This window comes from Ruminococcus hominis, from assembly GCF_014287355.1.
In the GTDB taxonomy this organism is placed as follows: domain Bacteria; phylum Bacillota; class Clostridia; order Lachnospirales; family Lachnospiraceae; genus Schaedlerella; species Schaedlerella hominis.
In genome coordinates, this window is record NZ_JACOPE010000001.1 from 1,845,485 (window position 1) to 2,076,170 (window position 230,686).

A 230,686-nucleotide genomic window follows, 5' to 3' on the forward strand; every position below is an offset into this window, starting at 1 on the left:
TATTTAATTCCACGTAACAAACGAATTGAGAAATATAAAGAAAAATGGTGTGCATAGAAAAACGACCGCGCATTTCGTACGATCGTTCATCAGCACTTTATTTTAGTTATTTAACTTGTCTACTTGACAGGAATCAGATCAGGACGGGGGTTTCCGGCTTTTTGCTTTGCAAAAAAGCCGGAAAACCTCGTCCCGAATTGGCTCCCGAATTGGCGCTTTAATTGTTCTTGCACTTCCTTCCCTATTCGTGTTACACTATAACAAAGCATATTTCTTATGAATCTAAGGTGCGTATCACCATCTATTTTCTAATTACATTTCAAAAGTCTATGCTTTTATATCAATCACACATAAAAGCAGGAGGCGAATGAAATATTAGATTTAGATTGTCTCCTGTAAAAAGGAGGAAAATTAAATATGGCAAAACACAAGAAGGCACAAAGAAACCACAAGTACTCGTTGCATTCTCGACAAAGGAAAGTGAACCGTAAGTACAAAGATACTATCTTTCGTATGTTGTTCAAAGACAGAAACAACCTGCTTTCACTTTACAATGCAATGAACAAAAAAAATTACACCGATGCATCTGCATTGCAGGTAGTAACTTTGGAAAACGCAATCTATCTGGGGATGAAAAACGATCTGGCTTTTATTATGGATATGAATTTGTATCTGTATGAGCACCAGTCGACCTATAATCCCAACATGCCATTGAGAGATTTATTCTATATTTCAAACGAATATCAAAAGATGGTAGTTCAACAATCCTTATATTCATCTACGATTCAAAAGATACCTGCTCCAAAATTTATAGTTTTTTATAACGGTACAAAAGAGATTAATGATTTAACTGAATTCCGATTATCTTCTGCTTACGAATGTCCAACAGAAGATCCTGATTTGGAATTACGCGTAACTGTATTAAATGTAAATGATGGCCATAATAAAGCCCTGATGGAGCAATGTCAAACACTCAAGGAATATGCTCAGTATGTAGCACGAGTGCGTAAATATGTCTCTTCTAACGAATTATCATTGGAAGAGGCTGTAGAGAAAGCAGTAACAGAATGCATAAACGAAAATATTTTACGCGATTTTTTATCATCTAACCGAGCTGAGGTAATCAATATGAGTATTTTTGAATATGACAAAGAATTGGAAGAGAAAAAACTTCGCAGGGCTGAATTTCAGGCCGGAATGGAGGCTGGTATTGAGCAGGGGATTGCAAAAGGGCAACAAGACTTACTAATGCAAAAAATCAAAGCAAAACTTGCAAAAGGGAAATCGCTTGAATTAATTGCTGATGAATTAGAAGAAGATATTTCCGTCATTGAAAAGCTGCTGAACCAGGAGACCATTTAGGGACGGGGTTTTCCGGCTTTTTTCTGTAGATGGATAAAAAAATTGGGAAAGTGAAATTTTTCACCTTCCCAATTTTTTATTTGCCAAATCCAAGAGCCAGAAACCCCCGTCCCGAATTGGCTCTCATTGCTGCTTTTCTTTAATTTTTCGAATTGCTTCTCGTATAGCTTCTTCTTCCTCTTCCTTCGCTATCTTTTTAGCCATATGGACAGTTCCAACCAAATTGCTAATTAGAATAAGTGCAAGTGGAATTAATATGATTGGAATGAATATCAGTGGGTTCGCAACCAGACGCGAAATTTTTCCTATAACTATTGAAGAAGCAACTACCTTCCCTATCAGATATTCACTTTCGACATTATATGCATCTGTCACATTGTTATTGTCACCTTTGGTAACGAATACTCGTCCTTGCTCTTCTTCCAGGATTTCCACCACACGATGTGTGTTTACCGCTCCATCGAGTACGGGATCCTGCGAATAAAATGAAATTACATCATTTACCTTTATTGTTTCAGGATCAACTTTTTTTACAACAATCAACGTATCAACATCATACGTTGGTTTCATGCTTCCTGTAGTTACCCGTAGTGCCGTATAGCCAAACACCGAAGGAGCTTCTCCTGATTTTGTGAAAATTACTGTACACAACACAAAAACTGCTGCAATAATAATCAATACTGAAAAAACATTAATAATGCCAAAAACTATCTTTTTTATCATTTATCTTCTCCGTCATTTTTTGTATTCTTACGCTCCTTACGTTCCTGAAGTGCTTGAACGATATAATGTGACAGACTGTTAGCTTCTGCTTTATCTTCTGCTTTTTCTTTTGCTTTCTGTGCTGCTTTCACCTGTTTTTCAGTCACTTTCTTAATTGACTCGATTTCTTTTTGTGTTGCTTTCTTAGCTGCCTTCATTTCTTCCTTAACTGCTTTTACTTCTTCCTTAGCCGCCTTTACTTCTTTTCGAGCATTTTCCTTAACTTCCGCAATTTTCTCTGCCGCCTCACGCTGCTCTTCCGCAATTTCCTCGGCCGCTTTTCTCTGCGCTTCTGCAACTTCCTCCGCCGCTTTTCTCTGCGCTTCTGCAATCTTTTCTTCTGCAATTTTTTTGGCTTTTGCGAGCTGATTCTGGGCTTCTTCCTTTATTGCAAACACGCTTGCATCTGACTCTCTCTGAATTGCCGCAATTTCATTTGCCGCATTTTCTTTAGCTTCTGCAACTTCTCCGGCAGCTTTTTCCTGCGCTTTTGCAATCTTTTCTTCTGCAATTTTCTGGGCTTTTGCAAGCTGATTCTGGGCTTCTTCCTTTATTGCAGACACGCTTGCATCTGACTCTCTCTGAATTGCCGCAATTTTCTCCGCCGCCTCACGCTGCGCTTCTGCAACTTCTTCTGCTGCTTTTCTCTGCGCTTCCGCAACCTCTTCTGCCGCCTTTTTCCGCTCTGCCGCAACTTCCTCGACCGCCTCATGCTGCATCGTCTCAACCATCATTCTGGCTTCTGTCTGTGCCTGCTCTACAGCCTCTTGTGCCTCGGCCCGTGCTTGTTTTTCATCCGCAAGCTGCTTTTCATAAGCCGCCATTTCTTCTGAATGCTGTTGCTCTAATTCTGCCTGCTGTTCTTCTAATTGCGCTCTGATCTGATCTAAATATTCTAATTGCTGATTCAATGACTCCATCTGAAATTGAAGTTCTGAAACAGAATTTTCCAATTCTTCTCTCTTCGCAGTCTCTTCTTTTAATTTTTCCTCTGCATCGAGCTGTGCCTGAGTCACTTCTTCTACAAATACTCTGCGTATCTCTACATCCGGAATATTGCGATCTTCTACAATTTCTTCTTTGATTTCTTTTACAAACTTTGGTTTTACAGGCTCACGTTTCTTTGTCTCAATCTCACTCATCTTGCGCGGATCAGATACAAGAAGACTCTTGAACACTGTATAATTTGTAATCATATTGATATACATCTGTAACAAATATTCTTCATCGAACTGTAATGTAGAATCCTGCTCTTCAATGGTATATCCGACTTCATCATAGCCTTCGATGAACTGCCATAATTTATAACAAGTACGATAATCCGGATCTTTCATCATCAAGTTTGTTCGCTGGATCGGACTATGTACTCTGGAACAGCCATTCATGATATCGCAAAATGAACTGGTGCGTAAAACTCTGGACATTCTGCGCACACGGTCGATACGCTTGAATATGTCCATGTTGTCATTGTCATTTTCCACAAGACTCTGACGATTTTTTATCGTCATCTCAACTTTATAAGAAATCTCTTCATATGCATCGTCAACCTTGCTTTCCATGCTCATTACATTGCAAGTCTCATCTCCTGTCGACCAGAAGATTACATCTGTTCGTTTGTCTACAAACGCAAACAAACGCTGAATCAGATGATACACGAAACGATTCTCATATAAGTCATAGCTTTCTTCTGTTGTTACATTTAAAATCTTTGTCGGCATAATGTCACCGGCTTCATTTGTCGTAATATACTGTGTATTCTGGCTTAAATGCCGAACACTGTCTGCCGTAATTTTCTTTGCAAGTGCAACCGGCACAACTTCCTCTGAAGTTGTAATAAAACGACGTGGCTTGTCCACAATATTGAAAATGGCTTCGATTCCTTCTTCTACTACTGTAAGCCAGCGCTCATCTACAACCTTATGCAATATTCGGTTTTTCTGTTCCAGAGTATTGTCCCCGGCCTGTATCATTTCAAACAGGTATTGGAAATATTTATCCTCCTCGAGAGCATACCCTACGCCTTCTGTGTATTTCGAATATAATTCATTAATCGTATCCGCCATTTTCATCCATTTCCTTACTTTTCAATATAATTAATACAAGTTCTGAATGCGTCTTAAGTATTCTTTACTATCCGGCATTCCGTCTTCACCAAATGTCTTATCTATATAACTGATCAGACCTGTGATCTCATCTCTTACAAAGCTGACATTCATACTTTCAAATTTCTTGAGCACTTTTCGTGCGATAATGTAATCCATACCGCCCAATTCTGTACCGCCACATGCAACATAAACCGGAATAAAGTCATATAACTGCTTCATAATACGGTTTCCAAAGGCAAGCTTAAATCTTGTGATCAGATAACTATCCAGCTTCTGCATCTTCTCCATCAGTTCCTCACTGATTGGATAATCCTCTTTTGCTTTCTGGAACATATATTCCAGATGTTCTGCAGTAACATCACACGACGGATACATCTCACATTCAAATTCATCGGCTCTTTCATTCAACTCAATCGGCATTGCACGGTCATATACTTTATCCGTAATTGTAAATGTCGAATCATCATTATTCGCAGTACCGATAAACCACGTAGAATCTGCCACATGAATTTTACCGTTATCCATTTTATAAGGGTCACCCTTCCAGGCTGTCGGTACAAGATCCAAAATCCATTCATCCTTGCTCGGCATTTCCAGTACAGATAACATTTCTGCAAAATAATACTCAATACGTGCAAGGTTCATCTCATCTAACACGATCAATGTCGGAGTCTGATTGTAGTTTGCTTCATACAAAGCCCTCAAAAACTCTGTCTCGTTAAATTTCTTTGAAAATTCATTAAAATAACCCAACAATTCGGAACGGTCACGAAATGACGGCTGCACGGAAATAATGGTTGCCGGGTTATCCATATAACGGCTAAATGAATATGGAAGACTTGTTTTACCGGTACCGGAAATACCTTCCAAAATCAACAGCTTACTTGCTGCCATGCCAGCCACAAATCTTCTGACAATCTCCGGTGTATAATAAAGCCCCATCTGGCTTGCCGCAAACATACGATACCCTTCTGTAAATTCCTGAAGCGAAATCTCGTTGTCATACTGTGGTGGCTGAAAATCCTTATATTTTACATCCACAAGCGAAAGCTTCGGGAAACGATGTGCTACATTTGTATCTTCCTTTCCCTCTATCACTGCACGCACAAGAGGTGCCTTGTTTGGATCCGTATTTTCAACCATTGCCTCCATCGCTCTTCCGGATGGAATTTCATTTCCGGTAACATTCTCCAGACTCGGAATCGTATCCTCCGTCAATGCAGAGGCTCCCATATATGGAATACGCTCCACACCACCCATCGCATTTACTTTCAATGCAAGAATACTGTTCTTCTCTTCCATCAAATCTAACACCTGTTTGTTCAGTCTTCCAATCTCCCGATACAATGTTGCATTGTCTGTATTGTCTGCTTTTAACTGGTGATGCAAAATCATACGGCGAATCAGAAGTATGATGATCACTATCGGAATCGCCAGTAATAAAAGCATCAAAAGTACTGATAAAATCTTAGCGAGAATATTCAATGTTGGAAAATAGGTTTTAAATATCAGGAAATATTGAACCCATCCTGTTATAAACAATCTGATAAATGCTGCAACCCAGGTTACAAGGTTGTATACAACCTGGGACAACACTTCATACGCAAACTTTAAAAATTCACTCACGGTTCTTTATTCCTCCCCGTTCTTATCTTCATCCTGCTTCGCTTTCTCAAGCTCTTTTTCTGCTTTTGCGCGAATCGCTTCTGCTTCTTCTCTCAATCTCTTCGCCTCTTCAAGCGCTGCCTGTGCCTCATCTTTATCCTTCGCAGCCTGCTCAACATCTGCTTTATTTAATCCTGCTTTTGCAAGTTCTTCCGCATTCTCTACCGCAATCGCTTTTTTCAGACGAATACTGATCATAATCAGGTTATATACCTGATAAATAAAGAACAGAAGCATCGGTAACACGATTACGATTAAGAATCCCATACTGCTTGAAAGGAAGCTCATAACTTTACCAAGGTTAGAAATGTGTCCGACATATTTACCAACAATATCTCCATCTGAAATCACATGCTGGTCGGCAACACCATTGTTGTTATCACCAATCGTGGTGTAGCTTCTGACACCATTGACCTCGTCAATCTTCTGGATACGGTGAGTGTTGAGTGCATACTGATTATCAATAATTGTGTGAAATGTGATGATATCTCCTTCTTTCAACTTTGAAGTATCACATTTTTTTATGAAAATCAAATCGCCTTTGCAAAATGTTGGTTTCATAGAATCCGACTCAACAGTCATCGGTGTATATCCAAGAATTCTTGATACACTCTGGTCATCCTTTGTCGCCATTGTTGTAAATGCATACAGTGCAGCGAGCAAAATGATTGCCCATAGAATCACACTGATCACAATTGTGCCTATTCGTTTTAGTGTCTTCATACTTATTTCTCCCTTGTGTTTATAGTTTCTGTAGTTTCACCCGTAAATCGCATCCGAATTGCGTAGTCTGCGGATTTCAGACTGTCTGTACATGCCGGGTCTGTACCTTCCATCCAAATATGGACAAGAACCGGCTTATCGGTATTCTTCTTTAATGAGAACATCGCGTTATTACTGTTAATTCTTGTGCTTCCCATAGAAGGAAGTCCAAACGTAGTCGCTGCAGCGGAAGTGGAAAGCGTATCTCCCATACCCTGATCATAAATCCAGGTCTGTCCATCCGCTGTAAAAGAAATCCTCATCGCTTCCGGAAGTTCTGCATTACTTGAACTGATATTCGTCCCATCCCCTGCGCCATCACTGCTATCTGCACTGTTCAGATGGACGATCATATCTTTTTCTGCCATAAAATGTAACGTAAATGTCAAATATGCACCCTTTGTATCCGGTACTTCCGTTCCATTCTCATATGTAAATATATTCTGATCTGCTGTCGTGACCGGCTCCAGCGGAGTCGTCTGCATATCAAACCCTTTCTCACTTTGCATCCTCTGTGCAATTGATTCAAATGAAAGCTTCTTTACATATTGTTCAAAATAATCATGTGCGTCCAGATCCATTCTCAGATCTACATCTGACTCAATATCCAGACTCATCGACTTGACCTTTGTCTTATCTGCAATGGAAAACCAGGCAACTGTCGCTGCTGTAATTGCTGCAAGAGCCAAGAGCACAAGCAAAATGGATGTATATAAGCGGTTTCTGACTGCCCGGTTTTCTTCTTTTTTTGTCCTACTCATCAATTGCCCTCCTTCTGGTCAAGTACACCATAGAATGCAAGATGAAGATTTGCTTCATTAAACTGAACACTCTCCGAACAATCCGGATCACAGCCTTCCAGATAAAAATAAATGTCTACTGCATAGATTTTTCCAAATTCCATACTAAGCAGCGCGCTCTTTGGTAGAGTCATCTGATTGTTTGTAAAACTGATCGTATAATCACTGACCAATACTGATAGGTCAGTCGTAGCAAACACGCCATTTTCATTATAACCCAGAACCTGGTTCTTGCCTAGTAATTTTCCATTTACTTCTGTATTATACACTTGAGCATTTTCCGGATTCTCTGACTCACTTAGTCGTAAAATGATCGGATTCGAAGTGTCTCCGCCAAAAATCAGGCCAAGTCTGGATGCATTTAGCAAATATCCATCTGCCGCATCTCCCAAAAGCCCGTCACTTTGATCCAGATACAGATTCAACCTGCTGCCCTCCTGCCAGCCTTCTCCCTCTGCCCGCAAATACACCCGGCCATGATAATAATTTGCCTCATCGTCCACCTTTTTAAAAGCAGAAGCCTTACCATCTTTGGTAAATGGTGCATATACAAAGCTGTTCAAATCAGCCGTGGACACAGGTAACAGAAATTCTGAATTTGTCTGATTTACCTGCGTGATTTGTGCTGTCTCTACACTCTTAAAACTACTTCCACCACTGCTGCTGATCTGTAGCTCCAACGTCTCATCCCCGGTTCTGGCTGTAGCAGTATTCGTCTGCACAGCACGATTCGCCGTAAACCATGCAAGTGTCGCAAATGTAAATGCCAATACTGCAAATAATGTGGTCACTGCCCAAAACCAGGTTTGGAAAGTTTTTTTCATCCTGCCTCACCTTCTTTTTCTCATCCTCTTTTTCTATCCATGCTTGTCGGTTCTTCCGGCAAGATTATTCCACTTCCACACCTGCAAATGCAAGTTGGATATCCGATGTTTTACTCTGCACCTCATTGATACACTGTTCATCGCATCCTTCCAGATAAAGCCAGTACTCTACCGATGCCACTTCATCCTTCTCAAGCCTTATCAGTCTGGTCGTCCCCGCCTTAAAATCATTGTCACCGTTTCCTGCATTTGCCATATAATCAGAAAGAGCTGTCGACGGATCACTTACATACTCCGGCAATCCACTTCCATTTACCGCAGATACGACTTGTGCGCTGCCCGGAATCGTCTTTTGTGACTGTGCATTTCCTGTAGCTCCCAATTCATCTAACTTGAAAATATATGTCTTAGTACCCTCTTTTGCTGTGATCTTCACGCCAAATCTCATTGCTGCAAGTGCCTGCGCATCTGTTCCAAGTTTTAACTGCTCTTTATTAAAATACACATCACATGGTGCATTCAGGCATTGTAAATAGACTATTCCGTGTAATGTCTGTGCATCCACAACGTCATCCGCATTGCGATAAAATACCGCGATTCCCTCTTTATCCTGTGCGACTGCTTTATAAAAATGAGATAAATCTGCTGTCGATACCGGTTTTAGCGAATCCGGATTCCCTGCGTATGCCAATTCACAAGTTTTATCAAATGGGCCGGCAGCATTTTTTGAAATCAAAAGAGATGTCGTTCCTTCACTGATTGTTCCTCCCATCGGAGTGACATAAGTCGATGCCCTTCCGGACAGTGAGAACCAGGCGTATGTTGTACCCGTTGCCACAAGAACCAAAAGAAGCAAACCTGCGATTGCCATTCTAAATGAATGTCTCAATTGTCTGACATCCTGCTTTTCCTCTAAATTTTCTTCTTTTTTCTGCTCTTTTGCCACAAGTCCTCACCTGCCTTTTCATTTTATTATCTCTTATCTGACAATTCCGGCAAATGATAATGCCAGATTCTGTAATGTCGTACCGGACAGATTACTCGTACAGTCCTCGTCACATCCCTCAAGCCAGATATACACTTCCACTTCCACAGAACGCCCTGCCTTTCCTTCTCCGTCACCGGACACGGTACAGATTTTTTTCGAGTTCTGCTTCAATGTCACCTCACCGGTGCTTTTATTATAATTGCAATACGCATCTGAAGTATATGCTGTAAATGGAACGGTTGTTCCATCTGTCTTCGTACAATCTAACACCGAGCCCTCTTCTCCATCATCCGTATTATACTGTGCCTGCGGATTCTTCTTATCACTGATTTCGAAAATGTATTCCGAATCCGGCGGCTGGTCTTCTCCCGGATGATGCACGACCAATCCAACTCGGATTGCCGAAGAAATCGGATTCTCTTCATCACTGTCCTCATATCCAATATCCGACAAATAAATATCGGTTGTACCACCTGTCGTTCGAAGGAAAAGCTTTGTATGGTAATAATCACTTGTCTGTCCGCCTGTAAAAGTATCCGTAACAAGCGGTGCCTGACCTTCTCCTCCATTTTTAAATAACGTAACCTTCTGAAATCCCCCGCTGATCCGATTCGTTGATACCGGTACCAGCTGCCCCGGAAACTTTGCAAGTACAGTAGCTGAACTGTAATCCCCGTCATATGTATTACTAATCTGCAGGTTCACCCCCGTACCTGCTGCCATCTTAACATTCGTCGTATGGCGGCTTGTATTATAAATATACCAGGCATACGTCGCTGCAAGCGAGGCAAGAAGCAATAGAAAAATAGCTATCATAGAAGAAGTAAGCCTGTTTTTTAATTGTTTTGCACTATGTTCTGAATTCTGTGCCATTCTATCTCTGTCATTCGAGTGTTTCTTTCTATGTAACACCTGCGGCGGACCTCCCTCCTGCTTTTTAATCGATAAAAAAGTACAAAAAATCATTTTATATTTTATCACAGGGAAGGGACGTTTTCAAGAACTAGACCAAAGGGGACGGGGTTTAATGGCTTTTTTGCGAGCAAAAAAGCCATTAAACCCCGTCCCTATCTGGTCAATTAGATGTTTCATCTACAAATTCTGTTTTGATTTTCGTTATTGTATAAATAATATTATCGTTTTTATAAGTGCCTTCTATTGTTGTATCATTGCTATTCAGAATTTCTGCTGAAAGTAATATTTTATAATTTGAGTAGAAATGATTCATATTCTCTACATTTTTCACGTCAATCTTTAAGCGAATTGCCTGTGTAAATATAGAGCCATCAAATATATTACTGTTTTTCAATTCTGATGGATTCTCTGCATTATCTACATAAACCTTTTTCGGAATATTCCAACTCCATGTTCCCTTACTCTCTGTAAAGTTTTCATATCCCGGTGAATTCACTTCAACTGTCAGATACTGACTGGCATCTTCCAGTACATCACCATATTCTTCTAAAGTTCCTGTAGTATTCTTAGGCAGTACTCTTATTGTAAATCTCACTCCATTTGATTTCAAAAGAGTTTCTTTCAAATTCTTCATAGAAGATAAATCATAGAGTGCCGTGGTATCAATATTTGCGTAGTTTTTATCTACATCCACGTTCTGCCCCAAATCCAGTAGATTGATTCCAAGCTGGTCTATATAATCTGCATCATACGTCAGCTTTACTCCTTCTGGTTCATCGCGATAGTAACTTACCTTTGTTTTATTAGCACTGAGTGATGCTCGATTATTACTGTACGATAAGCTGTCTTTCTCTGTAGACACCAATGATGTATACATTAATTTTGCATAATTTTCTGGTGCATTGCCTACCAGTTTTGATTCTGGTATTACATCCAATCCGGCTGTCGGAAGTATAACCTCCATAATTGCTTCTATATAGAATGTTGTACTGGCAGTATTATCAGTTCCTTTAATTTTGTTACGTACACCTTCTAAACTAATTGCGTTTTCCATCGTTCCATCTGTAGACAAAACCAATTCCATATTGCCACCATCAGATGTCCACACATAACCACCATTTGTAACTTCCTGCTTGTCATAAGATCCATCTGACCATGCTTTACCGTCATAAGAATAATAAGTTCGGTTCCCATCATTTTCTGTATATACATAATAATGCACGGTTCCGCTAGTTCCACTTGGGAACGATGATGTACTTGTATCTAATGTTCCATTCACATTATGATTGACCTGAATACTACTAGTAAACTTCTGATATAATTGATCGGTTGTTAAATAAGCCTGTCCATTCGGAAATGTAATCTTATCTTTTATAGATACCTGTAACTTACTGTCCAGCACACTGATCAATTTGATTGGACTTACATCATCACCCAAACTCTCTGTTAATTCCTGCTCATATCCTTTAGAAATCTGATATGTACTAGCCGAATTATATTTCGGATCTAAAGTAGCTTCTGCTTTATTATCTCGTAACAAACAATTAATATGTTTCGGGACACTAATATTCAGATTTGTATCAATTCCACCATTGATAAATGTTTCATTTGTACTAGTTGAAGGAACTGTAATTACTAAATAGTAATTTTCACTTACATTGCTCGTTGTTCCACTCTTAAGTGCATCTTCATCTATCATTACATTATATGCACCAGTTTCTCCTGTCCCGGCAAGGCGATAATACTCATACCCATCCTTTCCTTTGATCCGTACAGTCGGAGCCGGATAAGTCTGATCATCTTTACCGCCATCTGGTTTACCACTTTCGTCAACTTTAATAAATTTACCTGCAACGCTTTTTTCAACTTTTGCTCCCAGTAATTCTCCAATGGATTTTTGTATAAATTTCATTCCTGATGTATTTACAAAATTACTCAACAATACTTCCTGATTTTTAGCTTCATCATCAGTTATATCATGATAATATACAGTCTTATTATTATCCTGACAGTCTACCAATGATAAATGTGTGCCTGCCGGAAGATTACATATGATATGTTTATCCATTATTTGCCCAATATCACCACCAGCATCCACATAACTCTGCCATCCGTAATCTGTATATTTTTTCATTGCACTGTTATACACATATGTAATATAACCTGTAATTGTACTGTCGTAGCTGTCCAATACATGACTTGTAAGGCCATCATATTCACTGCTCTTAAAATGTGTGCCATGCGTCAATGTCGCAGTAAAATCAACTTCCAGCATACGACGCACTAATACTGGCACTTGCAAATTATAACTATGTCCATTTTCTGCAAATGTTACGGTCAGAAGTATAAATCGATTTTTATCATTATCATAATCTGTTGTCGCTGAAAAACTAATCTGTCCGTTTTTATCAGTCGTTACACGAAGTGCTGAAGATTGAGCTGCATCATATATAAATGTATCCGCATCTTTGTAACTATATACATCCGCACTCACTACAACATGTTTTGTAGTACTTGTATTCAATGCATTTGCTGCACTAAATCCTCCATTTGTTAGAATATCTAAATATGAACTTATAGCTGTTACATCTCCACCAGAAATTCGTAGCACAGGGAAGTTATTATTTGTACTCTTTTCTTTTTTCTGGTTTTCGTTATAAGTCGAGAATGCAGCTTCAAAATCAAATGTAGCTACACCTGTATTTTTGTATGAGAAATGTCCATTTGTTGAATTTTCTTTCTCATTTACAATTGTCTGCGCATTAACATTAAATGCATTGCCCGACTTTGTCCATGCTGCTCCGTCCCCATAAAGGAACTGTTCTTTTCCATTTTTTTCAACTTTTAATGTACTCTTTGGACTTGTAACAGCATATGGTGAGGTTCCTGTCACATCCAGTAAATCATCTGTTTCAGTTCCCGGCTGAAGTACTGTTCCTTCCTTTTTCAAGGATGTACCTGTATAATCCGCAAATGCAAAATAACATTTTTTACCAATCGCCTCTTTGGACGCCTCAGATGTATAGCCATATAAGTTATCAGCTACTTTTCCATTTTTATCTTTCATGTTAATATTTTGCATACTTATACCTGCAACATAAATGTATTTCGCCCCACTTTCCGGATTAGAAATAATCGTTCCTGACAATCCTTTATTATCCGTATTCTTCGTACCAATAATTTCCACATCATTCATTACTATATTTGATGCTGTCAGACTTCCTCTCATTTCCCCTGCCATTCCACCACTAAACGGAGCAGTTATCTTTATATGTTGTGTACTTGAATCATAAATGGATATACTGGCATTTTTTCCAGATAAAGAATGAATGTCTCCACTAAAAGCACTTGCACTCCATTGAGTAGTAGTAATTTCTGTATACTTCACCTGACATCTTTTCATTATAATCGGATTATTGGTAGATAAACGTCCATATATACCACTTGCACCATTCTTACTGTTAATTATAGTTTTCTTTGACTCTGTACCTGTAATTTCAGTATCTTCAACTGTAACAGTACCAATCACCTCTCCAATTAATCCTCCAGAATACTCCCCATATACTGTAAGGCCTTGAACCGTAGAGTGTGTAATTCCTATTTGACCGTTTCCAATCCGTCCTATCAATCCCCCTGTCTGTAGTCCGTTTACATTTTTTGTATTTAACTGGCTATTCTCTATATTACATTTATTGATACTATTATTTTGCGTACTTTCAGAATTACCAATCAGTCCACCGATATTTCTGTTTGCCGTCACATTACCATCTTTAAATACAGCATTGTTTATATTATATGTTGCATTATTGCTATTTTCAACCTGTCCAACATAACCTCCGGCATTCGTTGTTGCAGAAATTGTTGTACTCTTTACAATAACATTTTTATAGTTGCTCCCATCTCCCGTATTATTAATTTCAAGATTTGTCTTTACACTGCCAAATATACCGCCAGCATATGAAGTACCGGTACTTGCCATAATTGTAGAAGAATCACCAATTTTCAATTCAGCTCCTGTCGTATTCTTAACAGAACTAATCAGCCCATTTGCTCCGCTGTCTACATAACCTGCAAAACCACCAGATGCATATTTACCTGTAATATTCAAACTATCATAGGTGCAATCGATCAGATTTAACCCGAAATAATTATTATAGCTATTACTTGATTGTCCTATTAATATTCCAATATCTGTATTTGCTCCAGCACCGCGGCCTGTATTACCAAATAAACCACCTGCACTTGCCGGACTGTTAATATCAAGATTTTGAATTTTCACTTCCTTACAGCGCACATTCGCCGTAGATACCTGTTTTACACCTGCTGATACACCCGCTGTACTGCCTGCAAATCCTCCAACACCAACATTATATTGATTATTATTTCCAAATCCAGAAAGTGAATCTCCAACATAGCTCAATGTAATAACTGATTTTTCTGTACTATTATTACTTCCAATTGTCAGATTTTGAAGCATATGATATGTTTCTCGTTGATCCGCGGGCACTTCATCTGGTACCTGGCGTAACACATTGAACAGGCCGCCAATTGATGCCGCATGGAAATCATCATCACTATATTCCTGAACAGGCATGTTTACTTTTAATATACTATCTTTACCATCCACACTTGTAATCCATGGTACTACACGTTCAGATAATGGATATTTCACTATACTGGAATACAATGCATATGACCGATATCTGGCTGATATTCCCTGATATCCTGTTCCGTATCTACTCATATCATAGGTTCCATTTTGAGATAATACAATACTCGTACTTCTTGCGTTCCCTCCAATATAGAAAGTGGCAGGATTCGCATATTTCGTTACCAGATATGGAGCATTTGTTGCATTATCTAATGTAGATGCCATTTGTGCTTCCTGCCTGGCAGCATTATATCCAGGTGAATTGCGGTCATCTGATACGGATAAAGCAAAGTCATTAATGATATCGCCTTCAGCACTTGTACTATTCTCTCCGATATGACTATATAAAGCATTTCTTACCTTGCCATAGACTCCATTTCCAAAACGATATTTACCACTTGCATCTGAAGCGTCAATATTACCACTGTATGCATTTGTTCCATAAGTTCCTGTTCCTGCTGTATCACCACCTGCTGCAGCGCCACTGTTTACAATAGCTGATAACACCAACAATCCCTGTGCATCTTTCACTTCTGTCTGCATAGGATTTGTTCTGTTTACTTTTGAAGTACTTTCGCCAGTTGTTGTAATACACTTATCATTATGTGCACTAAGTTCGTTAATTTTATAATTCTTATTTGTGTTTTCTACTGCACATCCTTCACTAAATGCATAACCATCTAATACACGACCAACATATGGATTCACATACAAATTTGCAGTTGAAGTGCTTGCCGGATCTGCTCCCGAAACTTGGGTAGTTGTAAGTCCGGTTTTTCCATCCATATTTCGGAAAATTACTCCACCGCCAACAATCGAACCAACATAACCACCTATCTGAGCCAGGTAAGACCGATTACCAGAAAGGCCAAGCCAGTTCGTACTCATGTCCACTGACACATTGTCTATAATATTATCTCCACCCATAATGCTGCCAATCACACCACCAAAAAATGTGGCTGAATAATATTCCGAAGTACTATTAGCAGTATAACTTATAGATTTTGTAATCCCCAGTTGTGTACCGCTTTGATAGCTGACATTAATGTCTTTTACCACACTTCCATAACTATATGGAATCAATCCATTGCCTGTTCCACTTCCTTTTAGAATGATTGTTGTCGGATTATTTTTATCTGTACAGGTGATTACTCCACGGAATGGATAAGCTTCTGACCCAAATCCTCGGAAATCCGTCAATGTCAGTGTCTTTCCTGTATTACTGGTTTCTGTTTCCAATGTTTGTGTACCGAATATACCAGTCGTTGTTTCCTTGTTACCCTGAATATCATAATATGCGCTCAACATATAAAGATGCATCACTGTATTGGATAACGTTGTAGTTTTGTCACTTACACTTACCCAAGAGCCCTTTCCATCATACTGATATACTTCATCATGATTGTTCCCACCGGTACACATCGTAGACTGATCTGTAGTCACTCGAATTGCCCAGTCTTTCTGTGCATTTCTTGTTGCCAGATATTCTGCAATATGCTTCATCTGTTTTTCTGATGTAATTTTATATGGGTGTCCATAAGTCCCACATCCTGTTGTAATACTTACCGGTCGCTGATTTACTCGTATTTCATGTGCATACCCTTGAGTATTTACATGTTTATTGCATACATACGGAAGATAACTTGAGAAATCCGTATTTTTATTTTCATCTGAATATACTACATTTCCGCCATCTTCTTTAGCTATACCATATCCTTCCTCATCAAAATACCAGAGTTGAAGTTCTGCGTACTCTTCTGAACCAGATATTTCCTTTCCATAAGTCACTTTATGAATATGATCTGTTCCATTCCAGTCTTCTGATTTTGTAAAGTTATATGTAGCAACAGCAATTCCATCTGCGGCATATTGAAAACTCTCCAAAAGTGTTGCATGTGTGAATATACCACCATTAGCAACCGTTTTATCTGGTAAAGTAATCCCAGAAAATGTCATATTAATTTGATTACCATTTTCTGACCCAACATTACCGATTAAACTGGAAGCCGATCTTTTTTCTGTATTATTCTCATATTCTGAAGTTGCTTTTATGCCAGTTGCCGTAAGTGTTGTATAATTGGAAAGCTGATTAATCAACAATGGCGCATAGGATTCTCCGCAATCATATACGCTGAATCCATCTAAAGTTACATTATTTAGATTCATAGTAATTGGATACAATGTACCATTTACACTGCTTCCTTCAACATTTCCGCCAAATATAACTCCCGATCCAAGTGCAGTCTTCCCAATTGTTCCCTGGAATTTCACATTATTGACATTAATTGTATACTCTTTTTTATCTGAATCCTTTGAATTTGTATAATCCAAGAACAATCCACAATGCATTGTATAATGTTGCGAATTCGCTGTTTTTTTTGTTGATTTATTATTACCCTCAGCCTTTTCAATATCTTCATTATAAAATTTGATTGTCACATTTTGAACAGTCATTCTCGCTACACCCAAATTTATTGGATAATAGCTATATTTCCGCATATCAAGAGCAGCAAGTCCATTTGCAGATTCTCCTCCGATAATAGTGCTTGTCGCATCATTGCGTAAAGTTGTATTACCATTATCATAAATAAAATAATTTTTCAGGGATGTATCTGCATATTGATAGGCATCCCATAACATCAATTCTGACTGTGTATCTATACGACCATTCTTATTATTATATGCATCTTTGTAGCATTGATCTAAATCATAATAGTATCTACTACAAGCATTTGTCTTATGTTGCTTACCAAATTCTGTACGATTTTCATAAGTTGTGCACTTATTCTCACTTTCTGCCACACCCTCTCGATTTTTCGTAGCTATAGAAATAATACCATTCACATTATTTGTTGTAATTGCATCGGCTGATGCTGCTGTATATGCAACAAACTCATCATACACTCCTGCACAATTTATACTTACATTTTCTCCTATTTTATAGGAATAGTCATTCTCATCCTTCCAATAAGTTGTTGTTGTTAAATATAATGCCGCAATTTCTGTTTCTGATTTTTCTAAAATCTCTCTTCCACGTTCCCCATGGCACACCAGTAATCCAACATCTTTTCCGGCATTGACAACAAATTTCTGCATATCAATTCCTTTTTTTCGGATTTCCCAAAGTCCACTGGATCGATATACTAATCCTCCTACATTGGCTTTCGGTGCATTGATAGTTGCATCTGTTACAGTTAATTTTGTGCCTGTAAATGTTCCATCACTGTCATCATTTAAACCCATAAAGTATACACCCACATTCGCCCAAATACTTCCAAACAAACCACCACATACTTTTTGTGCTTCCGGTGCATCGATTTTAAGACCCTCATAGATTAAATTTCGAATTTCAATCCACGCAAGCCCACCTCGGGCTGTTCTTGCTATTAATCCTCCTACATATGCATAATTATAATTACTACCTTTTGCTTCAATAGTTCCACCTACAGTTAAACCATTACATGCAAGTTTATGAAATTGCTTTGAACCATAACCTATGATACTTCCTGCATTAATATAAGAATCACTATTCGAATTTAATTCTTGAATCGTAATATCTGGTTTTACTATAGAATTGTTTTGAAAAGTCACTTCAATATTTCCACCCGAACTGTCAGTTGCCTCTCCAAATACTCCTCCTATATAAGTCTTTTTTGTGTTAGGTGCATCAATGGTAATCTTTTCTTCTATTTTGACCCCTGAAAAAACAGTACTTCCTTTCGCCTTCGCCGCAAATCCACCTACACTGCTAAAATCACTGACATTACTCATTGTAATCTGACCCGCTACTGTCAGTTGATTTACATTCCCTCTTGCCTGAGCAAACATACCAATAGCTGTATGATTATAATAGCTTCCCCATTTGTACGGATAAAGTTTTCCTCCACCTTCTGCTCCTTTGGATATCTTATTTCCATTTCTCAAGCCAAATGTCTCACCCAAAGCTAACTTAATTGTATGTTTTTGACCATTTATTGTTCCAGAATATACCATATTATCCTGCTGACTATCTCTACTAACTCCTGTAATGCCAGTCCCTGTTAAATCTACATCTCCACTAAGTGTGATAGTCTGAGTCTGAAGATTTCTATAATTAGCAGCTGTTACGCCTGCAACTGGAAAAGCTCCATGGGTACTCCACGCAATATTCAACAATGCAAAATCATCTGTATTAGCAATCGATGCTCCGTCAAGGAAATTCGTATCTGATGGACTTGCCAGATTTATCTGATGAGTTGCATCATTAATACCTATCAGGGTAGAACTTAAACCAGTTGTTGTGCCTTCTGCCTTCAGCCGTATAACATGTCCATAATTTCCAATGTCATTGTTCTGGCTCGCATAATTACTTGGACATCGTTCCAATATCCATCCATTTCCTTCACCATCACCTCTTGCATAAATCAGTGCACTGTCTTGTCCTCCTACAATCTGTCCTGCACTCCAATACTTTGCATAACGTACTTTAGAAAAATCTGTTGTTCCAGACAATTCAACTGCGCTGCCCGTCTCTGCAAAACCAACGCTGCCTCCACCTTTGCTAATCTCTCCAGTTCCAGTATTGATTTGAATGTTTCTGATTTTAGACACGCTTCCTTTGGCGGAAAGACCAACAATCCCTCCAAACGCACACCTATCTATAGTTTCGGCGGAGACATTATCATTATACGCATACGGATTAGTATCTTCTACTTCGATGGTATCTGCCTCAAGATATACTGCAGCATTACTGTTTCCAGTTGCACCTAGTTCACCAACCACACCCCCATGATATTTTGCCTGTGTTCTATAGGTGCCATAATAATCAGATTTAATCTTTAGTTTTTTTAAATAAAGCGCATTTAATACTCCATTATTAAGATCACCCTGAACACATCCTGCCACTGCTCCATATGCCCTTATATAATTAGAATTGTTCATAGTGATATGTAATGTAATTGCTTCAGTTTTGTCCCCAATTGTATAATCCGTGCCATCTTTCAGACTTAATACGCCAAAGTATCCACCAATATAACCATTGCCATTGCTTGCCTGATTAATCTGTAATACCGGATCTGTAATATCAATACATGTCGGGAAAGTCTGGTTTCCCTTTCCGCTGAGTTCATACCGTCCTATGACGCCCCCCACTGTTCCACCAGCTGTAGCTGCTACTGCTGGAGACGTAAGTGTAATCTTTTGGTTTGTCTCTTCAAATAATACATTTGTTGCCTGACCAATAAACCCACCCGCATTTACACTCGCTGTTACTGATGGTTTGTCTAATACTATTGCCTGATTTACGACTATCCGTGCATCTGCATCCATCTGTCCGATTAAACCGCCGGCATTTCCTGCTGTTGCACTTACACTGAGCGCAGTTAAATTAATCCCCGGCTTATCCACAATCAGCTGAGTACCCTCCTTCATCTGTCCAATCAAACCACCGGCATTTCCTGCTGTTGCACTTATCGTATATCCATTAGTTGGGAATTCATAATCGTTCGTAATTTGTACAGATCCGCTCTCTAATATATTGCAGAGTAATCCTGCATGGTTAGTTCCATTTATAGATACCTCATTACGGTATGTAATCTGATTACCAATCTTAAATGTACCATTTCCTTTTACTTTACCAACAATCGCTCCTGTTCCATTTAAGAATGCCATTGGGATACCTGCTTCTTTTCCACCTGTCAGAACATAGACATCTGCTAACATTGGAGAACTTTCGTCACCTGCCCAGTTAATCTGTTGTCCTGGTATTACAGTTGCACTTGAAGACAATCCACCGAAAATTGCACGATTTGCTATTATAACAGGTTTCTGTCCGGTAATCTGTCCAGAAAAAGGTACTTCTTCACTTCCAAATCCGGCAAATGTATACTGCTGTCCATCCGGTCCTGTAGTAGGTGTTGTAAGATCCACTTCACTACCCGTAATGTTTATATCAATAATTAGATTCTGTTGTTCAGCTGCTGTACAATGTGATAAAAGGATTAACGCTTCTACGCTTGAAGCTGTGACTTTTGTATTATCATCAGAAATGATTAGGCCACTGATATTTGCCTGTTTCAACTGCTTTAAGGTGAATTTTCCGTCAGTCGCAGTTACACTAACATCACTGTCACCTTCCTGCGCAGTATTTTCCGGCATCTCAGTCTCTGTTCTTTCGTTGCTGCCTGTTTCATTTGTTTCTGTATCACTCTGATCAGCATTATTACTGTCAGCGTTATCGTTGTTGACGTTATTATCTTCAGCACTATTATTGTCAGCGTTATCGTTGTTGACGTTATTATTTTCAGCACTATTATCTCCAGCATCAGGTTCCGTTGTCTGAGTCTGATCATTTTCGCTGGATTCATCTGTATATTCTTGTGTTGTATCTGTACCCTGAGAAAGTGTTTCTGCCATTACCGTTGTTGGTACTATATTCACTATTAAGCAAATTGCAAGTAAACCTGCCACAACTTTTTTGTATCTCATCTATCAGTCACTCCCTATTTTTTCGTTCCCTCAACTTTTATTATATCTTTCATTCCAGTCCAGTCCAAATCTTTCACTTTATCTTTCGATATTATATAAAATGGAATCAAATAATCTCCACTTCCCTCTTCCTGGTTCATTTCAAATGTTACTGTTCCCGCCCTAGTTGATGTATCTGCTTTGCCTATTTTTTGCAAGAAATGTTTATCTATTTCCACTGCTTCTGAATCCCATGTAATCGTTACATCTGCTTTTCCGTTCGAAATTGACACCTCATAGTTAAATGCATCGTACTTAGCCGGTGTCGATTCTGCATCATCGGAAGCATCTATGAAACTTCCCTCACATGTAAATACATTTACTTTTGATTCTGTACACGGAGAAATGACAGCTGCCAATATTTGATTATTGGTCACAGACAATTTTGTCGGTATTGCCGTTGCAGTAATTTTCAGATTGTCAACATCTGCACCTGAAATAGTCACCGTGTATTTCTTTGTACTTGCCGAACGCCCTGTTAAGGTTACGCCTTTTTCAGTATATGTATTTCCAGTTACTGTATTTCCATTAACAGTATACCCTTCATGTCCCCCCTCAAATGTCAAAGTTAAATCATATACGATATCTCTTTCATTTACTATTGCAGTGTTTCCTTTTACATAGTTATATATTTCAATGTTTATTGGTAATTTCGATTGGGTTTTCTGACTTTCAGTAAACAGGATTGTTTTCCCTGCATATTTATTTTGTGCTGTTCCATTTGCACAGATTTGTAAATAATTAGAAGTAAATCTTACTGCTTCTGTATCCCTGTTTCTGACAACGCCCCTCTGCGCATCCTGACTTGTATAAGCTGCATAACTTCCACCTGCTACTGCAAGTATTCCTGCCATCGCAAGTATCGCACATATAACAATTTTAAAATTTAGACGTTCTGTCAGCTTCATGACCATTCTCCCTCCCAGTCTATGATCTATTTACTATTTATTATCAATTTGAACCAGTAAATAAAAAATATCTGTTTCTTTTTCCGTTTCTGTCCAGCTTATTTCAATCACATAATAATTCAAATATTCGCTATCTACTGACGTGTTTGTCTTATCTTTCTTTACACCATCCTGTGTTTCATTTGCCAACCAGTAAATCGGCTCCGCATGTGCTTGTACCTGATTATAATTATCAAAGTTCCAAGAATGTTTTGAACCATTCGCGTACTTATAATCTGCTGTTGAGTTCCCTTCATTAATATAATGTCCATTTAAAGGTGTTGTGCTATATGTATATGTGTAATTGCCTTCTGTAACGCTTCCATCCGTCTTTGATGTCACTTCTGTTGCCGGATAAATTTTAAATGTCAGTCCTTTTAAATTCGTTGTGTGAACAATTTCGATTTTATGCCTTCTCGCATCACTGCTGACACTTACTACCCTCTTTATCGTTACAGTATCTCCTTTCTTATCATCTTCTGTATATGACAAATCAAGTGAGGACAATGCTTCCCCATGTGGTCCTCGAATTGCGATAGATGACGGCTCTGTTACCTGCATTAGCGTAGCAATATTATTTTCATGCACAAACCACGCTTTACTTACACCAAACGCTAGTAGAATTACAACTAACATACTTATCGTCAAACGGATCAACATTTTACATTTCGTATTCTTTTTTTTCGTTTCACATTTATCCGTTATATTCCTCATTACATATCTCCCATTTTACTGTACTGACGCTTCTATATATATGTAACATTGCTTCTGACCGATATATTCATCCGCATCATTGTAATACTTATTACACTGATCCAAAACCTCATCTGTCATTTGATTATTTATTTCACTTGATGTCGTGCCTCCGTAAAATAACTGGTTCTGATTATTATTTACAAAACTAAGCAATGTATTATAATCTGTATTGTTTTCAATATTTGCAAACAAATCTCCATATGTGTTTCTTGCATCATATACGTAATTTCTAAAATACTTTGGCCATATCCAGTAAAATGTCACCTTATATGGCACTCCTTCCTGAAAACCACCTTTCGGTGCACTTACAGTCATTTTATTTGTTTTAGATTCTGTATTGTACAGCCAGCCACTGTAACCTTGTGTATTATCCAAGCTCTGAAATAGCAATATATGTCCCCTTACCAAATCTGGCAGAAATTCATCTTCGGATTTTATTGCTTTATCTTTATTTTTTGATAACTCATATGCCTCCAAATCTATCGTCACCTCTACGCTTGATTTTCCCACTTCATTTTTTTTCGGAATAATATAAAATTCCAATTTTCCAGTTGCTCCTGGCTGAAAACTTTTTTGTTCACTCAAACGCCATGCAAGACCATTTGTCCCGATATAATAAGTCTGTTTCGTACTTACCTGTTTTCCTGTAGATGTATCAATATAATTTTCATATACTGTTGGTTTTCCATCTGTAAAAAGATTTTGCTTATTATCATCTTTTAAATAAGTGTTTTCTGCACTTATTCCTCCACCAACACTCGCCAATACAAACGGATTATCATCCATCGCTGACACATTTACTCCCGTTGAAGTCACCCTAGTATTCGACACAAACCAAGCTATTCCAAGTGCAATAATCGCTACCAATGCCACAAATGCATATACAAAACTTTTCTTTAAAAAATTTTTATCCTGCTCAATTTTTTCTAACAATTTATCTGTAGAAGTTTCTTCGATATCATCGCTTTTTTGTTCTTGTTTCGACATTGACAACCTCCTCCTGTTTGGGTTTGCCCATATATGTTATTTTTTCACTTTTAGACATAAAATCCAATTGTTATCTTACCATAATTTGACATTCTTTTCAATGTTGTGCCCAAAACTCAATATTTCTATGGTAAATTTTTTATCATAATCAAAATACATCAACAAAACATAAGTAAATGCGTTCTGTTATTACTTTATTCTTGTTGTACACTTGTATACAATTTCACTTTTCTTTCGATTCAAAAAACCATCCGGAGTTACTTCATCCAAATAACTTTCTAATATCCTGTTAACATTTTACATTTGTTTTTATTAAATCAGAAAAACATTCCACTGCTCTAATTCGATATATAAATTTAACTTAATTGAAGAAACATTTTGCCAAATGAAATGTTTGCTACTCCACATAAGGTGAAATTTCCTTCAATAATCCCAAAGCAACTAATTCCAACTCTTTTTATGCTCGCTTAGGATTCCACTTTTTATATTTTCAAACTTTTTCAATAGAAACAAGAAGCACCGCTCTTTCAAGTTTAAAATTAAAACATGTAATTACCGATTTTGTAGCTTCCTTTCATAAGGTTTTCAGAGCGTATAACTTGTATGTTAGTTTGCATTGTCATAGATTAATGTAATTTATCTGTTTTCTCAATAAAAAAGACACATACTCTTATATGAGCTGTGCCTTGTATGTTTGTGTATTTTTATTGCTGCCTGTTCAGACGATCAAATAGCACCTTAGTTGTATTGGTTGCGATATGTATCCGTTCTTTTTTCAAAATACTTCGTGGACGCTGGTTTTCACGGTAGTCTCGCTTCGTCTGCGTAAAAGCAGAACAACATACAAAATCACAAATCGAAATTTCTCCTAATGAACTGGATTTAATAATAAATATAAAATCCACTGGTGCTGTCGTACTGGAAATTAGGTAATCTGCTTTAATTTGCGTGGTGAAAGAATAGAACCGGGGCATATAAGAATGTAACTGAAAATCCTGTTCCAGCGTTTCCTTCAATCGGATCAATGCTTCCAGACGCGGTTTTACAGATTCTTCGTATTGTGAACCTTTTTCAATTTGATTGTGACTAATTTTTCCTGAAAGAATCACTTCCGTTGTTTTAGATGAATTGAATCGTGGCAAATTAATATCCTTCAAATATTGAAATCCTGCAAGATGTGGAAACTTCTCAGGCGGAAATGACAGATGAATTGTGTACAATTGCTGTTTGTAACCAAATGTAAAAACATAATAATATTCTGTTAGTTCTTTCCACGCAACTGCGGCATCATACAGTAATCCGTGATCATTGCTTTCCATACACACCATCTCCTTTTCCACAAAATAAGAGCCTTGCCGAAGCAAGACTCTCACTAAGCGTTTTTCTTCGATTCAAAGAATCTATTCGGCTTGTGGTTACCGCATAACCCACGTTCTGGCTCCACAATCGGCTGAAACCGAACCAGTCAATTGCTTCATCACCGCGATAGCTGATCATCGCCGCTATCCTCTAAAGTCATTATATCACAAAATCTCCAGAGTGCAATAGCTCTAGGAGAATTTTGTGGAGCTAGAATCTCCACGCTCATTAGTAGTATATGCAGAATTTCTGAAACAGAAACATTTATTGAATGTTTTTTCAGTTGATGGACCAATGGGGACGGGGTTAGTTAACTCTATTTTTACAATATATTGTAGATTACTAAGACTTGATGTTGTTATTCTTTTCTACAAATAATGAATAAAATTATTTTTTGTACAACAAAAAGACAGAGCTTTACATCTGTCGGCTACGTTTGTATAATATATTATGTATTAAGCTCTATTGTTAAGCGGTTTTACAGTTTGTGACCTTACTCGTCGGGCGGACGATTTTGTTACTTTGATAGCTGTTAAATGTCGCAATAATAGAGCTTTTACTATATCATTTTTTATCGGCCGTTTTATTAATTCGCGGGCTATAGGAATAACATCATCGAAAGATACTTTGTATTCATATTTTAACTTTTTCACTTTTTCTGACTTACTTCTTTCCAATGTAGCAAAAGTATGTAAAAGTGAAGAAAAGTTATACATTATCAACTTGGCAAACACTTCTTGAATAATCAAATCTCTATTCACAGAATGCAAATATACCAAAGAAAGAGCATATTTCAGACGTCTAAAGGATGTTTCAATTGACCACCTTTTCCAGTATAATTCCCCTAAATCATTTACGGAAAATTTATCTTTCGGTAAGTTGGAAACCAGATATTCATATTCCCCATTGCTAAGTTTTATACAGCTACACCGTATATTCATAGAATATATAGTTTTTGTATCACCTGGTGCGATTGGCTCAAAAAGTCGTTTATTTTTTACTATTTTAAATTTATTTAGTGTACAATGTCGTATGTTTTTTTTCGATCTTGTTACTCCCACAGTAAATTCCATATCTGATTCAACATTATCTACCAATAGATTTTTCAGAAAACTTCCAGAACTGGAAGGAGCCTTTGCTCTGATAAGGAAAAATTTATTATTGTTAATCAGATGTGCCACCGTATTTAAACAAATATATCCCCTATCTGCGATGAAGATTGTATTATCTGGTAATGAACACTGATCAACCATTTGACAGAATGCTTTGGACTCATTCATTTCAGGGCGAGGTTGAGTAACGGCAGTAACATAACGGTTTTCACAAATATCATAAAGAGCATTCAGATGCATTTGAAAAAAGTAATTATCACTTCTTGCTTGTTTAATGCGATATACAAAGTCTTTATTGTTGGTAGGAAGATTAATATCAGATCCATCTACAGCAACAAGATGAAATCCCTTATATGTTTTGGTAAAAGGGAGTGCTTTATTAAAAGAATTTAAGAGATACGGGAAGAACTCCGAATTAATCTTTTTACGTTGTTGGGTAAAAGCAGATTTTGATGGAATAGGTTTGTTACGGATTCCAAAAAAATTAAATAATTCCGTATTGGTTCTATTCATTGTGAAGCAAAGAGTAGCATTTATAGTATCTGTAAAGGTACATAATCTATGTCTGGTCATATCTGAGCCAGGCTTGTTTACAAAATCTTGAAGATTTTGCTCAGCATCATTTAAGACAGAGAAAAAACGTTTTCGAATTGTCGTTGGTTTCATAAAATTACCTCCTTGAAGAAAAAACATATGTCTAACTTCAAGGGCTTCCTTACTGATTAATTATCAGTAAGGAAGCCGCAAATTTCTGATATTTTGTCAACTATAAATTTGAAAAAATTACATAAAAAATATATAAAATAAACTTTTGGGCTTAACTAAACGTTATTGGGACGGGGTTAGTGGCTTTTTTTGCAGGCAAAAAAGCCACTAACCCCGTCCCCGTTGGTCACCCGTCCCCATTGCTTGATCCTCTACAGCCACTGTTTTAAGACATCATTTAGCTTATTCATATCAAGCGGTTTTGCGATATGTTCGTTCATCCCCGTATTTTTTGCCAGCTGTACATCCTCGGCAAATGCATTTGCCGTCATGGCGATGATTGGCACTTTTCCTCTGGCACCCGGAAGTGAACGGATTGCCGCAGTTGCTTCATAGCCATTCATAATTGGCATCTGGATATCCATAAATGTGAGATCATACTCATTTTCGGGAGCATTTATAACTTTTTCGACCGCAATTTTTCCATTTTCGGCGACATCGATCTCTGCACCTGTCATCCCCAGAATCTCTGCAGCAATCTCGCGATTCAGTTCGTTGTCTTCTACAATAAGAATCCTTTTTCCTGTATAATCTACCTTAGCAAATTCCTCAAGATAATCGCGTGCGTTTTTCTCTTTCTTCTCTGAGGTGAATTGCCGCAAGGCGGCTGTCAAACGCGAACGGAATAATGGTTTTGCTATAAATGCATCTACTCCTGCCGCTCTTGCATCTTCTTCAATCTCACTAAATTCAAAAGATGTGAGAATGATGATTGTAACTTCTTTTCCTATCCGCTCCCGAATCTTTCTGGCTGTCTCAATGCCATCCATTTCCGGCATCTTCCAATCCAGAATCACTGCGAAATAATCGCTGTTCATTTCATGACGTGCATAGCAGCGTTCCACAGCTTCTTTCCCTGTAAGTACCCATTCGCCTTCTATCCCTATATCCTTAAGGGTTGCAATCGTACTTTCGCAACAAGTCTTGTCATCATCTACAACCAGAACCGGCAGATTGATCAGTTCTTTTTCCTGCTCTTTTCTACTCTCCTGGAGTTTTAAATAAATCGTTACCGTGATTTTTGTTCCTTTGTTCAAAGTACTGTCAACCGTAATATTTCCATTCATCAGGTTGATAATATTTCTGGCGATTGCCATGCCCAGACCCGTGCCTTGAACTTTCGTTGTCCTATGATCATCCGCACGGCTGAAAGGTTCAAACATAATCTTTTGGTATTCGGAAGTCATTCCTATTCCGTTATCCTCGATGGAGAACTCATAGCATCCAAGTTCTGAAAATCCATTTGGCTTTTCTTTAATAGAAAATGTAATATTTCCTCTATCCGGGGTGTACTTGATGGCATTACTCATCAGATTAACAAACACTTGCTGGATTCTTAAGCTGTCACCACAGACTGCTTCGTGTTCAATGTGTTCGATATGCACTTCAAAATTGTGCCCGTGCTCGTCTATTCCCGGCTTTGTAATTGTGACCAAATTGTCAACCAGCTCTGACAAATTGAAATCTTCCTCCGCAAGAGACATTTTCCCGCTTTCGATTCGTGCCATATCTAGAACTTCATTGATTAGTCCCAATAAATGACGGCTCGACTTTGTAATTTTGCCAAGGCATTCTATCACTTTATCCTGATTTTCAATATTTGCCCCTGCAATGGCAGTCAAACCGATAATTGCATTCATCGGTGTCCGAATGTCGTGAGACATATTTGAGAGAAAATCTGTCTTGGCGCGGCTTGCATTTTCTGCGGTCTGATATGCCTCCTTCAATGCCTTGTGCGATTCGATTTCCGCCTTTTTCTCTTGAGATACGTCCATAGATGCCAATAGAACCTTCGCCAGTTTTGTACCTTTCCACTCTAATGGAATGAAAGACGCAATTTTATAAGTATTTTCATCCAACGAACAATACTCAAATTTATAAATGTCTCTTTCATCTGTCAGGTTCTTCCGAAGATTTTCTGAAGACAGCATAACCTCTATCGGTTCCAATGGTTCCAGCGTCTTATATTTTGCAGCCACCTGCCCCACAAAATCGTGATACGTTCCAGATGGTTTGTATATCATTTCCCCCTGCAGATTATAAAATTTGTATTGATCTTCTTCCAGATTACAGACTACAAAACGGTCTACCAGACGCACCATACTCTTGATTAAGAGTTCCATGGATGCATTGTCAGATGCCATCTGCATTCGTCTCATCGTCTCAGCTTTTGACTCAGTGATATCTCTCAGGAAAATCATCGCGTATTCGGAATCTTCAATCTCGCCACGCATGACGACGTTGCGGACCCATCGTTCTTCCCCATTCAAAATGATACGACATTCCTGGCACAACTCCGTCTCAAGCCCTTTTAATTTTTCTGTGATGTATGAACGATTGTAGAAATCCGTTACCGTCTTTTTATCTTCTTCGATAACATAATTATCTACAAAAAATGTAACCAGTTCATCCCATGTATGGCTCTGCTCAAAAGCCGTCATCAAGGAAGATTCCACTTTAATTGTATCAAATGTATTTTTTTCAAGATTTACATAGTATTCACAGAGGTTTGCGCTTGTGAACGCACGGTGAAAGGCTGCCAACTTCTGTGCCTGCATCACCGCAAATGCATTATCTCCCTGCTTCATTCCATCGGAAGAATATATTTCATCTGTATATTTATTCATAAAACTTATTTTTATCCTCTCATGTTTAATGCCATCCGGGACGGGGTTTTCTGGCTTTAAAAAAGCCAGAAAACCCCGTCCCCAAAAGGCCTCTCATCTAAACTGTTCCAAATATTCTGTTACTGATTTGCTCATTTCCTTTGAAAAGTCTGAATTATACTTTCGATTACAAAATGCACTACACCACTCTTCGTAGGTGCTGTTTTTACACTTATATGCAAACATCTCCCGTAATTCATCCCCGTCCATATTATGGTATGTATTCTCATGCACAATATGTTTCTGTTCACATCGTTCTGGTTTTTTACGTTCCATTTGTTGCTTTGTAGGCCAGCCAAATACTATCATAACTGCCGGAAATACATATTCTGGCAATTGTAAGAGTTTTCTCTGCTCTTCGCAATTCTCCATAATGTCGCCAATATAACAAGAACCAATGCCAAAGCTTTCTGCTGCTACCACTGCATTCTGTGCCGCAATGGCTGTATCTGTTACCGCAAGCATCAAATCTCCTACGCCTGGTTTTCTCGGTTTGCACCCTGCTTCCAGATAAGCATCATACCACTTCTTACAATCTGCACAGAACACCAGAACCATCGATGCCTTTGCAATAAATGGCTGGTGGTCGCAGCTTTCTGCAAGTGCTTCTTTTAAATTTTGATCTGTAATATCCAAAATTGTATATAACTGCTGACATCCTGCTGTCGGAGCCTGCATAGCCGCCTCTAAAATCACATTCTTCATCTCGTTTGGGATTGCTTTTTCTTTATATACTCTCACGGATTTTCTATTGTATAAACTTTCTATAATTTCATTCATTCTTTACTATCCCGCCTTCCTTTTGCATTACTTTCTGTCTTATAAATTTCATATTTTTCATTATAAATGTTGGTACTTACAAGTGCAAGATGATAGTATCCGCAGTGCTGGATTTTCTTCCATAACTCTCATTGTTTTCACCTGGAGTTCACGATATTCTGAGTGACTCTTTTTCAAATACTTAGTCACCCATTTCTCCACCGATTCCCATAAAGTACTTTGTTCCCACATGATATCCTGATTTGTTCGCATATTGCATTTCTCCCTTCTGAAGTTCTCTTTTCAGTTACATGACTATACCGGTAACTGGGGAAATAGCAATTCATCAGATGTACTGAAAATGCGTGGAGGAGATTGGGGATAGTAGACAATATGGGGAAATCGAAGAAAAAGAAAAGCCATGGCTTTTAACCATGACCTTCTTTTTATCGTCCGCTTGTCGCTACACCTGCAAGTTTAACGGTAACATCATATGTCGTTGTATCATTTTCAATTGCTTTACCATTGACGCAGTCAGCATCAGTGCCTTCCATCCAAATATATACATGAACAATTGTTCCGTTGTAGTCTACTTTTCGGCGATTTTTATTACAAATTCACTGGCTGCAATACAAACAGTTTCACTGTTTTTCCATCAAATTGTTTATTAAAATAATCATTAAAATTCTTAGTTTCTTTTATAATCTTCTTTTTGTCATATACATAAAAGAAAATATTTTTTTCTGGATAATGAACAATATCTGCTTCTATTTCTTCTATTAATTTTTTATAAGTCATTGAATTACGGGTACATTTTGCTTCTAAAACCACATCTAAATCTGAAATAAATATATCTTCTCGAACTGTTCCAACACCAGAGTCCTTTGATACTTCTTTTCTTATTCCTGGATAAAGAGGTTTCAATGCCGCATATAATAAATGCTGCAAATCATATTCGTTTTGTATCGTTATTTTCTTCAAATTTTCATGTTTTATTGTTGCTCTTTTATCAGGTGAATATTCTGTTAGTGCTTCTAAAAAAAGATAAAAATTTTCCAAATATATTTCCAGATTCTTTAAATCCGAATTTTGATCTTCTTCCTGTGTCAATGCAGATAAATAATCTGTTAATTTGATCTTCGCCATCAACATATTTTCTTTATTTACTTCATCTGAAAAGCGATTTTTTAAATAAGTTGCTCTTTTTCTGACTTGAACAATAATATCATTTGGATACTCCTTGATCCTTAGCATTTCGTATAATTCTGTAACAAATTGATCATACTCATTAATTTCAAAAATATTTTGTAATTTTTCGATATATGGCTTCAACCAGTTATCCATTTTTTCTTCCCCATCTCAAATAAAACAAAAAAAGTGGATCCAATACATATACTTTTCCATCTTTCCATTCAATTGCCCTGTAAATTTCTTCTTTTGCTTCCAGTACGTTTTGTAATTTTCTTAAATGCTCTTTAACAATTGCTTTATCAGGATTCTTTTCATTTGCTGGCAGCTTAATCAGTTGAATAATTCTACTATAAAATATTTCAAATGAGATCTCTGTTAATGGCGGATTTTTAGCAAGTGATTCAACAATCAAGCCATACATATCTAACAACTTTCCATCTGTTGTTTCATACATTTTTCTTTGTTGACCTCGCTGATTGGGACCTTTTCCCATCGTATTAACTACATCAGCATAGCTGAAATTCACAGTTGTAAACTTATATGCTTTTTCCAGAATTTCATCTGTTACTTCTTGTTTATTTTCATCTTCTAATAAAGTACAAATGCTTAAACATATATACTGCATCAGTTGTGGTGATGTCAGACATTCAACAGCAAGTTTTTCAGCAATAGCATCCGAAATTTTAATATCGAGTTTTTCAAATCCCATTAGTGCAATTTTTTCCAAATCTTCTTCTTTCCACGTATCAATAGTAATCAAACTCAAACGTCCTGATAAATCGGCATTCTGACGAATTGCATCATCTGATCTGTGAGGAAGTGAAACAACTATAACTTTTAATTCTCTGCGTATTGCATCTTTTAATTGTTGCGCTATTTTTACCTGCATCTCTGGCGATGCATAGTGAAAATCATCTATAACCAAGACTTTATCATGTTGGATATAATATTCAATAATTTTATCTTTTGAAAGAACATATTTTTCATTTTTTCCATCTCTGTCTGTTATTTCTTCGGTCTTTGAAAATCTCTCGGTCGTTATTTCTCCCATATAAGGCAACTCAACCTTAGCCGCTACTGTTGCCCAAAAATCTGTATTTTCATTAAAATCTGCTCCGGAAATTTCAACTATGTTATCTAATCCAATAACTTTCTCACATAAGATCGTCTTTCCCATCTTTGACGGACCAATAATAGAAGTCAGACATCCAGCGGTTCGCAGTGCTTGTTTTAATCGTAATTCATAGGATATATCTGTATCCTCATAATGACGCGATACATATGTATATGTCGGGTATGCACCTGGTTTAAATACTTCTTCGGCTCTCATTATCATTACTTTCACCTCCACATGGATTTATTTGTATTATAACATATTTATATGCTTTTTAAATCTTTTTTATACCTTTTAATACCTTTTCATGTAAAATTTGCTAATATATCAGATACCCGGAGGTATCTTCGTATTATTGCTAGCTTTATATCCATAAGTTAACCTTCTAATTTGAGATGTAGGGCTTATCATTTACATTATGGATAGTAGATAATATGGGGAAACTGGATAAAAAGAAAAGCCATGGCTTGGTTGCCATGACCTTTCAAAGGAACCTATTTAATTTCCATTGGATGTAATACCTGCCAAACGTAAAGTAACACTATAAGTTGCCTCATCTTCTGTGGCACTATTATTTACACAATCTGCATCTGTGCCTTCCATCCAAATGTAAGTTCTAAGCAGGATACCATTATATCCGACATTCTTTGCAATTGCTTCACTATTATTTTCTGTATATCCAGTCGGGAATACATAATCCTCATCATCCTTTATGACAGACCAATTTTTTCCGTTTTGATCGGAATAATGGGTATCATAGATATATGAATATGACACTGGAGTCAGCTTTGCTGCCTGATCTACAGTAGCAATACAGGTCATTCCATTTTCTGCAGCAGCATCATTCCCTTTTCCAGTTTCTTCTGTAGGTGCATATACAACTCTCAATGTTTCCGTTCCAGTAGGAGTTTTTCCATCAGCGGCTAGTGGTTGAGTCGTAAGAGCAATTCGCATAGAATCCGGAATTGTGGTCGAGGATGCCATCTTCCCATTATCAATAGTAACGGTAATCGGTTTTCCTTCATTCGAATCCAAATATACATCTGCCAAACCTGTTTCTGTCATAGTATAAAGAATATATTCACTTTTAAGATATGCATAATGCGATTCACCACCAGCTTCATATTCCCCAGGTTTTGCATCAGCCTTTGTATTGAACGTGGGCTGTGTATATGTTGTAACATTACCATGTGAATCCCATCCAAGACAAATATACCAATCCTTTAAATCACTTGTAGATGATGGAGTAATTTTTCCACCAAGTGTTGTTGCAGATAGGGACTGATTATTTCCACCCTGCTGTGCACCTTTGTCAGCTTCTGCAATCTGCAAAATGAAACCATTCGTAGTCGCACTGATTGTAGTCGTGTTTGCTGTTACGGAATTATTTGATACATACCATGCATATGTGGCTGAGGTTAATGCAACACCAGATATTAAAACTGATGCAGCAGTTGCCACCAACTGCATTTTCATTTTCTTTATATTCATACTCTTACATCACCTCTCTGCTTCTACATACCAAAAAGTAAAAATTACTTTTTGCTCTTTGGTATGTACCCCACGCCACAACCGTGGGGTATAAAATAAATTTTTAATTAGTATTCCTATTTTGGTAAGAATTACTTAGAATATGTACCAGTAGAACCAGTAGATCCACCTGCTGCTGTATTGTCAGCAGTAAAGGATACTGTCAGACCATGTGCTGTCTGAAGCTGTGCAAGATTTTTAGTATATACATTTGTATCATCACCATCATAGTATACATACATATCAACTTTTACTTGGTTTGTAGTACCAACACCCTTAAATCCATCTGTCTTTAAGATGAATTTTCCATTTGCATCTTCCGTGATATTGGTAAGCTGTTTTACTCCTGTTCCGTTATAAACAATCCAATTGTCACCGCAGATAACTAACACTCTCATAGCGTTAGTTAAATCTTTTTCTGTACTATCTACTGTCATCTTGACATCGCTAACACGAAGATTTTTCAGTTCAGTAGTACCTGTTTTTTCACCAATGTAGAATGTCTGTTTAATTGCAAATTGAGACTGAACAGCAGCATCAGCAGTTCCTGTAACAGCAGTTCCTGTGATTCCATTTGCGTCTGCAGTACCTACAATATCAAACAGAGTTTCTGTTTTCATTGTAGTAGCTCCTGCGTCAGACGCAAATGCAGACTGCATAACATATCCTTTTTCACCATCACCTGTAGTAACAGCATTAGCAATTAAATCCACTTTTGCAGGATAAAGTGGTTTAGCATTTCCTTCATAAGAAGCTTCTGTACCAGAATTTTGTGATGTTACAGTTTTGTCAATTACCATAAATGCAGCATTTGACTGTGCACTGATATTTGTGGTTGTACCTTTAACGGTATTATTACTTACAAACCAAGCATATGTACTTGATCCGAGCGCTACAGCGGCAACGCATACCATGGCAATGGCTGCAGCGAGCTGTTTTTTCAGCGCTTTTACATTTTTTGATTCATTCATATTTTTTCCTCCCATTCGTATTTTACAACAGAATATCCTCTCTTATTGAGATGTTGGATTCCATATATCTCCATCCGCATTTTTCTAAAATAGCTTTTGTATCATCAATAATTTTCTACTCTCCTGTTATCAAATCGTACTCTCACCGGGCCCGGTGGAAAGAGTTTCTCCGTCACCTTTTTCCGGTGAGGATCCCATCTCATAACAGGTATGTATTTTTATCCTTTTTATTCCGTTGTACTTTTCGTCATGTTATGAATTTTATTTATATAAGCAGTTGTTGTGGCACTGTTTATACCTAAGTTATCATTTGTTTCTCCGATTCTCCCAAGTGATGTCACGATCTGAATAGTAACTGTCGTTCGGAGCTTCATTTCCTGCTGCATTAATTGGCTTGTCTCCGCTCAATGTATCTTTAATATCTTTTACAAATTTCCATACCAGACTTGTGTTGTCGTCTATATCTGAATCTATATGCATGCTAAATTGCACGCTTCCACCGATAATGGAATCTACACATTCGGGATCATCACCTTCCATCCAGATAACAATGGTGTATCTGTCTACATTTCCTACCAGAAAATTTTCTTCATGATAGCTGCAGACAACATCCTCTGATTTGAAGTTCACGCAACCTTTTTCTGCTGAACCATCTTTTGCAGGTTCAGCATATACGACGCGTTTTCCATTTCTCCACACTGCAACACGCACTGCTTCTTCAGCGCCTTTTGCACATGAATCTAATGTAATTTTTGCGATGTATCCTAAATCCTCTTTTCCTGCATTTCTTACATAATATGTATAAGCCATGTAGTTTTTTCCGTTATGACTTCCGGATTCTCCATCTAAGTTGTCTGGAATATCGTCTATCGAAATATTTGTTGCATCTTTTACTGAACTGGCTGTAAGTCTTGCAGTTGCATCGTTGAATTCTCCGGTCTCGGAAATGCTGATTCCTCTTCGATATAATTCCAAACGGTTCAAGTTGATGGTGAAGTTTCCCATCTTTTCCTGTGAAAATGCAATAATGAACAGGACAGCTACTATGAGCAGCATTCCCATCAATACTAAGTTGAGCTTGTCCATTCTCAGAAGTGCGGCGCCGATTCTCTTTGGTTTTCTGTGTGGCACGTACATGCTGACGATTGTTTCCGGATCAATGTCTTCTCCTGATTTTTCCAGCATTTCTTCTAATTCTTGAATACGGACAATCTGATCGTTTGCTTTTTTTCTTTTTTTCTTGTTCTTTTGTTTTTTGTTTTTCTTTTCTATCTTTTCGATATTATCGGTATTGTCGTTTTTATCTTTTTTCCACTTCATTCTACGCTACTCACAGCTTATATCTTTTCTTTACATAAGCTACATATTCTTGCATTTTTACTTTTTCATCTGTATTTGCAAATCTTAACTGAATACCTGTAACAAAGCGGAATGGTCCGCCTTTTGGCATCTCTCTCTCCCAGCAGATAACGCCAACGACTTCTCTTGATGGCATCCCTTCGGAAGCATTTCCCAAACGGGGAAGTGTAAAAATACAGGTTTCTCCGACTTCAAACCAGCGATTCATATAGACCGCAAGACCATTGTTTGAAATATCCATCGTCTCGCCGGATTCTTGTTCTATCTCACCTTGTGAGTTTAATTCCCAGGTGTCTTGCATGAATTTGACCGGAAGCTCAACTTTCATACGAACATCGATACGTTTTATGAATTGTCGGTTTTCAGTTACTCTTCGAATCTTCCAATAACGACGGATTCCTTCTTTTATTACATCGTCAACGTAACCTGCAATGATGCGGGTTTCTTCTCCTTCTTCGTAGCGGAATAAGAATTTTTGACTTTCATCTGCCTGTAGTGGCTTTCCATCTAACATTGGAATCGATACAAGAAATGCTGATTCGTCGAGTTCTTTATTAAATGTACTTAGCATATTGAATACCGGCTCCTGACCTACTGCTGCATCTTTTGCAAGCTGCATCTTCGTCCCGCGCTTGATATCTAATGTTCCCATTCTATGTTTTGTCTCCTCTGGTTCTGTCTTGAATTATATTTTTTCATTTAGTATCTTACCATATGAATTGTGAGAAGTCTATCATTTGTTCACAGAGTGTTCACTATTTTTTACATCTTTTTCCAGCTTTTAAGCTTCCATATTGCATATCCGATAATCAGTGCATGGTCAAACGCCAGTCCGTCATTTTCCAGAATTCTCAGTTCTGACTCTGGAATCCATTTTTTCTTTTCTTCGTGAAGAACCGCTTTTAGTTCTTCTTTGTCTGACTGTAATTTCAGCACCCAGTTTTTGTTTTCATTCTGCTTCATCGATACTGCAAACCATTTTGCATCACTGGCATCATCTCCTGCTTTGATGGTATATTTTTCTGCATCTATCAGTGCTATATAGCTTGCGGATATTACTCGGTAACGAGGGTCTCTGTCGACTGTGCTTGTAGTTCGAAGCTGCTCTAAGAATTCGCAATCCACGCCTGTCTCTTCCAGTAATTCTCTCCGCGCGGCCTCCTCGATTGTTTCATCGATGCCGACAAAACCTCCCGGAAGAGCAAATGCATTTTTATAAGGATGTTTTCCTCTCTTAACCAGCAAAAGCTTTAATTCTCCTGAGTCAATATTTTCCATATTACATGTTGAAAAAATTACGATATCTGCTGCCACTGAAGGTTTTTGATACTTCGATGCGTCGTATTTCTTTAAAAATTCCTTTTCTGTTTCTTCCATATATATACCGCCTCTTTCTGATTATTTTTGATGGTATTTACCAATCACATCTTTTCTATACTGTAACACAAATATTTTGTTATGTTCAATGCTGGATTTTTAAATACCACGAAACAATCTCATTTCCCCAAAAAGCAGCTATCGACAGCCCTATTGCTAGGAATGGTCCGAAGGCGAACTGATCTTTCCTATCTCGTTTTCTGTTTTTTAGCATAATAATCCCGTAAACGCTTCCTGCTATGATTGCCAGGTTCATTGCACATAGAATGGAGCTCGTACCTAAAAAGAAGCCTGATGCGGCCATTAGTTTGATGTCTCCGCCGCCGAAGCTCCCTGGAATCAGTAAGGTCAGCAATAGCATTGGGCCGGACACAACCAACATGCCGATTAATCTATCCAGCATTCTGTATTCTGGTATGAGAAGCATTTGCACAAATGCAAGGGAAAAGATGATGATATGAAATTTGTTGTGGATTATTCGGGTTTTATAATCCTGCCAGGCTACGCATAGCAAGATTATTACATAGATTACATTTATTATAGTGCTCATATTATACTCTCCGGGGGGTGCCAGTGGGGACGGGGCTTCTGGCTTTTTTGGTGCCGTTGGGGTGCCGTTGGGGACGGGGTTTCTGGCTTTTTTGGAGTGCCGTTAGGAAGAGCCACTAAACCCCGTCCCTAAATGGTCCTTTCTCGTATTGCATTATTTATTGCAGTTCTGGAAATTCCCGTCAAACGACTGAGCTGACGTATGGAAATGCCTGAATAATGTAACTTTTGTAAGTATTGATTTCGCAGGGTTCGATCAAGATGTTGAAAATCAGATGCGGATTCGCAAGACGTTTTCTTATGAATTATTTTCAATGCTTCCGTGTCAGAAAGCCGTGATAAAGAATTATATTCCATGCATTTTTCATCAGAAATATATTGTAAATATTCTATGCATTTTTCATTACTTTGAAATAAATTTATCGCTTTGTCTATATCTACAAACGAAGATTGTGAGATTGCATAATCGTAATAACTGCTCCACCTATAAGTTCCGACAGCAGTTTCCAGTCCCGCGTGAAGCGGATTTTGATGAATATAGCGGAATACAGTCCGAAAATATCCTTCATCGTTTATCGGTTCGCTTTTATACCTGTCTTGAAACAAATATCCGATGCGTTTATATTTTCGATTGTACCATTTAACAAATTTCACCTCTATCCTTTTCATGATTGTTCCTAAATCGGTGGTTGTTTGTTCCATTAATAAGTGAACATGATTGTCCATCAAACAATATGCATACAATTTGAATTCACATACTTCTTTGTATTTTTTTAATATACGGATAAATTGCAAATAATCCTCATTTTCTTCAAAAATGATTTGCTTGTTGACACCTCGCAAAATGACGTGGTAAATGCCAAATCTACTTTTTTCTCTTGGTTTTCTCGGCATAAGTTTTCCTTTCTTTATTATATTGTTCTACTTTTTGGAATTTTTTGATTTTTGTTAATAGAATCGTTTTGAATAAAAATTTGACTTTTGATTTTAGAATAATCTATGATTTTAACTCGGAAGACTTTTCTTAAGTAGATATAAAATATCATAAAGAGAAAGATTTTACAACCGCTTCTGTAAAATCTTTCTCTTTTTTCTTTTATTCTATGGAAATGTTATGTTATGTGCCATTAAACTCCGTCCCTAATTGGTCCTGACGAGCCACTAAACTCCGTCTCTAATTGGTCGCTCCTACCAGATAAATGTTTTTCCTCGTGATTGCACCAATCTCTTCTAATGAGTTTACCATTCGATAAACTGTTGCCATTCCGATTCCTGGATCTAATTTAGAAGCTTTGTAATGGATTTCCTTGCATGAAGAGCAGTCGCCCTCCAAGATAGTATCAAGAATTGCCAGTCTCTGTTTTGTTATACGGCATCCATGTGCTCTCAACTGCTGAATTATTTCTTCTCTATCCATATCTGACAATCCCTTCTTTTTTTATTTGCATATTTGTTTTCTTATTAGTTTCGTGTCTATTTGGCATGTTTAAAACTCTGAAGAGCCACTAAATTTCAAGAAGCCACTCCGTCCTAAAGAGCCACCCAATGGCCACATGAAGAGCCAGAAAACTCCGTCCCCGATAGCCACCAGATAGCCACTAAACCCCGTCCCTAAATGGTTCCCTAAATGGTTCCTGCACTTACTTTTAATGTCTTGCTTTCTTTGTAAGGTCTGAACAGGAGGTAAAGGAATCCTATAATGAGAATGAATGCTACAACTGTTCCTACACCGAAAGTTCCGGCTGTGATGAGTGTACCAATCTGGTAAATGCAAAGTGATACTACGTATGCGAGCAATGTCTGATATCCGATTGCAAACCAGAACCATTTTGCATTGTTCATTTCACGTTTAATTGCTCCCATTGCTGCGAAGCAAGGTGCGCATAAGAGGTTGAATACGAGGAATGAGTATGCTGCAACTGCTGTCATGCTTCCTGCGAGCTGTCCCCAGATTTCTGTTCCGTTTTCTGCAACTTCTGCGAATCCGAAGAGGATACCGAATGTACCTACTACGTTTTCTTTTGCGATGAGTCCTGTAACGGCTGCAACTGCCATCTTCCAGTCACCCCATCCAAGAGGTGCAAACAGTGGTGCGATTACGTTTCCGATTGAAGCGAGGATACTGTCGTTAAGCTGTTCTGCTTCAAGCATTCCGAATGAACCATCTACCCAGCCGAAGCTCATTAAGAACCAAAGCAGGATTGTTGACAATGTGATGATTGTTCCGGCTTTTTTGATAAATGACCATCCTCTTTCCCACATGCTTCGAAGTACGTTTCCTACTGTTGGCATATGGTATGCCGGAAGTTCCATAACGAATGGTGCAGGATCTCCGGCGAACATTTTTGTTTTCTTTAAAATGATTCCTGAGCAAATGATTGCTGCGATTCCTACGAAATATGCACTTGGTGCTACCCATGAAGCCCCGTCAAACAATGCACCTGCGATCAATGCGATGATTGGAAGCTTTGCTCCACATGGGATAAATGTTGTTGTCATAATTGTCATTTTACGGTCACGGTCATTTTCAATTGTACGAGATGCCATAACTCCAGGCACTCCACAACCTGTACCGATCAACATTGGGATGAATGATTTTCCTGAAAGACCGAATTTACGGAAAATTCTATCCATGATAAATGCTACACGAGCCATGTATCCGCATGATTCCAAAAATGCGAGGAAAATGAAAAGTACAAGCATCTGTGGTACGAAACCAAGAACTGCTCCGACACCGGCTACGATACCATCAAGGATCAATCCCTGCAGCCATGCTGCGCAATGAACAGACACAAGAAGCTTTTCAATCGCCGGTGGAATAATTTCTCCAAAGAGCACATCATTTGTCCAGTCTGTTACAAAAGCTCCTACTGTTGTAACGGAAACGTAATATACAATCCACATGATCACTGCAAAGATTGGAAGTGCCAGCCAACGGTTTGTTACGATTCGGTCAATCTTATCTGATGTTGTCAGCTCTCCTTTTGCTTTTGATTTTGTAATACAATCTCCGATAATGGAAGAAATGTATACATAACGCTCATTTGTGATAATGCTTTCTGTATCATCATCAAATTTCCCTTCCATTTCTTTGATCTCAGCAGATACATCTACTGTTGCTTTCATCTGGTCTTTGATCTTATCATCTTTTTCCAGAAGTTTGATCGCAAAGAATCTCTTCTGTTCTTCTGGAACGATTCCTGATAATTTGTATTCTACCTTATCGATAATTGCTTCTGCATCTCTTGAAAATTCATGAACTGTTTCTGCAGACTGTTTTTTCTGGGCAAGTTTCACTGCTTTGTTTGCTGCTTCTTTGATTCCTGTTCCTTTTAATGCAGAAATCGCAACAACTTCACAGCCAAGCTTTTTACTTAATTTGTCCAGATGGATTTTATCACCGGTCTTTTCCAGGATATCAATCATGTTTACAGCCATGATTACCGGAATACCAAGCTCCATGATCTGTGTTGATAAGTACAAGTTACGTTCAATGTTTGTTCCATCGATAATATTGATGATTGCATCTGGTCTTTCACCGATCAGATAGTTTCTTGCAACAACCTCTTCCAAGGTGTATGGTGAAAGGGAATAAATTCCCGGCAAATCCATGATTATAACATCTTTGTGTCCTTTTAGTTTTCCCTCTTTTTTCTCTACAGTTACGCCTGGCCAGTTACCAACAAATTGATTGGAACCTGTCAGTGCATTGAACAGTGTTGTTTTTCCACAGTTCGGATTACCTGCTAGTGCAATTTTTACTGACATAATGCTTCTCCTTCACTCTCTCTTCTAAAAATTTATATCACTGTTGATTACTCAACAAGAATCATCTCGGCATCTGCTTTACGAAGTGATAATTCATATCCTCTAACTGTTACTTCAATAGGATCACCAAGCGGTGCTACTTTTCTTACAAAAACTTCAACACCTTTTGTAATTCCCATATCCATGATTCTTCTCTTAACAGGTCCCTCTCCGGTAAGTTTTGTAACTTTCACTGTCTGACCTACCGATACCTCTCTCAATGTTTTCATGCTGTTCATCCTTTCTTCTATGCTTTCTATACCATGATTTTGTTTGCCATATCTTTTCCGATTGCTACACGTGACTCTTTCACATTCACAATCAGATTTCCTCCGATATCAGAGACTACCGTTACGGCTCCTCCTACGACAAAGCCCAGGTTCTCTAGAAATCTTCTTGTATCTTCTTTTCCACCTATACGCTTAATAATGTTTTCTTCTCCCGGATTTACCATTGTTAACGGCATCATGTTCATCCCTTCCTTAGTTTTTATTGATAATCATTTTCATTTTTCATACGTTAGTTTATGCTAATTCTTATTAGATGTCAATACCTTTATTGATAATTTTTTCTCATTAAGAAAAAAAAGTGGGACCAATGGGGACGGGGTTAGTGGACCAAAGGGGACGGGGTTAGTGGCTTTTTTGTTTGCAAAAAAGCCACTAACCCCGTCCCCTTTGGTCCACTAACCCCGTCCCCATTGGTCCCACCCACCACAAAAAAAATGAACCACTTTCGTGATTCATTTTTTTGTCTAGGTATCGATTAGGGCGTCCATCCTAGACATGATATTATATTTTCAATTTTTTATGTAGTTAGCAATTTAATCTTATTTCAGTTTTTCACCTGTCAGCATCTCATATGCCTGAAGATATTTATTGATTGTTTTATCCACGATATCCTGCGGAAGTGTCCAGTCATTATCCGGATTTGCTTTCAGCCAGTCGCGGGCAAACTGTTTGTCAAAGGATGGCTGTCCATGTCCCGGTTCGTATCCTTCAGCTGGCCAGAAACGAGAACTGTCTGGTGTGAGCATCTCATCACCGATTACAAGATTACCATTTTCATCCAGACCAAACTCAAATTTTGTGTCTGCAATGATAATTCCTTTGCTCAGTGCGTACTCTGCACATTTTTTGTACAATGCGATTGTACAGTCACGCAATTTTTCTGCGTATTCTTTTCCCTGTCCTGGGAAATATTTTTCCAGATGTTCTATACTCTGCTCATAGGAAATGTTTTCGTCATGGTCACCAATCTCTGCTTTTGTTGATGGTGTATAGATTGGCTCAGGTAATTTGTCAGATTCTTTCAATCCTTCCGGAAGCTTGATTCCGCAAACAGTTCCATTCTCTTTATAGCTTTCCCATCCGCTTCCTGTAATATATCCACGAACGATGCACTCGATTGGGAGCATCTCCAGCTTGCGGCACATCATGCTGTTGCCATCGAATTTGGGCTGCTGGAAATATTCCGGCATATCTTTCACGTCTACAGAAATCATGTGGTTTGGAAGAATATCTTCTGTAAGATCAAACCAGAATTTTGACATCTGAGTCAATACAGTTCCTTTTTTTGTCACTTCATTATTCAGAATTACGTCAAAACAGCTGATTCGGTCTGTTGCAACCATGATCAGGCTGTCACCATTATCATAAATCTCACGTACTTTTCCTTCTTTAATTGGTTTTAATTCCTGCATCTTTTGCACCTCGTATTTATTCATCATAGCTTTTATTATAGCGATACAAACAGGAATTATAATCGAGTCTTACCTTTAGCTGCATTTCCCATTCTTTCGCTACAGATAACCTACCACCATTTATACTTGCATGTCAATGAATCCGACTGTTACATTTTCTTATAACTATTTATAAGAGTATCATTCAACATTTTTTAATGCCTGTGATAATGGGATTCTTCGGATTTTTTTCGACTGGATTATATATACAACCAGATAACAAAGCATTCCCAACACAAACATTGTCGGATAAATCCAAGGAGCTATATAATATGTCAGCCAGCCTGAATAATCCTTCATCATAAGATAATAGATCACTTTTATCGCTTTATCACTGAGCGGTATCGCGATTATCAAAGAAATCGCCACAACAACGCCCGTTGCAAGGCTGTATAAATTTCCGGCTTCTCTGTCGGAATACCCAAGAATCTTAAGCATTGAAATCGACGCTGCATTTTTCTCGATAATAGTTTTTGCAAGCAAATAAATTACGATGATATAAATCATCAAAGCAAATCCATTCATCATATAAAAAGTCTGTCCCATAGAGTCTTCGAGCTGATCTGCCATAACTGTCAGATCATGTTCTGTAATCGTAGATGCAATCATTGTATCGTCGATATCTTCTATTTTTTTATCTGTAAAATATCCGCTAAAATAATCCGGATCTTTGTCAAATATATCGCAAAATGTGGATTTTGATAAAAATATACACATCGTAGCCGGATAATGATAACTTCCGCTCACCTTAAATGTATATTTATTATCTCCGTATTCTTCATGGAGCTTGATTTCGTCTCCAATTTGGATACCATATTTCTCCATATATCCGTCTGACAGTACGACTTCTCCATCTTTCAGATCCAAATTCTTCAAATATTTTGAATGATCCTCGATTCCATAAACCGTAATCTCTTCGTCACTACTGTTTTTCAGCTCTGATACTGCATATTTTTCAGCACCTGATGTCTCCGTTTCCAAAGGCATTTTCAAAATATACTGATAATTCGCAATTTTTGAATCGAGTACTTCTGCTTTAAAATGAGTCAGCAATGGTGATAACATCATTCCAAACAACATCAAAACACTTGCGAAGAAAATACCCGCAAACAACGTCAGATAAGCCGCTTTATTTTGCAGAATCACACGGATGCGGAATCGGGTAATAAATTTCCAGTTTGGAAGGCTGATTGCTCTTCTTTTCTTGTTTCTCTTAAGCTCATGTCTTAAAAATTGTAATGGCGGCAAAGTCATCATGGACATGATTACAAGGAAATTTACAACCAGAAGTAACACAAATGGTATGACTGTCGTTTCTATAAAAGCATCTGCATTCCAGATTGTCGTGTATGTCGGAAGCGAATAACTATGGTAATACATCCCTGTCACAACATATTTCATCCATGTATACCCGAGTACATTTCCTACAACAGATGCGACCAGCATAACAACCACCGGCAGCGTCATATAATGCCGCACCAATTCGCCTCTCGTATAACCGGACGCCAATAAGGTTCCGACTACGGAAGATTCCTGCTCAATCGTACTTCTCGCCGTAATCGCAAATATAAATGCCAGAATAACGATTACGATATAAAGCAGCCACTGTACCATTACCTGGTCTCCGCCCATATCGTCTCCTGTGAAGGTGATTGCCTGATTGTCCTGACGGGCAACAAAATCTGTCATGACAGCTTTTTTCTTTATGATATCCTTGATATCATTTGCCTTATCCTCCTGCTCTTTGTCAGATAAAGCCACGTCATCATTTACCCACGCATAACATTTCTTAAGACCAGCATCTCCAAATTTATCAAACGCATGTTCCGTTACAAGCGCAACTGTAAATTTATTCGCATCAAACATCATATCAGTATTATTTTTAAATAATGCACTGTAATCTGATAATGCGACCACCCCTGTAACCTTGTATTTTTTGCCTTCGATTTTCATGGTATCGCCAATGGCAATCTCATTATTTTCTGCATACAAGCGGTCAATCACGATTTCATCATCCGCTTTGGGATATTCTCCTTCCATCAAGTCCGCTTTATTTACATCATCACGCATCTTATACAGACGGATTGTATGTTCTTTTGCGATTTCTTTATCTTTATAGAACATCGGATAAATCGTAATATCTTCTTTTTCTTCTAATTCCTCTTTTAATTCATCTGAAATGGAATCGGTTAATACAAAATGTCCATTCTCGACATTATATTTTTCAAAGCTGTTATCATAGGCTGATTTGCAGCTTCCGTCTGCCACAAGAAAACCGGAACAAAATCCTATGATGATCGTAAAGAACAAAAAGAGGGCCAGATATTTTCCCCATTCCGCCCTCAGCTCACGCAGATATCGTTTTGATAATGGATTTTTCATACGAGCACCCCCTTACCATTCCAACTCTGCCACAGCTTGTTTCTTGTCATTGTAAATGCATTTGCGGATCTGTCCGTCACGCAATTTGATGACCTGATCTGCCATTCCCTGAATCGCATCATTGTGTGTCACAAGAATAACCGTATTTCCGAATTTTTGATTCACATCTTCAATCAATTGTAAAATTTCTTTAGAGGTCTGATAATCCAATGCTCCTGTTGGCTCATCGCAGAGCAAAATATCCGGATTCTTAATCAAAGCCCGTCCAATTGCGGTTCTCTGCTGCTGTCCTCCTGAAAGCTGATTTGGAATTTTGTCTTTATGTTCCCATAGCCCCAGTGTTTTCAGCAAACCATCTAGCTCCAGCGGATTTTTGGATAAATATGCGCCAACCTCAATATTTTCCTTTACGGTCAGATTCGGAATCAGATTGTACGCCTGAAATACATAACCTAAATGTTTTCGACGATACTGGGCCAACTGCTTTTCATTCATGCTCTCCATCTGTTCATCGCCGATTCGAATCGAGCCGCTATCGATATTTTCAATGCCACCGATGATATTTAACAGAGTGGATTTCCCTGACCCTGACGGGCCAAGTAAAACACAGATATCCCCTTTCTTAATCCCACACGAAATACCTTTGAGTACTTCTGTTTTGTTTTCTCCGCTTCCAAATGATTTTTTTACTTGATTCAGTTCCAGATACATAGATGTTCCTCTCTTTCCTATTTATCCAGCAAATCTTTCATACTTTGCAAACTGATCAATAAGGTCGATGTGTTATGCAATAATGCAGATGTTGTAGGCGGGAAGATTCCCATTACTCCACCTGCTATCAGGCAAGTATTGATTCCGACAATGGAACGGTAATTATTATGGATTCGCTCCATTAGTCTGTCGCTTAGATTTTTCAGAACAACAATTTCTTCCAGATTATCTGCGCCAATCGTAACATCTGCAATTTCTCTCGCGATCTCTGCTCCGTCACTGATTGCAATTCCAATATCGGAAGCTGATAGTGCCGGCGAATCATTAATTCCATCACCAATCATAATGACTTTTCTTCCATCAGCCTTTTCTTTCTCTATAAAGCTTGCCTTATCCTCCGGCAACACCTCTGAGAAATACTCATCCACACCTACTTTTGAAGCAATCACTTTCGCTGTGCGGTCACTGTCACCTGTCATCATAACGACCTTGATTCCCTTACTCTTAAGTTCGGCAATCACTCTTTGTGCCTCTTCACGAAGTGGGTCTTCGACACAGACAACTGCGGCCAGTTTACGGTTAATTGCCATATATAAGTGTGAGCATTCTCCTGGGAGCTGTTCATAGAGCTTCTCTTTTCCTTCCGGAATGGTACATTTTTCATCTTCAAACACAAAATGTGAGCTTCCGATGATAACGGATTTCCCTTCAATTGTCGACGAAATGCCATGAGCAACAACATATTCTACTTTGGAATGTAGCTCTTCATGTACCAGATTTTTCTCTTTTGCCGCTGTTACAACTGCTTTCGCCATGGAATGTGGGAAATGTTCCTCCAGACATGCTGCAATTCTTAGAAGTTCATCACTGCCCATATCATTAAATGATACGACATCTACTACTGTAGGCTGTGCTTTTGTCAATGTTCCTGTTTTATCAAATACAATCGTATCTGCTTCTGACATTGCCTCAAGATATTTTCCACCTTTTACAGTAATATTGTAGGTACTTGCTTCTTTAATCGCTGACAATACGGAAATCGGCATTGCAAGTTTCAATGCGCACGAAAAATCTACCATCAATACAGATAATGCCTTTGTTACATTTTTCGTACACAAATACGTAATTCCTGTTCCAAGAAGTGTATATGGGACAAGCTTGTCTGCAAGATGCTCTGCTTTTCCTTCCAGAGAAGATTTCAGCTTTTCTGACTCTTCAATCATGGAAACAATCTGGTCAAATTTGCTGTTTCCATTGCTTTGTTTTACTCGGATCGTAAGTTCTCCTTCTTCCAATACGGTTCCTGCAAAGACACTTGCATCCGTCGTCTTCGCAACCGGAACGGATTCTCCTGTCATGGAAGCCTGATTTACCATTCCTTCTCCGGAAACGATTGTTCCATCAAAAGGAATTACATTTCCCATATGTACTCTTACCAAATCTCCTGCTTTGATATCCGAAGTTGAAACAAGCACTTCCTGGTCTTCAGTTACAAGCCATACTTTACTGATATGTAAAGACATGCTGCGTGCAAGATCGTCGACTGATTTTTTATGTGTCCACTCTTCCAGTATTTCACCAATTCCAAGCAAGAACATAATGGAACCTGCAGTGCCGAAATCTTGTCTGAAAATAGAAACTCCGATAGATGTTGCATCTAACACCGGAACTTCAATTTTACCTTTTGCAAGTGTACAGATTCCATGCCATATGTATTTCACTGATTTTGCAGTTGTAAGCACTGCACGAACCGGAAACGGCAGAAATAGTTTATTTCCATAATGAAGCACTACCGAAGTAACCAGTTTCTCCCAGTACTCGCTGTTCAATTCTCGTCCTGAATTTTTCAGATAGGTTTCCGGAAGTGTCACCTCTCCATAGTGAAATGCTTTCAGGCTTTCAATTACGCTTTCTCTGTCTCCTTTATAGCAAATTGTTACACATTGCGTACGTTCCTGCACTTTCACAGATGTAATCTGCATATTTTGTTCCATATAATATTGTATTTCGTCTGCCTGCTCAAAGGTCATTCGACTCTGAACAAACTGCACACGTAATCTTCCTTGTATATCATGTTTAATTTTAAACTTCATGTAAATCCTTCTTTCCGAAAACACCTGCAGATAAAACTGCAGGTGTTCTGGTTTTTGTTTGCTTTATAGCTTATATTTATTATGCTTCTTCGGTTTCTGTTTCTTTAAAGCTTTCTTCAACATCTGTTTCGTTGGCATCTGCCTCTTCTACATCTGCCTCTTCTACATCTGTCACAACTTCTTCTGCTGCTGCACGTTCTTCATTGATCTGCTGTGCTTCTGCATAAATGTCTTCTGCATTTTCCTGAATTGTTGTGGCTGTTTTCATCACACAAGACTTTGCACGAAGAATCGCTGCTGTACAGTTTGTGTAAAGCTTTTTCGCATCCTTACTTGCAAGTACCTTGATACCTGCTGTTCCGAATAACACACCTGCTGCAAAAATTCCTGTTGATTTACCATTTACTTTCTTTAAACATTTCAAATAATTTGACATGATAAAATTCCTCCTCTGTTTTTTATGGACAAATTATATATCCATTATTTTTCTTGTTTCAAGCCAATTCTGTCTTATTGAGAAATTTTATCTAATAAGCCGCTTGCAAATGAGATTCGCTATCATTTATAATAATAAATTCATTTTTTGCGCTTATGCAAGTGCCGCTCCCAACTCCTTGCAAGCTGTAATTGCATCCTCATCAGGTGCATCATTGCATACAACACTGTCGCAGGCAAGTTCTATTCCTGCCTCCCTGCAATCGTCTTCCCAGTTTCTCATCCATTCTCCATCGCCCCATCCATAAGAACCGAACAGTGCAACCTTCTTTCCTGCCAGTGCCAATTTGCACTCGTCAAACAGTGGCTGGAATTCATCTTCCTCCAAAACTTCTGCACCCATTGCCGGGCATCCAAAGGCAATTGCATCGTAACCCTCTACATCTCCTGCCTGAAATGCATCTGCTGAATAGATAGAAGCATCTGCTCCATTTTCTTTCATTCCTTCCAGAACTGCATTTGCCATTTCCTCTGTATTTCCTGTTCCACTCCAAAATACGACTGCTGTTTTACTCATTTCTTATTTCCTCCATTTTCATTTATATCAAGTGATTTTTTAAGCCACTGTGAGCTTCTGTATGCTTCTTCCATTTCTCCAAAGCCGGTTATATACATCTGTACATTTTTTATATTTGCAAAATGTTCTTTCTGCTTCTTCTTTATTGCAATAAACCTTCCAGCATCCAATGCAATGACAATTCTTTCCTTTATTAACAATAAAGCCGATCACATCATCCAATGGATATCCCAGGAACAATCCGATTTCATGTGGGAATGTTCCGTTTTCTTCTAAACGTTCAATCAAATGAGAAATAGCATGATGCGGATCCGTATCCTGATATCCATATTTTCGAAGCAAGTTCATCACTCCTGGTTTTTCCAGATCTTGTTGCAACTTTTTCATGCGGCAGACATAAATCAACGCCCTGTTTTCTTGTTTTTGTAATATAAACAGACTTAATCCTTTTTCTTTCATCTCTTTTTCCCAATACATTATACTCATTTCAAGTGATTGTATACATGTATATTTGCATGTAAATAAATTTGCGGTTTTAAGAGATGCCAGTGTAGGGGCACAATGCATGATCAAGCACTGCTCCAGCCCTTTTGCAGTGTTTCCCATATTACGTTTCTTCATATCTGCAATCCTTTCACTTTATTATTTATGCACAGCAAGATTTCAAAATTTCTGTCAATGCATTCTGGCTACTTGTATGTGAACGCACAACATCTGTTTTTGAACTGTCAATTTCATCCAAAGCTGTTTTTACCATCTTATGTGACACTGTGTTTGTAAATAATACAAGAAGATCTGGACATCCAATCTGTTTATCAAAATCCGCCTTCATGTGTGTAAATACTTTTACCTTGCATTTGTAGGATTTACATATTTTCTTATACTGGGCTACCATTCTGTCATGCCCTCCGACAATTACTATGCTCATTTTTCCTCCTGTTTCTGATTGTTAAAATCTTGCATTCTCTATTTTCGTGTTACCTTCAATTATCATTTGTTAGCTCTTTCTAACTACATGGTTAGTATATTCTAACTTTCTATCCTTGTCAATTCTATTCCATGATAATTTTTCTCATTTACTTTCTTCTATATGTGAGATTTTTCATATACTATACAACCTTACAACATTCTCCTCGAAAATTAATGACCATTCGTCATTTTTGCTTATAGAAATCATTTTTACTTTCTGATATACTGGTGTTAAATTGAGATTTTATACATACTCGTTGTTAAAGGAGGATTTTTATTTAGGATGAAGACAACACTTCAAATATTCAAACGTGACTGCAAGCGTTTGCTTCGCAATCCTGTTGCCATGCTTGTTGTGATCGGCGTCTGTATTCTGCCATCGCTTTACGCCTGGTTCAACATTGCTGCTAACATGGATCCATACAGCAATACAAAAGGAATTAAAGTAGCAATTGCCAGCAATGATGCCGGAGCTTGCTCCGATAAGATTTCCCTCAATGCAGGTTCTTCGCTTATTGAACAATTAGAAAAAATAATTCTCTTGGATGGACTTTCGTAGATGAAGATGCCGCTATTGAAGGTGTAAGGTCCGGAAAATATTACGCTGCTATTGTGATTCCTGAAGATTTCAGCGAATCTCTTCTAAGTATCATCAGTGGCGAACCTCAGAACCCGGTTTTAGATTATTATGTAAATGAGAAGAAAAATGCGATTGCTCCAAAGATCACAGACACCGGAGCCGGTACGATTCAGCAGGAAATCAACGATACTTTTTCCAATGTTGCTGCTGAAACGATCTCGAATCTGATTATTAAATCTGTCTCGAAAGTATCCGGTAATATGAGTGATATGAATACGGAGACACTTCGCTCCATTTCTGATATTCAAAAGAATCTGGATGACTATCAGACTACTTTGAAGAATTTTCAGGAAACGGTAAAGAGCAGCTCTTCGATTATCGCAGACACGCAAGCCGCTTTGGATTCTGTCAATACAGCTGCTTTATCCGGTGCAAAAACACTTTCCAGTGCGTCTGATATATTAAATACCAGCCGCAGTGCAATTGGAACATTTTCTTCGACATTCTCTCAGAGCTTGTCCGATGGAGACCAATTGTTGAGCAATATTTACGGTTCTGCTTCTGACAAGCTTGGAACAATTGAAAATGATATGCTAACGATTAACGGGAATATAAGTAACAGTATTGCTTCTGTCCAGAATCTGATTGATTTGAATAATGAAGTAATTAACGATTTAAAAGTGATGACCTCTCATATTTCAAATGAAGAGCTTGTCGCAGCTTTAAATAGTAAGATTGCTGATTTGGAAAGTCAAAATGCTAAATTGCAGGAACTTGTCAATTCTTTAAAAGCCGGAAATGACAATATAGCAACCTCTTTAAATGGTGCTTCTACTGCACGTACACAATTAAGCACACTTGTATCGCAGAGTAAACAGTCCTTGAGGGATTACCAGAACTCTATGAATCAGACATTGTTGCCGACTTTAAATCAGTCACTGGATACATTTTCTACATTAAGTGGAAATCTTTCCGCCACAATGAATGGAATTTCTCCTTCTATTACTCAGTTGAAATCCATCCTTGGACAGCTCGACAGCAGCTTAAAAGACAGTGCTTCTGTTCTTGACTCGACCGGCACTGCACTTCAGACAGTAAATGATAAGCTTTCCAGCCTCACAACGGATTTAAAAGCCTTGCAAAGCTCCAGTGCATATCAGCAGTTTCTTTCTCTAAAAGGAATTGATGCAGATGGTATTTCAACTTTTATGTCATCACCGGTAACTGTTGATACAGAAGTACTCTACGATGTAAAGAATTATGGTTCTGCCATGACGCCATTTTACACAAATCTGGCTCTTTGGGTAGGTGGACTGATTCTGGTTTCTATTTTCAAACAAGAGGTAGATTTTGATGAAAAAATTCCAAATGCAACTGCAACTCAGTGTTATTTTGGCCGTTTTCTTCTATTTCTGAGCATCGGACTTATTCAGAGTGTCATCGTATGTGCCGGTGATATCTGGCTTATTAAAGCCCAATGCAATGAACCTGCCGCTTTTATTTTTGCCGGAATGGTATGCTCCGTTGTTTATGTCAGTCTGATTTATGCAATGGCACTTGCATTTAAACACATTGGTAAGGCATTGTGCGTGCTTCTGGTTATTTTGCAGATTCCAGGATCATCTGGTACTTATCCAATTGAGATGATGCCAGCTTTCTTCCAGAATCTTCATCCACTCCTTCCATTTTCGTATGGAATCAGTGCAATGCGTGAAGCTATTGCTGGAATGTATGCTCACAACTATCGTAGAAATTTATTGATCATGCTTGTATTCCTTGGAATCGCATTTCTCATCGGTCTTGGACTTCGTCCTCTGCTGATGAACCTAAATTACCTGTTTGACCGCAGACTTGCTGTTACAGATTTGATGTTGTGTGAGACTTCCAGTACAGAACGAAACACTCAGCAAGTATCTATGATTTATAAAGCAATGCTCTACAATGAAGTTACACGCAAGGAATTGACCGATAAGGCGGAAAAATTTGAACGCACTTATTCGAGACGAATCCGTCGTGGATTCAATTGCATTTTTATACTTGCTTTTGTTTTTCTGATTCTGATGTTCAGTTTGGAATCTAAGCTTGTATTTTTAATTTTGTGGATTGTTTCCGTAGTTGTATTGGCATTTTACTTGATTATTATGGAATACATCCACGACAAAACACAGAAGCAATTAGAACTTGCCAAGTTATCTGAAGATGAATTATTAAAACTTTTGAAGAAAGGAAATGAACGATCATGAGAAATATCCTGGAAATTTTTAAACGTGACATCGTGCGGATTAAAACAAATGTAATCGCATTGCTGGTCATCCTCGGAATCACGATTGTTCCGCCACTTTATGCATGGTTTAATATTGCTGCAAGCTGGGACCCTTATGGTAATACAAGTAGCTTAAAGGTTGCTGTTGCAAGCGTGGACGAGGGATATGAAGGGGATTTGATTCCTCTGAATATCAACATTGGTGACAATGTTCTTTCTGCTCTTCGTGAAAATACGCAATTAGACTGGGTGTTTACTACAAAGGATAAAGCAACGAAGGGTGTAAAATCCGGAAAGTACTATGCCGCTGTTATCATTCCTGAAAATTTCAGTAAAGATATGATGAGCATTTTCTCAAGTGATATCGAAAACCCAAAAATCACTTACTATTATAATGCGAAGGAAAATGCGATTGCACCGAAGATTACCGACAAGGGAGCGAGTGCAATCCAAAAACAGGTTAATTCTGTATTTATAGAAACGATATCCGAAACTGCACTTGTAGCACTTCAGTCTGTATCTGATATGGCAGATGAAAGTGGAGCTGATGTGATTCTTAATAACCTTTTAAATAACCTGAGCGCTATTTCAAATGATTTGACTGCTGCGTCCGGTACAATCCAGTCCTTTTCAAACCTGACCGGTTCTGCCAAGAATATGCTGGACACAACCTCAGAATTTTTAACTGAGTCAAAAACGCATTCGGACAGCAGCTTAGCTTCTTTGAAAAATACGAAAAATTCATTTTCCGACGTAAAAACATCTATCAGTGGCGCAACCGATGGAATTAACGCAGCAATTTCCGGAAGCCAGAGCTTTTACACACAGCTCTCTTCCATTATTGACGATGCGTTTGCATCACAATCAGGAAGTGCAGAAACGCTTGCTAATACGTTAAATGGCCTGGGGGATAAGATTACTCCGATCATCAATGGGTATCAGACACTTAGCCAGGCATTCTCTGATTTGAAAAATACGCTTCCTGATGAACTACCGAGTGGTATTGCAGACGAACTAGATTCTATTATCCGTCGTTTGAACAGTGCTGTTGCAACTCAGCAAAATTTGCAGAACAAGTTATACCAGTCTGCACAGGATATACAGAATTCGCCTGCTAACATTGCCGCCGCAAAGGCTGAGCTTGATCAACTGATCCAAACAAGCAGCAACAGCCTTGTTTCCATAAAAAATGACTACGAAAATAATGTGGAAAATAGTTTGAATACTCTGTTTGATTCTCTTGGAACGACAAGCTCAACCATTTCTACTTTATTTACACAATTGGATACAACAGCGGACAATATCCATAAGCTGTCAGGTTCTGCCTCTTCTGATCTTGCAAAGATTCAGACTACATTGTCAGACACCTCAGCACTGATTGACAAGACGTCAAAAAGGATGAACACAACGATTGACCAGTTGAAGAAAATCAAAAGCAGCGGGGATTACAAACAGCTACAGCAGATTTTATCTGGAAACAGTGAAACAATTGCCAGCTTTTTATCTTCTCCTGTTACATTAAAAACACATGAAATTTATCCTGTGGCAAATTATGGTTCAGCAATGGCACCATTCTATTCTGTCCTCTCCATCTGGGTAGGAGGTATTGTACTGGTTGCCATCTTAAAAGTAACGGTTTCGGCTTCTTCGACCGCCGGACTCAAAAACCTAAAACCATATCAGGTTTATCTTGGCCGCTATCCGATTTTCCTGATTGTAGGACTTTTACAAACTACCTTAATCTGCCTTGGTGATTTGTATTATTTACAGATTCAATGTGAGCATCCGTTTTTATTTTTACTTGCAGGATGGTTTAGCAGTATCGTATATGTAAATATCATTTACACGCTGACCGTCTCCTTCGGAGACATCGGCAAAGCAATCTGCGTGATTTTACTCGTAGTACAGGTTGCAGGTTCCGGTGGAACCTTCCCGATTGAGACTGCTCCTCCATTCTTTAGGGCTGTATATCCATTGCTGCCATTTGTACACAGTATGACTGCTATGCGCGAATGCGTCGCCGGAATGTATGGTTCAGCTTATTGGGTACAAATGGGAATTTTAGGAATTTTCCTGATTATTTCTTTGTTCTTTGGATTGGTATTGAGAAATCCGATCATCAAGTTAAATGATGCTTTTATGGAGAAATTGGAAAGTACACATTTGATTTAAAGAGCGAGAGAAGGAACAAGGGGAGCCAAAGGGGACGGGGTTAATGGCTTTTTTGCAAGCAAAAAAGCCATTAACCCCGTCCCCTTTGGCTCGTCAATCCTCCCAAGGTCGGATTCGGTATGTTACTCCAAGATCTTCACAAATCTTCGCACACTGTGCTTCTTCTTCTTTTGTCAATGTTGTATCGACTGTTGACAATACAACATGTGGTACATACTGTTTTACTTCTTTTACAAAATCGAGCATTCCACGATACGCTTTATCTCCAAAAATGCTGCGGACCAATTCATTGTATTTCTGCTCATTTGGTGTATTTAAGCTGATTGAAATTGTATCTACCAAGCCTTTAAATTCTGGTGCTGTATCACGTTTATTGATCAGACTTGCCTGTCCGTTTGTATTCACACGAATTGGTTTCTGATATGTCTCTTTTACGAATTTTGCAACTTCAAGCAACGCATCTAATCTTTCTGTAGGCTCTCCAAATCCGCAAAATACAACTTCGTCAAACTTTGTCATATCGAATTTTTTAAACTCTTCTTTTACTTCTTCTACTGTTGGTTCATGTTCAAGCCAAAGTGAATCGGACTCTTCCATGTGATCTCTTGTCTGTCTCAAACAAAATGTACAGGCGCAAGAGCAACGATTTGTCAGGTTTACATACAAGTTGTTATGCACTTTATATAAGATTGTCATTGATTTTCTCATTGTATTTTTCTCCTTTTCTTTATCTTTTTCTGTTCAATGTGTGTAGTACCTCTTCAAAGCATACACCGTCTGTTACAGGAATATCCAGTTCTATTGAGCGTAAAATACATTTTTTAATAAATAAAGATGCTCTTTTTACAGAATCATGAAAATTTACTCCATTGACAGCGTCTGCTGAAATGATTGCAGAGAAAATATCTCCTGTTCCGGAACGCTGTGTTCCAACCTTCTGAGTCTTAACGATAGATGGCTCCGTTCCTTTTTCATAGCAGAAATTGCAAATATAACTCTTCTGAGATACTCCGGTTATAACAACTTTTTCCGGCCCTTGTTCGGAAAGTTTTTCTGCCAATTCAATTACCTCCGCAACTTTCCAGTCTTCTTTATATGGCGTATCCGTCAAAATACATGCTTCTGTCAGGTTTGGAGTTAAAATATCAGCCTTGCACGCCAGCTGCTTCATACGTTGACACATTTCCTCTGTATATGTTGAATACGTTTTTCCATAATCTCCCATAACCGGATCTACGATAACTAATGTATCTTTTGATTTAAATTCAGAAATAAATTCCTGCACGATTCGTATTTGTTCCGCTGAACCCAAAAATCCAGTGCTGATTCCATTGAATTTCAAATCCAACTTTTTCCATTCTTCCATATAAGGCTCCATATTTTTTGTAAAATCTTCAAAAAAGAATGATGGAAAACCCGTATGATTAGAAAAAATAGATGTTGGCAATGGGCAGCACTGTACCTTTAACATTGAAATAATGGGCAGGGACACTGCAATTGAGCAGCGTCCAAACCCAGAAATATCATTTATAACAGCTATTTTCTTTTGATGATTGTGTGATGTCATCTGTTATACTCCTTCTGAGATAAATTTTGAAGCATGGCACTTTTCCATAACAAATCCCAGAACATAGAATCCAATAATTCCAATAATTCCTTCTGTTGTCAGTCCAGGTACCTGTGCAAGTCCTGTCGCAACACTTCCATACATGATTCCACCGGCAATTGTATATCCTGCAATCATAATTACGATAGAAACCACTGCTCCGATAAATGTTCTAGCTGACAGCATACGTGCAGGTGTTTTCCCTGCATGTGTAACTTTTGAACCTGCATATCCCATAATACCCTTAATAATCAAAGTAGGCAATACCCACTGCGGATATCCTGTCAATAAATCTGACAATGCAGAACCAACACCGCCGGCTAAAAGCCCGATATCCCAAGGGAATAAATACGAACACAGAAGAATACAAATATTTCCTAAATGCATATAACCAAGCGGAATCGGAATATGAATGATTGCTGTTGATATGCAGACAAGCGCAATTGATAAGGCTGCAATTGTAATTTTTTTTGCTGAAAATCTTTTCATAAATAATCTCTCCATTCCTCACAGAAACTTTTCTGTATTTTCATTTTTCCAAATCATAACACATGATTGGATTGATAGAAACAGCCAGAATCGTTAAATTTAACCAGTCCAGTTTGCCAAATGGGGACGGAGTTCAGTGGCTTTTTCACGTGTGAAAAAGCCACTGAACTCCGTCCCCATTTGGCACTTAACTCCGTCCTCGTTCATCCTTAATTTTAATTTTTTATGAATTTTACATTTTTTTACTTGTCTTCGCCAAAAAAACATTATAGGATATACTACATTGATTATTTCAATATAATCATTTTAACATTTTATAATTATCATATTTAAAAGAAAGGGGTTTTTATTTTTCATGGCTTCTTCAAAAAATGACTCATCCTGGTTCGACGATAATTTTGAAGTTACATATGATGATGATTCAACATTACGACCATCCATTGATTTTGATACAACAAAATTAGAGAATACCTCTCAGAAAAATACAAAGAAGACAAAAAGAAAGAAAAAAGGAAATACTTCTTCTAAAAACAACAACAAATCTGTTGATTTAAGTATTCCAACTAACATTTCACGCGAGGAAGAAAAGGCACAGGCTATTCGTTATGCCCAGCAGCCTTCCAATCGTTACGATGATGACGACATTGATTATGATTATAATGATGATGACGATGACGACTATGACTTTCCTAAATCCAGAAGACGTAAAAGTGGACCCACACGACTTGCAGCACCGCTTCAAAAAGGTGGCAACGCACTTTATAAGGTTTCAAAAACATTTATCCGAAATCTGACTATACTGCTTATCCTTATAATCATTGCCATTTTAGCTTACAACTTTTATGTAGGAAGTGCTCCATATGGCGACCTTGAAAATTCACTTGAATCACAAGCTTTCTCGCCAACTTTTCTTGCATATGCCGCTGTAGCTGCAATTGTAATTTTTTGCGAAATCATTGCACTTTTCAGGTCTATGACAAAAGAACGTATACGAGATGAATATGGAGTTCATTGGGAAGATGTAGGACGCGGACGGAATTCATTTATCATACTTTACATTTGTTCCTATGCGGCATTTTTATTCGGTGATTTTATCCCGGAAAATATAGAAGTATTACCTGCAAGCATCGAGATTTTAAAAGGAATCAAGGGTGCCCTGGCAGTTTTCGGTTCTCTTCATAACCAATTATTCGGTCTTTGCGTGGCAGGCGTTGTTTCCTGTGTGATTCGTAAGTATCGGAGATAGAGACGGGAGGCCAGAAGGGACGGGGTTTAGTGGCTCTTTTGCGAACAAAAGAGCCACTAAACCCCGTCCCTTCTGGCCTCCCCGGCCTCTCGCCTTAATCTAAAATAATCAAAGCCATAAATACAAGGTCTTCTGTTCCTGTATTCTTTAATCCATGTCCGCAATTATCCGGTGTGAATGTCTTATCTCCTGCTTTTACCATGCGTTTTGTTCCATTATCATCATATTCTCCTTCTCCGGAAATGATGTAATATGTTTCACTTTCGTTGTGATGTTCGTGGTATCCAAGAGAACATCCAGGCTCGATAGTTACCTGTGCATATAATCCGCACTTGCCATTCAGTTCCTTTGCATCAAGAATTCTTTTTACAATTACATGACCTTCTCCGCCACACATGTTTTCAATACGCTCTGTTGTCATAATATCTGATTCCTTTCTTTTTTTATTATTTACATTATAAAACGCTGTTCAAAAATGTTCAATCACATTTATATCGTATTTTTATATTGAAAGTACTCGAAAGTTGTCGAAAGTGACAATTGACGAAATCTATATTTTATGAGAAAATAAAGTAAGTGTGATGTTAATTAATTATCAAACATTATACGCGAGACAAATCATACATATTTGAAAGGAGTTTTAACATGATTTATTCTAAAGAAGTTGAACTGATGTGTCCGGTTGCTCAGGGTGCAAATCACGGACCAGCTCCAATCCCAGAAGAGGCTAAATGGGTACAGGCAAAAGAAGTGAAAGATATCTCTGGTTTTACACATGGTGTAGGCTGGTGTGCTCCACAGCAGGGTGCTTGTAAACTTACTCTTAATGTAAAAGACGGAATCATTCAGGAAGCATTGGTAGAGACAATTGGATGTTCAGGAATGACTCATTCTGCTGCTATGGCATCTGAAATTCTTCCAGGTAAAACAATTCTTGAAGCATTGAATACAGACCTTGTATGTGATGCAATCAACACAGCTATGAGAGAGCTGTTCTTACAGATTGTATACGGAAGAACACAGAGTGCATTCTCTGAAGACGGACTTGCTATCGGAGCTGGACTGGAAGACCTTGGTAAAGGACTTCGTTCTCAGGTAGGAACAATGTACGGAACACTCGCAAAAGGTCCTCGTTACCTGGAGATGGCAGAAGGATATGTAACAGGTATCGCTCTTGATGAGAACGATGAGATCATTGGATACCAGTTCGTAAGCCTTGGAAAATTCACAGACTTCGTTAAAGCTGGAGATACTCCAAACGAAGCTTGGGAGAAAGCAAAAGGACAGTACGGACGTGTTGCTGACGCTGTTAAGATCATCGACCCACGTAAAGAATAATCACAACGAACGGACTTGTCCGTTTTATGGAAAATAAGCGTTAAATAAATCAGGAGGACAATTAAATGGCTTTATTTGAATCATATGAGAGAAGAATTGATAAAATCAATGCAGTACTGAACAGCTATGGCATTGCTTCTATCGAAGAAGCAGAAAAGATTACAAAGGATGCCGGTCTTGATGTTTACAATCAGATCAAAGGTATTCAGCCAATCTGTTTCGAAAACGCTTGCTGGGCATACATCGTAGGTGCAGCAATCGCAATTAAAAAAGAATGTAGAACAGCTGCTGAGGCTGCTGCTGCTATCGGTGAAGGACTTCAGGCATTCTGTATCCCAGGTTCTGTTGCTGACCAGCGTAAAGTAGGTCTTGGACATGGTAACCTTGGAAAGATGCTTCTGGAAGAAGATACAGACTGTTTCGCATTCCTTGCAGGTCACGAATCATTCGCAGCTGCTGAGGGTGCTATCGGTATCGCTGAGAAAGCTAACAAAGTTCGTAAAAAACCTCTTCGTGTTATCCTGAACGGTCTTGGAAAAGATGCTGCAAAGATCATTTCAAGAATCAATGGATTCACATATGTACAGACAGAATATGATTACTACACAGGAGAACTGAAAGAAGTTCAGAGAATCGCTTACTCTGACGGACTTCGTTCTAAAGTAAACTGCTATGGTGCTAACGATGTACGTGAAGGTGTTGCTATCATGCACAAAGAAGGTGTAGACGTTTCTATCACAGGTAACTCTACAAACCCAACACGTTTCCAGCATCCAGTTGCAGGTACATATAAAAAAGAATGTATCGAACAGGGCAAGAAATATTTCTCAGTAGCTTCAGGTGGTGGTACAGGACGTACACTTCACCCAGATAACATGGCTGCTGGTCCTGCTTCTTATGGTATGACAGATACATTAGGACGTATGCACTCTGATGCACAGTTCGCTGGTTCTTCTTCAGTTCCTGCTCACGTTGAGATGATGGGTCTGATCGGTGCTGGTAACAACCCAATGGTTGGTATGACTGTTGCAGTTGCAGTTTCCGTAGAAGAAGCTGCTAAAGCAGGCAAGTTCTAAGAACTCGCGTAAAATAACCACTTCTCGAACTTGCGAGAAGTGGTAAAAATCAATAAAATTTGCTACATTTGTCGATTATTTGTCGATAGAGACTTGTCGATAATTGTAGATTTAAAAAGGGGGCGTGTGAAAAAACGAGAGTTTTTTCATGCGTCCTTTTGCTTATGGTTATAATAATAGTTATATTGCATAAAAAAGGGTATAGTTCCCCTTCCCCCATAAGAATGCTATTATGAACTCCTATGCGGCAGCTACAACTTTTTTCTGTTTGTTGTGATATTTATAAAGATTGTGTCCGATAGAAACGAGAAATACTTCAAGCAATACAGATTTTATTCCTCTTCGGACAATTCTTTTGTACCACCGGTCGTTTTTCATGATGCCAAAGGTACCTTCTGCCTGAATGGATCTGTTCATCCTTAGAAGCACTCCCTGGATACTTTTAAGATTTTCTATCACTTCCTGATGCATCGCTGTAAGTTCGCGGTTGATCCGAACAGTACGGTTTTTGTCTGTCTTTTTACATTGTTCTGCGTATGGACAGCCGGAGCAGTCTTCACACTGATACACTTCTTCCTGTCGCCCATACTTGTTCCCTTTTACGTTTTTTCGATACTGAAGATAAAAGTTTTTCCCGTTTGGGCAACGCATGATTCCGTCTTCCCAGATTGGAAAATTTACTGCACGAAATGGATCTTCATGGTATTTCTTGTCCGTAGTCTCTTTCTTGAACATGGGAAACTTCATATATTTTTCCATTCCTTGCTGCTCACAGAAGATGTAATTGTTGTAAGAACCATATCCGGCATCTGCTACTGGGTACTTCGGATAGAAGCCATATGTAGTATAAAACTTGTTCATTAATGGAATAAAACAATCCATATCTGAGCGATACTGATTTACATCAACAACAGCAATATATTCATCTGCAACACCGACCTGTACATTATAAGCTGGAAGCAACTGGTCATTTCCCATGTAGTCTGTCTTGATTCGCATAAAAGTGGCTGAATGATCTGTTTTCGAGTAGCTGTTGCGATCTTCTCCACAGATTTTGATTTTTTCCACGTATTCTTCCAACTTAGCAGCATACTCTTTGAGTTTCTCATAATGACGTTGTTGTGTAGTTTTACGATGTCCCCTGCCATGAACAAACATTGCTTCATTAATCTGCCAGACTTCTGCATACTGTTCAGCAGCTTCCTTCAGATACTCTGGTGCGTACTCACTATTGATACAAAGTTTCATACCTGTACATGAAAGTTCCTCATTGATTTCTTCAAAGAGTGTAGTGATCTTACCAAAGAGACGGTATCTGGATTTTTCGGTTGCTTTTTTCCATACCCAGGAGTATTTATTCGCATTTGCTTCAAATTTGGATCCATCAATGTATAGATGTTGAAGATCCACATGCTCTGTCTCGAAGATTTTTTTGTTTATATCTTGAAATATTTCTTTAATGGAATCAGCAAGTACTTCGTTGATGAAGTAGCCGAGAGTACGGTAAGAAGGTGCTTGATGATCCATAAGATACATGAAACGGAGATTGATTTTACACTGATCCTCCAGTTCACGCAATGATATATAGCCATTCGCCATAAATCCAAACAAAACTGTTTTCAGCATGCTGACCGGGTCATACCTGAGTCTTCCTGTATCATGTTGAGGAATATTTTTCAGATATTTCTCCAGTTCGATTTCTCCCATAAATCTATCAAAAGTCAGCACTGGATCACAGATGTCCAAATAATCTTGAATTAGCATTGGCAAAACTGCCTGTTTTGGGTTAGAATAGATTATGTTATTAATTTTCATTGCAAGTTAATTATAACAGAAAGAAAGACCTTGAGTTCATTATAAACTCTTGGTCTTTCTTTTTTGGGGGACTATTCTTTTTTCACAGCCCCTTTTTATTAAGGCAGTGACCATTTATATTCACCCCGGTATTTCTACCGGGGATTTCTTATTAGAACAGCTGGAATCTATCCATTGGAACACCAAAGCATCCTGCGTAACCATCCTGACCATTTTTGGATCATTCCAGTTGCATCCAGTAACCCGCGGAAGCCAGCCTTTTCCCAATACATGTACGCGATATTTAACGGAACCCTTGTTCACGCTAATTGCTACATTTGCAATGCGTCTGCCTCGAATGCCAGCAAAGTCATTTAGATTAACAACAAATGGCAAGATATGGGCAAACCCATTTTCCAGATTATGTGTCTGCAACCACTTTTGATAGAAGGCTGTGTTTGCGTTCTGACTTTACTCTTTCAATTTCTACATCCTGCTGATTCTTCTTCAAATACCACTTGTACACTGATTTCTTAATTTTTTCGTAAAATAATAAGACCTCTAGGGTCTTGCTCTGAATTCCATATAGTTTTTCTTTCAATATTACATATAAAAAATAGGACATGACATAGGTAGAATACAAAGCACGTGTTTGCACGTGTATTTCATCGACACACGTGTTAGTACGTGTTATAATATAGTTATGATAAGGAAAAGTGATACAAAAGATGCCTTTAACATCAAATGAAATGCTTAAACTTCTAAAGGAAATGGATTTGAAGAAATCAATCAAAACGGCTCTCATGTAAAGATAAAAAATTTTGAAAATGGGAGAACAGTAATTGTTCCTTATCACTCCAAAGCTATGAAGAAAGGCTTGGAACAGGCAGTATTAAAACAAGCGAGACTTAGCAGGTTCTTCAAGAAGCATTGATTTCGAAGCTTCAAATAAAATAAGTCTCACTTATAGCATTAATTAATTAATTAAAATCAGGCATATGCTTTATACTATCAAAGAAAGGATGTTATTATATGCCATTATTAAAAAAGGATATTTACACTGTTGAAGACATCTACGCACTTCCCGCTGGACAGCGTGCAGAGCTGATAGATGGTCAAATTTATAATATGGCACCACCAAGCTATCTTCATCAGAGACTTGTAATGGAACTTTCCGCAACAATCCGAGATTATATCAAATCCCACAAAGGATCTTGCGAGGTTTTGCCCGCTCCCTTTGCCGTTTTCCTCAATCAGGACGACCGAAACTATGTAGAACCGGATATCTCCGTTATCTGCGATCCTGATAAGCTAAATGACAAAGGATGCAATGGTGCTCCTGATTTCATTATTGAAATTGTATCACCTAGTAGCCAACGAATGGATTATTTAACCAAGTTATTCAAATACCGCACAGTTGGTGTTCGTGAATATTGGATTGTGAATCCAATGACACAGACGATTCAGACTTACTTTTTCGGTGACCAGGAAGACTTCCATCAATATTCTTTTAATGATGAGATTGCTGTTGGCATCTATGATGATTTGAATATCTGCATTTCAGATTTGCTGAAATAACAAAAACTGCTCCCACACCAATAGAGAACCGTTACCAATATATAGAAAAGCGACTATGCCTCCAGCTTAACCGGAAAGCATAGTCGCTTTTTCTAATCTGTCACATATATTTTACTTTGTTAATCTATCACTCTTTTTACTTTATATAGAGCTATTTATGAAATATTTGTATATCCCATCAATGACTCATCCACAGCCTTCGCTACAGCTCTCCCTTCTGCTATAGCCCATACAACTAAAGACTGTCCTCTGTGCATATCACCTGCTGTAAATATGTTTTTCTTGCTGCTTTCATATTCTCCTGGTTTTGTCGCTACATTGGTTCTATTGGTCAAATCAACACCAAAATCTGATGTTACATACTCTTGACTTCCCAGAAATCCGGCTGCAATTAAAACTATATCTGCCTTTAATTCATGTTCGGTTCCTTTAACTGGCTTGAAGTTCTCAAGTTCTACCGTCTTTACTGCACAAAGCTCGCCTTTTGCATTTTTCAGAAATTCTGTGACCGTTGTTTTAAAAATTCTAGGATCTTTTCCGAATTTATAAATTGCTTCCTCCTGACCATAATCAGTCTTAAGGACTTTCGGCCACTCTGGCCATGGATTATTTTCTGCTCTTTTAAGTGGTGCCGCCGGCATCATCTCAAGCTGGATAACATTTTTTGTACCCAATCTTATAGAAGTTCCGACACAGTCATTTCCTGTATCTCCACCACCGATCACGACAACATTTTTCCCTTTTAAACTGCCAAATGAAAAGTCTTTTGCTTTTATTACCTTTTCATCATCGTAGTCATTATCCATTAATTTTTTGCTTACTTCTGACAAAAAATCAACTGCAAAATAAATGCCTTTCGCATCTCTTCCCGGTGCATTGATATCTCTTGGATTGGATGCCCCACAACAGAGTATAACTCTGTCATAGGCTTTTACCAAATCCTTTCCTTTTATATCTTTACCCACATTTACACCGCATTTAAATTCTATTCCTGCATTCTCCATAAGCTGCACACGTCTGTCTATGCTTCTCTTATCAAGCTTCATATTCGGAATTCCATATCGAAGCAATCCACCTACACGATCTTTTCTCTCGTATACTGTGACACTATGTCCTCTTCTATTTAAAAGCAGTGCGGCTGTCAGTCCGGCAGGTCCGCTGCCTACTATTGCAATTTTCTTTCCAGTTCTTACCTCTGGTTCCTTTTCTTCTACCAGTCCATTTTCGAAAGCATAATCTATAATTGCTCTCTCGTTACTTTTTGTAGCAACAGGCTGTTCATATATGCCCTGTGTACATGCCGCCTCACAAAGTGCAGGACACACTCTTGATGTAAATTCCGGAAAACAATGTGTCTTGCTAAGTCTATAATATGCCTGCTCAAGATTTCCCATACTAACCAGATCATTTGTCTCTGGAACCAAATTGTGGAGTGGGCATCCTGATGCCATTCCAGCTATCATTGTTCCTGCCTGACAAAAAGGTATCCCGCATGACATACATCTTTTAGCTTCGCATATCTGTTCTTCCTGTGGAAGACCCTTATGAAATTCTTCAAAATTCTGTATTCTTAATTCTACGCTAACTGTCTCTCCCATAATCGTCTCCACCTCCTTATGCATTTTCTTTCTGACTTTTATAAAAAGCTTCTATCTGTGCTTCTTTGATGCTCATTCCGTGCTCGATAAAATCTTCTGTGTACTGAACGATTTTTTTGTAATCGGAAGGAATGATTTTTTTAAATTTTGGAAGATATTCGTCAAAGTTATCTAAAATCAATTTTGCTTTTGCAGAACCTGTGTATTTAGCATGATTTTCAAGAAGCTTTTTGAGTTCTTCTCTGTCAGACTTATGCTCTATGCTTTCCATCAGAACCATCTCTTTGTTCAGGTTTCTATAAAGCGAATTATTTTCATCCAACACATATGCGATTCCACCGCTCATACCTGCTGCAAAATTCTTTCCTGTAGGTCCAATGATCACTGCGACACCACCGGTCATATATTCACAACCATGTTCTCCTACGCCTTCTACTACTGTTTTGGCACCTGAGTTACGTACACAGAATCTTTCTCCTGCCATTCCACCTACGTAAGCTTCACCGGATGTTGCTCCATAAAGAGCTACATTTCCAACAATAATATTTTCCTGAGGATTATATGCTGCATCAGCCGGAGTTTTTACTATAAGTTTTCCTCCAGAGAGACCTTTTCCAAAATAGTCATTGCTGTCTCCCACCAGATTAAGTGTCAGTCCTGCCGGGATAAATGCACCGAAGCTCTGACCTCCAGATCCTTTACAGTTTACAGTAATTGTATCTGCTTTAAGACCATCGTGATGATGTCTTGTAATTTCAGAACCGATAAGAGTACCAAATGCTCTGTCTGTATTTATTACATCTACACCTACAACGGTCGGTTCTCCCTTTATTACTGCATCCATGAATTTGCGGTTCTTTGTCATCAGAAGTTTATCTTTCTTCTCATCCAGCTTGAAATCATAATAGCTCTTATCGTGGAAATCTGCTGAAACCGCACCGGAATCTCCAAGAATGGCGCTAACATCAATTTTAGCCTCCACTCCGCTAAGATCCGTTCTTTTTCTCAATAAATCTGTTCTTCCGACCAGCTCATCTACACTCTTTACACCTAATTTTGCCATATATTCACGGAGTTCCTGTGCGATAAAACGCATAAAGTTCTCTACATATTCAGGTTTTCCCATGAATCGTTTTCTTAACTCAGGATTCTGTGTAGCCACACCCATTGGACATGTATCAAGATTACATACTCTCATCATTACGCAGCCTAATGTTACCAATGGTGCTGTTGCAAAGCCGTATTCCTCAGCTCCCAAAATTGCAGCAATTGCTACATCTCTTCCGCTCATGAGCTTTCCATCTGTTTCCACTACAACTCTGTTTCGAAGTCCGTTCTGGATAAGCGTCTGGTGTGTTTCTGCCAATCCCAGCTCCCAAGGCAATCCTGCATTATGGATTGAACTTATAGGAGCGGCTCCTGTTCCTCCATCATAACCTGAGATAAGAATAACGCCTGCTCCGGCCTTTGCTACACCGGCTGCGATTGTTCCCACTCCTGTTTCAGATACCAGTTTCACAGAAATTCTGGCCGCATCATTGGCATTTTTCAAATCATAGATCAATTGTGCCAAATCTTCGATCGAATAAATATCGTGATGTGGCGGTGGTGAAATAAGGCTTACTCCCGGTGTTGAATGTCTTGTTTTTGCGATCCATGGATATACCTTCTTACCAGGCAAATGTCCACCTTCTCCTGGTTTAGCACCCTGAGCCATCTTAATCTGAATTTCTCTTGCACTGCTTAAGTATCGGCTTGTAACACCAAATCTTCCACTTGCTACCTGCTTGATAGCCGAGCTTCTGTCTTCTTTACTTCCAGCACTTTCCAGTCTTTCATCGCTCTCTCCACCTTCACCACTGTTTGATTTACCATGTAAATGATTCATCGCAATAGCTAATGCTTCATGTGCTTCCTCAGAAATTGAGCCATATGACATCGCACCTGTTTTAAATCTCTTTACGATCTCATCAACGCTTTCAACTTCTTCTAATGCCACTCCCTTTTCAGGGTAAGCAAATTCCATAAGACTTCTGATATATCCTGTCTGCTCTCCGTCTACCATTTTGGTATATTCTTTAAATTTTTCATAGTCGCCCTCTCTTGTAGCCATCTGCAGCATATGAATTGTTGCAGGATTATATCTATGGCTCTCTCCCTGGGAGCGCATTTTATGTCTTCCTAAAGAATCAATAGACATATCTGTAGCCAGACCTAATGGATCAAATGCCTGTGAATGTTGTTTGTCTGTATTCTGTGCAATATCATCCAATGTAATTCCGCCGATTCTTGAAACTGTTCCTGCGAAATATTTATCTATTACACTCTTATCTATACCTAAAGCTTCAAAAATTCTGCTGCCTTGATATGACTGCAATGTAGAAATTCCCATTTTAGAGGCAATTTTTACTATCCCCTGAAGAATTGCATTATCATAATCTGAAACTGCTGCATAATAGTCTTTTTCTAAGAGACCGTCCTCTATCTGCTCTTTTATAGACGCATGAGCCAGATACGGATTGATTGCGCATGCTCCATATCCCAAAAGTGTAGCAAAATGATGCACAAGACAAGGCTCTGCAGTCTCAATTATAAGTGACATAGCCATACATTTTTTTGTCTGAACCAAATGATTGTGAACTGCAGCCACAGCTAACAGTGAAGGAATAGCTACATGATTTTCATCTACTCCTCTGTCTGACAAAATGAGCACAGTAGCTCCATCACGATACACTCTGTCCACTTCAACAAACAGATGATCAAGCGCTCTGTCCAATGGAGTGCTCTTATAGAAAAGTGTAGAAACCTTCTCTACTTTAAGTCCATCCTGGTTGAGTTTTGAAATCTTTAATAAATCAAGATCAGACAAAATCGGATTCTTTACCTTTAACACCTTACAGTTAGAAGGTTTTTCTGATAAAAGTTCTCCATTTTTTCCAATATATACTGTAGTAGCTGTCACGATTTTTTCTCTGGCAGCATCAATAGGAGGGTTTGTAACCTGAGCAAACAATTGTTTGAAATAGTAAAATAATGGCTGATAATGTTTTGAGAGTACTGCAATCGGTGTATCAATTCCCATCGCACCTACATGCTCTGCACCATTTGTAGCCATAGCCTTTATCTCATCCTTGTAATCTTCATAGCTATAACCAAATGCTTTTTGCAGTCTTACCAATTCTTCCTTTGTATAGGAAGGTACTTTTTCATTCGGAATTTTTAAATCCTTCAACTTGCAAAGATTCGAATCCAGCCATTCACCATAAGGCTCTCTTCCTGCGTACTTATCCTTAAGCTCTGCATCCGAAACAATTCTTCCCTCTCTTGTATCTACAAGCAGCATTTTTCCCGGGTGAAGACGCTCTTTTCTTAAAATGTGTTTTTCATCCAAAGGAAGAACACCGACCTCTGATGAAAGAATAAGTCTGTCATCATCCATTACATAGTAACGTGAAGGACGCAGACCATTTCTGTCAAGGATTGCTCCCATAACATCACCATCAGAAAAAAGGATCGAAGCAGGTCCATCCCAAGGCTCCATCATTGTTGCATAATATTGGTAGAAATCTCTTTCCTTCTGTGTAATTGTATCGTTGTGTTCCCATGGCTCCGGAATTAAAATCATTGCTGCAAGTGCCGGATCCATTCCACCCATAATCATAAATTCCAGTGCATTATCAAGCATCGCTGAATCGGATCCGGATGTTGATATAACAGGCAATACCTTTGTCAGCTCTTCATCTGTGAAGCAACTTGTATGAATCGTTTCTTCTCTTGCCAGCATCTTATCAACATTACTCTTAATCGTGTTTATTTCCCCGTTATGTACTACCAGACGGTTTGGATGTGCACGAAGCCAGCTTGGATTTGTATTTGTAGAAAATCTTGAATGTACCATCGCTATCGCTGACTCATAATCTGCATCTAACAAATCAAGGAAAAATGTTCTAAGCTGACCAACCAAAAACATTCCCTTGTAAACAATCGTTCTGCAAGACAATGATGGCACATATGTATTATCGTTACTCTGTTCAAAAACACGTCTGATAACATACAGTTTTCTGTCAAAGTCCTGATCATTCTCCATACCTTGTGGTCTTTTGATAAATGCCTGATAGATTGCCGGACAGCTTTCCAAAGCCTTCTGTCCTAGTACAGTCTCTCTGGTAGAAACCTTTCTCCATCCCAGAAACTGCTGTCCTTCTTTTTCTACAATTATTTCAAACATTTTCATAGCCTGACTTCTTTTTAACTCATTCTGTGGGAAAAAGAACATACCTACTGCATATTCTCTTGCTCCACCAATCGTTATATTCGAATCAGATAATACTTTTTTAAAGAATTTATGAGGAATCTGGGTAAGGATTCCTACTCCGTCACCCGTCTTTCCCTCTCCGTCTTTACCGGCTCTGTGCTCTAAATTTTCTACAATTTTTAAAGCATCATCTACAATTGAGTGGCTCTGCACTCCTTTTATATTTACAACGGTACCAATACCGCAATTATCATGTTCAAACGATGGGTCATATAAGCTTCTTTGATTCATACTATTGTTCCTCTTTCATTTCCACTTTTTTTCACTCATTTAATCGTACTATAAACCACTCTCGCCATAATTTGATAAAACTCTGGCAGATGGGTCATCCACATCGCAACCCTCCCACGCTTTATTCGGCATCCAGAAATCTACAACCATTTCGGCCTGTCCCGGATAATACTCTTCAAAAATTTCTCTGTATAAAAGAGATTCTTTTGTGAAAGGCTTTGCAAAAGAATATTTCTTAATCTTCTCATTGTATTCTTCGTCACTGTATTTTTCCTGTGCATACTCTTTGAGATAATCAACCATTGAATGTCCTACTGCATCAGAAAATGCAGCCTTCTCTCTCATAAGTATAGATTCCGGAAGGTAATCTCCCTCAAATGCATGTCTAAGCAAATATTTTCCTTTATTGTACTTATTCATTTTCATTTCCGGATCAATACTCATTACATACTCTACAAAATCCAAATCACCAAATGGCACTCTGGCCTCCATTGAGTTTGATGATATACATCTGTCTGCTCTCAAAACATCATACATATAAAGCTCTCTTATACGTTTTGCTGACTCTTCCTGAAAGCTCTTTGCATCTGGTGCAAAATCTGTATATTTATATCCAAATAATTCGTCTGAAATTTCTCCTGTTAAAAGCACTCTGACATCTGTCGTATTATGAATTGCTTTGCAGATTAGATACATTCCGATGCTTGCACGGATTGTGGTAATATCATAGGTTCCTAATACTGATATTACTTCTTTCAAAGCTCCTAATACTTCTTCCTTTGTAATAATGATTTCCGTATGTTCACTTCCGATATAGTCCGCTACTTCTTTGGCATATTTTAAATCAATTGCATCCGTACTCATACCAATCGCATATGTCTTTATTGTTTTTTTCAATAATTTTGCTGACACCGCACATACCAAAGAACTGTCGAGACCTCCACTTAACAAGAAACCAAGCGGTGCATCAGCATCCAATCTCTTCTCTATGCCTGCGATTAATTTTTCTTTAATTTTGTGACATGCAGTTTCCAGATCATCTTTACTTACTGCCTTTACCTCCGTCATATCTCTATATGAAATGAACTCGCCATCCTTATAATAATGTCCCGGAGGGAATGGATAAATTTTATCTACTATACCTACTAAATTTTTTGCTTCACTGGCAAAAATGATTTCTCCCTCTTTTGGATATCCATAGAAAAGTGGTCTGATTCCGATAGGGTCTCTTGCTGCTATCAGATTTTTTGTTTCTGCATCATAGATGATACAAGCAAACTCAGCATCAAGCTTTCTAAACATTTCGACACCGTATTTTTCATACAACGGAAGTAATATCTCGCAATCTGAATCACTTTTAAATTCGTATTCTTTTTCTAATTCTTTCTTTATCTTTCTAAAACCATAAATTTCACCATTGCAGACTACCTTGTTATTCTTACAAGAGAATGGCTGCATACCTTCCTCTGTAAGCCCCATAATTGCCAATCTTTCAAAACCCAGAGTCACATCCCCAACTTTTTCAATCCTTTGCATATCAGGTCCACGTGAAATAGTTTTGTCAAAATGTTCTTTAATCTGTTCTTCTGTAAGAGATTCACCCTTATATCCTGTTATTGAGCACATATCGTTTTCACCATTTCTTTCTCGTTCTGTTGATTATAATAAAGAATGTGCTTTGCACATTCCGGCACCTGCGGCGGTCGCTTGCGACATCTACATTGTACGACGCAGTGTGCATCCTGCCGGAGGCTTTTTATTACATAGGAAATAAAATTTTCTATGTAATAAAAAAAGACGCCTTGAGCCATTTAGCTCAAAGCGCCTTTGCTTTTTTATGATTTGTAATATAATCCTTTTATTTTTATTTGTCAATAATTAATTTTAAAAATTTACAGATAAATTATTCTAATACAAACAGAATAACTACAAATAAAATTGCAGAAACTATCAATATGGACAATATTTACACACATTATTACTATTCTTTCCGAATCCTTTCAACAATGCTCTCCCGACTCATCTTTTCAAACTGATACTTTGGTATCACATACGCAATCCCAACCAAAATCGGAATCATAAGCACGCATGGCACTATCGTAAGATGCAGTCGGAAGAAAAATGCCGTACCGAGCGTATTTGCTAAAATCTGCTTTGCTCCAAACACAACTAGCAATACTGCAATCACAAATGCGCCTCCCAAATATAGGAATCCTTCAGCCACCAACATTTTCGATATCTGCTTTTTCGTCATTCCCACAACTTCCAAAAGTGCCAGTTCTTTTTTTCTACTAATTACAGAAGTTGCTGTTGTATTAAAGAAATTCATAATGCCAATGAAGGATAAAATAATGACAAGAAAACTACCGATCATATAATATTTACTGACATACCGCTGAAAACTTTCTTTCATATCCAATACAGAAAACACATTGATCATTTCATTTTCTTTCAAAACATTTTCATCAATGTATTCTTTTATCTGCTTATCCGCTCCTTTCTTTGCATCGATAGAAGCATACATTGCTGATTGATTTCCTGTCTGGGTGATATACTCTTCTTCTGGGACCATTACTGTAATATAAACAATATCTGCATACGGATAATCCAGGGAATATGGCATCAGTGCTTCTCCAATGACTTCGTAATCTTTTTGGTTTCCATTTTTGTACTCCATCTGAAAAACATCCCCAGTCTGATAATAAGAAACCGGATGCTCTGCATATTTATCACCATAATCTACAAGCACATAATTTCCGCTTTTAAATGTATCCCAAGAGCATTTTTCCCCTCTCCATTCTAATTTGTCAAACACTGACTCGCTGATTCCGAGGAAATGAACACTTACTGTATTGGAAGCCTTTGCCTCTTCCCAAACCTGTTCTTCATAATCGTTCCAGTTCTCTTCATATTTATCTGCAAATGCTTCCCATGTTTTCAGAAGTTCCGGCTCCATCTTGTGGGTTTCCTCCGAATAATACACATATCCTGTCTTAGCACTATCAGGACATTCGTCCAGAATCTCTTTGATTTCAGGTGTAATACCGTTAAAATTCGTATTTGACAAACTTCCCGTCATCTGATCCAGTTGAAAATCGGAAGCTAAAAACACTTTTCGGTAAGAATCAAAATCATATCCCTGCACCAGCATCACGATACAGTTTACCACCACCATAGAAAGAGCGATAGAAAGCATAACAATCAATCCCTTTTTCCAATTTCGTAACACATTTTGAACTGCCATCCCCCACCAGGTTACAGAAGTATTCTTTTTTATTTTCCTATGTGACTGCTCTCCTTCTGCCAAACGCAGAGCTTCCACAGGAGATACACTTTCTACCATTTTACAAGCCTGCAAACTAGAGAGATACACCGTCAAAAGCGTCAAAAGTATCGCTGCAAGAAAAATCAAAGGATTCGCTGATACTACTGTCTGAGCCGTTTTTCCTGCCTGTGCACTAATTGCAGCATCTGCATTCAAGGACGGAGCCATACAAAGACCTGAAAGATAACCACAAAGCAATCCGATTGGAATACCAATAGCTGATAACCTCCACGCCTGCATACGTACAATTTTCTTCAACTGCTTTCCCGTTGTCCCCACATTCTTTAACAATCCGTAAGCCCGGATATCCGTTTTCACAGAAATGTTAAAGATATTATAGATAATCAGGTATCCGGCTAATATGACAAATAGAATCATTACAATTAAGGAAGAAAATGAAAAAGAATCCTCTTCAAAGAGATTATATGCCGGATTGACTTCCATTCCTGTCCCAGCTTTCGTAAATCCCGCTTTCTTAGATATCTTTTCCGTTTTCTTTTCCAGATTCCAAAGGTTCTTGTACCAGACAGAATACTCTTTTCCTCCATTGTAGATGCCATTTTCTAATTCTTCCTGCGTAACGGGATAACGATTCTCCTTTGCATAGTCTTTTGATACCCAGACCATCTGACCTAAAACAGCTTTATCCCCCTGCCAGAATCCACATATCTGAAACGTATCTGTCTTATATTGTTTCAGCATGGGATTTACTTCCCAGGTCAGCGTTACTTCTTCCCCAATCTTTGGTGTAACTCCCAGAGATTCCAATATCGTGCTGCTAAGTGCTACTTCATTTTCTTTCTCCGGCAGTCTTCCTGTAGTTGGCAGACAATTAAAACTTTCTGCCATATTTTCATCTGCATATCGAACCTCTACGGAAAATCCAAACCGTTCGTCCATTCCAGCTCCCAGAAAAATACCGGAACCATATCGCTTAACATCTTCACTCTGTTCAATTGTTTGCTGCAATCGCTTTGCATCTTCTTCTGACAGATTCTGTGCAATGGCATGGGCAGAATCCATAAACTGCTTAATTTCCGTTGCTCTTTTGGAAAGAATCATAGATACACTTCCCACAAAGAGACTTGTGAATAAAAGGGAAGTCAGCATGATTGCAATAACAGCAATAACATTCCTAGCTCGATTCATTTTCATAAAACGCCTCGTTAATAATCGTAACGTCTCTTTATTCTCTACTTTTACCATAAAATCGCCCCCTGCTATACAAGACCACTGTCTGAAACAATTTTTCCATCTTCTATCTGTAAAATCCGGTCTGCCATCTGGGCAATCTCCTCATTGTGAGTAATCATTACAATTGTTTGATGAAAACGCTTACCGGTGACTTTTAAAAGTCCCAATACATCCTGACTTGTTTTCGAATCCAAATTTCCAGTCGGCTCGTCAGCGAGCAAAATGGCAGGTTTTGCAGCTAAAGCCCTTGCAATTGCCACTCTCTGCTGCTGTCCACCGGATAGAGCGCTTGGCAGGTTTTCCAATTTTGTCCGAATACCCAGTGTATCAATAATTTCATCTACATAACCTTTTTCTACCTTTTTTCCATCCAGTTTCACAGGAAGAACAATATTTTCCCATACATTCAACATCGGAACCAAGTTATACTGTTGAAATACGAAACCAATATTCCTACGTCGGAAAATGGTAAGCTCTTCATCTGTCATATGGCTTAAGTTCTGTCCATCTACAATTACCTGCCCAGATGTTGGATTATCTAATCCTCCAATCATATGAAGCATCGTAGACTTTCCACTCCCAGAAGTTCCAACAATTGCTACAAACTCCCCTTTTTCTACTTCCAGGTTTATACCATCAAGAGCCCTGACTTCTGTTTCTCCCTGCCCATATATTTTTCGTAAATTTACTGCTTTTAATATATTCATGCCATCCTCCCATCAAAAAAGCCTGTATTGATCTTTACAATACAGACTTTATCATAACAATGTCTCCATCTGGTTTCTGAAATATCACAGTTTTGATACTATTCCTTCTTTGCTATCGGAAGAAACACAGAAAATGTAGAACCTTTTCCTCTCTTTGATGTCACTTTTATATACCCCTTTTGTGCCTGAATGATCTCTCTTGCAAGGAATAAGCCAATTCCTACTCCTGGCTGGTCTGCCACTGACAGACTCCGATAAAACCTTCCAAATATCTTTGGTATTTCTTCTTTTTCTATTCCAATGCCATCATCAGTGATGTCAATTTTTACAAAGAAAGAATACCTCTCAGCTTTTATCTGAACAACTCCCCCACATGCTGTATATTTAATCGCATTGTCTACAATATTTCCAAGTGCCTCCACAGTCCATTTGGCATCACACATAACATGTAAATCGGTGTCAAATAGCTCCAGGGTAATATCCTTCTCCATTGCTTTTATATTAAACTGCTGCTGTATAGATGCAAACATCTGTGCAATAGCAGTATCCTCCGGATGTACTGCTATAATTCCGCTCTCCATTCGTGATAATTTGACCAGTGATTGTATCAGAAAATCCAATTTCTCCGTCTGCTCCAAAATGGTCGCTATCTCCCTCTGATTTTCATGATTCGTTTCAGAAAGTATTTCACCATAAATTTTCAAATTTGAAATAGGAGTCAAAGTCTGATGCGCAATGTCGGAAATAAGTTTCTGTATCACTTCTTTTTGTTCCTGTTGGTTTTTTCTTGCCAGAAAATTACTGTCTAAATACTGTTTCATACTGTTTTCAAGGGCAGAATACTTTTCTTCAGATATTTCTGTCCGTTCCAATTCTCCATCTATCGCATAATCCAGCATTTGCTGCAGCCGGTTCAAAAGTCTTTTTTCTTTTTGAAAGAAAAGAAAGTACCAAAAGACGCCGCTCAGGATAAATATTGCTGCAATCCATAAAATTTCTTCTGTCATTCTTTCACCACCCATATGTAACCAATTCCGTAAACCGTCTTGATATATTTAGGCTTCTGCGTATCATCTTCTAATTTGTCTCTGAGGCGTTTGATTGCAACAGTCAGAGCATGAGCATCCACAAACTCTGTATCTCCCTGCCATACCTCGTCAATCAAATATTCCCGTTTCAATACTTTTCCTCTGTTTTCACACAGCACTCTAAGGAGCTTTTGTTCTGTCTTACTAAGTTCAATGGGGGCACTGTCTTTAAAAAATTCCATTTTATCGAAATAAAACTCATATCGGTCAATCTTCATTGAATCCTTCGCTGACATCTCTTTATTTCTAAGCTGTACAGCTACTCTTGCACGCAGTACCATTAAGCTGAATGGTTTCGTAATGTAATCATTTGCTCCTGCTTCCAATCCTGTTACAATATCTACTTCCATGTTATTTACTGTAAGCAGAATAATCGGCACCTGACTGTTTTTCCTTATTTCTCTTACAAAATCAATCCCATTTCCATCCGGCAAGTTCACATCTAATAAAACCAATGTGATATCTTCCTTTTTCAAGATTTCTCTAGCTTCCTGCAAAGTTCTGCACTGATAAAAGAAATAAGCATCATTCTTTAAAGCCAGACGGATTCCATCATTTAATTTTTTGTCATCTTCAACAATCAGTAACTTTTCACTCATATTTTCTCTGCTTTCTTTCAAATAATACTAATTGTATCATTGCCAACTTTACAAATCAAACAGTTATATTAAAATCTCAAACAGAGATTTCCTTAGAAACAGCAAAAAGCTCCCAAAAGAGATTTCCACGCTTTAAATATGCACTAATTCTTTCAGCACATAATCTTTGATTTCCTGATGGGTTGCTTTCAACTCAGCACTGGTCGCATCCAGTTCGCCCGGAGCTAAGTCACTCTTTATTGCGTCGTCCGAATTTTGTTGGTGTAAAAAAACAATCATCTCCACATATTTCTCTGTCAATCGTATAATTAATACACAAAAAACCTGAAAAGAGGAGGTGTTCGTATGGCTACTTCAAGTATTACTCATAATTTTGTCATATCCAATCCAAACAGCGTAAAACTTTTTATTGCAGCGATTGACGAAGCCGACCGTGACCGCACACCAAAGCAGACACTTCCCGGACATCAGTTGACAAACCCACAAGAAATCTTATCTTTAATGTCAAAAAGGAAAAAAACAAATTCTTAAATATTAAAATTCTTCAATAAACAATTCTCTAAGCTCTGCATCAAACTTATACAGACTGACTATTTCTTCAAAACTTGTTCCTGCTTTATATTTTTTTGTGTTTGATATTCTAAAAAGATGTTTATATCCTCCCATAAGAGGAAAATATCCTATTTGGCGTAACATCTCTTCCGCATATTCTCTGTCTTTTATTTTTATTCCCTTTTCATCACTGATCCAGGAAACCTAGTTACTAAAAGAAGAGAATTTTTTCGGTGTCTGCATCTCATTTCTCCTTAAAACAAAAGAGGGAGAGACCCGCAGGCTCTCCCCCGCCTGTAGGCTTCGCAAGTTTCTACAGAACGATCAATGAGCTTAGTATACGTCATTTTAAATGTCCTGTCAATATGCCAAAACATTCTCTGTCATATCAGCTCAAATTCAATATTCTGTTGCATAAGCTCCTCCCGTTATTGTTTGATCTGAGCTTATTTTACAGAACCTGCCGAAAAACCACATTGAATCAGGACCACCCGTCCAACGGGTGGTCCTGATTCAACTATTCGTCAAATAAATATACGCATCTTCCAAAGTGATATCATTATCCAGGACACAATTCTCATTTGGCTTTCCTTTGCTTAATACTTTCATATGAATTCCATTTTCTACATACTGCTTAGATGATATAGAATAATTAGCTTCTAACAAACGGGCTTCTTCTGCATTTTGTACCGTACAATTCCAAACACAGCCCTTTGCATTTTCCAACAATCCACTCACGCTTCCGGAATATAAAAAATTCCCTTTTTTCATAATGGCAAGCTGTGTACAGGTTGCTGCTAAATCTTCTACTACATGAGTGGAAAACAGCACAGTTCTATCCTTTGAAAAATCAACCAGAAGATTGCGGATCCTGATTCTTTCTTCCGGATCTAACCCAGTTGTTGGTTCATCAATAATCAAAAAATCCGGATTATTAAGAAGTGCCTGTATGAGTCCGACACGTCTCTTCATACCACCAGATAATTGCCGCATTTTTTTATTCTGATGCTCTATAAGAGAAGTCTTTTCCAGATAATAGGTAATTCTTTGTTCGAGGTCGTTTCTGGATACTCCTGACAGTCCCCCCATATATACAAGACATTCTTTCACCGTAAGATTCGGATATAAGTCGATTTCCTGTGGAAGATAACCAATCTTTTTCTGTATTTTCTCATAATTTCCCTCGTTATACAGAATTCCATCAAGGGAAACCATTCCTTCCGTTTGTTTTAAAACAGTTGTAAGAACCCTCATCAAAGTGGTTTTTCCAGCACCATTCTCACCCAAAAGTCCATAAATTCCCTTAGGTATTTCAAGAGATGCCTTATTTACTGCAACTACACCATTTTTAAATCTAACTGTTAAATCATTTATTCTAATACTCATAATCTATCCTCTTTTCTTTAAAGCCATTGGTAATACTGCAAATAAAAACAGCCCCACTATAAAAGACACAAGCGTTCCATAAATCCAACTCTCGGACATTAATTGAGTAGGTTCACAAGAGCTGAAAGAAAACAATCCCAGATTCCCGAAAAATGAACTGCCCGCTTTCGATATAAGTCCAATGACAATTCCAAATAAACATCCTATACCTGCCCACATATTTCGAAGCAATGTACACAAAATCACAGAGCATATACTCCAAAGCCAGATAGTTCCGAACATTGCAATGAAATATAAAAGAAATATCTGAATACCCGAAATGCCTTCGTTTACACTGCCCGGTTTTTGCCAGAAAAATAAAACATATCCAACACAGGAAAGTATTAATAAATATAATATTTGAACGCACACTCTCTGTGATATTACTTTTAACTGCTTTTTTTGATCATACAAATGAAATACATCGGCACGCTTACTTTTTACTTCCATCAAATATGTGTCACTACAAAAAATAATTGTTAAAAATGCTATTGGCGACTGAATCGCTGAACCGATTTCTTCATAGTATATAATCGGATGAATAGCACACAATATCAGTATAAATGCACATGAATAAAAAATCTTATATAACGACAAGCAGTTTTTTAGTTCCGTTTTCAATGAACCCTCCTCCTTTTCCAGATTGTAACAGAAATACCTACTAATATAACTGATGAAATTACAAGAATAATCTGATTTATGTTTGACATTTTGGCTGCATGTGTTTCAAAAAATCTGCCAGGGAATCGCACCATAATAGAGAGCGGTCTCATATAATAAATATCATTCTTCATGGTCAGCATATTTGAATATATAATGTGTAAAAACAAGATTGGTGCTGCCGGAAGCGGATTTTTAAATATTACTGCTGTAATTGTATAGACACAACATATCATCAAAAGATTCGGAACAATATAGATCAGAGAATTCACGCAAAAATCAATTGGTGTTACCGGAAAGCCCGATTCTAAAGACGTTTTCAAACACAGCATAAAGAATATAACATTCAAAATCACTAATACTCCCAGCATACTAATGAATCCGCTTATTACTTTCCCACATATATATTGGATTGCCGTAACAGGCTTTGTATGTAATAATTCATAGGTACTTTTTCGTGTATCCTGAATAAATAAAAATGATAGCAAGACTGTTGCAAAAAAGGCCATATGCAATCCTGCAAAATCCGTGAACTTTTTGGCAAAGTACCAGGAAAAAGAATGTTCGGATAATTTCCGCTCGATATAATGATTGATTTCTTCTGCTGTCCCCTTATGAATTTCAAGGTCCTCATAAGCATATATTGCATTATAATAGCCATATTGGGATTCCAAAAACTCAGAAGCAGTCTTTACATCCATATTCTGAATTTCTTTCATTACATGATCTGCTTCCTGCCTGCTAAATCCAAAACCATTTTGGGAGGTGTCCATTAACGTCTCTTTGATCGTATCTTCCCACTCCCTTCTTCTTTCTTTATCATCAGATGTGGGAATGTACCCATCCATGACATCAGCATCTTCCAATGCTACGTCATTTTGTGTGATCTGTTCATTCTGTTTGATATAATGAATTTGCAAATACGATGACAGACATTGATACATACTGGCAACTATAATAATCAAGCCAATCCACAAAACAGGGTTCTTTAAATAATCAAGTATACTTCTTTTTATGATTGTTTTCATTGCATCTCTTCCTTTCTTTATTTCTTTAACAACATCATACAAATCAATTCTCAATAAATTCACAATAAAAAAGACTAAAACCACTTTATTTGTGATTTCAGCCTTATAAAGTATTTTTATTCAGCTTTGAAAAGAGCTTCTACATGAGCACCGCCTTGTCTGGCATTATATATTTTCAAATTTCCTCCATGCTTTTCACAGAAAATACGAGAAATATACATACCAAGGCCAAAATGCTTTAAATCATCTTGTGGATTCTTATGATAAAATGGTTCTGTTACTTTTTCCTCAGTATCCACAAATCCTATTCCATCATCTTCAACAGAAATTATAAGAAAACCATCCTTTTTCTTTATCTGCAAAGCAATACTTTTTTGTGCATATCGAACCGCATTTTCCAGTAAGTTGTCTGTCACTTCCATGACAAGTTCCTCATCCACTTTCACAATGTTTTGTTCCTGCACTCTTTCTACCTTACATAATTTACTTTCCTTCTTGGACAGCATGGCAGCTTCTGCCTCAATCTTTTTTGCCAGTTCCGATAATTCTATCTCTGAGCATTGCAGTTCCCTCTGTTCTAAATGGGACATTTTTCTCATGTTTTCCGTGAAATGCTCTATACGGTCAATCTGATACATGCCTGTTTGTAAGATATCAATAACATCCTCTGTTTTTATACTCTCAGCAGAAACAAACTCTAAGAGCATTTCCTGATACCCACGCAATATGGAAAGTGGAGAACGTATATCATGTGCAATTGCATTCCGCAAAGCCTTCTCGTCATCAATCATTCGCCACATCTTTCTGTTGTTATCTGCTAAATCACTTCGCATCATTTCAAATTCTTTACACAAAGTTCCCATCTCATCTTTATTTTCATAGGACACATGAAAATCCAGTTCATTATCTGCAATCATTTGTGAGGCATCTTTTAGTTCCTGTATAGGTGTCTTTAACTTATTTTTATAAAAAAAGAATACCGCAACAACACTCCCAACAATCGAAAAAATCAGTACCGAATATGTTTCCATAAAGTCACACATTTCCGAAAGATGATGGTCCAAACGATTCATCTGCGATTGATTAGGTCTTGATATCTCAATCTCGTATTTCTTTCCATATTGCTGAAACACGTCCGTATAATCTGCATAATCAATATATTTTTCCCATATTTTATTCTGCATATTTCTTGCAAAATGAACTGTAAATCCAGATAACAGAAATGCTGCCGTTAAGCTGATCACAAAATAAAGCAGAATTGTTTTTTTCAGTGACAAGTTTCTTATTTTTTCCATCGGTATCCAATCCCCCATACAGTTTCTATGTATTCTTTTTCTGAATAATCCGCTATTTTTTCCTTATACGCCGTACTAATTCCGTTATCGTTCTACTGTCCCCTTCCGCATCATATCCACAGACTTGTGCATATATACGTTCTTTATCAAACACCTGCCCTGGATGCATGGATAAGAATTCAATAATCTGATATTCAATTTTTGTGAACTCCATCCTGTGTCCGGCTATAGCTACTATTTTTTCAGAATAATCAATCAGCATTTCATCCATGAAACGGTATTCCGTTTTTTGTTGATGCCTTTCTTCTCTCTTTATGTTTGTGACAATCCTTGCTTCCAACTCCCGAAGACTAAATGGTTTCGTAATATAATCATCCCCACCTGAAAGCAACCCATTAATTTTATCATCTTCGTCAACTCTTGCTGTCAGAAATAAAATTGGACATAACACTTTACTGCGTATCAGACGACATACTTCAATCCCATCCATGCGTGGCATATTGATATCCAACAAAATAATATCCGGTTTCATTTTTATTTTATTTAATGCTTCCATTCCATCTGTAGCCGTAATGATTTCATATTGCTTCATATTAAAATAACTACAAAGCATTTTCACCAATTCTTTATCATCATCGACAACTAAAATCTTGTATTTCATCCAAACCACCTCCAGTATCCATATTATACGATAAAAAACAATGAAATCACAACAAGAGTACATGAAGAACGTAAGCACAATATGACTGGATGAATCATTTTAATCCAATACTGAATAAATACAACACCGTTAAAAAGAAACTCAAAGCTAAAGTTACGGAACGGAAAGAACTGAATGTGCAAAAGGATAAAACCAGTATTTTGAATCCCATCCGGCATATAAAATCAAATCAGCAGCTTACCACTATTACCGAAGAAATCGAAGAACTGAAATCAAGGAAAGAGCAGCTAATCTTCCAGGCAGAATGCTCTACCGATAAAGATATGATGAATCTATCCAAGAAATACGGCCAGATGAATAACAATCTTGATATCCTGGATTCTCAGGACATCTCACTCCAAAAACAGCTTGAAAAAGATGCCGCCGCTTTCCGGGAAGAAAAATTTCGTCCTGAACCAGAACAATACACCGAATTACTGGATAACAGAATCCAGATACGTCCTGATTTCCGGGACAAGTTAATAGAGCAGCTCAAAGGTACTTTTGGTAAATATTACGACTATCACCATCGTGATATTGCAGCCAATGAGGTGGATTATCTCAATGTGGAATACCCTGATGTTTTCTCCCATCGTGCATGGGAACTTAAATATCAGAGAGAACAGGAAATGCGGCGAAATCAGTCTGCTCGGACTAAGAAAAAATCATATGATATAGAATTGTAACCGTCTTTGAATAGATAATATGTTCTTACAAATCTCTTGTTCAAAAATGAGTTTTTTTCAAAAAAGCGTATGGATTTAAAATTTCCATACGCCTTTTTATATTCCGCTCTTCAAATTGTCTAAAAGTTGACTAAAAATATATCACCGTTCATATGATGCAATAATTTCTTTGCTATCTGCTGTTTTATAATCAATTGTTCCCAAATTACCAATCAAGTCAAATGTCATATCTGCATTAACCTGCAATTCATCTTCAAGTTTGGCTGCCGACGGCTCATCTTTTAGAAAAACTGTTAATCCATAAGGCTCTGTTTCAGACTGTATCTCTATACTGTCATATGAGTATCCCGCCGGATACTCTTGACCACTTACAATATTTATAACATTTGAAGAATCTCCTACATAATCTGTCTTATACTGCGATAAATCAGGAATTTCGTACAGTTTTTCTTTTTTTCCGCACGCCGAAATCAACATTATTGACATGGCGACTAACATAATTGCAAGTACTTTTTTCTTCATAGAAACACCCCCGAAAGCTTTATTCAACAATTTACGATTTGAGTAAAAGGCCAAGGGACTTTAATGTCCCTTATGCTTTTCTCTTTTCTTTCGCTGTTTCATTTCAAACATTCGCTGCTCTTCTGCCTCTTTTTTCTTGCGTCTTTTCTCTTTGCGTTTATAATCAAGCCATATGGCACGATTAACTTAATTCTATAACTTCTAAGTTACATTCCTCAAAAATCTTCTTGCTTCCTAAAATTCTATCTTCTGTTCAAATCATACCATATGATTAATGCATTTTCTATATACTTTCTTGATACCCAGAAAAAACCAGAAAAAAGCTCCCGAAGGAGCTTTCCACGTTTTAAATGTACGCTAATTCGCTTAACACAATCTCTTCTTCATCATTCCTTATTTCCCATGAAGAATGTTGTAAATTAGTAATATCCACAACGATAACAGGTAATTTAATTATTCGTATTTTTTCCCGATAATGTAAATCGAAACTACCATACCACCTAATATCATAATTAAGAAAATTTTACTTAAAATATCCCATAAAGCTATATTGAGACAATTGATTATTATAATACCTGCAAGAGGATATAGAACAACCGTTGCAAGTGTCCAAATTTTTAAAGTTGTACAGATGTACATCCAATTTCCATTGTTAAAGGATAAACCAACTAGATGTATTCTAAAAATTCCTTGTGAAACATAATTTATCTTGTTTGCATCATAATATGTTGGTAATATGTCTTTCGCAAAGAAACAAAACCATGCACCAAATAAAAGCATTAACCCTGTAACCAGCAATATATCATCTTTCATCTCAGCTATTGAATTCCCAGATACGACTAACATAATAATTTCTGTAATAGATATTAAAAAGCATAGCAAATATGCTAATATCCAGTTTTTTCTATGCTGATGAATAGAATTCCTAACAGCCATATCGAGAGAGCCTACTACCAATTCCTCGACTTCTTTTGTATCAATATTTTTCTGTGTATCTATTTTTTCTCCACGTAACAATTCTGTAACGGTAACATCTAATATATCAGCTATTGGTATGAGTAATACGACATTAGGCATACTAAGACCACGTTCCCATTTGCTGACCGTTTTATCTGATACATATAATTTTTCAGCCAAATCCTTTTGAGTTAAATTCTTTTTCTTTCTTAATTCGGTTACAAATAAACCGAATTTTTCATTACTAATTTGATACATACATCCACCTCCTGCACACATATTATAATGGGAGTACGCATAAATCAATCGACTAGCAGTAGAATTGCAGAATATTAGTACAAGTAAGTTTATACTATACTCTTTTCACAAGAAGGAATGCCGGGAATTGCTGATGTTGGACTGGACCAAGAAAAGGCTCTGGTGCTACTTGAGGATATCTACTCAACTGTTATTTTAAGAGATATTCTCGAACATGAAAATCGCAGAGCTCAAAAGAGAATCACTGACCCTGTGCTTATGAAAAAGATTGTCATGTTCCTTGCAGATAACATCGGACGCAGTATTTCTTACGTACTCTTGGAAAGTATTACATCGTTGATATCGGACTTAGAAACTATCTGCTTGGATTCAGGAACCGTGATAGCGGACATGCAATAGAATTTCCGCTTTCGGATCATAATCTATGCTCGTTGCATAAATTTCCAGAACCTGACGATAAAATACTTTCTCGGATGCGCGAATATCACGGATTCTATCCAACAATTCCTTAAAATATCCACCGCCACCTAGATTTTTCAAACGATCATCATCAAGTGCAAAACCTTTTCTCATGTATTCTTTTAAAATTCCGGTTGCCCAGATTCTAAACTGTGTTCCTCATTTTGATTTTACACGATAGCCAGCAGAAATAATAACATCAAGATTGTAATAGTCTACATTGTAAACTTTTCCATCAGAAGCAGTTGTTGCAAATTTTGCAACAACTTCCAACATGTATTTATCAAAGTCAGACATGAATAATCTGTCCTGAATAACACGATACTTTTCAAATTCGGTCTCAGCTTTCGCCTTGGCAATCTCCACTGTGATCTTACCCGCATCCTGAAGGACCTCTCTGTCATCTGCCATCAGGAACAAATCCAGACGCTTTGCCCAGTCCTCCATTGTCATCGGAATATGACGTTCAGCACGATCCTCTGCCAGATCCAGATATGCCGAAACGATACGCTCTAATGAACGCATTTCCTTCTCTGAAAGATAATTCTTCGCAACGCTCACATCACTTTTTACGATCTTTCCTTCCGGTGCTGACGCCCATGTAGTTAATCCCATGTGTGGCTTATCCGCATCTGCTCACTCATTATTTACCTTGAACCCAACTGCAATAATCATTTGAAGATTATAATGTTTCGTATCACGAGTAACCTGACGCGAACCTTCGGTTTGAACTATTCGGAAATTCCGAATAGTTGCAGACTCTTCTAATTCACTATCTGCATAAATCTTTTTAATATGTTCATTTATTGTTGGTAAACCAACATCATACAGTGTGGCCATCATCTTCTGTGTCAGCCATATATTCTCATCCTCATAGCGCATTTCAATACTGTCCTGCTGGTCACCCACAGAGGCAACATAGGTTAAGTATTCCGCTGCACTGGAACGGATGGTGATTTCGTCTTTTTTCTTTTTCAAATAGGTGTCCTCCTTTTGTTACTTGTTCATTCCTGCTAAAAGTCTTAATTAAGTACATTTAGTTCCATCCTTTCCAGATATCCGGCTGATAACCAAGTGTTGATTGCTTTCCGTTTCTTACTACTGGTGTTTTAATTACCTGTGGATTCTCAAGCACCTTTTCGAGCTTATCTTCATCTGTGATATACTTAATAAGGGCAAGTAAATCCTTGTCCTTGCCATCCCAGTTAACCATATTTTCTAATCCACCATTTGCCTGCGCTACTGAATTAAATTCTCCTTTGCTCATGCCTTTTTCTTTCATATCAATGAACTGATACTTTATGCCCCGCTCCTTAAAAAAACGCTCCGCCTTCTTAGTATCATTACATTTCTTTGTTCCAAATATTTGTATATTCATATCAATATTCCTTCTCTATCTCTTCATCATTTGTACTACTATGTTGCACTATCATCCATTTGTTTACCACATTTTGAATAATACACCATGTCTATTTCTCCAATTCAATCTTACTATATGAGATCATTCAACAATATCAAAAAACATAAATCTAAGCAAATTATATCATAAATGACCTCTCCTCAGAACATCCCAAAGCAATTTCCAACAATTCAGTTGCAACTTGTGAATTTCTGATTCGCATTAAGTTATCCCAGACATCGGCTTTTCCAAGGAGATTCATTCCACCATGCCATACTTCTATGTTCAAACCTTCCACCTACACTTCTTATTTTTTCCTAATGTAACCTTCGTTTTGCATCCCAACTTTATTTTAGTACTCGTTTCAACTATATCCAATACTTATTTTGAACGCATTTCTCTGTCAATCGTATAATTAAGTTAGATACCGAGTATTTTTGTTATCAAAATATTGCCCGCTCACCATTGATGACTTATAAATGATTACTTTACAGATCTTATCTTACCGCACTTTTTCATTCTACGCATAAGGAACACGTTTTGCTACATCCCTTTGCATAAAATAACTTGTAGGGGTATCGCATTTCACGACTCCCCTACAAGTTATTTTATGCAGTATGCTTTATTTCTATCACATACTTTTCTTTTAACTTTGAGCACCTATTTTGTGCTATAATACCTTCATGCTGTAATCTTCCAACTACAATTCCTGGATGTATTCCTATGTTTTTTGCAAATTCAACGATTTCATCATCCGAAGTATGTCTTGTTGGTGCCAGCCTTTTATAATCTATCGGTGAAATCAAATAGTTCTTTGCAAACTTATCTGCTTCAATTTCCAATTTATCATTAATATCTTGCATTTCTTCAACTGTGCTGCTAATAAATACAGTTTTTATTTTTTGCTGCAGTACGTGTTTAATTTCATGAAATAATGAAAACCAAAATTTATCTGCATCCAACCCTCTATTATTCATCGCAAGTACTACTCTATCATCCGATACCCATTTAACAGCACCATTCACGCCTGAATTCTTTAAATGTGGTAACAAGACAAAAGCAACACCGCATTCAGCAAAAATTTCACGCATTCTTGGAAGAAATTCTTCCGGCTTTTTAATCGTCATTCCTCTAAGCTCTGGCAGATAACCTTTTAGCTTCTCTGCATTATACGGCTTAGCTTCAATACTTTTTGAGATATTAATAGCAGTTTGAATCCATGCTCTAGAATTAATAATATTTTTCTCGCTATTACAAGATGAACTTGATCGGAAATTTACCAAAAAATCTGGTTGTAACATAATTCGCAAATCTGCAACCTTAAAATACTTACACAAATTCGCCACTTTTTCATCTATGCTTCTTGCAATTGGCAAACCAATAACATCAACAAAATATTTATAATCTATTTCTTTTGCAAATTCAGCCTGTGCATCAACATCCTTAGCTTGCTGTATTTCAATCAACTTCTGATCATAAGTATTCTGTAAATTTTGCCAAACTTCTACGCTGGTTCCAAGCATCGCAGAAAGTTTCTTTGCTAAATCATTTGAAATATTAGCCTGACCATTTATCAACAGACTTAAAGTCTTAGCTGTTGTTCCCATTCTTGTGGCAAATTCAGCCTGACTAATTTCCATATCCTCAATAATATCTGCAATATAATATCCAGGGTGATATGCCACTATATCTTTGTATTCATTAACATTACTCATAATGGTTCGACACCTCCGTTACTTTCACAATTTTAATCATTTTACACTGGGCCAAAATGTCTCCTTCTACAATCTCATTACCGTCATTATCACAAGGAATCATTGTAACTCTATAACCCGTATTACCTAATCGTATGCTCCATTCATCTTTTCTATCACCTTTTAAATGTTCAAAATGAAACGGAGGATAATTAGCAACATCCATTAAAGACTCTGCATTACGTATGAAATTTTCTGCAGCTTCAAGTTTCTTTTTTACTTGCTCAGGATATCGCCACTTTTTCTTGTACTCAGGACAAAACTGTTTCTTTGCCGTTTCATTCTTATACAGTATTTGCATTCCCAAACTTAATTATTCCTCTCCTTTCATTTTTATTACCTTTTCAGTAACAGAATTATATCGCCATTTCAAATTTTTTTCAATACTTTTCATCTTATTTTTTGTTTTTTATTACCTTTTACGTAATAAAAAGAAATACGAACTTTCATGAATTATTGCTTAATCTCAAAAAAGTCCGTATATACACTACTTTTCGCTATTTATTTCTCTTTTCTAGACAATAAGCACACCGTCTCTACATGCACTGTTTCGCAAAATTGATCTACAGCAACCGCTTTCACAACTTCATATCCCCTTGCCTGGAACATCGCAAGATCTCTTGCCAAACTTGTCACCTTACAAGAAATATATACAATTGTATCTACTCCATAATCCAAAATCTTCGGAAGTGCCTTTGGGTGGATACCATCTCTTGGTGGATCTAATACAATTACATCTGGTTTTTCTTCTATATCATCAAGTACCTTGAATACATCACCTGCAATAAAGCGACAATTTTCCAAACCATTCCGTGCTGCATTCTCTTTTGCCGCCTCTACTGCTTCTTCGATAATCTCCACTCCGATTACTTCTTTTGCAACTGGTGCAAGTACCTGAGAAATCGTACCTGTTCCACTAAATAAGTCAAATACAGTCATATCGTGGATATCTCCGATATAATCTCTCACGATGGTATATAATACTTCTGCACCTCGAGAGTTAGGCTGGAAGAATGAAAATGGTGTGATTTTAAATTCCAGTCCAAGCAGGTTTTCATAGAAAAAATCTTGTCCATAGAGAACTTTCGTCTCATCACTTTGTACCACATCCGACAGCGAATCATTTAATATATGGAGAATTCCTACGATTTTACCTTCTAACTGTAATGTCAGCAATTGTTCTACTAATGGTGTAAGATCATAATCCTCCTGTGTTGTAGTTACGAGATTGATTAATATTTCTCCTGTTGTATCACCACGGCGAAGCAATAAATGACGCAAATATCCAATATGTTGCATTTTCTTATAATAGCTTGCACCTAAATTCTGGAAATATTCTAACACGCACATTAAAATCTTATTCATGTCCTGATGTACCAATTTGCAGTCTGATGCTGTTAATACATCATAAGTACTTCCTTTTTTATGAAGTCCCAGTGACAATGGTCCGTCCTTATATTCATCTCCAAATGAGAATTCCATCTTATTACGATAACCAAATTCTTTTGGGCTTGCCTTTACGCCTTCAAATGTAAATGTTTTTCCAGGTGCCATGGCCGATTCCAAAATTTCTCTGACCTGTTCCCCTTTCATCTGCATCTGATCTTCATAAGACATTGTCTGATACATGCATCCACCGCATGCCGGGAAAATGCTACAGACCGGAGTTCTTGTTTCTTTTTCTGATTTTTCTAAGACCTCCAGTAGCCTTCCTTCCGCATTACCGCTTTTAAATTTATTGACAATGAATTTCACTTTCTGTCCCGGAATTCCATTTTTTACAATTACATATCTGTCTTCTTCCGGCACGTATACTTTTCCTTTATTTGGAAATTCAACTTTTTCTATAATTCCTTCAAATATCTGTCCTTTTTTCATAACACTCTCTTTCTAGCAAAAAGAAACAGGGTGCGGTACCTTACCACCACATCCTGTCCTTATGTTTAGCCGTTACTGTTTACCTCTGATTTGATGTCTGATAACTTCAAATTCTTTCAAACTGATTAGATCTGATCCTCGTCACTGAAATAATCATCAAAATCATCATCGAAATCTTCGTCAAAATCTTCGAGATAATCCGGTGTAAAGAATCTGTATACTGCATAGGCAATACCTGCTACTGCTGCAACCGCACCGATAATTGCCAATGTCCAAAGGATTGCTTTACATGGTTTTTCTTCTTCCTTTTTGTTTAAAAGTTCTTTCAGTTTTGTCTCAGCAATTAACTCTTCTACTCTGTTCATATCTTACACGCCCTTTCCCTTTTCTTGGTAGAGTTCTTTTCTGATATTATAACACTATCATTTTCAGATTACTACTAAATTCATTGAAAAAATTCACAGAAAAACGAATAACTTTATTCTTCCTTTTTTAACTTTGCAAATGTAGCAAACATCTTCTTTACTCCGGCAGTATCAAATTCTACTGTCACTTCATAATCTCGTCCGCCTTCTACAATATCTTTTACAGTTCCTACACCAAATTTAATGTGTCTCACTCTGTCTCCAATTGTATAATCAAGGCCTTTTTCTTTTGTCACTGCAAATTGCTTTGCCCCCGTCATAAGAGGTGAAGCATATGTAGTAAATGGTTTTTGTGTAAATGCTTGTTTTGCCTGCTTAAATGCTGTTTGAACAGCAGAATCTTTTTCTTCTTTGACAGAAAACAGCTTCTCTTCTTTTTCGAGCAAATCTTCTGGTATTTCTTTCACAAATCTGGATAATCGATTATAATGTGTCTCTCCTCTCACCATACGCATTCTTGCACAGCTCAGCACAAGCTCTTGTTCTGCACGTGTGATTCCTACATAACACAAACGTCTTTCTTCTTCCAGATCTTCCGGATTATCGATACACATATAACTTGGAAATAATCCGTCTTCCATACCTGCCAGGTATACATTCGGAAATTCCAATCCTTTCGCACTATGCAATGTCATCAAAACAACATAATCCTGTTCTTCATCTAAATTATCAATATCTGCCACTAACGCTACTTCTTCTAAGAAGCCGCTTAATGAAACTTCTTTTTGCTCTGCTGCACAGACTTCCTCATAAGTTGCCACTTTATTAAGCAATTCATCAATATTTTCAATTCTGGCCTGTGCATCTTCCTTATCCTCTGCCTCAAGACTTTCTACATATGCTGTCATCTCAATAATCTCTTTTAACAGATCCGTTAAACTGATTTTTCCAAGTCTGCCTTTGAAATATTCAATCAACGCAACAAATGAATCTAGTTTTGCAGCACTTCTTCCAATCCCCGGAATCAGATCCAGACCTTGCAGTGCTTCATAAAATCCAATCCCTCTCATCTGGGCAGAATCCTGCACACGATTCACTGTTGTAAGACCAATCCCACGTTTCGGGACATTAATAATTCTTCGAACAGCCAAATCATCTCTCGCATTATCTATTGTCTTTAAATATGAAAGTAAATCCTTAATCTCGCGTCTTGCATAGAAATTCACCCCACCGATAATTTTATATGGAATATTGTTTGCCACAAATTTTTCCTCAAAAATACGAGACTGTGCATTTGTTCTATACAAGATTGCGTAATCATTATAATGATTTCCTTTTGTGCATCCACTTTTAATCTGATTTACAATAAATTCAGCTTCATCATATGCTGTATCAAACTCATGCAATTGGATTTTTTCCCCATCTCCTTTTTCCGTCCAAAGAGATTTATCTTTTCGTCCGTGATTATTGCGGATCACTGCATTCGCAGCGTTTAGTATATTACCTGTTGAGCGATAATTCTGTTCCAACTTTATTACTTTTGCATCCTTGAATTTTTCTTCGAAACTTAATATATTCTGTATATTAGCTCCTCTAAATTTATAAATGGACTGATCATCATCTCCTACTACACATAAGTTCTGATACTTCGCTGCTAAAAGACTGACAAATTTAAACTGTACTGTATTTGTATCCTGATATTCGTCCACCATAATATATCTGAATCGATTCTGATAATACTCCAAAACCTCTGCATCCTTCTGGAAAAGCTGTACTGTCTTCATCAGCAGGTCATCAAAATCTAATGCGTTATTCGCCTGCAGTTGTTTTTCATATTCCCAGTATACTTTTGCAATCATCTGTTTTGAAAAATCTCCGACTGCATTCACTTCATACTCTGCCGGCGTTACCATCTCATCCTTTGCTGATGAAATTGCTCCAAGAAATGTTCTCTCTTTAAATTTCTTTGTATCTATATTCAATTGCTTACATATATCACGCATCAATGTCTTCTGGTCATCACTGTCATATATTGTAAAATTCGTATCGTAGCCGATGCGATCGATATATCTTCTTAAAATCCTTACACAAGTGGAATGAAATGTACTAACCCATATACTTTCCGAACCAAATCCAACAAGATTGTCTACTCGTTCACGCATCTCTCCTGCCGCTTTGTTTGTAAATGTAATTGCCAGTATGTTCCAAGGATTTACACCCTTTTCTTCTATTAAATATGCAATTCTGTGAGTCAGCACTCTGGTCTTACCAGAACCGGCTCCTGCCAGAATTAAAAGTGGTCCTTCGGTATGATAAACAGCCTCTCTTTGCTGCTCATTCAACGTATCATATATGCTCATAAAACTCTCCCATCTTATCTTCATTTAACCCAAACTCTTACTTTTATTATCGAACGCATGTTCTTTATTGTCAACTAGAATTTCTACTTCTTTCGCACATCTCTCGGGGAACATCCGTATATCTCATGAAACATTCGGTTAAATAATTTGTAATTCGTAAATCCATTCTCTTCTGCAATCTCCAAAATTCCTTTTTGTGTATTGCAGATATCCTGGTAAATATGCATCAATCGCACCTGATTGACATATCTCAAAAAATTTACCCCCATATTTTGTTTAAAAAAACGACTAAAGTATTCTCTGCTCAAATAAAAATGTGACGCAATCTCTTCCAATGAAATCTGCTCTTTATAATGTAATTCTATATACTCTGTAATTTCTCCCAGACGTTCCAATATCGTATTGCGCTCTGAAGTTTGTACATGTTCTTCTCTTGTTGCAAAATGATTCAAAAGCTCAAAGAATACTTCCATCGCAATAGCCTGACTTTTCAACCGATATCCGACAGGATGCATCACGTACATCGGCGGCAAGCCTTTTAACATCTCACATATTTTTAAATATGCCTCTAACTGTTCTTTTTTTAATTTTTCCCGAGTACAGAAAAAACGATATTTTTCTATATCTGAAACATAGTTTTTCATACTGTTTCTTGAAAAATGAATTATCACCATCATTGACGCATTTGCTGCCTTAACTTCATGCATCTGGTTAGAATCCAGCACTACAAAATCTCCCGCAACAACCAGATAGTCTTTTCCATCTATCATGATCGACCCATTTCCATTTAATACGTATATAAGTTCTATTGCAGAATGCCAATGTACCGGATTATATTTCCCTTTTCCTGTATAATAATGAATCTGTACTCCCGTTCGTTCCAACTTGAATAATGGTTCATATATCATCCTTTATTGCTCCCTTTAAATCCCAGTTCTCTGTATATCTTTCAAACAGTATTATTATATTAACATATGACACATACATTTTCACGCTTAAAGTTCTTAAAATTCATACGAAATTCATTTTCAAAAATGCTTGCCATCTAGTTTTTAATACTATATAATAGCTATATTGAGGTGATAAAATGACAATAGATTCCAATGATATCTTAAACAGTATTTTAAATAGTATTTCACGCATTGATTATATCCACTCTACTGAGATTCCGAATATGAATCTGTACATGGATCAGGTTACTACTTTAATGGAAGAAGGACTTTCTTCTACCAAGCGTTATGATGACGACAAGATTTTAACAAAGACAATGATCAACAACTACACAAAAAATAATCTTCTGCCTCCACCGGATAAGAAGAAATATTCCAAAGAGCATGTCTTAGTATTGATTTTTATCTACTATTTTAAAAATATTCTTTCTATTAAAGATATTGAAACTTTATTAAAACCTATTACAGAAAAGTATTTTCATACTGATGAGAATTTATCTATGACAGACATTTATGAAGAAATCTGCTCTGTCCAGAAGTCACGAATCGATTCTCTGCAGGAAGAGTTAAAAACAGCTTTTGCTCGTTCTGAAGGTTCTTTTTCTAAAGTTCACGATGATGATAAAGAGCAGCTACAGCTATTTTCTCTACTGTGCGATCTCAGTTTTGATGTATATGTCAAAAAGCAAATCATCGAAAAATTGCTGGATGAAGTACATCCACAAGAATAAAAAGAAACGAGAACTGCTATGCACTGAACAGTTCTCGTTTCTTTTTCTGTCTTTAGTTTTCTTTTTTACTCTCAAGTCGTCTGAACACCATATCATATCCATCATTTCCATAATTCAATGACCGGTTCACTCGACTGATCGTAGCTGTAGAAGCACCTGTCTTTTCCGCAATCTCAAGATATGTCTTTTTCTCTCTCAGCATCTTCGCAACCTCGAATCTTTGTGAAAGAGACAACAACTCATTAATTGTGCAAATGTCTTCAAAAAATGTGTAGCATTCCTCTTTATCCTGCAAACTCAAAATTGCATCAAACAAATAGTCTACTGCCTCTGTTCTTATTTTTTTACTCATATGCCGTACTCCTTTGTTACTCAAAGACTATCTAATATTTTAACACATTAAATTCATAAAATCCACTGTTTTATCATAATAAAATTCTAAAGGTGCAAATATTTTAAATATTTTCTTTGAAATACAATTCTGCATTTCGACAATTAACCATACTTTTTTCACAATTTTTTCAAAATAACACCTATTTTAACGTTGTTCTTGCTTTCATAAAATGTTATAATGTTCATGTTGTAGAAAATTTATAAAAAATAAGGAGTATACATATGAAGTGTCCATTATGTGGAAAAGATGTTATATTACAGCAGAAACAAGTTGGAACCAATGAGAATGGTGAGCCAATTATGAATCAGTATGCGATTTGCAAAGACTGTAAAAAGCAGTGGAATTTAGATAAACAACGTGCAAAGAAAATGGCAGCTAAGAAAGCGGTTGAAGATGCAAAACAGGCTGAGCCTGCTCGCTCAGACGAAGAGAAAAAAGCTGTTAAAAAGTCTCGCCCTGTTAACGGAGAGGACGCACCTAGGAAACGTCGTCCTGTCAATGAAGACGGAACTCCTAAGAAACACCGCACGACTGACGGAGAAGCCACTCCTAAAAAGCGCCGTCCTGTCAACGAAGACGGAACTCCTAAGAAACGCCGCACAGCTGATGGAGAAGCCACTCCTAAAAAGCGCCGTCCTGTCAATGAAGACGGAACTCCTAAGAAGCGCCGTCCTGTCAATGAAGACGGAACTCCTAAGAAACGTCGCACGGCTGATGGAGAAGCTGCTCCTAAAAAGCGCCGTCCTATTGAAGAAGAGGCAGCTCTCTCTTCTGCTTCTGAAACTACAGAAGAGCAAAAATATAGTAATATTCCACCTCAGCATGTTCGTGCAAAACGAGAACATGCAATGCGCAAAGGTTACGAGGATATGCTTTCAACCGATCCATCCTACAAATCAAACAAGATTTCTAACACGGATGATCTTTCCGATTTGAAGCAGCGTACAATGAATGCATATGATGATATGAATGATGATGATGACTGGGATGATGAATACGAACCAAAAGCCAGATTCCGCGTCTTACGTGTTCTTTTAGGAATTCTCTCTATCGGAGGTTTTGGTTTCTGTGTTTATTCTGCACTAATGGCAGGTCTGGATGGTATTCTATCCGGTGATACAGCTTCTGCCGGTATGACTTATGCCATTCTTGCAGCATGTATGTTTGTATCTGCACTGTTATTATTAATTATGCAGAAGTCGAATTCTGTTTTTGCTTTCATTCTACCAATGATTTTATATCTTGGTGGCGGTGTATATGCATTTATGAAACGCCAAGGAGAAGCCAACCTTTTGTATTGTGCAATTGCAGGGCTTGTTCTTGCAGTAATTTTCTTGATTCTTACAATTGCATCGAGAGGAGATTCTGATGATTACGACCCGTCAGATGACTATGATGATCCATTTGAAGATGATTTTGATAATTAATTTCTAATACAAAAAATCCCATTAGCTATGTAGTTTTACAATTCCATAGTCAAATGGGATTTTTGTGTCTTTTATATATCTTTTCCCTTATTTTTCAATTTTTTTTGGTATTTTTTTCTCAAATTATATGGTATTTTCTGTCTTTTCATAGTATAATATATTTATCTTATGAAAAAGCAATATGGGAGGATACTCAATGAAACAAAATAATATGCTTGCTATGATTTTAGCTGGTGGACGCGGCAGTCGTCTTCATGATCTGACAAACAAAGTCGCTAAGCCGGCAGTATCTTATGGGGGAAAGTACCGAATCATTGACTTTCCACTTAGTAACTGTGCGAACAGTGGAATCGATACTGTAGGAGTGCTTACCCAGTATGAATCAATTCTTTTGAATAGTTATGTTGCTGCTGGAAGACGTTGGGGTCTGGATGCAAAAAACAGTGGTGTTTATGTACTTCCACCACGTGAGAAAGCAGATACTGATCTGGATGTTTATCGTGGAACTGCAGATGCCATTTCACAGAACATTGATTTTATTAACAATTATAATCCGGAATATGTTCTTATCCTTTCCGGAGACCACATTTATAAGATGAATTATGCAAAGATGTTGGATTATCATATCAAATCCAATGCTGATGCTACAATTGCCGTTATTGAAGTTCCAATGAAAGAAGCCAGCCGTTTTGGTATTATGAACGCTAACGAAGACGGACGTATTGTTGAATTCGAAGAGAAACCAGAACATCCAAAGAGCAACCTTGCTTCTATGGGAATTTATATTTTCAACTGGAAACTGCTTCGTAAGATGTTGCAGGCTGATATGAAGGATACTAATTCGAGCCATGACTTCGGTAAAGATATCATTCCGCAGATGCTTGCAGATGAAAAACGTCTCTTTGCATATAAATTTAAAGGCTACTGGAAAGATGTAGGTACAATTGATTCTTTATGGGAAGCTAATATGGACTTACTCGATCCTAAGAATGAATTAGATCTCAATGATCCTTCATGGAAAATTTATACAGAGGATTCTACTACTCTTCCTCATATTTTAGGACCAAATGCTAACATTAACAAAGCATTTATTACTCAGGGATGTGATGTCGATGGTGAGATTACAAACTCTGTATTATTTACGAGTGCAAAAGTAGCAACCGGTGCAAAAGTTATTGACAGTGTACTGATGCCTGGTGTTGTTGTTGAAGAAGGTGCCGTTGTAACCCGTGCCCTTGTCGCAGATGGTGTCCGCATTGGTAAAGATGCCGTTGTTGGAAGCGCAGACAGCGAAAATATTGAACTTGTAGCAAAACGCATAAAGGGGGCAGAATAATATGTGTGACGCATTAGGAATCATTAATTTCTCCAGAAGTCAGGTTCACGTAGAAGGACTTCAGGATTACCGTTCAATCGGAGCATTTTCTTTCTTAGGAAGATATAGAATGATTGATTTTCCACTTTCAAATATGACAAACAGTGGAATGGATCAAATCAAAGTATTTCTTAACAAACAACCACGTTCTTTAGTAGAACACCTTGGTACAGGCCGTCATTATAATATCAATTCAAAACGTGGACATCTTCATATACTATTTTCTGAAGGTGAACGAAAGAATTCATTGTATGACACTGATATTGCAACATATTTAGATAACTTATCTTACATAGAAGAAAGTCCTTTTGACTACGTGATCATTGCTCCTAGCCACATGATATTTAAGCAGGATTTTGATGAGCTTATGAATAAACATGTTGAATCCGGAGCAGATATCACATTGCTTTATCATACAGTAGATAATGCAAATGAGAGCTTTTTCAATTGTGATATTTTAAATTTGAATAAACAAAAAGGTGTCCTTTCTATTGAAAAGAATCGTGCGACCGCAAAGAACCGCAATATTTTCATGGATACTTATGTTATGAGAAAAGATTTGTTCATCGATTTACTTAAGAAAGGGGCATCACATTCTGCATTGTATACACTTCCTCAGGTAGTTAATCATGCTTGCCAGGACTTTGATGTACGTGGAATTTCACATCGTGGATACTTTGCCGCTGTTACTGACTTAAAGAGTTATTTCGATGCAAATCTCTCTTTACTGGATGCAAAAACAAGAAATCTTCTTTTCGAAGAGGATTGGCCAATTTATACAAGAACTAGTGATTCTTGCCCAACAAAATATTTAGAAACAGCCAGTGCCCGCTCTTCTATCATCTCAAACGGATGTACTATTGAAGGAGATATTGAAAACAGCATTATCGGACGTGGATGTAATATTAAGAAAGGGGCTGTATTAAAGAACTGTGTTGTACTTCCAAATGTAACAATCGGTGAAGATGTACATGCAGAAAATCTGATCATTGATAAGTACGCTAAACTGATTCATGCAAAAGAAGTAATTTGCACACCGGAACAGCCTGGATATATTAAGAGAAGCGATTGTATCTAACCATTATATTACATTTTTCTAAGACAAAAAGAGAAGCGATTAATTCCGCTTCTCTTTTTGTTCGTATTGATAGAAGAATTCACTGAGTCCATTTAATGTTTTAACAAGAACTCCTATCTCTTCTTCATTTAATTGTCTCATTACTGCATCTGTCATCTGCTCATGATATTCTGCATGATGATGATATGCTTTTCTTCCTTTTTCAGTCAGATAAATATTTACAACACGACGATCCTTCTCTCCTCGTTTTCGTTCAGTATATCCTTTATTTACAAGCCCGTTCATAGAAGTCGTCAAGGAACCAACTGTTACTTTTAACTTTGCCGCAATAGAGGACATATTTCCTCCGTCAAGTCCAACCGCCTCAATGATGTGCATATCATTATTGGTGATATCTTTATATTCTTCTGTAATAATTGCCTCTTCTTCCAGCTGCAATATCTCATTAAATAAATGTACAAGAACATCGTTTATTATCTTTCGGTTATCCACAGCGTTCTCTCCTGTCTTTTCTATTGTTTAAGACATATTTCTTTTAAACACTTCACTTTTGTTTTAATATGTCTTATCTTCTCCAATCCAATATAGTATAACACGTTGACAAGATTGAAACCACTATTTTTTAGATATTGCGAAATCGTTTATATCGGTGTTGAACCAATTCTTGTTTTGACAATGCTTTATATTTTTTCAGAAAACAATTTATTTTCTCATCCATGTTATCTTCAAGCTGCATCATATTTTCTCTGGTGAGCGGTTCTTCTTCTCGGATAACCTGTTCAATAATTCCGAGAGATTTTAAATCCTGTGCTGTCATCTTCATCACATCCGCCGCTTCTTTTGCTCGTTTACTGTCCTTCCACAAAATAGAAGCGAAGCCTTCCGGTGATAAAATAGAATAAATTGCATGCTCCATCATCCAAACTTCATCTGCGACTGCAAATGCAAGAGCTCCACCACTTCCGCCTTCACCGATTACAACAGATAATACCGGAACTTTCAATCCTGACAATTCATATAAGTTTCTGGCAATTGCTTCTCCTTGTCCATTTTCTTCCGCTTCAAGTCCACAGAACGCACCCGGTGTATCAACAAAACAAATTACCGGACGGTTAAATTTTTCAGCCTGTTTCATTAAACGAAGAGATTTTCTATATCCTTCCGGAGACACCATTCCAAAACGGTGTGCAATATTTTCTTTTGTGCCATGCCCTTTTTCCTGAACTAATATCGTTACCGGCTCTCCATGGAATTTTGCAACTCCTCCTATTACCGCCGGATCATCTCGATACAATCTGTCTCCATGCATTTCCACAAAATCTGAAAAAAGTAGTTGAATATAATCTTTTCCTGTCGGTCTGTTTTTATCTCTTGCAAGCTGCACATGATCCCATGCACTCATTTTATCCTGACATTCTAAGTCTTTTTCCGCTGCCGTTTGCATCTGTTCTTTATTTTTTACAAATTCAGTATTTTGTTCTGTTTTTGTTATATGCATATCTAAGATTTTTGATAAAGTAGAGCGCATTTCTTTTCTCTCTACGATTGCATCAATAAATCCATGCTCTAATAAAAACTCTGAACGTTGAAATCCTTCCGGCAGCTTTTGCCCAATTGTCTGCTCAATCACGCGCGGCCCGGCAAAACCAATCAAAGCACCTGGTTCTGCTAAAATAATATCTCCAAGCATTGCAAAGCTTGCTGTCACTCCACCCGTCGTAGGATCTGTCAGGACACTGATGTATAAAAGACCTTCATCACTATGCCGTTTTAATGCAGCTGAGGTCTTTGCCATCTGCATCAAAGATACAATCCCCTCTTGCATTCTGGCGCCTCCTGAACATGCAAAAATAATAATCGGAAGTTTTTCTTCTGTCGCTTTCTCAACCGCGCGTGTGATCTTTTCTCCCACAACTTCTCCCATACTCGCCATCATAAAACGACCGTCACATACAGCAACTACTGTAGGTATTCCGTTAATATTTAATTTACCTGTAACAACAGCCTCATCCAGGCCTGTTTTTTCTTTTAATTTATCCAGCTTTTCTTCATAGCCTTTAAACTGTAACGGATTTCTTGTCTGCAATCCTTTATCCCATTCCTCAAAACTATCCGGATCTGCAATCATTTGAATTCTACGATATGCATGCATACGGAAATAGTTCTGGCAATGTGGACAAATATAATTATTTTGCTTAACCTCTTCTACAAATACTGCGGTTTTACAAGCATTACATTTTTTCATCAAACCATCCGGTACTTCTGGTTTTCGTGCTGAAAATCTGGTTTTCTTCTCATTTACTGCATCATTTTTCACAGCAGTTCTTTTAAACATATGCTTAAATTTCATTGATATTTACTCCTGCAATTACATGCGTATTTAAAAATTCAATGTCAAAATTACCTGCCTGATAATCTGGATTTTGTAGTATCTCAAACTGATAATCGACATTTGTATCAATTCCCTCTATAATAACTTCGCCAAGAGCACTCTGCATTTTCGCAATGGCATCTTCTCTCGTTTTACCGCAGACAATTAACTTTGCCAGCATGGAATCATAATATGGTGAAATATGATAGCCACTGTAAATATCCGTATCTACACGAATCCCCTGACCTCCCGGTAAATGTAGCTCTGTAATCTGTCCCGGAGAAGGCCGAAAATGTTTCATTGGATTTTCTGCATTGATTCTGCATTCAATTGCATGTCCCTGGATTTTAACATCTTTCTGTGTGATTGAAAGTGGTTCTCCTGACGCGATTTTTATCTGTTCTTTGATGAGATCCAAGCCTGTCACACACTCTGTTACCGGATGTTCAACTTGTATACGAGTATTCATTTCCATAAAATAAAATTTTTCATTTTTCTCTAATAAGAATTCAATTGTTCCGGCATTTTCATAATGAGCCGCTTTCGCTGCTTTCACTGCTGCTTCTCCCATTTTCTTTCTTAATTCTTCAGAAACCGCTGCCGAAGGAGATTCTTCTATCATCTTCTGATGATTTCTTTGGATAGAACAATCACGCTCTCCAAGATGAATTACATTTCCTTTTGAATCAGCCAGAATCTGAAATTCAATGTGTCGCGGATGTTCTACAAAATGCTCTATATACATGGTTTCATCTGCAAATGCCATCTTTGCTTCCTTTTGTGCTGTCTGAAATGCTTTTGTAAATTCATTTTCTGAATATGCAACACGCATTCCTTTTCCGCCGCCTCCAAGAGCTGCTTTGATAATAACCGGATAACCGATTCTTTCTGCCTCTTTTAATCCTGTTTCCACATCCAGCACAGACTCATCTGTTCCCGGAATGACAGGCACACCTGCACGTGTCATTGTGTTTCTGGCTTCCTGCTTATTTCCAAGACATTGAATTACGGAAGAATTTGGCCCTACAAAGGTGATTCCACATTGTTCACACAACTGAGCAAATTTTGCATTTTCAGACAAAAATCCAAATCCAGGATGAATTGCATCTGCACCTGTCACCATCGCCGCACTGATAATACTTTCCATATTTAAATAACTCTCTGATGAAACACTCGGTCCTATACAGACTGCTTCATCTGCCAGCTGTGTATGGAGGCTTTCCTGATCTGCCTCTGAATAAACAGCTACAGACTCTATCCCCATTTCTCTGCATGCACGAATAATACGCACCGCGATTTCTCCTCTGTTGGCAATCAATAATTTCTGAATCATACTTCAACACCTTATCCAATCATAAATGTTAATTCTGCTTTTACTGCAACTTTTCCATCAACAGTCGCAATTGCTTCTCCAATACCTACCGGTCCTTTTTGTTTTATAATTTTTGTTTCCAGACGAAGCTTGTCTCCCGGAACGACCTTTCTTTTAAAACGGCATTTATCAATTCCTCCAAAGAACGCAATCTTCCCTTTATTTTCTTCCTGCGAAAGAATTGCAACTGCTCCGGTCTGCGCCAGTGCTTCTACGATCAAGACACCTGGCATTACCGGCTGCTGTGGAAAATGTCCTTTAAAAAAATCTTCACGAAATGTTACGCATTTATATCCGACAGCATATTCCCCCGGTACATAATCTTCAATATAATCCACTAATAAAAATGGATGTCGATGAGGAATGATTTCCTCAATCTGTTTTACATCTAAATGATTCATCTACATTTCCTCCATCTGCCATTCATCAAGACCTCTACTCAACGCAAAATAACGGCTGTCCATATTCTACCGCATCTCCATTTTCTACATAAATTTCGACTATTTTTCCATCAAAATCGCTTTCAATATCATTCATCAGCTTCATTGCCTCAACAATCGCAACGACCTGTCCTTTTTTTACCGTATCCCCAACACTTACAAATGCAGGTGCATCTTCGGCAGGGGCTGCATAGAATGTTCCAACCAGTGGAGATTTAATGATTTTTCCTTCTGGTTCTACTTTCTTCTCTTGCTGTCCTGTTGTTACTGTGTCGTCTTTTAAAATAATCGGTTCTACATTTTTTTCTGTTGTATTTGTCCCTAATACAACTTTTTTCCCTGCCTTCATTGAAATCTTTATGTCTCCATTTTCATAATGAAAAGAAGACAATTCTGAAGCAGAGACATGATCTATTAATTCTATAATCTGTTCAAAATCCATGTTTATCCCCTTACATATCACTCTGTATACACTATATGAAATGAATTTTTATGCTTCATATTTTTTAATCAATATACTTCCATTATGCCCGCCAAATCCAAGTGAATTACTCATTGCATATGTAATTTCCTGTTCTGCCGGTGCTCCAACCATATAATTCAAATCAAGTTCCTCATCCACTTCTTGAGTTCCGACTGTCTGGTGGATAAATCCGTCTAAAATAGATTTTACACAGACAATAAATTCTACTGCTCCTGCTGCTCCGAGCAGATGGCCAATCATAGACTTTGTAGAATTGATTTTTAAATTTGATGCTGCATCACCAAAAGCTACTTTCACTGCACGTGTTTCAAACAAATCATTATGGTGTGTACTTGTACCATGTGCATTGACGTATTCAATCTGTTCCGGCTTTACATCTGCCTCTTTCATTGCGTCCACCATAGCCCTTGCTGCACCGCTTCCATCTTCTGCCGGTGATGTAATGTGGAAAGCATCTGCTGTGGCACCGTATCCTACAACTTCTGCAAGAATTTGTGCACCTCTTGAAACTGCATGCTCTAATTCCTCCAGAACTACAATTCCTGCACCTTCGCCCATAACAAATCCGTCCCTGTCTTTATCAAATGGAATTGATGCTCTCATTGGATCATTGCTTTCTGACAATGCTGTCAGGCTGGTAAATCCAGCTACCCCAATTGGACAAATAGAACTTTCTGTTCCTCCTGCCAACATCACATCCGCATCGCCATACTGGATTGCACGAAATGCATCACCAATACAGTGCGTACCTGTCGCACATGCTGTTGCTACATTTGTACATTTTCCACGTGCACCTACAGCGATAGATACATTTCCTGCTGCCATATTTGTAATCATTTTAGGAACGATTAACGGGTCCACTCTAGATGGTCCTTTTGTCAGGATTTTCTCCACCCCGGCTTCTGCTGCCTGCAGGCTTCCCACTCCGGAGCCAACGATTACGCCGACACGAAACGGATCTTCTTTTTCCATATCAAGACCTGCATCTTTTACAGCTTCCATTGCTGCTACAACTGCATATTGCGAGAACAATTCCATTCTCTTTGCTGTTCTAAATCCAAGGATATCTTTTCCCGAAAAATCTTTTACTTCCGCAGCTATTTTTACTTTGTAATCTGTTGTATCAAATCGTGTGATTTCACTGATTCCAACATGTCCTGCTTTGATGCCACTCCAAAAAGATTCTACATCATTTCCAATTGGTGTAATCGCACCAAGCCCTGTTACTACTACTCTTCTTTTCATAATGCCTCCATCTATTGTTCGTACTCTTCTACATTGCCATTCCGCCATCTACACACAGCACTTGCCCTGTAATATATCCGGCTTCCTCAGATGCCAGAAATGCTACTGCTTTTGCTACGTCTTCCGGTCGTCCAAATGTTCCCATTGGAATCTGTGTCTTCGTTAATTCTTTTACTTTTTCAGAAAGTACCGCTGTCATATCTGTCTGAATAAATCCCGGCGCAATTGCATTGACTGTAATATGTCTGGATGCAAGCTCTTTTGCCGCAGATTTTGTCATGCCGATAATTCCTGCTTTTGATGCCGCATAATTTACCTGTCCTGCATTTCCGTGTAAAGCAACTACCGATGCAAGATTGATGATCCTTCCTGATTTCTGCTTCAACATTGGACGTGCCACATGATGAATACAGTGGAACGTTCCTTTCAGATTGATATCGACTACCTCAGAAAAATCAGCTTCGCTCATACGCATCAGCAGACCGTCTTTTGTAATTCCGGCATTATTTACAAGAATATCAATCCTTCCATAAGTTGATACAATATCCTCTATAAATGTCTTGCATGCCTCGAAATCAGCCACATTACACTGATAAATCACTCCATCTCCACCCTCATTTTGGATTGTTCTCAACGCTTCCTCTGCTTTTTCTTTTGAACCATTGTAATTTATAACAACAAAAATGCCCTGTCTTGCAAGTTCTAAGGCAATTGCTTTTCCTATTCCTCGGGATGCTCCTGTTACAATTGCAATTTTCTTTTCTGACATAGTCTGTAACCTCTCTATTTTCTACTACATTCTTGTACAACTTTCTCGATATCCTCTACCGTCTGTACATTGTATACTTTTACATTACGATTAATTTTTCTCATAAACCCTGCAAGTGTTTTGCCAGGTCCGATTTCTACAAAAGTATCCACACCTTCTGCTATCATCGCTTCTACACTTTGCTGCCATTTTACAGGTGATGAAATCTGTTTTGCCAGAAGACTTCTGATTTTCTGATGATCCTTTACAAATTCTGCTGTTACATTTGTAACGTACGGGATTTGTAATTCAGAAATTGTCACTTTTTCTAATACATCTGCAAGTTTCTCACCCGCTTCTTCAAGCATTGCTGAATGAAATGGTCCGCTTACATTTAACGGAACTACCCTTTTTGCCCCTGCTTCCTGCAATTTTTTGCTGGCTTCTTCTACGGATTCTTTTTTTCCTGTGATTACAATTTGTCCCGGACAGTTATAATTTGCTACACTAACATCCGAAATTGCGTCGACTACTTCATCAATTTCTTCTGCTGTCATACCAAGAACCGCTGCCATTGCTCCTTGCCCCGCCGGAACTGCCTGCTCCATAAGGATTCCTCGTTTTCTTACAGTCGTAATCGCATCTTTCACGCTGATTGCCCCAGCTGTTGCAATAGCACAATACTCTCCAAGACTTAACCCTGCCGAAATATCCGGTTCAATTCCTTTATTTCGTAATACATCTGCCATCGCCAGACAAGTAGTTACTAATGCAGGCTGCGAATACTCTGTCAGATCCAGCTTATCATTTTCCTCAAAGCAAAGTGCTTTTATATCCAGGTCAAGCCATTCGCATGCACTGTCAAATATTTCTTTTACGTTATCAAATGTTTCATAGAAATCTTTACCCATGCCCACTTTTTGTGCTCCCTGGCCTGGAAAAATAAATGCAAGTTTATTCATGGATTTTCGTTCCTTTCAATAAATATTCTGCCTCATTGTTTAACTTTTGGATAAGCTGTGCACAGGTCATTTTTTCTTTTACCATACCGGCACTCTGGCCTGCCATTACGCTTCCTGTCGTAACGTCTCCTTCAACAACAGCTTTTCTAAGACCACCCAGTGTCATTAATTCCAGTTCTTCAAAAGATGCTCCTGCTGCTTCTTTCTTTAAGTATTCTCTTGTCATCTGATTGCGAAGTGCACGCACCGGATGACCTGTTGTTCTTCCTGTAACCTTAGTATCGATGTCTTTTGCTTTCAGAATACGCTCTTTATAATTTTCATGAACCTGTGACTCTTCTGTAACAACAAAATGAGTTCCTACCTGAACAGCTTTCGCACCGAGCATAAATGCTGCCGCTACACCACGGCCGTCTGCTATTCCACCTGCTGCAATAACTGGAATGGAAACTGCATCTGCTACTTGTGGAACAAGCACCATCGTTGTAGATTCTCCGATATGACCTCCGGCTTCACAACCTTCACAAACAACAGCATCTGCTCCACATCGTTCCATACGAACTGCCTGCGCTACGGAAGCAACCACCGGAATTACCTTCACTCCGGCTGCTTTCCACATCTCCATATATTTTTCCGGATTTCCTGCACCTGTTGTAACAACCTGCACACCTTCTTCAACGATTACTTTTGCAACTTCATCGGCATTTGGATTGAGCAACATAATATTTACTCCAAATGGTTTATCTGTCAGTTTCTTTGCCTCTCTTACCTGCTCGCGTACCCAGTCTGCCGGTGCACTAGATGCACCGATAATGCCAAGTCCGCCTGCCTCAGATACTGCTGCGGCAAGGTGATATTCTGCCACCCATGCCATTCCGCCTTGAATGATTGGATATTCAATTCCAAGTAATTCGGTAACTTCCGTTTTCATATAATTAATTGCCTCCCGTATGTCTGCGCTCTTACCTTGCATCAATTAAATTTTCTATGCCTGCAATTTTTCTACTTCTTTTTCGATATCTCCAAGTGTCTTAATATTTTCTAATTCTTCTGTCTCGATTTTTACGTCGAACTCTTCTTCGATTGCCATTACCATTTCAAACAGATCAAGTGAATCTGCTTCCAAATCCTCTTTAAATCTTGTCTCTGCTGTCAATGAATCTACATCTACTCCTAATGAATCTGCTACGATTTCTTTAATTCTTTCCATCATGATTTTAATCTCCTTTTTATTTCCATTTTGTTTTAAATTTGATAGTCTTATTTATCTACTACCACTGGATCAGGCTTGCTCCATATGACAGCCCTGCTCCAAATCCTGCAAGAACAAGATAGGTTCCTCTTTTTAGTCTTCCGCTTCGATTCAACTCATCTAATAGAATCGGGATACTGGCCGATGACGTGTTTCCATATTCTTCCATATTTGTTGGAAAATATTTTATGTCCACTTTCATTCGTTTTGAAACAGATTGCACAATCCGCCTATTGGCCTGATGTAAGATAAATTGGGAAATATCCTCTACGTTTTTCTCTTCTTGTTTTAGCAGTTCTCCAATTGCCTCCGGTACTTTCGATACCGCAAATTTGAATACTTCACGTCCATCCATCTGGATAAATGTTTCTTCTGCACAAGGCTGACTTTCATATTGTTTTTGATTGCGGCAGTCAACCGTTAAAACTTCTCCATCACATCCTATAGACTGTGTATACTGTGCGTATCTTCCTTCTTCTGATGCCTCTAACACAACTGCACCGGCTCCATCACCAAACAAGATACATGTACCCCTGTCTTTCCAATTCACCAGATTTGATAAGCTCTCTGTACCAATTACCAAGACTTTAGAATAAATTCCCTGTTTGATGTAAGCTTGCGCGGTATTCAGCGCAAATAAGAATCCTGTACATGCTGCATTCAGATCAAAACACGTAGCGCGTTTTGCCTCTATCATTGCCTGTACTTCACATGATGTACTCGGCATAATCCTTCCGGGCGAAATCGTTGCAACCAAGATTAAGTCAATCTCTTGTGCTGAAACATTGGCATCTTCCAGTGCCCTCTTTGCTGCTTCTGCTGCCATATATGCAGTTGTTTCATTTTTTCCTGCTATGTGGCGTCTCGCCACACCAGTACGTTCCTGTATCCACTCATCACTGGTATCAACCAATTGAGTTAAGACTTGGTTATCCCACACTTCTTTTGGAATATAGGAACCTGTTCCGCTTATTCTTCCTACCATAGTCCTCTTCCTGTTGCCGGTCATAATCATCTGATTAGCTCATTTATTAGCAGCAACTTCTTTCCGTCATTTATTTTTGTTTTAAAATATTTTGACTATCAAATTATATCATTATAAAAGTATTTGTCAATATGTTTTTGTGATATTTATTAATTTTGGTAGTCGCTATCCGTGCGTCGCACGATAAATATAAAAAGTGCCTCACGATATCCGCACAAGTACTCTTAGCTCGATTCCGCTTCACTTCATCTCGTTATCCGTGCGTCGCACGATAAATTAAAAAGTATCTCAAAACATCCGCACAAGCACTCTTAGCTCGATTTCGCTTCGCTTCATCTCGCTATCCGTGCGTCGCACGATAAATATAAAAAAGAACCCTCGCTCACAAGTAAACTTGTGTCGAGGGTTCTTTTTTATATTTACCTTGCTTGTGCTAGACGCTTACATTCCAGCCTGAGCTGCAACTTCTGCTGCGAAGTCGTCAACTTTTTTCTCAAGACCTTCACCTGTCTCGAAACGAACGAATTTCTTAACTGTTACGTTAGCATTGTTCTCTTTAGCTACTTTTTCTACATATTTAGCAACTGACAGATCACTATCCTGAACGTATACCTGGTCAAGCAGGCAGATTTCTTTCATTTCTTTGTTAAGACGTCCAATGATCATCTTCTCAATGATGTTAGCTGGTTTCTCTGGATTCTCTTTCTGAGCCTGAGCAAGAAGGATTTCTTTCTCGTGGTTCATGAAGTCTTCAGATACCTCTGCACGTGATACATATTTTGGAGACATAGCTGCAACCTGCATTGCTACGTTTCTTAAGCAAGCTTTGATGTCATCGTTAATAACATCTGTATCAGCTTCAACTAAAACACCAATACGTCCGCCACCGTGGATATAAGATACTACACATCCGTCTGTTACAACTTTCTCAAATCTTCTGATGTTCAGATTTTCTCCGATTACAGCGATTTTCTCAACAAGAGCTTCTTTTACTGTCTTTGTTGTATCAGCTTCCCAAGCCTCAGCCATGAATGCATCCATATCTGCTGCATCTGAATCTGCTACCTGATTAGCTACTGCCTCAACAAATGCCTGGAAATCAGCATTCTTAGCAACGAAGTCTGTCTCAGAGTTAACTTCTACGATAGAAGCTACTTTATCATCTTTTACTACAGTTTTAACAATACCTTCTGCTGCAATTCTTCCTGCTTTTTTCTCAGCTTTAGCCTGTCCGTTCTTTCTCAGGTACTCTACTGCTGCATCCATATCACCATTTGTCTCACCAAGAGCTTTTTTGCAGTCCATCATTCCTGCACCTGTCATCTCTCTTAATTCTTTTACCATGCTTGCTGTAATTGCCATGATCTTATCCTCCATTTTTATACTTTTTAAGGAATACTAATTCTTTAGTTTCCATTATTACATATGTTTGTCCATATAGTAAACCCACTTTTGTAAATTTTTTCTATATGAAACAATTCGGGAATGAAAAAATGCTTCAGCCTGATTAATCAGGCTGAAGCATTCGAGTCATCTTACTCTTCTACAGCCTCTTCAGCTACTGCTTCCTCAGCATCTTCATAATATGCTTCTTCTGCTGCTCCCTGGTTTGCTTCGATAACTGCATCAGCCATCTTAGAAACGATCAGTTTTACAGCTCTGATTGCATCATCATTACCTGGAATAACGTAATCCAGTTCTTCTGGATCACAGTTTGTATCAGCGATACCGATCAATGGAATTCCCAATGTGTGTGCTTCCTGTACGCAGATTCTTTCTTTCTTAGGATCTACGATAAAGATAGCGTCTGGGATTCTCTTCATCTCTTTGATTCCGCCAAGGTTTTTCTCAAGTTTAGCCCACTCTTTTTTCAGCTCAATAACTTCTTTCTTTGGCAGTACATCGAATGTTCCGTCTTCTGACATTGTCTCGATGTCTTTGAGTCTCTTAATACGGCTCTGGATTGTCTTGAAGTTTGTAAGCATACCTCCAAGCCATCTCTCATTTACATAGTACATTCCACAACGCTCTGCTTCTGTTTTGATAGCATCCTGAGCCTGTTTCTTTGTTCCTACGAAAAGTACTGTACCACCATTAGCTGCGATATCAGCAATTGCCTGATATGCATCGTCAACCATTCCTACTGATTTCTGCAGGTCGATGATATAGATACCATTTCTCTCTGTGTAGATGTATGGAGCCATCTTAGGGTTCCATCTTCTTGTCTGATGTCCAAAATGAACACCTGCTTCTAAAAGCTGTTTCATTGAAATAACGCTCATGTTACTTTCCTCCATTTGGTTTTAGTCTTCCGCATGTTTATCTTTATTCCCCAAGACCATCTCACATTTCGTGAAATTAGGCACCAGAAAGGGCAATCCGCATGCGTGTTTTTTCGCAACGATAATAGTTTAGCATAAACACTTATGAATTGCAAGGCTTTTTTCACTTATTACTATTAGCTGATTTTTCAAGAAGAAATCCCTTAAAACACTCTGTGTTTCAAGGGATTTCTTCTTATTTTTAATCTTTTATCATTCGTATTTTATATAATTGGTTATCTTTAGTAACGAACGTAAATCATACCGCCCTGAACAGGTCCCACAATAACACCAACGCCTTCTGTTGCTGCATGGATCATCTGTCCTCCACCGATATAAATACCACAATGGTTTGCGTTAACGCAAACATCTCCTGGCTGTGGATCACTTACTTGTGTCCATCCAAGGAATGTATATGTAGTTCCGAGTCTTGTATAACTTCCTGTCAAACAATAGCTTACGAATCCGGAACAGTCAAACGCTCCCGGCGAACAAGCTCCCCATACATATGCGGCTCCAAGCTGGCTGTATGCACGGCTTACAACTGAACCTCCATCAACCGATGGTGCTGACGGTGCTGGTGCTGGTGTCGGTGCTGGTGTCGGTGCTGGTGCTGGTGTCGGTGCCGGTGTAACAGTTGTTGTTCCCCCTGTATTTGTTGTTCCGCTATTATTTGTAGTATTACTTGCAACGGTTGTGTTTGATGCTGCATTATTCTGTGCTGCTTTTTCTGCGGCTTTCTGCTCAGCTGCTGCCTTCTCAGCTGCTGCCTTCTCCAATGCAACTCTTGCTGCTTCTTGAATCATACTGTCCAGGTTACTAATCTCTGCACTCTTGCTTTCAATTGTTGTATTCAGTTCATCAGACTGTGCCTGATATTCACCTTCCAGATTCTGAAGCTTTGCCTGATCTTCTTCCAGACCACTCTTCAAGTCCGTTACCTGCTGTACTGTATTCTGATATTCTTGTAACTGTGCTCTGTCATATGAATGCACTTTCTGTACATATTCAGCCTGAGTCAAAACCTCCGCGATACTTCCTGATGAGAGGATGCGTTCCATTGCTGAACCATCACCTTCTTCATACATGTATTTAATACGGAGTTTCAAATCTTCATACTGCTGCTGTTCTTTCTGCTGAGCCGCTTCCAGATCAACTTCTGCCTGCGAAATCTGCTGACCTTTCTCAATCAACTGTGTCTCAAGATCATTCATCTTTGTCATCAATGAATTTAACTGATCCTGCAAAGAACTTACTTCACTCTGCTTTTCAGCTTTCTCTGCTTCCAATGAAGACTGTTCTTCACTCTTTGGTGCTGCAAATACCGGAGTAGCCACCATTGAACAAGATAAAACAACTGCCAGTATTAAGCCTTGTACCTTCTTAAACTTCATCTTACCACCTATTCCTTATTTTATACTTTTATTCCCCTTCAAAATTATAATCCACTGTTCTCCGAACTGTTTCCGTCAAACATTTTAATTCTGGGAATTTTTCAGTTTCTTTATCATACTTTAATAAGTATAATACATCAGTGTCGATTATGCAATAGTTTTTAACAATTCCGTAACATTTGTTTTAATTATTATTTTTCACTCTGCATTTTCTGCTGAACTACTTCCATTGCTTTGTCCAACTGATTATCAGCAGTCGGATCATTTTCGTCTGCCTGATATTCAACTTCTACATCCGGAGTTACGCCTTTCTTATTAATGCTGCGTCCATTCGGTGTAAAATACTCTGCAATTGTAATTTTCATAGCTGTTCCATCGCCAAGATCAAGAATCTGTTGTACAACTCCTTTTCCGTATGTTGTAACTCCGACAATGTCCCCAATTCCATAATCTTGTATTGCTCCTGAAAAGATTTCTGATGCACTTGCACTATATTGATTTACAAGCACTGCTAATGGTTTTGTAAACTCGTGACTTCCGTCAGATTTATACTCTTCAACATTTCCTGCTTTATCTTTCACAGATACGATTGTGCCTTTTGGAAGAAGCAATTTTAACATATCTGTTACAGTATCCAGATTTCCTCCTGGATTACTTCTCAGGTCAATAATCAAGCCTTTCATTCCCTGACCGTCCAGATCATTCAAGGCAGTCTCAAACTGCGAAAGTGTTACTTCGTCAAATTCACTGACTGCAATATAACCAACCTGATTCTCTTTCATTTCATACACAACTGTCGGAGTTTCAAGTTGTTTTCTTGTTGCCTTAAGTTCCAGTTGTTGTCCATCACGCACAACATGAAGTGTTACATCTGTACCTTCTTCTCCTCGGATCCAGCTCACCACCTCATCGAGGGACTGGTCGGATATTGTATGGTCATCTACTTGGTAAATCACATCTCCTTCTTTTAATCCGGCCTCTTCTGCAGGTGAATCTTTATATACTTTAGAAATCACAACTTCATTACTGGTTGTATTCTGCAACAAAGCTGCTCCGATACCCGTATACGTTCCACTTACACTTTCCTGTAAAGCATCTGTTTCTTCTTCATTGTAATACACTGTATATTTATCACCCAAGGCATTTACATATCCTGCATAAATCCCCTGTTCCAAAGCATCCTGGTCAATCTCATCTTCATACAAATAATATTTATCAATAATTGCCTGTATTATCTGCAGTTTATTTTCTACCTGTTTTTTCTCTGATGAGGAAAATATATGTATACCTGATACAATTGCCGTACAAAAAATTCCGACTCCCACAGCCAAACATAACGTAACTGCCGCTCCGCAAAGAACGCCTTTCCAGAATTTTTTCTTTTCTCGCTTTTGTTCTTGTTCAATCTTTTCTTCTAGTTCTGTTTTTTCCTCTAATGGATTCATTATTCATACACCTCATTACAGATAATTCTGTGGATTTACTGCTGAACCATTCAATTCCACCTGAAAATGCAAATGAGCTCCAAATGAATTACCTGTGTTTCCTACATATCCAATCTGTTGTCCTGCTGATACTGTCTGTCCCGCTGATACGCATAATGCAGAGTGATGCATATATTTTGTAACAAGACCATTTCCATGATTGATAACAACCCAGTTTCCTGCACTATTGCTCCATCCTGCAATCACTACAGTTCCCGATGCTGCTGCATATGTCGGTGTTCCCTCGCCTGCCGCAAGATCAAGTCCCTTGTGAAAAGCTCCATCAAAATCACGATAGCCGAAAGTACTTGATACATATGCACCCGGGCACGGATTTACAAATTGACCATTTCCCACCACTGTATTACTTGAACTTGGTGGAACATAAGTACTTCCGCCACTATTTGAATTACTATTTGTACTCTGAGCCGGTTTTTGTGCAGCAGCTGCGGCTGCTGCTGCGGCGGCTGCTTCTTCCTGTTTTCTCTTTTCTTCTTCTGCCTGAGCAATCAACGCTTTCAACGTAGAAGCGTTCTCTCCAATCTGCTTTTCCAAATCTGCAAGCTCCACATTTGTATTATCCAGCATTGTCTGAACTTCTTCTTGCTTACTGATCAACTCATTCTGTAATACTTCCAACTCTGAATATTCTGTCTGTAATGCTGCTTCTTTTTCTTCAACATCTTTTACGATTGTCTGAAACTGATTTAGCATATCCCTGTCATAATTTGAAATTTGTGAAATGTATTCTGCTTTATTTAAAAAATCCCCAATATTCTCACTTTCAATCAAAATTTCAATTAACTGTGTATTGCCATTCTCATACATGAATTTAATGCGTTTTTTCATGCTATCATACTGATTATTTTCGTCAACCTTAGCATTTACCAGTTCCGTCTCCGCTGTCTCAATTTCTGACTGTTTAGCTGTCAGTTTTTCCTGTGCTTTTTCCATGTCTTCTACAATTCCAGACAGCTGTTCCGTGAGAGAATTCTTTTCTGCCTCTGTAGAGTTTTTTTGTGACTGTAGCTGGTCTGCTTTCTTCTGTGCCTCTTCAATGGTTGTCGCATGTACATTCACAGTCATCCCCATACTCATAGTCAGTGCCAAGGCCCCACTAATTACGCGCTTTGTTTTTCTTTTCATATTTTCACCCATATTATTAGTGTACGATACCTATGGCATCGTACACCTTCATAAACTCTATGTAACTTTTATCAAACTTTCAAATGCTTACGCACTGTGAAATAACTTCCGATAAATCCAATTCCTACTCCTAAAAGTAATCCGATTGGCAATAAGTAACGATATACTGTTGTTACCGGAAGGAATTCGATAATATTATTTAAAATTGCAAATTTAACTAAAATATATGAAACCGCTTTTCCATACAGTACGTATAATATTCCTAATGGAATAACAGCTCCGATAATTCCCATGATAAGACCTTCAATTACAAATGGAGAACGAACTACGAAGTCCTTTGCTCCGATATATTTCATAATTGCAATCTCTTCTTTACGAACTGTAATACCCATTGAAACTGTATTGCTGATCAGGAAAATAGAAACTCCAAATAAAATCAGGATAATCGCAATAGATATATATGCCACCAACACATTCACACTGGAAAGTGTATTTGCAACAACATCTGACTTATTTACCTTACGAACTCCATCCAGACCTTTTGCAAAGTCAACCAGCTCTTTCTGTGTTGCTGCAAGTGATTTACTTTTTGCAATTAAATCTTGTCCTTTATCATCTACCGTTTTCATATATACTTCGTAGTTATCTGAACCTGCAAGCGGGTTATCATTTTTAAATCCATCTGCCAGTTCCTTATTATCTGCAAAGTATTCATCTTTAAACTTATCCCATGCATCGTCTGCCGACACATATTGCACTTCAAGAACATCATCCCTGCTCTCAAGCTGTTTACCAATATTACTAATCTGATCCTCTGTTGCATCTTCGTTAAAGAAAACTGTGATTACTACACCTTCTTCAGCTGTTTTAATAATATACTGAAAATTCAGCAAAATTGATGCAAATAATCCAAAAAGGAAGATACATGCCGACATTGTTGCGATAGCGGCAATTGAAAACATCTTGTTTCTTCCGATATTCTTCACACCTTGTTTTCCAACATATCCTAATGTACTAATCCTCATCTATATACCCACCTTTTTGTTCATCACTTACGATCACACCTTGTTTCATTGTGATAACTCGCTCGTTCATCTCGTTTACGATTTCCTGGTTATGTGTAACAACAAGTACTGTTGTTCCACGCTCGTTAGCCTCTTTCAGCAAACTCATAATCTCCCATGAGTTTGTCGGATCCAGGTTACCAGTCGGCTCGTCCGCTAACAAAATTGCAGGTTCATTTACAATTGCTCTTGCAATCGCAACTCTCTGCTGTTCTCCACCTGACAGTTCTTTTGGATAGGATTTGTATTTCTGTGCAAGACCTACCAGTGATAATGCAGCCGGTACTTTTCTCTTAATCACTCGTGTCGGTGTCTCAGTAACTCGCAATGCAAAGGCAATATTCTCGTAGATATTACGATCCTTTAACAAACGGAAATCCTGAAAGACAACTCCAAGTCCTCTTCTGTATTTTGCAATGTTACGATGTTTCATACGATTCAGATTCTGTCCGTTAACAATAATTGTACCGTTGGTTGGATCAAGTTCTTTCATGATCAGACGAATCAGTGTTGATTTTCCTGAACCGCTGTCTCCTACAATGAAAACGAACTCGCCACGTTCGATCTTAACAGATACACCATTAAGAGCTGCATTTCCCTTCGTGTACTCTTTCGTTACATTCTTTAATTCAATCATATGCTCCTCCTAATTATTTCTACTCCTTTGTATTCCCCAATACATTTAATACTCTAATGTTTCCATATATTTCATATACTTCACTACCATCAGCGCAATCTTAAATGTGATTGCATCTTCAAAGACACGCAAATCCAGACCGGTACTTTTCTGAAGCTTGTCCAGACGATATACCAATGTATTTCTATGGATATACAATTGTCGAGATGTCTCTGACACATTCAGGCTGTTCTCAAAGAACTTATTGATCGTAGCCAATGTTTCTTCGTCAAATTCATCCGGTGATTTCCCCTCAAAAATTTCTTTGATAAACATCTTGCAAAGTGGAAGTGGTAACTGATAGATCAAACGGCCGATTCCAAGTGTACTGTATGCAACAATATCTTTCTCATCAAAGAATATCTTACCGACATCCAATGCCATCTTAGCCTCTTTGTAAGACTTAGATACTTCTTTGATGTCATTCACAACAGTACCATATGCAATATGGATATGTTCATCTCCCGTATCCTCTTTCAGAATACTCAACATATCTTTTGCCATCTTATCCATCTCTTTACTTCCATCTTTTTCAGACAGTTCTTTCACGACAATAATATTCTTTTCATCTACAGCTGTGATGAAGTCTCTAGATTTTCCTCCTAAAAGGCTTCTGACATTATCCAATGCCGCACTGTCTTTTTCTCTCGATGTTTCAATAATAAAGATAACACGTTTTGCATCTGTGTCAATATGTAATTTTTTGGCGCGGTTATAAATATCCACCAATAACAGGTTATCCAAGAGCAGATTTTTTATAAAATTATCCTTGTCAAAACGCTCTTTGTAAGCGATTAATAAATTCTGAATTTGGAAGGCGGCAATCTTTCCAACCATGTATACATCTTCATTCTCTCCATCTGCAAGAAGAATGTATTCTAACTGCTGCTCATCAAATATCTTAAAAAATTGGCATCCTTGAATTTCCTGGCTATCTGCAGGTGATTCCCCGAACGACAGTACCACATCTTCATAGTTATGCCCGTTGTCTGATGTAGTAGCCAAAACTTTGCCCTCCACATCAAACACACAAAAATCAATTCTGGAAATTCCTTTTAATCCTTCAATTGTATTTAGAAGTATTTGATTTGTTATCATCTTTTTTTCCTCCACTGGCTCATTCAAATTCATGTGCAGTTTTCACAAACTTTTTTCTAGTCATTCGCACTCTGTAAGTCTATATATTTTATATACTAATGCAAAACTGCAAAAAAATAAAGACAAAATCCTTATTTTTTATGCATTTCCTCATATTTATTTACAATTTTTTAATTTTTTCAACCTATACAGAGTTCACAAATCAGCCTTTCTGTGTTTTTCCTACTTGATAGCGAAATAATCTTTTCAGAATGAAATATTTGAATTTCCCACTTGCCTTTTCCTCTTTTTTTTGTTGGTTCAACAAGAAAGTGCATCCAAACCATACTCTTGCGTTTAAAAGTGCTTTACTCTCTGCAATAAATTTTTCCTGCCATGGATAAGATAATCCCGATAATATGCAGTCCGGCTCTACACCATTAATCATATTAATCACTGCTTCTTTACTTCCACTTTGAGCCGAGATTACTGCTTCTCCAACAAATTGTATTCCTTTTCGGTAAGTTTCGATTCGTTCTTTTAATAATTTGCTCGCTTTTTCATCTTCTGTAAGCAAAAAAACTTTCTTTTTATTTTTCACTAAATACCTAAAAAACAATCTGACGAATGTGTTATTCTCCAAATCCTGTATTGCATTCTGATCCGTCACCTCTGCGCTTTCTAAAATTTCACGCTCTGACGGAAGTAATAAATCGACAGACTGTAATGCTTGTTTCCATTCAGCATCATCTTGTCCTTTTAACAATACTTCCATTGGAATAAGTTCAATTGTACTGACACTTTCCCCTCCCATATACCGCATCACTTGCCTCATTGCCTTTTTTGCAGTCAGCAGGTTCAGTTCAATGTCAAAAACATTTATCTTTTCTTCCATTTTCCCACCTATTTTTTCAAGTCAAACGCATGTGATTCCTCACAAAGCGATTATCTCAGTCGTACAATTGTACCAAAAACACTTTCCAATTTCAACTATTTTTATCAATTTTATCTCTTCAACGCAATATATTCATAGTTTTTTCATTTGATTTTCTTCAATTTTTCACATTTTCTTTTTACTTTTTATTTTCGTTCTTTTGCTTTTCTTCCCTTCTTCGCTTCGTGATCAAGCCACCAATTCTGCCTGTTTCTTTAGATGATAATGATTTCCATCCTGATTCCATTACTTTGTCTAGAAGGCCTAATTCTTCAGCAATTTCGTATTTCAGTTTTTCATCTTCTTCTAAGCATTTTAGATCTATCGTTTCTTTTTTCATCATGGATACCCCTTTCTTTTTTTCAGAGTATACCCATAAATGCAAAAAGACATTCTACATGAATGCCTTTTCTCATGATTCTATATTCTTTCTAGAAAGCAGACGGCTCATCTGGAATGATCACAGCTGCAATAAAATACGCTAATACACCTGTTCCGAAACTGCATGCAGCCAGAAGCACCATTCCTAATCGAACCAATGTTGGGTCGATATTAAAGTATTCTCCTACACCTCCACATACACCACATAACATTCTGCTTTCTTTTGATCGATATAATTTTTTCATGATATGTTCTCCTCTTCATATTATATTTGTATAAATCACTTGCTACTTTTGAAATTTCACCTGAACCTGACCGATTCCACATTCTATATATAATTCTTTTTTTGCTCCATCACGAGAAATCTCTGTACCTGAACCAATCCCACCACATGACCTGCCTCCTACAGTAACTTCTCCCAGAGAGCTTTCCACTTGGTACTTATATTCGTCCTCTCTTCCTTTTGCCTGATAAATGATACTTCCGACTCCACATTCAACTTCTGTTGATTCTGCTTCGCCTGCAATCTGCATTTCTCCTGCTCCACACTGAAATTCTGCACAATTTGAAACAAATTGTTCTATCTTTGCCTGACCGGCTCCTACTTCTACCTTTAATTCTTCAACTTGTATCTGACTGATATATAAGCTTCCAGCTCCCACCGAAATATCTGCTTCTTGTAATGAACGAGATGGAACTTTTATTCTTATCGTTGCCTTTGTATTATCTGACAATAATTTCTTAATTCTTTTTGAATCTCCCAATTCTATCTCTAATGAAGACTCGTCTGTCGTATAAGAGATTTCATTTAAAACATTGTCCGGAATATCAACCGTTTCTACTGTCAAATATCTGCCATCATACTCTTCGAGCTGTACATTCACCTGCGATACATCTACGTCCAGCTCTTTTATTCCATAAAATGTCTGCTGTTCTTCTCCTTTTATTTCCAAGTCATTTTCCGCTTCAAAGGTTATATAATCAAAATCCCTATCTTTTACAATACTTCTAAAAAATGAACCGCCTAATATCACACCGACAATACAACAAATCACTCCGATTGCAGCAAGGCTGCCACAAATCGCCCAGAATATCTTCCATTGCTTTTTCATACATTACCCACCGCCTTTCCTCGATAAAATGGCCATCTGCAAATATTAACAAAAATTCGAAATATTGCTGGATACATAACCATACACAATCTTACAGTTGCAACCGTTGCCACCAGACCAAGTGCCAACATAATCAATCCGACACCAACCATTATCATCGCCGATGGGAATCCAACTGCTGCCACGATTCCAAGTACAGCTACTGCGATTCCGGCTATTCCAATCCCCACTGATGCGACCACCAGACCTGCAAAGACTGCAAATGCCGCTATCACAAGTCCCAATACAGCAGCTACAATTCCTATTCCAACCGGAACCACAACCGGTGCACCAACCAGGATAATTGCAATGATCAAGATGATTTTTAATGTCTTGCTCGTCCATGGTTTCTGCCCTTGTCCCATGTTATTATAAGAACTATGATAATCCTGCTCTCCAAAAGCTTCATTATATGAATAGGTGTCCCCTTCTTTTGTCCGCGGGCTTCTTGCGGCAGGTGTTGCTTTTTCCTCAAATCGTTCATCCTGAAATCCAGATTCTGTAAATTCACCATTCTGTTCACTTCCTGGTTCCAGATTCAGACATATAGTTGAGGCAACCTTCTGCGGAGTACCTAGTTCCTCTATTACCTGCTGCTCATTCTCAGCTCCTGCATCATCAAAATAATCTTCATAATATTGCAGTGCTTCTACTCTTTCTTCTTCTGATATTCCTATGAGCAGTTGGCTTAATTCTTCCATAAATTGTTTGCGGTTCATACTCCCACACCCCCTTCAAATATATCCTGTATCTTGCTAGAATAGTTCTTCCATTCAATTTTATATAAATTAAGCTGTGCCATTCCCTTTTCCGTTACTTTATAATAACGTCGGTTTCTTCCGTCATAACTCTTATCGTATACTTCCAGACATTCATCTTTCTGCAGTCTCCTGAGCACCGGATATAAAGTAGATTCCGATACATCAATTGCTTTACGTACATCCTGTGTAATCTTATAACCATAAGTACCCTCAGTTTCTCTTGACACAACAGCAAGAACAATCGCGTCCAATAAGGCAGCACCTGTGTTAAATACCATTCCATCACCTCATTTATGTATCATATTATTCTATTTGTAATATTATTTCTTTTCCAATATTATATGTCATATAATATTGTTTGTCAACTAGGTTTGTTAATAAGAAAACTCTTCCTATTCAAGAATGCCTCTGCATTCTTGCTGCGAGATGCGCAGAAGAAGTATGTCATGCAATCCTGCCGGAGGCTATATCAGATGAGGGATTGACTCCCACCACTGATACTGATTTGTTACTCGCCACCTACAGAGGTGGGAGTCATCTCACATCTGATATATAAAAAGAGAGCAACCTCCACCAAGAATATTCTTAACAGAAATTGCTCTCTTCTATATACAGGATGTCCCTGTCACTTCATTTTATTTTGTCAAAAGCATCATAATCTCATTGCTTCTCTGTACAAATGCTGTCATCTCTTCCGGATTTAATGGCTTATGAGCCAGCATTGCCAGGTCATAGAGCTGTTTACAAATAATTGATACATTTTTGCTTCTCTTATGCTCTACAACAAATTTAACCAATGGATGATTTGCATTTAAAATCAGTGTTGCCTGTGTTCCAAACATACTTGGATCCATGCCACTCATTCCATACATCTTCATCATCTCTGCCATACGTCTGGATTCTTCTGACAGTACAGCCATCGATGCCACATTATCATCTTTGAGTTTTTCTACTTTAACATCCAGCTTATCATTTCCAAGCTCTTTACGGAAAATCTCTACGATACTGTCCGATGTCTTCTGGAATTCTTCTTTCTCATCTTCAGATACTTCATCTTTCAAAGACTCATGTACATCGGCATCAATTCTCATAAATTTCACATCTTCATGTTTCTGCTCCAGATAAGTAATGAATGCAGAATCAATATTATGTGTCAGCAGAATCGCATCCTGTCCCTGTTCTTTAAACATGTTGATATACTGGCTCTGCTGTTGTTCGTCTGTTACATAATAAACAGTAGTTTTTTCTTTTTCAGCCTGTTCAGAATTCTCTGCTGCGTCAGTTCCTTCTGTTGTCTCAGTCTTTGTCTCTTCAGTTTCAGCATCTTCTTTTTTATTTGCCTTAATGCAATCTTCCAAAGTCAGATATTTGTGTTCCAAGTCTTTGTAAAGAATGGAATCTTTTACTTTACTACCGAATTTTTCATCTTTTAAGCATCCAAACTTGATGAATGGGCTGATATCATCCCAGTATTTCTCATAATTTTCTCTGTCAGTCTTGAACATTCCGTTCAGCTTATCTGCAACCTTCTTAGAAATGTAATCTGCGACTTTATTTACAAATCCGTCATTCTGCAGTGCACTACGCGATACGTTCAATGGTAAATCAGGACAATCAATCACACCCTTCAATACCATTAAGAATTCAGGAATCACTTCTTTAATATTGTCTGCGATAAAGACCTGATTGTTATACAATTTGATCTTTCCTTCAATTGAGTCATACTCTGTATTAATCTTAGGGAAATACAAAATTCCTTTTAAGTTAAATGGATAATCCATATTCAAATGAATCCAGAATAATGGTTCTTTGTAATCCATAAATACTTTTCTATAGAAATCAATGTAATCTTCTTTTGTACATTCGCTTGGATTCTTTGTCCACAATGGGTGAATATCACTGATTGAAACAGGACGTTTTACAATTTTTGCTTTCTGTTTTGCTTCGCCCTCTTCCCCTTCTTTCGGCTCTTCTGTGATATGCTCAACTACTTCATCTGTGTCCAGAACATCCGCCTCATCGATTGTCTCGTACTCCGGTTCTGCATTCGCTTTGCTTAAAAAAATTTCTACCGGCATAAATGAACAGTATTTCTCCAACACTTCTCTTACACGATATTCATTCGCAAATTCAAGACAATCTTCATTCAAAAACAGTGTGATCTCTGTTCCGACTTCCTGCTTATTTCCATCCTGCATCTCGTACTCTGTACCGCCTTCGCTTACCCAGTGTACAGCAGTTGCATCATTCTGATAAGAAAGTGTATCGATATGTACCTCATCTGCAACCATGAATGCTGAATAGAATCCCAGACCAAAATGTCCGATCATCTCATCTTCTGTTGTTTTATCCTTATATTTCTCAAGGAATTGTGTAGCACCAGAAAATGCAATCTGTGTAATATATTTTTCAACTTCCTCAGCTGTCATACCAAGACCATTGTCAATAAATTTTAATGTTTTCTCTTCTGGATTTACAATCACTTGAATTTTTGCTTTATAATTATCTGGAAGTTCATATTCTCCCATCATATCAAGCTTTTTCAATTTTGTGATTGCATCGCATCCGTTCGACACAAGCTCACGCACAAAGATATCGTGATCTGAATATACCCATTTCTTTATAATCGGGAAAATATTTTCGCTGTCAATTGATAAACTACCTTTCTTCATTGTCATAGTAAACACTCCTCTTTTATAAATCATTTTACTGTTAATCTGAAGTTAATTGGATGATACCATCTGCAATTCTTCTGTAAGCAGTATCATTTTTACCATCTAAAGAGTATTCTAATACGAGAATGACCAAAAGTCAACAACTTTTTAGCACTCAATTCAAACGAGTGCTAACATTTTCTATATTCAATTAATTCACACTATATTAACGGAACATATCCAGATTCGGTTTCTGGGAATCATCTGATTTATCAGACGGTTGTTCCGGTTTAAGACCTGTATCCATTCTCTGGATCATTGTGAACATCACTGCTGCCACAAATGTACATATAACAACGGTAACGCCAAGTATCTCCGGGCTTTTTGCAAAACCATTAAAGATTCCCGTGTTCGTTCCTATTACTGCCGTCAAATTGGCAATCATATGTGTAAACACCGGTGCTTTAAATGAACCATATTTATCATAAACATACGCTAAAACCAATCCCAACACAAGTGCATTTACCATCTGTATTGCATTGCTGTGCATAAACGAGAACAAAATGGCGGAAAACATTGCCGCCCTCAAAAATGGAGTTTTTGTCCGCATTCTTTTATAAATAATCCCACGGAATAACAATTCCTCCATAATTGGCACCAGAATACTCAATCCGACAATCTGAAGCCAAAATTTCGAATTATAAAATATTGCCGACGTATTTTGAAAACTACTATTTCCTGACACTAATTGCACCATATAAGATAAACAACTCACGCCAATATTATATGCAACTGCAAACACTAACAAAAATATATATTTAGACCAGGTTGCTTTCTCTGGCATCTGTGCATTTTCTTCTTTTTCTCGTTTACGATCTTTAAAATAGAAAACAGAGCAGGCAAAAATGGAACAGATTGCTTTTACACACTGTATCTCAAGTGCATATTTTAATTCTAACTTCATGGCAAGTAATGAACACTGTTGCATTGCCATTGTCATAGCATCTGCACTCCCTGTATCAATTCCACTTATCACCTTCGCAAATTCATCTACATTTCCTATTACCAGTACACACGCTGTCCCGATACTAACACAGATTCCTACAATCCAGTAAACAAACAGTGGGCCAAATACGTACCAAAACGGATTTTTTATCGGCTTATTATTCATTTCTCAAAGCCTCTCCTTTCTCTTGTATCCACCCTCTCAAGCTCTCTTCATCTCCAAATAGTGAACCTTGCACCATCTCTGGTTTTCCGCCGCCTCTTCCTCGAAACTGCGAATTCAGTTCTTTTACCAATAATCTCATATCCAATGTTTTGCTTCCAATCACATAGCGATATGACAACATTCCTTCTTCTGATGTTTCCGGCTGTCTGTTAAACACAGCACAAATATCATGTTGTTTTTCTAATACCTGATTCATTAAAAATCGTGGTCCTTCCCCATCCAGACCTTCTTCGAATAAACAGACTATCTTCTGAGTCGGATCTACTTCTTTCACTTTGTACTCCAACAACATTTTTTTCTGTCTGTCCAACTCTTGTTTTAATGCGTTATTTTCTTCTTTTAAACGTTCCACTGCCTCGGCCGTTTCATTCTCTTTTGCACAGAGACTTGCAGATATCTGCCTTGTTGCTGATAATTTTTTCCTATAATCGCAAAGTGCCCGAAAACCACAGAGCATCGTAATTCTCACGCCGCCTTTATAACGCTGTGCATTTGTCAGTTTAATCTGTCCGATCTCTCCTGTTGTTTTTACATGTGGTGCACAACATGCACATACATCATATCCTGGTATCGTCACAATCCTAATCTGACCTTCAATTTCAATTTTACTTCGATAAGCAATATTTTCTAATTCTTCTTTTGATGGATATGTAACCTGTACTTCCAGATTTTTTACAACTGCTTCATTCGCTTTCCACTCAATTTCCGCCAGTTCCTCTTTTGAAATTTCCCCATCAAAATCCATCGTACAGGAATCATCTCCCAAATGAAATCCTACATTGTTATATCCAAATCTTGCATGCACAAGCCCGGATATAATATGTTCTCCTGTATGTTGCTGCATCTTTTCAAAACGTTCCTGCCAGTCAATTTTTCCTTCCACAACATCTCCCGCTTCAAACGGATGCGAAGTATAATGCCACACATCGCCTTGCTTTTCCTGAACATCATGCACTTCATATTCATTCAAAGTTCCATGGTCAGCATATTGTCCTCCGCCTTCCGGGAAAAATGCCGTGCGATCCAAACGGATTTTATAATTTTCTCCATCCTTGCAACACTCTTGTACAATTGCCTGAAACATCTGCATATGACTGTCTTTGTAAAATAATTTTTCCGTCATTCTTTTCTCCATTTCACAACAGCCCTTCCCATATATAGGAAAGGGCTGTTATTTGTTGTTTATAGAATTCGTTTATACAAACATTTTCTTCTTATTGTTTACATTCTTTCCGGTGCTTCAAAGCCTAATAAATCAATACATGTCTCCAGCACATCTTTTGTAAGCTTTAACAATGCGATATAGCCGGCTTTCTTCTGAGCATCTTCTTCTGCCAAAATCTTTGTCTCATGATAAAATTTATTAAATGCGTTTGCCACATCATAAATATATGCACAAATTTTATGTGGTGCGATTTCTGCATAAACATTGTTAATCATTTCATTGAATTTTGCAATCTCAAGCATCAAAGCTTTTTCAGACTCATTTGTTGCTTCCTGAAGTTTCAAATCTTCAATGATACCGCCATCCTGCTGATATTTACCAAGAATTGATTTAATACGTACAATCGTATACAAAATGTACGGACCAGTATTTCCCTCAAATGAAGTAAATCTATCCACATCAAACACATAGTCTTTAGAGGCCTGATTTGAGAGATCGCCATACTTGATTGCAGCAAGTCCTACTGTTTTTGCTGTATTTCTTGCCTCTTCTTCCTCAACAGTACGATTATCCATAATCTTCTTATACATCTCTTCATCAATCTCACGGATCAGATTCTCCAGACGCATAACTCCGCCTTCTCTTGTCTTAAATGGTTTTCCGTCTTTTCCATTCATTGTACCGAATCCAAGGAATTTCAGCCCCGTTTCCGGACGCACAATACCACATTTTTTAGCACAACGGAATACCTGAACAAAATGTAATTCCTGACGCTTATCTACGACATAAATCACTTCATCCGGTTTGTATAATTCTTCACGCTCTACCAATGTTGCGAGATCTGTTGTATCATAAAGAGCTGCTCCGTCTGATTTTAAGATCATACATGGTGGAATTTCTTTTTTATCTCCTTCTTCCTGAACATCAACGACCAATGCACCTTCATCTACATGTGCAAACCCTTTTTCTTTGAGCATCTCTACCATACCCGGAATATATTTCTGTGCGTCTGCCTCACCTTTCCAAAGGTCAAATTCAACATTCAGATTCTTATAATTCTTTTTCAAATCTGTAACTGATACGTTCATGATATGCTTCCAGATCGCACGATATCCTTTGTGTCCGTTCTGAAGCAGATAAGTAGCCTGTAATGCCTTCTCACGATACTCTTCGTGTTCTTTTGCATAACCGCTTGCAGTTGGATAAATTTCCTCCAGCTCTCCGATGGTAAATGGTGCCTCTTTTGGATATTCTCCCTCAAAGCTCTCATCGAAATATGGAAGATCCGGCTGACGTTTCTCCAACTCTGTAATGATCAGACCCATCTGGTATCCCCAATCTCCAAGATGAATATCGCCTGTTACATCATTTCCTTTAAAACGCATAATACGTTTTACACTCTCTCCGATGATTGCTGAACGCAAATGTCCTACGTGCAATGGTTTTGCTACGTTTGGTCCGCCGTAATCAATTAAGATTGTCTTCGGATTAGCTTCTTTTTCCACACCAAGTGTGTCATCTCCTGCCATCTCATTTAAAAATGCTGTCACGAAAGATGATTTTAATTTCAGGTTGATGAATCCAGGATTCACTGCATCTACCTGAGCAAAACATTCACTGTCCTGTAAATTTGCAACGATATCATTCGCAATCATAATTGGTGCTTTCTTATATGTCTTAGCAGCTGCCATTGCTCCGTTGCACTGATACTCACACAGATCCGGACGATTTGATACTGTTACTTTTGCAAACTTCGCATCATATCCCGCTGCTGTAAATGCCTGTTCCATTTCTTTTGTAATTAATTCAGATAAGGTATTCACTATATTTTCACTCCGTTCCATTTTATACTACTTCCATTTAGCTATTCTATCATTTATAATGAGTTCTATCAAGAAATTTATCAAATCATTTTGGAGGAAATTATGCTAAAAATCGGATCACACGTAGGAATGAAAGGAAAAGAAATGTTGCTTGGCTCAGCAAAAGAAGCTGTTTCCTACGGCGCCAATACATTTATGTTCTATACAGGAGCCCCACAAAACACTCGCAGAAAAGATATAAGTGAGTTAAATATTGACGCAGCATGGGAGTACATGGCGTCCCACAATATAGAAGAAATCATTGTTCATGCACCTTATATTATCAATCTGGGGAATGCCGTCAAGCCAGAAACTTTTGAACTTGCAACAGAATTTCTTACGAAAGAAATTGAACGCACCATTGCCTGCCGAAGTCACACCTTGATTCTGCATCCCGGTTCTCATGTTGGTGAAGGTGTTGATATCGGAACTGCCCAGATTATAAAAGGCTTAAATGAAGTACTCACACACGACACTGACTGCTATATTGCACTGGAAACAATGGCCGGAAAAGGCTCTGAGATAGGACGTTCTTTCGAAGAACTTGCTCGTATCTATGACGGTGTTATATGTAATGAAAAACTTCGCGTTTGTTTTGATACCTGCCATATTAGCGATGCCGGTTATGATATTATCCATCACTTTGATGATGTCATCGATAAATTTGATCAAATATTGGGGAAGGAACAGATTGCTGTTTTTCACATCAACGACAGCAAAAATATACCTGGAGCTGCAAAGGATCGTCACGCTAATATTGGTTTTGGAGAGATTGGTTTTGATGCGCTGAATTATATTGTGCATCATAAAGATTTTGAAAATATCCCTAAAATCTTAGAAACTCCATATGTTCCAGATTTAGAAAATGCGAAAAAATCTTATCCGCCATACAAATACGAAATTGAAATGTTAAGAAACAATACTTTTAATCCGAATCTGCTTGATTTGATTCGAGAAATTTAAAGCAAAAAAAAGATGCCGTAAAATTATACGGCATCTTTTTACTCGCGTCTGGGCGGATTCGAACCGCCGCTCCTGCCTCCGGAGGGCAGCGCTCTATCCCCTGAGCTACAAACGCAAATTCTTATTCTTAGATTATTCCAAGAACACAAGCATTACTTTAACATACTTTTTTCTAAAAGTAAAGAGGATTTGGATACTGCCTGTCCGGAAGACAGGCAGTATCGTTGCTGTTCACAGGTACTGTGAACGGTAACGCAGTATCCTCCTTGGCTTTAATCCATTTAACTCACTTTCTGTAAACAATTTTAATGAAAATATTTATATTTCACTCAAACACTTTCCCATCATCAATGTATGTGTGTTCTTTTCATAATAGTATGCATGATCACTCAAAACTTCCTCTTCTTGAACCTGAGTTTCATTGACTTCATTAATCATTTCATTTAAATCTTTTAAATCAGGGCTTTTCGATTTTGGAATCAAAATCACTTCATGGATACTGCTTGGCAGCAGATAGAAATCTTCACCGATAATTCGCGATGCCATTTCCAGAATATTTGGATAAGCAAGTACTGCAGCTCCAAATTGGTGAATTGAATTTGTCAGAATATACATAAATTCTTTATTCTCAGGCGGGAATTTTGCTTTCAACAAATCTTTTTCTTCCGTCTTTGATATGTCACAAAGCTTTTCTATCACATGTTGCATATACATCAGTCTTGCAGGAATCAAACGTTTTACATTAAGCTTTGCATCCTTATATAATTGTTCCACATTTACATCCCAGTCTTCGATATGTTCATTTCGAATCTGAATAGTTGCACTCCCCTTCTCATCTACATCAACTAAAATGTAAAAAACAATACTCAGATCCAGCAATGGAATATGCGGAACTTCTTTTAACATCTGCTGATTCTTTTCTGTATTCACCAGCTTAAATGCAATTTTCTTCTTTACATTCTCATACACCGATAATTGTGATACATCGTAGTCTTCTTCTACTTTTACTTTTTCATAAAATTCCAGAATCTCATTTACAATTCTATCAATTGACATTCCTTTTTGATATTGTTCAAAAAATTCTTCCAAATAGATTGCCGGTGCGATATTATATTCGTCACTTTCCAGTATCATCCCTGTTTTTTCCATTCCATTATTTTTTACAACAGAATACTTCGATGCCTTCATTCCTCCTTCCAATTTTAAATTCAGTTTTTCTTCCACCATACATACAAATTTTTTGTATTCCATAAATACTCCTTTCTTTTTCGGTGGTTCATCTTTAAATTCAACTGAGAAATCCGCACGACTCGTGCATGAAATATTAGCGATATGCTAATTGATTTGAAATATATTATGTAGGAAGATTATATCGAATCACATACTAAAAAGCAACTGTTTTTTTCCAAAAAGACACAATTTTTTTGCAATCATTTTCGCAAAAACCTCAAAGCTGTTCATATAATCCGAAAGTCACTTAGTTTTTACCGCACGTACATCAAAAAAGAAGCGCTGCAGAATCTCTATCTACACCGCTTCTCATAAAAGCAGACCCTCTGTCTGCCCACTTTATTCTTTTACCGATTATACTCGTGACAAGTATTCTCCTGTACGTGTGTCAATCTTCAAAACATCTCCCTGCTCTACGAACAATGGAACCATAACAGTAGCTCCTGTTTCAACGATTGCTGGTTTTGTAGCACCCTGTGCTGTATCACCCTTAAATCCTGGCTCTGTCTCTGTAATTGCAAGCTCTACAAACAATGGTGGCTCTACTGAGAATACATTACCATTGTGTGAACATACTTTTACAGTCTCGTTCTCTTTTACAAACTTCAATGCATCCCCTACAACATCTGAGTTCAATGCAATCTGATCGTATGTCTCAACATCCATAAAGTTGTAAAGATCTCCATCCTGATATAAGTACTGCATATCTTTTCTGTCGATATGAGCTTTTGGGAATTTTTCAGTTGGTCTGAAAGTTTTTTCAACTACTCCACCACTGATGATATTTTTTAATTTTGTTCTAACAAATGCTGCACCTTTTCCAGGTTTTACATGCTGGAACTCCAAAATCTGATAAATATTTCCATCGATTTCGACTGTTACACCATTCTTAAAATCTCCTGCTGAAATCATTTGTAATCCTCCTTAAAATTGCGCACAAATACGCCTAACTTCTAAACTAAATATAATTCTATAATAATTTTATATTTTTTTCAACCTTTTTTTATATTAAGAGCTCTTCTTTTGCTCTTTCTTGTAAAAAAACAACACAATTCTCTCTAAATATCGCTTCAAAACAATCTGGATTTCCTCTTTTGGATGGATTGGTTTTACAAGAATATTACGGATACCGGCACGTTTCGCTCCCCACACATCTGTAAAAAGCTGATCTCCGACAAAGAGCGTATTTTCTTTGTCTGTCCCCATCTTCTCCATTGCTTTTACATAATTTTTTGTTGATGGTTTATGTGCGTTATAAATATAATTTGTCTGAATATCCTGATTAAACATCTTCACTCTCGGTTCTTGATTGTTTGACAACAGACATGACTGAAAGCCTATCTTCTCAAGCCTTGCAAATAATTTTTTTGCTCTTTCATCAGCCGGTGCCCCATGTGGGACTAATGTATTGTCAATATCAAAAATTACTCCTCGATATCCTTCTTTATATAATTTTTCAAATGAAATCACATATGTTGAAGCCATATATTCGTCCGGGAAAAATTTATTAAACATCTTTATCTATCTCCACTTATTTTGTACGCTATGCTTTGTGTATTATAGCAAGTTTCTAACCACCTTGCAACACGAACAGCTTGTTCTATCGTTATTTTTGCTTTTCTTTTTGTAATGCCGCTCCCACATCTTCTTTAAATGTCTGCCACGCATCTTCATGTTCTACAAAATATTTCGGACATATTTTTCCTGTAACGTCATAATGTCGGATCACATTTTCCTGTGTAAGTCCATATTTTTCACATAAAAAAGCAGTCAACTGTACTACTGATTTATATGTCTCGTCATTAAATTTCCCGGTTTCATCCGGATGACAGCATTCTATTGATACCGTATCATGATTTCTCTCATTTGAGGCATATGCAATCTCCCAAGTCGGCACACATTGTACAATTTCTCCCTCAAGCCCCACTACAAAATGACTGCTGACGGATGTTTCATGACTATCTTTTAATCCATTGAAATAATCCCGATTCTGCTGTGCCGTGCTCCCGGGGTTTGCTGTATAATGAATTACAATTCCGGTGATTGGATCTGACTCAATCCCCGGTCTGGAATATTCATTAATATCTAAAAGCTGTACATCAATATCTGGTTGAGATGCATCCACATCCAAATGACCCTGTCGTTCCCTCCCATATCTTCTTTGCATGATTCCTATTCCAAGAATCACTATAAGTAAAATCACCCCGATGATCACCAGTTTTTTCGTTCGGTTTCTTCTAGATTTTCTATAATATTTTTTAATTGAATGATTTGATTTTCTTTTTTTCTTCTGCATGTACTTATCATAACACATTTTATGAGTTTTTCCTACAAATGAAAAAGGTCAGTATGATTTTAAAAACATTTCATACTGACCAATATTTAAACTTTTTATGCTACTGTTCTACACTATAGTTTGGTGCTTCTTTTGTAATATGAATATCATGTGGATGACTTTCTTTTAATGAAGCAGCTGAAATCTTCACAAACTGTCCATTTTCTTTCAGTTCTTCAATTGTAGCAGTTCCGCAATATCCCATACCAGAACGAAGTCCGCCCATGAGCTGGAATACAGTATCTTCTACTAATCCTTTATATGCCACACGGCCTTCTACACCTTCTGGAACTAATTTCTTTGCATTCTCCTGGAAATAACGGTCTTTGCTTCCATTCTCCATAGCAGAAATAGAACCCATGCCACGATATACTTTATATTTTCTTCCCTGATATAATTCAAATGTTCCTGGGCTTTCATCACATCCGGCAAAGATGCTTCCCATCATACATACATTTGCTCCGGCTGCAATTGCTTTTGTCATATCTCCTGAGAACTTGATACCTCCGTCAGCAATAATCGGAACTCCGTATTCTTTTGCCACTTCGTAACAATCCATAACAGCAGTAATCTGTGGAACACCGATTCCCGCAACAACACGTGTTGTACAAATAGATCCAGGTCCGATACCAACTTTAACAGCATCTACACCAGCTTCGATTAATGCTCTTGTTGCTGCTCCTGTTGCAACATTACCTGCGATAACCTGAAGATCTGGATATTTTTCTTTAACCATACGAACTGTCTTGATTACGTTTGCAGAATGTCCGTGTGCTGAATCCATAACGACCACATCTACTTTTGCTTTCACAAGAGCCTCTACTCTCTCCAGGCAATTTGCTGTGATACCGATTGCAGCACCGCAAAGAAGTCTTCCCTGAGAATCTTTTGCTGATAATGGGTATTTAATCTGTTTTTCAATATCTTTAATTGTAACAAGTCCTTTCAGATTGCCCTCTGCATCTACAATTGGAAGTTTCTCTTTTCTTGCTTTTGCAAGGATTTTCTTTGCTTCCTCCAATGTAATTCCTTCTGGTGCTGTAACAAGACCTTCTGATGTCATAGACTCTTTAATCTTTTTAGAGAAGTCTTCTTCGAATTTTAAATCACGATTTGTAATAATACCTACAAGCTTTCTTCCTTCTGTAATTGGAACACCTGAAATACGGTATTTTGCCATCAGATCATTCGCATCTGCCAATGTATGTTCCGGTGAAAGATAAAATGGATCTGTAATAACTCCGTTCTCTGATCTCTTTACCTTATCAACCTCTTCTGCCTGCTGCTCAATGCTCATGTTCTTATGAATGATACCGATTCCTCCCTGACGAGCCATTGCAATTGCCATGCGATGTTCTGTAACAGTATCCATACCTGCACTCATCATTGGAATATTCAGTTTAATTTTTTTTGTTAAATGTGTTGATAAATCTACTTGATTTGGAATCACTTCCGAGTATGCCGGAACCAGCAGCACATCATCAAATGTAATTCCTTCTCCAATAATTTTACCCATGATTATCTTCCTCTCTTTCTCCAAACGTAAATATTGTCGTAAATATTTATCTGATATACTACAAAAATTAAGTATACTTGTCAAGAGTAATCTCGCACCAAAATTTGAATTATTTGTTCTTTATTTTATACCCATTATTTTTGCTAATATTCTTTTATAACCCTATCTATTAAACCTGTCAAAATCACTTCCTGATATGCCGAAAAAGAGCCCGGTACGTTGTACCGGGCTCTTCTCTATTTTCAATAGAATGTTTATTACATCATACCCATTCCGCCTGCTCCACCAGCTGGCATTGCAGGAGTATCTTCTTTAATTGTTGAAACAACAGACTCTGTTGTTAATAATGTAGATGCTACACTTGTTGCATTCTGTAATGCACTTCTTGTAACTTTAGCCGGATCCAGAATTCCTTCTTTTACCATATCTACATACTCTTCTTTATATGCATCAAATCCAACTCCTGGCTCTGATTCTCTAACTTTATTAATTATAACAGATCCTTCCAGTCCTGCATTATGTGCAATGTGGAACAATGGTGCTTCCAGTGCTTTCAGAATAATCTGAGCACCTGTTTTCTCATCGCCTTCCAATTCATCGGCAAGTTTTGCAACTTCTTTTGAAGCGTGGATGTATGCAGAACCACCTCCTGCGATAATTCCCTCTTCAACAGCTGCTCTTGTCGCATTCAAAGCATCTTCCATACGAAGCTTTGCTTCTTTCATCTCTGTCTCTGTTGCAGCACCAACACGGATTACAGCTACTCCACCTGCCAGTTTTGCAAGTCTTTCCTGTAATTTTTCGCGATCGAAATCTGATGTTGTCTCATCGATTGCTTTCTTAATCTGTTCAACTCTTCCGCTGATAGCTTCTTTATCTCCACAGCCATCTACGATAACTGTATTCTCTTTCTGAACTTTTACAGATTTTGCACGTCCAAGCTGATCCATTGTAGCCTCTTTAAGATCCATACCGAGTTCTTCTGAAATCACCTGACCACCTGTCAAAATAGCGATATCCTGAAGCATTTCTTTTCTTCTGTCACCATATCCCGGTGCTTTTACAGCTACTACATTAAATGTTCCACGCAATTTATTTACGATCAATGTTGTAAGTGCTTCTCCTTCGATATCTTCAGCAATGATCAAAAGTCTTGCTCCTGACTGAACAATCTGTTCCAAAACAGGAAGGATATCCTGAATATTAGAAATCTTCTTGTCTGTAATTAAAATATATGGATCATCCAGAACTGCTTCCATCTTCTCCATATCTGTTGCCATGTAAGCTGAAATATAGCCACGGTCGAACTGCATACCTTCCACAAGGTCAAGCTCTGTCTGCATTGTTTTAGATTCTTCGATTGTAATAACTCCATCGTTAGAAACTTTTTCCATTGCATCTGCTACCATCTGTCCGACAGACTCATCTCCTGAAGATACCGCTGCAACTCTTGCAATCTGCTCTTTGCTTGTTACTTTGCTGCTCATATCTGCAATTGCTTCTACAGCTTTGTCTGTTGCTTTTTTCATACCTTTACGAAGTACGATTGGGTTAGCACCTGCTGCCAGGTTCTTCATTCCTGCATTAACCATTGCCTGTGCGAGAACTGTTGCTGTTGTTGTACCATCTCCTGCCACATCATTTGTTCTCGCAGCAACTTCTCTGATAAGCTGTGCTCCCATGTTCTCAAATCCATCTTCAAGTTCAATTTCTTTTGCAATTGTAACACCATCATTCGTAATCAGTGGTGCTCCAAAAGATTTATCCAATACTACGTTTCTTCCTTTTGGTCCGATTGTTACTCTTACTGTATCAGCAAGTTTGTTCACACCTGCTTCTAATGCCGCTCTGGCTTCTGCACCATATTTAATTTCTTTTGCCATGATATAACTCCTCCAATTCTATCTTGCAAATTCTGCTTCTCATTTTAAAAAGCGGATACTGTTCTCCGCCTTTTTATTCTTCTATATTATGCCTCAACGATTGCTAAGATATCGCTCTGTTTTACAACGATATATTTCTCGCCTTCCAGCTCTACGTCTGTTCCTGCATATTTAGAGTAAATAACTTTATCTCCGACTTTCACCTGCATTGTTACTTCTTTTCCATCTATATTACCGCCAGGTCCGACTGCAATTACTTCTGCTTCCTGTGGTTTTTCTTTTGCCTGTCCAGGTAATACAATACCAGACTTTGTTGTTTCCTCTGCTTCTAACTGCTTCAATACAATTTTATCACCTAATGGTACTAATTTCATTGTAATTCCTCCTTAAAAAGCTATTTATTAGCACTCATTTCTCTCGAGTGCTAACCCATGAATATAAAATAACACTCTGCTAACTATTTGTCAACAGAGTTTATAAATTTTTTATCTATATTTATTTGTTCTTTCTGTCTAAAACATAAAACCCGTTTTCAATCCGAAATACCAGTATATTACCGTTTTCTGACTGATAACGTTCTTTTACTACTCCACTGCAGGATAGCAGTTCTGTTCTGGTTGAAATATAACACTGATATTTTGCATCAAGTGAAATTGCTTTAAGATCGTTCTCTCTCAATTTCAAATAAATATAATCTTCTTCCATATCGTAGCGGAACACCTGACAACGATGTGTTGCATCATCAAATACTCCATCCGCCGAAATTGTTTTTATCATTTGCAGCGCAACTGCATTTCCTTCGTACATTTTCGGTCCTCCTTTATATTATTCTACACCTTTAAAAATTATGAATGGATCTTTTTTCTGAAAACGAAAGGGCATCAGAATACTGATACCCTTTCTGGTTGAACTTTCAAATTACATTCTTTCTTTTTTAATCTTCTCTAATTCTGTGAATACATAATCATTCAACACTTTGATATAAGTACCTTTCATTCCTGAAGAACGCGATTCAATAACTCCTGCACTTTCAAATTTGCGCAATGCATTTACGATTACTGATCTTGTGATTCCGACGCGATCTGCAATCTTACTTGCCACAAGGATTCCTTCTGTTCCATTCAATTCATCAAAAATGTGAACAATTGCCTCAAGCTCTGAGAAAGATAATGTACTGATCGCAGACTGAACAATATGCTCTTTTCTTGTCTCTTCTGCGCTTTCCTCATTAACTGAACGAAGCATCTCAAGTCCGACTACCGCTGTTCCGTACTCACTCAAAATAATGTCGTCAATCTCATATCCTTCATTTTGCTTGTAGATAAATAACGTTCCAAGACGCTCTCCTGCAATGTCGATTGGTGTGATAATTGCCTGATAGCCTTTCACAACATCCCCTGAAAATCCAAGAGTCTCAAGATTGACGTTCTCTTTTGTAGATAAAATGCTAAGCAAACGTTCATTCAGCATCTTATCGATATGAGCGCCCACACGTTCTTCCAATAATTCTTTGATTTCTTTTACATTGACTGATTTACTTGTACCTAAAACTTTTCCTTTTTTACTTACAACCAGTACATTCGAATCAAGAATTTCTGTCATGACAGCGCAAATATCATTGAATACAACCTTGCTCGAATTATTGTTATGCAATAATTTATTGATTTTTCTTGTTTTATCTAATAACTGTACACTCATCATTTTCCTCCATGTCCGAATTGTATGTACAACTCATATTAAATCACCATATAAGGGTATATTATCATACAATTCCTAACTTTTCAATCAAAGTGCTCATATTTCTTTTGAATATTTCATTCAAGTCGAACGTCCGTGAGACTTGGCGCGTGATTCTGGTCAGCGAAGCTGACATATTCCTATCAGAATCACTGCGCATCCTCGCGGAGCGTTTATCTCAGTCGGAGATTGGACTCCCACTGAGACAAGTTTGCTATTATTCACCACCTAAAGAAGTGGGAGTCTTCTCGACTTAGATAAACTTTTTATTATGCGTTCTCTTTTTCAATCGTCTCTACGTATCCGCATTTTTCATCGGCACAAACCAGCTTATTTCCCTTTTCAACCATGTATCCTCCACATTTCGGACACTTCTTTTTCGATGGTTTCTGCCAAGACATAAATTCACATTCCGGATTATTCTCACATCCGTAGTAACGTCTTCCTTTTTTCGTTTTTCTGATTACAACTTCCTTGCCGCAAACAGGACACGGAACTCCAATCTTCTCAAGATATGGTTTTGTATTTCTACATTCCGGGAATCCGGGACATGCGAGGAACTTTCCATGTGGTCCATATTTTACAACCATATTACGTCCACACTCTTCGCATATCACATCTGTAACTTCATCTTCAATCTTAACACTCTCCAGTTCCTTTTCTGCAATTTGAACTGCTTCATCCAAATCCGGATAGAAATTACGGATTACTTCTTTCCATGCGACCTTTCCTTCTTCTACCATATCCAGAAGCCCTTCCATATTTGCTGTAAAGCTCACATCCACAATACTTGGGAAGGACTGCTTCATGATATTATTTACAACCTCTCCGATTTCTGTCATATACAGGTTTCTGCCCTCTTTTGTAACATATCGTCTTGCAATGATCGTTGAAATTGTCGGTGCATACGTACTTGGTCGTCCAATTCCCTGCTCCTCCAATACCTTTACAAGAGATGCTTCTGTATAATGTGCCGGTGGCTGTGTGAAATGTTGTTTTGTTTCATCCTCTTTCTTTGTAAGAACAGATTCTGTACTCAATCCGTTCACAAGAACATTACTTACTTCCTTTTCTTCATCAGCCTCTGTATAAACTGTGCGGAATCCTTCAAACACACATCTTGATGTAGATACTGTAAATACATACTTTGCCGCACCGATTTTTACAGAAGTTGTTTCAAACACTGCTGGTTTCATTCTACTTGCAGTAAAACGTTTCCAAATCAACTGATATAATCTAAACTGATCTCTTGTCAAAGAGTCTTTCAATGATGCTGGTGTTCTTGTAATATCAGAAGGTCGGATTGCTTCATGCGCATCTTGAATCTTCTTACCTGTCTTTTTCTCTGTACTGCCTTCCGTTACAAACTCACTGCCATAAGTCTCTGAAATATAACTTCTTGCTGCTGCATCTGCTTCCTCTGAAATTCGTGTTGAATCTGTACGCAGATAGGTAATGACACCGACTGTTCCATTCCCTTTGACATCAATTCCTTCATACAACTGCTGTGCAATACGCATTGTCTTCTGTGTTGCAAAATTTAACACCTTTGATGCTTCCTGCTGCAATGTACTTGTTGTAAATGGCAGAGGTGCTTTTCTTGAACGCTCCCCTGTCTTTATATCTGTCACTTTATATTCTGCATTCTCCAGCTCTTTCAAAATCTGATTCATCTCTTCCTCTGAATGAATCGTTATTTTTTTGTCAACCGTTCCATAAAATTTTGCAGTCAATGGACGTTTTTCACCTTTTACTTTTAAAATTGTATCCAATGTCCAATATTCTTCCGGAATAAATGCATTAATCTCATCTTCACGATCTGCAATAATACGCAGTGCAACAGACTGTACTCGACCTGCGCTCAAGCCTCTCTTCACTTTTGCCCAAAGCAGTGGACTGATCTTGTATCCAACCATACGGTCCAATGCACGACGTGCCTGCTGTGCATCCACAAGATCCATATCAATCTCTCTTGGAGCTTTTAATGATGCTTTGACTGCATTTTTTGTGATCTCATTAAATGTAATACGACGCATCTTCTTGTCGTCCAATTTTAACGCCGCTGCAAGATGCCAGGAAATAGCTTCTCCCTCACGGTCCGGGTCAGTTGCAAGAAACACTTTATCAGCCTTTTTTGCTTCCTTTCTCAGATTTGCAAGAATATCTCCTTTTCCTCTGATCGTAATATATTTCGGTTCATAATCATTCTCCACATCGATACCGAGCTGACTCTTTGGGAGATCCCTTACATGTCCATTTGAAGCTGCCACTGTGTAATTGCTTCCTAAAAATTTCTTGATTGTTTTTACTTTTGCAGGTGACTCCACAATAACAAGATAATGTGCCATAAAAACATTTTCCTCCATTATAGGCAGAATTTCTGCCATTCATCTAGCTTTCTCATACTTTTATATAATAATTTTTTGATATTTCCCGAATTAAGCCTTGTATCTGTAATGCACTCAAAATTTGAAAAACGATAGAAACCTGTAGTCCTGTTTCCTCCATAATTTGATTCGCACTTTTAGGATAAAGACCAACTGAACTATACACCAAATTTTCCTTTGTTTCAAGCACTTTTTTCTTTTCTTGTTCTTTTTCTTTAAATTCGACACTTTCTGCTACATTTATAATCCCAAGTTCTTCCAGTAATTGTTCCGGTGATAACAATATACCTGCACCTTGCCATATAAGCCGGTTACATCCCGAACTCAAAGCACTGTTGATTGGTCCGGGCAATGCATAGACATCTCGCCCTTGCTCCAGTGCCATATCAGCAGTAATCAATGAGCCGCTTTTTTCTCTTGCTTCTATAACCAATAACACATTTGAAAGACCGCTGATAATTCTGTTCCGTTTTGGAAATTGGAATCCCAAAGGTGGCGCTCCAAGTGGAAATTCTGATAAAATTCCACCACCTTGTTCGATAATATCATGATACAGACCGATATTTTCTCTTGGATAACAAATGTCCACACCATTGCCAAGGACTGCAAATGTTTGTCCGCCTCCCATCAATGCTCCTCTCTGACTAATTCCATCAATTCCTTTCGCAAGACCGCTGATAATCTGCACCCGATGTTGTGCAAGCTGCTGTGCAAATTCAAAAGCATATTTTTCTCCATATGGCGTACACTGTCTCGCCCCTACAATTCCCACACTATATTTTTCTGTTGTTGGCAAACTTCCTTTATAAAATATCGCATATGGTCTGTCTGGTATCGACTGCAATTGTCGTGGATATTTTTCTTCAAACCGTAAAACAACAGAAACTCCTTTTTTCTCCAACTCTTCTTGCACATAATCCGGATTCAACTCCTTTTGTGCCTGTTTTATCACATTTTTTTCCTTTTCCGACAAAAAATTTAGTGTGTTTAATTCTGTTTCTTCTATATAATAAGCACGCTTGGCAGAATTCATATGCTCTCTCAATTTATGTTTTTTATTATCTGACAAATTCTGAATAGAAGCCAGCCAATATTCATATTTTTTTTCATTTTGTATCATTTCTATTTCCCCCAATATTTTTTATCCATAGCCCGATATCCTATGGCCTCCTGCAAATGTCTCAGCTCAATATTTTCTGACTCATCTAAATCTGCAATTGTACGTCCTACCTTCAATATTTTATAATATGTTCGTGCAGTTAAACCGAGCCTTGAAAATGCCTGTCGCATCATTTGTTCTTCTTTTTTTCCAAGTCTGCAATATTTCTCTAGCTGTTTCCCTTCCAATTCTGCATTCGTTAAAATTCCTGTTGATTGGTATCGTATTTGCTGTATTTTTCTTGCTTTTGAAACACGTTTTCGTATCTCTTCAGATTTTTCTTCTCTTCTTTTTTCTTTCAAAACCTGATATTCCACTCTCGGTGCCTCCACACATATATCCATCCGGTCAAGAAATGGCTGACTTAATTTTCCGATATATTGCTGTATTTCTCTTTCTGTACACCGACATTTGTTCAAATCGGGATAGCATCCGCAAGGACAGGGATTTAACGCTCCGACCAGCATAAAATTAGCCGGAAACTGATATGTTCCCTGTGCTCTTGCAATCCGAATCTGATGCTCTTCTAATGGTTGTCTCAGCACTTCCAGTACCTCTCTTGAAAACTCCGGTAATTCATCTAAAAATAGAACGCCGCTATGTGCCAGACTGATTTCACCCGGTCTTGGAATTCTTCCGCCTCCAACCAAGGATGTTTTTGTTGCTGTATGATGTACGCTTCGAAATGGTCTTGTACAAATAAGAGGGTCTGTTTCTTCCAACATTCCCAACACACTATATATTTTTGTAATTTCTATACTCTCTTCTCTTGTCATTTCCGGAAATATTGTTGGAATTCTCTTTGCAATCATAGATTTTGCACTGCCCGGAGGTCCGATCAACAATAAATTATGATTTCCTGCCACGGCAATTTCCGTTGCTCTTTTCACAGCAGCCTGTCCATAAACATCACTATAATCTAATGGTGGTTCAAGATTTTCACCTCTATCTTTTGACGAACATAGCGTCGCATTAATTTTCGCTTCCCCTGTTAAAAACAAGACCGTTTCTTCCAGATTTTCCACTCCGATTACTTTCATTCCTTCAACTAATGCACCTTCTAAGACATTTGCTTTTGGTAAAACACAAGTTTTGATTCCCCTTTTTTTCGCTTCTAGTACAATCGGAAGAACACCTGTGACAGATTTCACATTTCCATCCAGACTTAATTCTCCCAGCATCATGATGTTTTCTACTGATGCTTGCTCAAGCTGTCCCAATGCTGTTAAAATTGCCACCGCAATCGGCAGGTCAAACGCTGCACCTCGCTTTTTAATCGTTGCCGGAGCAAGGTTTATAATTGTTTTTTTTGCCGGAAATTCCATTCCTGAATTGTGAATTGCCGTTCGTACTCTGTCTGTCGCTTCTTTTACTTCTGACGACAAATAGCCCACCATATGAAACATTGGGAGCCCATTACTTACATCTGCTTCTACATTTACGAGCTCTACTTTAAGCCCAAATACAGATGCAGACAGTACTGTACTAAATCCCATGTACGCACTTCCCTTCTTTATTTACTTTACTAAATTGGATTCTTCGACCGAAAATGGTCTTTCTGATGTTCGCTGACAAAGAATTCTTCAGCGGATATTTATAACATGCATGTTTAAAAAAGAAAGAATAAATGCTATGTTACATTACAAGCTTTATTCTTTCTTTGTATCTTAACTTGAATCTGACGGATTGTCAATTCTAATTTTGAAAAATTTCCTGATATTTTTTTGTTGTATAACTCTCTACTGCCTGCTCTAATTGTTCATATTTCTCCAACATCTCTTTCCCGGCCTTTGATACATTGGCAGCTCCACCAAACTTTCCTCCGGGTTGTCTCTCTACGAGTGTTTGTCCGGACTCTTTTTCTGCATCTCGGATCATTGACCAGGCTTTACTATATGAAATTCCTGTTTTTTCTGATGCTTCTCTTACTGAACCCAGACTTTCGATTTCTCTAAGAAGTGTTACCATTCCTGGTCCAAAGAAAGGTTTGCGATTTGTAAGTCTTACCTTTACCGTTGCCCTCATACGAGTTTCCCCATATTGTCTGACAATCTCATCACTGTTTTTTACACTGTCTGCACGTACTAAAATTCCTTCATCTTCGACAACTTCATAGACAGGTTCTACGGAAAGGCTCTGAATTGCTCCACGCAATCCTTTTTCTCCTTGGTATCCAAGAATTGACGTAACCAATGAAGCAGATATAAGTATTGGATGACCGGCATGATAATTCACCGAAGGAATTACCAGTTTAGCCGGATTCTTCATCAATTGTTCCACAGTATCCTTTGTAAATAATGCAATTTCTACCGGGCATACAAATATTCTCTCACATCTTGTCTCCAGATATGAAAGTCCCTTTTTCACACCGGAAAACATCTCTCCTTCATTGTCACCCGTATCATTTAAAAAACTAACACCGAACCCTCTCAATTCTTTTTTCAGATTTTCTTTTTCTTCTTTACAGACAACCACTATATCTTTGATTCCTGCACGCTGAAATGTCACCACAATCTGTACCGCGACATTCAAATCATCTATCTCTTCCATCGGATTTTGTTTTTTCCCATGACCGCCATATCCAGATGCAACAATCACTGCACCAACACTATTCATCGTCTTTCCTCCTAATTACTACTTTTTTATCGCTACTTCACAGTCACCTGTAAAATGTAATCCAGTTTGTCTTATTTTTATTATACACAAGAGTCGATATTTGGAAAAGCACCAATTTCTTCATTTCATCATAAACTATATTAAATTGTTTCTGTCTGAAATATATACAGAAACAGAATATGTTCTGTGAGGTATACTTTTGAAATCTTTCCCTGCCCCGCTCACTTCTTCGGAAGAAAAGTATTATTTTCAAAAATACACTGAGGGAGACCTGCAGGCAAAACATATTTTAATTGAACACAACCTTCGGCTCGTTGCACATGTCATAAAAAAATATCAATCTTCGGATGACGATATAGAAGATTTAATTTCAATCGGTACAATCGGATTGATCAAATCTGTTATGACATTCAATAGCGAAAAAGGGAACCGACTTGCAGCATATGCTTCAAAATGTATTGATAATGAAATTCTGATGTATCTGCGTTCAAAAAAGAAAACAAATAAAGAGGTTTCTCTTTATGAGCCGCTCGGGATTGATAAAGAAGGAAATGAAATTCAATTATATGATATCATTGAAACGAATGAGGACGATGCTTCTGATCGCATTGTCCTAAAACAAAATATACAAAAATTATATGAGGAGTTAGAATCTCTTCTAACTCCTCGTGAACGTCTTGTATTAAAAATGCGCTATGGACTTTACAACGGAGAAGAATATACTCAGCGTGAAGTCGCACGACAACTTGGTATTTCAAGATCTTATGTTTCAAGAATTGAAAAAAGCGCCATACAAAAATTACGTTCTTCTTTCTTTACTCAGCAAACTGTAAAATAATATTTTTAATAATTGCAGCTGCTTTATCCATACCTTCTGCTGTAATGTGTTCAAAAGCACCATGGAAACCATATCCGCCTGTTCCAAGATTTGGACATGGAAGACCTACAAAGCTGAGACGTGCACCATCTGTACCACCTCGGATTGGTGCAATATCAGCTTTCACTTCAGCCATCTCACATGCTTTTTTAGCATACTCAATCAATTCCATACATGGTTCTATTTTTTCACGCATATTGCGATAAGAATCTTTCAGCTTCAGTTCTACTGTTCCTTCTCCATATTTTTTATTTACAGTTTCTGTAATATTTCGAAGCAATTCCTTACGATTTTCATAACTCTCTGAATCAAAATCACGGATAAGATAACTCATTTTAGTTTCTTCTACAGTACCAGTCATTTCCATCAGATGGAAAAAGCCTTCATAGCCTTCGGTGTATTCAGGTGCTTCATCGACCGGCAGCATTCCCTGAATTTCCATTGCAATCTTTTGTGAATTCTTCATGATTCCTTTTGCTTCTCCAGGATGCACGTTTACCCCATGCACATAAAAATCAGCTGATGCCGCATTGAAATTTTCAAACTGAATCTCTCCTTCCGGACCGCCATCTACTGTATAAGCAAATGGTGCCCCAAACACTTCCAGATTCATATGTTTTGCACCGCTTCCGACTTCTTCATCTGTTGTAAAGCTGATGGATACTTTCCCATGCGGGATGTTCTCTTTTATCAGTTCTTCTGCAACAGTCATGATTTCAGCGATGCCTGCCTTATCATCCGCACCTAAAAGGGTCGTTCCATCTGTTGTGATCAATGTTCTTCCTGCTAAAGTCTTTAAGGATGGAAATTCAGCAACAGACAATACTTTCCCAGATGTTCCTAAAGATACGTCATTTCCATCATAATTTTCAATAATCTGTGGATTTACATTTTCGCCACTATAATCCGGAGCTGTGTCCATATGTGCAATAAATCCAATCGCAGTACAATCCTCGTATCCAGGAGTTGCCGGAATATGTCCATATACATATCCAAACTCATCCATATAGGCATCTTCGATCCCTATTTCTTTCATTTCTTCTACTAATTGCTTAGCCAAATCAAACTGACGTGATGTTGTCGGTGATGTTGTACTTTCCTCATCACTTGTTGTCCAGATTCTGGCATACTTTAATAATCTTTCATATGCTTTCATATCTTCTCTCCTATTCTAAAAAAAGGAATCCTGCAAGCAGAATTCCTTTTTATTATAACATTTAGTTTGCCTGATGAGTATATCCGAAGAAGAAATATCCAAGTGGGCAATAGTATGTGCCTTCAATTCCATCAGCAAGCATGTATTTCTGTGTATAGAAGTAAAGTGGATTTACTACATAATCCTGTCCAACAAGAATATCCTCTGCCTGATGTAACAGTTTCATACGCTCTGTAGCGTCTGAAGTAGCTTTAGCCTGTTTGATGATGTTATCATACTCTGGATTAGCGTACTGAGCATCATTGTTTCCACCACCTGTCATCCACATATCAAGGAATGAAATTGGATCGTTGTAGTCAGAAATCCATCCGTTACGTGCAATAGAGTAATCTCCATTTTTACGTGTCTGAAGTAATGCAGCCCACTCCTGGTTGTTCAGAGTAACAGTTACGCCAAGTTCCTGCTCCCACATATTCTGAAGTGCTTCAGCAACGGCTTTATGATCATCACTTGTGTTGTACAGATATTCTACAACTGGGAAGCCTTCTCCGTTAGGATATCCTGCTTCTGCAAGAAGCTGTCTTGCTTTCTCACAGTTCGCTTCATAATCTGCATCTGTTGGTGCATAATAATCTCCACCTTCTTCACGGAAGTCTCCGCCATCAGCATCAGAAATACCAGATGGTACATAACCGCCGGCTTCAACCTGTCCAGACTGAGTTACTTTATTAACAATGTAAGTACGGTCGACAGCAAGTGTGAATGCCTCACGAACCTTCGGATTATCAAATGGAGCTTTCTGTGTCTGGAAGCATACATAATATGTTCCAAGGTAGTTTAAGATTTTCATGTCGCCAGAAGCAATCAAGCTTGGAAGCTCTGCCTGTGGAGCATCCTGGATGAAATCAAGTTCTCCTGATTTGAAACCAGAAAGCATAGCGTTTGAATCATCCATCAATTTGAATGTGATTGTATCTGGTCCAAGATTTTCGTAATCATAGTAGTTCTCATTCTTAGCCATAACAATCTGTGAGTTATGTGTCCACTCTGTCAGTTTGTAAGAACCATTTGAGATATATGTTGATGGATCAAATGTCCACTGATCACCTTTTTCTTCAATGATATCCTGACGTACTGGCATTGTGGCTGGGAATGCACAGATTTCTTCAAAATATGGAACATCTGTAGTAATAGTAACTTCAAATGTCTTATCATCAACTGCTTTTACAGCAAGTTCAGAAGCATCTTTCTCTCCTGCAATGATTTCATTTGCATTTACAACGCTGTCAAGCATGTAGCTGTAGTCAGCTGCTGTAGCTGGATCTACAAGACGTTTCCAAGAGTATTCGAAATCTCCTGCTGTAACATCTTTTCCATCAGACCATTTGATACCATCACGAAGGTGGAATGTATAAGTAACTGTTCCGTCTTCATTTTCAACTTTGTCATAGCTTTCTGCCTGACCATAAGTAAGCTCTGCGCTATCTACTGTTCCGTCAGATCCATCAGCTTCTTCTCCAGTATCCTGCCATTTCATCAAACCTTCGAATAAGTGGTTTGCCATAACACCACCATCAACAGTAGAGTTCAGAGCCGGATCCATAGTCATTGGTTCAGATGCGAAGTTTACTGTTACATTGAATCCATCACTACTAGATGTAGCTGCTTTGTCATCTTTTGCTGTTTCTTTGCTTGAGCCACAACCTACAACCATAGAACAAGTAAGTGCCGCAGCTAAAATAACAGATAAAATTTTCTTTTTCATAGTTCTCTCCTTCTTTTTTTTTATTGATAAACAGGTTTCCCTGTGTTATCCATGTCCAAGAGAAGTTTTACTTCTCAAGCAGGTGGCATGCCACCCAATGGCCTTTTTCATATTCCTTGAATTCCGGTACACATTCCTTACATTTATCCATTGCATATGGACATCTTGTATGGAAACGGCATCCGCTTGGCGGATTCATCGGAGAAGGGATATCTCCCTCAAGAACGATACGATTTCTTCGTCTGCTCACTTCCGGATCCGGAACAGGCACTGCGGAGAGCAATGTCTGAGAATATGGATGCAGTGGATGACGGTTCAGCTCAAAACTTTCTGCCAACTCTACCATAGTTCCAAGATACATAACACCGATACGATGTGAAATATGGCGAACAACTGATAAATCATGCGCGATAAACAGATAAGTAAGTCCCATCTCCTGCTGCATATCTTCCAACATATTAACAACCTGTGACTGAATTGACACATCCAATGCTGAAATCGGCTCATCACATACGATAAATTCTGGGTTTACTGCCAATGCACGTGCAATACCGACACGCTGCTGCTGTCCACCAGAGAACTCATGTGGATAACGGTTCGCATGCTCTGTATTTAATCCTACACGTCCGAGTAATTCTTTAATACGATCTGTACGGTCTTTTTTAGATGCACAGAGTTTATGGATATCCAAAGCCTCTCCTACAATCTCTCCTACCGTCATACGTGGGTCAAGGCTGGCTGAAGGATCCTGGAAAATAATCTGCATCTTGCGTCTGTATGGAAGCATTTTTGCCTGTTTTGCTCTTGGTACTTTGACCGGATGCATAATTCCATTCTCATCTCTCTTCCATGGGTTCTGTCTCTCAAAAATTGTTTCTCCATCGTAAACAATCTTTCCTGCAGTAGGCTCGTGAAGCTGGAGAATTGTACGTCCCAATGTTGTTTTTCCACATCCGGACTCTCCTACTAATCCAAGTGTCTCACCGCGGTTAATAAAGATTGAAATATCTTCTACTGCCTGAACTCCAGGCCCTTTTAATCCCTTAACCGGGAAATATTTTTTCAGGTGTTCAACCTGAACGAGCACATCATTTTTCTCACTCATGGCTGTCTACCTCCGTTTTTTCATTATTCTCATCATTGATCCATGCATGGTCTTTCTTTGCCTCATTTAAGCAATCCTGTACACGAAGCCAGCATGCTGCACGATGTTCGTCTCCCATCTGTACATATGGTGGCATCTTCTGCAGACAAATTTTCTTTGCATGTTCGCATCGTGGTGCAAATGGACATCCTTCCGGTGGATTCAACATATCGACCGGTGTTCCCTCGATAGGAATCAGACGCTCATATTTTTCTGCATCTACACGAGGCATAGAACGAAGCAGTCCCATTGTGTATGGATGTCCCGGATTATAGAAAATATCATCTACCGGTCCCTGCTCTACCATCTTACCTGCATACATAACGGATACTTTATCACAAATTTCTGCTACAACACCTAAGTTATGTGTGATAAAAATGATACCCATCTGATTCTTCTCCTGGAGCTTCTTCATCAACTCCAGAATCTGTGCCTGGATCGTTACATCCAAAGCTGTTGTAGGCTCATCAGCGATCAGAAGTTTTGGATGACAAATAAGTCCCATCGCGATCATTACTCTCTGTCGCATACCTCCTGATAACTCATGTGGATACTGTTTCATACGTTTTTCAACGTTATTGATACCAACCTGCTCCAGCATCTCCATTGCACGCTTTTCAGCATCTGCTTTACTTACACTCTTGTCGTGTGCTTTCAACGCCTCTACAAGCTGATTTCCGATTGTATATACCGGATTGAGGCAAGTCATAGGATTCTGGAAAATCATAGCAACTTCTTTTCCTCTGAATTCCACCATCTCTTTTGGTGTTTTAGAAAGCATATCCTGTCCTTCGAAAGTAATAGATCCTCCTACTACTTTTCCCGGATTCTGAAGTAATCCGATAACGGAATACGCTTCCACACTCTTACCAGAACCTGACTCACCAACGATACCCATAACTTCATTATAATTTACATCATAGGAAATACCGTTTACTGCTTTTACTTCTCCTGCCGGAGTAAAGAAAGAGACTTGGAGATCTCTGACTTCTAACAGTTTATGTTCTTTATTTTCCTGCTTCATTTTTCTCCTCCCTTTCTTTCTTATTTCTTCAATTTTGGATCCAATGCATCACGAAGACCATCACCAAACAAGTTCAGTGCCAGAATCATTACACTTAAGATGGCCGCCGGAATGAACAGTCTGTATGGATATGTGCTAAGTCCGCTCAACGCCTCTGAACACATAGAACCAAGACTTGTCAGTGGTGCAGATACACCAACACCGACGAATGAAAGGAATGACTCCAGGAAGATTGCAGATGGAATCTGCAAGAATGTTGTTGTGATAATCTGTCCAATACAGTTTGGAAGCAGATGTTTTGTAATAATACGTGTACCTTTTTCTCCAAGTGCACGGGCTGCTGTTACATACTCTTGCTGTTTTAACTGGAGAATCTGTCCACGGATAATACGGCTCATTGTTACCCAGTATAATAGACCAAATGCGATAAACATAGAAATCAAGTTAGGTCCTAAAATTGTAACTAAGTTCTGAAGTGGTCCGTTTCCTGAGTTCTGGAAACTCTCTAATGCAGGTTTCAACGTTGCTGAAAGCAACAAAATAATCAGCATTTCCGGAATAGAATATATAATCTCTACGATACGCTGCATTACAGTATCCACAACGCCTCCGCAATATCCTGAGATAGAACCATATAATGCACCAATGATCAATACAATCAAAGCTGCACAAACACCAACGATAATAGAAACTCTTGTTCCCACCATAACTCGGACCATAATATCACGTCCTTGATCGTCTGTACCAAATACATGTGGGAATACATCCTCGCCGTCTGCTTTTTTCTGTAATTCTTTTGTTGAATATCCAAATGCTTTGTGTTTGATTCCAAGTGCTTTTGCAGCATCGTCTTCTGTGATTTTCTCATCACTTGCACTCTGCTGTTTTACGCTTGCTTTTGCACGAATCTTTGCTTCATCTACACGGCTTAAAGTTTTTCCCTCTTTTTCTGCCTTTGCTCTAGCCGCCTCAATAGCTTCATCCGGAGTCATATTTGCCTCTTCGTTATGCTCCTCCATATATGCATCGATTTTTTCCTGATCTTCTAATGTATAATGCCATGGATGTAATGACTCTGCCCCACGAGTCTGCTGCTTGTATGTGTAAGGAACCAGATTTGGTCCTACAAATGCAAAAATAACTAATATGATAATAATTGCAAATGCTACCATTGCAACTTTATTCTTACGTAATCTACGCCACGCATCCGCCCAATAAGAAACACTCTTACGGACTTTAATAAAATCCTCTTTCTCCTGAGCACTCGCATCTTCGAATGCATCTTCCGGCAATTCACTCCACTCTAAAATATCTTCAATATTCGGTTGAAGAGAGCCTGGTCTTTGATATCTTCTCTTTCCAGACATATTTAGTTTCCTCCCTTCGCCAAATTGATTCGTGGGTCTACCAATTTATAACACAGGTCAACCACAAGGTTCATAATAATAATAAATGTTGCCAAGAAAATTGTTGTTCCCATGATCAATGGATAATCACGGTTCTGAATAGCCTGGATAAAATAACGTCCCAGACCTGGAATTGAGAATACCTGTTCTACAACCATACCACCACATAATGTGAACGCGATCTGAGGTCCCAAGTAAGTGATAACCGGGATCAATGCATTTCTTAATGCGTGTTTGAAAATAATCTTGCTGTTTTTCAGTCCCTTGGCACGAGCTGTTTTAATATATTCCTGATTAATAGAATCCAGCATTGCAGTTCTTGTCTGACGTGACAAATAACACATTGGATAAAAGCCAAGTGCCAGACATGGTAAGACATAACTCTTTGGAGTACCGTCAAACAAAGCTGGGAAGTACTTCATTCCTGGAATTCCTCCACAAAATACGTGAAGTAACATTGTTGCTACTACGAATCCTGGCATAGAAATACCGATCGTACATACAACACGTAAGAAACTATCCACCCAGGTACCTCGCTTATATGCCGCAAGACATCCCAAAGGAAGTCCTACTGCTATTGCCCACAATAAAGCGAAACTACCAATTTTTGCTGAAAGTGGAAACATTTCTTTAATAATGTCTAAAACCGCACGGTTTTTCTGCATCTTAATTGATGTTCCGAAATCTCCCTGAACAAGATTTCCTAAATATTTGCCCAACTGAACAAGCAGGGGCTGGTCAAGTCCATATTTTGCATTTAACGCCTCAATTGTTGCCGGCGAAGGTGTTTTTTCAGATAACCACGGATTTCCCGGGATTGCGTTCATCAAAAAAAACGTAACACTTGCAACTACTAATAACGTCACAATTGCCATAAAGACTCTTCGTACTGTGTACTTTGCCATTTTTTACACCTTTCCTCTCCATTTCATACGTAAAGATGCCGACTAATTCTACATCGCTTTAGCACATTAAACTGTCGACAATTGTTTTAATTATACATTTTTTTGGCAGGTTAGTCAATAAGAACTATGTTTTTCACTCAATTCCAGCTCTATTTCTCACTTTTTTCTCTGTTTCTCTCAAAAATCACACCTAAAAAAGCCCATTGGATCTTTTTTTCGTATAAATCACAACAAAAATAGCAGTTTAAAATCATAGATAAATTTCAAGCTGCTATTCTCTGTCTTACTTTATTTACTCTTTTCGTCTAATGATATCGTATTTATCGGCCTGCCCTGCAAGGTCAATATACAAAACTTGTTTTGGGTGCGGAGCACTCTCTTGCTCCTCTCCGTCTTCATTTACAATCTTTCCAACGGTTACCTCAATATTTCTTCCGTCCGGCTTCATAATCTCTATTGTCTCGCCTACGGAAAATTTATTACGCTGTTCAATGCGATACAGACCATCTTTTTCTTCTCCGATAATACCAAGATATGTGTATTCTTTCACATAAGTATTACTATCATAAATCTGTGAGTTTTCATCCGGTTTTCCAAAGAAGAAGCCTGTAGTAAACTGGCGGTATGTACAATTTGATATCTGATCCAGATACCACGGCATATTTTTACGATAAATCTCTGGATCCTTCTGATAGTCATCCAAAGCCTTTCTATAAGTACGTGCCACTGTTGCAACATATAAAGCTGTCTTCATTCTTCCTTCAATCTTTAAACTATCAATTCCTGCGTCAATAAGTTCTGGAATGTATTCAATCATGCAAAGATCTTTTGAATTGAAAATATATGTCCCACGCTCATTTTCATATACCGGCATATACTCTCCCGGTCTTGTTTCTTCGACAACCGCATATTTCCAGCGGCATGGATGTGTACATGCACCTTGATTCGCATCTCTTCCAGTAAAATAGTTGCTAAGCAGGCATCTTCCTGAATAAGAAATACACATTGCTCCATGTACAAATGTTTCAATCTCCAAATCTTCCGGAATATTTGCGCGCAATTCTTTCAATTCTTTCATTGATAATTCTCTTGCTGACACAACACGGCTTGCCCCTTGTTTATACCAGAAATTATAAGTTGCGTAGTTTGTATTATTGGCTTGTGTACTCACATGACGCTCAATCTCAGGACATACTTCTTTTGCAATTTCAAACACACCTGGGTCTGCGATGATCAATGCGTCCGGTTTGATTTCTTTTAATTCTTCAAAATACTCTCTGACCCCCTCCAAATCATCATTGTGTGCCAGAATATTTGCTGTAACATAAACCTTCACATCATGTGCATGTGCAAATTCAATTCCTTCTTTCATATCTTCCATTGAAAAATTCTTTGCTTTTGCACGTAAACCAAATGCTTCTCCACCGATATATACTGCATCTGCTCCAAATATTACTGCTGTTTTTAATACCTCCAGACTACTTGCCGGAATCAATAACTCAGGATGTCTTGACATATTCTTTTCCTTTCAATTCTGCTATTTTTATTCTCCAACTTTTGTATCTTTTTTATCTAATTTCACACTGACAGCAACTCCATCCCCTAATGGAATAATTGATGTCAGCAACTCTTCATGATGCTTTAACTCATAGAGATATTCTCTCATTCTTGAATGGATTGTTCTGTCACGTCGCTCTACTGCAAACCTTGACTCTATAATACTTCCATCCTGCATCACATTATCCGAAACCAGCGTTCCTCCTGTTTTTAGCAAACGCATCACTTCCGGCATATAATGAATATACTGTCCTTTTGCTGCATCCATAAATATAAAATCATATGGTTCATCCAACGTCGGAAGCACCTCCATTGCGTCTCCCTCTAACAGAGTGATCTGAGATTCTTTTCCTGCTCTTTTAAAGTTATTCCTCGCAATTGGAATTCTTTTTTCATAATTTTCAATCGTTGTAATTTCACACCCTGCAGGTGCATACTCACTCATCAATAACGCAGAGAAACCTACGGCAGTTCCGACTTCCAGAATGCGCATAGGTTTTTGAATCGTCAGAAGTACTTTCAGAAAGCTCTGCATCTCTTTGCGAATAATCGGTACATAAGTACTCAATGCCTCGCTTTCAATCGCTTCTAATATTTTACTATTCTCTGTCTCCATGGAATTGATGAATGTAACGATACGTTCATCTACTATCATATCTTACACATCCACATCCATAATAATTGGGATAATCATTGGTCTTCTCTTTGTTTTCTTCCAAATAAAGTCATTCATTGTATCCCTGATTGTTAATTTGATCTTATTCCAGTCTGCATGACGATTGCTCAGGCATTTATCCAGGCTGTCACTTACCGCTCTTCTTGCTTCTTCCATCAAACCTTCTGATTCTCGTACATATACAAATCCACGAGAAACAATATCCGGTCCTGCCAGAAGACGGTTGCTTCCCTTCTCTAAAGTTAAAACAACAATAATAATTCCATCCTCAGCCAGATGCTGTCTGTCTCGGAGCACAATATTACCAACGTCTCCAACACCAAGACCATCTACCAGAATTGCTCCTGTGTGAACCTTATCTACCACTTTTGCGCTTTCATCGCAAAGCTCCAGAACATCTCCTGATTGAATAATAAATACATTCTCCTTTGGAATCCCAAGAGACATTGCAATTTCAGAGTTTGCTTTCAAATGACGATACTCTCCATGAACCGGAATCGCATATTTCGGTTTTACAAGAGAATAGATTAATTTCAATTCTTCCTGACAAGCATGCCCAGATACATGAGCATCCTGAAATATTACGTTTGCTCCCTTTGAAGATAATTCGTTGATCACACGTGAAACTGATTTTTCATTTCCCGGGATTGGATTCGAGCTAAATATAATTGTATCATTCGGCTGAATTGTAACCTTGCGATGCACATCTGCTGCCATACGAGACAAAGCAGCCATCGATTCTCCCTGACTTCCTGTTGTAATCAGCACCATCTTCTCCGGTGGATAATTCTTCATCTCATCAATCTCAATCAATGTATGCTCCGGTACATTCAGATAGCCAAGTTCTGAAGCTGTCGAAATAATATTCACCATACTTCGACCTTCTACAACTACTTTTCTTCCATATTTATATGCAGAGTTGATAATCTGCTGCACACGATCCACATTCGATGCAAATGTTGCAATAATAATTCGTGTATTCTGATGCTCTGCAAAAATGTGATCAAATGTAATACCTACTGTTTTTTCAGATTGAGTAAATCCTTTGCGCTCTGCATTGGTACTATCTGACATTAATGCAAGTACGCCTTTTTTACCAATTTCTCCAAATCTCTGTAAATCGATCGCATCTCCAAATACCGGTGTGTAATCTACTTTAAAGTCTCCTGTGTGTACCACAATTCCTGCCGGTGAATAAATTGCCAAAGCGGATGCATCCTGTATACTATGGTTTGTTTTAATAAATTCAATTCTGAATTTTCCTAAATTGATAGACTGACCATGACGCACAACTTTTCTTCTTGTAGAACGAAGCAAATTGTGTTCTTTCAATTTATTTTCAATAATTCCCATTGTTAATTTAGTTGTATAAATCGGAATATTAATTTCTTTGAGCACATAAGGCAAGGCACCAATATGATCTTCATGTCCATGAGTGATCACAAATCCCTTCACCTTGCTAATGTTATCCTTTAAATATGTGATATCCGGAATAACCAGATCAATACCAAGCATGTCATCTTCCGGGAATGCGAGACCACAATCCACAACAATAATACTGTCTTCATATTCAAAGGCTGTTATATTCATTCCAATCTGTTCCAGACCACCTAAAGGAATGATACGCAATTTTCCTGTATTTTGCTTTTTCAAAAATTTCACACCTCCATCTATTTTTTGTACTGACAAAAACCGGAGTTTTATTCTTGTTCCATGCATTGTTTACACACACCATAAAATTTCAACTCATGATCCACAATATGAAATCCTGTTTTTTCCTGAATATGCGTTTCCAATCCATCTAACAAATCACCATCAAACGGAAATACTTTCCCGCATTTCCTACATATTAAATGATGATGACTGTGTTTCATCTCACCTTCGAACAAATGCCCGATCTCATAACGCACACAACCATCATCCAGATTAATGCGGTCTATCAACTGCATCTCATATAAAAGTTGTAATGTACGATATACAGTAGCCAATCCAATCTCCGGATACTGCTGTTGTATCTGTGCATACAGCTCTTCTGCTGCCATGTGATTACCGCTGCTTTTTGCAAGCGTGGACAATACAAGCAGACGCTGCTGTGTAATCTTCAAGCCCCGTTCTTTTAACTTTGCCCGAAGTAGTTTCTCCACCTTTTCCTGTTCCATCGTCTACTCCAATTCCTGTGTAGTAAATCTATCGCAACTATCCTTTATCGGATATTTACAATGTAATGTCAACATCTTCCAACAGTTCTTCAAACACCTTCGAAACTGCTGTCAATTCATTATCATCTTCTACGATATCATACAGATTGTCCTGTTCATTTCCTGACTCTGTCTCTTTCAAAATCAGACATTCTGCATCATCGCTTTCATTATCAGCTACGAGTAAGTATGTAGCACCATTTAACTTTGTTTGCTCCAAAACGAAAAAGTCAACTGTTTCGTTTGTATCTTCAAATGTAAATGTAATCTTCTCCATAGGTCTCCCCTTTATTTTGAAATCTGCAGCGAATCCAGATATCCCTGTAATATAAATACTGCTGCAATCTTATCAATATACTTTTTCCGATCCTCTCGTCTTACTTTACTTTCAATCAATGTACGCTCCGCAGCAACCGTCGTCAGGCGTTCATCCCACATGATCACTTCAAGTCCGGTTCTTCGTTCTAACATTGCTTTAAATTCCAGTGACTTCTCTGCTCTCTCTCCCACATCATTGTTCATATGTTTTGGAAAGCCGAGCACGATCTTTTCTACTTCATATTCACGAATCAGTTCTTCGATGCGTGCACATGTGCGACGCAGCTTGTTTTCTTCTTTTCGTTCTATTGTCTCTATACCCTGAGCCGTCAGACCAAGTGCGTCACTAATTGCAACCCCAACTGTCTTCGTGCCATAATCCAATCCCATAATTCTCATAATTTAATTATTCCCATGAATTATTCTGAATATACGACTTCAATAACTCTTCTACCAGTTCATCTCTCTCCACTTTCATCACAAGACTTCTTGCTCCATTGTAACTTGTAATATAAGTTGGATCTCCAGACATAATATATCCAACAATCTGGTTTACCGGATTATATCCTTTTTCTTTCAACGCTTTGAAAACGATCTCTAAGATATCTTTTGCAGAAATCTGCGGACCTGGTTCAACCTGAAAGAATTGTGTATTACTCAAATCACTCATGTTTTTTCCACCTTTCTCTTTTTATGTCTAACATTGTATTGTTTTCATTACCGGTCATTATTTTTATAACCCATAATAAATTTACATCTCGCATCTGTCCCAGACAGCCACAAAACATCCTCCGGCAAAACAAAGTTGCCAGATTCCCTACTTATCATTCTAATATAATCCCGTTTAAAATTCAATGGATAATTTGAGAATGGTCATCTATTCGCACCTTGACAATCTGATTCTGTAAATTTTCATCTGATTCCAATGCAACTTTTATATATTCTTTTGTGTGCCCGACTTGTACTTCTTTTCCGTTGATCTGTGCTGGTTCTTCCACAAGGATTTCCACATTTTTTCCAACCATTTCTTTCTCGTATGCTTCCTGTTTTTTTGCTCCCAGCTCAATCAATTGTGCACTTCTTTCTGCCTTTATCTGTTCCGGCACCTGATTTTCCATCACAGCTGCCCTTGTTCCTTCTCGTTTAGAATATTTAAAAATATGTGTTTCATAGAAGTTTACTTTGTCGACAAATGCTTTTGATTCTTCAAACTCTTCTTCTGTCTCTCCCGGGAATCCTACAATTACATCCGTTGTCAACGCCGGGTGGTCAAAATATTTTCGCAAAAGCTCACACTTTTCATAATACTCACCCGTTGTATAGCGGCGATTCATACGTTTCAAAGTTGCATCACACCCGCTCTGTAAAGATAAATGAAAATGAGGACACATCTTAGGAAGTCCTGCAATTGTTTTAGCAAATTCTTCTGTGATGATCCTTGGTTCCAGAGATCCCAGACGAATACGTTCAATACCCGGAATTTCATGAACTGCCAGAATCAATGTCAGTAAATCTGTTTTCTTTCTCGCTTCCTGTTCTTCAAAATCAACTCCATAAGAACTCAGATGAATTCCTGTAAGAACAACTTCCTTGTAACCATTTCCAGATAATGTTGTTACTTCCTGTACTACATCTTCCAGAGAACGACTGCGCACGCGGCCTCTTGCAAACGGAATAATACAATATGAACAGAACTGATTGCATCCATCCTGTACTTTGATGTAAGCTCTTGTATGTTCTCCGGTGCGAGACAGATTTAGGTTTTCATATTCATTTGTATGATTAATATCAATTACTTCCTCTGTTTTACATTTTGATTCATATTCATCTAAAATCTGAATCAAATCTTGTTTTTTATTATTTCCAATTACAATGTCAATACAGGAATCTAATTCATGATGTTCATTTTCCTGTGCCTGCACATAACATCCGGCCGCAACTACAATTGCATCCGGATTCATTTTTCTCGCACGATGCAACATCTGTCTGGATTTTCTGTCTGCAATATTCGTCACTGTACATGTATTAATAATATAAATGTCTGCGCCTTCTTTAAACGGAACAATTTCATACCCCTCTTTTTCCAGCATTTCCTGCATGGCTTCTGTCTCATACGCATTCACCTTGCATCCCAAATTATGCAACGCTACTTTTTTCATTAATTTTTCTCCTTCTATCGTTCTTTTTTCTATCAGTTTCTTGACTTTTATATTCCTATCTCGTAGAATAAGCTAAGAGGGAAAACCTCGTACTTTTTCGTATATCAAGGAGGGATTATAACATGAAAACTGTACAGATTTCTTTAAACTCAATTGACAAAGTAAAGTCTTTCGTAAATGAAATCACAAAATACGATAACGACTTTGATCTTGTATCTGGAAGATATGTAATTGATGCTAAATCTATTATGGGTATCTTCAGCCTGGATCTTTCAAAACCAATCGACCTGAACATTCATGCCGATGGCGAATTGGATGATATCCTTGCTGCTCTTGAGCCATACATCATCAAATAAGTAATCGACTTACATTTGTCAAGTAGTAAGGCTGTCTTTTACGACAGCCTTTTTGTTTTGATTATTTGTTACTGTTCACAGTACCTGTGACCAGCAACGATTATTTTACTTTAATCACTTCTACTGTATCAATTGCTTTCTCTACTAATTCATCAATACCTTCTGCCAGATTCAATTCTGATTTTTCAATCTTCTCCAAAATTGGTTTTGTAACCGGATGTTTTGCCACGAAAATTGTACAGCAATCTTCGAATGGCAGTATTGAAGTCTCATATGTGTTGATTTTTTCTGAAATTTCTACGATATCACGTTTATCAAAGCCAATCAGCGGACGATAAACCGGCAATGTGCAAACCGCATTTGTCACATTCAGACTCTGCATTGTCTGACTTGCAACCTGTCCAATACTCTCTCCTGTGATCATGCCAAGACAACCGTCCTGTTTTGCAAAATGTTCTGCAATCTTCATCATATAACGACGCATAATGATCGTGAGTTCTTCGTGTGGACACTTCTCATAAATATACAACTGAATATCTGTGAAGTTTACAACATTCAATTTGATCGGTCCTGAATATTTTGATACAAGACGTGCAAGATCTACAACCTTTTCTTTTGCACGTTCGCTTGTATACGGTGGTGCATGAAAATATGTTGCTTCCAAAGAAACTCCTCGTTTTGCGATCATATATCCCGCAACCGGGCTGTCGATTCCGCCTGACAGAAGTAACATCGCACTTCCGTTTGTCCCAACCGGCATTCCACCCGGTCCCGGAATAATCTCTGAATAAAGATAAATCTCTTCACGGACTTCTACATTCAACATAATATCCGGATGATGTACATCTACCTTCATCTCAGGAAATGCATCTAAAATCACTTCACCTAACTGACAGTTAATCTGCATAGACTGAAGAGGATAGCTCTTTTTACTTCTTCTCGCCTCTACTTTAAAAGTCTTATTCTTATCCGGATACATCTCATCCATATAAGCAACCACTTCTTTTTTCAGTTCTTCAAAGCCTTTATCCTCCAGACGGACAACCGGACAAATTCCAACAATTCCAAATACTCTTGCAAGACTTTCTACAGTCTCTTCATAATCATACTCTCCATCACAATCCACATATACTCTTCCATAAGATTTGTGAACATAAAATTCTCCATCTACATCTTTCAATGCAAATCGAATCTGACGAACCAATGCGTCCTCAAATATATAACGGTTTTTTCCTTTAATTCCAATCTCACCGTATTTGATCAAAAATGAATGAAATTTCATATCTTTCTCCTTTTTAGTGTCTTGTATATCTCCTTAACATCGGTACACAATTATATAGTGTTTCCAACGTATAGTCAATTTCTTCTTTTGTTGTAAATTCTGACATACTGAAACGCAATGTCGAATCCAGGTACTCCTGTGAAGTTCCAATTCCTCTTAACACTCCACTGATCGCAGGATGATTTGATGCACACGCAGAACCTGAAGACACGTATATACCTTTATCTTCCAAAGTATGCAGCAACACTTCACTTCTAACCCCTGCAATGCCAACGCTTATAATATGAGGTGCACTATTTTCATCAGTCAGACCATGCACCGTTGCGTGTTCTATTTTCGATATTCCTTCTATAAAATGAGCTTTCAGTTCCCTCATCAGTGAAACTTTCATGTTCAGATCTTGATATATCATCTTTGCCGCAAGTCCAAGTCCTGCAATTCCCGGAACATTTTCTGTACCGGAACGAATATTCTTCTGCTGCTCTCCTCCGAAAATAATCGGCTTAATCTTTACTTTCTCATTTATATATAAAAATCCTGTTCCTTTTGGTCCATGGATTTTATGTCCACTTGCTGAAAGCATATCAATCCCAACTCGTTTCGGATAAATATGGTACTTTCCAAATCCCTGCACTGCATCAGAATGGAAGAGAATTCTTGGATTGAAGTTTTTTACGATTTTTACAGCTTCTTCAATCGGTTGGACAGAACCCACCTCGTTATTAACATACATGATGGATACTAAAATCGTATCTTGGCACAGTGCCTCTTTTAATGCTTCTAAACGAACACGTCCATTCTCATCTACCGGTAAATATGTCACCCGAAATCCTTCCTCTTCTTCCAGATAATGCATTGTATTTAAAATAGCTGGATGTTCGATTGAAGATGTGATCAAATGATTCCCCCTGCGTCGATTTGCCCGTGCTGCTCCGATCAAAGCCAGGTTATCGCTTTCTGTACCTCCTGATGTAAAAAAGATTTCCTTCGCATTTACTTTTAATAGCTTTGCTAAAATTTCTTTTGCATCTTTCACATAATGCTCCGCCTCTACGCCTTTACGATGCATCGAAGACGGATTACCATAATCCTGACACATTACTTTATATACAATATTTCCAACTTCCGGATATGCTCTTGTTGTCGCCGAATTATCTAAATAAACTTCCATGTTACCTTTCCTTCTCTGTCTTGTTCAGATTTTTCACTGTTGCTCTGAACGTTTCTTACTATAAATTATGAATCTCACATTCTAAGTGATACATCAGAATTGATAAAATTGTCAACCCTGCCGTCTCTGTCCTCAATATTCTTTTTCCCAACGAAACCGGTATAATCTCCTGTTCCATCGCCTGTTCAATCTCCGCCTCTTCAAATCCGCCTTCCGGTCCGATAAAAACCCCAATACTTTCACCCGGCTTAATCTGATCTACAGCTGATTTCATCGTCCCCATTCCTTCTGCTTTCTCATAAGGAATCAGACGGACATCTAAGCTTTTTGCAAATTCTAATGCCTCTGCAAATGTCATAACGTCGTGAACTTCTGGAATTCTGTTTCTTCCGGACTGTTTTGCCGCTCCTTCTGCGATTGCATTCCAGCGCGCAACCTTCTTGGCAGCTTTTTTCTCATCCAGTTTTACTACTGCACGCTTTGTCACAACCGGAACCACCTCATAAACACCAAGCTCCACAGCTTTCTGTATGATCAATTCCATCTTATCAGCTTTTGGCAGTCCTTGAAACAGATAAATTCTGGACGGAAGTTCTACATCATCCTGAATCTTATCACAGATATGTAGTCTTGCCGAGTCCTGCTCATACTCGTCCACTTCACATATATATCTGTTTGAACTTCCGTCACTGATTTCAACCGATTCTCCTGGTTTAATCCTCAACACATTTTTCATATGGTTCAGATCCGAACCCTCTATTGCAATCGTATCTCCACAGATTTGCGTTGGTTCAACAAAAAAATGATGCATTTTTGTCTCTCCTTTTAATTAGTTCTTTCGTGCTGTTACAGACACCCACTCACCCTGATATGTCACTTCCAGCACTTCCAGTCCTGCTTTTTTCACAGCTTCAACAACAGTCTCTTCTTTATCATCGATGATTCCGCTTGTGATATATATACCACCCTTTTTCAGCTGATTTACAATCACCGGTGTAAGAGCGACTAACACATCTGCAAGAATATTTGCCACAACGATATCATAGCATTCATATCCAACCTTATCCTGTACCGCTTTATCATCAATAATATTTCCGATCATAACTTCATACTGATCCTTTGAAATACCATTCACTTCCATATTTTCATATGTTGCATCGATTGCACAAGGATCAAGGTCTGTTCCTACGGAATGTTTCGCTCCAAATTTAAGTGCCAGCATTCCAAGGATTCCACTTCCGCATCCAACATCAAGAATTTCTGTATCCTGCGTCACATGTTTACGGATCTGGCGAATGCATAACTGTGTTGTCTCATGCATTCCTGTTCCAAATGCTGTTCCCGGATCAATATGGATCACCATCTTATCCTCATCTTCCGGTTTTACATCTTCCCATGACGGAATGATTAAAATATCATCTACATAAAACTGATGGAAATATTGTTTCCAATTATTTACCCAATCCACATCCTCTGTCTCGGATTCTTCAATAGAACATTCTCCAAGATCCATAAATTCTGACATTTCTTCCAGTTCCTGACGGACATTTTTCAAAATACTTTCTGTATCCGCATCTTCTTCTAAATAAAAGCTTAAATATGCAATTCCGTCATCAGCCTCTGTTTCCGGCAAAATATCCACAAACATCTGCTCCTTATCTGCCGCTGTCAAAGGAATCTTATCTTCAATCTGAACTCCTTCAACCCCCAAATCTGCCAGCATACTGCTTACGATATCTTCTGCCTGTGTAGTTGTCTTTAAGCGAAAACTTTTCCACTTCATGTTCAATCTTCCTTTCTTTTTGCATCTTATAATAAATCCAAATCATCCAGTGTTCCGCGTCCTGTTACCGTCCGTTTTCTATTCGGATTACCCAACTGATAATCCAAATCTTTTAACGGATCATTCTTAGGTGTCTTATTTTCATGCTGTATATATGGTACTTTCTCATTTCGCACTTCGCCACTCTTACCGCCCGTCTTTCTACAAAGATAAATCTCACCGATCTCCATCGATTTATCCAATGCCTTACACATATCATACACGGTCAAAAGTGCAACACTGACCCCTGTCAGTGCTTCCATCTCTACGCCTGTCTTTCCTGTCACTTTCACTGTACAATAGCAGTAGATTGTACAACTTTCTTCATCCATATCAAACGTCACTCTGCAATTCGTGATTGGAAGAATATGACACATCGGAATCAGTTCAGCTGTTCTCTTAGCTCCCATAATCCCGGCTGTTGTCGCCACTCCCAGGACATCTCCTTTTCCAACTGTTCCTGCTGCAATTGCTTCATATACTTTTCTGCTGACCATGATTTTTCCTGCGGCAGTTGCCTCACGAACAGTCTCGCCTTTATCTGTCACATCCACCATCAGTGCCTTGCCATTTTCATCAAAATGCGTTAACCCCGATTCCATACTATGATTTCTCCTTTTGTAAATACATCATTACCTTGCATTATAATATGGAAACCCCCTTTTGTGAAACCCTTTTTTCACATTTCTATTTAAAAAACAATTATATCGTTATTCTTTCACCCTATGATAACAATATAACATAGAAGAAAGAGACCCGTCACTTAAGGTCTCTTTCCATCTTTTCATTCGATTTATGATGCTTGTTCTGTTGTATTTTCAAACTGTGAGTTATACAAATCTGCATAGAATCCATTTTTTGCAAGCAGCTCTTCGTGATTTCCCTGTTCTACAATATCTCCATCTTTCATAACCAGGATCACATCTGCGTCACGTATAGTAGAAAGTCTATGTGCGATCACAAAACTTGTTCTTCCCTTCATAAGCGTATCCATCGCTTTTTGGATTTGAATTTCTGTTCTTGTATCTACAGAACTTGTAGCCTCATCCAGGATTAATATTTTAGGATCTGCAAGAATTGCTCTCGCAATTGTAAGAAGCTGTTTCTGTCCCTGTGACACATTACTTGCTTCTTCGTTTAATTCCATATCGTATCCACCCGGCAATGTCTGTACAAATCGATGTACTCTTGCCGCCTTTGCAGCTTCAATCACTTCTTCATCTGTCGCATCCAGCTTTCCATATTTAATGTTATCCTTTATACTTCCATGGAACAACCATGTATCCTGAAGTACCATTCCAAACATCTGTCTTAATTCACTTCTGTTAAAATCCTTAACATTGTGTCCATCAATCAAAATTGCCCCGCCATTCACGTCATAGAAACGCATCAAAAGCTTGATCATTGTTGTTTTTCCTGCACCAGTCGGTCCAACAATCGCAATTTTCTGTCCTTCTTTTACATCAACAGAAAAATCATTGATAATAATCTTATCCTCATTGTATCCAAAATGCACATGCTCAAATGTAACATTTCCTTCTAGTCCTTCTACTGATACCGGATTTGGAACTGTCTGATCTTCTTCCTCTTCTTCAAGAAATTCAAAGACACGTTCTGAAGCTGCTGCTGTGGACTGTAGCATATTTGCAACCTGTGCAAGCTGCTGGATTGGCTGAGTAAAGTTTCTTACATACTGGATAAATGACTGTATATCTCCAACTTCAATCGTCTTCTTAGCAGCTAAAACGCCTCCGAGTATAACTACCCCTACATATCCTAAATTTCCCACAAACTGCATGATCGGCATCATCATTCCGGAAAAGAACTGTGATTTCCATGCTGAATCATATAATTTATCATTCGTCTTCTCAAACTCTTCGATCACATCTTTTTCCTTATTAAAGGCTTTCACGATATTATGCCCAGAATAAACTTCCTCCACCTGACCATTTACATTTCCCAGATATTCCTGCTGTCCTTTGAAATATTTCTGTGAATGTTTCATTACAAATGAAATCATGCCAAGTGAAACAGGAAGGATTAAGAGTGCAACCAGTGTCATAAGAGGACTGATTGACAACATCATCACAAGTACACCGATGATCGTTGTTGTCGAAGTTATAATCTGTGTTGCACTCTGATTCAAACTCTGTCCCAGAGTGTCCACATCATTCGTAACCCTTGAAAGCACTTCACCATGTGTTCTCGTATCAAAGTAATTCATTGGCATACGATTGATTTTCTGTGAAATTTCTTTTCTCAATCGGTATGTTGTTTTTTGTGAAACTCCCGTCATCAAGAAGCCCTGTACCAACGAGCACAATGCACTCGTTACATACAATGCCAATGCTGTCAGCAAAATAGTTGCAATCTTTTCAAAATCCATTCCGCTTCCGCCGGAAACTTTGCTTACCAGTCCATTAAAAATCTCTGTTGTTGCTTTACCAAGTATTTTCGGTCCGATGATATTAAAGACAGTTCCTCCAATGGCAAAGATTACAACGAACAGCATCTGAATCTTAAATGCACTCATGTATTTAATTAATTTTCCCATGGTACCTTTGAAATCTTTTGCCTTTTCTCCACCCATACGTCCATGACCCATCGGCCCACGTCTTGGTCCTCGATTTTCACTCATTACTGTTCTCCTCCTTTCCCATTTTCTTCTAATCCCGCCTTTAATTCTGCTTCTGATAACTGAGAAGCTGCAATCTGCTGATATACCTCACAATTTTTCAGCAACTCCTGATGAGTACCGACTCCGGCAATCTTTCCATCGTCCAGAACAATAATCTGTTCCGCATGCAAAATTGTACTAATACGCTGTGCTACGATTAACACAGTACTGTCTGATGTTTTTTCCTTCAATGCCTTACGAAGTGCTACATCTGTCTTATAATCCAGTGCTGAAAAACTGTCATCAAAAATAAAGAGTTTTGGATGTTTTGCAATCGCACGTGCTATAGATAGACGCTGCTTTTGTCCTCCTGATACATTTCCACCGCCCTGTGAAATTGTACTGTCATATTTTTTGGATTTTGTATCGATAAATTCTGTTGCCTGTGCAATCTTGGCTGCCTCTTCCATATCCTGTTCATTTCCGTCCGGATTACCAAACATAATATTCGAACCAATCGTTCCCGAGAACAGAACACCTTTCTGTGGAACATATCCCAGTTTACTTCTCAGCTCCTGCTGTGTTATTTCTCGGATGTCAATACCATCCAATGTAATAGAACCTTCTGTCACATCATAGAAACGAGGAATCAAATTCACTAATGTAGATTTTCCACTTCCGGTACTTCCGATAATGGCCGTTGTCTGTCCCGGATGTGCCGTAAAGTCAATATCTTCAAGAACATCTTCATCTGCACCAGGATATTTAAAAGATACATGATTGAATTTCAAAACGCCTTCTGTTTTCTTTGGCAAATGTTTCGGTTGCTCTGGATCTTTGATGATCGTCTTGCTTGTCAACACTTCATCTACACGCTCTGCTGCAACAGCTGCTCTAGGTAACATAACAGAAATCATACACAGCATTAAAAATCCCATGATAATCTGCATTGTATATTGGATAAATGCCATCATATCACCGACCTGCATCTGACCTTCATTTATGCCATGCGCTCCCGTCCATACGATCAGTACAGAAATTGCATTCATAACTACCATCATGACCGGCATCATAAATGTCATAGCACGGTTTACAAAAAGATTGGTTTTTGTCAAATCTCTATTCGCTTTATCAAATCTTTCTTCTTCATGTTTTTCTGTACTAAATGCACGGATAACTGATAAACCAGTTAAGATTTCACGTGTTACAAGATTCAGTTTATCAACCAATTGCTGCATGATCTTAAATTTTGGCATTGCAACAATAAACAATACAGAAACTACCAATACGATTAAAATCGCCGCCAATGCAATGATCCATGACATAGATACATTTGTTTGGAATACTTTATAAATGCCGCCGATTGCGATAAGCGGAGCATATAATACAATACGAAGAAGCATAACGATCAACATCTGTATCTGCTGAATATCATTGGTACTTCTTGTGATCAATGAAGCTGTTGAAAACTGATCAAATTCATTATTGGAAAATCCAACAACTTTTCTAAACACTTTGCCACGAAGGTCGCGTCCTGTTGATGCACCCACGCGTGATGCCAGCAGTCCGACCAGAACACTTGCCAACATTCCGAGTAATGCAAGTGCAAGCATCTTTCCTCCTGTTACAAACAAATAGTGGAATTGTATCTGATTCATATCCATACCAAGATCTTCATATGCCGTTTTGATATAGCTGATTCCGGCCTGTTCTATGATCGTATCCGGCATATCATCCATCTGGTCTTTCATCTTATCAGTCATCTGTGAAAGTTGCTCTTGTGGCAGCATTTTCAAAATATCAAATACTGTTGCATCTTTTGGAAGCATCTCGGCCGGAATGTTTGCACGCAACTGCTCTTCAATCTTAGCTGTTGTATCACTTCCTTGTTCAAATCCAGCTGTCATCATCATCGGAACAGATAAAATCTCTTCTAATTCTTCTGTTTTCTCTTCGTTATCCTGAATGTTTTTCTTCAATACATATGCTGTTTGATTATAAGTATTCTCATCTTTTTCATATGCATCCAGCACTGTCTGCCTGTCATCTGCCTGTACAAACAACAATACTTTCTCCATCTCTTCTTCTGAAATTGCTTCCGGTATCTTGTCATCGACACCTGCCTGCTGAATTCCAACATTTACGATATCTGACGTATAACTTGGCAGAGATAAGTCGCAATATACCTGAACCAAAAGTACAAGCAATATAACAAATGCCATCTTCCAGTACGTTTTCAGATATTTGAATAATTTACCCATAGTACAAATCCTTTCTTCGTCTTAATTGTTTTTCTGGTCGGTTGTACGTTCCGCCTGCTGTTTTAAATTATCCAGCATTTGGAGTAAAAATCTTCTAAGCAGGATTTTTTCTTCTATACTAAACCCCGAAACTAACATCTCTTCCATCTTATTAATTACACCCCAAACCTGTTCAAGACAATTCTCTGCCTTTTCTGTCAAATATAATCTCATAATCCGTTGATCCTGTTCGTCAGGCCGGCGCTCGATCAAGCCCTGCTTTTCCATCTTCTTAATTCCCGATGTGATCGTCGGTGGTGTCAGTTTCATCTTTTTAGCTAATTCCCTTTGTGACATACCACTATTTTGATGTAATGAGAAAAACATCGCTGCCTGCCATGGTTTTAATTCATATTGTTTTAACGACTGACTGGCACAGTTCATCTCCATATGCATAATCTGATTCATAATATTGATGATTGACATTTCTTTTTCATCATTCACTTATATCACCCCTCTTTTCTTCATCAGTAATTAGTTAGATGTCTAACGGTTATTTTATGAGCATTGATTATATTTGTCAAGAAAACCTCTTGTATTTTCACAGTTTTTTAATATTTTTCTCTAATTTTCCGTTTGATATCGAACGATTTCTCTCTCGGATACCACAACATCCATCATCAAGTCATGCCCTTCTGTCGGTATCTCCGACAGAAGTATTTTTTCTCTGCACAAGATTACTCTCCACGCATCTGTCTGACTAAGATATCTGTCATAAAATCCCCCACCGTATCCGAGTCTGTCACCTTTTTTATTGCATGTGACACATGGTACAAATGCCAGATCAATCTTCTGCGGTGGTATTTCTTCGCAGTAACCTTTTGGCTCCATAATGCCATAAGCACCTTCTTCCAAGTCATCCAGGCTTGTAATCGCATAAACTTTCATAACACCTTTTGAAATACACTTTGGAACACCAAGCTTCCTGCCTGACTTTAATATTTCCTGTAACATCGGCGTTGTATTAATTTCATCTTTCGTTCCCACATAACAAAAGACTACCTTTGCATTCTCATATTCAGGAAGTGTTAATGCATGTTTGCTAATCTTCTCATCTGCTGACTTACAATACGCTATTGAAAGTTCTGAAATTTTCTTTTTTATTTGTTTCCGTAGCTCTTGTTTTTCTCTTTTTAAATCTGTTTTCATTTCTATAATAATCCTGCAAATAATCTCATAAACAATTGGCCCAGACGCAAATAAGCACTATTCCCTGAACTATATTTTTCCGTCACTTCACAGCATTCTTTCATGGTTGCTTCTAAATCTTCTCTAATCAAAGTAACCGCGCTACAATCTGCCATAAAGCATCCATTTTCAAAATGATGATAAAGGCTTCTATAATCCAGATTTATTGTTCCACACGTAGCCATACAATCATCTGCTACACTCATTTTTGCATGGCAAAATCCAGGAGTCCATTCAAAAATACGCACTCCATCTTTTACCAGCCCGTGATAAAATGAACGTGTAACACTATAAATCAATTTCTTATCCGGAATTCCCGGTGTAATTATCCTTACATCAACCCCACGTTTCGCAGCCAGACACATTGCATGCATCATCTCATCTGTAATAATCAGATACGGCGTCATAAACCAACAATATTTTTCTGCTTTATTTATCATGCTGATGTAAACTTCTTCGCCCACCTGCTCATCATCCATCGGACTGTCCGCATAAGGCTGGATAAATCCACTTTGTTCTGCATGATACTCATATGGTAATAAATATTTTTCAAAATTCGTATCATTTTTATCTTTATCATTGACTGCATTCCACATTTCTAAAAATGTTATCGTCAATGACCGGACTGCGTCTCCCTCTAAACGAATCCCCGTATCCTTCCACTGTCCGTATGGATGTGTAAAATTGAAGTACTCATTTGCAAGATTATAGCCGCCGATAAATCCGATTTTCCCATCTATAACCGTAATTTTACGATGATCTCGATTATTTAGAAATACATTCAGACCCGGCATAAACGGATTGAATACGCGGCACTGAATCCCTACATTCTCAAGCTTCTTTATAAAATCTGTATTTATGAATCCGATCGACCCCATGTCATCATAAAAAATGCGAACTTCCACTCCTGCTTGTACTCGTTCTTCCAAAACCTTTTGGATCATATACCACGCTTGTGCATCCTCAATCGCATGGTATTCCATAAAAATAAAACTTTCTGCTTTTGACAATTCTTCAAGCTGGGATTCCAGTCCTTTTACCGCTTCACTGTAATATGTTACATCCGTATTCTGATATACCGGATAATTTGCATTTTTCTTTATATAGTAAGCAATATTGCCGGCTTTTGGATTTTTCTCGTTTAATCTTCCTAAAGTTTCTTGATTTTCCGGAAGTAACGGCAAAATAGTATCATCAATTTCTTTGTATCGTATTCTCATTTTACGAGTTCCGCCGTTTAATCCAATCATCAAGTACAGACCAACTCCCATTATCGGAAATATAAGTATCAAAATTATCCATGGCATTTTCATAGACGAAGTTTTGTTGGATGCATAAAGTCCCAAAACCAAACCGCCTGCCAGAATCCTTGTCAGCAAATTGACAAATTCTGCGTATCTATTCAATTTGGTGAGCATAACTATAACAAAAAGAATTTCCAGCAAAATACAAAACCCAGAAAAACATAATCGCTTTACGCCGTTTTTGGTTTTCGCTCTGCCTTCTAGTGTATCCTGTTTCATTTAACTCATCTCCTTTTATTTATCTGCCTGCGGGCGTTTTATTGTACGGACATTAATCCCATTCAATTCTATATGGTCATCAACAGGAATCACAATGCATTGTCTTCCATCAATTATCCTTGTTTCAATCAAATCAGCTCTGTCCGGGTTTACTTTTATAACCACGTCAGGTGTCTCAATATTGAATTTTCTTGTCTCTGCAATATTTTCTGCAATAAGTGTTGATTTTTCGCCCGCTGCAGCCTCAAATGTCTGTTCAAATATCTCCATCTGTTCTGCTGATACGCCACTATTCTCAAAGATTTTCTTCACATCTGTTTTATCTAAGGATACTGGTTCCGGCTCATCTTTATGTTCTTCAATAATTTCATTCAAAGTTTCATGAATATTTCTTACCGTTTCATAATCACCATCTTCGCCGAGCGTATCCTCAATAATCATCTGGAATGTCTCTTTCTGTGAGTCCGCCGACATCGGCATCTTCGCTCCCAGCACCTGATTGATCAACTCCGGCTGAAGGTCCTGCGATTTCTTTGTATAATACAATACCCCATGGATATCTGTACTTCGATCTGTAAATGCAGGGAACAAAAATCCTTTATCAGGCTTATCTACAATCCAGTCACGTATACGGTCTTCAATCCTGTTATCCTCGGCATTATAACACAATCCGGCTTTTGATAATGACACTGGACAGATACTGCATATAAGATATTCAAATACCTCATCCGATGCATCATACATTTCTAATTCATCTGTTCCTTTTCCCGGAATATCATACATTGCATGGATCAAAATAATATAATAGTTTTCTTCATACTCATAGTTCTCGATTATTTTATCGTAAAACTCTTCCAAAAGCATATCATCTTCTAATTTACTGTTTTTTAATTTCAATAAAAATTCCTGCGTTCCTCCCGGCATCTCCTGTTCCAAAGGAAATTCCATATTCAACAGGTTCTTCCCCAGACTCCCTGATAATGTTTTCTTAAAAATATCAAAATACTTAAATGCTTCTTCTTCCGGCAAAGAAAGAAATGCTTCTTTCGATTCTAAACGTTTTGTCTTTTCATGGTCTACATAGCATCCGCAAATACGCGTAATCGCACAGTTTGCTGGTGTAAATTGTTTTCTAATTTCCAGTACTTCTTTTTTATTCATATCTCTTTCCTCTCTTATACTTATTGTCGTTACATTATTATACAACGGAAAGTAACGTTTGTGAAAGTGACATTTGGGGACGTGGACCAGTTGGGGACGGGGGTTAGTGGCTTTTTTGCTCGCAAAAAAGCCACTAACCCCCGTCCCCAACTGGTCCACGTCCCCAAATGGTCTCCCCATCCTCAATTGTCTCCAATTGTCACTTTCAAATGCACTAAACTCCTGTGTGAAGCAGTTTATTTGCATTCTCAACTCTCTCGACTGATGGTGGATCAATTCCTTTTAATTTGTACTCATAGCCAAGTTCATCCCATTTATACGCACCTAAAGTATGATATGGAAGAACTTCTACTTTCTGAACATTATCCAATGTTTGAATAAATTCATCCAGTTTGATCAAATATTCATCATAATCGCTTCTTTCCGGTACAAGAACATGACGAATCCAAACAGGTTTTTTGATGTCTGATAAGTAACGGGCCAAATCTAAAATATTTTTATTTGTACATCCTGTTAAAATCTTATGCTGCTCATCATCAATATGTTTGATATCAAGCATCACCAGATCTGTATATTTCATTAATTCATTAAATTTGCTGAAAAATGGCTCTTCTCTTGTAAATGGATTTCCGCTTGTATCAAGTGTTGTATGAATTCCATTTGCTTTTGCCTTACGGAATAATTCTGTCAGAAAATCAATCTGCAATAATGGTTCTCCACCACTTACTGTGATCCCGCCATCATTTTTCCAGTAAGAACGATATTTCATTGCTTTTTCTAACAGTTCATCTGTTGTGTAAAGAGTTCCTTTCTTCATATCCCATGTATCCGGATTATGACAAAACTGGCATCTCATTGCACATCCTGTCAGGAAAATAATATACCGCACTCCCGGGCCGTCTACTGATCCAAAGCTTTCCAGCGAATGAACATAACCTTTTAATGCTTCTGCCATTTTATTTTCTCCTTATTATTGATAATACCTTTTCGAATATTTGTTACAAAGAGGAGCAGTCCCTTTCGAAACTGCCCCTCTTTACTTTCAACAAAGTTTAATTCTTATTACATTGATTTGTGGCAAGTTCTGGAAATAACGTCCATCTGCTGCTCACGAGTCAAGTCGATGAATTTAACAGCGTATCCAGATACACGAATTGTAAAGTTAGCATATTCTGGTTTCTCTGGATGCTCCATAGCATCGATCAGTTTCTCTGTACCGAATACGTTTACGTTCAAGTGGTGTGCTCCCTGATCGAAGTATCCATCAAGAACGTTTACAAGGTTATTTGTACGCTCTTCATCTGTATGTCCAAGTGCACTTGGGCTGATTGTCTGAGTATTTGAAATACCATCTAATGCATCTTCGTATGGAAGTTTTGCAACAGAGTTCAGTGAAGCCAAGAGACCATTCTGCTCTGCACCGTAAGATGGGTTAGCACCTGGTGAAAGTGGCTCGCCTGCTTTTCTTCCGTCTGGAAGAGATCCTGTAGCCTTACCATATACAACGTTTGATGTAATTGTAAGGATAGATGTTGTAGGCTCTGAATTTCTGTATGTATGGCATTTTTTCAGTTTGTGCATAAATGTCTTAAGAAGCCATACTGCGATTTCATCAGCACGATCATCATCGTTACCATATCTTGGGAAGTCTCCCTCTGTCTCGAAGTCAACTACGATTCCGTCTTCATCACGAATTGTTTTAACTTTTGCATATTTGATAGCGCTCAAAGAGTCTACTACGTGAGAGAATCCAGCGATACCTGTTGCAAATGTACGTCTTACATCTGTGTCGATAAGAGCCATCTCTGCTGCTTCATAGTAATATTTATCATGCATGTAGTGAATCATGTTCAATGTATCTACATACAGTTTTGACAGCCATTCCATCATAGCGTCATATCTTTCCATTACCTCATCAATATCAAGATATTCTGAAGTAATTGGTCTGTAAGCTGGTCCAACCTGCTGTCTTGTCTTCACATCAACACCACCATTGATAGCGTATAACAGACACTTAGCAAGGTTTGCACGTGCTCCAAAGAACTGAATCTCTTTACCTGTCTGAGTAGCAGATACACAGCAGCAAATGCTGTAGTCATCGCCCCATACCGGACGCATAACATCATCGTTCTCATACTGGATAGAACTTGTTGTTACAGAAATAAATGATGCATATTTCTTGAAGTTCTCTGGCAGTCTTGAAGAATAAAGTACTGTCAGGTTAGGCTCTGGTGAAGGTCCCATGTTCTCTAATGTATGTAAGAAACGGTAGTCGTTCTTTGTTACCATAGAACGTCCGTCCTGTCCAAGTCCACCAACCTCAAGTGTAGCCCATACTGGGTCTCCTGAGAAGAGTTCTGTGTAAGATGGAATACGAGCAAACTTAACCATTCTGAATTTCATAACCATGTGGTCGATCAATTCCTGAGCTTCTTCTTCTGTCAGAGTTCCGTTCTCAAGATCTCTTTCAATATAAATATCAAGGAATGTAGAAATACGTCCAACACTCATTGCAGCACCGTTCTGTGTCTTGATTGCTGCAAGATATCCGAAGTACAGCCACTGAGCAGCTTCTCTTGCATCTTTAGCTGGTGCAGAAATGTCATATCCGTATGCTGCAGCCATCTCTTTCATTTCTTTCAGAGCGTTGATCTGATCTGTGATCTCTTCACGAAGACGGAAATCTGTTCCTTTCATTCCGTGTCTCTCGCCTCTCACGAAATCAGACTGTTTTTCCTTAATAAGGTAATCAATACCATATAAAGCTACACGACGGTAGTCACCAACGATACGTCCACGTCCGTATGTATCTGGAAGTCCTGTAATGATTTTGTTGTGACGAGCTTTTTTCATCTCTGGTGTGTAGATATCAAATACTCCCTGATTGTGAGTTTTGTGATATTTTGTAAAGATCTCATGCAGTTTTGCACTTGGCTCATAACCATGTGTTGTACAAGCCTGCTCTGCCATCTTAATTCCACCATAAGGCATAAATGCTCTCTTCAGAGGTTTGTCTGTCTGAAGACCAACAATTTTCTCCAGCTCTTTCATGCTGTCATCGATATAAGCTGCACCATAAGCAGTAAGTCCTGAAACAACTTCTGTTTCCATATCAAGGACTCCACCTTTTGCACGCTCTTCTGCCTGAAGTTCCTGTAATCTTCCCCACAACTTATCTGTTGCTTCTGTAGGTCCAACTAAGAAAGATTCATCTCCATCATATGGTTTGTAGTTGTTCTGAACGAAATCACGAACATCTACTCCGTCTTTCCAAAGTTTACCTTTGAATCCTGTCCACTGTTCAAACTGTGCCTGTGACATTGTATACTTCCTCCTTGCTATTTTATAGCTATTACTTTTTTCAACAGTCGCAGTATAACATCACGTTAAAAAAAAGACAACCTCAAATCTCTTATTTCTTCTTATGTTCCTTATTTAGTACAATTATTGCATTTTTCGGCATACAATCCGCTATATAATGTTACTTTTTCCCTGATTTTTTGTTTGATTTCGTCGCATTTTCTAACTATTTTTCAGTGCTGTTTTTATTGCATATTCCACGATTTCATTTTAAAATATTTATAAAATTTTATGTAAAAAATGAGAGGGCAAACCTATGAACATTCGCAAATCGACCATGGATGATTTAGACATTCTGTTACACCTTTATGAAAATGCACGTACATTCATGAGCAGTCACAGCAATCCAGTGCAATGGGGCACGACTTATCCAGAAAAAGAACTCATTATTTCAGATATTAAATCCGGTCACAGCTATGTCTGTGAAGATCACACCAAAATCATCGCTACATTTTTTTACCACAAAGCAGATGATCCTGACTATAACGAGATTTATGAAGGTGACTGGTTGAATTCGATGCCTTATGGCGTGGTCCACCGTATTACTTCAGATGGAACCATCCATGGAACTGCTTCTTTTTGTCTTGAATGGGCATTAAAGCAATGCGGTAATCTCAAAATTGATACACACCGTGATAATTCTGTCATGCAACATTTACTTAAGAAAAATGGTTTCTCTTATTGTGGTCTGGTTCATCTGCAAGATGGCACAGAACGTCTGGCTTACCAAAAGACTCTCTAAACCCCCGGGTTATACAACAAAAGATACAACCGTTGTTTTTTTCAACAACAGCTGTATCTTTTTTATTTCTTTTTTATATTAAAAATGTTTTCTTATTTCTGTTTTTCCTGCTCTTGGATTCCCCAGAAAATCTTTTCTGCCGTAATTGGCAATTCACGGATTCGAACGCCTACCGCATGATCTACCGCATTTGCAATTGCTGGAGATGGTGTATTGATTACAATCTCACCGATAGATTTGGCACCAAATGGACCTGTTGGTTCATAACTGCTCTCAAATTCTACTCGAATCGTTCCAACATCCAATCGTGATGGAATCTTATATTGCATAAAGGAATTGCTATAGTTCTTTCCTTTCGCACTATATACAATGTCTTCATACATTGCCATACCGATTCCCTGTGCGATTCCACCTTCTGTCTGGACTCTGGCAAGATTTGGATTGACAACAGTTCCACAGTCTACAACTGCTGCATAATCAATCAATTCGATTGCTCCTGTTTCTTTATCAATCTCTACTTCTGCCATTCCAACCATAAACGGCGGTGGTGATACCGGTGATGTAAATGCTTCGCTTGCGCTAAGTGCATCATCATTAAAGCACATTACTTTATTTCCAATATCTTTTCTAGAAATAGATTCTCCTGTTTTCAGATTCAAGACTTTTTCGCCGTCAAATTCTACATCTTCTACCGGACAGCCGAGATATTTTGCACCCTTCTCACTGATTTTCTTGCGTAAAGTCTCACAAGTTTTCATCACTGCCATACCTGTCACATAAGTTGTACTAGATGCGTAAGAACCACAATCATATGGTGAAATATCTGTGTCAACTCCATGTACAACAATCTCATCCATACTACAGTCCAGACAATCTGCTGCCATCTGTGAAAGAATTGTATCACATCCTGTTCCCATATCTGTAGCACCAATCATCAATGTATAGAATCCGTCGTCATTCACTTTAATTGTAACTGAAGCAGTATCACAGCTGGAAATACCGGACCCCTGCATCGACATTGCAACACCAAGTCCTCTGACTTTACCATTGCCCATATCTTTACGCATACCTTTTTCATCCCAGCCGATCATCTCTTTTGCACGAGCCAGACAACGGTCAAGAGCACAACTGTTTGCTGTCTCTCCATAATATGCCGGCATAACCTGTCCTTCTCTGACAAGGTTCATCTCACGCAATTTCACTGCATCCATATCCAACTGTTTTGCCAATTCATCCACAGCTGATTCCAATGCAAATATACCCTGAGTTGCACCATATCCTCGATATGCTCCCGCAGACATATAGTTTGTGTATACAACATCATATGTAAAACGGAAAGCCTCTGCTTTTCCATATAAAGGAATCGACTTATGTCCGGACAGTCCAACTGTTGTCGGACCATGCTCACCATAAGCTCCCGTATTTGACAATGTGTACATATCAATCGCTTTGATTATTCCGTCTTCATCAGCTCCGACTCTTACATGGATCTCCATCTCATGTCGAGGTGAAGATGCAATCAAAGATTCTTCTCTTGTAAAAATCATCTTTGACGGTTTTCCAGTCATCCATGTTACAAATGCCGGATACATCTCTCCTACCGCTGTCTGTTTTGCTCCAAATCCGCCTCCGATTCGAGGTTTGATAATACGTACCTTAGATTTTGGGATATCTAATGCGTTCGCCAAAATACGACGTACATGGAAAGGTACCTGCGTAGATCCTACTACGTTCAAACGTCCATATGCGTCCATATAGCAATATGTACGGAATGTTTCCATCATAGCCTGCTGATTTGCTTTTGTGTGATAAGTCTGGTCGACAACATATTTACAAGAAGCAAGAACTGCATCCACATCTCCGTCAGAGCACTCATCATGTGCGCAAAGATTTCTCTTATTATCTGCTCCAACCGGTGCCAGACTTCTCCAATTATCTTCCGGATGTACTAAAATCTCATTATCCTTTGCTGTTCTGAAATCCAATACCGGCTCCAACACATCATACTGTACTTTCACAAGCTTCATTGCTTTCAAAACTGCCTCTTCTGTCTTACCCGCAACAATTGCTACCGGGTCTCCGACAAAACGAACTCTCTGATCCAGAATCAGTCTGTCATACGGACTTGGCTCCGGATAAGTCTGTCCTGCCAATGTAAAACGTTTATCCGGGCAATCTTCATAAGTAAACACTGCTTCAATTCCCGGCACTAACATTGCTTTTGATTTATCTATACTCTTAATTAATGCATGTGCATAAGGGCTTCGAACAACCTTTACGATCAAACAATCTGATGGAGCCAGGTCATTTACATAAACGCCTTTTCCAGTTACCAATGCCTTAGCATCCACCTTTGGCACTGCCTGATTTACATATTTCATTATGCCTGCTCCTCCTTCTTACTCTGCATATATTTCTGAATAGCACGAAGCTGTCCCATATAACCGGTACATCTGCACAGATTTCCCGCAAGATACTGTTTAATCTCATCAACAGACGGATCTTCTAACTCCCTGAACATTGCAAGAACATTCATAACAAATCCCGGAGAACAGAAACCACACTGCTCTGCTCCTTCTGCTGCAAGAAAACGCCCAAACTCTTCTGCTTCCTTATGAACACCTTCCAGTGTTGTCACCTCATGTCCGTCAATTCCCGCTGCCAGGATTGAACATGACAGACGAGATTTTCCATCTACCCATACAGTACACAATCCACAGTTTGTTGTCTCACAGCCACATTTTACGCTGACACATCCAAGCTGTCTTAATACATTTAACAAAACACTGTCCTCTGATACCTCTGTCTGAACAGGTTTGCCATTTAGTCGAAATTTAATTTCCATTATTTATTGTTCCTCCGCTAAAATTGCCCGAATCGAGCGTCGAATCAATACCTCTGCCAAATGTCTTCGGTATTCGGCACTGCCTCTCATATTCGATCCATATGTAAACATATCTGCTGCTTTTTTTGCATATGCATCAATCTCTTCTTCTGTAGCATCGTCTCTAATATCCCAGTCCAGCTCCAAAAGTGCTGCTTTTCCAGGTCTTGCCCCTACAGATATCCACCACAGTTTTTCTCCCTTAAACACACCTGTTACAATACCGCATGTCAATACCGGGAAATCTGTTTTTGTCTGGCGGATTGATTCATAATGGATCTTTCTGTTACTCTTACGAACAATTACAGATATCAAAAGATCCTTGTCCATCTTACGATTCACAAACTCCGACAAACGAACAGTTCCCCCATTATATAATTCCACAAAAGTATCCATTGCCAGCAAGACAGTTAATACGTCTGAAAATCCATATCGTCCAAAAATACTACCGCCTACTGTTGCCTGATTACGGAACTGAACCCCTACAATTGGGCTCAATGCTTTTGCTATATTTCCCTTTGAATATTCATTTAATCCCTGATGAGTTTCTAACTGACGCAATGTACACATTGCTCCAATCTTAAATACATGATCCGTCTCTTCAATTTTATTCAACTCCAGTTCAGACAAATCAATTACTGTTTTTACTCTCGCATTTCCAAGGCGCATCCACATCATACCGCCCATAACACGACTGTTACGTGCCTGATTCAACTCGTAAGCCTCATCCAGAGTTTTTGCTTTTACATAATTTTGTATCGTAAGCAAACCATTATCTCCTTTCGTCTCCTACAACAAAATAAGGTGCAAATGCATTCTGTCATTCACACCTTTAAGTACGATTCATTCTATCATGTTTTATTTTATTTGTCAAAATATGACATTGTAGATTTTTTACCTCTTTTATAATTTATTCTAATTTATATTTATTAATTTTATTTATATATTCTCATTACTCTTCATTACTTCTTTATTTACCAAAGAATTGCTTATCATTTTTCTCGCAGCTCTGTCGTATGCCAGTTGATACAGCATTTCCCGGGAATTAAATCTGTGTAAAATCGTTATTTTTAACTCTGTTTTAAAATTTAAAAAATTTTCTAATTTTCTTGTTGACAAACCACATCTTACTTGCTATACTAAGCAAGTGCTCAAGTGAGCCAAACAGAATATAGGGGATTGGTCAAATGGTATGATAGGGGTCTCCAAAACCTTTGGTGGGAGTTCGATTCTCTCATCCCCTGTACTAAAAAGTCTTAGAAACTGCGTAAAATCGCTGTTTTAAGGCTTTTTTCTTTTTTCCAAAAAGCAAAGGTAATCAAAAAGGTAATCAACCATATGTTCTAAACATCTGAAGAAGGAGGAAATCTTGCACAAATGCGTCTCATATGGTACCAAAAAGACATACTTTGCTAAAAAATTGATTATTTCAAATGATATTTTAAAGATACAAATAAAAAGAAATGCCTTAGCAGATTAATTCATATTCACGTAAACATGAAGAATACTGTTAGGACATTTCTTTTTTATCCAGATATTAACACCACGGATTGAAAATGTAATCTTCTCCTGAACGCATCTAAAATAGGTTTATCCATTGTTTCATCATATTTGAAAAGCATATAATTAATAATGTCTGTGTAATTAGTGTTCTTACTTGAGGTATACTTTAATACTGCCATTGATTTTCCCCTCCAATTTCATTAGGTCTTCACGAATGTCGTTCTCTTTTCAAAATAGTATTCCCCTTTCCGACATGACTGCTCTGCAGATATAAAGGAAAGCTGCGTCTACGAAAGTAGTAAGCCATTTAAAAAATCTGTTGATTGATACAAGTTCGAGGGAATGGGGAGCGAAATCCCCATCAAGATTGCCAGGTATCCTGATTTCCAAAAGGAAATTAGAGTTACTCAAGGGCGCATCTTGCCCTTGTTTAATAAAAGATTCGTTATGCTTTGCAGTAAATCAATGTTTTAAGTTTTCTCCAATTTGGGGAATAACCTGTGCCTAAGTGTCTAAAGTATGATATCATGTGAGTAACAAATTAGAAGTTGCAAGGAGGAAATTATGAAATTTATGCAAACAGAGAAAAAACAGCTATTGATCTATGTGATTATAGCATACGGAATCACATATGTAATGGGACTTCTGATGTGGTATGGCTATGGAAAAGGTCTTGATCTCAGCGCTTTTCCAAGGGCGCAGATGCTGTATCCAGCAGCAGGTGTAATGATGGCTTATTTAATTACCAAAAAAGGAGATAAAAATCTTCCAACGGCTTTTTACATATTCTTTGTAGCACTCACGGCGGTGCTGGTTATTTGCACGGCGACTTCTGTTCTGGCTCCAAAAAATAGAGATCTGATGAGCATGCCGTATTCTCAGTGGGCACCAATCATGGAGTACGTTATGATAGGTGGCAGCGTTATTTTCTGGATTCTTCTTCTGCAATCCGGTAAAGAAAAGCGCAGATCCTATGGACTGAACAGCGAACATTGGAATATATCTATTCGTATGATCCTGTTGTTTATTGGATTATATCTTCTCAGATTTGTGATTGCCTATGCTCTGAGCGGCCAGCTTTCTGAATTTGGCAAAATAATGGCAAATCCTACTACCTGGATCATATTTTTTACTGTTTTGGTAAACTTTTTCCCGTCAGTAGTGGCATTCTTTGGAGAAGAATACGGATGGAGATATTATCTTCAGCCTCTTCTTCAGAAAAAATTTGGACTAAAAGGCGGCGTAATCCTTTTGGGCTGTGTGTGGGCTGTATGGCATCTGCCAATAGACTTCTTCTATTACACTACGCCGGATATGGGGCTGGCGGCTCTGGCAAGCCAGTTTGTTACCTGTATTTCACTGGGGATTTTTATGGCATATACTTATATGAAAACCCAGAATATCTGGGTTCCGATAATTATTCATTTTCTGAATAATAATATGGTGGTAGTTTTTTCAGGAACGTACTCTGCGGATGTACTTCAGAATCAGCAAATCCACTGGGGAGATATTCCTGTGGCACTGGTAATGAATCTGCTGATCTTTGGATGGGTGATCTTTCTGAAGTCATTTAAGGAGAAAAAAGCATAATATTGAGTTCATTCAAATTATTTAGAACAATTTGCAGGAGTACCGGCATTTTTAAGAATAGTTATTTTAATTTCATGTATTGCAGATTGGATGATATTTGCAAAAATTGAAGTGGCATAACTTATAATAGGTTAATCATAATTGTAATCAAAAATCACTGTCCATTCTGTGGCAAATCATTAAGGGGTGTACCTATAAATAGTAAAGAATATTGTCCACACTGTAGTTGTAAAATAGAACAGGAGCATAAGAAAATTCAAGTTTGTGAATTAAAAAATTAAATATAAAATGTGAGATAGAGCGTATGGAAATTAACTATACGTTCTATTTTTTGACTTTTTGAGAAAAGTGATTAAAAAACTATTGACATTTTGTTACTAGATGAATAGATATGTTTACTCATAATTTAAGAGAAAAAAGCCTCATGGGCATGAGGAAAAATGAAGGCAAAACGTAATGTCTATACATCGTATTTTTAGCACAGAATCGATTTTATCATTAATGGTCATTAATACATTTTAAAAAAAATTGTCAAGTCTATTGATTCGTATTACTCACTCTTTTAAATTTTAGTGCCAGAACCTGTTTTTTGTCCGTTCGTCTTTTGTATATGTGAGGTAAAAAAACGACCATCGAAAATAACTTAAAATGTGATTGGATTGTCTTTAATTAACTGCGTTCCTTTTTTGGGAAACAGCTATTTATAGTTAAAAGCAATAATTTTCTAGTAAAAATAAAAAATTGAGTCAAATGGTTGTATAAGCCCCCTAAAACGTTTCTACATATGAAGACCTTAAACCTATATGTCAATATCAAAAAGTCGAAATGAGGTGAAGAATTGAATTATAAATACATAACCAAGGAAGAAATTTCGGTTGCATACTTTCAGTTCCCTAAGTTCCTGTTGAAGTATCCGATTTCACAGAACGGGAAGGTGGTGTATATGCTGCTGTATGACCGGGCACGACTCTCACAAATGAATAACTGGTTGGATGAAAATGGCCGGATCTATGTGATCTATCCGATTACGGAATTAATAAAACATATAGGGAAATGTAGGTCGTCCATAAAGTCTGCATTAAAGGAATTGGACGAAGCCGGACTACTGTTAAGAAGATCTGGTGGGTTTTCTAAGCCAAACCACTTGTATATAAAGATTCCCGCAGAAGAGATTTATCAGAAGGACAGAAATTCAACCCCGTTAGAAAATGGACAGTCATATAAACAACCACTGCATAGCCAGAATACTGGCCCCATGAGAGTCAAAAAGTCGACGCCTGAGACTTTTTCTCACAGTCTCGATTCAGGTCTGACACACGATAGACAGCTTTCTTGTAAGCGTATCCAGTTGGTGTGTAGTAATAGATTTCTATGAACTTTATCGAATCATTATTAATGCGGACAGACAGCCATTTTTGAACTATCATGTCCGCATCTTTTGTTACTATGCATTCTTGTTTATGTTTCATCTTTCTCGCCTATGAGTACAAAAATACCACCGGCCATTTTGATTGGTGGCAACTATACAACTGCATTTAATGCTTTGTTGTATTCAATTTCTAATTCATGTTTAAACTTTTCAAAATCTACATCAACCAGAATCAATATTCCATCAGAATAATCAAAACCAGTATTGGATATGCTCCTTTCATCTTTTTCTCACTTTCTTGCTATTTAGTTATAGTAATCGGTGCCTTGACGTCAATAAATTATGCCCGAAAGCCTGGGAATCTATTTCAATCCCCATTTTTTTCAGGATTCTTTTCTCCGTAATCTCATTAATTTCAGTGTGTCTAGGAACTTGTTCCGTATCATTTCCACGTTTATACGTATCATGATTCCCGCCATGATCTTTGAACAAAAATCCTGCGTCTTCAAGTTTCTTTATCAGGTCACGCCGTTTCACGTACTCATCTCCGTTTTTCTTTGTTATACGCCTTAAATACGCATTTGCCAATAGTAAGTACGCATAATATACGCATTTATTTTATTTTCAAAAAAGGACAACCTGTCACCAGATTTCCCCTTTTCTGAAATAACATTTTTCAAGCGAACTGCAACGATGCTATTTGATGCTGTAATATCAAGCAACTTTATTTCTCCTTTCTTTTTAACCAATTTCTCTTTTTGTTTTTGATAATATAATAAGATTCTTGTTTTATCGATATATTTTTAACAAACTTCTTCTTGTTTCCCTTTATTGACATACCAAGATTTACGAAATACAATACCTATATAAATTCAAGTCAAACATCCGTGAGACTTAGCGCTTGATTCTGATCAGCGAAGCTGACATATTCCTATCAGAATCACTGCGCATCCTCGCGGAGCGTTTATCTCAGTCTTCTCGACTGAGATAAAATTGGTTATACTTAAGTCATACAATCAAGTAGAAAGGATGTGATCACATGCCACTATTAAAAAACGATACTTACACAGTCGAAGACATCTACGCTCTTCCGGAAGGAAAACGTGCAGAGCTGATTGACGGACAGATCTATGACATGGCACCACCAAGTCCATTGCATCAGGAACTAGTAATGGAGCTTTCTGCAACTCTCAGAGATTATATTAGGAAAAATAACAGACCATGCAAAGTTTATCCTGCACCATTTGCTGTATTTCTCAATCAAGATGATCGGAATTATGTAGAGCCGGATATCTCCGTAATCTGTGATCCAAACAAAATGAATGACAGAGGATGTAATGGTGCACCGGATTTCATTATCGAAATCGTATCACCAAACAGTCAGAGAATGGATTATTTGACCAAGTTATTCAAATATCGTACTGCTGGTGTTCGGGAATATTGGATTGTAAACCCTATGAAGCAGACGATTCAAGTTTACTGCTTTGGTAATGTTGAGGATTCAACACAATATTCTTTTGACGATGAAATCAGTGTTGGAATTTATGATGATTTAAAGATTTGTATTACAGATCTATTAAAATAACCAAGAAAGATCCTATGTAATATAGAATTGAAAAAAGTGAAAAAATCGATATTTGAAGAATTCAGGTGGTTGTGCTATCTTACTGTTAGAGAGGAGATTGCTTATGAAGAAAAAAATAATTGCAATTATTCTAATTGTATTGTCAATAATATTAGTTCCTGCGTGTGGAAGAAAAGAAAAAATGTATGAGGTTCCTGATTTATCACAATACAAGACAGATTATGTAGGAGATTCTTCGAATGTCATAAAAATTGTAAGCAGTCAAGATTATCCAAAAGGATACTCATATGATAGTATAGAAATACAGTCTGAAAGTGAGCCTTATGGATTAACAGTTTTTCTAAAAGTTGAGCCATCTGCCTCTAAACTCGAAGATGAATTGCAGGTTAATGCAGATATAACATTTGATTTGATTGGTAATTTGGAAACACTTGATTATAAAATAGCAGATAGCAAAGAAATTATTGCATCGTATGAACGGTAGTGCAGGATTTTTAGATAATTAAGGAGTATTTGTGTATGGCAAAAATAGAAAGAAGTATAAATGAAGATTTTGATCAGTTACTTTCCAATATTGAAAACGGGATATTAAATGGCAGTATGTCAGCAACGCTAGAAGATGCCAGTGACTTTCGAAGTGGAACTGCGCGTTGCAGTGTTCGTGTTTTTGAACGTTACAGCTATGCTGGTGGAAATAGAGTGAGTCTTAATATTACGCTTTTCCAAAACGACAAAGATCCGGTTCAACTTTCCGCAATTACAGCAGGAGGAAGCCAAGCTGTATTTTTCAAAATTAACACATTAGGAGAAGAAGCATTTCTTGACAAGTTGATTGAATTACTGGATGCGTAACTTTCTTTTATCGAGAAAGATGCCAAGTAGTGAATTAAAGAAAAACCGAATCGTCTCTTAAAAGAAGTTTCCGAACTAGAAGAAGCCGCTCACTAATTTCTTAGTTTGCAGCTTCTTCTAATATTCAAACTATTTTATTTTACACTCACTTAGAAGATTCTGTATAACGGTAACGGATTCTTCTAATTCTTCTGCTATCTCATCTATTGATTTTCCTTTGGAAAGTTTTCTTTGGATCTGTTGTTTTAGCAGTTCCTTTCGGCCCTCCTCGATTCCAGCCTCCCGTCCAGCCTCAAATTCAGCCTTCCTTAGCTTTTTCTCTTCTTCATCCTTGTTATATTCGAATATACTCATGCTAATCACCTCAGCTCGATTTTGGATTAGAAATTCCGCTAATATTCCTTCTTTTATACATTCTTCAACGGCACATTCTACTGCTTCTTCCAATGACAGCTCTCCTAAAGAAGTATATTTACGGACTTTCGCTACATACTGAGCATATTCCTTCAATATTTGACAGTGTTCCATCAGTTCCTGATTATGACCTTCATTAACATTCAGCACAGTTACTCGCAATTCCAGATCTGGGTCATCTGTCTGGCATTCATACGCTGATGAAAGTCTGAACTCACTGACATCTTCAATCTCTTTCGTCCCATTATAGAACACAACAAATTTGGGGGCCGGAATCTTTTGTAGCACTGACGAATACAAAGACTTCTGAACAACCAGTTTCTGATATTCATTAGAGATATAAAACAGGTCTCTTAGCGGCATGTTCGGGTTATATGTAGACTGGTGTTCATACAAATATAAATTCATATCCAGAATAAATGCTAAGTCATTTTTCATTCCCATATAAATCGAATTTTCCAACGTTACTACCTGTAATGCATCTGCATCTGTATAATTCTTGTGATTCATTGCATTGTAAAGCGACAACAGATTTTCCTTGTTTTCAAACAACATACGAAAAATAGTATCTTTGTACTTCTTTGTTGCTTTTACTGTCCGATTCCGTACAGAATACTTCCTGCTTCTCTGTGCATTCTTTCGTTTTGACATATTCACTTTTCCTCCTTTTTGCAGGAGGTTATCTACTCTTTTTTCAGCCGCCTCCTGCTTTACATAACTATTGGTATCTAAAGCATAGACTTCTGAAATGAAATTAGAAAATAGATGGTGAATCGTCACCTTAGATTCATAAGAAATATGCTTTGTGTTAGTATAACACATGCTATTCATAAAAAACAACTTAAAAAAAAGAAGCCACTCACTAATTTCTTAGTTCGCAGCTTCTTTTTTACCTGTCTCTATATTTTCTCAATTATACTTATTCAGCCAGATTCTCTCCACAATTATCCAGGAATAACTGGAATACCGCCTGTACCGTATTCAACCGATTTTCCATACGGCTTCCTTTGAAATGACATTCTCTTACAAATACATTTCCCCGGATATAACAGCTCACAAAGATTAACCCTACCGGTTTCTCCGGCGTACCGCCTCCCGGTCCTGCAATTCCGGTAGAAGCAAAAGCAACATCTGCCCCCGCCGCTTTCGCTGCCCCTTCTGCCATTTCACGTGCAGTCTGGTCGCTGACAGCACCATATTGCTCTAATGTCTGAATCTGAACTCCAAGTAATCTGTGCTTCGCCTCATTTGAATACGTAACGTACCCTTCATTCAAGACTTCTGATGCCCCGGAAACATTTACCAATGTGCCTGCGATCAGACCTCCTGTACATGACTCCGCTGTCGTTACTGTCCATCCACGTTTTGCAAGAACTTCAACTACATGTTCTTCTAATACATCTTTTTGATCTACCTTTTCTGCCATCTGCCAGTCTGCATACATTTTTTACATGCCTCCCTGTGTTAAGACCTCTTTATTCTTCACAACATAATCAATCAATGAAATAATGGTAAGTGCCAATGCTATCCAAATCAAAACCTGTGCAATAATATCGAAAACACCGCCAAAATCTGCAATCAGTACGATAATCATAGCCATCTGGAATACTGTCTTGAATTTTCCCCAGTAACTTGCAGCGATAACAATTCCGTTATCGGAAGCAACCAGACGGAATCCGCTAATGATAAATTCTCTTGCAATGATCACAATAACGATCCATGCCGGAAGTTTTCCCATCTCAATCATACAGATCATCGCTGAGCATACAAGAAGTTTATCTGCCAATGGATCCATAAATTTTCCAAAGTTTGTCACCAGATTATATTTTCTTGCAATCTTTCCATCCAACATGTCTGTCAGACTTGCCACACAGAATAAAATGAGTGCGATCCATTTATTCGCCGGTCCACCTACATCTGTTAACATAAAAAATACAAAAAACGGAACCATGATTACTCTTAATACAGTTAGTTTATTCGGTAAGTTCATTTGTCAATCCTCCTATCAGATCATATTCTTCTGCTCCTGTCACTGTTACTTTTGCGAAATCACCTGACATGAGTAGTTCCCCTGTTTCCACAAAAATAAGTCCATCCACCTTCGGTGCGTCGCGATAAGTTCTTCCTACATATGCCGGCTCATCTGCAATTTTACCTTCAATCATAACGAGCATCTCTCTGCCGATCATATTTTCTGCAGTATCGAAAGCAATCTCTTGCTGAAGCTCCATCAATTCAGCCTGACGTTCAAGTTTTACTTCTTCATCTATCTGATCTGGCATTGTTGCAGCCGGTGTGTCTTCTTCCGGTGAATATGTAAATACGCCAAGTCTGTCAAATTCCATCTCATCTACAAATTCTACCAGTTCCTGATGCTGTTCTTCTGTCTCTCCCGGAAATCCTGTGATCAGAGTTGTTCTCAGACAAATATCCGGAATTTCTTTTCGAAGCTTTGTAACAATATCGATCAATTCCTGCTTACTTGTTCTTCTTCCCATACGTTTTAGAATTTCATCATTCGCATGTTGGATTGGAAGATCTAAATAGTGACAGATCTTTGGTTCTTCTTTTATAACCTGAATCAATTCATCTGTAATCTCTTCTGGATAGCAATAGAGGATTCGTATCCACTGAATTCCACTCACTTTACACAGCTCTTTTAATAGCTTATGAAGTGACTTTTCTCCGTAAAGGTCTTTTCCATAAAGTGTCGTCTCCTGTGCGACCAAAATCAACTCTTTTACGCCTTGTGCTGCCAGTTCTTCTGCTTCTTTGATAAGCTGCTCCATCGGTACACTTCGATAAGTTCCTCGAATCTTCGGAATAATGCAATATGTACAATGCTTGTCGCAGCCTTCTGCTATTTTCATATATGCGAAATGTCCGCCTGTTGTTATCTGTCGTTTTGTATCGACAACAGGCAATGCCTGAAGATCCTCCATCTCCAGAAAATGTTTTCCTTCCAGTGCTTCGTCAACTGCATCCAGTATCTTGTCATATGCCGTTGTTCCAAGCACTGCATCTACTTCTGGAATCTCATCAATGATTTCTTGTCTGTAACGCTCTGCCAGACATCCTGTTACGATCAATGCTTTTAATTTTCCTGTTTTCTTATATTCTGCCATCTCGAGAATATTATCAACGCTTTCCTGTTTTGCATCATGAATGAAGCAACATGTATTTACAACAATAATATCTGCTTCCTGCTCATCGTCGATCATCTCATAACCTCTGGACGCAAGAAGCCCTAACATCACTTCTGAATCTACCAGATTCTTATCGCATCCCAGGGAAATAAATAATATCTTCATAATCACTCTCCAAATCACTCAGAAAGGCAGATACCTGCCGGAACCTGCCTTTTCTTTATTCTTATCTACTTTTATTCTTCTTCCTCTGCGTTATCAGTAACGATTGTAAGCTTTCCTTCATTCATCTCCTGAATTGCGATAGAAAGTGGTTTTTCACCTTTCTTTGCTTTTACCAGCGGCATCTCTCCGTCGATAAGTTGTCTTGCTCTCTTAGATGTTGCCATAACGATAGAATAACGGCTGTTAACAACCTTTGTTTCGCCCTCTTCCACGTCCTTATTCACTACCTGCATCAAATCTGTATAAGATGGATGTAACATACTTTTATTCTCCTTTCATCTCTTTCAATTCTTTTTGAATCTTTTCTATAAAGTTTGTATTTCTTGAACATCTTAAATGTTCTGCCTGAATGACTGAATGCATCTGTTCCACACACTCTTCCAATGTATCATTAATGATCAGATAATCATAATTCTCCATACCTTCTGCTTCTTCCGCAGCACGGCTCATTCTGGAATTGATCACTTCCATGGTCTCTGTTCCTCGTCCTACAAGACGATGCTTCAGTTCCTGTGCAGATGGAGGAGCTACAAACAATAGCAGTGTATCAGGGAACTTCTCTTTCACCTTCAGCGCTCCTTGAATCTCAATCTCAAGAATCACATCCTTGCCTTCGTCAAGCTTCTGCTCTACATAGCTTCGTGGTGTACCATAGTAATTTTCCACGTATCTAGCATACTCTATCAGCTCATCTTTCGCAATCATTTTTTCAAATTCATTTTTTGAAATGAAAAAATACTCGCGACCATGAAGTTCTCCTTCTCTTGGCTGTCTTGTTGTTGCCGAAATAGATAACGCATACTTCTCTTCATATTTCTGCAGAAGTTCTTTCATTAAAGTTCCTTTGCCGGCTCCTGAAAAACCGGATACTACGATTAAAATGCCCTTCTTATTCATTTGCTCTCTTCTCCACTATCTCATACTTAAAACCATATTCAATAACTATTCAATATTCTGGATCTGTTCACGAATCTTCTCAATCTCTGTCTTTAATCCAATCGCATAATTCGAAACTTCCAGATCATTCGCCTTTGAAAGGATGGTGTTGGCTTCTCTGTTCATCTCCTGTGCAATAAAATCAAGCTTTCTTCCGATTCCTTCCGTCTCTTCTAATGTATCCCGCATATGCGAAATGTGGCTCTTCAAACGAACAGTCTCTTCGTCTGTACAAATCTTGTCAGCATATAAGATTACTTCAGCTGCCATCCTGTTCTCATCAACCGGCACATCCAATAGTTCATGGATCTTATCTTCCAGTTTCTTACGATACTCTTCCACAATCTGTGGTGACCGCTCTTCCACATGTCCTACTAGTGTCTCCATGCCGGAAAGCTTGTTCAAAATATCCTTCTTCAAGTTCTCACCTTCTGTGGTGCGTGTCTCAACAAACTGTGCAAATGCACCTTTTAATGCCATCTGCAGACCACTCCACAAAGCGTCTTCATCATCCGGCTTCTCTTCCATTGTCAATACCTCCGGACAATGTGCCAATGTAGAAACGCGGATATCATTATCAATTCCAAACGATTCTTCCATCTGCTTAAAGTATCTCATGTATTCCGCTGCAAGTGTTTCATTATACTTAAGTGCAGCCTGACTTTCTGAGTTATCTTCGTATGTAATAAAAATATCTACTTTACCGCGTAGCGCATACTGTTTTAACAATGTGCGGATTGCAGTTTCGAAAAAATTAAATTTCTTCGGCATACGAATGTTAACGTCTAAATATCTGTGGTTTACCCCTTTTAATTCCACTGTAAACTTTTTAGATTCAGTCTGATACTCATATCTTCCGAATCCTGTCATGCTTTTTATCATGATGTCAACCTCTGTTTATTCGTTTTTTTACATTCATAACATTATACCTCGTAACCACAGTCAAGGTCAACCATTTCACTTTGAGTTTTATAAATTTCTTTATCTGAAAATGAATCTGTGTTATACTTTCTCTGTATCAATTACTAATTTTTTGTAACCTGACATTCCATATTCAGGAATATAATCATAAAGAAACGAGGATATGACATGGCATTTGATGGAATTGTCGTGGCCAATCTGGTTCACGAATTAAAACAAGAATTAATAAACGGAAGAATTGCCAAAATTGCACAGCCTGAATCCGATGAGCTTCTTCTTACGATCAAGTCTCCCGCCGGACAGAGACGACTTTGTATCTCTGCAAGTGCATCGCTTCCTTTAATATATTTAACAGACACCAATAAACCAAGTCCTATGACGGCACCAAACTTCTGTATGCTGCTTCGTAAGCATATTGCAAACGGTCGTATCATTGATATATGGCAGCCAAAGCTGGAGCGTATTATCCATTTTACGATTGAGCATTTAGATGAGATGGGGGATTTATGCCGTAAGGATTTGATTGTAGAGATCATGGGAAAGCACAGCAACATCATTTTCTGCAATGAAGAAGGTATGATCATCGACAGTATCAAGCATGTTCCTGCACAGATGAGTTCTGTACGTGAAGTATTGCCGGGACGCACTTATTTTATTCCCGATACAATGGAAAAACATGACCCACTAAGTATCAGTGGGCAGGATTTTATCGAAACTATTGACAGCAAACCACTCCCACTTGCAAAAACTATCTACACTAGTTTTACCGGTGTCAGTCCTGTTGTTGCAGAAGAGATTTGCTATTTATCCGGAATTGATTCTTCTATTACTCCTAAGGAATTATCTGAAGATATCAAGCTGCATTTGTATAACCAGTTTACAATTTATTTTTCTGCTATTTCCGAGGGGGATTTTAAACCGGCTATTTATTATAATGGGAATGAACCAAAAGAGTTTTCTTCACTACCACTGTCGCATTTTTCAAATTATACCCGCAAGGACTTTGAATCTATTTCTGAAGTGTTGGATTTATACTATTCTTCTCGAAATGCGATCACAAGAATCCGTCAAAAATCTACAGACCTTCGTCATGTAGTCCAGACGGCTCTGGAACGTGCGAGAAAGAAATATGATTTGCAGGTACGCCAGCTTAAAGATACCGAAAATCGTGATAAGTTCAAAGTATACGGAGAACTGATCCATACTTATGGTTATAACCTTGAACCGGATGCGAAAAAGTTAGACGCACTTAATTACTATACAAATGAGATGGTAACAATCCCGCTTGATCCAACAAAGACACCGCAGGAAAATGCACAGCGTTATTTTGACAAGTATAACAAACAGAAACGTACCTTCGAAGCACTCTCTCGCTTAATTGAAGAAACCAAAGAGGATATTGATTATCTGGAATCTGTACAGAATGCACTTTTCATTGCACAGACAGAAGACGATCTTGCTCAGGTCAAGGAAGAATTGATTGATGCCGGATATATGCGCCGCAAATTCACGAAAAAGAAAATTAAGATTAAAAGTCAGCCTCTGCATTATATTTCCAGTGATGGATATCATATGTATGTTGGAAAGAATAATTTTCAAAATGAAGAACTCACATTTCATTTTGCTGTCGGCAATGACTGGTGGTTCCATGCAAAGCAGGCTCCTGGCTCCCACGTTATCGTCAAGACTAACGGAGACGAGCTTCCGGACCGCACATTTGAAGAAGCCGGAAAGCTTGCCGCTTACTACTCCAGTATGAAGGATAAAGACAAGATTGAGATTGACTATGTTGAGAAAAAGCACGTGAAAAAGCCACGTGGAGGGAAGCCAGGATTTGTTGTATATTACACGAATTATTCACTGATCATCGACAGCGATATTTCCGGAATCCAGCTTGTAGAATAGATTAAGATTATAAAAAGAGGATGACGAAGCTTTTGTGCTCCATCATCCTCTTCTTTATGCATTCTGACCCAGCAAAAAATCGATAAATTGCTGTGCTGTTCTTCCTGATAATCCGCCGTGAGCAAGCTCCCACTTATTTGCTTCAAGCAACAGCTCTTCTTCCGGCATCTGAATCTGATTTGCTTTTGCCAGCTCTTTTACAATCTGCTGGAACTCTTTCTTTGTCGGTGCTCCATAATAAATTGTCACTCCGAATCTTGCTACTAAAGATAATTTTTCCTGAACCGTGTCATTTGTATGCATATCTTCATCACGATCCTGTTTATCCTTAAACGTTTCTCTGATTAAATGACGACGGTTTGATGTCGCATAAATCAGCACGTTGTTTGGCTTTTTCTCTAATCCACCTTCAATAACGGCTTTCAAATATTTATATTCAATCTCAAATTCTTCAAATGAGAGATCATCCATGTAAATAATAAATTTATAATTGCGGTTTTTAATCTGTGCGATTATGTCATTCAAATCTTTAAACTGATGCTTGTAAACTTCAATGATACGCAATCCCTGGTCGTAATACTGATTTAAAATTGCTTTGATAGAAGATGATTTTCCAGTTCCTGCATCTCCATACAACAGACAGTTATTTGCTTTTCTTCCTTCTACAAATGCTTTTGTATTATCGATCAATTTCTTTTTTGCAATTTCATAACCTACAAGGTCATCCAAATGTACATGTGCAATATTGGTAATTGGAACAATCTCTGCGTTTTCTCCTTCCAGATGCTCAATACGGAAAGCTTTATGAAGTCCTAATTTTCCGACTCCGAATTCTTTGTAAAATTGTGTCAGGCGTTTTCCAAACAACTCAACTGATTCTGCCTCTCCTAATGATTTACTCAAGTTACAGATTCTGTCACGAATACGTTTATTAAATACTTTGCTTCCTTCATTTACATTGGTATAATTCAATAAAACAGCAAAGCTTTCTGCATCCAGCTCTTTCATTAATGGTTCAAAATCATAATCAAACAATTCCTTGAACACTTTAAAATCATGCATGGCAATTTGATTGATGCTGCCTTCTACAGGTCCTACAATTTCACAGGAGGTGCTATAGGCGTTCTCATCATTTGATAAAAGAAATGTCAGGTATGTATGCCATAGGTTTCCTTCAAATCCATGACTGACCGAAATTTCTAACAGTTCGTTAATGCACTCGAACAATAAACTTCTCAAGTCTTCTCTATTATAGTATTCATTGTTATAGTTCTCCATCAAAAATGTCATGTCTTGAAGAATCTCTCCATATTCCATGTTTTTGTACAGCATCAATTCATTTGTATGCATTGTAATTCCTTCTTTCTATTAAATAATTGCCATCACATTCAAGTTTCTTATTTCTTAATAATTTTCCAAATATATTCTACTTTTTGTTTTTAGTAATTTCCTAATATATTCAGATTTCTTGTTTCTTCGCGAAGCCCACGAAGCGCATTCTTCACTGCCGGCTGTTCCATATTTCCCTCAAAATCTACAAAGAAACGATATTCCCAGTTTCTTCCTTCGATTGGTCTGGACTCAATCTTTGTCATATTCAGATCATTATAAATGAAATGAGACAGGATACGATAGAGTGAACCGCTCTCATGAGGCAGCTCAAAACTTATACTGATCTTATTCGCATCTTTCAAATATACTTTCTGGTTGGTTACAATTACGAAACGGGTTGAATTATTTTTTTCATCATTGATATTGTCTGCCAGTATTTCCAATCCTTGTAATTTAGCCGCATAAGCACTGCATACCGCTGCCTGTTCTTTATTCTGTTCTGCTGCTACTTTTGCCGCTGCAACTGCAGTGTTCACAACACTGATACGCTGCCAGTCAGCATGCTCATCAAGAAAATGTGTTGTCTGCATGAGTGCTTCTGCCTTAGAGTAAACACATTTTACTTCCTCTAATTTCGTTCCGGGAATGCCTGCCAATGTATGTGTGATTGGAATGATCGTCTCTGCAACAATATAATTCTCGAACTCATCAAGGAGATCGTACATCTCATTCACTGCCCCTGCAGATGAATTTTCAATCGGAAGTACAGCATAATCTGCCGAACCTTCTTCAATAGCTTCCATTGCATCACGAAATGTATGCACATGAAAGCCATTACAGGACTCTCCAAAATAATTAAACATTGCAGCTTGTCCATAAGCTCCTTCTACGCCCTGAAATACAACTCTTGCTTTTTCTTTTTCTAAAGATTCAATAGCAATAAATGGAAGTCTTCCCAACGCTCCTGCCTCTACCAGTTTCTGATACTGAAGCTTACGGCTCATCGACATTAGCTGCGTATAAAGCTCCTGAATCCCCTTTTTATTAAACTCACCGTGTACTTTTGATGCCACATCGGCAAGCTTATTATTCTCTCTTTGTCTGTCCAGAACCTTCTTCCCACTCTGGATCTTATATTCACCAACTTCACCACATACTTTCATACGTTCTTCGAAAAGCCGGGCGATCTCATTATCTATTCCATCTAACTGTACTCGCAATTCTTCCAGTGTTGCCATAGTCTTTCTCCTTTCCATCTTTCGCGACAATTTCCCAATAATCGACGCAAAATTGAACAGTAATCATGATATCATATTTTTTTTACAAAATCTATGTGAAAATATGTTGAAAATAACCAGAATGTGTTATATTATTATTTAGAATATTTGATAGGAGGTAGCATTATGAACGTCATTGAATGTATCAAAAGCAGAAGAAGTATTCGAAAATACAAACCAAACGCGATTGACCATTCTATTATTGATTCTATTGTTTCCACAACTTCTTTTTCCCCTTCTTGGAAAAATACACAGATTACCCGTTTTATTGCAATTGAAGATCAATCCATTTTAAGCACAATAGCCAAATGCCATGTGCCTGATTATAATGCTAAGATTATAAATCAGATTCCTATGTTGATCGCCGTAAGCTACATAAAGGGACGCTGTGGATTCGAACGTGATGGTTCTTATTCTTCCAAAAAAGGAGATCGCTGGCAGATGTTTGATGCCGGAGTTGCCTGCCAGACATTTTGTCTTGCAGCAAAGGAACAGGGGTTAGGCACTGTTATTATGGGAATGTTTGATGAAGATGAGATAAGTAAACTCATTGAACTCCCAGAAGATCAGGAACTTGCTGCTCTCATTGCAATCGGTTATCCTGATATCGAACCGGAAGCACCAAAACGTAAGACTGTTGACGTTTTGCTTCAATATAAATAAGAAATATATGTCATTGAACATACTAGGAGGTATACAAATATGAGACATCTGATGAGTCCTTTAGACTTCTCTGTTGAAGAACTTGACACACTTCTTGATCTTGCACAGGATATCGAGAAGAATCCAAAGAAATACGCACATGCCTGTGACGGAAAAAAACTTGCAACTCTTTTCTATGAGCCAAGTACACGTACACGTCTTAGCCATGAAGCTGCAATGCTGAATCTTGGTGGAAATATTATGGGATTCTCTTCTGCTAATTCAAGCTCTGCTGCTAAAGGTGAAAGCGTATCTGACACAATTCGCACAATTTCATGCTATGCAGATATTTGTGCAATGCGTCATCCAAAAGAAGGTGCTCCTATGGTTGCATGCCAGCACTCTACAATTCCTGTGATCAATGCAGGTGATGGTGGACACGAGCATCCTACACAGACACTTACTGACCTTTTAACAATCCGTAATGTTAAGGGCCGTCTGGACAACATGACAATCGGTCTTTGCGGAGACTTGAAATTTGGTCGTACTGTACACTCTCTGATTCACGCTCTGGTTCGTTACCCTGGAATCAAATTTGTACTTATTTCACCAGAAGAATTACGACTTCCTGACTATGTTCGTCATGATGTACTTGACAAAATGAACATTCCTTATAAAGAAGTTGTCCGTCTGGAAGATGGTCTTCCTGAACTTGATATTTTATACATGACTCGTGTACAGAAAGAGCGTTTCTTCAACGAAGAAGATTATGTTCGTATGAAAGACTTCTATATTCTTGACAAAAAGAAAATGGAACTTGCTCCTGAAGATATGTACATTCTTCATCCACTTCCACGTGTTAACGAGATTTCTGTTGAAGTTGATGATGACCCACGTGCTGCATATTTCCGTCAGGTACAGTATGGTGTATATGTCCGTATGGCATTGATCCTTACACTGCTGGATATTCATGTAGACTAAGTTTAAAACACTTGAATTTTGGAAAGGAATAAAGATTATTATGCAAAATACATTATCAGTTGGAAAAATCTCAGAAGGATTTGTTCTGGATCATATCGAAGCTGGAAAAAGTATGGAAATTTACAAATACCTTCACCTTGATAAACTGGATTGCTGTGTTGCAATCATCAAAAATGCAAAAAGCAGTAAAATGGGAAGAAAAGATATCATGAAAATTGAATGCCCGATTGACTTCATTGATCTTGATATTTTAGGATTCATTGATCACAATATTACGATCAATATCATCCAGAACGAAGAAATCGTTGAGAAAAAACTTCTCAAACTTCCAAAAGAAATCAAAAATGTGATTCGTTGTAAAAACCCTCGTTGTATCACTTCTATCGAGCAGGGACTGGATCATATCTTCGTACTTACAGACGAAGAAAACCAGGTTTATCGTTGTAAATATTGCGAAGAGAAATATCATCGTAAAAACTAAAAAAAGGTCCTTCGGACCTTTTTTAGAATGTATGATAACTAAAAAGGCTTTCGCTTTACGAACATCCATCGTAAAGCGAAAGCCTTATTTTTTAACACTTTTCTGCAATTTCATAAATCAAGCGTTCTGTATCTTCCCATCCAAGACATGGATCTGTAATAGATTTACCATAAATCATATCCGGACATATCTTCTGATTTCCTTCTTCCAGATAACTTTCGATCATTACACCTTTTATCAGTTTTTTAAGCTCTGGATTATAGCTTCTGCTGTGAAGTACCTCACTTGTAATACGAATCTGTTCTTTAAACTTCTTGTTAGAATTTGAATGGTTCGCATCAATGATCGCTGCCGGATTTTTCAATTCCATTTTCTGGTATAATGAAAGCAGACGAACCAAATCTTCATAATGATAATTTGGATTGCATGTACCATACTTATCTACGCCACCGCGCAAAATCACATGTGCAAGATCATTACCATCTGTAGTCACATCCATACCTCGGTAAATAAATGAATGCGAATGCTGTGCTGCTATTACAGAGTTCAGCATAACAAGGAAGTCACCGCTCGTCGGATTTTTCATTCCGATTGGAATATTCATCCCACTCGCTGTAAGGCGATGCTGCTGATTCTCCACTGAACGAGCTCCAATTGCCTCATATGACAAAATATCATCCAGATAGCTTCTATTTTCAGGATAGAGCATCTCATCAGCCGCTGTCAGTCCTGTCTCTTCAATGGCACGGATATGCATCTTGCGAATTGCAATAATTCCTGCCAGTAAGTCCGGTGCCTTATCCGGGTCTGGCTGATGAAGCATACCTTTATATCCTTCTCCGGTTGTTCTAGGTTTGTTTGTATAAATTCTAGGAATGATCATAAGACGATCTGAAACTTTTTCATTAACTCTCGCAAGACGATTCACATACTCGCAGACTGCATCTTCATTATCTGCCGAACACGGTCCCACGATTACAATAAATTTATCGGACTTTCCTGTAAATATATCTCGAATCTCAGCATCTCTTTTTTCTTTAATCTTGATAATCTTGTCTGAAAGCGGATATTCTGCCTTCAAATCAGCCGGTAACGGAAGCTCCGCATTTATTCTCATTCCCATGTTGATATCTCCTTATGTTGTCTCACTGTGTTTTATGTCAATTGTTTCAATGTGTTAAGCAAGACGATGAGCCGGGTTATGTCGTTGAACAATCATCTATCTAGGCCTGTTGTCGCCAACAGGCTCGAGCGACCTACCTAAAGCGTGACGGGCAGCCACATTGCTTTTATCCGGTCTTGCTTCGGATGGGGTTTACATGTGCCCTCTCTGTTACCAGCGAGGCGGTAGTCTCTTACACTGCCTTTCCACCCTTACATATGTAAATACATATGCGGTTTATTTCTGTTGCACTTTCCTTAGAGTCACCTCTACCGGACGTTATCCGGCATCCTGCCCTATGAAGCCCGGACTTTCCTCGTCTGCAATCTTTCGATTCCCGCAGCCGCGATTGTCTGTCCTACTTAACACAGTTAAGAATTGTACCATGATTTTCCCTAAAAGTCCAGTCCCTCATCCACAATCAATGCATTCCCGTCTGCTGCTGTTGTTGCAAGTTCATCACATCGTTCATTCTGTGGATGTCCATCGTGTCCTTTAACCCAATGAAATGTCACATCATGCCTTGCTTTCACTGCCATAAGGCGCTTCCACAAATCTACATTCTTAACTGGTTCATTTTTTCCTCGTTTCCAGTTCTTTTTGATCCACGAATCCACCCAATGCTGATTAAACGCATCTACAACATATTTAGAATCGGAATACACATCCACCTGACACGGACGATTTAAAGCCTCTAATCCGGAAATTACAGCCATTAATTCCATTCTGTTATTTGTCGTCTTCTTATATCCTTGTGACAGCTCCTTTATATGCAGCTGTCCTTTTGTATCCACGTACTCCAATACTGCGCCATATCCTCCCGGTCCATCGGGATTTCCTCTTGCAGCACCATCTGTATATAGTTTTATATGCATCTGCTATATGTCTCCCTTTTCAGTTTTCACTACGCATTCATTGTCTCCAATGCCTGTACCAATTCCATTATAATATATTCCAGACTTTCTTTTGCTGATTTTTGTCCTTCATGAAGATTTACTATAATTGTTTTATTACGGATTCCGGCTGTTCCGCGATCCAATATTACTTTCTTCGTATATCGGATATTATATGCCCGGATTGCCTCTGGAATCCCCGGAAGTAAACGATCTGCCACTTCCATCAGTGCATCCGGCGCGCAATCTTTTTTCAAATATCCAACCGCACCTGTTGTAATAATCAGCTGTACTGCTTCTGAATCTGCCAGCTGCTTCATTACAGCTGCCACTACTGTTTTGTCTTCCGGAAGCACACCTTCTTTTACTTCAAAGCCGATCTGTTCTAGTGTTGTTTTCAATGCAGCACCTGTCTTGCTGCTTTTTTTCTGTTCATATGCTCTTGTATTTATTGTAAATACTGCTGCCTTCACTTCTTGTGTACCCCTTTCTATTTATATTCCCTGCGTTTGCCATAAAGACAGCTTATGTTTTTCTTCCCCAAAGCTGTCCTTTACTTTTTACTTTTTATTTTCTAATCTAATATCTTTCTTGCCAATGAATTTGCCTTTTCATAAACTTCTTCTGCCGGACAATCAAGATAGAATTCTCCGTCCTGATATAATACTTTACCCGCAACCATTGTCATCTTGACATTCTGCTTGCTTCCTGCATATACAAGATTCTTCTCTGTATTCTGGATTGGCTGCATATTCGGCTGTTTGAGATCGATCATGATCAAATCTGCTTTTTTCCCTTCGCTCAAAGTATCACATTCATTAAGTCCCATAGCATGTGCTCCATTTACCGTAGCCATCTTCAAAACTTCCATTGCCGGTACTGCTTCCGGATCATCACACACGACCTTCTGAAGCCCTGTCACAAGAAACATCTCTCTAAACATATCAAGGCAATTATTACTTGCAGGTCCGTCTGTTCCTATAGCAACCGGGATTCCTTCTTTCAGATAACGATTAATCGGTGCGATACCACTTGCCAGTTTCAAGTTTGACGCCGGGTTTGTTACTACATACATACCACGTTTTTTCAAAATATCATAATCTGCTTCATCCAAATGCACACCATGGAATATGGTTCCTCCATAATTGAACAGTCCCAGTGAATCCATATAGGCAACCGGTGTCATACCACTGTGGGCACGACAACCCTCTACTTCTTTTCTTGTCTCCGAACAATGTACACTGACCGGTGCCTGATATTTATGTGCAAGCTGGGCAATATCCTCCATCAGCTCTTTCTTTGTTGTATACTCTGCATGGAAACCAAGACGATGGCTGATCATACGTGATGGATCTTCATTCAAACGAATATAATCTTTTTCCATGCTCTCTGCTGTTCCGCCAAAATCATTTGTACTATCACAGAATGTATAGCGGAATCCACAATCTTTGGCTGAACGTGCTCCGTCATCTACAAAGAAATACATATCATATGCTGCAGTGATTCCGCTTGTCAGATATTCCATGATTCCTAACTTCGTAAACCAGTATACAGCTTCTCCATCCAGCTTTGCTTCATTTGGAAATACCTGTTTATTCAGCCACTCATCTAATTTCATATCATCAGCATAGGAACGTAAAAACGTCATTGCTGTATGTGTATGTGCATTTTTAAATCCTGGCATGATTAAATTGCCCTTTGCATCAATCTCTTTATCCCAAACGATATCCGTTTCTTTTCCTTTTGGTCCTGCATAAACAATGGTATCCCCCTCAATCCACACTTCCCCAAAAAATGCAGGCTTTCCTTCTTCCATTGTTAAAATTCTTGCATTATATATTCTTGTATTCATCTTCCATCCTCGTCTTTTTCATAATATTTGTCAGTAGTCTCTCAAATTCTTTACCTTTGCAATATCTCATTTTTATCACTTACGCAGTTATTTTTATTATACTCTTAAATAATAATACAAACAAGACCTCCATTGCTGTCATTTACAATCTTTTGCATCGTATCCTGCAGCTTCACCTGGCTTTCTTCATTAATTTTTACAAGCTTACTCTGAATCCCATCTATCACTAATTCTTCTACGGATTTTCCAAAAATATTTGTTGCCCAGACACCTTCTTCTGTCTGGCTTTCTGCTTTAATATATTGTACCAGATCTTCTGCCTGTTTTTCACTCCCAACAATCGGAGCAATTTCAGTTGCAATATTTGCCCGGATCATATGAATAGAAGGTGCCTCTGAATGGATTTTCACACCAAATTTATTTCCCTGCTTTATGATTGTTGGTTCATCCAACACGATTTCGTCTCGTTTTGGACTGACAACTCCATAGCCTTTTCGTTTCACATCCGCAAACGCATCTTTTATCTGAACATATTCTTCTTTCATTGCGGATAAAGATTTTAAAACAGATATCAATTCATATTCTCCTTGGATAGATGTACCCGTCAGTTCACTCAATACTTGATAATAATATTGCATGTCAAACTCTAACTGAACACAAACCTTCCCTGTATCCATCTCGATCTTATCCACCCGAACTTTCTCTATGTAGGGACTGTCTGTTTTTTCTTCTATTAATCCGGCACTTCTGATATCCACAAGTTCATCTAAAATTTTTTTCACCACTTTCAAAAGATCTTGTTTGATTACATGCTCCCTCGACAACATTTCTACCCATTTGGGAATAAAAAATTCAACCTCCGATATTGGAAATTCATATAAAAGCTGTTGAATCATCTGATTAATATCTTCCATTTTTAATTGTTCGCAGTTCACAGTAATCACGGTTGTCTTATACTTTTTCTCAAGCTCCTGCTTCAAATCCTGTGCTTCCTCAGAATACGGTTTTTTACAATTTAGTACAATTAAAAATGGTTTTCCTATACTTTTCAATTCTTGTATCGTCTGTTCTTCTGCTGCCACATAATTTTGTCTTGGAATTTCTCCGATACTTCCATCTGTTGTGACAACCAGACCTATCGTTGAATGATCGCGTATCACTTTCTGCGTCCCTATTGCTGCTGCTTTTGTAAACGGAATTTCTGTATCAAACCATGGTGTCTTCACCTGTCGTTCAACATCATGTTCAATATGTCCGATTGCTCCATCTACCATAAATCCAACACAATCAATCAGTCTTACTTTTATATTTACATCCTCTCCCAGCTTTAATTGTGCCGCATCTTTTGGAATAAATTTCGGTTCTGTTGTCATAATCATTGTACCGGATGCCGATTGTGGAAGTTCATCCTGCGTTCTCTTCCTGTCATGCTCATCTGTTATATTAGGAAGCACCAGCAAATCCATAAATCTTTTGATAAATGTCGACTTGCCTGTCCGAACCGGTCCTACTACTCCGATATAAATCTCCCCGTTAGTTCTTGTCTGCATATCTTTGTATAACTGAAATGAATCCATAAAAATACCCCCTTGTTCTGCTGATACCAATGTATGCAGACCAAGAGGGGTTTATACGTTTGTTTTCTTTTAATCCAAACTCAATATTCTATTATACTTCATCCGGCCATGGCAGTGATGCATGTTCGTTTTTAGATTCTCTGAGCATCAACTCATTTACTGCATCACGCGCTTTCTTACCTTCAAACAAAATCTGATTGACCGCTGTTACGATTGGCATAGATACATCATATTTTTCAGCAAGCCTTGCTGCTGCTTTTGCAGAATAAACGCCTTCTACTACCATTTGAACTTCATCCATTGCCTCTTGCATGGATTTTCCCTGCCCCATAAGATATCCGGCTTTACGGTTACGGCTGTGTACACTTGCACAGGTTACAATTAAATCTCCAATTCCTGTAAGCCCTGTAAATGTTTCCAGTTTTCCCCCCATCTTCATACCAAGTCTTGCAATCTCTGCGATACCACGTGTGATAAGTGCGGCTTTTGTATTGTCTCCATAACCCAGCCCGTCAGCCATGCCGGCTGCCAGTGCAATTACATTCTTAAGTGAACCGCCAAGCTCGATTCCCAAAATATCCGGGCTGATATAAACACGAAATACCGGACTGATAAAAGCCTTCTGAAGATATTCTGCTGTCTTCTTTGTCTTTGCTCCAATCACGCATGTCGTTGGTAATTTTCTTCCAACTTCCTCTGCATGACTTGGTCCTGAAAGCACTGCCACATCTGCCTGAGGAATCTCTTCCTCTATCTGTTGAGACAATGTCTTCAATGTACTCTCTTCAATACCTTTTGCAACATCTACGATTTTCTGCCCCTCTGCAACATACGGGCACATCTTCTTTGCCGTTGCTCTTGTAAATGGAGATGGTACTGCCAATACAAGAAAATCTTTTCCTTCAATTGCTTCCTGAAGATTTCCTGTGATCACCATCTTATCGGACAGCTTCACTCCCGGCAATTTTTTAGCATGTTCACGCTGCTCATTCAACATCTTCACCTCTTCCAGATCGATCGACCAGATTGTCACCTGATGCCCATTGTCATCCAAAAGTACCGATAATGCTGTACCCCAGCTTCCTGCTCCGATTACTCCTACGTTTGCCACATCAAACACCCCTTTCTCTTATTTTTTTGAACCGAATCTATTTTCTGTTCCGGCTATCAGACGTTTGATATTTTCTTTATGTCTAAACCATGCAAGCACCATAATGACACATGCAAGCACATAAGTCTCAATACGATAATTTAAGCTCATTCCAAGACCGCCCATCTCTCCGTAAAGAATGATTTCCATAAAAAATGTCGTTGCCGCCAATAGAGAGCCAAGCGACACATAGCGTGTTAAAATTGATGCGATTAAAAAACATGCCAGTGGAATCGGTACCAAAACCGGATGCGTTGCAACTACCAGTCCTGCCAGTACAGCAATTCCTTTTCCACCTTTAAACTTCAAATAAAACGGAAAATTATGACCCAGGGTTGCACCTACCCCTGCGTACATTGCCAGCATCGGTGCATACGCTGTGTCACGGTAAATATATCGCGTAAGACATATCGCTAATACGCATTTCAGCACATCTCCTGCAAATGTACACAAACCGGCTTTCCATCCCATTACACGAACTGCATTTGTTGAGCCGGCGTTTCCGCTGCCCTGCTGTCTGATATCAATATGATGCAGTTTTCCAACAATATAACCTGTCTGAAACAAGCCAAAAATATATCCAATTACTAAACAGATGATACGTTCCATCTTCTACTGATCCTTTTCCTTTCTCTCTCTGATAAAGAACTTTAATGAAGTTCCTCTGAATCCAAAAGCTTCTCGAATCTTGTTTTCCAAATATCTTGTATATGAAAAATGCATCAGCTGCTTATCATTTACAAAAATTACAAATGATGGTGGTTTAACCGCTACCTGAGTAATATAGTAAAGTTTCAGACGTTTTCCCTTATCTGAAGGTGGCTGCTGCATAGCAACTGCCTCTGTCATGATCTCATTCAAAACTCCTGTCGCAACGCGGAGGGTCTGATTCTCAATAACCATATCGATCATATCATATAATTTATTCAAACGCTGTCCTGTCATAGCAGATACATACATAATTTCTGCATATGGCATGTATGACAATACCTGACGGATCTTATTCTCATATTCACGCATTGTCTTGTCATTTTTCTCAATGGCATCCCATTTATTCACCACAATGATGACACCCTTGCCTCGTTCATGTGCAATTCCGGCAATCTTTGCATCCTGCTCTGTTACACCTTCTGTTGCATCGATCACCATCAAGACCACATCTGCACGCTCCACTGCTGTTACTGTACGGATAATACTGTAACGCTCCAGTTCTTCTTTTATCTTATTTTTACGGCGAAGTCCCGCTGTATCAATAAAAACATATTCCTTGTCATTATGCTTGATTGCTGTGTCAATGGCATCTCTTGTCGTACCTGCAATATTAGATACAATCACGCGGTTCTCTCCCAACAATTTATTAATGATCGAAGATTTTCCTACGTTTGGTTTCCCTACGATGGCGATACGAGGACGTTCATCTTCCTCTTCTTCTCCTGCACCTTCCGGGAAATGTGAAATCACAACATCGAGCATATCTCCCAATCCAAGTCTGGATGCAGCCGAGATTGGAATTGGATCTCCGATTCCAAGATTATAGAACTCGTACACATCTGCCATGTATTTATCAAAATTATCTACTTTATTTACAACAAGTACGATTGGTTTTCCGGAACGACGAAGCATATCTGCAACCTTTGAATCCGAATCCTGAAGTCCCTGTTTTACATCTGTAATAAATACAATTACATCTGCTGTATCAATGGCAATCTGCGCCTGTTCTCTCATCTGTGATAAAATGACATCTCTGCTGTCCGGCTCAATACCGCCTGTATCGATCATTGTAAATTCTTTATCCAACCAGGAAACATCCGCATAAATACGGTCTCTTGTTACTCCCGGTGTATCTTTGACGATGGAGATCATCTCCCCCGCCAGTACATTAAATAATGTAGACTTTCCTACGTTAGGTCTTCCTACAATTGCTACCACTGGTTTACTCATCTTTGTATCTACCTTTCTTATATTCTCTATTTATCAGTTACTTTTTTATGTGTTTATTTTTCCAATATTGCATCAAGCAAATCTTGTCCGCTTGATTTTACAATATTCAACTTTACTTGTAAAGTTTTCTCTACATCATCTGTCGTATAATCATCCAAAAATACATCCTCATCTATACGCAGCATATTGCATGGGATCAATAATCGTTCTCCCTGCATCTGTTCTTTCATCTGGCTCATCAAATCCTGTCCGGTAATCAGTCCGGACACCGTGATTAATTCACCAAAGAAATCATTTCTGATTGGGACAACATTTACATGAACATTCGGAAACTTGTCCTTCATCGCCTGTACAAGACGCAACAGATACGGATAAGCCAGACGCCCCGTTGCCATAGACATCACACGTTCTTTGTCATCCCCTTCTTCTTTCTCCAGTGCTTCCATGAACTCATCATGGAGCAGTCGAAGCATTCCAACTCCATTCTCAAGCTGAAGATATCCGTCATATTGTTCTTCATCCGGAAGCTCCCGCTCTGCAAGAATATACCATTCATCACTGGCGTGGATAAAATGAATTCCATATTCTGGATAAACCTTCTCTCTCCATTTATAAATAATATCCAACACCTGATTCGCATCTTCCTTTGTAAATGGTTCGAGTGGCTCAAGTCCATCACGGTATTTGCTAAGTCCTACCGGAACCACAGAAACACTTCTTAAAAATGGCAGGTATTTTGTCAGGTCGCGAATACTTCTCTCCAACTCTTCTCCGTCATTAAAGCCCTTACACAATACGATCTGACCATTCATCTCAATGCCTGCCTGATATAAAATATCAACCTTCTTTAAAGCATCTCCGGCAAAACGATTGTGCAGCATCCTGCATCTAAGTTCCGGGTTGGTCGTCTGAAAGGAAATATTGATTGGCTCCAGATGGTACTTCACAATTCTTTGCATATCATGCTCGCTCATATTTGTAAGTGTCACATAATTTCCCTGCAAAAATGAGAGTCTGGAATCATCATCTTTAAAATAAAGTGTCTCTCTCATTCCCGGAGGCATCTGATCGATAAAACAGAAAATGCATTTATTATGACAGGAACGATATTCATCCATCAGTCCCTGTTCAAAATCCATTCCCAAATCTTCCAATTCTTCTTTTTCAATCTCTAATTCCCATTGTTCTCCATTTTCCTTCTCTATAAGCAGAACAACAAGCTCATCTTCCATGTAATAGCGATAATCAAAAATGTCTTCGATTTCATTTCCATTCATCGTCAACAATCTATCCCCTGGTTCGATTCCCATCTCTTCAGCAATACTGCCAGGGTGCACTGTGCTGATGACATGTTTATGTTTCATATAATTAAACCTCTTTCATATCGACATAATTTCCGCAATATACCATGTTATTTTAACATAATCCGCAAATTTAGTAAAGATAAGGTTGAGTCACTTGAATTTCTATATAAAAAATGATATAACGATATTGTATCTGTGTATGATGACGTATTCATACACCGCACAATCACGAAAATAATACTTAGGAGAAAATCATGTCAAACAATATTGAAGCATTGGAAAAAACACTTCCTGCTGCACCGATGAAACTGGTTGCAATGGAAAGCTGTAAGGACCTTGGTCAGAAGGTCAATGACTATCTTGTATCTTTTCGAAAGGACACCATTAACGAGATCACAAACTCTCCACTCTATGCAAATTACAAATCAAACAGCTATCTTGTAGATTGTAGTTGTCCACGTTTCGGAAGCGGAGAAGCGAAAGGTATATTAAAAGAAACCATCCGCGGAACGGATCTGTTTATCATGACTGATGTCTGCAACTACAGCCTGACTTATTCTGTAAATGGACATCTCAATCACATGTCTCCAGATGATCACTATCAGGATCTGAAACGTATCATCTCTGCCGCAACCGGAAAGGCACATCGTATCAACGTTATCATGCCATTCCTTTACGAAAGCCGTCAGCACAAACGTACCAAGCGAGAATCTCTGGACTGTGCACTTGCATTAGAAGAATTAACTGCAATGGGTGTTGAAAACATCATCACTTTTGATGCACATGACCCACGAGTACAGAATGCGATTCCTTTGAGCGGATTCGATAGTTTTGATCCTCCGTATCAGTTTATGAAAGCACTTTTCAAAGCAGTTCCTGATCTTATTGTCGACAAAGAACATCTGATGATCATCAGCCCGGATGAAGGTGCTATGCATCGTGCTGTATACTTTTCAAATGTCCTTGGCGTAGATATGGGTATGTTCTATAAACGTCGTGACTACTCTACTATTGTAAATGGCAAGAATCCAATCGTTGCCCACGAATTTTTGGGAGACGATGTGACAGGAAAAGATGTCATCATCGTAGACGATATGATTTCTTCCGGAGAAAGTATGCTTGATGTTGCAAAGAAATTAAAAGAACGTGGTGCCGGACGTGTATTTGTATGTACAACATTTGGTCTGTTCACAGAAGGATTTGATAAATTTGATGATTATTATGAAAAAGGATATATCACCAAAGTAATCACAACCAACTTAACTTATCTGCCTTCTATTGTAAACGAAAAGCCATATTTCGTAACTGCAGATATGAGTAAATTCCTGGCATTGATCATTGATTCATTGAATCATGATGTTACAATCGGCAACGTACTGAATCCAACAGACAAAATCCATACTTTATTAGAAAAACACAATATCAAACGATAAAAGCAAAAAAAGAAAAGGTTTCCGGACCTTTTCTTTTTTTGCTTTTTATTATCACTAATACAATTTCGCACTGATTGTTTTTGGTTTCAATCCATTTTCTTCAAGTGCTGCAAGTATCTTATGCTTATGCTCTGTTCCAAACGCTTCCATCGTAATTCTAAGCTCTACTGCCGCATTTCTATTTGTACTTACAAACTGATTGTGCTCAAGTTTGATAATATTACCTTTTTGTTCTGCGATAACAGATGCAACTCTCTGCAACTCACCCGGCTTATCCGGAAGTAATACAGATACTGAGAAAATACGATCTCGCTGGATCAATCCATGCTGTACTATAGATGACATTGTAATCACATCCATGTTACCGCCACTTAAGATACATACAACCTTTTTGCCTTTGCAATCAAGCTGTTTCAATGCTGCGACACTCAAAAGACCAGAATTTTCGACGATCATCTTGTGATTTTCTACGATATCCAAAAATGCACCAATTAACTCATCATCTTCTACCAGCAATACTTCATCAACATTCTCTCGTACATATGGCAGATTCTGATGTCCTACTGCTTTTACTGCTGTACCATCTGCAATTGTATTCGCACTGTCAAGTTCTACTACTTCTCCGGCTTTTAACGCTGCTGTCATACTTGCTGCTCCGGCTGGTTCTACACCAATGACTTTAATCTTTGGATTGAGCATCTTCGCAAGTGTAGATACACCTGTGATTAATCCGCCTCCACCGATCGGTGCAAGAATATAATCTACAGTAGGCAGTTCCTGAATGATCTCCATAGCAATTGTTCCCTGTCCGGTTGCAACGTCCAGATCATCAAATGGATGCACAAATGTATACCCATGTTCTTCTGCAAGTTTATATGCATACTCACATGCATCGTCATATACATCTCCGTGAAGAATTACTTCCGCACCATAGCTCTTTGTACGATTCACCTTGATAAGTGGTGTTACTGTAGGCATAACAATCGTCGCCTTACATCCATATGCCTTTGCTGCATATGCAACTCCCTGTGCATGGTTTCCCGCAGATGCTGTAATCAGACCTTTTGCACGTTCTTCTTCTGACAATGTACTGATCTTGTAATAAGCTCCACGTAATTTGTATGCTCCTGTATGTTGCATATTTTCTGGTTTTAAATACACCTTTGCCCCTGTCTGCTGGCTTAAATAATCACTCTTTATCAATTTTGTCGGGTTTGTAACTCGTGTAACTATTTCACTTGCTTCCTCGAACTTCTCTAATGTTAATTCATTCATCCTGCTCACCTTTTTTCTTTGTGTTTTGACTTCTATTTCAGCTTTTTCTAAAAAACTTTATCCGTTTCTTATGTTATATCATAAGAACTCTCGAGTTCGATGTCAATTATTTTTTATATAATATGCAAAAAAATGTATGTTTATTCGTTGTTACTCTTCATCTTCTGTATATTCTTTTTTGTCATTTGTATAAAATAATGCATTTACAAATTCATCTGCATTAAATTTCTGCAAATCATCAATCGACTCTCCGACACCGATATATTTCACCGGAATACCAAGCTCTGACTGGATTGCAACTGCTATTCCGCCTTTTGCTGTTCCGTCCATCTTCGTTAATACAACACCTGTAATATCTGTAACTTCATTAAACTCTTTTGCCTGAGCTAATGCATTCTGCCCTGTTGTAGCATCCAGAACAACCAATGTCTCACGATACGCATCCGGGTATTCTCTATCTATCACACGATTGATTTTTTTCAATTCTTCCATCAGATTCTTTTTGTTATGAAGACGTCCTGCTGTATCACAGAGCAAAATATCTGCTTTTCTTGCTTTTGCCGCTGCTACTGCATCATAGACAACTGCTGCCGGATCAGACCCTTCCTGTCCACCAATCATCTCTACCTGTGCACGATTTGCCCATTCCTTAAGCTGTTCTCCTGCTGCAGCACGGAATGTATCTGCCGCACCAAGGATTACTTTCTTCCCTTGTGCATGGAATTTTCCTGCCAGCTTTCCAATCGTCGTAGTTTTACCTACTCCATTGACTCCGATCACAAATACTACAGACTGGCGGTTCTCAAATTCATAAGCTGTCTCGCCTACATCCATCTGTTTTTTTATGCTATCGATCAATAATTCTCTACATTCGATAGGTTCTTTGATATGCTGTTCTTTTACCTTCTCTTTGAGCTCTTCTATAATCTCTATTGTTGTGTGCACACCGAGGTCTCCCATGATCAATGTTTCTTCTAATTCCTCATAGAAATCATCATCAATATGAGAAAAACCATGAAAAATACTGTCCATTCCGGACACAATATTATCTCTTGTTTTTGTCAGACCTGATACCAGTCTGCTAAAAAAACCTTTTTTCTCTCCCATTTTTCTCTCCTTTTGTAATTGCTTATCTGCCCGCAATTATGCTTTTCTTTCTTTTTCTAACTGCTCCTCTACCAAATCAACAGAAACCAATGTAGAAATACCTTTCTCCTGCATTGTAATACCATACAGACGGTCTGCCGCCGCCATGGTTCCTCGTCGATGCGTGATTACAATAAACTGTGTATGTTTTGTCAGCTTATGTAAATATTGTGCATATCGGTCTACGTTGCTATCGTCAAGTGCTGCCTCAATCTCATCCAGAAGACAGAACGGTGAAGGCTTCAAATTCTGGATCGCAAATAATAAGGAAATCGCAGTCAACGCTTTCTCTCCACCTGATAGCTGCATCATATTCTGTAATTTCTTACCAGGTGGCTGAGCAATGATTCGGATTCCGGCTTCAAGTACATCTTCATCTTCCATAAGCTCCAATGTACCTTTTCCACCTCCAAAAAGCTGTTTAAATACACTGTCAAATTCTGTTCTGATACGTGCGAACTGTTCCTGGAACTGTTGTCTCATTGCTACATCAAGTTCCTCTATAATTTTTACAAGAGATGCCTCTGCCTCTACCAGATCATCATGCTGCGTTTTCAAAAATTCATATCGCTCTGACACACTCTTATATTCTTCAATCGCATTGACATTTACATTTCCAAGATTTTTAATCTCATTCTTCAACCCTTGGATTGCCTGTTTCATATAAGCCAGATCTGTCATATTCTCGTCACGAAGCTCCAGCGCACGATTATATGTCAGCTCATATTCTTCCCACATATAATTAATCTGCTTATCAGAAGCCTCTTCATACGACTCTTTTCGACTGTTCAGACGGAAACATTCTTTGTCAAGATCTGACATGTGTTTTGACAATGCTTCTCTTTTTTCCAAAAAGCTTTTATTTTTATTGCTCAGTTCTTCTCTCTGTTTTGTTTTTTCTTCAATTTCTTTCTGAATTTCCTCAAATAAATCTTTTGACTCTTCAATCGTTCTCTGCAAATCTGAAATTTCTTCTTCTTTTGCCTGAATTTCTTCAACTGCATTTCCTTTATTCAGTTTCAACTCTTCCAGTTCCTCTTCAAACTGTTTTATCTCTTCCTGAATACGATTGATATTTTCCTGTACAAATGCTTCTTTTTGCTCCAAGCCTGCAAAATTAAGATGCACTTTTTCTGAAAGATGCTGCTGTTCACTTTCTTTTACTTTATCGGCCTCTAAAGTCTGCTGCATCATATCAATCTTCTCATTCAACTCTTTTTCCAGATTTTCAGATGTCTCTAATTCCATCTGTATAGACTCCTCGTTGTCACGAATTTCTTCCAGTTCTTTTTCAATATCACCTAATTCTGACTGATAACGCTGTTGTCTTTGGAATAGCTCTCTCTGATTTTCCTGCACCTGTTCCATATTCATCTTAAGTGTATTTTCAACTACAGATGCCTCCTGAACATTCTGCTTCAAAGAATCAATCTTTTCATAACATGCTGCACGCTTCTGTTTTATTCCAGCCACCGATTCTTCGATTTCCTGAATCTTGTCTTTTATCACAACAACATGTTTTTCAAATTCTTCAATCTCACGGCGTCTGCTTAAGAGATTACTTGAATTTTTGAATGCACCACCAGTCATAGAACCGCCTGGATTGATCAAATCTCCTTCCAATGTCACAAGTCGAAGCGACTGTCTGTATTTTTTCGCAATCGCAATTCCATGGTCAATATGATCTACCACAACTGTTTTTCCAAGTAGCTGATCTGCAAGAATCTGGAATTTTTTCTCAACATGAACCAGCGTATTTGCCAAGCCAATCACACCCGGTTCTCTCAAAGCTTCTTCATTTCGGATTCCATTTCCTCCATGCATACTTGTTAACGGGAGAAATGTTGCTCTTCCAAATTTATTTTTCTTTAAAAATTGAATCATCCGTTTTGCAGTTTCTTCATTATCTGTTACGATATTCTGTATACTTCCACCAAGTGCAGTCTCAACAGCGATTTCATATTCCCTATCTACTTTGACGATATCTGCTACCACACCCAGCAATCCCGGCTCATGGTCTCGATTGTTCATCACACGCTTGATGCTGTTGCCATATCCGTCATAACGCTCTGTCATATTTTTTAATGATTCTAACCTTGAAACTTCTCTGTGATAATTTGACTGCTCTGTACGTAATTCCCGCTCTACTTTTGATATTTCATTTTGATAAGCTAAAATCTGCTCTTCCTGCTCTTGCATCGCATGATTATAGCCTGCTATCTCTGCTTGAACCTTCTTTCTTTGTTCTGCATAATCCGAAAGTACTGCATTCTTCTGTGCCCCTTGACTTGCAATCTCAAGAATTACTTTATTCAAAGAAGCTCTTCTTGTTGTAATCTGGCTTTTTGTTGTTGTAAAATGCTGAATCTGTGCTTTTGTAGATGCACGATTATTCAAAAGCTCCATGATTTCCTGTTTATGCTGCTCAATCTCATCTGTCGCACGGGCAATCTTTGTCTGAATATCTGTCAATTTCTGCTGTGCATCGTTGTTTTGAACAGACTCTTGCTGTAATTCCTGACGAATCTTATGACGTTCACTCTCCAGAGCTTCCTTTTGTTCTTGTCTGGACTCAATTTCTTTGAAAATCGTATTTAAACGATTTTCATAGTGTTCATCATTCATACGGACTGTATTGATCTGCTCCTTCAGAACATTGATCTGACCTTCAAGCTGCTGCTTCAATAAATTCGTTTCATTTAATTGTGTTTTTGACGTTTCCAATGCTGCATCAATGATATCAACCTGCTCTTCAACAGACTCGTATTCCGACTTCATTTTTTCGTAATTGCCTTCAGCCTGTTCCAGTTCTTCCTCTGCAATTTTTAACTGTCCTTCAATCTGGCTCAATTGTTCTTTAATCCGTTCTGTCTCCAGAAGGAACATATTGATATCCAATGTTTTCAGAGCTTCTTTTTTCTTCAAATACTCTCTCGCAGTCTGAGACTGACGTTCCAATGGTCCAATCTGCTTTTCAAGCTCGGAAAGAATATCATTAACACGAGTCAAATTCATTCTTTCCTCTTCCAGTTTTTTTAATGACAGATTCTTACGACGTTTAAATTTTACGATTCCGGCAGCTTCGTCAAACAGTTCTCGACGTTCTTCCGGCTTACCGCTCAATATCTTATCAATCTGTCCCTGTCCGATAATGGAGTATCCTTCTTTACCGATACCTGTATCATAGAACATCTCATTAATATCCTTCAATCGGCACGATGCCCCATTAATTAGATATTCACTCTCCCCAGAACGATATAATTTTCTCGTTACTGTAACTTCTTCATAATCAACCGGAAGTTTATGGTCTTCGTTATTAAGCGTAATTGCAACTGAGGCATAACTAAGCGGTTTGCGATTCTCTGTTCCTGAAAAAATTACATCCTGCATCGAACCGCCTCGAAGCTGTTTTGCTCTCTGTTCACCTAAAACCCATCTGACTGCATCTGCGACATTACTTTTTCCACTTCCGTTCGGTCCTACAATCCCCGTGATTCCTTCGTGAAAATCAAATTTTATCTTGTTCGCAAATGACTTAAACCCTTGTACTTCAATGCTTTTTAAATACATATATCACCTGTTCCATTATTTCTTTTTCAGCGCTAGAATTGCCTGATATGCGGCCTGCTGCTCCGCTGCTTTTTTTGTACGTCCTTTTCCGGTTCCATAATCCACATCGCCGATAAAAACTTCCACATAAAATGCCTTATTGTGATCCGGTCCTTCTTCTTTCAATAACTGGTACGTAATTGGCTTGTTGATATCTGCCTGTACGATTTCCTGCAAAATAGTCTTGCTATCAAAAAAGAGCTTTTTATTCTCTAAATCAGATAAAATAAATTTGTGAATAAACTCTTTTGCATTAGCAAAACCACCGTCCAGATAAATAGCTCCAATCAATGCTTCCATTGCATCTGAAGTAACAGATTCGCGTGTTCTGCCGCCTGTCGCTTCTTCTCCTTTTCCAAGCAGGAGATAACTTCCAAGTTCAATATCTCTTGCACAAAATGCCAGCGATGGCTCACATACCATACTTGCTCTCGTTTTTGTCAGTTTTCCTTCCGGTTCCTTTGGATTTTCCAAAAATAAAAACTCACTGGATATCAGCTCCAAAACAGCATCTCCCAAAAATTCCAGCCTTTCATTACACTGATATTTTGGCAAATGCTTTTCATTGGTATAAGAGCTATGCATCAAAGCATGCTTTAACAGAGAAAAATCCTGAAATTTATAACCGATTCGTTTCTCTAATTCTTTTAATTTATCTTCCATTGATTTCTCCTTATTGTAACCTCAAGGTCATTATTTATAAAGCAGAAAAGCCCCTTACGGGCTTTTCTATATCTTTGTATTGATTACTTATGCATTCTTTTTGCTTTTAATCTGATCAACTGCGTCCTGCACTGTTGAAATCTGCTCTACTGCATCATCCGGAATCTCAATATCAAATTCCTCTTCTAATTTCAACACAATCTGGATCACATCCAAAGAATCCGCTGCCAGATCCTCAACAAATCTGCTTTCCGGTTTTACATCCTCTACATTTAAATTCATCTCTTCTGCAATGATTTTCCGTATTTTTTCAAATTCCATAATCTTAATCCTCTCTTCAACTTCTTTTAATCTTCTTTTTTTGTTTCTTTCTGTGCTTTTTCCAATTGAATTGCTTCCTCAATCTTAGCACTGATTGCCTGTTCCTTAAATGTCACACACTGAATGATGGAATTGCAGACTTCTGTCGCCTTTGAACTTCCATGTGTTTTAACAACCAGTCCTTTCAGTCCTAACATTGGTGCTCCGCCATATGCAGTTGCATCAAATGACTTGAGTGTTGTCTTTAATGCCGGTTTTACAAGCAATCCGCCAATCTTGCTTTTTAAAGTTGACATCATACCTTTCTTCACTTCACTTAACAAAGTACCTGCAACACCTTCATAAAGCTTTAAGATAACGTTTCCAACAAAAGCTTCACATACAATAACATCTGCTGCTCCGGATGGAATATCCCTCGCCTCCACACTACCGATAAAGTTAATATCTTTGCATGCTTTTAAAAGTGGAAATGTCTCTTTCACTAAAGCATTCCCTTTTTCTTCTTCTGCACCGATATTCACAATACCTACTGTTGGATTCTTCTTTCCAATAACATGTTCCATATAAATAGAACCCATCTTAGCAAATTGGACAAGATGAGAAGGTCTTGCATCTACATTGGCTCCACAATCAATCAGTAATGATACTCCTTTTGCAGTCGGGATCAATGGTGCCAAAGGTGTACGTTCTACTCCCTTTATCTTGCCTACCAATATCTGACCACCGACAAGAACTGCCCCTGAATTACCTGCTGATACTACTGCATCAGCCTTTTTATCATGTACCAGTTTCATCGCAACTGACATGGATGAATCTTTCTTTCTTCTAATTGCAAGAACCGGTGACTCTGCCATCTCGATTTCTTCTGTAGCATTGACAATCTCTAACTGTTCTTTTGGATATTCATACGATTTTAATGTATCTTTCAGTATCTCTTCTTTTCCAACCAACAGAACTTTTATGTCTTTTCGCTGTTTTATTGCATTTACCGCTCCCTTTACAATCTCCTGCGGTGCATTATCTCCACCCATTGCATCAAGAGCAACTATTGTAGTCTCGGACATATTTTTTCCTCCTTACATAACTGTTTATAATTCTATCAAAAAAATAAAAAAAAAACAAGGACTTGATGTTACTCAAATCCTTGTCATTATCCATTTCTAATTAGTCAACTGAAATGATTTCTTTTTTGTTGTAGCTACCACAAGCCTTACATACTCTGTGAGGCATCATAAGTTCTCCACACTTGCTGCATTTAACAAGGTTTGGAGCGCTCATTTTCCAGTTAGCTCTTCTCTTATCTCTTCTTGCTTTAGAAGATTTATTCTTTGGACAGATAGACATAGGTTACACCTCCTTAAAATTCTTAAACAGATCACGGACAACTGACATTCTTGGATCAAGACTCGTGTCTTCACAGTCACAAGTACCCTTATTTAGGTTCTGACCACAAACGTTACAAATGCCCTTACAGTCTTCCCTGCAAAGAACTTTCGTCGGCCATCCTATTAGTATCTCGTTATAGAGCATTTTGTCCACGTCAAGATAATATCCGTCAATATAATTTGATTCATCGAATCCTTCTTCCAGTTCCGCATCGGATTGCGCGAGATCGACATGCTTCTCCACATCCAGCACAATCTCCTGCTCCACATCTTCCAGACAACGATCGCATGGAATCAAAACACAAATCTTTGATTTAGCTTGAATCCGATATTCTCGCTTCTTCATATGTGAAACTGTAATCATTACCGGATCTTTTTGAACAATAGAATAAGTTCCTGCTCTTGTCTGAAACTCTTCCATATCCAATTGTACGGTCTCATTAATCGTTTGATGACGGTCTGATAACACGTCTGATAGGTTTAACAGCATAGTTCTACTCCTATTCACACAAAGACTATTATATCATGTAAAAAGTATTTGTCAATCATTTTTTTATTTTTTTGAAATTTTGATTTTTCGAAAAGAGAAAATCCTGGGATACTGTCCACTCCCATATCAATCACACCAAAACAAAAAAATCTACCAAACCTTTTGTCGTATGCATGGCAACAACAGGGACGGGGAAAAGTGGTTTTAAAAAGCCACTTTTCTCCGTCCCTGACTGGCTTTGAAATTATTTCAACAATGCAACTGTTTCTCTAGCGATTGCAAGCTCTTCGTTTGTAGGAATTACCAATACATTAACTTTTGAACCTGGTTTAGAAATCATAATTTCCTGACCTCTTGTATTGTTAGCTTCCTCATCAATCTCAATTCCAAGATATCCAAGATATCCAAGAACCAATTCACGAACGCCGTGGTCGTTCTCTCCGATACCTGCTGTAAATACGATATTATCTACACCGTTCATTGCTGCTACGTATGCTCCAACGTATTTTGCAACACGATAAGCAAATACTTCCAGAGCAACTTTAGCTTTCTCATTTCCTGCATCTGCTGCATCCCACAGATCACGGAAATCACTTGAAAGGTTTCCTGATAATCCGTAAACACCTGATTTTTTATTTACAACATCCATCAATCCATCAATATCAAGATTCTCTTTCTTAGCGATGAACTCTAAGATAGCTGGATCAATGTCTCCTGAACGTGTTCCCATTACAAGACCTTCCAATGGAGTAAGTCCCATAGATGTATCAACTGATTTACCATTCAGAACAGCTGATACACTTGATCCGTTTCCAAGGTGGCACACGATTGTCTTTGTCTGATCATATGGAACTCCAAGAATCTCAGCTGCTCTCTTAGATACAAAGCTGTGGCTTGTTCCGTGGAAACCATAACGTCTTACTTTGTATTTCTCATAGTACTCATATGGAAGTCCATACATATATGCTTTCTGTGGCATTGTCTGATGGAAAGCTGTATCAAATACTCCTACCATCGGTGTTCCTGGCATCAGTTTCTCGCATGCTGCGATACCGATCAGGTTTGCAGGGTTGTGAAGTGGTGCAAGTTCGTTACACTCTTCTACTGCTTTTTTCATCTCTTCTGTAATAATTGCAGATGAAGCAAATTTTTCTCCACCATGCACAACACGATGTCCTACTGCACCGATTTCATCCAGGCTCTTAACAACTCCTGTTTTCTCGTTTGTCAATGCATTGATCACATACTGGATTGCTTCTTCATGTGTAGGCATTGCAAGATCTGTTTTTTCTTTTTCTCCGCCAGCTGGCTGATATGTCAGTCTTCCGTCGATTCCGATTCTTTCGCAAAGTCCTTTTGCAAGAACTTCCTCTGTGTCAGAGTTGATTAACTGGAATTTCAAAGATGAACTTCCACAGTTGATTACTAATACGTTCATAATATCCTCCTTATGCTTGAGCCTGTACAGCTGTAATAGCGATAACGCCTTCAATATCTTCTGCACTACATCCACGAGACAAATCGTTAACCGGTGCTGCAATTCCCTGTGTCAGAGGGCCATAAGCTTCTGCTTTAGCAAGTCTCTGAACAAGTTTATATCCGATATTTCCTGCATCAAGATCTGGGAAAATCAAAACATTAGCATGTCCTGCAACCGGGCTTCCCGGTGCTTTAGACTCTCCTACTGAAGGTACAATTGCTGCATCAAGCTGCAATTCTCCATCCAGACGTACATTTGGATTCAATTCTTTTGCAATTTTTGTTGCCTCTACAACTTTGTCTACATCTGCATGTTTTGCACTTCCCTTTGTAGAATGTGAAAGCATAGCAACGACTGGCTCTTCACCTGTTAACAGCTTGAACGATTCTGCTGAAGATAATGCAATATTTGCAAGTTTCTCTGGATCCGGATTCTGTTCAAGTCCTGAATCTCCAAAGATAAATGTTCCGTTTGCTCCCATATCACAATCTGGAACTACCATTACGAAGAATGCTGAAACCAGTTTTGTACCTGGTTTTGTCTTTAAGATCTGCAGGCATGGACGAAGTGTGTCTGCTGTTGAGTGGCATGCTCCTGATACCATTCCGTCAGCGTCTCCCATTTTTACCATCATTACGCCATAATATAAATAGTTATTTAACAGCAATTCTCTTGCCTGTTCTTCTGTCATACCTTTTTTCTGTCTTAATTCGACTAATTTTGCTATGTATGCTTCTGTCTTATCGTTTGTAGCAGGATCTACAATCTGAGCTCCTGTAAGATCGTATCCAGCGCCAACCTTCTCAATCTGTTCTTTGCTACCAACGAGAATCAGTTTTGCTGTTCCTTCTTTTAAAACTGCCTCTGCTGCTTTGTAAGTTCTTTCATCTTCTGTCTCAGGAAGAACAATTGTTTTAATATCAGATTTTGCTCTTGCTTTGATTTCATCAATAAATCCCATGATTTAAAGCCACCTTTCATTTTTCTCACTGCTCCCATTATACCTCAAAGATTTTAGGGAAACAAGGGGATTCTATGTGCATTTTTTAGTACAATATGCCTTTTTTTCGTTATTTTTTTATCTATCTTGTACTTTTTTAGAAACAATTGTATTTTTCAATTTTAAAAGCTGATAAAAAAAGAAGCGGTTATTTTTCAAACCACTCCGTTTACTCTTATTTTTATAATTTAAAAAATGCTGTAATAATCGCAAAATACATCAAAATTGTACAAGTATCCATAATCGTTGAAATCAACGGTGCTGCCATCAATGCCGGATCAAGTCCTATCTTCTTTGCAAACAAAGGCAATGTACATCCTATACACTTTGCCATACAAACAATCGCGATCATCGTAATTCCAATCGCAATTGCAAGCATTATATCCTGGTCATACATAATATAAACCCGGATTCCATTTACAACTGCCAGCATTAATCCTACCAATATAGCAATTCGAATTTCCTTAAATACAACTTTGAAAAACTCTTTAAATTCAATCTCCCCGACAGCTATCCCACGAATCACCATCGTCGAACTCTGCGAGCCACAATTACCGCTGGTTCCCATCAGCATCGGAATAAATGTAATCAAAATTGGCATGACCGCCATCGCCGACTCATAATGAGCCAGTATTTCTCCACTGACCGTTGCAGACAACATCAACAACATCAGCCAGAGTGCTCTGTTCTTCGCATGTTGAAAAACAGATGTGCCAAAATAAGAATCTTCATTTGGTGTAACACCGGCCATGATACTGATATCTTCCGTCGCTTCATCCTGCAACACCGTCATTGCATCATCTACTGTTACAATTCCAACCAGACAATTCTCATGATCGATGATTGGAATCGCTACCAGACTATATTTTTCAATCATGGCTGCCACCTTTTCCTGATCATCCAGTGTCCTTGCACACAATACATTCTCATCCATAATTTCTTCAATCAGTCTGGATTCTCCTACTGTTAAAAGATCTTTTACATCAACCGAACCGATCAGCTTTTTCTTCTCCGTCACATAGCAAGTATAAATGGTTTCTTTATTAATACCAACCTGACGAATTTTTAAAATAGCCTCTTCTACGGTCATTTCTTTTCGCAGACTGATATACTCAATATTCATAATGCTTCCCGCACTGTCTTCGGGATACTGTAAAAGTGCATTGATTTTCTTTCGTGTCTCTTCATCAGTCGCCTTCAAAAGACGATCAACTACATTCGCCGGCATCTCTTCTACGACATCAACCGTATCATCCACATACATCTCTTCCATGACTTCTTCCAGCTCAGAATCCGTCAATGCATTGATCAGATCTTCGCGCATGTCACTGTTCATGTCTGTAAATACTTCTGCCGCCTCTTCCTTCGCCAGCAAACGGAACATCAAAACTCTCTGACGTTCTCCCACTTCTTCCATTACTTCAACGATATCGACAGGATGCATGTTTTCTAACTTTTCTTTTAACTTTTTAAATTCTCTTGCATCTAATAATTCCAGCAATATTTCACTATTTAATTCTTCCATTGCATCCACCCTCTTTCATCAGACATCTTTATATAGTATAATAGTTTATATCAACATATACAAGGAGCAAAATGTTAAAAACATGAAAATCGTAGGATTAATCACGGAATACAACCCTTTTCACAATGGACACAAATATCATATTGAACAGGCAAAAAAAATAACCGGCGCGGATGCCGCTATCGTTGTTATGAGTGGGGACTATGTACAAAGAGGCATGCCTGCCATTATGCCCAAACGTTTGAGAGCAGAGATGGCATTGAACTGCGGAGCTTGTGCAGTCTTCGAACTTCCCGTCTGCTATTCTACCGGCAGTGCAGAACTATTTGCCCTCGGTGCGGTATCATTATTAGACAAGCTCGGAATCGTTGATTATCTTTGTTTCGGAAGTGAGTGCAATGATTTACAGGGACTCCAGGCAATTGCTGATATTTTATGCGAAGAACCGACAGAATACAAACAGCTTTTACAAGAAGCCCTGCGAAGCGGACTTTCTTTTCCTGCCGCAAGACAAGAAGCACTTGGTACCATTATGAAAACTGCCGATTCTTCTTTTTTATTAAACGATCCAAATAATATTCTTGGTGTAGAATACTTAAAAGCACTCCGACGTATAAACAGCAACATAAAACCTTGCACGATCAAACGGCAGGATTCTCATTACCATGACCGGACACTGCGCACAACATACAGTTCTGCTTCTGCGATCCGTTCACTTTTTGCGTATTCTGATTCCTTTGGCACTACATCAGAAGGTTTTCACAAGCGTGGAAACACACGGTTTTCCGGCATCTCAGGTGAATTAGCAAAACAAGTTCCATCCTCTTGTTTTAAATTATTAGAAGAAAACCATCAGGTTCTTTATCCAATCTCAGAACAGGATTTTTCACTTCTTCTAAAATATAAGCTATTAAACAAAACTCCCGAAAAGCTCATTCGGTATGCTGATGTTTCTGAAGAATTGGCTAATCGTATTTATGCAAATCTGAATAACTTTTTTGATTATCGTCAATTCTGCGAATTGTTAAAAACAAAAGAAGTAACACAGACAAGAATCAATCGTGCACTATTGCATATTATGCTTGGTATTAAAAAGAAAGAGCAGGAAACTTATTTAACTGATGGATATCATTACTACGCACATTTGCTTGGTTTCAGAAAAGATTGTGAAAAAGTAATTTCTGCAATCTCTAAAACCGGAACGCTTCCTTTATTAACAAAGCTTTACAAACAGGACAAGCTTTCAGATGCTGGCCAACGTATGCTAAATCAAGATATTTTAGCTTCAAATTTGTATAATTCTGTAATTACTGAAAAATTCCGGACTCCATTTAAAAACGAGTATAACCACGGCATTTTAAAATTATAATTTTTCATAAATTCAAAGCAGAAAAGCTATTGTTTGAATTTCCTCAAACAATAGCTTTCTTATTATCGTATATATACTTTTTTAATTTTACAGGCTTACTTTCTTTGTACATGTTATTGCAAGTGAACCTGGTCCGATATGACATGCCACACTCAATGATAATGGTGCACTTGTCAGTTCATACTGTGGAAATTTTTTCTGAATTTCTTCTTTCCATTCCTGCGCTGCTTCTTCATTTCCTGTATACGCCATACCAAGAATCAATTGATCTTCTTTTCCTTTAAAGCGCTCTTCGATATCATGTTCAATTGCTTTTAGCATTGTACGTTTTGCAGCTTTCAATCCTCGCACTTTTGAAAATGCGTCTAACTTATCACCCTGGATTGTCAGTACCGGTTTCAGATTTAACACTGTTCCAAGTGCCGCAGCCGCAGCTGTGATTCTTCCACCCTTTTTTAGATATTTCAAAGTATCTACAGTAATATAAATTGTTGACTCATACTTTTCTTTTTCAAGAATTGCTTTGATTTCTTTTGCTGATTTACCTGCATCACGCAATACCAATGCATCCTTGACCGACTGCTCTTGTGTCACTGAAATGCGCTTATTGTCTACAACCTGCACTTTTCCATCATATTCCATAGACAACGAAATTGCATTTTCACAAGTGCTGCTTAGCCCACTCGACATCGGGATATGTACAATCTCATCATATTCTTTCAGTAATTTTTCCCACAGATCCATCACATCTCCGGGAGATGGCTGCGAAGTAGATATCTCCGCATCCTCTCCTAATTTCTGATAGAATTCTTCCTGTGAAAGTGATATGTCTTCAAAAAACAATTCTTCGTTAATATAGAATGGCATTGGGATAACATAAACTCCCAGCTCCTTCCCCCTTTCCTGTGTGATTCCACTATTACTGTCTGTTACTATTGCAATTTTACTCATCTCTAATTTGTTCCCCTGTTCGATTTCCAACCTGTGCCTGACAAATGTCTTTTCACACAGAATAAACTTCTTTATTAGTTCTTAAAGCTATGAATTGGAGCTGGGATTCTTCCCTTACGACTGATAAATGCCTCGCATCCAAATTCGTTGATTGGCATGATTGGTGCATAACCAAGTAATCCACCAAACTCTGCTACATCTCCTACATCTTTACCAATAACCGGAATCAGACGTACTGCTGTTGTTTTCTGATTGACCATACCGATTGCCATCTCATCTGCAATCATACCTGAGATTGTACTTGCACTTGTTTTTCCAGGGATTGCAATCATATCCAGTCCAACAGAACATACACATGTCATTGCCTCAAGTTTTTCCAATGTAAGCGAACCTGCATTTACTGCATCGATCATTCCCTGATCTTCACTGACAGGAATGAATGCTCCACTAAGTCCTCCAACATAAGAAGAAGCCATAACTCCGCCCTTCTTCACCTGATCATTAAGCATAGCAAGTGCTGCTGTCGTTCCTGGTGCTCCTACTCTTTCCAATCCGATTTCTTCCAAAATCTCAGCCACACTATCTCCAACTGCCGGCGTAGGTGCGAGAGACAAATCGATAATACCAAATGGAATACCCATACGCTTTGAAGCTTCTCCTGCAACAAGCTGTCCTACTCTTGTAACCTTAAATGCAGTCTTTTTAATCGTCTCACAAAGTTCTTCAAATCCTTTTCCACGAACCTTTTCCAACGCTTTCTTTACAACTCCAGGACCACTGACACCAACATTGATCACTGCATCTGCTTCTGTTACTCCTAAGAATGCACCCGCCATAAATGGGTTGTCATCCGGTGCATTACAAAATACAACTAATTTTGCACATCCAAGGGAATCATTATCTGCTGTTGCTTCTGCTGTTGCTTTCACAATCTCTCCACAAAGACGTACTGCATCCATGTTAATTCCTGTTTTTGTTGAACCCACATTCACTGAACTACAGATTCTCTCTGTCTGTGCGAGTGCCTGTGGAATTGAACGGATCAGATTTTCCTCGCTTTTTGTCATGCCCTTTGACACAAGTGCTGAATATCCACCGATAAAGTTAACGCCAACTTCTTTTGCTGCTTTATCCAGTGTTTTGGCTATTGTCACATAATCCTCCGGTGTCTTACATGCGGCACCTCCGATTAAAGAAATAGGTGTAATAGAAATTCTTTTATTGACAATTGGGATTCCAAATTCTCTTTCAATATCCTGACCTGTTGAAACCAGATTTTTTGCCACTGTTGTGATTTTCTCATAAATCTTACGGTTCAATTCATCCAGGTTAGAATCAATACAATCTAATAGGCTGATTCCAAGTGTGATTGTTCTGACATCCAGATTCTCCTGTTCGATCATCTTATTTGTCTCAGATACTTCATACATATTAATCATAGCATTATTTCCTCACATATTCGTTTTTTTGATCTTGTTTCTGTATGTCTGTATGATACCTCTTACAGTCTATGCATCTTTTCGAAAATTTCTTCTCTCTGACAGCGGATTGCTACACCGATCTCTGTTCCAAGCTCTTCCAGTTCATCACAAATCACTGCGAAATCTTTTTTTATATTTGCAGCGTCAACAACCATCATCATGTTAAAATATCCCTGTACGATTGTCTGAGAAATGTCCAGAATATTAATCTGGTTGTCTGCCAAGTATGTACATACCTTTGCGATAATTCCTACGGTGTCTTTTCCCACTACAGTTACGATACATTTCTTCATGATTTTCTCCTCCTAATTGTCTCAAGATGTACATTGTTCCATATTATATTTCTGTCTGCACCGAAAATCATATCCGGTACGCATGCCTGAATATCTCAGGCTAGACCTCTATGATATCAGATACCGAATCACGCTTTGCGACCCACATATCCAGGTCTTCTCCTTTGTAAGCATTATCCGCCAGCGTCACTTCCAGCTTCACTGTTTCATAAGCAAGTCTTGCATAATTATTCTCTTTACTCAAGTGCCCCAGCATGATATGTTTCAAATTATCATGTAGTATATCACAAAGTAACTGACCTGACAATTCATTTGATAAATGACCTTTATCCCCAAGAATTCTTCTCTTTAACGAGTAAGGATATCCGCCTACTTCCAGCATATGTATATCATGGTTTGCTTCCAGCAGAACTGCATCCAGATTTTTTAGTTTTTTTACGATGTAATCATCATATGTTCCAAGATCTGTCGCAACTGCAACTGCTTTTCCTGCATTCTCCATCCGATATCCGCATGGTTCATTTGCATCATGCGAAATCTGAAATGGATGAATATCGATATCTCCCAACTGAAACATCTTATCTGTCTCGATTGGATGCAATAGCCCTTCCGGCATCTTTCCAAGACTGGAAGATCTTTCAATCCCCCGGATTGTTCCCGGTGTTGCATAAATCGGTATCGCATATTTACGGCTAAATACCCCCAGTCCCTGGATATGATCTGAATGTTCGTGTGTCACAAGAATTCCATCCAATTCCTCTCCTTTCACATCCAGCTCTTTTAATCCTTCTTCAATACGTTTTTTGCTAATGCCTGTATCCACAAGCAAATGTGTATCATCGCTTCCTACATAAATACAGTTGCCACTGCTTCCGCTGGCAATGCTGCACATCCTCATAATATTTCTCCTATCTGCTTCTCTGTATCTTTAAAATCCCCACTGTTATCGATCACATGTGTACACACTTCCCGAAATAGTTCTTCTGGAGTCTGTGATGCAATCATCCTTGTAATACGCTCATCGCTGTATCCGCGGGATGCTTTTAATCTTTCTCTTCGAATAGATTCTTTCGTATAAATGTACCACATTTCCTGACAGATATCTTCATATCCTGACTCTGGCAACAGAGCTGACTCAATCACAAACAGTGGCGTATCTTTTTTCTTTTCCTCTATAATCCGACGGGTCACTTCCACCTTCACCTGGGGATGAACAATTTCATTTAACATTTCCAGTTTATCCGCATCTTGAAACACAATACTGCTTAAAACAGGTCTGTTCAGCTCACCATCTTCTCCTACCACCTGTTCTCCGAATGTTTCTACGATTTTTTGAAAGCAAGGCTTCCCGCTTTTTTGTAATTCTTTTGCTACCTCATCAAGCTGACAAACTTTTGCCTTATATGTTTTTTCCAAATATCCAAGAACCTGACTCTTGCCCGAGCCAACGCCTCCTGTAATTCCTATTACTTTCATTTCATACTCCGTAATCATATCATATATCTATGATAATAATCTTCTGTTATTTTGCTTCGTACCAGTTATTACCATTGTGCATATCTACGATCAACGGCACTTTTAATTCTGCCGCATGCTCCATCTGGTCTTTTAAAATCGTCTGCACTTCTTCTACTTCATCCTGGTAAGCTTCAATCAACAATTCATCGTGTACCTGCAAGATCAATCTGGATTTCATATTACGT

The 230,686-nt window shown here is 38.2% G+C and carries 209 protein-coding genes, 2 tRNA genes, 1 other RNA gene and 3 pseudogenes (2 of these 215 cut by a window edge); 32 read left to right on the forward strand and 183 right to left on the reverse strand.

What is annotated here, in order from left to right:
- Window positions 1-57, forward strand: the end of a protein-coding gene (locus H8S40_RS08150) for an IS3 family transposase (protein ID WP_186864265.1). Its footprint begins 873 nt before the window's first position; only the last 57 of its 930 coding nucleotides appear in the window; its start codon lies beyond the left edge, outside the window; it ends in the stop codon at window positions 55-57.
- A 360-nt stretch (window positions 58-417) separates the two neighbouring features.
- Window positions 418-1,362, forward strand: a complete 945-nt coding sequence (locus H8S40_RS08155) for an RpnC/YadD family protein (protein WP_243238209.1) — start codon at window positions 418-420, stop codon at window positions 1,360-1,362.
- 123 nt (window positions 1,363-1,485) lie between these two features.
- Here H8S40_RS08155 and H8S40_RS08160 read toward each other — a convergent pair whose 3' ends face one another.
- The 39 genes from H8S40_RS08160 to H8S40_RS08350 all read right to left on the reverse strand — a co-directional run bounded on the left by H8S40_RS08160 (window position 1,486) and on the right by H8S40_RS08350 (window position 51,454).
- Entirely contained in the window at window positions 1,486-2,085 is a 600-nt protein-coding gene (locus tag H8S40_RS08160) for a signal peptidase I (RefSeq protein ID WP_118737380.1), read from the reverse strand.
- Window positions 2,082-4,187: a DUF2357 domain-containing protein gene (locus tag H8S40_RS08165; protein ID WP_186865010.1), complete on the reverse strand. Its 2,106-nt coding sequence runs from the start codon at window positions 4,185-4,187 to the stop codon at window positions 2,082-2,084. The genes H8S40_RS08160 and H8S40_RS08165 overlap by 4 nt, the downstream gene beginning before the upstream one ends.
- 30 nt (window positions 4,188-4,217) lie before the next feature.
- The gene (locus tag H8S40_RS08170; RefSeq protein ID WP_186865011.1) at window positions 4,218-5,855 is read right to left on the reverse strand and encodes a hypothetical protein; all 1,638 of its coding nucleotides are present in this window, start codon (window positions 5,853-5,855) and stop codon (window positions 4,218-4,220) included.
- 6 nt (window positions 5,856-5,861) lie between these two features.
- Window positions 5,862-6,617, reverse strand: a complete 756-nt coding sequence (locus H8S40_RS08175; protein ID WP_121055030.1) for a signal peptidase I — start codon at window positions 6,615-6,617, stop codon at window positions 5,862-5,864.
- Window positions 6,618-6,619: 2 nt separating this feature from the next.
- Window positions 6,620-7,417, reverse strand: coding sequence for a hypothetical protein (locus tag H8S40_RS08180; RefSeq protein WP_118723498.1), 798 nt, complete (start codon window positions 7,415-7,417; stop codon window positions 6,620-6,622).
- Window positions 7,417-8,280, reverse strand: coding sequence for a hypothetical protein (locus H8S40_RS08185; protein ID WP_186865012.1), 864 nt, complete (start codon window positions 8,278-8,280; stop codon window positions 7,417-7,419). Before H8S40_RS08185 ends, H8S40_RS08180 begins: the two co-directional genes overlap by 1 nt.
- A gap of 64 nt (window positions 8,281-8,344) precedes the next feature.
- Entirely contained in the window at window positions 8,345-9,226 is an 882-nt protein-coding gene (locus H8S40_RS08190) for a hypothetical protein (protein WP_186865013.1), read from the reverse strand.
- Between the two features lie 33 nt (window positions 9,227-9,259).
- Complete coding sequence (locus H8S40_RS08195) at window positions 9,260-10,180, reverse strand: hypothetical protein (protein WP_186865014.1); 921 nt, start codon at window positions 10,178-10,180, stop codon at window positions 9,260-9,262.
- A 163-nt stretch (window positions 10,181-10,343) separates the two neighbouring features.
- Window positions 10,344-21,299, reverse strand: coding sequence for a hypothetical protein (locus tag H8S40_RS08200; RefSeq protein WP_186865015.1), 10,956 nt, complete (start codon window positions 21,297-21,299; stop codon window positions 10,344-10,346).
- 14 nt (window positions 21,300-21,313) lie between these two features.
- Window positions 21,314-22,246, reverse strand: a complete 933-nt coding sequence (locus H8S40_RS08205) for a hypothetical protein (RefSeq protein WP_186865016.1) — start codon at window positions 22,244-22,246, stop codon at window positions 21,314-21,316.
- 33 nt (window positions 22,247-22,279) lie between these two features.
- Complete coding sequence (locus tag H8S40_RS08210) at window positions 22,280-22,999, reverse strand: hypothetical protein (RefSeq protein WP_186865017.1); 720 nt, start codon at window positions 22,997-22,999, stop codon at window positions 22,280-22,282.
- A gap of 15 nt (window positions 23,000-23,014) precedes the next feature.
- A complete protein-coding gene (locus tag H8S40_RS08215) occupies window positions 23,015-24,028 on the reverse strand; it encodes a hypothetical protein (protein WP_186865018.1) in 1,014 nt (337 codons plus the stop codon).
- Window positions 24,029-24,732: 704 nt separating this feature from the next.
- Window positions 24,733-25,347, reverse strand: a complete 615-nt coding sequence (locus H8S40_RS08220) for a PBECR4 domain-containing protein (RefSeq protein WP_243238210.1) — start codon at window positions 25,345-25,347, stop codon at window positions 24,733-24,735.
- Entirely contained in the window at window positions 25,334-25,525 is a 192-nt protein-coding gene (locus H8S40_RS08225; protein WP_186865020.1) for a hypothetical protein, read from the reverse strand. The genes H8S40_RS08220 and H8S40_RS08225 overlap by 14 nt, the downstream gene beginning before the upstream one ends.
- A 317-nt stretch (window positions 25,526-25,842) precedes the next feature.
- Complete coding sequence (locus H8S40_RS08230; protein ID WP_186865021.1) at window positions 25,843-27,165, reverse strand: IS4 family transposase; 1,323 nt, start codon at window positions 27,163-27,165, stop codon at window positions 25,843-25,845.
- Window positions 27,166-27,416: 251 nt separating this feature from the next.
- Window positions 27,417-29,891: a hybrid sensor histidine kinase/response regulator gene (locus H8S40_RS08235; protein WP_243238212.1), complete on the reverse strand. Its 2,475-nt coding sequence runs from the start codon at window positions 29,889-29,891 to the stop codon at window positions 27,417-27,419.
- A 93-nt stretch (window positions 29,892-29,984) separates the two neighbouring features.
- Window positions 29,985-30,710: a nitroreductase family protein gene (locus tag H8S40_RS08240; RefSeq protein WP_186865022.1), complete on the reverse strand. Its 726-nt coding sequence runs from the start codon at window positions 30,708-30,710 to the stop codon at window positions 29,985-29,987.
- Between the two features lie 60 nt (window positions 30,711-30,770).
- A complete protein-coding gene (locus H8S40_RS08245) occupies window positions 30,771-30,962 on the reverse strand; it encodes a hypothetical protein (RefSeq protein ID WP_186865023.1) in 192 nt (63 codons plus the stop codon).
- A gap of 336 nt (window positions 30,963-31,298) precedes the next feature.
- Window positions 31,299-32,033 (reverse strand): PD-(D/E)XK nuclease domain-containing protein, encoded by a 735-nt coding sequence (locus tag H8S40_RS08250; RefSeq protein ID WP_186865024.1) that lies wholly within the window; start codon window positions 32,031-32,033, stop codon window positions 31,299-31,301.
- On the reverse strand, window positions 32,026-33,216 hold the full coding sequence (locus H8S40_RS08255; RefSeq protein ID WP_118738354.1) for a P-loop NTPase family protein: 1,191 nt from the start codon (window positions 33,214-33,216) through the stop codon (window positions 32,026-32,028). Before H8S40_RS08255 ends, H8S40_RS08250 begins: the two co-directional genes overlap by 8 nt.
- Window positions 33,217-33,492: 276 nt before the next feature.
- Entirely contained in the window at window positions 33,493-34,485 is a 993-nt protein-coding gene (locus H8S40_RS08260; protein WP_186865025.1) for a hypothetical protein, read from the reverse strand.
- A 131-nt stretch (window positions 34,486-34,616) separates the two neighbouring features.
- Window positions 34,617-35,495 carry a hypothetical protein gene (locus H8S40_RS08265; protein ID WP_186865026.1) on the reverse strand — a complete coding sequence of 293 codons (879 nt, stop codon included), beginning with the start codon at window positions 35,493-35,495 and terminating at the stop codon, window positions 34,617-34,619.
- A gap of 306 nt (window positions 35,496-35,801) precedes the next feature.
- Window positions 35,802-36,815: a hypothetical protein gene (locus H8S40_RS08270; protein WP_186865027.1), complete on the reverse strand. Its 1,014-nt coding sequence runs from the start codon at window positions 36,813-36,815 to the stop codon at window positions 35,802-35,804.
- A 10-nt stretch (window positions 36,816-36,825) separates the two neighbouring features.
- Complete coding sequence (locus tag H8S40_RS08275; RefSeq protein WP_186865028.1) at window positions 36,826-37,506, reverse strand: PilZ domain-containing protein; 681 nt, start codon at window positions 37,504-37,506, stop codon at window positions 36,826-36,828.
- A gap of 110 nt (window positions 37,507-37,616) precedes the next feature.
- On the reverse strand, window positions 37,617-38,231 hold the full coding sequence (locus H8S40_RS08280) for an NUDIX domain-containing protein (RefSeq protein WP_186865029.1): 615 nt from the start codon (window positions 38,229-38,231) through the stop codon (window positions 37,617-37,619).
- An 85-nt stretch (window positions 38,232-38,316) separates the two neighbouring features.
- Window positions 38,317-38,781, reverse strand: coding sequence for a prepilin peptidase (locus tag H8S40_RS08285; RefSeq protein WP_186865030.1), 465 nt, complete (start codon window positions 38,779-38,781; stop codon window positions 38,317-38,319).
- Between the two features lie 128 nt (window positions 38,782-38,909).
- A complete protein-coding gene (locus tag H8S40_RS08290; protein WP_186865031.1) occupies window positions 38,910-39,674 on the reverse strand; it encodes a transposase in 765 nt (254 codons plus the stop codon).
- A 280-nt stretch (window positions 39,675-39,954) separates the two neighbouring features.
- Window positions 39,955-40,197 carry a Fur family transcriptional regulator gene (locus H8S40_RS08295; protein ID WP_117989313.1) on the reverse strand — a complete coding sequence of 81 codons (243 nt, stop codon included), beginning with the start codon at window positions 40,195-40,197 and terminating at the stop codon, window positions 39,955-39,957.
- A gap of 206 nt (window positions 40,198-40,403) precedes the next feature.
- On the reverse strand, window positions 40,404-42,548 hold the full coding sequence (feoB, locus tag H8S40_RS08300; protein ID WP_186865032.1) for a ferrous iron transport protein B: 2,145 nt from the start codon (window positions 42,546-42,548) through the stop codon (window positions 40,404-40,406).
- Window positions 42,549-42,595: 47 nt separating this feature from the next.
- Window positions 42,596-42,817, reverse strand: a complete 222-nt coding sequence (locus H8S40_RS08305) for a FeoA family protein (RefSeq protein WP_022075312.1) — start codon at window positions 42,815-42,817, stop codon at window positions 42,596-42,598.
- Between the two features lie 26 nt (window positions 42,818-42,843).
- A complete protein-coding gene (locus H8S40_RS08310; protein ID WP_022075313.1) occupies window positions 42,844-43,056 on the reverse strand; it encodes a FeoA family protein in 213 nt (70 codons plus the stop codon).
- Between the two features lie 360 nt (window positions 43,057-43,416).
- Complete coding sequence (locus H8S40_RS08315; RefSeq protein WP_276312735.1) at window positions 43,417-44,313, reverse strand: phosphoribosylaminoimidazolesuccinocarboxamide synthase; 897 nt, start codon at window positions 44,311-44,313, stop codon at window positions 43,417-43,419.
- A gap of 156 nt (window positions 44,314-44,469) precedes the next feature.
- Entirely contained in the window at window positions 44,470-46,710 is a 2,241-nt protein-coding gene (locus H8S40_RS08320; protein ID WP_186865033.1) for an ABC transporter permease, read from the reverse strand.
- A 12-nt stretch (window positions 46,711-46,722) separates the two neighbouring features.
- A complete protein-coding gene (locus H8S40_RS08325) occupies window positions 46,723-47,421 on the reverse strand; it encodes an ABC transporter ATP-binding protein (protein ID WP_118723474.1) in 699 nt (232 codons plus the stop codon).
- A 17-nt stretch (window positions 47,422-47,438) separates the two neighbouring features.
- Window positions 47,439-49,514 carry a heavy metal translocating P-type ATPase gene (locus H8S40_RS08330; protein ID WP_186865034.1) on the reverse strand — a complete coding sequence of 692 codons (2,076 nt, stop codon included), beginning with the start codon at window positions 49,512-49,514 and terminating at the stop codon, window positions 47,439-47,441.
- A gap of 79 nt (window positions 49,515-49,593) precedes the next feature.
- Window positions 49,594-49,950, reverse strand: coding sequence for a DUF6110 family protein (locus H8S40_RS08335; RefSeq protein ID WP_118689149.1), 357 nt, complete (start codon window positions 49,948-49,950; stop codon window positions 49,594-49,596).
- Window positions 49,951-50,103: 153 nt separating this feature from the next.
- The gene (locus H8S40_RS08340) at window positions 50,104-50,526 is read right to left on the reverse strand and encodes a flavodoxin (RefSeq protein ID WP_121054986.1); all 423 of its coding nucleotides are present in this window, start codon (window positions 50,524-50,526) and stop codon (window positions 50,104-50,106) included.
- A gap of 39 nt (window positions 50,527-50,565) precedes the next feature.
- Window positions 50,566-51,147 carry a DUF3793 family protein gene (locus H8S40_RS08345; RefSeq protein ID WP_243238213.1) on the reverse strand — a complete coding sequence of 194 codons (582 nt, stop codon included), beginning with the start codon at window positions 51,145-51,147 and terminating at the stop codon, window positions 50,566-50,568.
- 25 nt (window positions 51,148-51,172) lie between these two features.
- A complete protein-coding gene (locus H8S40_RS08350) occupies window positions 51,173-51,454 on the reverse strand; it encodes a DUF2325 domain-containing protein (RefSeq protein WP_117989323.1) in 282 nt (93 codons plus the stop codon).
- Window positions 51,455-51,778: 324 nt separating this feature from the next.
- On the opposite strand from H8S40_RS08350, the gene H8S40_RS16155 reads away from it, so the two are divergent.
- From H8S40_RS16155 to H8S40_RS08360, 3 genes are read left to right on the forward strand one after another with little or no spacing between them, the layout of a single operon-like run.
- Entirely contained in the window at window positions 51,779-52,054 is a 276-nt protein-coding gene (locus H8S40_RS16155; protein ID WP_243238214.1) for a YhgE/Pip domain-containing protein, read from the forward strand.
- Between the two features lie 53 nt (window positions 52,055-52,107).
- Window positions 52,108-54,318 carry a YhgE/Pip domain-containing protein gene (locus tag H8S40_RS16160; protein WP_366482376.1) on the forward strand — a complete coding sequence of 737 codons (2,211 nt, stop codon included), beginning with the start codon at window positions 52,108-52,110 and terminating at the stop codon, window positions 54,316-54,318.
- Window positions 54,315-56,510 (forward strand): YhgE/Pip domain-containing protein, encoded by a 2,196-nt coding sequence (locus tag H8S40_RS08360; protein ID WP_186865035.1) that lies wholly within the window; start codon window positions 54,315-54,317, stop codon window positions 56,508-56,510. The genes H8S40_RS16160 and H8S40_RS08360 overlap by 4 nt, the downstream gene beginning before the upstream one ends.
- A gap of 93 nt (window positions 56,511-56,603) precedes the next feature.
- Here the strand turns inward: H8S40_RS08360 and H8S40_RS08365 are convergent, their stop codons facing one another.
- From H8S40_RS08365 to H8S40_RS08375, 3 genes are read right to left on the reverse strand one after another with little or no spacing between them, the layout of a single operon-like run.
- Window positions 56,604-57,218, reverse strand: coding sequence for a TIGR04100 family radical SAM protein (locus tag H8S40_RS08365; RefSeq protein WP_240577612.1), 615 nt, complete (start codon window positions 57,216-57,218; stop codon window positions 56,604-56,606).
- Between the two features lie 19 nt (window positions 57,219-57,237).
- Complete coding sequence (locus tag H8S40_RS08370; RefSeq protein WP_022075104.1) at window positions 57,238-58,077, reverse strand: pyridoxamine kinase; 840 nt, start codon at window positions 58,075-58,077, stop codon at window positions 57,238-57,240.
- A 3-nt stretch (window positions 58,078-58,080) separates the two neighbouring features.
- Entirely contained in the window at window positions 58,081-58,605 is a 525-nt protein-coding gene (locus H8S40_RS08375) for an ECF transporter S component (protein ID WP_172696930.1), read from the reverse strand.
- Between the two features lie 355 nt (window positions 58,606-58,960).
- Here H8S40_RS08375 and H8S40_RS08380 point away from each other — a divergent pair, with 355 nt between their 5' ends.
- On the forward strand, window positions 58,961-59,851 hold the full coding sequence (locus H8S40_RS08380; protein WP_186865036.1) for a hypothetical protein: 891 nt from the start codon (window positions 58,961-58,963) through the stop codon (window positions 59,849-59,851).
- A gap of 94 nt (window positions 59,852-59,945) precedes the next feature.
- Here H8S40_RS08380 and H8S40_RS08385 read toward each other — a convergent pair whose 3' ends face one another.
- Window positions 59,946-60,272, reverse strand: coding sequence for a cupin domain-containing protein (locus H8S40_RS08385; RefSeq protein ID WP_118688650.1), 327 nt, complete (start codon window positions 60,270-60,272; stop codon window positions 59,946-59,948).
- Window positions 60,273-60,496: 224 nt separating this feature from the next.
- Here H8S40_RS08385 and H8S40_RS08390 point away from each other — a divergent pair, with 224 nt between their 5' ends.
- Both H8S40_RS08390 and H8S40_RS08395 read left to right on the forward strand, forming a co-directional pair.
- Window positions 60,497-61,189: an iron-sulfur cluster assembly scaffold protein gene (locus H8S40_RS08390; RefSeq protein ID WP_117989330.1), complete on the forward strand. Its 693-nt coding sequence runs from the start codon at window positions 60,497-60,499 to the stop codon at window positions 61,187-61,189.
- Window positions 61,190-61,254: 65 nt separating this feature from the next.
- On the forward strand, window positions 61,255-62,265 hold the full coding sequence (locus H8S40_RS08395; protein WP_118688649.1) for a GGGtGRT protein: 1,011 nt from the start codon (window positions 61,255-61,257) through the stop codon (window positions 62,263-62,265).
- A 240-nt stretch (window positions 62,266-62,505) separates the two neighbouring features.
- Here H8S40_RS08395 and H8S40_RS08400 read toward each other — a convergent pair whose 3' ends face one another.
- Window positions 62,506-64,080 carry an IS1182 family transposase gene (locus tag H8S40_RS08400; protein ID WP_186865037.1) on the reverse strand — a complete coding sequence of 525 codons (1,575 nt, stop codon included), beginning with the start codon at window positions 64,078-64,080 and terminating at the stop codon, window positions 62,506-62,508.
- Window positions 64,081-64,870: 790 nt separating this feature from the next.
- On the opposite strand from H8S40_RS08400, the gene H8S40_RS16165 reads away from it, so the two are divergent.
- Window positions 64,871-64,993 (forward strand): type II toxin-antitoxin system HicA family toxin, encoded by a 123-nt coding sequence (locus H8S40_RS16165; RefSeq protein ID WP_366482680.1) that lies wholly within the window; start codon window positions 64,871-64,873, stop codon window positions 64,991-64,993.
- A gap of 98 nt (window positions 64,994-65,091) precedes the next feature.
- Complete coding sequence (locus H8S40_RS08410) at window positions 65,092-65,637, forward strand: Uma2 family endonuclease (protein ID WP_186865038.1); 546 nt, start codon at window positions 65,092-65,094, stop codon at window positions 65,635-65,637.
- 155 nt (window positions 65,638-65,792) lie between these two features.
- Here the strand turns inward: H8S40_RS08410 and H8S40_RS08415 are convergent, their stop codons facing one another.
- The 8 genes from H8S40_RS08415 to H8S40_RS08450 form a co-directional block, all read right to left on the reverse strand.
- A complete protein-coding gene (locus H8S40_RS08415; protein ID WP_243238215.1) occupies window positions 65,793-67,235 on the reverse strand; it encodes a glutamate synthase subunit beta in 1,443 nt (480 codons plus the stop codon).
- Between the two features lie 16 nt (window positions 67,236-67,251).
- A complete protein-coding gene (gene gltB / locus H8S40_RS08420) occupies window positions 67,252-71,781 on the reverse strand; it encodes a glutamate synthase large subunit (RefSeq protein ID WP_186865040.1) in 4,530 nt (1,509 codons plus the stop codon).
- 48 nt (window positions 71,782-71,829) lie between these two features.
- Window positions 71,830-73,407 (reverse strand): asparagine synthase B, encoded by a 1,578-nt coding sequence (gene asnB / locus H8S40_RS08425; RefSeq protein WP_186865041.1) that lies wholly within the window; start codon window positions 73,405-73,407, stop codon window positions 71,830-71,832.
- Window positions 73,408-73,762: 355 nt separating this feature from the next.
- Complete coding sequence (locus H8S40_RS08430; RefSeq protein ID WP_186865042.1) at window positions 73,763-76,312, reverse strand: ABC transporter permease; 2,550 nt, start codon at window positions 76,310-76,312, stop codon at window positions 73,763-73,765.
- A 14-nt stretch (window positions 76,313-76,326) separates the two neighbouring features.
- Window positions 76,327-77,007, reverse strand: coding sequence for an ABC transporter ATP-binding protein (locus H8S40_RS08435; protein ID WP_186865043.1), 681 nt, complete (start codon window positions 77,005-77,007; stop codon window positions 76,327-76,329).
- A gap of 98 nt (window positions 77,008-77,105) precedes the next feature.
- Window positions 77,106-78,014, reverse strand: coding sequence for a sensor histidine kinase (locus tag H8S40_RS08440; protein ID WP_186865044.1), 909 nt, complete (start codon window positions 78,012-78,014; stop codon window positions 77,106-77,108).
- A complete protein-coding gene (locus H8S40_RS08445; RefSeq protein WP_186865045.1) occupies window positions 78,011-78,694 on the reverse strand; it encodes a response regulator transcription factor in 684 nt (227 codons plus the stop codon). Before H8S40_RS08445 ends, H8S40_RS08440 begins: the two co-directional genes overlap by 4 nt.
- A gap of 132 nt (window positions 78,695-78,826) precedes the next feature.
- The gene (locus H8S40_RS08450) at window positions 78,827-78,979 is read right to left on the reverse strand and encodes a hypothetical protein (RefSeq protein WP_366482380.1); all 153 of its coding nucleotides are present in this window, start codon (window positions 78,977-78,979) and stop codon (window positions 78,827-78,829) included.
- Between the two features lie 60 nt (window positions 78,980-79,039).
- Here H8S40_RS08450 and H8S40_RS08455 point away from each other — a divergent pair, with 60 nt between their 5' ends.
- Window positions 79,040-79,225: a hypothetical protein gene (locus H8S40_RS08455; RefSeq protein ID WP_118724397.1), complete on the forward strand. Its 186-nt coding sequence runs from the start codon at window positions 79,040-79,042 to the stop codon at window positions 79,223-79,225.
- 3 nt (window positions 79,226-79,228) lie between these two features.
- On the opposite strand, the gene H8S40_RS16170 is transcribed toward H8S40_RS08455, so the two are convergent.
- The 6 genes and pseudogenes from H8S40_RS16170 to H8S40_RS08485 form a co-directional block, all read right to left on the reverse strand.
- Window positions 79,229-79,390 (reverse strand): Abi family protein, encoded by a 162-nt coding sequence (locus H8S40_RS16170; RefSeq protein WP_366482382.1) that lies wholly within the window; start codon window positions 79,388-79,390, stop codon window positions 79,229-79,231.
- Window positions 79,391-79,759: 369 nt separating this feature from the next.
- Window positions 79,760-80,632 carry an ATP-binding cassette domain-containing protein gene (locus tag H8S40_RS08465; RefSeq protein WP_186865046.1) on the reverse strand — a complete coding sequence of 291 codons (873 nt, stop codon included), beginning with the start codon at window positions 80,630-80,632 and terminating at the stop codon, window positions 79,760-79,762.
- A 3-nt stretch (window positions 80,633-80,635) separates the two neighbouring features.
- Window positions 80,636-81,292, reverse strand: coding sequence for a transporter (locus H8S40_RS08470; RefSeq protein WP_243238217.1), 657 nt, complete (start codon window positions 81,290-81,292; stop codon window positions 80,636-80,638).
- Window positions 81,289-82,359, reverse strand: a complete 1,071-nt coding sequence (locus H8S40_RS08475) for an ABC transporter permease subunit (RefSeq protein WP_186865047.1) — start codon at window positions 82,357-82,359, stop codon at window positions 81,289-81,291. The genes H8S40_RS08470 and H8S40_RS08475 overlap by 4 nt, the downstream gene beginning before the upstream one ends.
- Window positions 82,360-82,475: 116 nt before the next feature.
- On the reverse strand, window positions 82,476-83,654 hold the full coding sequence (locus tag H8S40_RS08480; protein ID WP_118737431.1) for a sensor histidine kinase: 1,179 nt from the start codon (window positions 83,652-83,654) through the stop codon (window positions 82,476-82,478).
- Window positions 83,642-84,378, reverse strand: a pseudogene (locus tag H8S40_RS08485) (response regulator transcription factor). The gene H8S40_RS08480 and the pseudogene H8S40_RS08485 overlap by 13 nt, the downstream one beginning before the upstream one ends.
- Window positions 84,379-84,491: 113 nt before the next feature.
- Between H8S40_RS08485 and H8S40_RS08490 the strand changes: the two are divergent.
- Window positions 84,492-85,040, forward strand: coding sequence for a hypothetical protein (locus tag H8S40_RS08490; protein WP_243238218.1), 549 nt, complete (start codon window positions 84,492-84,494; stop codon window positions 85,038-85,040).
- A gap of 141 nt (window positions 85,041-85,181) precedes the next feature.
- Here the strand turns inward: H8S40_RS08490 and H8S40_RS08495 are convergent, their stop codons facing one another.
- The 12 genes and pseudogenes from H8S40_RS08495 to H8S40_RS08550 form a co-directional block, all read right to left on the reverse strand.
- Entirely contained in the window at window positions 85,182-85,562 is a 381-nt protein-coding gene (locus H8S40_RS08495; protein WP_107617402.1) for a DUF4825 domain-containing protein, read from the reverse strand.
- A gap of 453 nt (window positions 85,563-86,015) precedes the next feature.
- Window positions 86,016-86,777 carry a helix-turn-helix domain-containing protein gene (locus tag H8S40_RS08500; RefSeq protein WP_024853912.1) on the reverse strand — a complete coding sequence of 254 codons (762 nt, stop codon included), beginning with the start codon at window positions 86,775-86,777 and terminating at the stop codon, window positions 86,016-86,018.
- A gap of 399 nt (window positions 86,778-87,176) precedes the next feature.
- Window positions 87,177-87,503: pseudogene (gene rhuM / locus H8S40_RS08505) on the reverse strand (RhuM family protein); the annotation flags it as partial.
- Window positions 87,501-88,214: pseudogene (gene rhuM, locus H8S40_RS08510) on the reverse strand (RhuM family protein); the annotation flags it as partial. The pseudogenes rhuM (H8S40_RS08510) and rhuM (H8S40_RS08505), both read right to left, overlap by 3 nt.
- Window positions 88,215-88,272: 58 nt before the next feature.
- Window positions 88,273-88,614, reverse strand: a complete 342-nt coding sequence (locus H8S40_RS08515) for an arsenate reductase family protein (protein WP_022075646.1) — start codon at window positions 88,612-88,614, stop codon at window positions 88,273-88,275.
- Between the two features lie 160 nt (window positions 88,615-88,774).
- Window positions 88,775-88,924, reverse strand: coding sequence for a phospholipase D-like domain-containing protein (locus H8S40_RS08520; protein WP_186865049.1), 150 nt, complete (start codon window positions 88,922-88,924; stop codon window positions 88,775-88,777).
- A 319-nt stretch (window positions 88,925-89,243) separates the two neighbouring features.
- Window positions 89,244-90,350, reverse strand: a complete 1,107-nt coding sequence (locus H8S40_RS08525; protein WP_186865050.1) for a HigA family addiction module antitoxin — start codon at window positions 90,348-90,350, stop codon at window positions 89,244-89,246.
- Window positions 90,343-90,696: a hypothetical protein gene (locus tag H8S40_RS08530; protein WP_436286248.1), complete on the reverse strand. Its 354-nt coding sequence runs from the start codon at window positions 90,694-90,696 to the stop codon at window positions 90,343-90,345. The genes H8S40_RS08525 and H8S40_RS08530 overlap by 8 nt, the downstream gene beginning before the upstream one ends.
- A 194-nt stretch (window positions 90,697-90,890) precedes the next feature.
- Entirely contained in the window at window positions 90,891-92,267 is a 1,377-nt protein-coding gene (rlmD, locus tag H8S40_RS08535; protein WP_186865051.1) for a 23S rRNA (uracil(1939)-C(5))-methyltransferase RlmD, read from the reverse strand.
- A 125-nt stretch (window positions 92,268-92,392) separates the two neighbouring features.
- Window positions 92,393-92,632 (reverse strand): hypothetical protein, encoded by a 240-nt coding sequence (locus H8S40_RS08540; RefSeq protein WP_022075914.1) that lies wholly within the window; start codon window positions 92,630-92,632, stop codon window positions 92,393-92,395.
- Window positions 92,633-92,745: 113 nt separating this feature from the next.
- Window positions 92,746-94,992, reverse strand: a complete 2,247-nt coding sequence (gene pcrA / locus H8S40_RS08545) for a DNA helicase PcrA (protein ID WP_186865052.1) — start codon at window positions 94,990-94,992, stop codon at window positions 92,746-92,748.
- Window positions 94,993-95,075: 83 nt separating this feature from the next.
- Window positions 95,076-95,900: an AraC family transcriptional regulator gene (locus tag H8S40_RS08550; protein WP_118737427.1), complete on the reverse strand. Its 825-nt coding sequence runs from the start codon at window positions 95,898-95,900 to the stop codon at window positions 95,076-95,078.
- A gap of 179 nt (window positions 95,901-96,079) precedes the next feature.
- On the opposite strand from H8S40_RS08550, the gene H8S40_RS08555 reads away from it, so the two are divergent.
- Window positions 96,080-96,673 carry a DUF1836 domain-containing protein gene (locus H8S40_RS08555; protein WP_118724410.1) on the forward strand — a complete coding sequence of 198 codons (594 nt, stop codon included), beginning with the start codon at window positions 96,080-96,082 and terminating at the stop codon, window positions 96,671-96,673.
- A 52-nt stretch (window positions 96,674-96,725) separates the two neighbouring features.
- Here H8S40_RS08555 and H8S40_RS08560 read toward each other — a convergent pair whose 3' ends face one another.
- On the reverse strand, window positions 96,726-97,025 hold the full coding sequence (locus H8S40_RS08560; protein WP_022075910.1) for a YerC/YecD family TrpR-related protein: 300 nt from the start codon (window positions 97,023-97,025) through the stop codon (window positions 96,726-96,728).
- Between the two features lie 263 nt (window positions 97,026-97,288).
- Between H8S40_RS08560 and H8S40_RS08565 the strand changes: the two genes are divergently transcribed.
- From H8S40_RS08565 to glgD, 3 genes are all read left to right on the forward strand, one after another.
- The gene (locus tag H8S40_RS08565) at window positions 97,289-98,494 is read left to right on the forward strand and encodes a hypothetical protein (RefSeq protein ID WP_186865053.1); all 1,206 of its coding nucleotides are present in this window, start codon (window positions 97,289-97,291) and stop codon (window positions 98,492-98,494) included.
- 196 nt (window positions 98,495-98,690) lie between these two features.
- Window positions 98,691-99,830: a glucose-1-phosphate adenylyltransferase gene (locus H8S40_RS08570; protein WP_186865054.1), complete on the forward strand. Its 1,140-nt coding sequence runs from the start codon at window positions 98,691-98,693 to the stop codon at window positions 99,828-99,830.
- A 1-nt stretch (window position 99,831) separates the two neighbouring features.
- Window positions 99,832-100,947: a glucose-1-phosphate adenylyltransferase subunit GlgD gene (gene glgD, locus H8S40_RS08575; protein WP_118737422.1), complete on the forward strand. Its 1,116-nt coding sequence runs from the start codon at window positions 99,832-99,834 to the stop codon at window positions 100,945-100,947.
- A gap of 39 nt (window positions 100,948-100,986) precedes the next feature.
- On the opposite strand, the gene H8S40_RS08580 is transcribed toward glgD, so the two are convergent.
- From H8S40_RS08580 to argS, 29 genes are all read right to left on the reverse strand, one after another.
- Window positions 100,987-101,439, reverse strand: coding sequence for a MarR family winged helix-turn-helix transcriptional regulator (locus H8S40_RS08580; protein WP_022075906.1), 453 nt, complete (start codon window positions 101,437-101,439; stop codon window positions 100,987-100,989).
- A gap of 130 nt (window positions 101,440-101,569) precedes the next feature.
- Window positions 101,570-103,297: an acetyl-CoA carboxylase, carboxyltransferase subunit beta gene (accD, locus tag H8S40_RS08585; protein ID WP_186865055.1), complete on the reverse strand. Its 1,728-nt coding sequence runs from the start codon at window positions 103,295-103,297 to the stop codon at window positions 101,570-101,572.
- Window positions 103,287-104,651 carry an acetyl-CoA carboxylase biotin carboxylase subunit gene (locus H8S40_RS08590; RefSeq protein ID WP_186865056.1) on the reverse strand — a complete coding sequence of 455 codons (1,365 nt, stop codon included), beginning with the start codon at window positions 104,649-104,651 and terminating at the stop codon, window positions 103,287-103,289. The genes accD and H8S40_RS08590 overlap by 11 nt, the downstream gene beginning before the upstream one ends.
- An 11-nt stretch (window positions 104,652-104,662) precedes the next feature.
- Entirely contained in the window at window positions 104,663-105,091 is a 429-nt protein-coding gene (gene fabZ, locus H8S40_RS08595; RefSeq protein ID WP_022075903.1) for a 3-hydroxyacyl-ACP dehydratase FabZ, read from the reverse strand.
- Between the two features lie 34 nt (window positions 105,092-105,125).
- Window positions 105,126-105,572 (reverse strand): acetyl-CoA carboxylase biotin carboxyl carrier protein, encoded by a 447-nt coding sequence (accB, locus tag H8S40_RS08600; RefSeq protein ID WP_186865057.1) that lies wholly within the window; start codon window positions 105,570-105,572, stop codon window positions 105,126-105,128.
- Between the two features lie 48 nt (window positions 105,573-105,620).
- A complete protein-coding gene (gene fabF, locus H8S40_RS08605; RefSeq protein ID WP_118724416.1) occupies window positions 105,621-106,859 on the reverse strand; it encodes a beta-ketoacyl-ACP synthase II in 1,239 nt (412 codons plus the stop codon).
- 28 nt (window positions 106,860-106,887) lie between these two features.
- Window positions 106,888-107,628, reverse strand: coding sequence for a 3-oxoacyl-[acyl-carrier-protein] reductase (gene fabG / locus H8S40_RS08610; protein ID WP_022075900.1), 741 nt, complete (start codon window positions 107,626-107,628; stop codon window positions 106,888-106,890).
- Between the two features lie 14 nt (window positions 107,629-107,642).
- Window positions 107,643-108,569, reverse strand: a complete 927-nt coding sequence (gene fabD, locus H8S40_RS08615; RefSeq protein WP_186865058.1) for an ACP S-malonyltransferase — start codon at window positions 108,567-108,569, stop codon at window positions 107,643-107,645.
- Window positions 108,562-109,542: an enoyl-[acyl-carrier-protein] reductase FabK gene (gene fabK / locus H8S40_RS08620; RefSeq protein WP_279286789.1), complete on the reverse strand. Its 981-nt coding sequence runs from the start codon at window positions 109,540-109,542 to the stop codon at window positions 108,562-108,564. Before fabK ends, fabD begins: the two co-directional genes overlap by 8 nt.
- Before the next feature lie 12 nt (window positions 109,543-109,554).
- The gene (gene acpP, locus H8S40_RS08625) at window positions 109,555-109,782 is read right to left on the reverse strand and encodes an acyl carrier protein (protein ID WP_022075897.1); all 228 of its coding nucleotides are present in this window, start codon (window positions 109,780-109,782) and stop codon (window positions 109,555-109,557) included.
- Between the two features lie 58 nt (window positions 109,783-109,840).
- Entirely contained in the window at window positions 109,841-110,806 is a 966-nt protein-coding gene (locus H8S40_RS08630) for a beta-ketoacyl-ACP synthase III (RefSeq protein ID WP_186865059.1), read from the reverse strand.
- 441 nt (window positions 110,807-111,247) lie between these two features.
- Window positions 111,248-112,168, reverse strand: coding sequence for a translation elongation factor Ts (gene tsf / locus H8S40_RS08635; RefSeq protein WP_186865060.1), 921 nt, complete (start codon window positions 112,166-112,168; stop codon window positions 111,248-111,250).
- Between the two features lie 173 nt (window positions 112,169-112,341).
- On the reverse strand, window positions 112,342-113,088 hold the full coding sequence (gene rpsB / locus H8S40_RS08640) for a 30S ribosomal protein S2 (RefSeq protein ID WP_022075894.1): 747 nt from the start codon (window positions 113,086-113,088) through the stop codon (window positions 112,342-112,344).
- A gap of 281 nt (window positions 113,089-113,369) precedes the next feature.
- Entirely contained in the window at window positions 113,370-114,521 is a 1,152-nt protein-coding gene (locus H8S40_RS08645; protein WP_186865061.1) for a coiled-coil domain-containing protein, read from the reverse strand.
- Between the two features lie 191 nt (window positions 114,522-114,712).
- Window positions 114,713-115,966, reverse strand: coding sequence for a S41 family peptidase (locus tag H8S40_RS08650; RefSeq protein WP_118737417.1), 1,254 nt, complete (start codon window positions 115,964-115,966; stop codon window positions 114,713-114,715).
- Between the two features lie 15 nt (window positions 115,967-115,981).
- Window positions 115,982-117,151: a murein hydrolase activator EnvC family protein gene (locus tag H8S40_RS08655; protein ID WP_186865062.1), complete on the reverse strand. Its 1,170-nt coding sequence runs from the start codon at window positions 117,149-117,151 to the stop codon at window positions 115,982-115,984.
- Between the two features lie 71 nt (window positions 117,152-117,222).
- Complete coding sequence (locus H8S40_RS08660; protein WP_186865063.1) at window positions 117,223-118,176, reverse strand: permease-like cell division protein FtsX; 954 nt, start codon at window positions 118,174-118,176, stop codon at window positions 117,223-117,225.
- Window positions 118,166-118,852, reverse strand: a complete 687-nt coding sequence (gene ftsE / locus H8S40_RS08665) for a cell division ATP-binding protein FtsE (RefSeq protein ID WP_022075889.1) — start codon at window positions 118,850-118,852, stop codon at window positions 118,166-118,168. Before ftsE ends, H8S40_RS08660 begins: the two co-directional genes overlap by 11 nt.
- A 45-nt stretch (window positions 118,853-118,897) precedes the next feature.
- A complete protein-coding gene (locus tag H8S40_RS08670; protein ID WP_022075888.1) occupies window positions 118,898-119,989 on the reverse strand; it encodes a PucR family transcriptional regulator in 1,092 nt (363 codons plus the stop codon).
- A 202-nt stretch (window positions 119,990-120,191) separates the two neighbouring features.
- Window positions 120,192-120,863 (reverse strand): WecB/TagA/CpsF family glycosyltransferase, encoded by a 672-nt coding sequence (locus H8S40_RS08675; RefSeq protein ID WP_118737415.1) that lies wholly within the window; start codon window positions 120,861-120,863, stop codon window positions 120,192-120,194.
- A gap of 178 nt (window positions 120,864-121,041) precedes the next feature.
- On the reverse strand, window positions 121,042-121,245 hold the full coding sequence (locus H8S40_RS08680; protein WP_022075886.1) for an alpha/beta-type small acid-soluble spore protein: 204 nt from the start codon (window positions 121,243-121,245) through the stop codon (window positions 121,042-121,044).
- A gap of 88 nt (window positions 121,246-121,333) precedes the next feature.
- Window positions 121,334-121,528, reverse strand: a complete 195-nt coding sequence (locus H8S40_RS08685; protein WP_022075885.1) for a PspC domain-containing protein — start codon at window positions 121,526-121,528, stop codon at window positions 121,334-121,336.
- A 42-nt stretch (window positions 121,529-121,570) separates the two neighbouring features.
- Complete coding sequence (locus H8S40_RS08690; protein WP_186865064.1) at window positions 121,571-122,395, reverse strand: DUF4097 family beta strand repeat-containing protein; 825 nt, start codon at window positions 122,393-122,395, stop codon at window positions 121,571-121,573.
- The gene (locus H8S40_RS08695; protein ID WP_186865065.1) at window positions 122,392-123,153 is read right to left on the reverse strand and encodes a DUF1700 domain-containing protein; all 762 of its coding nucleotides are present in this window, start codon (window positions 123,151-123,153) and stop codon (window positions 122,392-122,394) included. Before H8S40_RS08695 ends, H8S40_RS08690 begins: the two co-directional genes overlap by 4 nt.
- On the reverse strand, window positions 123,150-123,473 hold the full coding sequence (locus H8S40_RS08700) for a PadR family transcriptional regulator (RefSeq protein WP_118737412.1): 324 nt from the start codon (window positions 123,471-123,473) through the stop codon (window positions 123,150-123,152). The genes H8S40_RS08695 and H8S40_RS08700 overlap by 4 nt, the downstream gene beginning before the upstream one ends.
- A gap of 357 nt (window positions 123,474-123,830) precedes the next feature.
- Window positions 123,831-125,873, reverse strand: a complete 2,043-nt coding sequence (gene htpG / locus H8S40_RS08705) for a molecular chaperone HtpG (protein ID WP_118737411.1) — start codon at window positions 125,871-125,873, stop codon at window positions 123,831-123,833.
- A 202-nt stretch (window positions 125,874-126,075) separates the two neighbouring features.
- A complete protein-coding gene (locus H8S40_RS08710) occupies window positions 126,076-127,020 on the reverse strand; it encodes a CPBP family intramembrane glutamic endopeptidase (protein WP_186865066.1) in 945 nt (314 codons plus the stop codon).
- The gene (locus H8S40_RS08715) at window positions 127,013-128,203 is read right to left on the reverse strand and encodes an alanyl-tRNA editing protein (RefSeq protein ID WP_117989446.1); all 1,191 of its coding nucleotides are present in this window, start codon (window positions 128,201-128,203) and stop codon (window positions 127,013-127,015) included. Before H8S40_RS08715 ends, H8S40_RS08710 begins: the two co-directional genes overlap by 8 nt.
- A gap of 98 nt (window positions 128,204-128,301) precedes the next feature.
- Window positions 128,302-130,068 carry an arginine--tRNA ligase gene (argS, locus tag H8S40_RS08720; RefSeq protein WP_022075878.1) on the reverse strand — a complete coding sequence of 589 codons (1,767 nt, stop codon included), beginning with the start codon at window positions 130,066-130,068 and terminating at the stop codon, window positions 128,302-128,304.
- Between the two features lie 102 nt (window positions 130,069-130,170).
- Between argS and H8S40_RS08725 the strand changes: the two genes are divergently transcribed.
- Complete coding sequence (locus H8S40_RS08725; RefSeq protein ID WP_186865067.1) at window positions 130,171-131,070, forward strand: deoxyribonuclease IV; 900 nt, start codon at window positions 130,171-130,173, stop codon at window positions 131,068-131,070.
- A gap of 43 nt (window positions 131,071-131,113) precedes the next feature.
- Here H8S40_RS08725 and H8S40_RS08730 read toward each other — a convergent pair.
- The 14 genes from H8S40_RS08730 to H8S40_RS08795 all read right to left on the reverse strand — a co-directional run bounded on the left by H8S40_RS08730 (window position 131,114) and on the right by H8S40_RS08795 (window position 145,933).
- Window positions 131,114-131,185: transfer RNA gene (locus H8S40_RS08730), tRNA-Arg, on the reverse strand.
- Between the two features lie 203 nt (window positions 131,186-131,388).
- The gene (locus H8S40_RS08735; protein ID WP_186865068.1) at window positions 131,389-132,321 is read right to left on the reverse strand and encodes a DUF5688 family protein; all 933 of its coding nucleotides are present in this window, start codon (window positions 132,319-132,321) and stop codon (window positions 131,389-131,391) included.
- A 333-nt stretch (window positions 132,322-132,654) separates the two neighbouring features.
- Window positions 132,655-133,212: an elongation factor P gene (gene efp / locus H8S40_RS08740; protein ID WP_117989383.1), complete on the reverse strand. Its 558-nt coding sequence runs from the start codon at window positions 133,210-133,212 to the stop codon at window positions 132,655-132,657.
- Between the two features lie 96 nt (window positions 133,213-133,308).
- The gene (locus tag H8S40_RS08745; protein WP_022076037.1) at window positions 133,309-133,815 is read right to left on the reverse strand and encodes a YqeG family HAD IIIA-type phosphatase; all 507 of its coding nucleotides are present in this window, start codon (window positions 133,813-133,815) and stop codon (window positions 133,309-133,311) included.
- A 91-nt stretch (window positions 133,816-133,906) separates the two neighbouring features.
- A complete protein-coding gene (locus tag H8S40_RS08750; protein ID WP_243238220.1) occupies window positions 133,907-134,614 on the reverse strand; it encodes a peptidoglycan recognition protein family protein in 708 nt (235 codons plus the stop codon).
- Window positions 134,615-134,696: 82 nt separating this feature from the next.
- Window positions 134,697-136,151, reverse strand: coding sequence for an IMP dehydrogenase (guaB, locus tag H8S40_RS08755; protein ID WP_022076039.1), 1,455 nt, complete (start codon window positions 136,149-136,151; stop codon window positions 134,697-134,699).
- A 257-nt stretch (window positions 136,152-136,408) separates the two neighbouring features.
- Window positions 136,409-138,034 carry a chaperonin GroEL gene (groL, locus tag H8S40_RS08760; RefSeq protein ID WP_186865069.1) on the reverse strand — a complete coding sequence of 542 codons (1,626 nt, stop codon included), beginning with the start codon at window positions 138,032-138,034 and terminating at the stop codon, window positions 136,409-136,411.
- Window positions 138,035-138,120: 86 nt separating this feature from the next.
- Window positions 138,121-138,408, reverse strand: a complete 288-nt coding sequence (locus H8S40_RS08765; protein ID WP_022076041.1) for a co-chaperone GroES — start codon at window positions 138,406-138,408, stop codon at window positions 138,121-138,123.
- A gap of 121 nt (window positions 138,409-138,529) precedes the next feature.
- A complete protein-coding gene (locus H8S40_RS08770; RefSeq protein WP_022076042.1) occupies window positions 138,530-138,841 on the reverse strand; it encodes a hypothetical protein in 312 nt (103 codons plus the stop codon).
- A 111-nt stretch (window positions 138,842-138,952) separates the two neighbouring features.
- Window positions 138,953-139,732 (reverse strand): GTP-sensing pleiotropic transcriptional regulator CodY, encoded by a 780-nt coding sequence (codY, locus tag H8S40_RS08775; protein ID WP_022076043.1) that lies wholly within the window; start codon window positions 139,730-139,732, stop codon window positions 138,953-138,955.
- A 308-nt stretch (window positions 139,733-140,040) separates the two neighbouring features.
- Entirely contained in the window at window positions 140,041-142,119 is a 2,079-nt protein-coding gene (topA, locus tag H8S40_RS08780; protein WP_118724455.1) for a type I DNA topoisomerase, read from the reverse strand.
- 52 nt (window positions 142,120-142,171) lie between these two features.
- Window positions 142,172-143,278 carry a DNA-processing protein DprA gene (gene dprA / locus H8S40_RS08785; protein WP_118737406.1) on the reverse strand — a complete coding sequence of 369 codons (1,107 nt, stop codon included), beginning with the start codon at window positions 143,276-143,278 and terminating at the stop codon, window positions 142,172-142,174.
- 2 nt (window positions 143,279-143,280) lie between these two features.
- A complete protein-coding gene (locus H8S40_RS08790; protein ID WP_186865070.1) occupies window positions 143,281-144,813 on the reverse strand; it encodes a YifB family Mg chelatase-like AAA ATPase in 1,533 nt (510 codons plus the stop codon).
- Window positions 144,814-145,012: 199 nt separating this feature from the next.
- The gene (locus H8S40_RS08795; RefSeq protein WP_118737404.1) at window positions 145,013-145,933 is read right to left on the reverse strand and encodes an NTP transferase domain-containing protein; all 921 of its coding nucleotides are present in this window, start codon (window positions 145,931-145,933) and stop codon (window positions 145,013-145,015) included.
- A gap of 199 nt (window positions 145,934-146,132) precedes the next feature.
- Between H8S40_RS08795 and sigK the strand changes: the two genes are divergently transcribed.
- A complete protein-coding gene (sigK, locus tag H8S40_RS08800; protein ID WP_186865071.1) occupies window positions 146,133-146,771 on the forward strand; it encodes an RNA polymerase sporulation sigma factor SigK in 639 nt (212 codons plus the stop codon).
- Here the strand turns inward: sigK and pepT are convergent.
- The 14 genes from pepT to mtaB all read right to left on the reverse strand — a co-directional run bounded on the left by pepT (window position 146,749) and on the right by mtaB (window position 161,118).
- On the reverse strand, window positions 146,749-147,966 hold the full coding sequence (gene pepT / locus H8S40_RS08805) for a peptidase T (RefSeq protein WP_186865072.1): 1,218 nt from the start codon (window positions 147,964-147,966) through the stop codon (window positions 146,749-146,751). The two genes, sigK and pepT, sit on opposite strands and share 23 nt — an antisense overlap.
- Window positions 147,967-148,027: 61 nt before the next feature.
- Window positions 148,028-149,731 (reverse strand): peptide ABC transporter substrate-binding protein, encoded by a 1,704-nt coding sequence (locus H8S40_RS08810; RefSeq protein WP_186865073.1) that lies wholly within the window; start codon window positions 149,729-149,731, stop codon window positions 148,028-148,030.
- A 67-nt stretch (window positions 149,732-149,798) separates the two neighbouring features.
- Complete coding sequence (locus H8S40_RS08815; RefSeq protein ID WP_022076051.1) at window positions 149,799-150,836, reverse strand: ABC transporter ATP-binding protein; 1,038 nt, start codon at window positions 150,834-150,836, stop codon at window positions 149,799-149,801.
- Window positions 150,829-151,899: an ABC transporter ATP-binding protein gene (locus H8S40_RS08820; RefSeq protein ID WP_022076052.1), complete on the reverse strand. Its 1,071-nt coding sequence runs from the start codon at window positions 151,897-151,899 to the stop codon at window positions 150,829-150,831. The genes H8S40_RS08815 and H8S40_RS08820 overlap by 8 nt, the downstream gene beginning before the upstream one ends.
- A 20-nt stretch (window positions 151,900-151,919) precedes the next feature.
- Complete coding sequence (locus tag H8S40_RS08825) at window positions 151,920-153,266, reverse strand: ABC transporter permease (protein ID WP_186865074.1); 1,347 nt, start codon at window positions 153,264-153,266, stop codon at window positions 151,920-151,922.
- 2 nt (window positions 153,267-153,268) lie between these two features.
- The gene (locus H8S40_RS08830; RefSeq protein ID WP_118724437.1) at window positions 153,269-154,210 is read right to left on the reverse strand and encodes an ABC transporter permease; all 942 of its coding nucleotides are present in this window, start codon (window positions 154,208-154,210) and stop codon (window positions 153,269-153,271) included.
- 292 nt (window positions 154,211-154,502) lie between these two features.
- The gene (locus H8S40_RS08835) at window positions 154,503-155,726 is read right to left on the reverse strand and encodes a peptidase U32 family protein (protein WP_118724438.1); all 1,224 of its coding nucleotides are present in this window, start codon (window positions 155,724-155,726) and stop codon (window positions 154,503-154,505) included.
- A 27-nt stretch (window positions 155,727-155,753) separates the two neighbouring features.
- Window positions 155,754-156,422 (reverse strand): O-methyltransferase, encoded by a 669-nt coding sequence (locus tag H8S40_RS08840; RefSeq protein ID WP_022076056.1) that lies wholly within the window; start codon window positions 156,420-156,422, stop codon window positions 155,754-155,756.
- 3 nt (window positions 156,423-156,425) lie between these two features.
- Window positions 156,426-158,096, reverse strand: a complete 1,671-nt coding sequence (locus H8S40_RS08845) for a ribonuclease J (RefSeq protein WP_118724456.1) — start codon at window positions 158,094-158,096, stop codon at window positions 156,426-156,428.
- Window positions 158,097-158,143: 47 nt separating this feature from the next.
- Window positions 158,144-158,602 carry a Fur family transcriptional regulator gene (locus H8S40_RS08850; RefSeq protein WP_118688875.1) on the reverse strand — a complete coding sequence of 153 codons (459 nt, stop codon included), beginning with the start codon at window positions 158,600-158,602 and terminating at the stop codon, window positions 158,144-158,146.
- Between the two features lie 55 nt (window positions 158,603-158,657).
- Complete coding sequence (locus H8S40_RS08855) at window positions 158,658-158,918, reverse strand: DUF1292 domain-containing protein (RefSeq protein WP_022076059.1); 261 nt, start codon at window positions 158,916-158,918, stop codon at window positions 158,658-158,660.
- 11 nt (window positions 158,919-158,929) lie between these two features.
- Window positions 158,930-159,358: a Holliday junction resolvase RuvX gene (gene ruvX, locus H8S40_RS08860; RefSeq protein WP_117989400.1), complete on the reverse strand. Its 429-nt coding sequence runs from the start codon at window positions 159,356-159,358 to the stop codon at window positions 158,930-158,932.
- A 7-nt stretch (window positions 159,359-159,365) separates the two neighbouring features.
- The gene (locus H8S40_RS08865) at window positions 159,366-159,629 is read right to left on the reverse strand and encodes an IreB family regulatory phosphoprotein (protein WP_022076061.1); all 264 of its coding nucleotides are present in this window, start codon (window positions 159,627-159,629) and stop codon (window positions 159,366-159,368) included.
- 181 nt (window positions 159,630-159,810) lie between these two features.
- Window positions 159,811-161,118, reverse strand: coding sequence for a tRNA (N(6)-L-threonylcarbamoyladenosine(37)-C(2))-methylthiotransferase MtaB (mtaB, locus tag H8S40_RS08870; RefSeq protein WP_186865075.1), 1,308 nt, complete (start codon window positions 161,116-161,118; stop codon window positions 159,811-159,813).
- Window positions 161,119-161,240: 122 nt separating this feature from the next.
- On the opposite strand from mtaB, the gene H8S40_RS08875 reads away from it, so the two are divergent.
- Entirely contained in the window at window positions 161,241-161,474 is a 234-nt protein-coding gene (locus tag H8S40_RS08875; RefSeq protein WP_022076063.1) for an HPr family phosphocarrier protein, read from the forward strand.
- Between the two features lie 100 nt (window positions 161,475-161,574).
- On the opposite strand, the gene thiI is transcribed toward H8S40_RS08875, so the two are convergent.
- From thiI to pflB, 13 genes are all read right to left on the reverse strand, one after another.
- Complete coding sequence (gene thiI / locus H8S40_RS08880; RefSeq protein WP_186865076.1) at window positions 161,575-162,756, reverse strand: tRNA uracil 4-sulfurtransferase ThiI; 1,182 nt, start codon at window positions 162,754-162,756, stop codon at window positions 161,575-161,577.
- A 13-nt stretch (window positions 162,757-162,769) separates the two neighbouring features.
- Window positions 162,770-163,927 carry a cysteine desulfurase family protein gene (locus H8S40_RS08885; protein ID WP_118724440.1) on the reverse strand — a complete coding sequence of 386 codons (1,158 nt, stop codon included), beginning with the start codon at window positions 163,925-163,927 and terminating at the stop codon, window positions 162,770-162,772.
- Window positions 163,928-163,985: 58 nt separating this feature from the next.
- Window positions 163,986-164,738, reverse strand: coding sequence for a 16S rRNA (uracil(1498)-N(3))-methyltransferase (locus H8S40_RS08890; protein ID WP_118724441.1), 753 nt, complete (start codon window positions 164,736-164,738; stop codon window positions 163,986-163,988).
- An 18-nt stretch (window positions 164,739-164,756) separates the two neighbouring features.
- Window positions 164,757-165,710, reverse strand: coding sequence for a 50S ribosomal protein L11 methyltransferase (gene prmA / locus H8S40_RS08895; protein WP_186865077.1), 954 nt, complete (start codon window positions 165,708-165,710; stop codon window positions 164,757-164,759).
- A 26-nt stretch (window positions 165,711-165,736) separates the two neighbouring features.
- Window positions 165,737-166,351 (reverse strand): cyclic pyranopterin monophosphate synthase MoaC, encoded by a 615-nt coding sequence (moaC, locus tag H8S40_RS08900; RefSeq protein ID WP_117989405.1) that lies wholly within the window; start codon window positions 166,349-166,351, stop codon window positions 165,737-165,739.
- A 191-nt stretch (window positions 166,352-166,542) separates the two neighbouring features.
- Entirely contained in the window at window positions 166,543-168,387 is a 1,845-nt protein-coding gene (locus H8S40_RS08905) for an ABC transporter ATP-binding protein (protein ID WP_118688868.1), read from the reverse strand.
- On the reverse strand, window positions 168,387-170,627 hold the full coding sequence (locus H8S40_RS08910; protein WP_186865078.1) for an ABC transporter ATP-binding protein: 2,241 nt from the start codon (window positions 170,625-170,627) through the stop codon (window positions 168,387-168,389). The genes H8S40_RS08905 and H8S40_RS08910 overlap by 1 nt, the downstream gene beginning before the upstream one ends.
- Before the next feature lie 21 nt (window positions 170,628-170,648).
- On the reverse strand, window positions 170,649-171,110 hold the full coding sequence (locus H8S40_RS08915) for a MarR family winged helix-turn-helix transcriptional regulator (protein ID WP_366482397.1): 462 nt from the start codon (window positions 171,108-171,110) through the stop codon (window positions 170,649-170,651).
- 120 nt (window positions 171,111-171,230) lie between these two features.
- On the reverse strand, window positions 171,231-171,815 hold the full coding sequence (locus H8S40_RS08920; RefSeq protein ID WP_117989408.1) for a 5-formyltetrahydrofolate cyclo-ligase: 585 nt from the start codon (window positions 171,813-171,815) through the stop codon (window positions 171,231-171,233).
- A gap of 2 nt (window positions 171,816-171,817) precedes the next feature.
- A complete protein-coding gene (cls, locus tag H8S40_RS08925) occupies window positions 171,818-173,377 on the reverse strand; it encodes a cardiolipin synthase (RefSeq protein ID WP_186865079.1) in 1,560 nt (519 codons plus the stop codon).
- 15 nt (window positions 173,378-173,392) lie between these two features.
- Window positions 173,393-174,538, reverse strand: a complete 1,146-nt coding sequence (locus H8S40_RS08930) for a DUF4317 domain-containing protein (RefSeq protein ID WP_186865080.1) — start codon at window positions 174,536-174,538, stop codon at window positions 173,393-173,395.
- Window positions 174,539-174,752: 214 nt separating this feature from the next.
- On the reverse strand, window positions 174,753-175,493 hold the full coding sequence (gene pflA, locus H8S40_RS08935; RefSeq protein ID WP_118738447.1) for a pyruvate formate-lyase-activating protein: 741 nt from the start codon (window positions 175,491-175,493) through the stop codon (window positions 174,753-174,755).
- Between the two features lie 107 nt (window positions 175,494-175,600).
- On the reverse strand, window positions 175,601-177,859 hold the full coding sequence (gene pflB / locus H8S40_RS08940) for a formate C-acetyltransferase (RefSeq protein ID WP_118723813.1): 2,259 nt from the start codon (window positions 177,857-177,859) through the stop codon (window positions 175,601-175,603).
- Between the two features lie 295 nt (window positions 177,860-178,154).
- Between pflB and H8S40_RS08945 the strand changes: the two genes are divergently transcribed.
- Window positions 178,155-178,640, forward strand: coding sequence for a GNAT family N-acetyltransferase (locus H8S40_RS08945; protein WP_186865081.1), 486 nt, complete (start codon window positions 178,155-178,157; stop codon window positions 178,638-178,640).
- 92 nt (window positions 178,641-178,732) lie between these two features.
- Here H8S40_RS08945 and H8S40_RS08950 read toward each other — a convergent pair whose 3' ends face one another.
- Genes H8S40_RS08950 through H8S40_RS08960 form a run of 3 tightly spaced genes read right to left on the reverse strand, consistent with a single transcriptional unit; the run spans window position 178,733 to window position 182,292 of the window.
- Window positions 178,733-181,021 carry a xanthine dehydrogenase family protein molybdopterin-binding subunit gene (locus H8S40_RS08950; protein ID WP_118723815.1) on the reverse strand — a complete coding sequence of 763 codons (2,289 nt, stop codon included), beginning with the start codon at window positions 181,019-181,021 and terminating at the stop codon, window positions 178,733-178,735.
- Window positions 181,021-181,485, reverse strand: a complete 465-nt coding sequence (locus H8S40_RS08955) for a (2Fe-2S)-binding protein (RefSeq protein WP_118723816.1) — start codon at window positions 181,483-181,485, stop codon at window positions 181,021-181,023. Before H8S40_RS08955 ends, H8S40_RS08950 begins: the two co-directional genes overlap by 1 nt.
- A 3-nt stretch (window positions 181,486-181,488) precedes the next feature.
- Window positions 181,489-182,292, reverse strand: a complete 804-nt coding sequence (locus H8S40_RS08960) for an FAD binding domain-containing protein (protein ID WP_022075084.1) — start codon at window positions 182,290-182,292, stop codon at window positions 181,489-181,491.
- A gap of 405 nt (window positions 182,293-182,697) precedes the next feature.
- Between H8S40_RS08960 and H8S40_RS08965 the strand changes: the two genes are divergently transcribed.
- Window positions 182,698-182,768 (forward strand) — tRNA-Trp (locus H8S40_RS08965).
- Window positions 182,769-183,050: 282 nt separating this feature from the next.
- Here the strand turns inward: H8S40_RS08965 and H8S40_RS08970 are convergent.
- Window positions 183,051-183,206 carry a hypothetical protein gene (locus tag H8S40_RS08970; RefSeq protein WP_186865082.1) on the reverse strand — a complete coding sequence of 52 codons (156 nt, stop codon included), beginning with the start codon at window positions 183,204-183,206 and terminating at the stop codon, window positions 183,051-183,053.
- 385 nt (window positions 183,207-183,591) lie between these two features.
- On the opposite strand from H8S40_RS08970, the gene H8S40_RS08975 reads away from it, so the two are divergent.
- Both H8S40_RS08975 and H8S40_RS08980 read left to right on the forward strand, forming a co-directional pair.
- The gene (locus H8S40_RS08975; RefSeq protein WP_186865083.1) at window positions 183,592-184,617 is read left to right on the forward strand and encodes a CPBP family intramembrane glutamic endopeptidase; all 1,026 of its coding nucleotides are present in this window, start codon (window positions 183,592-183,594) and stop codon (window positions 184,615-184,617) included.
- Between the two features lie 838 nt (window positions 184,618-185,455).
- Complete coding sequence (locus H8S40_RS08980; RefSeq protein WP_186865084.1) at window positions 185,456-185,992, forward strand: replication initiator protein A; 537 nt, start codon at window positions 185,456-185,458, stop codon at window positions 185,990-185,992.
- Window positions 185,993-186,295: 303 nt separating this feature from the next.
- On the opposite strand, the gene H8S40_RS16185 is transcribed toward H8S40_RS08980, so the two are convergent.
- Window positions 186,296-186,523 carry a type II toxin-antitoxin system HicA family toxin gene (locus H8S40_RS16185; RefSeq protein WP_186865085.1) on the reverse strand — a complete coding sequence of 76 codons (228 nt, stop codon included), beginning with the start codon at window positions 186,521-186,523 and terminating at the stop codon, window positions 186,296-186,298.
- Window positions 186,524-186,555: 32 nt separating this feature from the next.
- Window positions 186,556-186,708: a hypothetical protein gene (locus H8S40_RS08990; RefSeq protein WP_186865086.1), complete on the reverse strand. Its 153-nt coding sequence runs from the start codon at window positions 186,706-186,708 to the stop codon at window positions 186,556-186,558.
- Window positions 186,709-187,025: 317 nt separating this feature from the next.
- Between H8S40_RS08990 and H8S40_RS08995 the strand changes: the two genes are divergently transcribed.
- From H8S40_RS08995 to H8S40_RS09005, 3 genes are all read left to right on the forward strand, one after another.
- Window positions 187,026-187,571: a Uma2 family endonuclease gene (locus tag H8S40_RS08995; protein ID WP_186865087.1), complete on the forward strand. Its 546-nt coding sequence runs from the start codon at window positions 187,026-187,028 to the stop codon at window positions 187,569-187,571.
- Between the two features lie 103 nt (window positions 187,572-187,674).
- Complete coding sequence (locus H8S40_RS09000; RefSeq protein ID WP_186865088.1) at window positions 187,675-188,055, forward strand: DUF4825 domain-containing protein; 381 nt, start codon at window positions 187,675-187,677, stop codon at window positions 188,053-188,055.
- 35 nt (window positions 188,056-188,090) lie between these two features.
- Complete coding sequence (locus tag H8S40_RS09005; protein ID WP_118723825.1) at window positions 188,091-188,423, forward strand: DUF6054 family protein; 333 nt, start codon at window positions 188,091-188,093, stop codon at window positions 188,421-188,423.
- Window positions 188,424-188,552: 129 nt separating this feature from the next.
- Here H8S40_RS09005 and H8S40_RS09010 read toward each other — a convergent pair whose 3' ends face one another.
- The 7 genes from H8S40_RS09010 to H8S40_RS09040 form a co-directional block, all read right to left on the reverse strand.
- On the reverse strand, window positions 188,553-189,488 hold the full coding sequence (locus tag H8S40_RS09010) for an RpnC/YadD family protein (RefSeq protein WP_186865089.1): 936 nt from the start codon (window positions 189,486-189,488) through the stop codon (window positions 188,553-188,555).
- A 268-nt stretch (window positions 189,489-189,756) separates the two neighbouring features.
- Window positions 189,757-190,281, reverse strand: a complete 525-nt coding sequence (locus tag H8S40_RS09015; RefSeq protein WP_186865090.1) for a CinA family protein — start codon at window positions 190,279-190,281, stop codon at window positions 189,757-189,759.
- A 3-nt stretch (window positions 190,282-190,284) separates the two neighbouring features.
- Window positions 190,285-190,827, reverse strand: a complete 543-nt coding sequence (gene pgsA, locus H8S40_RS09020; protein ID WP_022075730.1) for a CDP-diacylglycerol--glycerol-3-phosphate 3-phosphatidyltransferase — start codon at window positions 190,825-190,827, stop codon at window positions 190,285-190,287.
- Complete coding sequence (gene rimO, locus H8S40_RS09025; RefSeq protein WP_022075731.1) at window positions 190,811-192,148, reverse strand: 30S ribosomal protein S12 methylthiotransferase RimO; 1,338 nt, start codon at window positions 192,146-192,148, stop codon at window positions 190,811-190,813. The genes pgsA and rimO overlap by 17 nt, the downstream gene beginning before the upstream one ends.
- Before the next feature lie 71 nt (window positions 192,149-192,219).
- Window positions 192,220-192,468, reverse strand: a complete 249-nt coding sequence (gene rpoZ, locus H8S40_RS09030) for a DNA-directed RNA polymerase subunit omega (RefSeq protein WP_022075732.1) — start codon at window positions 192,466-192,468, stop codon at window positions 192,220-192,222.
- Window positions 192,469-192,472: 4 nt separating this feature from the next.
- Window positions 192,473-193,105 carry a guanylate kinase gene (gmk, locus tag H8S40_RS09035; RefSeq protein ID WP_186865091.1) on the reverse strand — a complete coding sequence of 211 codons (633 nt, stop codon included), beginning with the start codon at window positions 193,103-193,105 and terminating at the stop codon, window positions 192,473-192,475.
- Window positions 193,106-193,150: 45 nt separating this feature from the next.
- Window positions 193,151-194,026, reverse strand: coding sequence for a YicC/YloC family endoribonuclease (locus H8S40_RS09040; RefSeq protein ID WP_186865092.1), 876 nt, complete (start codon window positions 194,024-194,026; stop codon window positions 193,151-193,153).
- A gap of 207 nt (window positions 194,027-194,233) precedes the next feature.
- Between H8S40_RS09040 and H8S40_RS09045 the strand changes: the two genes are divergently transcribed.
- Window positions 194,234-195,970: an Rqc2 family fibronectin-binding protein gene (locus tag H8S40_RS09045; protein WP_186865093.1), complete on the forward strand. Its 1,737-nt coding sequence runs from the start codon at window positions 194,234-194,236 to the stop codon at window positions 195,968-195,970.
- Window positions 195,971-196,024: 54 nt separating this feature from the next.
- Here the strand turns inward: H8S40_RS09045 and H8S40_RS09050 are convergent, their stop codons facing one another.
- Together H8S40_RS09050 and pheA are read right to left on the reverse strand one after the other, a co-directional pair.
- Window positions 196,025-197,320, reverse strand: coding sequence for an ATP-binding protein (locus H8S40_RS09050; protein WP_118723829.1), 1,296 nt, complete (start codon window positions 197,318-197,320; stop codon window positions 196,025-196,027).
- 89 nt (window positions 197,321-197,409) lie between these two features.
- The gene (gene pheA, locus H8S40_RS09055) at window positions 197,410-198,540 is read right to left on the reverse strand and encodes a prephenate dehydratase (protein ID WP_022075737.1); all 1,131 of its coding nucleotides are present in this window, start codon (window positions 198,538-198,540) and stop codon (window positions 197,410-197,412) included.
- 165 nt (window positions 198,541-198,705) lie between these two features.
- Between pheA and H8S40_RS09060 the strand changes: the two genes are divergently transcribed.
- The 3 genes from H8S40_RS09060 to H8S40_RS09070 are packed head-to-tail and all read left to right on the forward strand — an operon-like array spanning window position 198,706 to window position 200,683.
- Window positions 198,706-199,242: a nitroreductase family protein gene (locus H8S40_RS09060; protein ID WP_118723830.1), complete on the forward strand. Its 537-nt coding sequence runs from the start codon at window positions 198,706-198,708 to the stop codon at window positions 199,240-199,242.
- A gap of 39 nt (window positions 199,243-199,281) precedes the next feature.
- Window positions 199,282-200,202 (forward strand): aspartate carbamoyltransferase, encoded by a 921-nt coding sequence (gene pyrB / locus H8S40_RS09065; RefSeq protein WP_117989676.1) that lies wholly within the window; start codon window positions 199,282-199,284, stop codon window positions 200,200-200,202.
- Window positions 200,203-200,242: 40 nt separating this feature from the next.
- Window positions 200,243-200,683, forward strand: a complete 441-nt coding sequence (locus tag H8S40_RS09070; RefSeq protein ID WP_022075740.1) for an aspartate carbamoyltransferase regulatory subunit — start codon at window positions 200,243-200,245, stop codon at window positions 200,681-200,683.
- 91 nt (window positions 200,684-200,774) lie between these two features.
- Here the strand turns inward: H8S40_RS09070 and H8S40_RS09075 are convergent, their stop codons facing one another.
- The 10 genes from H8S40_RS09075 to H8S40_RS09120 all read right to left on the reverse strand — a co-directional run bounded on the left by H8S40_RS09075 (window position 200,775) and on the right by H8S40_RS09120 (window position 210,622).
- Window positions 200,775-201,806 carry a 3-deoxy-7-phosphoheptulonate synthase gene (locus H8S40_RS09075; protein ID WP_022075741.1) on the reverse strand — a complete coding sequence of 344 codons (1,032 nt, stop codon included), beginning with the start codon at window positions 201,804-201,806 and terminating at the stop codon, window positions 200,775-200,777.
- A gap of 51 nt (window positions 201,807-201,857) precedes the next feature.
- An RNA gene (rnpB, locus tag H8S40_RS09080) (RNase P RNA component class A) lies at window positions 201,858-202,210 on the reverse strand.
- Window positions 202,211-202,240: 30 nt separating this feature from the next.
- Window positions 202,241-202,720, reverse strand: coding sequence for a ribonuclease HI (gene rnhA, locus H8S40_RS09085; protein WP_022075742.1), 480 nt, complete (start codon window positions 202,718-202,720; stop codon window positions 202,241-202,243).
- Window positions 202,721-202,749: 29 nt separating this feature from the next.
- Window positions 202,750-203,211: a MogA/MoaB family molybdenum cofactor biosynthesis protein gene (locus H8S40_RS09090; protein WP_022075743.1), complete on the reverse strand. Its 462-nt coding sequence runs from the start codon at window positions 203,209-203,211 to the stop codon at window positions 202,750-202,752.
- A 101-nt stretch (window positions 203,212-203,312) separates the two neighbouring features.
- The gene (locus H8S40_RS09095) at window positions 203,313-204,590 is read right to left on the reverse strand and encodes an amidohydrolase (RefSeq protein WP_186865094.1); all 1,278 of its coding nucleotides are present in this window, start codon (window positions 204,588-204,590) and stop codon (window positions 203,313-203,315) included.
- A gap of 104 nt (window positions 204,591-204,694) precedes the next feature.
- Complete coding sequence (gene spoIVA, locus H8S40_RS09100; RefSeq protein ID WP_186865095.1) at window positions 204,695-206,167, reverse strand: stage IV sporulation protein A; 1,473 nt, start codon at window positions 206,165-206,167, stop codon at window positions 204,695-204,697.
- 91 nt (window positions 206,168-206,258) lie between these two features.
- A complete protein-coding gene (locus tag H8S40_RS09105) occupies window positions 206,259-207,278 on the reverse strand; it encodes an NAD(P)H-dependent glycerol-3-phosphate dehydrogenase (RefSeq protein WP_186865096.1) in 1,020 nt (339 codons plus the stop codon).
- 18 nt (window positions 207,279-207,296) lie between these two features.
- Complete coding sequence (gene plsY / locus H8S40_RS09110) at window positions 207,297-207,926, reverse strand: glycerol-3-phosphate 1-O-acyltransferase PlsY (RefSeq protein ID WP_022075747.1); 630 nt, start codon at window positions 207,924-207,926, stop codon at window positions 207,297-207,299.
- Between the two features lie 3 nt (window positions 207,927-207,929).
- Window positions 207,930-209,258 carry a ribosome biogenesis GTPase Der gene (gene der / locus H8S40_RS09115; RefSeq protein ID WP_117989668.1) on the reverse strand — a complete coding sequence of 443 codons (1,329 nt, stop codon included), beginning with the start codon at window positions 209,256-209,258 and terminating at the stop codon, window positions 207,930-207,932.
- Window positions 209,259-209,311: 53 nt separating this feature from the next.
- A complete protein-coding gene (locus tag H8S40_RS09120; protein WP_186865097.1) occupies window positions 209,312-210,622 on the reverse strand; it encodes a DUF512 domain-containing protein in 1,311 nt (436 codons plus the stop codon).
- Window positions 210,623-210,816: 194 nt separating this feature from the next.
- Between H8S40_RS09120 and H8S40_RS09125 the strand changes: the two genes are divergently transcribed.
- A complete protein-coding gene (locus tag H8S40_RS09125) occupies window positions 210,817-211,995 on the forward strand; it encodes a ribose-phosphate pyrophosphokinase (RefSeq protein WP_022075750.1) in 1,179 nt (392 codons plus the stop codon).
- Window positions 211,996-212,049: 54 nt separating this feature from the next.
- On the opposite strand, the gene ilvA is transcribed toward H8S40_RS09125, so the two are convergent.
- The 11 genes from ilvA to mgtE form a co-directional block, all read right to left on the reverse strand.
- A complete protein-coding gene (gene ilvA / locus H8S40_RS09130; protein ID WP_118723835.1) occupies window positions 212,050-213,270 on the reverse strand; it encodes a threonine ammonia-lyase in 1,221 nt (406 codons plus the stop codon).
- Between the two features lie 150 nt (window positions 213,271-213,420).
- On the reverse strand, window positions 213,421-214,377 hold the full coding sequence (gene ftsY / locus H8S40_RS09135) for a signal recognition particle-docking protein FtsY (protein WP_186865098.1): 957 nt from the start codon (window positions 214,375-214,377) through the stop codon (window positions 213,421-213,423).
- Between the two features lie 36 nt (window positions 214,378-214,413).
- Window positions 214,414-217,986 carry a chromosome segregation protein SMC gene (gene smc / locus H8S40_RS09140; RefSeq protein ID WP_186865099.1) on the reverse strand — a complete coding sequence of 1,191 codons (3,573 nt, stop codon included), beginning with the start codon at window positions 217,984-217,986 and terminating at the stop codon, window positions 214,414-214,416.
- Window positions 217,987-218,001: 15 nt separating this feature from the next.
- Window positions 218,002-218,688, reverse strand: coding sequence for a ribonuclease III (rnc, locus tag H8S40_RS09145; RefSeq protein ID WP_118737132.1), 687 nt, complete (start codon window positions 218,686-218,688; stop codon window positions 218,002-218,004).
- 87 nt (window positions 218,689-218,775) lie between these two features.
- Entirely contained in the window at window positions 218,776-219,009 is a 234-nt protein-coding gene (gene acpP / locus H8S40_RS09150) for an acyl carrier protein (protein ID WP_117989661.1), read from the reverse strand.
- A 26-nt stretch (window positions 219,010-219,035) separates the two neighbouring features.
- The gene (gene plsX / locus H8S40_RS09155; protein WP_186865100.1) at window positions 219,036-220,073 is read right to left on the reverse strand and encodes a phosphate acyltransferase PlsX; all 1,038 of its coding nucleotides are present in this window, start codon (window positions 220,071-220,073) and stop codon (window positions 219,036-219,038) included.
- Window positions 220,074-220,173: 100 nt separating this feature from the next.
- Window positions 220,174-220,353, reverse strand: coding sequence for a 50S ribosomal protein L32 (gene rpmF / locus H8S40_RS09160; RefSeq protein WP_004068723.1), 180 nt, complete (start codon window positions 220,351-220,353; stop codon window positions 220,174-220,176).
- A gap of 3 nt (window positions 220,354-220,356) precedes the next feature.
- Complete coding sequence (locus tag H8S40_RS09165; RefSeq protein WP_022075757.1) at window positions 220,357-220,884, reverse strand: YceD family protein; 528 nt, start codon at window positions 220,882-220,884, stop codon at window positions 220,357-220,359.
- A gap of 244 nt (window positions 220,885-221,128) precedes the next feature.
- Window positions 221,129-222,322 (reverse strand): acetate kinase, encoded by a 1,194-nt coding sequence (locus tag H8S40_RS09170; protein ID WP_022075758.1) that lies wholly within the window; start codon window positions 222,320-222,322, stop codon window positions 221,129-221,131.
- 10 nt (window positions 222,323-222,332) lie between these two features.
- Window positions 222,333-223,325: a phosphate acetyltransferase gene (gene pta / locus H8S40_RS09175; protein WP_022075759.1), complete on the reverse strand. Its 993-nt coding sequence runs from the start codon at window positions 223,323-223,325 to the stop codon at window positions 222,333-222,335.
- 220 nt (window positions 223,326-223,545) lie between these two features.
- Window positions 223,546-224,889 carry a magnesium transporter gene (gene mgtE / locus H8S40_RS09180; RefSeq protein WP_118723840.1) on the reverse strand — a complete coding sequence of 448 codons (1,344 nt, stop codon included), beginning with the start codon at window positions 224,887-224,889 and terminating at the stop codon, window positions 223,546-223,548.
- An 82-nt stretch (window positions 224,890-224,971) separates the two neighbouring features.
- On the opposite strand from mgtE, the gene H8S40_RS09185 reads away from it, so the two are divergent.
- Window positions 224,972-226,258: a nucleotidyltransferase gene (locus H8S40_RS09185; protein ID WP_186865101.1), complete on the forward strand. Its 1,287-nt coding sequence runs from the start codon at window positions 224,972-224,974 to the stop codon at window positions 226,256-226,258.
- Window positions 226,259-226,345: 87 nt separating this feature from the next.
- On the opposite strand, the gene H8S40_RS09190 is transcribed toward H8S40_RS09185, so the two are convergent.
- From H8S40_RS09190 to polA, 6 genes are all read right to left on the reverse strand, one after another.
- On the reverse strand, window positions 226,346-227,209 hold the full coding sequence (locus H8S40_RS09190) for a DegV family protein (RefSeq protein WP_186865102.1): 864 nt from the start codon (window positions 227,207-227,209) through the stop codon (window positions 226,346-226,348).
- A gap of 74 nt (window positions 227,210-227,283) precedes the next feature.
- Window positions 227,284-228,648, reverse strand: a complete 1,365-nt coding sequence (locus tag H8S40_RS09195; RefSeq protein WP_118723843.1) for a PFL family protein — start codon at window positions 228,646-228,648, stop codon at window positions 227,284-227,286.
- 62 nt (window positions 228,649-228,710) lie between these two features.
- A complete protein-coding gene (locus H8S40_RS09200; protein WP_118687603.1) occupies window positions 228,711-228,983 on the reverse strand; it encodes an ACT domain-containing protein in 273 nt (90 codons plus the stop codon).
- Between the two features lie 100 nt (window positions 228,984-229,083).
- On the reverse strand, window positions 229,084-229,881 hold the full coding sequence (locus H8S40_RS09205) for an MBL fold metallo-hydrolase (protein ID WP_186865103.1): 798 nt from the start codon (window positions 229,879-229,881) through the stop codon (window positions 229,084-229,086).
- Window positions 229,878-230,459: a dephospho-CoA kinase gene (coaE, locus tag H8S40_RS09210; protein ID WP_186865104.1), complete on the reverse strand. Its 582-nt coding sequence runs from the start codon at window positions 230,457-230,459 to the stop codon at window positions 229,878-229,880. The genes H8S40_RS09205 and coaE overlap by 4 nt, the downstream gene beginning before the upstream one ends.
- A gap of 46 nt (window positions 230,460-230,505) precedes the next feature.
- Window positions 230,506-230,686, reverse strand: partial view of a DNA polymerase I gene (gene polA, locus H8S40_RS09215; protein WP_186865105.1) — the end only. 2,435 nt of this gene lie beyond the right edge of the window; the window shows 181 of its 2,616 coding nt (coding positions 2,436-2,616); its start codon lies beyond the right edge, outside the window — the gene reads right to left on this strand; it ends in the stop codon at window positions 230,506-230,508.

Coding starts and splice junctions, on each gene's coding strand:
- H8S40_RS08155 (WP_243238209.1), top strand. CDS start 418: ATGGCAAAACACAAGAAGGCACAAAGAAACCACAAGTACTCGTTGCAT.
- H8S40_RS08160 (WP_118737380.1), bottom strand. CDS start 2,085: ATGATAAAAAAGATAGTTTTTGGCATTATTAATGTTTTTTCAGTATTG.
- H8S40_RS08165 (WP_186865010.1), bottom strand. CDS start 4,187: ATGGCGGATACGATTAATGAATTATATTCGAAATACACAGAAGGCGTA.
- H8S40_RS08175 (WP_121055030.1), bottom strand. CDS start 6,617: ATGAAGACACTAAAACGAATAGGCACAATTGTGATCAGTGTGATTCTA.
- H8S40_RS08180 (WP_118723498.1), bottom strand. CDS start 7,417: ATGAGTAGGACAAAAAAAGAAGAAAACCGGGCAGTCAGAAACCGCTTA.
- H8S40_RS08185 (WP_186865012.1), bottom strand. CDS start 8,280: ATGAAAAAAACTTTCCAAACCTGGTTTTGGGCAGTGACCACATTATTT.
- H8S40_RS08200 (WP_186865015.1), bottom strand. CDS start 21,299: ATGAGATACAAAAAAGTTGTGGCAGGTTTACTTGCAATTTGCTTAATA.
- H8S40_RS08205 (WP_186865016.1), bottom strand. CDS start 22,246: ATGAAGCTGACAGAACGTCTAAATTTTAAAATTGTTATATGTGCGATA.
- H8S40_RS08210 (WP_186865017.1), bottom strand. CDS start 22,999: ATGAGGAATATAACGGATAAATGTGAAACGAAAAAAAAGAATACGAAA.
- H8S40_RS08215 (WP_186865018.1), bottom strand. CDS start 24,028: ATGTCGAAACAAGAACAAAAAAGCGATGATATCGAAGAAACTTCTACA.
- H8S40_RS08220 (WP_243238210.1), bottom strand. CDS start 25,347: ATGGAAAGCAATGATCACGGATTACTGTATGATGCCGCAGTTGCGTGG.
- H8S40_RS08225 (WP_186865020.1), bottom strand. CDS start 25,525: ATGATCAGCTATCGCGGTGATGAAGCAATTGACTGGTTCGGTTTCAGC.
- H8S40_RS08230 (WP_186865021.1), bottom strand. CDS start 27,165: ATGAAACCAACGACAATTCGAAAACGTTTTTTCTCTGTCTTAAATGAT.
- H8S40_RS08235 (WP_243238212.1), bottom strand. CDS start 29,891: ATGAATAAATATACAGATGAAATATATTCTTCCGATGGAATGAAGCAG.
- H8S40_RS08240 (WP_186865022.1), bottom strand. CDS start 30,710: ATGAATGAAATTATAGAAAGTTTATACAATAGAAAATCCGTGAGAGTA.
- H8S40_RS08245 (WP_186865023.1), bottom strand. CDS start 30,962: ATGCGAACAAATCAGGATATCATGTGGGAACAAAGTACTTTATGGGAA.
- H8S40_RS08250 (WP_186865024.1), bottom strand. CDS start 32,033: ATGGATAACTGGTTGAAGCCATATATCGAAAAATTACAAAATATTTTT.
- H8S40_RS08255 (WP_118738354.1), bottom strand. CDS start 33,216: ATGATAATGAGAGCCGAAGAAGTATTTAAACCAGGTGCATACCCGACA.
- H8S40_RS08260 (WP_186865025.1), bottom strand. CDS start 34,485: ATGAATATAAAGAAAATGAAAATGCAGTTGGTGGCAACTGCTGCATCA.
- H8S40_RS08265 (WP_186865026.1), bottom strand. CDS start 35,495: ATGAATGAATCAAAAAATGTAAAAGCGCTGAAAAAACAGCTCGCTGCA.
- H8S40_RS08270 (WP_186865027.1), bottom strand. CDS start 36,815: ATGAAGTGGAAAAAAGATAAAAACGACAATACCGATAATATCGAAAAG.
- H8S40_RS08275 (WP_186865028.1), bottom strand. CDS start 37,506: ATGGGAACATTAGATATCAAGCGCGGGACGAAGATGCAGCTTGCAAAA.
- H8S40_RS08280 (WP_186865029.1), bottom strand. CDS start 38,231: ATGGAAGAAACAGAAAAGGAATTTTTAAAGAAATACGACGCATCGAAG.
- H8S40_RS08285 (WP_186865030.1), bottom strand. CDS start 38,781: ATGAGCACTATAATAAATGTAATCTATGTAATAATCTTGCTATGCGTA.
- H8S40_RS08290 (WP_186865031.1), bottom strand. CDS start 39,674: ATGCCGAGAAAACCAAGAGAAAAAAGTAGATTTGGCATTTACCACGTC.
- H8S40_RS08295 (WP_117989313.1), bottom strand. CDS start 40,197: ATGGATAGAGAAGAAATAATTCAGCAGTTGAGAGCACATGGATGCCGT.
- feoB (WP_186865032.1), bottom strand. CDS start 42,548: ATGTCAGTAAAAATTGCACTAGCAGGTAATCCGAACTGTGGAAAAACA.
- H8S40_RS08305 (WP_022075312.1), bottom strand. CDS start 42,817: ATGAAAACATTGAGAGAGGTATCGGTAGGTCAGACAGTGAAAGTTACA.
- H8S40_RS08310 (WP_022075313.1), bottom strand. CDS start 43,056: ATGATGCCGTTAACAATGGTAAATCCGGGAGAAGAAAACATTATTAAG.
- H8S40_RS08315 (WP_276312735.1), bottom strand. CDS start 44,313: ATGAATAAATACGAGGTGCAAAAGATGCAGGAATTAAAACCAATTAAA.
- H8S40_RS08320 (WP_186865033.1), bottom strand. CDS start 46,710: ATGAAAAATCCATTATCAAAACGATATCTGCGTGAGCTGAGGGCGGAA.
- H8S40_RS08325 (WP_118723474.1), bottom strand. CDS start 47,421: ATGTATCTGGAACTGAATCAAGTAAAAAAATCATTTGGAAGCGGAGAA.
- H8S40_RS08330 (WP_186865034.1), bottom strand. CDS start 49,514: ATGAAGTTTAAAATTAAACATGATATACAAGGAAGATTACGTGTGCAG.
- H8S40_RS08335 (WP_118689149.1), bottom strand. CDS start 49,950: ATGTCAAATTATTTGAAATGTTTAAAGAAAGTAAATGGTAAATCAACA.
- H8S40_RS08340 (WP_121054986.1), bottom strand. CDS start 50,526: ATGAGTAAAACAGCAGTCGTATTTTGGAGTGGAACAGGAAATACAGAG.
- H8S40_RS08345 (WP_243238213.1), bottom strand. CDS start 51,147: ATGAAGAAACGTAATATGGGAAACACTGCAAAAGGGCTGGAGCAGTGC.
- H8S40_RS08350 (WP_117989323.1), bottom strand. CDS start 51,454: ATGAGCATAGTAATTGTCGGAGGGCATGACAGAATGGTAGCCCAGTAT.
- H8S40_RS16155 (WP_243238214.1), top strand. CDS start 51,779: ATGAAGACAACACTTCAAATATTCAAACGTGACTGCAAGCGTTTGCTT.
- H8S40_RS08360 (WP_186865035.1), top strand. CDS start 54,315: ATGAGAAATATCCTGGAAATTTTTAAACGTGACATCGTGCGGATTAAA.
- H8S40_RS08365 (WP_240577612.1), bottom strand. CDS start 57,218: ATGAGAAAATCAATGACAATCTTATATAAAGTGCATAACAACTTGTAT.
- H8S40_RS08370 (WP_022075104.1), bottom strand. CDS start 58,077: ATGACATCACACAATCATCAAAAGAAAATAGCTGTTATAAATGATATT.
- H8S40_RS08375 (WP_172696930.1), bottom strand. CDS start 58,605: ATGAAAAGATTTTCAGCAAAAAAAATTACAATTGCAGCCTTATCAATT.
- H8S40_RS08380 (WP_186865036.1), top strand. CDS start 58,961: ATGGCTTCTTCAAAAAATGACTCATCCTGGTTCGACGATAATTTTGAA.
- H8S40_RS08385 (WP_118688650.1), bottom strand. CDS start 60,272: ATGACAACAGAGCGTATTGAAAACATGTGTGGCGGAGAAGGTCATGTA.
- H8S40_RS08390 (WP_117989330.1), top strand. CDS start 60,497: ATGATTTATTCTAAAGAAGTTGAACTGATGTGTCCGGTTGCTCAGGGT.
- H8S40_RS08395 (WP_118688649.1), top strand. CDS start 61,255: ATGGCTTTATTTGAATCATATGAGAGAAGAATTGATAAAATCAATGCA.
- H8S40_RS08400 (WP_186865037.1), bottom strand. CDS start 64,080: ATGAAAATTAATAACATAATCTATTCTAACCCAAAACAGGCAGTTTTG.
- H8S40_RS08410 (WP_186865038.1), top strand. CDS start 65,092: ATGCCATTATTAAAAAAGGATATTTACACTGTTGAAGACATCTACGCA.
- H8S40_RS08415 (WP_243238215.1), bottom strand. CDS start 67,235: ATGGGAGAGACAGTTAGCGTAGAATTAAGAATACAGAATTTTGAAGAA.
- gltB (WP_186865040.1), bottom strand. CDS start 71,781: ATGAATCAAAGAAGCTTATATGACCCATCGTTTGAACATGATAATTGC.
- asnB (WP_186865041.1), bottom strand. CDS start 73,407: ATGTGCTCAATAACAGGATATAAGGGTGAATCTCTTACAGAAGAACAG.
- H8S40_RS08430 (WP_186865042.1), bottom strand. CDS start 76,312: ATGGTAAAAGTAGAGAATAAAGAGACGTTACGATTATTAACGAGGCGT.
- H8S40_RS08435 (WP_186865043.1), bottom strand. CDS start 77,007: ATGAATATATTAAAAGCAGTAAATTTACGAAAAATATATGGGCAGGGA.
- H8S40_RS08440 (WP_186865044.1), bottom strand. CDS start 78,014: ATGACAGAAGAAATTTTATGGATTGCAGCAATATTTATCCTGAGCGGC.
- H8S40_RS08445 (WP_186865045.1), bottom strand. CDS start 78,694: ATGAGTGAAAAGTTACTGATTGTTGAAGATGACAAAAAATTAAATGAT.
- H8S40_RS08455 (WP_118724397.1), top strand. CDS start 79,040: ATGGCTACTTCAAGTATTACTCATAATTTTGTCATATCCAATCCAAAC.
- H8S40_RS16170 (WP_366482382.1), bottom strand. CDS start 79,390: ATGTTACGCCAAATAGGATATTTTCCTCTTATGGGAGGATATAAACAT.
- H8S40_RS08465 (WP_186865046.1), bottom strand. CDS start 80,632: ATGAGTATTAGAATAAATGATTTAACAGTTAGATTTAAAAATGGTGTA.
- H8S40_RS08475 (WP_186865047.1), bottom strand. CDS start 82,359: ATGAAAACAATCATAAAAAGAAGTATACTTGATTATTTAAAGAACCCT.
- H8S40_RS08480 (WP_118737431.1), bottom strand. CDS start 83,654: ATGGAAAAAATAAGAAACTTGTCACTGAAAAAAACAATTCTGCTTTAT.
- H8S40_RS08495 (WP_107617402.1), bottom strand. CDS start 85,562: ATGAAGAAAAAAGTACTTGCAATTATGTTAGTCGCCATGTCAATAATG.
- H8S40_RS08500 (WP_024853912.1), bottom strand. CDS start 86,777: ATGTATCAAATTAGTAATGAAAAATTCGGTTTATTTGTAACCGAATTA.
- H8S40_RS08515 (WP_022075646.1), bottom strand. CDS start 88,614: ATGAATATACAAATATTTGGAACAAAGAAATGTAATGATACTAAGAAG.
- H8S40_RS08525 (WP_186865050.1), bottom strand. CDS start 90,350: ATGAGTAATGTTAATGAATACAAAGATATAGTGGCATATCACCCTGGA.
- rlmD (WP_186865051.1), bottom strand. CDS start 92,267: ATGAAAAAAGGACAGATATTTGAAGGAATTATAGAAAAAGTTGAATTT.
- H8S40_RS08540 (WP_022075914.1), bottom strand. CDS start 92,632: ATGAACAGAGTAGAAGAGTTAATTGCTGAGACAAAACTGAAAGAACTT.
- pcrA (WP_186865052.1), bottom strand. CDS start 94,992: ATGAGCATATATGATACGTTGAATGAGCAGCAAAGAGAGGCTGTTTAT.
- H8S40_RS08550 (WP_118737427.1), bottom strand. CDS start 95,900: ATGATATATGAACCATTATTCAAGTTGGAACGAACGGGAGTACAGATT.
- H8S40_RS08555 (WP_118724410.1), top strand. CDS start 96,080: ATGACAATAGATTCCAATGATATCTTAAACAGTATTTTAAATAGTATT.
- H8S40_RS08560 (WP_022075910.1), bottom strand. CDS start 97,025: ATGAGTAAAAAAATAAGAACAGAGGCAGTAGACTATTTGTTTGATGCA.
- H8S40_RS08565 (WP_186865053.1), top strand. CDS start 97,289: ATGAAGTGTCCATTATGTGGAAAAGATGTTATATTACAGCAGAAACAA.
- H8S40_RS08570 (WP_186865054.1), top strand. CDS start 98,691: ATGAAACAAAATAATATGCTTGCTATGATTTTAGCTGGTGGACGCGGC.
- glgD (WP_118737422.1), top strand. CDS start 99,832: ATGTGTGACGCATTAGGAATCATTAATTTCTCCAGAAGTCAGGTTCAC.
- accD (WP_186865055.1), bottom strand. CDS start 103,297: ATGAAATTTAAGCATATGTTTAAAAGAACTGCTGTGAAAAATGATGCA.
- H8S40_RS08590 (WP_186865056.1), bottom strand. CDS start 104,651: ATGATTCAGAAATTATTGATTGCCAACAGAGGAGAAATCGCGGTGCGT.
- fabZ (WP_022075903.1), bottom strand. CDS start 105,091: ATGAATCATTTAGATGTAAAACAGATTGAGGAAATCATTCCTCATCGA.
- accB (WP_186865057.1), bottom strand. CDS start 105,572: ATGGATTTTGAACAGATTATAGAATTAATAGATCATGTCTCTGCTTCA.
- fabF (WP_118724416.1), bottom strand. CDS start 106,859: ATGAAAAGAAGAGTAGTAGTAACAGGGCTTGGTGCGATTACACCAATT.
- fabG (WP_022075900.1), bottom strand. CDS start 107,628: ATGTCAGAAAAGAAAATTGCAATTGTAACAGGAGCATCCCGAGGAATA.
- fabD (WP_186865058.1), bottom strand. CDS start 108,569: ATGAATAAACTTGCATTTATTTTTCCAGGCCAGGGAGCACAAAAAGTG.
- fabK (WP_279286789.1), bottom strand. CDS start 109,542: ATGCAAGGTAAGAGCGCAGACATACGGGAGGCAATTAATTATATGAAA.
- acpP (WP_022075897.1), bottom strand. CDS start 109,782: ATGATGGAAAGAATTAAAGAAATCGTAGCAGATTCATTAGGAGTAGAT.
- H8S40_RS08630 (WP_186865059.1), bottom strand. CDS start 110,806: ATGGTAGGAAGAATAAGCGGAACAGGTTCCTATATTCCAAAAGAAGTG.
- tsf (WP_186865060.1), bottom strand. CDS start 112,168: ATGGCAATTACAGCAAGCATGGTAAAAGAATTAAGAGAGATGACAGGT.
- rpsB (WP_022075894.1), bottom strand. CDS start 113,088: ATGAGCGTTATTTCAATGAAACAGCTTTTAGAAGCAGGTGTTCATTTT.
- H8S40_RS08645 (WP_186865061.1), bottom strand. CDS start 114,521: ATGAAGTTTAAGAAGGTACAAGGCTTAATACTGGCAGTTGTTTTATCT.
- H8S40_RS08650 (WP_118737417.1), bottom strand. CDS start 115,966: ATGAATCCATTAGAGGAAAAAACAGAACTAGAAGAAAAGATTGAACAA.
- H8S40_RS08655 (WP_186865062.1), bottom strand. CDS start 117,151: ATGAAAAGAAAAACAAAGCGCGTAATTAGTGGGGCCTTGGCACTGACT.
- H8S40_RS08660 (WP_186865063.1), bottom strand. CDS start 118,176: ATGAGGATTAGTACATTAGGATATGTTGGAAAACAAGGTGTGAAGAAT.
- ftsE (WP_022075889.1), bottom strand. CDS start 118,852: ATGATTGAATTAAAGAATGTAACGAAAGAGTACACGAAGGGAAATGCA.
- H8S40_RS08670 (WP_022075888.1), bottom strand. CDS start 119,989: ATGATAACAAATCAAATACTTCTAAATACAATTGAAGGATTAAAAGGA.
- H8S40_RS08675 (WP_118737415.1), bottom strand. CDS start 120,863: ATGGAAGAAAAGATAAATGTTTTTGACATTGAACTGAACCTGCTGACT.
- H8S40_RS08680 (WP_022075886.1), bottom strand. CDS start 121,245: ATGATGAAAAAAGAAACGATAGATCTAAAATGCTTAGAAGAAGATGAA.
- H8S40_RS08685 (WP_022075885.1), bottom strand. CDS start 121,528: ATGAAAAAATTATATCGATCAAAAGAAAGCAGAATGTTATGTGGTGTA.
- H8S40_RS08690 (WP_186865064.1), bottom strand. CDS start 122,395: ATGAAAAAGCAATGGAAGATATTCTGGGCGATTTGTGGCAGCCTTGCT.
- H8S40_RS08695 (WP_186865065.1), bottom strand. CDS start 123,153: ATGAACCGCAAACAATTTATGGAAGAATTAAGCCAACTGCTCATAGGA.
- H8S40_RS08700 (WP_118737412.1), bottom strand. CDS start 123,473: ATGGTATTTAACACAGGTGCTGCCTTATTGGACGCGATTGTTCTTGCT.
- htpG (WP_118737411.1), bottom strand. CDS start 125,873: ATGACAATGAAGAAAGGTAGTTTATCAATTGACAGCGAAAATATTTTC.
- H8S40_RS08710 (WP_186865066.1), bottom strand. CDS start 127,020: ATGAATAATAAGCCGATAAAAAATCCGTTTTGGTACGTATTTGGCCCA.
- H8S40_RS08715 (WP_117989446.1), bottom strand. CDS start 128,203: ATGACGGAAAAATTATTTTACAAAGACAGTCATATGCAGATGTTTCAG.
- H8S40_RS08725 (WP_186865067.1), top strand. CDS start 130,171: ATGCTAAAAATCGGATCACACGTAGGAATGAAAGGAAAAGAAATGTTG.
- H8S40_RS08735 (WP_186865068.1), bottom strand. CDS start 132,321: ATGGAATACAAAAAATTTGTATGTATGGTGGAAGAAAAACTGAATTTA.
- efp (WP_117989383.1), bottom strand. CDS start 133,212: ATGATTTCAGCAGGAGATTTTAAGAATGGTGTAACAGTCGAAATCGAT.
- H8S40_RS08745 (WP_022076037.1), bottom strand. CDS start 133,815: ATGTTTAATAAATTTTTCCCGGACGAATATATGGCTTCAACATATGTG.
- H8S40_RS08750 (WP_243238220.1), bottom strand. CDS start 134,614: ATGTGTTATGATAAGTACATGCAGAAGAAAAAAAGAAAATCAAATCAT.
- guaB (WP_022076039.1), bottom strand. CDS start 136,151: ATGGGTAAAATTATTGGAGAAGGAATTACATTTGATGATGTGCTGCTG.
- groL (WP_186865069.1), bottom strand. CDS start 138,034: ATGGCAAAAGAAATTAAATATGGTGCAGAAGCCAGAGCGGCATTAGAA.
- H8S40_RS08765 (WP_022076041.1), bottom strand. CDS start 138,408: ATGAAATTAGTACCATTAGGTGATAAAATTGTATTGAAGCAGTTAGAA.
- H8S40_RS08770 (WP_022076042.1), bottom strand. CDS start 138,841: ATGTACGAAGGAAATGCAGTTGCGCTGCAAATGATAAAAACAATTTCG.
- codY (WP_022076043.1), bottom strand. CDS start 139,732: ATGAGTGTACAGTTATTAGATAAAACAAGAAAAATCAATAAATTATTG.
- topA (WP_118724455.1), bottom strand. CDS start 142,119: ATGGCACATTATCTTGTTATTGTGGAGTCACCTGCAAAAGTAAAAACA.
- dprA (WP_118737406.1), bottom strand. CDS start 143,278: ATGATACAAAATGAAAAAAAATATGAATATTGGCTGGCTTCTATTCAG.
- H8S40_RS08790 (WP_186865070.1), bottom strand. CDS start 144,813: ATGGGATTTAGTACAGTACTGTCTGCATCTGTATTTGGGCTTAAAGTA.
- H8S40_RS08795 (WP_118737404.1), bottom strand. CDS start 145,933: ATGAATAGTGTTGGTGCAGTGATTGTTGCATCTGGATATGGCGGTCAT.
- pepT (WP_186865072.1), bottom strand. CDS start 147,966: ATGAAAGCATATGAAAGATTATTAAAGTATGCCAGAATCTGGACAACA.
- H8S40_RS08810 (WP_186865073.1), bottom strand. CDS start 149,731: ATGAAAAAGAAAATTTTATCTGTTATTTTAGCTGCGGCACTTACTTGT.
- H8S40_RS08815 (WP_022076051.1), bottom strand. CDS start 150,836: ATGAGTGAGAAAAATGATGTGCTCGTTCAGGTTGAACACCTGAAAAAA.
- H8S40_RS08820 (WP_022076052.1), bottom strand. CDS start 151,899: ATGAAGCAGGAAAATAAAGAACATAAACTGTTAGAAGTCAGAGATCTC.
- H8S40_RS08825 (WP_186865074.1), bottom strand. CDS start 153,266: ATGTCTGGAAAGAGAAGATATCAAAGACCAGGCTCTCTTCAACCGAAT.
- H8S40_RS08830 (WP_118724437.1), bottom strand. CDS start 154,210: ATGGCAAAGTACACAGTACGAAGAGTCTTTATGGCAATTGTGACGTTA.
- H8S40_RS08835 (WP_118724438.1), bottom strand. CDS start 155,726: ATGTCAAGACATCCTGAGTTATTGATTCCGGCAAGTAGTCTGGAGGTA.
- H8S40_RS08840 (WP_022076056.1), bottom strand. CDS start 156,422: ATGATAGTAGATGAACGTATCGTTACATTCATCAATTCCATGGAGACA.
- H8S40_RS08850 (WP_118688875.1), bottom strand. CDS start 158,602: ATGGAACAGGAAAAGGTGGAGAAACTACTTCGGGCAAAGTTAAAAGAA.
- H8S40_RS08855 (WP_022076059.1), bottom strand. CDS start 158,918: ATGGAGAAGATTACATTTACATTTGAAGATACAAACGAAACAGTTGAC.
- ruvX (WP_117989400.1), bottom strand. CDS start 159,358: ATGAGAATTATGGGATTGGATTATGGCACGAAGACAGTTGGGGTTGCA.
- H8S40_RS08865 (WP_022076061.1), bottom strand. CDS start 159,629: ATGAGTGATTTGAGTAATACACAATTCTTTCAGGTTGAACCAGGTCCG.
- mtaB (WP_186865075.1), bottom strand. CDS start 161,118: ATGAAAAAAGTAGCGTTGCATAATTTGGGATGCAAGGTGAATGCGTAT.
- H8S40_RS08875 (WP_022076063.1), top strand. CDS start 161,241: ATGAAAACTGTACAGATTTCTTTAAACTCAATTGACAAAGTAAAGTCT.
- thiI (WP_186865076.1), bottom strand. CDS start 162,756: ATGAAATTTCATTCATTTTTGATCAAATACGGTGAGATTGGAATTAAA.
- H8S40_RS08885 (WP_118724440.1), bottom strand. CDS start 163,927: ATGGAAGTTTATTTAGATAATTCGGCGACAACAAGAGCATATCCGGAA.
- H8S40_RS08890 (WP_118724441.1), bottom strand. CDS start 164,738: ATGCATCATTTTTTTGTTGAACCAACGCAAATCTGTGGAGATACGATT.
- prmA (WP_186865077.1), bottom strand. CDS start 165,710: ATGAAGTGGAAAAGTTTTCGCTTAAAGACAACTACACAGGCAGAAGAT.
- moaC (WP_117989405.1), bottom strand. CDS start 166,351: ATGGAATCGGGGTTAACGCATTTTGATGAAAATGGCAAGGCACTGATG.
- H8S40_RS08905 (WP_118688868.1), bottom strand. CDS start 168,387: ATGAGTGAAAATCGAGGACCAAGACGTGGGCCGATGGGTCATGGACGT.
- H8S40_RS08910 (WP_186865078.1), bottom strand. CDS start 170,627: ATGGGTAAATTATTCAAATATCTGAAAACGTACTGGAAGATGGCATTT.
- H8S40_RS08920 (WP_117989408.1), bottom strand. CDS start 171,815: ATGAAAACAGATTTAAAAAGAGAAAAACAAGAGCTACGGAAACAAATA.
- cls (WP_186865079.1), bottom strand. CDS start 173,377: ATGAAACAGGATACACTAGAAGGCAGAGCGAAAACCAAAAACGGCGTA.
- H8S40_RS08930 (WP_186865080.1), bottom strand. CDS start 174,538: ATGAATAAAAAAGAAGTACTGGAAATTAGAAAACAATTTACACCAGCA.
- pflA (WP_118738447.1), bottom strand. CDS start 175,493: ATGGCAGAAGCATTAAAAGGTTATGTTCATTCGCTGGAAAGCTTTGGA.
- pflB (WP_118723813.1), bottom strand. CDS start 177,859: ATGTCACAGGCACAGTTTGAACAGTGGACAGGATTCAAAGGTAAACTT.
- H8S40_RS08945 (WP_186865081.1), top strand. CDS start 178,155: ATGAACATTCGCAAATCGACCATGGATGATTTAGACATTCTGTTACAC.
- H8S40_RS08950 (WP_118723815.1), bottom strand. CDS start 181,021: ATGAAATATGTAAATCAGGCAGTGCCAAAGGTGGATGCTAAGGCATTG.
- H8S40_RS08955 (WP_118723816.1), bottom strand. CDS start 181,485: ATGGAAATTAAATTTCGACTAAATGGCAAACCTGTTCAGACAGAGGTA.
- H8S40_RS08970 (WP_186865082.1), bottom strand. CDS start 183,206: ATGGCAGTATTAAAGTATACCTCAAGTAAGAACACTAATTACACAGAC.
- H8S40_RS08975 (WP_186865083.1), top strand. CDS start 183,592: ATGAAATTTATGCAAACAGAGAAAAAACAGCTATTGATCTATGTGATT.
- H8S40_RS08995 (WP_186865087.1), top strand. CDS start 187,026: ATGCCACTATTAAAAAACGATACTTACACAGTCGAAGACATCTACGCT.
- H8S40_RS09000 (WP_186865088.1), top strand. CDS start 187,675: ATGAAGAAAAAAATAATTGCAATTATTCTAATTGTATTGTCAATAATA.
- H8S40_RS09005 (WP_118723825.1), top strand. CDS start 188,091: ATGGCAAAAATAGAAAGAAGTATAAATGAAGATTTTGATCAGTTACTT.
- H8S40_RS09010 (WP_186865089.1), bottom strand. CDS start 189,488: ATGTCAAAACGAAAGAATGCACAGAGAAGCAGGAAGTATTCTGTACGG.
- H8S40_RS09015 (WP_186865090.1), bottom strand. CDS start 190,281: ATGTATGCAGACTGGCAGATGGCAGAAAAGGTAGATCAAAAAGATGTA.
- pgsA (WP_022075730.1), bottom strand. CDS start 190,827: ATGAACTTACCGAATAAACTAACTGTATTAAGAGTAATCATGGTTCCG.
- rimO (WP_022075731.1), bottom strand. CDS start 192,148: ATGAAGATATTATTTATTTCCCTGGGATGCGATAAGAATCTGGTAGAT.
- rpoZ (WP_022075732.1), bottom strand. CDS start 192,468: ATGTTACATCCATCTTATACAGATTTGATGCAGGTAGTGAATAAGGAC.
- gmk (WP_186865091.1), bottom strand. CDS start 193,105: ATGAATAAGAAGGGCATTTTAATCGTAGTATCCGGTTTTTCAGGAGCC.
- H8S40_RS09040 (WP_186865092.1), bottom strand. CDS start 194,026: ATGATAAAAAGCATGACAGGATTCGGAAGATATGAGTATCAGACTGAA.
- H8S40_RS09045 (WP_186865093.1), top strand. CDS start 194,234: ATGGCATTTGATGGAATTGTCGTGGCCAATCTGGTTCACGAATTAAAA.
- H8S40_RS09050 (WP_118723829.1), bottom strand. CDS start 197,320: ATGCATACAAATGAATTGATGCTGTACAAAAACATGGAATATGGAGAG.
- pheA (WP_022075737.1), bottom strand. CDS start 198,540: ATGGCAACACTGGAAGAATTGCGAGTACAGTTAGATGGAATAGATAAT.
- H8S40_RS09060 (WP_118723830.1), top strand. CDS start 198,706: ATGAACGTCATTGAATGTATCAAAAGCAGAAGAAGTATTCGAAAATAC.
- pyrB (WP_117989676.1), top strand. CDS start 199,282: ATGAGACATCTGATGAGTCCTTTAGACTTCTCTGTTGAAGAACTTGAC.
- H8S40_RS09070 (WP_022075740.1), top strand. CDS start 200,243: ATGCAAAATACATTATCAGTTGGAAAAATCTCAGAAGGATTTGTTCTG.
- H8S40_RS09075 (WP_022075741.1), bottom strand. CDS start 201,806: ATGGGAATGAGAATAAATGCGGAGCTTCCGTTACCGGCTGATTTGAAG.
- rnhA (WP_022075742.1), bottom strand. CDS start 202,720: ATGCATATAAAACTATATACAGATGGTGCTGCAAGAGGAAATCCCGAT.
- H8S40_RS09095 (WP_186865094.1), bottom strand. CDS start 204,590: ATGAATACAAGAATATATAATGCAAGAATTTTAACAATGGAAGAAGGA.
- spoIVA (WP_186865095.1), bottom strand. CDS start 206,167: ATGGATTCATTTCAGTTATACAAAGATATGCAGACAAGAACTAACGGG.
- plsY (WP_022075747.1), bottom strand. CDS start 207,926: ATGGAACGTATCATCTGTTTAGTAATTGGATATATTTTTGGCTTGTTT.
- der (WP_117989668.1), bottom strand. CDS start 209,258: ATGAGTAAACCAGTGGTAGCAATTGTAGGAAGACCTAACGTAGGAAAG.
- H8S40_RS09120 (WP_186865097.1), bottom strand. CDS start 210,622: ATGAAACATAAACATGTCATCAGCACAGTGCACCCTGGCAGTATTGCT.
- H8S40_RS09125 (WP_022075750.1), top strand. CDS start 210,817: ATGTCAAACAATATTGAAGCATTGGAAAAAACACTTCCTGCTGCACCG.
- ilvA (WP_118723835.1), bottom strand. CDS start 213,270: ATGAATGAATTAACATTAGAGAAGTTCGAGGAAGCAAGTGAAATAGTT.
- ftsY (WP_186865098.1), bottom strand. CDS start 214,377: ATGGGAGAGAAAAAAGGTTTTTTTAGCAGACTGGTATCAGGTCTGACA.
- smc (WP_186865099.1), bottom strand. CDS start 217,986: ATGTATTTAAAAAGCATTGAAGTACAAGGGTTTAAGTCATTTGCGAAC.
- rnc (WP_118737132.1), bottom strand. CDS start 218,688: ATGGAAGATAAATTAAAAGAATTAGAGAAACGAATCGGTTATAAATTT.
- acpP (WP_117989661.1), bottom strand. CDS start 219,009: ATGGAATTTGAAAAAATACGGAAAATCATTGCAGAAGAGATGAATTTA.
- plsX (WP_186865100.1), bottom strand. CDS start 220,073: ATGTCCGAGACTACAATAGTTGCTCTTGATGCAATGGGTGGAGATAAT.
- rpmF (WP_004068723.1), bottom strand. CDS start 220,353: ATGTCTATCTGTCCAAAGAATAAATCTTCTAAAGCAAGAAGAGATAAG.
- H8S40_RS09165 (WP_022075757.1), bottom strand. CDS start 220,884: ATGCTGTTAAACCTATCAGACGTGTTATCAGACCGTCATCAAACGATT.
- H8S40_RS09170 (WP_022075758.1), bottom strand. CDS start 222,322: ATGAACGTATTAGTAATCAACTGTGGAAGTTCATCTTTGAAATTCCAG.
- pta (WP_022075759.1), bottom strand. CDS start 223,325: ATGGGATTTATTGATGAAATCAAAGCAAGAGCAAAATCTGATATTAAA.
- mgtE (WP_118723840.1), bottom strand. CDS start 224,889: ATGGAAGAATTAAATAGTGAAATATTGCTGGAATTATTAGATGCAAGA.
- H8S40_RS09185 (WP_186865101.1), top strand. CDS start 224,972: ATGAAAATCGTAGGATTAATCACGGAATACAACCCTTTTCACAATGGA.
- H8S40_RS09190 (WP_186865102.1), bottom strand. CDS start 227,209: ATGAGTAAAATTGCAATAGTAACAGACAGTAATAGTGGAATCACACAG.
- H8S40_RS09195 (WP_118723843.1), bottom strand. CDS start 228,648: ATGATTAATATGTATGAAGTATCTGAGACAAATAAGATGATCGAACAG.
- H8S40_RS09200 (WP_118687603.1), bottom strand. CDS start 228,983: ATGAAGAAATGTATCGTAACTGTAGTGGGAAAAGACACCGTAGGAATT.
- H8S40_RS09205 (WP_186865103.1), bottom strand. CDS start 229,881: ATGAGGATGTGCAGCATTGCCAGCGGAAGCAGTGGCAACTGTATTTAT.
- coaE (WP_186865104.1), bottom strand. CDS start 230,459: ATGAAAGTAATAGGAATTACAGGAGGCGTTGGCTCGGGCAAGAGTCAG.